Source organism: Marinimicrobium locisalis (assembly GCF_039822625.1).
GTDB lineage: Bacteria > Pseudomonadota > Gammaproteobacteria > Pseudomonadales > Cellvibrionaceae > Marinimicrobium > Marinimicrobium locisalis.
This window is the reverse complement of sequence record NZ_JBDLLG010000009.1, coordinates 1-165806: the sequence shown is the minus strand read 5'-3', so window position 1 is coordinate 165806 and position 165806 is coordinate 1. Positions and strand designations below refer to the sequence as shown.

At 58.6% G+C, this 165806-nt stretch carries 149 protein-coding genes, 1 other RNA gene and 1 pseudogene; 66 read left to right on the top strand and 85 right to left on the bottom strand.

The window, feature by feature from the left end:
* The 3 genes from AAE514_RS07570 to AAE514_RS07560 all read left to right on the top strand — a co-directional run.
* On the top strand, nt 1-188 hold a 188-nt coding region (locus AAE514_RS07570; protein WP_347329433.1), incomplete at its 5' end, for a transposase domain-containing protein.
* A 676-nt stretch (nt 189-864) separates the two neighbouring features.
* Entirely contained in the window at nt 865-1890 is a 1026-nt protein-coding gene (locus AAE514_RS07565) for an IS5 family transposase (RefSeq protein ID WP_347330922.1), read from the top strand.
* 209 nt (nt 1891-2099) lie between these two features.
* A complete protein-coding gene (locus AAE514_RS07560) occupies nt 2100-2756 on the top strand; it encodes a DUF5666 domain-containing protein (RefSeq protein ID WP_347330921.1) in 657 nt (218 codons plus the stop codon).
* Nucleotides 2757-3016: 260 nt separating this feature from the next.
* Here the strand turns inward: AAE514_RS07560 and AAE514_RS07555 are convergent, their stop codons facing one another.
* Nucleotides 3017-4021, bottom strand: a complete 1005-nt coding sequence (locus AAE514_RS07555; protein ID WP_347330920.1) for a diguanylate cyclase domain-containing protein — start codon at nt 4019-4021, stop codon at nt 3017-3019.
* Nucleotides 4022-4279: 258 nt separating this feature from the next.
* On the opposite strand from AAE514_RS07555, the gene AAE514_RS07550 reads away from it, so the two are divergent.
* On the top strand, nt 4280-4501 hold the full coding sequence (locus AAE514_RS07550; protein WP_347330919.1) for a hypothetical protein: 222 nt from the start codon (nt 4280-4282) through the stop codon (nt 4499-4501).
* 65 nt (nt 4502-4566) lie between these two features.
* On the opposite strand, the gene AAE514_RS07545 is transcribed toward AAE514_RS07550, so the two are convergent.
* A complete protein-coding gene (locus tag AAE514_RS07545) occupies nt 4567-5301 on the bottom strand; it encodes a Crp/Fnr family transcriptional regulator (RefSeq protein ID WP_347330918.1) in 735 nt (244 codons plus the stop codon).
* Nucleotides 5302-5675: 374 nt separating this feature from the next.
* A complete protein-coding gene (locus AAE514_RS07540; protein ID WP_347330917.1) occupies nt 5676-6311 on the bottom strand; it encodes a Crp/Fnr family transcriptional regulator in 636 nt (211 codons plus the stop codon).
* Nucleotides 6312-6609: 298 nt separating this feature from the next.
* Between AAE514_RS07540 and AAE514_RS07535 the strand changes: the two genes are divergently transcribed.
* From AAE514_RS07535 to AAE514_RS07520, 4 genes are all read left to right on the top strand, one after another.
* The gene (locus tag AAE514_RS07535) at nt 6610-6831 is read left to right on the top strand and encodes a hypothetical protein (protein WP_347330916.1); all 222 of its coding nucleotides are present in this window, start codon (nt 6610-6612) and stop codon (nt 6829-6831) included.
* A 45-nt stretch (nt 6832-6876) separates the two neighbouring features.
* Complete coding sequence (locus tag AAE514_RS07530) at nt 6877-7278, top strand: DUF4398 domain-containing protein (protein ID WP_347330915.1); 402 nt, start codon at nt 6877-6879, stop codon at nt 7276-7278.
* The gene (locus AAE514_RS07525; RefSeq protein WP_347330914.1) at nt 7275-8165 is read left to right on the top strand and encodes an OmpA family protein; all 891 of its coding nucleotides are present in this window, start codon (nt 7275-7277) and stop codon (nt 8163-8165) included. The genes AAE514_RS07530 and AAE514_RS07525 overlap by 4 nt, the downstream gene beginning before the upstream one ends.
* A gap of 233 nt (nt 8166-8398) precedes the next feature.
* Nucleotides 8399-8623: a helix-turn-helix domain-containing protein gene (locus AAE514_RS07520; RefSeq protein WP_347330913.1), complete on the top strand. Its 225-nt coding sequence runs from the start codon at nt 8399-8401 to the stop codon at nt 8621-8623.
* A gap of 144 nt (nt 8624-8767) precedes the next feature.
* On the opposite strand, the gene AAE514_RS07515 is transcribed toward AAE514_RS07520, so the two are convergent.
* Nucleotides 8768-9190: a hypothetical protein gene (locus AAE514_RS07515; RefSeq protein WP_347330912.1), complete on the bottom strand. Its 423-nt coding sequence runs from the start codon at nt 9188-9190 to the stop codon at nt 8768-8770.
* A 769-nt stretch (nt 9191-9959) separates the two neighbouring features.
* Between AAE514_RS07515 and AAE514_RS07510 the strand changes: the two genes are divergently transcribed.
* Together AAE514_RS07510 and AAE514_RS07505 are read left to right on the top strand one after the other, a co-directional pair.
* A complete protein-coding gene (locus AAE514_RS07510; RefSeq protein WP_347330911.1) occupies nt 9960-12029 on the top strand; it encodes a glycoside hydrolase family 11 protein in 2070 nt (689 codons plus the stop codon).
* Nucleotides 12030-12557: 528 nt separating this feature from the next.
* Nucleotides 12558-13958 (top strand): annotated as a pseudogene (locus AAE514_RS07505) (glycoside hydrolase family 11 protein); the annotation flags it as partial.
* Nucleotides 13959-14072: 114 nt separating this feature from the next.
* Here AAE514_RS07505 and panB read toward each other — a convergent pair.
* From panB to dksA, 9 genes are all read right to left on the bottom strand, one after another.
* Nucleotides 14073-14897: a 3-methyl-2-oxobutanoate hydroxymethyltransferase gene (gene panB / locus AAE514_RS07500; protein WP_347330909.1), complete on the bottom strand. Its 825-nt coding sequence runs from the start codon at nt 14895-14897 to the stop codon at nt 14073-14075.
* A gap of 20 nt (nt 14898-14917) precedes the next feature.
* Entirely contained in the window at nt 14918-15592 is a 675-nt protein-coding gene (locus AAE514_RS07495) for a deoxynucleoside kinase (protein ID WP_347330926.1), read from the bottom strand.
* 12 nt (nt 15593-15604) lie between these two features.
* The gene (folK, locus tag AAE514_RS07490; protein ID WP_347330908.1) at nt 15605-16111 is read right to left on the bottom strand and encodes a 2-amino-4-hydroxy-6-hydroxymethyldihydropteridine diphosphokinase; all 507 of its coding nucleotides are present in this window, start codon (nt 16109-16111) and stop codon (nt 15605-15607) included.
* Complete coding sequence (gene pcnB / locus AAE514_RS07485; RefSeq protein ID WP_347330907.1) at nt 16108-17451, bottom strand: polynucleotide adenylyltransferase PcnB; 1344 nt, start codon at nt 17449-17451, stop codon at nt 16108-16110. The genes folK and pcnB overlap by 4 nt, the downstream gene beginning before the upstream one ends.
* 918 nt (nt 17452-18369) lie before the next feature.
* Nucleotides 18370-19773, bottom strand: coding sequence for a sigma-54-dependent transcriptional regulator (locus tag AAE514_RS07480; RefSeq protein WP_347330906.1), 1404 nt, complete (start codon nt 19771-19773; stop codon nt 18370-18372).
* 162 nt (nt 19774-19935) lie between these two features.
* Nucleotides 19936-22902 (bottom strand): ATP-binding protein, encoded by a 2967-nt coding sequence (locus AAE514_RS07475; protein WP_347330905.1) that lies wholly within the window; start codon nt 22900-22902, stop codon nt 19936-19938.
* Entirely contained in the window at nt 22892-23071 is a 180-nt protein-coding gene (locus tag AAE514_RS07470; protein WP_347330904.1) for a hypothetical protein, read from the bottom strand. Before AAE514_RS07470 ends, AAE514_RS07475 begins: the two co-directional genes overlap by 11 nt.
* Nucleotides 23068-24081, bottom strand: coding sequence for a tRNA glutamyl-Q(34) synthetase GluQRS (gene gluQRS, locus AAE514_RS07465; RefSeq protein WP_347330903.1), 1014 nt, complete (start codon nt 24079-24081; stop codon nt 23068-23070). The genes AAE514_RS07470 and gluQRS overlap by 4 nt, the downstream gene beginning before the upstream one ends.
* A 51-nt stretch (nt 24082-24132) precedes the next feature.
* Complete coding sequence (dksA, locus tag AAE514_RS07460) at nt 24133-24576, bottom strand: RNA polymerase-binding protein DksA (protein ID WP_027328571.1); 444 nt, start codon at nt 24574-24576, stop codon at nt 24133-24135.
* A 276-nt stretch (nt 24577-24852) separates the two neighbouring features.
* Between dksA and sfsA the strand changes: the two genes are divergently transcribed.
* Nucleotides 24853-25563, top strand: coding sequence for a DNA/RNA nuclease SfsA (gene sfsA, locus AAE514_RS07455; protein ID WP_347330902.1), 711 nt, complete (start codon nt 24853-24855; stop codon nt 25561-25563).
* A gap of 9 nt (nt 25564-25572) precedes the next feature.
* On the opposite strand, the gene AAE514_RS07450 is transcribed toward sfsA, so the two are convergent.
* From AAE514_RS07450 to AAE514_RS07435, 4 genes are all read right to left on the bottom strand, one after another.
* Complete coding sequence (locus tag AAE514_RS07450) at nt 25573-26619, bottom strand: S1C family serine protease (protein ID WP_347330901.1); 1047 nt, start codon at nt 26617-26619, stop codon at nt 25573-25575.
* Between the two features lie 47 nt (nt 26620-26666).
* On the bottom strand, nt 26667-27557 hold the full coding sequence (htpX, locus tag AAE514_RS07445) for a protease HtpX (protein ID WP_430623887.1): 891 nt from the start codon (nt 27555-27557) through the stop codon (nt 26667-26669).
* A gap of 463 nt (nt 27558-28020) precedes the next feature.
* Nucleotides 28021-28788, bottom strand: coding sequence for a Crp/Fnr family transcriptional regulator (locus AAE514_RS07440; protein ID WP_347330900.1), 768 nt, complete (start codon nt 28786-28788; stop codon nt 28021-28023).
* 45 nt (nt 28789-28833) lie between these two features.
* Nucleotides 28834-29112 (bottom strand): TfoX/Sxy family protein, encoded by a 279-nt coding sequence (locus AAE514_RS07435; RefSeq protein WP_347330899.1) that lies wholly within the window; start codon nt 29110-29112, stop codon nt 28834-28836.
* A gap of 229 nt (nt 29113-29341) precedes the next feature.
* Between AAE514_RS07435 and AAE514_RS07430 the strand changes: the two genes are divergently transcribed.
* From AAE514_RS07430 to cysE, 3 genes are read left to right on the top strand one after another with little or no spacing between them, the layout of a single operon-like run.
* Entirely contained in the window at nt 29342-30049 is a 708-nt protein-coding gene (locus tag AAE514_RS07430) for a M15 family metallopeptidase (RefSeq protein ID WP_347330898.1), read from the top strand.
* Nucleotides 30039-31400 carry an MFS transporter gene (locus AAE514_RS07425; protein WP_347330897.1) on the top strand — a complete coding sequence of 454 codons (1362 nt, stop codon included), beginning with the start codon at nt 30039-30041 and terminating at the stop codon, nt 31398-31400. Before AAE514_RS07430 ends, AAE514_RS07425 begins: the two co-directional genes overlap by 11 nt.
* A gap of 33 nt (nt 31401-31433) precedes the next feature.
* Nucleotides 31434-32231: a serine O-acetyltransferase gene (gene cysE / locus AAE514_RS07420; protein WP_347330896.1), complete on the top strand. Its 798-nt coding sequence runs from the start codon at nt 31434-31436 to the stop codon at nt 32229-32231.
* Between the two features lie 8 nt (nt 32232-32239).
* Here cysE and AAE514_RS07415 read toward each other — a convergent pair whose 3' ends face one another.
* Entirely contained in the window at nt 32240-32503 is a 264-nt protein-coding gene (locus tag AAE514_RS07415; RefSeq protein WP_347330895.1) for a hypothetical protein, read from the bottom strand.
* Between the two features lie 191 nt (nt 32504-32694).
* Here AAE514_RS07415 and AAE514_RS07410 point away from each other — a divergent pair, with 191 nt between their 5' ends.
* The gene (locus AAE514_RS07410) at nt 32695-33459 is read left to right on the top strand and encodes a hypothetical protein (protein WP_347330894.1); all 765 of its coding nucleotides are present in this window, start codon (nt 32695-32697) and stop codon (nt 33457-33459) included.
* Nucleotides 33460-33503: 44 nt separating this feature from the next.
* Here AAE514_RS07410 and ppa read toward each other — a convergent pair whose 3' ends face one another.
* Nucleotides 33504-34037 carry an inorganic diphosphatase gene (ppa, locus tag AAE514_RS07405; protein ID WP_347330893.1) on the bottom strand — a complete coding sequence of 178 codons (534 nt, stop codon included), beginning with the start codon at nt 34035-34037 and terminating at the stop codon, nt 33504-33506.
* Nucleotides 34038-34185: 148 nt separating this feature from the next.
* Entirely contained in the window at nt 34186-35025 is an 840-nt protein-coding gene (locus AAE514_RS07400) for an FHA domain-containing protein (protein WP_347330892.1), read from the bottom strand.
* Between the two features lie 192 nt (nt 35026-35217).
* Here AAE514_RS07400 and AAE514_RS07395 point away from each other — a divergent pair, with 192 nt between their 5' ends.
* Entirely contained in the window at nt 35218-37749 is a 2532-nt protein-coding gene (locus AAE514_RS07395) for an efflux RND transporter permease subunit (RefSeq protein WP_347330891.1), read from the top strand.
* 92 nt (nt 37750-37841) lie between these two features.
* Here the strand turns inward: AAE514_RS07395 and AAE514_RS07390 are convergent, their stop codons facing one another.
* The 14 genes from AAE514_RS07390 to AAE514_RS07325 all read right to left on the bottom strand — a co-directional run bounded on the left by AAE514_RS07390 (nt 37842) and on the right by AAE514_RS07325 (nt 57674).
* Nucleotides 37842-39527: a hypothetical protein gene (locus AAE514_RS07390; protein WP_347330890.1), complete on the bottom strand. Its 1686-nt coding sequence runs from the start codon at nt 39525-39527 to the stop codon at nt 37842-37844.
* 341 nt (nt 39528-39868) lie between these two features.
* Nucleotides 39869-41512 carry a family 15 carbohydrate-binding domain-containing protein gene (locus AAE514_RS07385; protein ID WP_347330889.1) on the bottom strand — a complete coding sequence of 548 codons (1644 nt, stop codon included), beginning with the start codon at nt 41510-41512 and terminating at the stop codon, nt 39869-39871.
* Between the two features lie 299 nt (nt 41513-41811).
* Nucleotides 41812-42927: an SGNH/GDSL hydrolase family protein gene (locus tag AAE514_RS07380; protein ID WP_347330888.1), complete on the bottom strand. Its 1116-nt coding sequence runs from the start codon at nt 42925-42927 to the stop codon at nt 41812-41814.
* A 3-nt stretch (nt 42928-42930) separates the two neighbouring features.
* Nucleotides 42931-43725, bottom strand: a complete 795-nt coding sequence (locus AAE514_RS07375) for a GDSL-type esterase/lipase family protein (RefSeq protein WP_347330887.1) — start codon at nt 43723-43725, stop codon at nt 42931-42933.
* 144 nt (nt 43726-43869) lie between these two features.
* On the bottom strand, nt 43870-44919 hold the full coding sequence (holA, locus tag AAE514_RS07370; RefSeq protein ID WP_347330886.1) for a DNA polymerase III subunit delta: 1050 nt from the start codon (nt 44917-44919) through the stop codon (nt 43870-43872).
* The gene (locus AAE514_RS07365) at nt 44900-45475 is read right to left on the bottom strand and encodes an LPS-assembly lipoprotein LptE (protein WP_347330885.1); all 576 of its coding nucleotides are present in this window, start codon (nt 45473-45475) and stop codon (nt 44900-44902) included. Before AAE514_RS07365 ends, holA begins: the two co-directional genes overlap by 20 nt.
* Before the next feature lie 54 nt (nt 45476-45529).
* Nucleotides 45530-47992: a leucine--tRNA ligase gene (gene leuS, locus AAE514_RS07360; RefSeq protein WP_347330884.1), complete on the bottom strand. Its 2463-nt coding sequence runs from the start codon at nt 47990-47992 to the stop codon at nt 45530-45532.
* A gap of 169 nt (nt 47993-48161) precedes the next feature.
* The gene (locus tag AAE514_RS07355; protein ID WP_347330883.1) at nt 48162-49895 is read right to left on the bottom strand and encodes a protein-disulfide reductase DsbD family protein; all 1734 of its coding nucleotides are present in this window, start codon (nt 49893-49895) and stop codon (nt 48162-48164) included.
* Nucleotides 49892-50875 carry an FAD:protein FMN transferase gene (locus AAE514_RS07350; RefSeq protein WP_347330882.1) on the bottom strand — a complete coding sequence of 328 codons (984 nt, stop codon included), beginning with the start codon at nt 50873-50875 and terminating at the stop codon, nt 49892-49894. Before AAE514_RS07350 ends, AAE514_RS07355 begins: the two co-directional genes overlap by 4 nt.
* Nucleotides 50862-52022: a DUF3570 domain-containing protein gene (locus AAE514_RS07345; RefSeq protein ID WP_347330881.1), complete on the bottom strand. Its 1161-nt coding sequence runs from the start codon at nt 52020-52022 to the stop codon at nt 50862-50864. Before AAE514_RS07345 ends, AAE514_RS07350 begins: the two co-directional genes overlap by 14 nt.
* 8 nt (nt 52023-52030) lie before the next feature.
* The gene (locus tag AAE514_RS07340) at nt 52031-52246 is read right to left on the bottom strand and encodes a DUF4266 domain-containing protein (RefSeq protein ID WP_347330880.1); all 216 of its coding nucleotides are present in this window, start codon (nt 52244-52246) and stop codon (nt 52031-52033) included.
* A gap of 5 nt (nt 52247-52251) precedes the next feature.
* Nucleotides 52252-52761, bottom strand: coding sequence for a TlpA family protein disulfide reductase (locus tag AAE514_RS07335; protein WP_347330879.1), 510 nt, complete (start codon nt 52759-52761; stop codon nt 52252-52254).
* A gap of 39 nt (nt 52762-52800) precedes the next feature.
* Complete coding sequence (locus tag AAE514_RS07330; protein WP_347330878.1) at nt 52801-54066, bottom strand: DUF1552 domain-containing protein; 1266 nt, start codon at nt 54064-54066, stop codon at nt 52801-52803.
* 29 nt (nt 54067-54095) lie between these two features.
* A complete protein-coding gene (locus tag AAE514_RS07325; protein WP_347330877.1) occupies nt 54096-57674 on the bottom strand; it encodes a DUF1592 domain-containing protein in 3579 nt (1192 codons plus the stop codon).
* Between the two features lie 795 nt (nt 57675-58469).
* Here AAE514_RS07325 and AAE514_RS07320 point away from each other — a divergent pair.
* From AAE514_RS07320 to AAE514_RS07295, 6 genes are all read left to right on the top strand, one after another.
* Nucleotides 58470-59273: a rhamnogalacturonan acetylesterase gene (locus AAE514_RS07320; protein WP_347330876.1), complete on the top strand. Its 804-nt coding sequence runs from the start codon at nt 58470-58472 to the stop codon at nt 59271-59273.
* 175 nt (nt 59274-59448) lie between these two features.
* The gene (gene rplU / locus AAE514_RS07315) at nt 59449-59760 is read left to right on the top strand and encodes a 50S ribosomal protein L21 (protein ID WP_347330875.1); all 312 of its coding nucleotides are present in this window, start codon (nt 59449-59451) and stop codon (nt 59758-59760) included.
* Nucleotides 59761-59774: 14 nt separating this feature from the next.
* The gene (rpmA, locus tag AAE514_RS07310) at nt 59775-60032 is read left to right on the top strand and encodes a 50S ribosomal protein L27 (RefSeq protein ID WP_347330874.1); all 258 of its coding nucleotides are present in this window, start codon (nt 59775-59777) and stop codon (nt 60030-60032) included.
* A 338-nt stretch (nt 60033-60370) separates the two neighbouring features.
* Complete coding sequence (gene cgtA, locus AAE514_RS07305; protein ID WP_347330873.1) at nt 60371-61561, top strand: Obg family GTPase CgtA; 1191 nt, start codon at nt 60371-60373, stop codon at nt 61559-61561.
* 81 nt (nt 61562-61642) lie between these two features.
* Nucleotides 61643-62770 (top strand): glutamate 5-kinase, encoded by a 1128-nt coding sequence (gene proB, locus AAE514_RS07300; protein ID WP_347330872.1) that lies wholly within the window; start codon nt 61643-61645, stop codon nt 62768-62770.
* Between the two features lie 9 nt (nt 62771-62779).
* On the top strand, nt 62780-63244 hold the full coding sequence (locus AAE514_RS07295) for a DUF4442 domain-containing protein (RefSeq protein WP_347330871.1): 465 nt from the start codon (nt 62780-62782) through the stop codon (nt 63242-63244).
* A gap of 46 nt (nt 63245-63290) precedes the next feature.
* On the opposite strand, the gene AAE514_RS07290 is transcribed toward AAE514_RS07295, so the two are convergent.
* The 4 genes from AAE514_RS07290 to AAE514_RS07275 form a co-directional block, all read right to left on the bottom strand.
* Nucleotides 63291-64766 carry an AAA family ATPase gene (locus AAE514_RS07290; protein WP_347330870.1) on the bottom strand — a complete coding sequence of 492 codons (1476 nt, stop codon included), beginning with the start codon at nt 64764-64766 and terminating at the stop codon, nt 63291-63293.
* A 97-nt stretch (nt 64767-64863) separates the two neighbouring features.
* Nucleotides 64864-65868, bottom strand: coding sequence for a cytochrome d ubiquinol oxidase subunit II (locus AAE514_RS07285; RefSeq protein ID WP_347330869.1), 1005 nt, complete (start codon nt 65866-65868; stop codon nt 64864-64866).
* Nucleotides 65868-67238, bottom strand: coding sequence for a cytochrome ubiquinol oxidase subunit I (locus AAE514_RS07280; RefSeq protein ID WP_347330868.1), 1371 nt, complete (start codon nt 67236-67238; stop codon nt 65868-65870). The genes AAE514_RS07285 and AAE514_RS07280 overlap by 1 nt, the downstream gene beginning before the upstream one ends.
* A 9-nt stretch (nt 67239-67247) precedes the next feature.
* Nucleotides 67248-67793: a GbsR/MarR family transcriptional regulator gene (locus tag AAE514_RS07275; protein WP_347330867.1), complete on the bottom strand. Its 546-nt coding sequence runs from the start codon at nt 67791-67793 to the stop codon at nt 67248-67250.
* A 213-nt stretch (nt 67794-68006) separates the two neighbouring features.
* Here AAE514_RS07275 and AAE514_RS07270 point away from each other — a divergent pair, with 213 nt between their 5' ends.
* From AAE514_RS07270 to AAE514_RS07260, 3 genes are all read left to right on the top strand, one after another.
* Nucleotides 68007-69008: a phosphoribulokinase gene (locus AAE514_RS07270; RefSeq protein ID WP_347330866.1), complete on the top strand. Its 1002-nt coding sequence runs from the start codon at nt 68007-68009 to the stop codon at nt 69006-69008.
* Nucleotides 69005-69823, top strand: coding sequence for an HAD-IIB family hydrolase (locus AAE514_RS07265; protein ID WP_347330865.1), 819 nt, complete (start codon nt 69005-69007; stop codon nt 69821-69823). The genes AAE514_RS07270 and AAE514_RS07265 overlap by 4 nt, the downstream gene beginning before the upstream one ends.
* Before the next feature lie 82 nt (nt 69824-69905).
* The gene (locus AAE514_RS07260) at nt 69906-71120 is read left to right on the top strand and encodes a glycosyltransferase family protein (protein ID WP_347330864.1); all 1215 of its coding nucleotides are present in this window, start codon (nt 69906-69908) and stop codon (nt 71118-71120) included.
* A 192-nt stretch (nt 71121-71312) separates the two neighbouring features.
* Here AAE514_RS07260 and AAE514_RS07255 read toward each other — a convergent pair whose 3' ends face one another.
* The 4 genes from AAE514_RS07255 to AAE514_RS07240 all read right to left on the bottom strand — a co-directional run bounded on the left by AAE514_RS07255 (nt 71313) and on the right by AAE514_RS07240 (nt 75875).
* Nucleotides 71313-73064 (bottom strand): alpha-amylase family glycosyl hydrolase, encoded by a 1752-nt coding sequence (locus AAE514_RS07255; protein ID WP_347330863.1) that lies wholly within the window; start codon nt 73062-73064, stop codon nt 71313-71315.
* Between the two features lie 595 nt (nt 73065-73659).
* Nucleotides 73660-75003 (bottom strand): GntP family permease, encoded by a 1344-nt coding sequence (locus AAE514_RS07250; protein ID WP_347330862.1) that lies wholly within the window; start codon nt 75001-75003, stop codon nt 73660-73662.
* A 68-nt stretch (nt 75004-75071) separates the two neighbouring features.
* The gene (locus AAE514_RS07245) at nt 75072-75590 is read right to left on the bottom strand and encodes a gluconokinase (protein ID WP_347330861.1); all 519 of its coding nucleotides are present in this window, start codon (nt 75588-75590) and stop codon (nt 75072-75074) included.
* A 126-nt stretch (nt 75591-75716) separates the two neighbouring features.
* Nucleotides 75717-75875, bottom strand: coding sequence for a hypothetical protein (locus AAE514_RS07240; RefSeq protein WP_347330927.1), 159 nt, complete (start codon nt 75873-75875; stop codon nt 75717-75719).
* On the opposite strand from AAE514_RS07240, the gene AAE514_RS07235 reads away from it, so the two are divergent.
* Nucleotides 75847-76812, top strand: a complete 966-nt coding sequence (locus AAE514_RS07235) for a LacI family DNA-binding transcriptional regulator (RefSeq protein ID WP_347330924.1) — start codon at nt 75847-75849, stop codon at nt 76810-76812. The genes AAE514_RS07240 and AAE514_RS07235 overlap by 29 nt on opposite strands.
* Nucleotides 76813-76831: 19 nt before the next feature.
* On the opposite strand, the gene maoP is transcribed toward AAE514_RS07235, so the two are convergent.
* The 14 genes from maoP to pilB all read right to left on the bottom strand — a co-directional run bounded on the left by maoP (nt 76832) and on the right by pilB (nt 89704).
* Nucleotides 76832-77122 carry a DUF413 domain-containing protein gene (gene maoP, locus AAE514_RS07230; protein WP_347330860.1) on the bottom strand — a complete coding sequence of 97 codons (291 nt, stop codon included), beginning with the start codon at nt 77120-77122 and terminating at the stop codon, nt 76832-76834.
* 190 nt (nt 77123-77312) lie between these two features.
* Nucleotides 77313-77579, bottom strand: coding sequence for a 30S ribosomal protein S20 (gene rpsT, locus AAE514_RS07225; protein WP_347330859.1), 267 nt, complete (start codon nt 77577-77579; stop codon nt 77313-77315).
* A gap of 103 nt (nt 77580-77682) precedes the next feature.
* Nucleotides 77683-78021, bottom strand: a complete 339-nt coding sequence (locus tag AAE514_RS07220; protein WP_347330858.1) for a Na+/H+ antiporter subunit G — start codon at nt 78019-78021, stop codon at nt 77683-77685.
* 9 nt (nt 78022-78030) lie between these two features.
* A complete protein-coding gene (locus tag AAE514_RS07215) occupies nt 78031-78300 on the bottom strand; it encodes a K+/H+ antiporter subunit F (RefSeq protein WP_347330857.1) in 270 nt (89 codons plus the stop codon).
* Nucleotides 78285-78812, bottom strand: a complete 528-nt coding sequence (locus AAE514_RS07210) for a Na+/H+ antiporter subunit E (RefSeq protein WP_347330856.1) — start codon at nt 78810-78812, stop codon at nt 78285-78287. Before AAE514_RS07210 ends, AAE514_RS07215 begins: the two co-directional genes overlap by 16 nt.
* Before the next feature lie 3 nt (nt 78813-78815).
* A complete protein-coding gene (locus AAE514_RS07205; RefSeq protein WP_347330855.1) occupies nt 78816-80327 on the bottom strand; it encodes a monovalent cation/H+ antiporter subunit D in 1512 nt (503 codons plus the stop codon).
* Nucleotides 80324-80671, bottom strand: a complete 348-nt coding sequence (locus AAE514_RS07200; protein ID WP_347330854.1) for a Na+/H+ antiporter subunit C — start codon at nt 80669-80671, stop codon at nt 80324-80326. Before AAE514_RS07200 ends, AAE514_RS07205 begins: the two co-directional genes overlap by 4 nt.
* A complete protein-coding gene (locus AAE514_RS07195; RefSeq protein WP_347330853.1) occupies nt 80671-83484 on the bottom strand; it encodes a monovalent cation/H+ antiporter subunit A in 2814 nt (937 codons plus the stop codon). The genes AAE514_RS07200 and AAE514_RS07195 overlap by 1 nt, the downstream gene beginning before the upstream one ends.
* A gap of 563 nt (nt 83485-84047) precedes the next feature.
* Nucleotides 84048-84383, bottom strand: coding sequence for a hypothetical protein (locus tag AAE514_RS07190; RefSeq protein WP_347330852.1), 336 nt, complete (start codon nt 84381-84383; stop codon nt 84048-84050).
* Between the two features lie 93 nt (nt 84384-84476).
* Entirely contained in the window at nt 84477-85052 is a 576-nt protein-coding gene (locus tag AAE514_RS07185; protein WP_347330851.1) for a hypothetical protein, read from the bottom strand.
* Between the two features lie 164 nt (nt 85053-85216).
* Complete coding sequence (gene coaE, locus AAE514_RS07180) at nt 85217-85819, bottom strand: dephospho-CoA kinase (protein ID WP_347330850.1); 603 nt, start codon at nt 85817-85819, stop codon at nt 85217-85219.
* A 5-nt stretch (nt 85820-85824) separates the two neighbouring features.
* Nucleotides 85825-86694 (bottom strand): prepilin peptidase, encoded by an 870-nt coding sequence (locus tag AAE514_RS07175; RefSeq protein WP_347330849.1) that lies wholly within the window; start codon nt 86692-86694, stop codon nt 85825-85827.
* Nucleotides 86694-87971 carry a type II secretion system F family protein gene (locus tag AAE514_RS07170; protein WP_347330848.1) on the bottom strand — a complete coding sequence of 426 codons (1278 nt, stop codon included), beginning with the start codon at nt 87969-87971 and terminating at the stop codon, nt 86694-86696. Before AAE514_RS07170 ends, AAE514_RS07175 begins: the two co-directional genes overlap by 1 nt.
* Before the next feature lie 5 nt (nt 87972-87976).
* On the bottom strand, nt 87977-89704 hold the full coding sequence (gene pilB / locus AAE514_RS07165; protein WP_347330847.1) for a type IV-A pilus assembly ATPase PilB: 1728 nt from the start codon (nt 89702-89704) through the stop codon (nt 87977-87979).
* A gap of 474 nt (nt 89705-90178) precedes the next feature.
* Here pilB and AAE514_RS07160 point away from each other — a divergent pair, with 474 nt between their 5' ends.
* The 3 genes from AAE514_RS07160 to AAE514_RS07150 all read left to right on the top strand — a co-directional run bounded on the left by AAE514_RS07160 (nt 90179) and on the right by AAE514_RS07150 (nt 91687).
* A complete protein-coding gene (locus AAE514_RS07160) occupies nt 90179-90667 on the top strand; it encodes a pilin (RefSeq protein ID WP_347330846.1) in 489 nt (162 codons plus the stop codon).
* A gap of 227 nt (nt 90668-90894) precedes the next feature.
* The gene (locus AAE514_RS07155; RefSeq protein WP_347330845.1) at nt 90895-91044 is read left to right on the top strand and encodes a hypothetical protein; all 150 of its coding nucleotides are present in this window, start codon (nt 90895-90897) and stop codon (nt 91042-91044) included.
* A 121-nt stretch (nt 91045-91165) separates the two neighbouring features.
* A complete protein-coding gene (locus AAE514_RS07150; protein WP_347330844.1) occupies nt 91166-91687 on the top strand; it encodes a hypothetical protein in 522 nt (173 codons plus the stop codon).
* A 45-nt stretch (nt 91688-91732) separates the two neighbouring features.
* Here AAE514_RS07150 and AAE514_RS07145 read toward each other — a convergent pair whose 3' ends face one another.
* The 5 genes from AAE514_RS07145 to cysQ form a co-directional block, all read right to left on the bottom strand.
* On the bottom strand, nt 91733-91891 hold the full coding sequence (locus AAE514_RS07145) for a hypothetical protein (RefSeq protein ID WP_347330843.1): 159 nt from the start codon (nt 91889-91891) through the stop codon (nt 91733-91735).
* 381 nt (nt 91892-92272) lie between these two features.
* On the bottom strand, nt 92273-92683 hold the full coding sequence (gene hepT, locus AAE514_RS07140) for a type VII toxin-antitoxin system HepT family RNase toxin (protein WP_347330842.1): 411 nt from the start codon (nt 92681-92683) through the stop codon (nt 92273-92275).
* Nucleotides 92673-93074, bottom strand: a complete 402-nt coding sequence (locus AAE514_RS07135) for a nucleotidyltransferase domain-containing protein (protein ID WP_347330841.1) — start codon at nt 93072-93074, stop codon at nt 92673-92675. The genes hepT and AAE514_RS07135 overlap by 11 nt, the downstream gene beginning before the upstream one ends.
* A 115-nt stretch (nt 93075-93189) precedes the next feature.
* Nucleotides 93190-93768: a sugar O-acetyltransferase gene (locus tag AAE514_RS07130; protein WP_347330840.1), complete on the bottom strand. Its 579-nt coding sequence runs from the start codon at nt 93766-93768 to the stop codon at nt 93190-93192.
* A 4-nt stretch (nt 93769-93772) separates the two neighbouring features.
* A complete protein-coding gene (gene cysQ / locus AAE514_RS07125) occupies nt 93773-94543 on the bottom strand; it encodes a 3'(2'),5'-bisphosphate nucleotidase CysQ (RefSeq protein ID WP_347330839.1) in 771 nt (256 codons plus the stop codon).
* A 192-nt stretch (nt 94544-94735) separates the two neighbouring features.
* Between cysQ and AAE514_RS07120 the strand changes: the two genes are divergently transcribed.
* Nucleotides 94736-95500: a hypothetical protein gene (locus AAE514_RS07120; protein ID WP_347330838.1), complete on the top strand. Its 765-nt coding sequence runs from the start codon at nt 94736-94738 to the stop codon at nt 95498-95500.
* A 52-nt stretch (nt 95501-95552) separates the two neighbouring features.
* A complete protein-coding gene (gene rimI, locus AAE514_RS07115; RefSeq protein WP_347330837.1) occupies nt 95553-96014 on the top strand; it encodes a ribosomal protein S18-alanine N-acetyltransferase in 462 nt (153 codons plus the stop codon).
* A 3-nt stretch (nt 96015-96017) separates the two neighbouring features.
* On the opposite strand, the gene AAE514_RS07110 is transcribed toward rimI, so the two are convergent.
* Both AAE514_RS07110 and AAE514_RS07105 read right to left on the bottom strand, forming a co-directional pair.
* The gene (locus tag AAE514_RS07110) at nt 96018-97229 is read right to left on the bottom strand and encodes a type II toxin-antitoxin system HipA family toxin (RefSeq protein ID WP_347330836.1); all 1212 of its coding nucleotides are present in this window, start codon (nt 97227-97229) and stop codon (nt 96018-96020) included.
* 2 nt (nt 97230-97231) lie between these two features.
* Nucleotides 97232-97543 (bottom strand): helix-turn-helix domain-containing protein, encoded by a 312-nt coding sequence (locus tag AAE514_RS07105; RefSeq protein ID WP_347330835.1) that lies wholly within the window; start codon nt 97541-97543, stop codon nt 97232-97234.
* Nucleotides 97544-97765: 222 nt separating this feature from the next.
* Here AAE514_RS07105 and AAE514_RS07100 point away from each other — a divergent pair, with 222 nt between their 5' ends.
* The 4 genes from AAE514_RS07100 (at nt 97766) to AAE514_RS07085 (ending at nt 102580) form a co-directional block, all read left to right on the top strand.
* Nucleotides 97766-99166, top strand: a complete 1401-nt coding sequence (locus AAE514_RS07100; RefSeq protein WP_347330834.1) for an MATE family efflux transporter — start codon at nt 97766-97768, stop codon at nt 99164-99166.
* Nucleotides 99153-100361, top strand: coding sequence for a sensor histidine kinase (locus tag AAE514_RS07095; protein ID WP_347330833.1), 1209 nt, complete (start codon nt 99153-99155; stop codon nt 100359-100361). Before AAE514_RS07100 ends, AAE514_RS07095 begins: the two co-directional genes overlap by 14 nt.
* On the top strand, nt 100358-100882 hold the full coding sequence (locus AAE514_RS07090; RefSeq protein WP_347330832.1) for a response regulator transcription factor: 525 nt from the start codon (nt 100358-100360) through the stop codon (nt 100880-100882). The genes AAE514_RS07095 and AAE514_RS07090 overlap by 4 nt, the downstream gene beginning before the upstream one ends.
* Before the next feature lie 114 nt (nt 100883-100996).
* On the top strand, nt 100997-102580 hold the full coding sequence (locus tag AAE514_RS07085; RefSeq protein ID WP_347330831.1) for a peptide chain release factor 3: 1584 nt from the start codon (nt 100997-100999) through the stop codon (nt 102578-102580).
* 86 nt (nt 102581-102666) lie between these two features.
* Here the strand turns inward: AAE514_RS07085 and AAE514_RS07080 are convergent, their stop codons facing one another.
* Entirely contained in the window at nt 102667-103869 is a 1203-nt protein-coding gene (locus tag AAE514_RS07080; RefSeq protein WP_347330830.1) for a TonB family protein, read from the bottom strand.
* 309 nt (nt 103870-104178) lie between these two features.
* On the opposite strand from AAE514_RS07080, the gene AAE514_RS07075 reads away from it, so the two are divergent.
* The 3 genes from AAE514_RS07075 to AAE514_RS07065 all read left to right on the top strand — a co-directional run bounded on the left by AAE514_RS07075 (nt 104179) and on the right by AAE514_RS07065 (nt 106565).
* Nucleotides 104179-104823, top strand: a complete 645-nt coding sequence (locus AAE514_RS07075; protein ID WP_347330829.1) for a cyclic nucleotide-binding domain-containing protein — start codon at nt 104179-104181, stop codon at nt 104821-104823.
* A 316-nt stretch (nt 104824-105139) separates the two neighbouring features.
* Complete coding sequence (locus tag AAE514_RS07070) at nt 105140-105817, top strand: flagellar brake protein (RefSeq protein WP_347330828.1); 678 nt, start codon at nt 105140-105142, stop codon at nt 105815-105817.
* Nucleotides 105780-106565: a hypothetical protein gene (locus AAE514_RS07065; RefSeq protein ID WP_347330827.1), complete on the top strand. Its 786-nt coding sequence runs from the start codon at nt 105780-105782 to the stop codon at nt 106563-106565. Before AAE514_RS07070 ends, AAE514_RS07065 begins: the two co-directional genes overlap by 38 nt.
* 51 nt (nt 106566-106616) lie before the next feature.
* On the opposite strand, the gene AAE514_RS07060 is transcribed toward AAE514_RS07065, so the two are convergent.
* Nucleotides 106617-107405: a hypothetical protein gene (locus tag AAE514_RS07060; RefSeq protein ID WP_347330826.1), complete on the bottom strand. Its 789-nt coding sequence runs from the start codon at nt 107403-107405 to the stop codon at nt 106617-106619.
* A 296-nt stretch (nt 107406-107701) separates the two neighbouring features.
* Here AAE514_RS07060 and dinB point away from each other — a divergent pair, with 296 nt between their 5' ends.
* Together dinB and AAE514_RS07050 are read left to right on the top strand one after the other, a co-directional pair.
* Nucleotides 107702-108760, top strand: coding sequence for a DNA polymerase IV (gene dinB, locus AAE514_RS07055; RefSeq protein WP_347330825.1), 1059 nt, complete (start codon nt 107702-107704; stop codon nt 108758-108760).
* 203 nt (nt 108761-108963) lie between these two features.
* Entirely contained in the window at nt 108964-109389 is a 426-nt protein-coding gene (locus AAE514_RS07050; RefSeq protein ID WP_347330824.1) for an ExbD/TolR family protein, read from the top strand.
* Nucleotides 109390-109498: 109 nt separating this feature from the next.
* Here AAE514_RS07050 and AAE514_RS07045 read toward each other — a convergent pair whose 3' ends face one another.
* The 7 genes from AAE514_RS07045 to AAE514_RS07015 all read right to left on the bottom strand — a co-directional run bounded on the left by AAE514_RS07045 (nt 109499) and on the right by AAE514_RS07015 (nt 117031).
* Entirely contained in the window at nt 109499-110779 is a 1281-nt protein-coding gene (locus tag AAE514_RS07045) for an aspartate aminotransferase type Ic (protein ID WP_347330823.1), read from the bottom strand.
* Nucleotides 110780-110839: 60 nt separating this feature from the next.
* On the bottom strand, nt 110840-112759 hold the full coding sequence (locus AAE514_RS07040) for a M48 family metallopeptidase (protein WP_347330822.1): 1920 nt from the start codon (nt 112757-112759) through the stop codon (nt 110840-110842).
* 18 nt (nt 112760-112777) lie between these two features.
* Entirely contained in the window at nt 112778-113377 is a 600-nt protein-coding gene (locus AAE514_RS07035; RefSeq protein ID WP_347330821.1) for a LemA family protein, read from the bottom strand.
* Between the two features lie 75 nt (nt 113378-113452).
* On the bottom strand, nt 113453-114037 hold the full coding sequence (locus tag AAE514_RS07030) for a BON domain-containing protein (RefSeq protein ID WP_347330820.1): 585 nt from the start codon (nt 114035-114037) through the stop codon (nt 113453-113455).
* The gene (locus AAE514_RS07025; RefSeq protein ID WP_347330819.1) at nt 114037-114624 is read right to left on the bottom strand and encodes an SIS domain-containing protein; all 588 of its coding nucleotides are present in this window, start codon (nt 114622-114624) and stop codon (nt 114037-114039) included. Before AAE514_RS07025 ends, AAE514_RS07030 begins: the two co-directional genes overlap by 1 nt.
* Before the next feature lie 24 nt (nt 114625-114648).
* Nucleotides 114649-115032, bottom strand: coding sequence for a YraN family protein (locus AAE514_RS07020; RefSeq protein ID WP_347330818.1), 384 nt, complete (start codon nt 115030-115032; stop codon nt 114649-114651).
* The gene (locus AAE514_RS07015) at nt 115001-117031 is read right to left on the bottom strand and encodes a penicillin-binding protein activator (RefSeq protein ID WP_347330817.1); all 2031 of its coding nucleotides are present in this window, start codon (nt 117029-117031) and stop codon (nt 115001-115003) included. Before AAE514_RS07015 ends, AAE514_RS07020 begins: the two co-directional genes overlap by 32 nt.
* A 43-nt stretch (nt 117032-117074) precedes the next feature.
* Between AAE514_RS07015 and rsmI the strand changes: the two genes are divergently transcribed.
* Nucleotides 117075-117926, top strand: coding sequence for a 16S rRNA (cytidine(1402)-2'-O)-methyltransferase (rsmI, locus tag AAE514_RS07010; RefSeq protein ID WP_347330816.1), 852 nt, complete (start codon nt 117075-117077; stop codon nt 117924-117926).
* 498 nt (nt 117927-118424) lie between these two features.
* On the opposite strand, the gene AAE514_RS07005 is transcribed toward rsmI, so the two are convergent.
* Nucleotides 118425-120839, bottom strand: a complete 2415-nt coding sequence (locus AAE514_RS07005; protein ID WP_347330815.1) for a TonB-dependent receptor — start codon at nt 120837-120839, stop codon at nt 118425-118427.
* 196 nt (nt 120840-121035) lie between these two features.
* Here AAE514_RS07005 and rnpB point away from each other — a divergent pair.
* The 21 genes from rnpB (at nt 121036) to AAE514_RS06900 (ending at nt 146621) form a co-directional block, all read left to right on the top strand.
* An RNA gene (gene rnpB, locus AAE514_RS07000) (RNase P RNA component class A) lies at nt 121036-121386 on the top strand.
* Between the two features lie 361 nt (nt 121387-121747).
* Nucleotides 121748-122188 (top strand): division/cell wall cluster transcriptional repressor MraZ, encoded by a 441-nt coding sequence (gene mraZ / locus AAE514_RS06995; protein ID WP_347330814.1) that lies wholly within the window; start codon nt 121748-121750, stop codon nt 122186-122188.
* A gap of 40 nt (nt 122189-122228) precedes the next feature.
* Complete coding sequence (gene rsmH, locus AAE514_RS06990) at nt 122229-123158, top strand: 16S rRNA (cytosine(1402)-N(4))-methyltransferase RsmH (RefSeq protein WP_347330813.1); 930 nt, start codon at nt 122229-122231, stop codon at nt 123156-123158.
* Nucleotides 123159-123171: 13 nt separating this feature from the next.
* Entirely contained in the window at nt 123172-123480 is a 309-nt protein-coding gene (gene ftsL / locus AAE514_RS06985; RefSeq protein WP_347330812.1) for a cell division protein FtsL, read from the top strand.
* Entirely contained in the window at nt 123473-125221 is a 1749-nt protein-coding gene (locus AAE514_RS06980; RefSeq protein WP_347330811.1) for a peptidoglycan D,D-transpeptidase FtsI family protein, read from the top strand. Before ftsL ends, AAE514_RS06980 begins: the two co-directional genes overlap by 8 nt.
* The gene (locus AAE514_RS06975) at nt 125218-126762 is read left to right on the top strand and encodes a UDP-N-acetylmuramoyl-L-alanyl-D-glutamate--2,6-diaminopimelate ligase (RefSeq protein ID WP_347330810.1); all 1545 of its coding nucleotides are present in this window, start codon (nt 125218-125220) and stop codon (nt 126760-126762) included. Before AAE514_RS06980 ends, AAE514_RS06975 begins: the two co-directional genes overlap by 4 nt.
* Complete coding sequence (locus tag AAE514_RS06970; RefSeq protein ID WP_347330809.1) at nt 126759-128123, top strand: UDP-N-acetylmuramoyl-tripeptide--D-alanyl-D-alanine ligase; 1365 nt, start codon at nt 126759-126761, stop codon at nt 128121-128123. Before AAE514_RS06975 ends, AAE514_RS06970 begins: the two co-directional genes overlap by 4 nt.
* A complete protein-coding gene (mraY, locus tag AAE514_RS06965; protein ID WP_347330808.1) occupies nt 128123-129205 on the top strand; it encodes a phospho-N-acetylmuramoyl-pentapeptide-transferase in 1083 nt (360 codons plus the stop codon). The genes AAE514_RS06970 and mraY overlap by 1 nt, the downstream gene beginning before the upstream one ends.
* A 15-nt stretch (nt 129206-129220) precedes the next feature.
* Nucleotides 129221-130564, top strand: coding sequence for a UDP-N-acetylmuramoyl-L-alanine--D-glutamate ligase (gene murD / locus AAE514_RS06960; protein WP_347330807.1), 1344 nt, complete (start codon nt 129221-129223; stop codon nt 130562-130564).
* On the top strand, nt 130561-131784 hold the full coding sequence (gene ftsW / locus AAE514_RS06955; protein WP_347330806.1) for a putative lipid II flippase FtsW: 1224 nt from the start codon (nt 130561-130563) through the stop codon (nt 131782-131784). The genes murD and ftsW overlap by 4 nt, the downstream gene beginning before the upstream one ends.
* A complete protein-coding gene (murG, locus tag AAE514_RS06950; protein WP_347330805.1) occupies nt 131784-132866 on the top strand; it encodes an undecaprenyldiphospho-muramoylpentapeptide beta-N-acetylglucosaminyltransferase in 1083 nt (360 codons plus the stop codon). The genes ftsW and murG overlap by 1 nt, the downstream gene beginning before the upstream one ends.
* A gap of 28 nt (nt 132867-132894) precedes the next feature.
* Entirely contained in the window at nt 132895-134283 is a 1389-nt protein-coding gene (gene murC / locus AAE514_RS06945) for a UDP-N-acetylmuramate--L-alanine ligase (protein ID WP_347330923.1), read from the top strand.
* A 15-nt stretch (nt 134284-134298) separates the two neighbouring features.
* Entirely contained in the window at nt 134299-135270 is a 972-nt protein-coding gene (locus AAE514_RS06940; protein ID WP_347330804.1) for a D-alanine--D-alanine ligase, read from the top strand.
* A gap of 143 nt (nt 135271-135413) precedes the next feature.
* Complete coding sequence (locus AAE514_RS06935; RefSeq protein ID WP_347330803.1) at nt 135414-136079, top strand: cell division protein FtsQ/DivIB; 666 nt, start codon at nt 135414-135416, stop codon at nt 136077-136079.
* A 43-nt stretch (nt 136080-136122) separates the two neighbouring features.
* Nucleotides 136123-137358 (top strand): cell division protein FtsA, encoded by a 1236-nt coding sequence (gene ftsA / locus AAE514_RS06930; RefSeq protein ID WP_347330802.1) that lies wholly within the window; start codon nt 136123-136125, stop codon nt 137356-137358.
* Nucleotides 137359-137418: 60 nt separating this feature from the next.
* Nucleotides 137419-138597, top strand: a complete 1179-nt coding sequence (gene ftsZ / locus AAE514_RS06925) for a cell division protein FtsZ (protein WP_347330801.1) — start codon at nt 137419-137421, stop codon at nt 138595-138597.
* Between the two features lie 380 nt (nt 138598-138977).
* Entirely contained in the window at nt 138978-139889 is a 912-nt protein-coding gene (gene lpxC / locus AAE514_RS06920) for a UDP-3-O-acyl-N-acetylglucosamine deacetylase (RefSeq protein ID WP_347330800.1), read from the top strand.
* Between the two features lie 385 nt (nt 139890-140274).
* Nucleotides 140275-141213, top strand: a complete 939-nt coding sequence (locus tag AAE514_RS06915) for a peptidoglycan DD-metalloendopeptidase family protein (protein ID WP_347330799.1) — start codon at nt 140275-140277, stop codon at nt 141211-141213.
* Between the two features lie 107 nt (nt 141214-141320).
* Nucleotides 141321-144047, top strand: coding sequence for a preprotein translocase subunit SecA (gene secA, locus AAE514_RS06910; RefSeq protein WP_347330798.1), 2727 nt, complete (start codon nt 141321-141323; stop codon nt 144045-144047).
* Between the two features lie 390 nt (nt 144048-144437).
* Nucleotides 144438-145658, top strand: a complete 1221-nt coding sequence (gene argJ, locus AAE514_RS06905) for a bifunctional glutamate N-acetyltransferase/amino-acid acetyltransferase ArgJ (protein WP_347330797.1) — start codon at nt 144438-144440, stop codon at nt 145656-145658.
* A 9-nt stretch (nt 145659-145667) separates the two neighbouring features.
* The gene (locus tag AAE514_RS06900) at nt 145668-146621 is read left to right on the top strand and encodes a Nudix family hydrolase (protein ID WP_347330796.1); all 954 of its coding nucleotides are present in this window, start codon (nt 145668-145670) and stop codon (nt 146619-146621) included.
* Here the strand turns inward: AAE514_RS06900 and yacG are convergent.
* The 5 genes from yacG to AAE514_RS06875 form a co-directional block, all read right to left on the bottom strand.
* Nucleotides 146618-146815 (bottom strand): DNA gyrase inhibitor YacG, encoded by a 198-nt coding sequence (gene yacG, locus AAE514_RS06895; protein WP_347330795.1) that lies wholly within the window; start codon nt 146813-146815, stop codon nt 146618-146620. The genes AAE514_RS06900 and yacG overlap by 4 nt on opposite strands.
* Before the next feature lie 58 nt (nt 146816-146873).
* Complete coding sequence (locus AAE514_RS06890; protein ID WP_347330794.1) at nt 146874-147401, bottom strand: DUF3833 domain-containing protein; 528 nt, start codon at nt 147399-147401, stop codon at nt 146874-146876.
* Between the two features lie 42 nt (nt 147402-147443).
* Nucleotides 147444-148559 carry a phospholipase A gene (locus AAE514_RS06885; protein WP_347330793.1) on the bottom strand — a complete coding sequence of 372 codons (1116 nt, stop codon included), beginning with the start codon at nt 148557-148559 and terminating at the stop codon, nt 147444-147446.
* 127 nt (nt 148560-148686) lie between these two features.
* Nucleotides 148687-149613, bottom strand: a complete 927-nt coding sequence (locus tag AAE514_RS06880; protein WP_347330792.1) for a hypothetical protein — start codon at nt 149611-149613, stop codon at nt 148687-148689.
* 88 nt (nt 149614-149701) lie between these two features.
* Complete coding sequence (locus AAE514_RS06875) at nt 149702-150490, bottom strand: ZIP family metal transporter (protein WP_347330791.1); 789 nt, start codon at nt 150488-150490, stop codon at nt 149702-149704.
* Nucleotides 150491-150663: 173 nt separating this feature from the next.
* Here AAE514_RS06875 and ilvD point away from each other — a divergent pair, with 173 nt between their 5' ends.
* The 3 genes from ilvD (at nt 150664) to AAE514_RS06860 (ending at nt 155193) form a co-directional block, all read left to right on the top strand.
* Nucleotides 150664-152337 (top strand): dihydroxy-acid dehydratase, encoded by a 1674-nt coding sequence (ilvD, locus tag AAE514_RS06870; RefSeq protein ID WP_347330790.1) that lies wholly within the window; start codon nt 150664-150666, stop codon nt 152335-152337.
* 64 nt (nt 152338-152401) lie between these two features.
* Nucleotides 152402-154600 carry a TonB-dependent receptor gene (locus AAE514_RS06865; RefSeq protein WP_347330789.1) on the top strand — a complete coding sequence of 733 codons (2199 nt, stop codon included), beginning with the start codon at nt 152402-152404 and terminating at the stop codon, nt 154598-154600.
* 89 nt (nt 154601-154689) lie between these two features.
* A complete protein-coding gene (locus AAE514_RS06860; protein ID WP_347330788.1) occupies nt 154690-155193 on the top strand; it encodes a DP-EP family protein in 504 nt (167 codons plus the stop codon).
* 13 nt (nt 155194-155206) lie between these two features.
* Here the strand turns inward: AAE514_RS06860 and AAE514_RS06855 are convergent, their stop codons facing one another.
* The 4 genes from AAE514_RS06855 to AAE514_RS06840 form a co-directional block, all read right to left on the bottom strand.
* Nucleotides 155207-157816, bottom strand: a complete 2610-nt coding sequence (locus AAE514_RS06855) for a protein kinase domain-containing protein (RefSeq protein WP_347330787.1) — start codon at nt 157814-157816, stop codon at nt 155207-155209.
* Nucleotides 157813-158811, bottom strand: a complete 999-nt coding sequence (locus AAE514_RS06850; RefSeq protein WP_347330786.1) for an FHA domain-containing protein — start codon at nt 158809-158811, stop codon at nt 157813-157815. Before AAE514_RS06850 ends, AAE514_RS06855 begins: the two co-directional genes overlap by 4 nt.
* Before the next feature lie 261 nt (nt 158812-159072).
* Entirely contained in the window at nt 159073-159423 is a 351-nt protein-coding gene (locus AAE514_RS06845) for a hypothetical protein (RefSeq protein WP_347330785.1), read from the bottom strand.
* A 111-nt stretch (nt 159424-159534) separates the two neighbouring features.
* Complete coding sequence (locus AAE514_RS06840) at nt 159535-160329, bottom strand: type 1 glutamine amidotransferase (RefSeq protein WP_347330784.1); 795 nt, start codon at nt 160327-160329, stop codon at nt 159535-159537.
* Between the two features lie 537 nt (nt 160330-160866).
* On the opposite strand from AAE514_RS06840, the gene rhlB reads away from it, so the two are divergent.
* Complete coding sequence (gene rhlB, locus AAE514_RS06835) at nt 160867-162585, top strand: ATP-dependent RNA helicase RhlB (RefSeq protein WP_347330783.1); 1719 nt, start codon at nt 160867-160869, stop codon at nt 162583-162585.
* Between the two features lie 527 nt (nt 162586-163112).
* Here rhlB and rrtA read toward each other — a convergent pair.
* The 3 genes from rrtA to gatB are packed head-to-tail and all read right to left on the bottom strand — an operon-like array spanning nt 163113 to nt 165467.
* A complete protein-coding gene (gene rrtA, locus AAE514_RS06830) occupies nt 163113-163706 on the bottom strand; it encodes a rhombosortase (protein WP_347330782.1) in 594 nt (197 codons plus the stop codon).
* Between the two features lie 7 nt (nt 163707-163713).
* Nucleotides 163714-164013, bottom strand: coding sequence for a PA4642 family protein (locus AAE514_RS06825; RefSeq protein WP_347330781.1), 300 nt, complete (start codon nt 164011-164013; stop codon nt 163714-163716).
* A gap of 8 nt (nt 164014-164021) precedes the next feature.
* A complete protein-coding gene (gene gatB / locus AAE514_RS06820) occupies nt 164022-165467 on the bottom strand; it encodes an Asp-tRNA(Asn)/Glu-tRNA(Gln) amidotransferase subunit GatB (protein ID WP_347330780.1) in 1446 nt (481 codons plus the stop codon).
* Between the last annotated feature and the right edge of the window lie 339 nt (nt 165468-165806).

The window sequence follows — 165806 nt, the reverse complement described above, 5'->3', positions numbered from 1 at the left end:
GCTTGATCAGCACCTGTAAGCTGCATGGGATCAATACCTACACCTACTTGACCGATGTGCTGCTTCGCATCAGTGAGCACCCGGCCAGCCGGGTGGAAGAGCTGACGCCCCGGGCGTGGAAAGACACCTTCGCCGATCAGCCGCTCCGATCAGACCTCTACAGGGCCGTCAACCACGCCTCTGAATGAACGGTTACGTTTAGGTGGCCATTAACACCGGAGCCAAGTTCAGAGAATGAAATTTCAAAAGGCGTCTATATCTCAACCTAGCTTTTAGGGTCCCGGGAAAATGGAACATCGTATCGGAACCCAATGCATTACGCACGGCTTTGCTGTTCATGACATATTTTGGCTGGCTGCCGCCTAGAAGCCTGTGGGCGACCGTAAAGGCCGGCTGCGGCGCCGAGGCCGGGGAGAGAGGCGATGAAGAACCGGGGCGCTTTTCAAGAGCCAGCGCTTCGTTCCTCTTTTCGTTCGTTTACACTATGAAAATAGAGCTGCCAGTACCCCGCGAACCCTATCAACTAGGCGGCATTAGCCGACCGTTATCCAACGGGAACTTCACATTACTTTTCAAATTCAAAAATGGATTTAGCTCAGTGAAACAGTTTTCAACGTTGCCTGACGCTATTCCTAGCGTCGTGGCCCCTGATGAACGGATTGCTTAATGAGTTCGGCTGTAGCCCTGTAGGCTAGAGGGAGTCTTCTTGGCCTTTAATGTGGAACTTTTAGGGCCCTGTGTTGACAGGTGGGGTAGGAGCATAATTACACTTTCTAAGTGTGTAGGTTGACATGTGGGGACCTCTAAAAATCACCTGAAATTGGTATAATTTCCCAGTCGTCGAACTTGTTCAGGAGCAGACCCATGCAGCCAAGCTTCTTCGATCTTGAAAACCGTCACCAAAAGCTGGATGAGCGAGACCCACTGGTCTCGCTGAACCGGATGATCGACTGGGAAGAGTTCCGCCCCATCTTGGCCAAAGTGCGAAACAGGCCCAAGAAAAGCAATGCCGGGCGAAAGCCCTTTGACGAGTTGCTGATGTTCAAGGCCCTGGTGCTTCAGCACCTGTACAACATATCCGATGATGAGCTGGAATACCAGATTCGGGACCGCTTCAGCTTCTGCCGATTTCTGGGGCTCCACCCGGAAGACAGGACGCCGGATGCAAAGACCATCTGGCTGTTTCGTGAGCAGCTGGCCAAGCGCCAATTGATGAAAAAGCTGTTTGTGGCGTTTGATATTCAATTGGGCGAGAAAGGCTACAAGGCGCGCAAGGGGCAGATTGTCGATGCCAGCTTTGTGGAGGCGCCCAGGCAGCGCAACCGCCGTGAAGAGAACGCCCAGATAAAGGAGGGCAAGGTACCGGATCGGATCGAGAAGGGCCCCAACGTCAAGCGTCAAAAAGACCTCGATGCCCGCTGGACCAAGAAGAACAAGGAAACCCACTACGGCTACAAGAACCACGCTTGCGTGGACAACAAGCACAAGTTGATCCGGGACTATGAAGTCACCTCGGCTGAGGTGCACGACTCTCAGGTTTTCCACGAACTGCTGGGGGATAACAGCTCCAGGGACGTCTGGGCTGACAGCGCTTATTACAGCGAAGAGAGTGAAATCACGCTCAAGGCGATGGGATACCGAAGTCGGGTGCACCGCAAAGGCCACCGCGGCCGGTCGCTGACCGAGCGAGAAAAACAAGCCAACCGGACCAAGTCCAAGGTGCGAGCGAGAGTCGAACACGTTTTCGGTGCGATTGAAAGCGGACAAGGCGGGAGCTTGGTTCGGGTCATTGGCTTGGCCCGAGCGGCGGTTAAGGTCGGCATGATGAACCTGGTCTATAACTTCCGCCGTTTTGTCAGTTTGCACAGGAGAGGTCTGTCTGGAATTTGAGATTAGGGCCGCTATAGGGCTCAAAGGGCTCTATAGCGGCGGCAAATGGCGAGAAACGTCCTTTGTCTGGCATAAAAATAATCATCAGGAGATGCTCAAAGTAAATCTCAAACAATGGATGCCCGTCATCCGGTATTGCGGTAAATAATAGAGGTCCCCATGTGTGCTCTGTTTAACTCAATCACGACTATTAAGTGAGGAGGAGAAATATGAGCGTTATCTCTAAACACAAAAACCTATTGCAAACAATAGGCGCCCTCGGCGCAGCCGCTGCCATTACGTTGCCGCTACCCGCGACTGCAGATGCTAAAGACGAGCCGGATGGAAGTTGGGTGTCATTGAGTGGCAAGGTGGCATCGTATACCCCCGAAGCTTTTGAGTTAGACTATGGTGAAGGCACCATAACAGTTGAAACTGATGACTGGGATAGCCTAGGCGATGGTTGGGCAATTAGTGAAGGAGACAGTGTTACGGTTTACGGTCGCGTCGACGACGGTTTTTACCAGAACAGCAAAATAGAAGCTGGCAGTATATACATCGAGGATTTGGACACCATGGTTACGGCGCCGACGCCGGTCGATGAAGAAGAGGTACTGCCCGTCACCTACACCTACCTCAGTGTGCCCGCAGACTTTGATCTACAGGTGGCGGGGACCGTTACGTCTATTTCAGGCCGTGAATTTACTGTTGACACAGGGGAAAGCAAGGTCTCGGTTGACACCCTACAAATGGATTACAATTCGTTAGACGATGTTGGGGTAGTGCAAGTCGAAAAGGGAGACTTTGTCAGCGTCTCGGGCGATTTGGACCCGGGCGTCTTCGATGAAAATGAGATTTCCGCCGAGACTATCATCTCCTACAACTAAGACCTTTCTCTGAAAGCGCCGGCAGGGGAAGGGCAGGTGCTGTCGTGTTAGCGAACGTAAAGCTAGCACGCTTCCTTTGCTGGCTTCTGGTTCTGGCGCGAAAATTTTCGTGGTTCAGGACCAGCACCTCCATTTTATTAACGAAGTGGTAGATAGGGCTATTTTCCTGTTCGTCTGCTTTCCTTTCAACACTCTTGCGTGGTTATACGCTAAAGTCTGGGACTTTAATGCAAATGAAGCGGCTCTGTGCCTTTGCTTGTTCAGCAGAAAAATTGATAGCTGTTTCGACCGCCTTCCTTGGCTTTGTACATGGCAGTGTCGGCATTTTGCAACAGCACGTCGGCGTCGTCACCACTTTCAGGATAAACGCTAATACCGATGCTCAGGGTCAGTGGAAGTTGGTGGCCATCGATCACCTGCGGCTCGGTAAACTCGTCCAGTAATTTTTCGGCCACATGGGCGGCGTCTTGCCTTTCTTTGATTTCGGTTAACAGAACTACGAACTCATCACCACCGTGCCGGCTAACCGTGTCGGTGGCGCGAACGCAGGAAGAGATTTTGTCGCTCGCTTTTCGCAGTAATTGATCGCCGAGGGTGTGGCCGAAGGAGTCGTTAATCTCCTTGAAATAGTCCAGGTCGAGAAACAGCAGCGCCATTTTTCTGCCACGCCGCTGGGCCATGCCGATGGCGTGAGTCAGCCGTTCCATTAAAAACACGCGGTTGGGGAGGCCGGTGAGGGCGTCGTGCTGGGCGAGATGGCTCATCTTCTGCATCACGGCTCCGTACTGGCGGGCATCGTGGAACACAATGACCGCCCCGACCACTTTCCCGCGGTGGTTGTGGACGGGGGCGGCAGAGTCTTCAATGGCGATGTCGGAACCGTCGCGGCGAATCAGTACGCTGCCCAGTGCCAACGCCACGGTTCGGCCTTCCTTTATGGCTCGGTGGGCGGGGTTAATCGCGCGCTGGCGGGTGACCCGGTCAACGTTGAAGAAAATGTCTCCAACCGCCCGCCCGAGGGCCTCTTCGCTCGGCCATCCTGTCAGTGTTTCGGCGACTTTGTTGAGGTAGATCACTTTGCCCTTAGGGTCGATTACCAGCACGGCGTCGCCGATGGCATCAAGGGTTATGAGTGCCATGTCTTCAAAAGAGACGTTGGCTGAAAGGTGATGAGGGGCCTTTGCCATACCCGGCGGGTTGGGAGGGCGGCGGCTCTGGGGAGGCACCTGCTTCATCATGCTTGAAAAATTTTGTTCCTGAGGCACTGTAATGGTCCTCCTGGTTAGGATCAAAGCAGTAGACATATTGGGAATGGTAGAGCTGTGGACGCGCCGGCTCTGTGCGGAAGCCCACGCAAAGTCGATATTGGCGGCTAAAGCAGCCAAGAAAATGGCGAAATATTATTGTCACGCCTCGGTGTGCTAGCGCACCGACTTCCCGGCTGTCATCGCTTAGTGTCTAAAAGGAAGCCTAACCGATGCTCGGCGCTCTCGCAGGAGTACGGCGCTTTCTGGAGAAACCTCATGGTAGAAAGGCAAAGCAACAAAGCGAATGATAAAGCAGCCATTGAGCGCCGCCTGCAAAAGCAGGCCGCGCAGAATTATTCCTGCGGTGAAGTTAATGAACAGAGGCTTTCTGAAACGGCGCCAAAAAATGCAATTAGGTTCTCAAAAATGAACTACCTGGCGGGCAGGGGCAATATGGACAATAGTCGTCTCGCCCCTGGTGGCCAAAGGAAACACTAACGCCAAGGGGGTGAGTGCCATGCAAGGGAATGCGGCTGCGGGAAGGAGCTGGCGAATGTGTTGTATTACAAGGATAGTTGATTCGGGGAAGAGGCGGGCTTTAACAAGCGGTCCGTCTCTTTTTTGACAACCGCATAGCACTCGCAACTGAGTTCTTCTAGCTTTGTGCGATTGGTCACTTCGATGTGACCGCGTCGATATTCAATTACGCCTAGCCTTTGCAGCCTTCCGGCCGCCTCCGTGACCCCTTCACGACGGACACCGAGCATATTGGCGATCAGCTCTTGCGTCATGACCAAGTGCTTGGTGGGCAAGCGGTCCAGGGACAGCAACAGCCAGCGGCACAGTTGCTGGTCAATGGAGTGGTGTCGGTTGCACACAGCGGTCTGGGCCATCTGAGTAATCAGGGCCTGGGTATAACGCAGTACCAGCGACATTAACTGGCCGTGCCGGTTGAATTCGTCAATGAGCCGTGGCCCGGCCAGGCGGTAGCCAGTCCCGCCGCTCTGGACCAGGGCACGACTGGAGGTGCTTTCGCCGCCCATAAAGAGCGAGATACCCACCAGGCCCTCGTTGCCGACGACGGAAATTTCCGCCGAGGCGCCGTCCTCCATAACGTATAGTAAGGACACGATGCAGTCGACGGGAAAATACACATAGCGCATTTTGTCGCCTGGCTCATAGAGTACCTTGCCTAGGGGCATTGCGACTTCTTCCAGGTAAGGGAAAATGCGCTCGCGCGCCTCTGGTGGCAGGGCGGCGAGAATATGGTTTTGTAAGCGCGGTAACGATTGGGGCATCGTTGACATCTCCTTGTAGGAGTGGCCTGTATGCCTCACTTCCCCCCCGCCTGTCAAGGTTAATGTGCGATAGGTTACATAGGGTCGGTAATGCCTTTTCTTGCCAAAAGGGGCGATGGGCTATCAGTTTCTCGAGCACACCCAAATTACCTCCGTGTCTTCCGTTCGTATCTGTGCTGGTCCTTGTCTTCCCTTTCATCCTTGTGGGTTCGTTATTGCCAATCCTGAGCAAGAACGGCTCGTGAAACTGATAGCCCATCGCCCCTGGCTTCCTTATCTAGAAGGTTACCGCATCGGTGAAGGGCGCTCTGTACGGTATCGAACATGCGTAGGAAAAGGTGGCAGGCTAATCATTTTAGGTCGAAAAAGGTAGGTCAAAGAAGAGCTTTTGCATAATTTTCTACGCTCGCTTGGTAACACCGGCAGGAGGAGTTTTCGAGCCTCTCCCGGTCAAGAATGGATATTTTCCCTCGACTGTAGCGAATAATGCCGTCGCGCTGTAGCTTAATGGCGGCAATGGTAACGGCGCTTCGCCGTACCCCAAGCGTATCGGCGAGGTGTTGGTGAGTCAGAGGGAGGTGGTTGCTGTTGGCCCGGTCCTGGGCCAGTAAGAGGGCCTTGGCCAATCGCCTGGCTACCTCATGGAAATGAATGCAGCCCGTGGTTTGCGACTGTTCCACCATACTGGCGTAGAGGTACCTTTGCAGCGCGCCAAGCAGGCTGGGCAGACTCCGCAAGGCTGTGGGCATTTGTTTTGCCCGAAAACGAAGCGCCTGAAGGGGTGTTTGTACCACGGCGGTTTGAGGGGCGTGTTTAATGTTGAGGACCAGCGCCGAGCCGAGCATACCCTCGTTGCCGATACTGTCGGTTTCTAAAGGCTCGTGGCCTGCGAGTGTTTCGGTGAGCGAGATGGTACCCACTATGGGGAAATACGCATAACGGAAAGGTTGGCCCGCTTGGCAGAGAACTGTGCCGACTTTGAGATCGACGGGCTCGCAGTAGGATTTCACGCCTGCGCGTTGCCTCGAAGGCAGACTGTCCAGTAAGCGGTTTCCATCTAGAGTTTCATTAACAGTTGGAGCCTTTCCTTTCTCTGACATGCGCATTCACCGGAAGAGGTGAGCAAACATTGCGCCGGCGTTGGACCCGCCCGGCCAATTGAGGTACCGATACTAGTCGGAGAAAGTTTTAGTATCAGTGCGCTATCGTACAGAGACCCGTCATCAATCGGCGTTACAGTCCAGGTAACAGAGCCGGGCCTCAACAAGCCTGACCCCACCTAATCAGATCTAAGGAGGAACTGGATTCATGAAGCCTTTTCAGCTAGCAGCCGTGGTATTGGTCCTGCTCGGTGTTCTCGCCCTCGCCTATGGCGGATTTACTTACACCAAGGATACGCACGAAACCAGCCTTGGTCCGCTCAATCTTTCCGTGCAAGACAACGAGCGGGTGAACATTCCTGCCTGGGCGGGAGTGGGGGGCATTGTGATAGGCGGTCTTATATTCTTTTTTGGCCGAGGGCGTCGTTAGCCGTAGGGTTCGTCGCGCACTGGGTTACCTATGAGGAGTTTCAACATGTATCAATCAATTAACAGACGTTTTGGCGGCCGCCTACGCGGCTACTTGGGCTTGGCTTTGGCCGTTATTTTAGTAAGCGCTTGCGCCACCGCCCCGGTGGCGCCCACAGCGGCACTGGTCGAAGCCCGTGATGCCATTGCCAGCGCCGAACAGGCCGGTGCGCGACAACACGCCGGCGCCGAGCTGGATGAGGCGCAGCAAAAGCTGGTCGCGGCGGAGGAAGCGGTCAGCAACGAGCGAATGGCTGAAGCCGAGCGCCTCGCCCGAGAAGCGGCCGTAGTGGCGGAGCTTGCCTCCGCGAGAACCGAGTCCGCGAAAGCCGCGGAAATCAACAGGGAGATGGGCCGCAGCGCCGATGCCCTTGACGAAGAAATGAAACGCACGGGAGATCGGCCATGAGTACTACGACAACTCAACAAGTAAAGCGCGGAACGACCTTATTCGCGCTGGTATTTTCATCATTGATGATTACCGCCTGCGCCACGGCGCCGGATAGCCCCGAGGGGGCCTCTGAAGCACGGAATATGTTGACGACGCTACAGAACGACCCCAACTTGGCAGACCGGGCGCGGGTTGAGATCAGAGAGGCCGAAGCGGCCGTGCGTGTTGCCGAGGAGCCATTACCGAAAGACAAGGCGGCGCTGGGCGAGCATAGAGTGTATATGGCGGACCAGAAGGTGGCGATCGCCGAAGCCAGGGCCGCCACACGTTATGCCGAAGCTCAGCGGGAGCAGCTGGGTGAGCAACGCGACGCGGCACGACTGGACGCTCGCACCCGCGAAGTGGGGCGAGCGCGGGATGAGGCTAGCAAAGCCCGTAGTGACGCTGAGGCTGCCCGCACCTCTAAAGAAGAAGGGGCGGCGGCTGCCTCGCGCCAAGCCGCCGAGTATCAGAGCCAGATAGATGCCTTGCAGGCTGAGGTGACGGACCGGGGGCTGGTATTAACGCTGGGGGATGTTCTATTCTCCACCGGAAGCGCCGAGCTTCAGGGTGGGGCCTACCGCACACTGGACAAGCTGGTCACCTTCTTAAATGAATATCCCGAACGCCGGGTGCAGATTGAAGGCCATACCGATAATGTCGGTAGCGTTGAGTACAATCAGGAATTGTCGCGCGAACGCGCAGAGTCGGTCAGTCACTACCTGGCGGAGCAGGAAATCGCTTCGCAGCGGCTCTCCACCTCGGGTATTGGCATGGGTCAGCCAGTCGCGAGTAACGACTCCGCAAGCGGGCGGCAGCAGAACCGTCGTGTTGAAATCATCATCGAGAATCCTTCTCGACGCTAGCGGGCCACGCTGTTAACGGCCATCCCTGCAAAGGGCTGGCCTCACCATTGATCCAGCCATCGGAACCCAAACATCCGCTGGCTGGTTTTTTTATGGGGCCGGCCTTAACTACCAGCTCCCCACCTGCACCTTCCTCGCGACGCCCCTTTGCCTAAGTGTGAACCAGGTCACAATTATCCAATTGATAATTATAGTATGTAGATTTATAGTATGCACGTGGGCACATTGATGGCATGTCGAATTCAGAAAAGTCCTGTCAGTTGGTGCGCCAGTTTGCGGAAAATGTCCGCCGCGAGCGGCGTGATCGTGGATTGTCCCAGGAGGCGCTGGCTGACCTGGCGGATGTCCACCGAACTTATATCGGAATGCTGGAGCGTGGTGAGAAGAACATCACGCTCAGCACTCTGGAACGGGTTGCCAATGCGCTGAACGTCGATGCTGTCAGTCTGCTCCGCTAGCCATTGTCCCTATTGCCCCGTTGTCGGTATCGAAACGGGGATTTTTTCGTTGCCAGGCCGGCGAAGATGAGTGATGTGTGTGAGTCGTTGATAGCTTTGACGTTGAACTCATATCTCTATGGTTGGAAGCGGTGGCAGGTGTTCTTACTTATTCAACTCAGCACATTGGGGCAGGGCGTAGATATACTCCCGTCCCCTTCTATGGTTTGCGGTGACGTCAAGAACTACGCATTTGTGGTAACCCTTTTCTTTTAAATGACTACTCAGCGCCATAGGGATAACATTTGCCAGCAAAAGACAGCTGAGAAACCATCCTATAAGAACCTTGCCACCCCATTTTTTGATCGTAGCTTCTCGTCCTTTGAGCGCCATTTGTTGCAGTACTACTAGAACCCATAAAACAGTGCCAAGTAGTAAGTAATGCGTTCCCGAATGTAGGATTATTGTCTCGTGCTTTTGGCTGGCTTCTTCTAAAACTCGAAAAATATCGTAGATGCTAAAAACCACTGCTGGTGTCACTAGAACAGCGACAGCCAGCAGAGCAGTATTGGTAGTTTTGGCTTTCACTTAGTAGCGGCTTATACTGGGGCAGTGGGAAAATAGGCATTGAATGAGCGTGGGGTTTCGTTCGATTTGCCGCATGCCGTGGTTGAACTCTCGCCTGATCTCGCTCAGATTAATCCCCATTTGACGATAACCTTCAATTAACGCCTTTGTGGCACCAAACCTACTGTCTATTCTGTGCTATCCGTGAGCAGGGAGAAGAGGTCTCTGGCTCTTTCAGTATCTTCAGAGAACAACGCGCTCTTGGCCTGGTCCAGCTCTGAGGGCTGTGGAGGCCCAGATGCCGCGATAGGGGTAAGGAAAAGAAGTATTGAGAGAGTGAATACTTTCTCTAGTAAAGAAGGTGAGATGGTGGACAAGTCCGAGCTTCGCACTGGCTGCTTCCTTGAGTTGATAAGCCAACGTTTTACAGTATTTTCTGAGAAGACTACCTCAATAGTGGGGTAAAGCTTAGCGAGCATATAAAGCGAAGTCAATTGATTGCATCTGTTTTTCAACAAACTTTTCCCGCAAAAATCGAGGTTAGGCTAAGCACGCGACCAGCGGAATTTTCTCACAAAATCACATATCCATGGCGTATTACGCCTCATTAATAGAGATTAATGCGCCATTCATTATTGTCTCGTTGACAATAAGTGAGGGCGTTGCTATAGCTGTGCGCCGAGTTTCGGGCTGTTGCGTTATGAGTGAATTGCTGTGGTGTGTGGAGCTGTTCGATTCGAAATAAATAGCCTGATTTTAAATTAAAATAAGTTATGAAGGGTTTTTTACTATGAACTTGATATCACTTAAGCGGCTTGCAACTGGTGGCGCAAACGCCACCAAGGCGTTGCTTTGTGCCGCAACGCTCTGTGCCTCCGGGGCTTACGCCCAAACGTTGACTGAGAACTCCACGGGTACCCACGATGGGTTTTATTACTCGTTCTGGAAAGACAGTGGCGACGCCTCTTTTGAGTTGTTGGAAGGCGGTCGTTATCGGTCCCAGTGGAGCAACTCCACGAACAACTGGGTTGGCGGTAAAGGCTGGAATCCGGGTGGCCGCAAAGTGGTGAATTATTCCGGCAGCTACAACGTGGATAATTCCCAGAACTCCTACCTCGCCCTGTATGGTTGGACTCGCAATCCGTTGGTCGAATACTACGTAATTGAAAGTTACGGCTCTTACAATCCCTCCTCCTGTACCCAAGGGCGGGAAAACCACGGTACCTTTCAAAGCGACGGCGCAACCTACGAGATTATTCGTTGCCAGCGCGTGAACAAACCCTCCATTGAAGGTAACGCCACGTTTGACCAGTACTTCAGCGTTCGCCAGCCCAAGAAAGGCTTTGGCAATATCAGCGGTACCATTACCGTGGGCAACCACTTTGATGCCTGGGCCGCGGCGGGCCTGCAACTCGGGGACCATGACTATATGGTTCTGGCCACCGAAGGCTATCAAAGCCGAGGTAGCTCAGATATTACCGTGAGCGAAGGTACCGGTGGCGATACTGGTGGTAACACCGGAGGTGATACCGGTGGAAATACTGGCGGTGATACTGGTGACAGCGGTTCCGATGGGAATAGCGGCGATATTGTGGTTCGGGCGCGCGGTGTCGCGGGCGGCGAACACGTTAACCTATTGGTCGGCGGCAGTGTTGTTGCGGACTGGAGCCTGACCACAAGCCTGGCCAATTACACCTATACCGGTGGCGCTTCGGGCGATGTGCAGGTGGAGTTCGATAATGACGGCGGTGACCGTGATGTGATTCTGGACAGCGTGTACGTCAACGGCGAAACTCGCCAGGCTGAGGATATGGAATACAACACCGCTACCTATGATGGTGAGTGTGGTGGTGGCTCCTATTCGGAAACCATGCATTGCGACGGGGTCATCGGTTTTGGCGAAACGTCGGATTGTTTCAGCGGCAGCTGCAGCGGCGGCGACACCGGCGGAAATACCGGAGGCGACACTGGCGGCAACACGGGCGGTGATACCGGAAACGACTCGGGTGGCACTAGCTGTAGTGGTTATGTTGGCCTGACGTTTGACGATGGACCGAACGGCAATACCAGCACGCTTATTAGCTTGCTACAGCAAAATGATCTGACCCCCGTGACCTGGTTCAGCCAGGGCGAGTATGTGGACAATAATCCGGGAATGGTTTCTCAGATGATGGAAGTGGGTGAAGTGCAGAACCATAGCTACTCGCACCCGTCCATGACCGGCTATAGCTACCAGCAGGTGGTGGATGAAATTAGTCGCACCAATGATGCCATCCAGAATGCCGGCGCACCTAAGCCTACACTCTATCGTCCTCCCTACGGCGATAACACCTCCACTATTCGCCAAGCGGCGCAGGACCAAGGGCTGACCTTTATCACTTGGGATGTGGACTCTCGGGACTGGGATAGCGCCAGTGCCTCGCAAATCGCTAATGCCGCAAATCAGTTGCAGGATGGCCAGGTGATTTTGATGCACGATGCCAATTACGCGAATACCAATGCGGCTCTTCCGCAAATTGCCTCTAACTTGCAGGCAAAAGGTTTGTGCCCCGGTCGCATCGACCCGAATACCGGTCGCGCCGTCGCGCCGAGTGGTTCTACCGGTGGCGATACGGGCGGAAACACTGGGGGTGATACCGGTGGTAATACCGGTGGCGACACCGGGGGCGATACTGGTGGCAATACCGGAGGTGACGCAGGTGGAAGCACCGGCAGTGACTGTCAGTGCAACTGGTACGGAACCCTGTACCCAAGCTGCGATAACCAAAATAGTGGTTGGGGCTGGGAGAACTCCGCAAGCTGCATTGGCTCCACTACTTGTAATGATCAATACGGCGATGGTGGCGAGGTTTGCAACTGATCCCGTGTTAATACGTTAAGCCATAAAGCCATTTGTTTTTCATAGCGATTATCGATTTAAGCGGGGTTTTTACCCCGCTTTTTTTACGCTTAAAAAAAGTATTTTAAGAACCGTAAGAACGGAATTTTTTCACAGAATGAATAATCGTTGGCGGGCGTTATTTCAATAAGAAAGGTTGAAGTGCCAATATTTATTGTCTTGTTGACAATAAGAATTGGGGTTGCTATATCTGTGTCCCGAGTCTGAACGGTAAGCAGCTATAGGAGCAGCATAAGGAGCGTTCCTATGTGGCCTCTTTGATGTTTCACAGGTAGGCCGCAAGCACTTTTGGTTTTAAGGTTTAATAGGATTAAACACAAATAAAACAGGCTTGAGGTTTTCTTCGCTGTATCTATTTTTATTTGTGAGCAGCTGCCCCAGGAGTCGAGCAATGAACGGTGCGCGTCAAAATTGTCGGGTTTTAAAACCCGGTTTTTTGTAGGCCCGGCTTGGCTCATCATTAAAATAAGTTATGAAGGGTACTTTTTTATGAACTTAACAACACTTAAGCAATTTGCGAAACAAGGCGCTTGCGCGACCAAAGCGCTAGTGTGTGCCGCAACTCTCTGCGCGTCAGGGGCTTACGCTCAGACGTTGACTCAGAATGAAACGGGCACTCACGACGGGTTCTATTACTCGTTCTGGAAGGATAATGGCGATGCGTCTTTTGAGCTTCTGGAGGGCGGTCGCTACCGCTCCCAGTGGAGCAACGCCACGAACAACTGGGTTGGCGGTAAAGGCTGGAACCCGGGTGGCCGTAAAGTGGTGAATTATTCCGGCAGCTACAACGTGGATAATTCCCAGAACTCCTACCTCGCACTGTATGGTTGGACTCGCAATCCGTTGGTCGAGTACTACGTGATCGAAAGTTACGGGTCTTACAACCCGTCCTCCTGCAGTGAAGGTCGTCAAACCTTCGGCACCTTTCAAAGCGACGGCGCCACCTATGAGCTTATTCGTTGTCAGCGCATAAATAAGCCGTCTATTGAAGGCAATGCGACATTCGATCAGTACTTCAGTGTTCGCCAGCCCAAGAAGGGCTTCGGTAGTATTAGCGGTACCATTACCGTGGGTAACCACTTTGATGCCTGGCAAGCAGCGGGCTTGCAGTTGGGTGACCATGACTACATGGTGATGGCGACCGAAGGTTACCAGAGCACGGGTAGCTCTGATATCACCGTAAGCGAAGGCGCCGGTGGCGGCGGCAACCCCGGCGGCGGTGGTAACCCCGGTGGTGGTGGCGACCCCGGTGGCGACAACGGTGACGGCTCACCCTCTGGTAGCGATATTGTGGTTCGCGCTCGTGGTGTCGCTGGCGGCGAGCATATCAACCTGATTATCGGTGGCAGCGTGGTGGCCGATTGGGATCTGACCACCAACTTCGCGAACTATACCTACAGTGGCAATGCCTCGGGCGATGTTCAGGTAGAGTTTGACAACGATGGCGGTGATCGCGACGTGGTTCTGGACAACGTCTACGTAAACGGTGAAACCCGGCAAGCCGAAGATATGGAATACAATACCGCCACTTACGACGGCGAGTGCGGTGGTGGCTCCTATGCGGAAACCATGCACTGTGACGGCGTGATCGGCTTCGGCGAAACCGGCGATTGCTTCAGCGGTAACTGCACGGGCGGCAATACCGGTGGCAACACGGGTGGCGATACCGGCGGTAATACTGGTGGCGACAACGGTGGTAATACCGGAGGCAACACCGGAGGCAATACGGGTGGAAACACCGGTGGCAGCGCTTGCCAGTGTAACTGGTACGGTACTACCTACGCCTCTTGCGAAAACCAAGAAAGCGGCTGGGGTTGGGAAAACAACGAAAGCTGCATCGGCACTACCACCTGTAACGACCAGTACGGTGACGGTGGCGAAGTCTGTAACTAAGGGTTGGGGTAGCAGTACCCATTAACCCGAGCCGGGGCGACCCGGCTTACCCGAAAAGGGCGGATATTTATCCGCCCTTTTTTTGTGGCTGTTCGTTCTGAAGCGGTGGGGTTAGAGGAATATATGGTCGTCGCTTGGGAACTCACCGGCTTTGACGTCTGCGACATACTTTTTCAAGGCGCCGGGGATGTCGCCGGCCTCGGTCAAGAAGTTCTTGGAAAACTTGGGGGGCTGTTCGGTCAGGCCCAGAATGTCGTTGATGACCAGTACCTGAGCGTCGGTATCGCGGCCAGCGCCGATGCCCACGGTGGGGATGGGGATCTCGCGGGTAATGCGCGCCGCGAGTTCCGAGGGCACGCATTCGAGCACCAGCAGGTCGGCGCCAGCCTCGGACAGAATGCCGGCGTCCTCGGCGATCTCCTCCGCTTGCTCGGGAGAGCGTCCCTGGACCCGGAAGCCGCCGAACTTATTCACCGACTGGGGAGTCAGGCCCAAGTGGGCGCATACCGGAATACCGCACTCGCTCAAGCGCCGCACGGTATCCTCAAGCCAGCGACCACCTTCAATTTTGATCATCTGTGCTCCGGCCTGCATCAGGCGCGCGGAGTTTTTTAGTGCGTCTTCCAGCGTTGCGTAGGTCATAAAGGGCAGGTCGGCGATGATCAGGGACTTTCGGTTGCCCCTCGCCACCGCTTCAACGTGGTAGGTCATCTGCTCCATGGTGACGGGGATAGTGCTTTGGTAGCCCAGCACGGTCATGCCGAGAGAGTCGCCAATAAGTACCGTCTCCACGCCACACTTTTCCGCCATTCCCGCCATGGGGGCGTCGTACAGTGCGACCATCACGAACTTTTCGCGTTGATCCTTGAGTTTCTGCAAGGTCTTGATGGTGACGGTTTTGTTCAGAGCGGTGTCGGTATTCGATCCGTAAGGCATAGCATCTCTCCGGGTCGGGCTCAGAGCGCCGGTGTGGGGTTGTAGTAGTGGCGCCCGCTTTTGATGGTCAGCAGCGTTTCGATCAATTGCTGAAAATGCTGTCGGTTGTTGGCCAGGTCCAGGTCCTGAGCGTTGACGATCAGTAATGGAGAACTGTCGTAGTAATGGAAGAACTGAGTATAGGCTTCGTTCAGCGCTTCCAGGTACTCCGGGCTGATGTTCTGTTCGCTGGCCACGCCTCGTTGGCGGATGCGTTCGTTCAGGACCTTGGAGGGGGCTTGCAGGTAGATCACCAAATCCGGTACGGGAGCGTCCAGGGTGAGCCGGTCATACACTTGCTGGTAAATGCTCAGTTCATCGTCATCCAGGGTAACCTGGGCGAACAGCTGGTCTTTTTCCATCAGGAAGTCGGCCACGCGCACAGGCTCGAACAGGTCGTTCTGGCGCAGTTCCTGGAGCTGGTTGGTCCGCTGAAACAGGAAAAACAACTGAGTCTGTAACGCCACGGTGCGCGGGGCGCGGTAAAAGCGCTCCAAAAAGGGGTTCTCCTCGGGTTGCTCAAGCAATACATCGTAGTTGAACAGCTGGGCGATGTTTTTGGCGAGCGTGGTCTTGCCCACGCCGATCGGGCCTTCGACGGCGATATAGCGGGGAAGCTCGGCCTGTGAGAGGTCCCATTGATGGTCGTCAAACATGGTCGACACGAGTTAAGACTCCCGGTGTTGGCTGTCAGAGGTGAGGCGTTCCAGCCCCTCGAATGGGCACCTTGCTAATAATGACTCAAGAGAGGTGTTCGAGGGAAGGGTCAGTTCAGGGGCGATATCGGCCAGGGGGTAGAGCACGAACGCCCGGTGGGGCATTTCCGGGTGGGGGACCCGCAGCCGGGGTTCGTCGATGCGCTGGTGGCCGTACAGTAGCAGGTCCAAATCCAGCGTTCTGGGCCCCCAATGCTCTCGGCGTACCCGTCGATGGGCCCGCTCGAGCCGTTGTAGCTCGTCCAGCAGCTCCAGCGGCAGGAGCGCTGTCTTGAGCTTAGCGACGGCGTTGATGTAGTCGGGCTGGGGTGGACCGACCGGCGCGCTGCGGTATAGGGATGAGCGCGCCAGAAGCCGGCTTTGAGGCAACTGGGACAGTTCATCAAAAGCGCGCTCGACATGCGCCCGGGGGCCGTCGAGGTTACTGCCCAGGCCAATGTAGCAATGGGCCGGCGTCATTCCTGAGGGGTAGGGCTGGGCGATTCGCCGGAGGGGGGGCGACGGCGCTTGCGCCCCCGGCGGCGTCCGCCTCTGGGCTTGGCGCCCTGGCGGGCCTCGGCGATCATTTTCTGTTGTTCGGCTTCATCTACCTCTTGGAAGCGGGTCCACCAGTTGCCCGCCCCGTCCAGGTGCTCACCGGCGGCTTCTCGCAATAGCAGGAAGTCATAGGCGGCCCGGAATCGGGACTGCTCCAGTAAGCGTTGCGGGTGACGCTTCTGGACCAGGCGATGCTGCATATCCCACATCTCTCGCATCGGAATGAGGAAACGCTTGGGGATGGAGGTGTGCCCCAACTGGTGCCCAATCACTTCGGTGGCCGCCTGCTGGTACGCCTGCGGGGGCGGCATGTTCTTGGCCAGGTGGTCGGCGCGGGCGGCCATGGGAGGCCAGAGCATGGCGGCGAAAATAAACGCGGGCGTTACGGGTTTGCCGGCGCGCACGCGCTTGTCGGTGTTGGCCATGGTGTTTTCAATGAGCGCTAAACCGGTCTCACTGCCCGCTTCCAGGGCCGCCTCGGTAGCCGGAAACAGGTGGGCCAGGAGGCCGTAGTCCCGCATCAGAGTAAAGGTGGCGGTGGCCGAGCCGGCCATGAAAAGCTTGAGGACCTCTTCGAAGAGACGGGCGGGCGGCACGTTGCGCAGCAGCTCTCCCAGCTCAATGATGGGGTCGGCCGTGCCCGGATCGACCTGAAAACCCAGTTTGGCGGCGAAGCGCACTGCGCGAAGCATGCGGACAGGATCTTCCTTGTAGCGGGTGTGTGGGTCGCCGATGATACGCAGGGTTCGCTTCTCCAAGTCCTCTAGCCCGCCGGTGTAATCGTGAATGGCGAAGTCGTTCAAGGTGTAATAGAGGGCGTTGACGGTGAAATCACGCCGCACGGCGTCGGTTTCCAGGGTGCCGTAGACGTTGTCCCGAAGGAGCATACCGTCTTCATTGCTGGCCTTGTCGTGGTGCCCGCGGAAGGTGGTGACCTCGATAATCTCCCGCCCCATGCGCACATGCACGATCTGGAAGCGCCGGCCAATGATGCGGGCCCCGCGGAAGAGGCGTTTGATTTGCTCAGGCTTGGCATCGGTGGCGATGTCGAAGTCCTTGGGGTGGCCTCCCAGCAGCAGGTCCCGCACGCCGCCGCCCACCAGGAACGCCTGAAAACCGCCTTCCTCCAGGCGCTTCATGATTTTGATCGCCGCCTGGCTGATGTTTCGGCGGGAGACATTGTGTTGATCGCGGGGAATGATCAGCGGACGGTGCGGTTGGCGAGCGCGGGGGCGAAATTTGTCGATGAGCCGTTTCAGCATGGGTAATGGGTACTGTCAGTGGGTTCTCGCGTCGGCTGGCTCGCCGGACGGTCGTCTGAAAGCCGGGCAGTTTAGCACGGGCAGGGTGTGGGGGAAACGTTGAGGAAGGGAAGAGCCTTTTAGGGCCCGCAAGGCAAAGAACGCCCAGAAAGCAAAACGGGAAAGCCGAAGCTTTCCCGTGGGATCGAGTTACCAGTGCTCCTTTGATCTTCAAATCGGCGCGTCCATGCCCTCATCTCAAGTGTGCGTGCTTGCAATCCCGCTCCAGTGTCTAGTCAGTCTTTCCGCTTTTTCTTGTGTCTTATCGTTATGTTTTTATATGCGTAAAGCCTAAGGCTTTCGCTTTTTCTTATTGTTGTGCATTTTTATTATGCAGTCTGTTTTTATTGTTTCTTGTCATTATTATGTTGTTTTCACTTCTTATTATTTGTTGTTGTTATTTATGAACTTCTTCTTTTCTTATTGTCTATTGTTTTAATTATGGCGTTTCATTTCTTATTGTTTGTTGTTGTTATTATGTCGCGCTTTTTATTGTTTGTTGTTGTTATGTGCCCGGATATAGAGCACGCTGCGTGCCAGAAATGAAAAGTCCTTTAAAAACAATGGCTTAACTTAATTGTATGATCACTTATTAAGTTTAGTTATTTCTAATCGTTACAAATGCGGGAACAGTTTGTTACGGCTTCCGCACTAGGTAACAGTTATTCGTTTGGTAACAGTCCGTTCAAAAAGTAACCAGCGGTAACGTCTGTGACGCTGAATGCTGTTTTTTGGCGCCGTATAAAGTGAGCGAGTGTTACGGTGGCGCTTCATTAAACGGCGTTGAAAGGAACGGGTATCCAGTGAGGATTCGCAGTTAAGATGGCCGCTCAGGCGCGGCCGCACGGGGATGCTAGGCGGGTTAATGGGCGATCTGGCTTATTTTGCGCTGGCGGTTTTGTTGCGTGGGATGCCAAAGCGCTGGCGCCGCTCCCACAGGCATTTGCGGCTGACGCCCAGTTTCCGGGCCAGCTCGGTCTCACTCATGGTGTCCTGGTGTTCCAGCACGAAGCGCTGGAAGTAGTCCTCCAATGACAAGTCCTCACTCGGGTCCTGGGGCGCCCGACCCCGGGGCTGGATGCGCTCAGGAGAGCGACGGGTGTCATCTTCGTCGTCTTCCTCAAAGCGTACCAGGTCCAGATCAATGTCCAGGAGTTCGTGGCTGATCTCCTGGGTGTCCTCGCACAGAATGACGGCCCTTTGTATGGCGTTCTCCAGCTCCCGCACGTTGCCCGGCCAAGTGTAGGTGGTGATGGCCTGTACCGCCTCGGGGGATAGCTTGAGGTTGGGCTTGCCCATTTCTTGGCAGAAGCGTTGCAGCAGAGATTCGGCAAGGGAAATAATGTCTTTGCCGCGATCGCGCAGTGGAGGCAGTTCCAGCTGAACGACGTTGATTCGAAAGTAAAGGTCTTCTCGGAACTGTTTTTCCTGGGCCAGCTTGCGCAGGTCCCGGTGGGTCGCGGCCACGAGCCGGACGTCCACCTTGCGTGATTCCACCGAACCGATGGGCCGCACCTCTCCTTCCTGCAGTACACGCAACAGCCGGGCTTGGGCCTCTAGCGGCAATTCGCCGATTTCATCAAGAAAAAGGGTGCTGCCGTCGGCCGCGGCCACCAGGCCTTCGCGCATGCTGGCGGCGCCGGTAAAGGCGCCCTTTTCGTGGCCGAAGAGTTCGGATTCGATCAAGGTCTCGGGAATGGCGGCGCAGTTGACCGAAATCATGGTCTTGTCCCGGCGCGGGCTTTCCTCGTGAAGTGCTCGGGCCACCAGCTCTTTACCGGTGCCGGTCTCCCCATGCACCAGCACGGTGGCCTTGGTGGGGGCCACCTTGTGGATGCGGTTGTACAAGTCCTGCATGACGTCGCTGGAGCCGATCATGCCGGCGATGGCGTGGCTCGCGGTGGCGGAGCTGTGTTTCTGTTGGCTGGCGGCATTGGCCTTGCCGATCACCCGCTTGACGGCGGTGACCATTTCTTCGTGGTCGAAAGGCTTGGCAATGTAATCCACCGCGCCCATGCGCATGGAGTCTACCGCTGAGCGCAGGCTGGCGTAACTGGTCATAATCAGTACCGGCACATTCTCGGCCTGTTTGATCAGGTCCGTGCCGGGTGCGCCGGGCAAGCGCAGATCGCTGATGATCAGGTCAAAGTCGGGCAGGGAAAACTTGCCCATAGCCTCTTTGACCGATGGCGCTTCGCTTACCTCATACTTGTTGCGCTCCAGAAGCCGGCGCAGCGCGGTGCGAATAATGGGTTCGTCTTCAACGATCAGGATCTTACTCATAGTGCTCACATCGCCTATGGTCGGGCAGGATGCTCAAGTTCTGGCGCCATCAATGAATAGGGTAGAGACCTAAAATGCGCCAGAGCTTCAGCGAGCCTGATGTGCAGGCTGGGAAAAGCCCACCTGCGTGGATTTCCACAGCCGGGTAGATGGCGGAAAATATCATTCCGCCAGCATGGAATCAATATGGCGAGGCAATTTGATCGTAAACTGTGCACCGGTTTGGTGCACAGGGTCCGCGGGACTCTTGATGTCGAGCTTGCCACCATGATCCTCCACAATGCTATAGACCATCGCTAGCCCCAGTCCGGTTCCCTCGCCCGGGTCCTTGGTGGTAAAGAAGGGCTCCAGAATCTGATCCAGCTTGTCCTGTGGTATGCCGCTGCCCTGATCGGTTACCGAGAAAATGATGCTGTACTCGTCCTCGTCGCTGTCCAGCATAACATGGCTGCCGGGCGGGCTGGCGTCTCTGGCGTTGGAAAGCAGGTTGATAAACACCTGAATCAGGTGCTGGCTGTCGCCGGCAATGATCGCATTGCGAGCAATATTGTTGACGTATTCCACCTCGTTTTTGTCTTTTTGCAACGACAGCAGTTGGATGGCCTCATTGGCGCAGGCGCGCAAATCCACGGCTTCAAACTCGCTTTTCTTGTTTTGGCCGCTATGGGAGAAGCTCACCAAGGACTGCACAATACGCGTCACCCGGTCAGTCTGACTCAGGATGTGCTCGGCGGTTTCCAGCACTTCCGGAGTCTCGGACTCGTAGCGCAGGTTCTGGGCCAGGCTGGAAATACCGGTGATGGGGTTGCCGATCTCGTGGGCCACGCCTGCGGCCAAGCGGCCCACGGAGGCCAGCCGCTCACTGTGAATAAGCTCCTGCTCCAGTAGCTGGGTTTCGGTCACATCCTCCAGCAGAATCACCTGATCGTACTCCCCGCTGTGGATGCTGCCCTCGATGTTGGCCTTGTGCAGGCTGATCCAGTGGGGGCGGCCGTTCAGGTCAATTTCCTGGCGGTAGTAGTGGGGCTCGCTGTTTTCGCTGAAATCGGTCAACAGACCCCGCCAGGGCTCGGCCAGGTCCTCCAGGCGCGAGCCGGTCACATCGTCGCTCGGGGTTTGGGTTAACAGTTCCATGGCCCGGTTCCACATTAGAATTTCCCCGTCCCGCCCCAGAGAGCAGACCGCCATGGGGAGCTCTTCCAGGGTTTTACGGTGGTACAGGCGCAGGTTGTTCAATTCGGCGGCCATACCCGTGAGGTGGTCCCGGTATTGGGCCAGACGGTTTTCAATCAGGTTTATATCCAGAGTATCGCGCCGTTCGGCCAGCTTGTAGGGCAGGTGACGGTCCATGATCTCACCGGCCACATGGATGCCCATCAGCCCGGATAGGTTGGCCTCAATTTGGTCGCGCAGGCGGCGCAGGGCATAGGGGCGGCGTTCGGTAATGCGCAGGCCCAGCTCGCTCAGGGCAACGTCCACTTCCCGGCTGGCGGTCACCTTGCCCAGGGAGCGGGCCAGTCGGGTTTTGAATTCCGCCGCGCTGTGAACATCCAACGCCTGGCGCACCGGCTGGCTGAGCTCATCGGCGGCGCAGAGCTCGGCGCTGTATTGTTCTTCTTCGTTCTGGCGGGTGAGCAGAGAGAGGCCCACAAAAATGGCCGTATTGGCCCCGATGGACAGTAGTGCCACCTCACTCCAATGACCCATGCCCAGAGGTACCACAATGTCGGTGCCGGGAATGGGTAGCCCCGCCAGCCCGGTAATAACCGGAATGAGCAAGGCCGTGGCCCAGATTAGGGTGCCCACGCTCAGCCCGGCCAGTAGGCCCCGCCGGTTGCCCCGGGGCCAGAACACAATGGCGAACATGCCGGGCAGAAACTGCAGGGTTTCGATAAATGTCAGCAGGGCTAGATTGGTCAGGCTGTGGCGGTTATCGAGCAACCAGTAAACAAAATAGCTGGCGAAGAACAACGTGGCGATAAGCACCCGGCGCAACCAAACCAGCTGGCGGTAGAGGTCGTCCCGGTTGCGCAGGCTTAGCGCCGGGAGGATCCAGTGGTTCATTACCATGGTGGTCAGGGCGAGAATCATAACCACCATGGCGCCGGTCGCGGCGGAGAGGCCCCCGATAAACGCCAGCACGGTCAGGCTCGGTGACTCGGCCAGAATCGGCACCCCGAGGGTAAAGTACTGGGCCGGCAAGGGGACGGAGAGTTCGAACCCGGCCCACAGAATTGGGAAAATCGGCAGCGCCATCAGCAGCAGGAACAGCGGAAAGGCCCACGTAATGGTGTGGGTGTTGCGCATCAATAGGTTTTCAGTCACGCCCATGTGGAAGATGTGGGGCATGGTGATGGCCGTGGCGACAAACACCAGCAGAAGGGTGTGGGCGGCACCGTCTTGTATTGGGGCGTGCAATAGAGCCAGGTTCTCGGGGTTTTGGGCCAGCCACTGGTCCAGGCCGGTGAAACCGTCGAACACACCGTAAACCGCCAACAGGCCGATGGCACAGAGGGCGAATACCTTGAGCAGGGATTCGAACGCCATGGCGGTGAACAGGCCCCGGTGCTGGTCCTTGCTGGAGCCGAACAGAATGGTGAACACGCTCAGCAGCGCGCAGTAACCCAGGGCCATCAGGTCCTTGAAGGTAAAGCCGGTGCCCATGGCGGGCAGGCTGGGGTTGCTGCTCACGGTGAGGATGTACATGGTGTCGGCGATGGCCTGAATTTGCAGCGCCATCAAGGGCAATATGCCCAGCAGCATACACAGGGTGGTTACCGCTCCCACACCGTGACTGTGGTAGCGGAACACGAGCAGGTCGGCGAGCGAATGCACCTGGTGCCGACGGGCCAGGTCCGCCAGTGGGGCCAATGCGACCGGGGCGAACAGGAACAGAGCGCCGGTGCCCAGGTAGTAGGCGAGGGCACCGTAGCCGAACTGGAAGGCCAGGTCGATGACCCCGTAAAACGCCCAGGCACTGGCGAAGATCCCCAGCGACAGGATGTACGTCAGTGGGTGCTGGGTGACGGACTCGGGAATCCACCCGCGTTCGGTTATCCAGGCAATGCCAAACAGCGCCAGCAAGTAGCTGACACCGAGCAGAGCCACATGGCTTAACTCAAAGGTCATGAGGCCTCTTTTTACGGCGTTGGACGAGGTAGGCGATGATAATGACCACCATCCAGATGATGTAGGGCCGGAACCAAGCCCCTTCCGGGTTGATGATCCAGGTAAATAGGGTGGGGGAGAAAATGTAAGCCACCAGTAGCAAGAGGATGACCAGGCGCTGATTGTTCACTCTCTATTCTCCTCGGGCCTGTCGGTTGTAGTGGGGGCGGCATTAGTGGGGTTGAGCATGGCAGTGGGGGCCTTTCCCTCCCGGGCGCGGATGCGTTCGGGCTGCCAGTGGGCCTGAGCCCACTCCAGTACCACCTCGGGCGCGGCGCCGCGCAGCTCGGCCGGAGGGCGCTGCTGCAAAAAGTCTAACGCGTACCAGAGATTGGTTCCCGCCTTTTTTGACTGCAATGGGGGAGCGTGATGCTGTTTGCTCAGCTTTTGCCCGAGCTCATTGTTGGCGACCGGAACGTGACCAAGGGCCGGGGGCTGCCCGCCCATAAGAGCGAAAGCGGCGAGCTGACCGGCACTGACCGGCAGCAGGTCCATGCCGCGAATGACATGGGTCACGCCCTGCTCAATATCATCAACGATGACCGCGAGCTGATAGGCAAACAGGCCATCCTTGCGTTTGATGATGGGGTCGCCCACCTCTTGGCGCAAGCTTTGAGCCTGGGGCCCCTGAAACAGATCGGTCCAGCGGTACGGATCGGCGGGTTCGGTGTGGCCTTCGGGGACATCGAACAGCTTCAGTCGCCAGGCGTGAGGTTCATCCGGCGAGACGGCCCGGTCCCGGCAGCGGCCGTCATACACGCCTCCCAGGGCGCGGATGTCCTTGCGGGTGCACCGGCACCGGTAGGCCAGCCCCGCGGCGAGCAAACGCTCCAGCGTGGCCTCGTAGGCCTTCTGGCGGTCGCTTTGGAATAGGATGTCGCCGTCCCAGTGCAGTTGGTGAGCCTCTAGCGTGGCCAGAATCGACTCTTTGGCGCCGGCTTCTTCCCGCGGTGGGTCCAAGTCCTCCATGCGCACCAGCCACTTTCCTCCGCCGGTTCGGGCATGCAGGTAGCTTGCCAGCGCACTGACCAGTGAGCCGAAATGCAGCGGGCCACTCGGAGAGGGCGCGAAGCGACCGACATAGGGGTCGGGTTCAAACGTTGAAGGGGGGCGGGGGGCGCTGTTCGCGGGGTAGGGCATATCACTGCGGACTATGGGGGCTCGCCACAGTGGACGAGCCCCGCTCAGTTTTTAGCCTCCGACTTGCTTTTCCTTGATTTCATCCAGGGTCTTGCAGTCTACGCACAGGGTGGCGGTCGGGCGGGCTTCCAGTCGGCGAATGCCGATCTCCACGCCACAGGCGTGGCAGAAGCCGTAGTCTTCATTCTCGATCAGCTCCAACGTGCTGTCGATCTTTTTAATCAATTTGCGTTCGCGGTCGCGCGTGCGCAGTTCCAGGCTGAACTCTTCCTCCTGGCTGGCGCGGTCGGCGGGGTCCGGGAAGTTGGCGGCTTCGTCCTTCAGGTGGCTCATGGTCCGGTCCACCTCTTCCATTAACTCGCGACGCCAGGCGAGCAGCAACTGACGAAAGTGCTCGAGCTGGTTTTCGTTCATGTACTCCTCACCCTTTTTTTCCTTGTAAGGGGTGAAGTTACTCAGTGTGTAGCTCTCTGCGGTCGATGAACTCTTCGGCATGGTTTCGCGCCTCGTATGACTTCCCATTTAGCTGGCCGACTCGGTGGACGGGCGGGTTGGGTAAACCCGGGAGTTCCGCGCCCTCCGTCGCCTTACACCTTCTTCGCCTCAATAAACACGGCAAATTTGAAGGGTTGGCAAGCTACCAGATATCCCCCGGCTTCGCCAGTGTTTTTTACGCCCGATTCGGCCTATTTTGACTCTGGATTGAGCCGGTTTTCACTAACTGTAACAATAGAGGATTATTTGATTGTTTTTCCCTATTAGGAGTTCTCCTTGAGTCAAAAATGGCAATGTGGTGTTTTGCTGCGGCGTTACAAACGATTTCTCGCGGACGTGCGCCTCTCGGATGGCACTGAAATAACCATTCACTGCCCCAATACCGGCTCCATGCGCCAGTGTGTGGTTCCTGAAAGCCCCTGTTGGTTTTCCGATTCCGGCAACCCCAAACGTAAATACCGGCACACCTGGGAGGTGGCAACCACCCCTTCGGGCCATTGGGCCGGGATTAACACCGGGCGGGCCAATCAGCTGGTGCGCCAGGGCATTGAGTCCGGCGTGGTGGCGGAGCTTCAGGGCTACGACCGGCTGCGGCCGGAAGTACGCTACGGCCAGGAAAACTCCCGCATTGATTTTCTGCTGGAGTCTGAGGAAGAGCGCTGTTACGTGGAGGTGAAAAGTGTGACGCTGATGGAGACCCCCGGTCATGGCCTGTTTCCGGATGCGGTCAGCGAGCGCGGGCGCAAACACTTGCGTGAGCTGATGGACATTGTTCACCAGGGCGATCGCGGCGTGTTGCTTTTTTGCGTACAGCATACCGGCGTGGCCCAGGTGGCCCCCGCCGACGAGATTGACCCGGCGTACGGCGATACGTTGCGCCAGGCCATGGCGGCGGGCGTTGAAGTGTATGCCTATCGGGCGGAGATAGATCCGCAGCGCGCGGCTATTGCGCTCACCCAACGCTTACCGGTTAAGGCGCGCCTTTAGAGGGAGGTGTTAGAGGCCCTCCGGGGCGGCCAGCTCCAGCCGCTGGCGCCTGGACTCGCCCCGGCGCTGAACACGGACCACGACCTCATCACCGGGTTCGTACTTTTCAAGCGCCGTCATCAGCTCGTCGTAGTTGCGAGTGGGGTGTTGGTCGATGGCGGTGATGATGTCCCCCAGCACAATGCTGCCCCAACGGCTGCGCTGGGCGCCCACCAGGCCCGCCCGGTCGGCCGGGGAGCCCTGGGCCACGCGCAGAATGGCGACGCCCTCGACGCCCGACTGCTGGGTCCACTGATCCGGTGCGATGTCGATGCCCAGGACGGGCCGGATAATACGGCCGTGTTCGATTAGCTGCGGCACGATGCTTTCAACGGTGTTGACCGGAATGGCAAAGCCGATGCCGGCGCTGGCCCCGCTGGGGCTGTAGATCATGGTATTGACCCCCACCAGCTCGCCCCGGGAGTTGAGCAAAGGCCCGCCGGAGTTGCCCGGGTTAATGGCCGCGTCGGTCTGAATCACGTGGCGGATCTTGCGCTGGTTGGGAGATTCAATTTCCCGCCCCAGCGCACTGACGACACCCGTGGTGAGGGTGGCGTCCAGCCCAAACGGGTTGCCGATGGCCAGCACCTTGTGACCCACGACCAGCTCGCCGGAATCCCCCCGGCGCAGTGGTCTGAGGTGCTTTTGGGGGGCCTCGACTTTGAGCACCGCCAGGTCTTTCTCGGGGGCAAGGCCAACCACTTCCGCGGGCCAGTTGCTTTGGTCCTGCAGAGTGATCATCACCTTGCGCGCGTTTTCGATCACGTGAAAGTTAGTCACCACGTAGCCGCGCTCGTCCCACACAAAACCGGTGCCCGAACCGCGGGGTACGGTCAACAGGTCGAAAGAGCGGGGGTCGCGCACCAGTTGCTGGTTGGTAACGTAAACCACGCTCGGGCTGGCGTACTCAAACACTTCAATGGTATTGCGTTCATCGTCCGTCGCGAACTCCTGAGCGTGCGGAGCCGCCAAGGGGCCCGCTAATAAAACAATAAGTGTGAGCCAACGCCAGAGCATGGTGTCTCCCCGTTTCTTTGGTTGCTTGTTCGGTCGTTGTCGACCGGTTAATGTCCGCGGTTAAGCGCCGCGATACGCTCATCCAGAGGCGGGTGGCTGGCAAAGAGCTTGCCCAGGTTCTGTTTGAAACCGCCGCTAATGCCGAAGGCCTTCATGCTGTCGGGCATGGGGTTTTGGGCGCCGGCCTGGACTTCCGCTTGCAACCGCTGCAAGGCCCGGATCATGGCGCCGCGGCCGGCCAGCTGGGCGCCGGCGGCATCGGCTCGGTACTCCCGGTAGCGGGAGAAGGCCATCACGATCATTGAGGCCAGCAAGGCCAGAATAATCTCCGTGACAAAGGTGACGATATAAAACCCGATGCCGTGGCCACGCTCGGTTCTAAATACCACCCGGTCCACGGTGTGGCCGATAATTCGCGCGAAGAACATCACGAAGGTGTTAATCACCCCCTGGAGTAAACTCAGGGTCACCATGTCGCCGTTGGCCACGTGACCAATTTCATGCGCCAGAACGGCTTTGACCTCGTCCCGGTCAAACCGTTGCAGCAGTCCCTGACTGACCGCTACCAGAGAGGCGTTCTTATTCCAGCCGGTGGCAAAAGCGTTTGCCTGGGGGGCGGGGAAAATACCGATTTCCGGCGTCTTGATGCCGGCCTGTTGGGCGAGCTGTTTAACCGTGCTCACCAGCCACTGTTCATCCGCGGTGCGGGGGGAGTCGATAATCTGAGTGCCGGTGGTTTTCTTGGCAATAAACTTCGACAGAAACAGCGATACGAACGAGCCACCGAAGCCGAACACAGCACAGAAAATCAGCAGGCTTGTGAGGTTTAGGCCGCCATTTTGTTGCAGGTAATGGTCTACCCCCAATAGGGACAGGGTAAAGCCGGCCAGAATCAGAACGGCGAAGTTGGTTAACAGAAAAAGGCCAATGCGCATCACGGCGGTTATCTCCCAAGGAGGTCAATGGCTGACAGTGCCCCGATTCGAGTTGAACGCGGGCCCCACAGTGTCGCTTATATGTGTGCGAGCGGGAAGATTTCAATACGCGCAAAGCGTAAATACGGGTTAATATTTGGCGGCCAAACGCAAATAAGACAGCAGGGGCGAATAGGCTGCCGATACGGCAAACGGGGAAAAGGCAAAAATCTAGGCGGCGGGGAGAAAAGTGGCCACCCCGAAGGGTGGCCCAAGCAACCGTGATTAGCCAGAGGCCTGTTGCCTGGCAAGGCTGTGGCCTCAAGGAGAAGATCCGGCAAGCGCAACCGTGACTGCGGAGTGCACAGGTCGCTTACCTTCACCCCGTCGGGCAGGGGAGATGCTGATGACTGCCCAACGGTTTGTAAATAGTAATTATTATCATTAGCAGTGTCAACAACTTTCCCGGTTTACGCTGGGAAAGTTTTTACCCCTTGGCTTGCTGGGCGAGGAGTTGGCCGTTGAGCTGGTTGATTTTGTCCGCCAGCTCTTCCACCAGCCCCAGGCAGATTTGCGGTTGCATTTCCACCAGATCGGCAAACTCCTCTTTGCGTACCGCCAGTACGGTGCAGTCACTGACGGCCACCACCGAGGCCATGCGCTTTTGGCGGGTAAAAACGGCTAGGGCACCGAAAATCTCGTTGGCGTTAATCTCCCCAACCTTGAGACCGTCGCGCAGGGCGTGGGCTTTCCCCTCCAGCAGGGTGTACACCTGATGGGCTTCCGACCCTTGATGGATGATGGTCTCGCCGGCCATAAAGTGCATAAAGCCGGCGGAGGGTTGGAATTCCGCTCGAATCTCCTGGGCCAGGGAGGCGCGGTAGAAGGCGTTGGCGTACATCAAGTAGTGGGCAAACCGCGCCTGACCCATCACCTCCTCTCGGTGGTAGGGCTCCAGTGTCACCGGCTCACTACACCCGTAAACGCCCGTTTCAACCGGAAGCTCGCGCTCCAGCCCGATGAGGTCGCCCGCGCTGTGGCGGGTCACCTGTTTGCCGCCCACCCGGTAAAAGGCTTCACCTTCGGTAATCAGCCAGAGACGGTCTTTCTCGCCATTGCCGAGCAAATCGTGGCTAACACCGAAAGACGTTGTCTCACCCGCCGGGCTCAAGCCGGACAACAGCTCGGTTCCGGCTTCGCGCAGGTGGGCGGCGCAGTCGGTGATGAGGTCCGACTGTTTGTGCGGAAGGTGCATAGAAAGCCTCCAGGATCGTCATTAGCGGCGCCCTTTAACGGACGGTTAAGCTTCGCTAAGCGTATCCTGTTCAGCTTCGGCAACCAACTGTTGTTTGAGGTCGGGTGACAAGTCGTTCCAATGGACATTCATTAACGCCCCTTCCAGGGCGTAGAGCATGACTTTGGAGACATTGATGTCGCGGGCTTTGATGCGGCGGTAGGCTTCAACCGAGCCGATTTCCCGAAGCTCGTTATAGTTGTTAATGCCAATGGCGTGCAGAATATTGACGGTAGCCATTCCCAGGTTTTTTAGCTGGAGTAACTCACTATGATTGGTAGTCATACGGATTTTGCTCCATTCTTCATTATGATTATGGTTGTGATAACGTCCCAATGAGTGCTTTTTGAACACGAACTCAAAAAGCGGGCTCGACATAATAGTACCGCTTTCCGGCGTTAGCACAAAACATTTCTGGGAGTTGGCGCCTAAACCAAAATTATGAACGTGATTACGGATGAATTTTGTGAGCCAGTCGAACAAAAAAGACGACAACGGTGAGGGAGCCCCCTCTTTGACCCCGTCAGCCCCGGCATTGGTGGGCTGCGACGAGTCCGCGCTGGTATCTTTTAACCAGGCGCGTTTGCATCGGGACGTCATAAGGCCCTTGGAACAAATGACGGAGGCGGCCCGTAGGGCGGGGTTTTCGCTTCAAGTGGCGAGTGGTTACCGTAGTTTTGAGCGCCAACGAGCTATCTGGGAGGCCAAGGCCTCCGGGCAGCGTCCGGTGCTGGATGAGTGGGGTCAGCCGCTCGATGTTGAGCGGCTCAGCGAACTGGAGCTCACCCACGCCATTCTCCGTTGGTCGGCGTTGCCTGGCGCCTCCCGCCATCATTGGGGAACGGACATGGACGTCTATGACGCCTCGGCGCTGGCCAAAGGGGATACACTTGAATTGACTCGAGCGGAGTGTGAGGCCGGGGGCTCCATGTACCGTTTTCATCAGTGGTTAACGGGTTTTCTTGCCAGTGAAGCCAACCCCGGCTTCTACCGCCCTTACGATATGGACCGGGGGGGCGTGGCGCCGGAGCCCTGGCATTTGAGCTTTGCGCCCATTGCCAATGGGTATGCCCGGGCTTTCACGGTGGACTTGCTTCGCCGCCACCTTCGTGAGCACTCATTGGCCCTGCAGGCGACCGTTGTGACGCACTTACCCGTATTGTTTGAGCGCTACGTGCGTGTTCCGCTGGGCCCGAAAGGAGAAACGTCGAATGAAACCTGAATCGGCCACCCTACCGAGTTCCCAGTTCGGGCTGCTGCGCCGGGCCCGGTTTATGCCCTTGTTCTTCACCCAATTGGGCGGCGCGTTCAACGACAATTTTTACAAAAGCGCCCTGTTGATGCTGTTTACTTACGGAAGCATCGAGCGCTGGGGGCTGAGCATTGATGTTATCAATAACCTGGTGGCTGCCACGCTGATCGTACCCTTCTTGTTGTTCGCGCCGGTGGCCAGCCAGTATGCCGATAAATTCGAAAAGGCCCGCTTTATTCGCGGTATCAAAGTGGCGGAAATCGCCATCATGGCGTTGGGCGCGGTCGCGCTCTGGCTGCACAGCGCGGCGCTGCTGGTATTTGTGCTGTTTCTCACCGGCACCCAGTCCGCCTGCTTCAGCCCGCTGAAGTACGCCATTTTGCCCCAACACTTGCCCAAGGAGGAGTTGACCGGCGGCAACGGCTTATTACATACCGGAACCTCCGTGGCCATCTTTTTGGGGATGATTGCCGGCACGGTCGCGCTGAGCGTGGTGGGAGGCATCTGGTGGGTGGCCGTCGGTGCCTTGCTGATTGCGTGGCTGGGTTGGCGGATCAGCTTGAAGATTCCCGCCGCCCCGCCCATGGACCCGGAGCTGCGCCTGGAGCGCAACCCCTACCGCCAGACCCTGCGCAGCATCGCCTGCGCCCGGGAAAACGCCATGGTGTTCTGGTGTATTATCGCTTCTTCCTGGTACTGGTTTTTGGGCTCGGTTTACCTGACGCAACTGCCCAACTTTACCCGAGCGGTCCTCTCCGGCGCTTCCGCGGTCGTCAGCCTGCTGCTGATCTTGTTCCTGGCGGGTATTTGTCTCGGCGCGCTACTGTGCGCCCGGTTGAGTCGCGGAGCCGTGGAGCCGGCGCTGGTGCCCTTGGGGGCCCTGCTGGTATTGGTTTTCGGGCTGGATCTGGCCTGGGCCGGGCAGGCGTTTGCCCTGGCCCACCCGGCCCCCGGTGTTGATCAATTGCACTCGCTGTGGAGTATGCTGGGGTGGCCCAGTGCCTGGCGGGTGATGCTGGATGTGCTGATGCTCGGCGTGGCCGGCGGGGTGTATGTGGTGCCGCTGTCGGCATTGATCCAAAGCCGAAGCCGTCCGGCCCACCGGGCTCAGGTGATCGGCGCGGGCAATGTGATCAACGCTCTCTTTATGGTGGCGGCGTCCCTGGTGGGGCTGGGTGTGCTGGGGATACTTGGATGGAGCATTCCGCAGCTGTTTTTGGTGGTCATGGCCCTGCACGGTCTTCTGTGCCTGGGGGTGTTCTGGCGGCAGCCGGAATTTTTTCAGCGGTTTCGCCAGCGCTTCCTGCCTGTGAGACAATAGCAGCAACGACGAATCAGATTGGGAGACGCTAGTTTGGCTTCTACTTCCCTGGCCGATGAACTTTGGTCGTCCATTCGCACAGAGGCCCAGGCCGCCAGTGCTGAAGAGCCGGCATTGGCCAGTTTTTATCACGCGACCATCCTCAACCATGACAGCTTCGCCAGTGCGGTCAGTTTCCATTTGGCGAACAAGCTGGACAGTCAGGCCGTGCCGGCCATGATGATCCGCGAGGTGTTCGAGGTGGCCATGGCGCGGGATGCGGCCATTGAAGCGGCGATGCGGGCGGACATCTATGCCCACCGTGAGCGCGACCCGGCCTGCGAGAAGTTTTCCACGCCCTTTTTATTCTTTAAGGGCTTCCACGCCCTGCAAGCGTACCGATTCGCTCACCACTTATGGCGGCGCGATCGCCGGGCGCTGGCGCTATACCTGCAAAATCAGATTTCCGAGGCCTTCGGCGTGGATATCCATCCGGGCGCACGGATGGGGTCCGGAATCATGATCGACCACGCCACCGGCGTGGTCATTGGCGAGACGGCGGTCGTCGGTGACGATGTGTCCATGCTGCACTCTGTCACACTCGGTGGTGCGGGGCGCAGCACCGGGGACCGTCACCCCAAAGTGGGGCGCGGTGTGCTGATCAGTACGGGGGCCAAGCTGCTGGGTAATATTCAGGTTGGCGATTGCGCCAAAATCGGCGCGGGCAGTGTGGTGCTTGAGTCGGTTCCGGCTCATACAACCGTGGCTGGTGTGCCGGCCAAGGCTGTGGGGCACCCTAAGGGCGACGTCCCGGCCCAGGATATGGACCAGGGGTTCAACGGCACGAATTAAACGGATCATCACCCGGTTTGAGAGCGGGGCTTCGGCCCGCTGGAATCCTCCTCGTCCATTCGGCCATGGTTGAGCCAGTTCAACACCGAGCGTCGACTCGCAAGCATTGAACGGTAGGTGTCAATGACCGGCTGGTTAGGCCGGTGGTGCGCTTCCAGCGATGCAATTCGGTCGGTCAGAAATGCGATGTCCTGTTCCACTTTGCGGCGAACGTTTTCCGCATCGTGCAGTTGGCTGCCTTGTACCAGTCGCGCGTTGGAATAAGCGGTCATGGCGTCCCCTCCATTGCGAACATTGCGAATACTAAGCAGGCGCTGCTGCGCCCTGTGTTTAAGTATTGATCTAAAAGCAGGACTCTGCCAGCGACTGACAGACTGTTTTAGCACTAGTACGGGGAATTGATATTGCGGGCTCGCATAGGGGTGGCTAAGATCACAAGATCGAAAGCGACAGGAATGTGGGTATGGCCGACGAGCGATTTGACCTGATTTTTCGGGGCGACATTGTCCTGGGACAGCCCTTGGCGGACGTCAAGCAGCGGCTACAACAGCTCTTCAAAGCGGATGAGGCGAAGATTGAGCAGCTGTTTACCGGGCGCCCGGTGGCGCTGAAGCGTCAGCTGGATGCCGCCACCGCGAAGAAGTATCAGCAAGTATTGCATAAGGCGGGGGCACAGGTGGAAATGGCCCCCAGTGAGGCCCGAAAGGCGCCCACAAAGGCCCCGGAAGAAGAGGCCCCGGAAAACTCCCCGACAAGAGCCTCGACAAGAGCCCCGGCGCCCACGAGCGGGCTGAGCCTGGCCCCGGCGGGCGGCTTGTTGCTCAAGCCTTCCGAGCGAGCGACCTTGACGCCGGTGTCGGTGGATACCAGTGCCCTTAGCTTGAGGCCGGCGGAGGGAGAGCTGCTCGATCGCACCGAGCGGCGCTCAGAGTCGCAAGCACCGGCGGCCACGCCGAATTTCGATCTCGCCGAGCCCGGAGCAGACCTTCTGGAGGGGCGCGAGCGCGACAGCCTGCCGCTGGCTTCGGTCGATCCAGAGGACTGGGGGCTGGCGGAGGTGGGCAGTGACCTGCTCTCTGATTCAGAGCGAGCACCGGAACCGACGCCCGTGGCGGCCCCGGAATTCGATGTGGCTCCGGCGGGCGCGGAAATTGGGGAACTGAAAAAGAATCAGGCGCCGGTGGCGCCTGATATCAGCGGGCTGAGCCTGGAGGAGCCGAAGCCTTGACGCGTTAATATAGCCTCAACGCGTCAAATACAGCCCTGGAGCGGCTAGCCTTCCTTCTTGTACCGCTCGACGGATTCGAGAATCTCCTGTCGGGCCGCTTCGGCGTCTTCCCAGCCGTCGACCTTGACCCACTTACCCTTCTCCAAGTCTTTGTAATGCTCGAAGAAGTGCGTGATTTGAGCCAGCGTCAGCTCCGGCAGGTCATTGGCGGATTTGACCTGACTGTACAGCGGGGTCACCTTGTCGATCGGTACGGCCAGTACTTTGGCATCTTCCCCGGACTCATCGGTCATCTTCAACACGCCAATGGGGCGGCAGCGAATCACTGAGCCTGCGGGCAGGGCGTGAGGGAAGACCACCAGCACATCCACCGGGTCGCCATCACCACACAGTGTGTGGGGCACGTAGCCGTAGTTGCAGGGGTAGTGCATGGAGGTGCCGAGCAGACGGTCCACAAAAATGGCGCCACTGTCTTTGTCGACTTCGTATTTGATGGGCTCGCCATTCATCGGGATTTCGATGATGACATTTACGTCGTCAGGCACATTTTTGCCGGAAGCTACCTTGTCAAAGCTCATAGGTTGAGGTTCCTAAAATCAGTGGATGAAAAAATCGGCGGGATTTTACCACAGGAGAACGGAGTCGGCCCCAATAAGGCGCTTAGAGGCGCGCATAGAGGCGTAGGGCCGAGATCCTTGAAGCTAAAAGGCGGGCTGTTAGCCTCGCTTAGACCCAGTAAAAAGCCACCACTAGCAGTACGGCCGCCGCCACGACTACTAGCCAGAGCCATCGCTCCTGGCGTTGCTCCCGATAGGTCGGCTCCTGGCGGTTGCCGGGGGAGGTGGGGCGCAACTTCCACCGTCGGGGTTTTTCCGCGGTAGGAGGAGGGCGGGGCGCGCGGGGTGCCGGCACGCTGTTGATGGTGCTGGTGGCGCGCAGCCGGGTGCGCTGGCGGTCCCCCACGGGGCTGATGACATTGAAGGTATATACATCCAGGCGCAGTTGATCGCCCCCGTGGGCCAGGGCGTCGGTGATCGGGCGGTCATTGAGGTAGGTGCCGTTTACCGAGTCGAGGTCTTTAACCCGCAGGCTGCCTCCCTGAACACGCAGCTCCACATGACGGCGGGAGAGATGGGTCCCGGGGATGACGACATCACACTGGTTGGAGCGCCCCAGCACTACGCTGCCTTCGTTGGGGATCACGTAGCTCTGGCCGGAGAGCCAACTGCCGCTGGCCACCAGTCGCCAGGGGTCTGTCGATTGAGCGCCGGGATGGGTGTCTTCACCGGGGTCCAGAACTTCCAGACGAACCGGCCCGAGCTGAATCTCATCTCCGGGCAGAATTTCCTTCTGGGTAATTCGCTGGCCGTTGACGAAGCAGCCGCTTTCACTGTTGTTGTCCTTAAGAAAAATCTTTTCCGCCGTGGCGATGAGGCGGGCCTGCAGTGGGGCAATGCCCTCATCGGAAAGAACGAGGTTGTTATCGGCGTCACTGCCAATACTGTACAGCTTCTCTACGACCCAGAAGGCGGGTTGGCGTTGATCCTTGAACTGGAGTTTGAGCATAACCTCTTCCATTCGCGGGCGAATCCGGCTGATTCCCCGATTATATCGGGTGTTTTCCAAACTTTACCATAACCACCGGCGGAAAGCGGTAGTATGGCCGACTTTGTGAGGGGAGTAGCCTACCGCCAAACCGCCCGGTTTCGGGTACACTGAGGCCCCTCCTGAGTTAATACGGATTTTTAAGGTCACACTATGCTGAAAACGCTTGATGCCCTTTATCGGGCAACGGTTCTGCGCCACCCGGCGATTGCCCTGGTGGTGGTGTTGGTACTGGCGGTGGTGGCGTCGCTTGGCCTGCCAAACCTAAAGCTGGACGCCTCCGCGGACTCCCTGACGTTGGAGAATGATCGCTCCATCGATTTCTTCCGCAAAATTAATCAACGTTACCAAAGCGGTGACTTCCTGGTGGTGACCTATACCCCGGAAGCCCCGATGTTCTCCGACGAGTCCATTGAGACCCTGAAAGCCCTCCGGCAGGATCTGAGTCAAGTAAATGGCGTTGAAAATATCAACTCCATTATCGACGTGCCTCTGCTGTACACACCGCTTCGCTCTCTCGCGGAGCAACGGGAGTCCACCCGCACGCTGCTGACCGAGGGGGTGGACCGGCAGGCGGCCAAGGAGGAGTTTCTCACCAGCCCGATTTACCGGGACACCCTGCTGAGCCCGGATGGTAACACCACGGCACTTCAACTCAACCTGGAAGTGGACAATCGTTACATAAACCTCGCGCGCAAGCGTGACGCGCTGCGGGAAAAAGCCTCCGAGGGTGAATTAAGCGCCGAGGAGGCGCAAACCCTTGAGGAGGTAAGCCGGGAGTTTCGCGCTTACCGTACCAAGGCGACGGCCCGGGATCATCAGCGAGTGGAAGAGGTTCGCCAAATACTGGCGAAATATGAGGACGAAGCGGAGCTCTTTCTCGGCGGCGTGAGCATGATTACCGCGGATATGATCGCCTTTATCAAAAGCGATCTTGTGGTTTTCGGCAGTGCCATTGTGGTTTTCATTATCGCGATGCTGGCGTTAATTTTCCGTCAATGGCGGTTTGTGGTGCTGCCGCTGTCCACCTGTGTGCTGTCCGTGGTTCTGATGCTGGGCTGGCTCAGTTGGATTGATTGGCGCATGACGGTGATATCGTCCAACTTCGTGGCCTTGCTGCTGATTATGACCCTGGCCCTGACGATTCACCTGATCGTCCGGTTCCGGGAACTGCACGCCCAAAGGCCCGAGGCCTCCAAGGAAGAGTTGGTGCTCAGCACCGTGCGTTTTATGTCCCGGCCCTGTCTTTACACCGCGCTCACCACCATCGTGGCCTTTGTTTCCCTGGTGGTCAGCAACATCCGCCCGGTGATTGATTTCGGCTGGATGATGACCATCGGCTTGTGTGTCGCCTTTGTGCTAGCGTTCGTCGTCATCCCGGCAGGGCTTATGCTCTGGCGCAAAGGTGAGCCCAAAGACAAGGGTGACGGGTCCGGCGCCATTACCCTGATATTCTCCCGCTTTGCGGAAAAGCATGGGGCCATCGTCATCGCCGTGGCGTTGGTGGCGGCTCTGGTCAGTGCCTACGGTAGCAGCCTGCTTAAGGTGGAAAACAAGTTCATCGACTACTTTCATGAGGAAACCGAAATTTATCAGGGCATGTCGCTGATCGACAAAAAACTGGGCGGGACGATTAGTCTGGACATCATTGTAACCGCCGATCCCGAGGCCCAAAGCGGTGAATCTCCCGAGGATGACCCCTTCGCGGAGCCAGAGCCCGTTGAGGAAGATCCCTTCGCAGCGCCCGAGAGTGATGACCCGTTTGCCACCGAAGAGGGGGAAGAGGCCAAACCGGATAGCGTTTGGTTTACCCGCGCCGGGCTGGAGAAGATCCAATCTTTACACCAATATCTGGAATCCTTGCCGGAAGTGGGGAAGGTGAATTCCTTGGCCATTGCCTACGAGGTGGCCTCCGACATTAACGAGGGGCGACTCAACAACTTCGAGCTGGGGGTGATGCGCAAGTCCTTGCCGGATAACATTCGGGAAGTGTTGGTTAAGCCCTACCTCTCGGATGAGCACCGGCAAACCCGGATTACGCTTCGCGTGCAGGAAACCAGCCCCGAACTGAACCGGATGGAGCTGGTGGAGAAGATTCGCGAGCACGCCGTTAACGAGTTGGACTTTGAAGCGGACAACCTTCGCTTCACCGGCATGTTGGTGCTGTACAACAATATGTTGCGCAGCCTGTTCAGCTCCCAGATTGTGACGCTGGGGGCGGTGTTTGTGGGAATTATGCTGATGTTCCTGGTGCTGTTCCGCTCAATTACCATTGCGATTATTGCCATTTTGCCCAATATGCTCGCCGCTGGCGTGGTCCTCGGCGGTATGGGTCTGGCCGGTATTCCTCTGGATATGATGACGATCACCATCGCCGCCATTACCGTCGGGGTGGGGGTGGACCATGCCATCCACTACCTGTACCGCTTCCGAAACGAGTTTGCGGACCGGGGTCGCTACCTGGAGTCCATGCACGCCTCCCATGCATCCATCGGCCGGGCGATGTACTACACCGCCATTATTATTATCGTGGGCTTCTCCATACTGGCCCTGTCGGAGTTTATTCCCTCCATCTACTTCGGCCTACTGACTGCCTTGGCAATGCTCGCCGCGATACTCGGCTCACTCACGCTGCTGCCCAAGCTGGTGTTGTTGACCAAGCCGTTTGGGAAAGAGCGGGATTAAAGGGAGAAGGGCGGTATCAAGGCTTTAAAAGGCAGACACAAAAAACCCGGCGCAAGGCCGGGTTTTTTGTTGGTTGAGTAACTGGCTAAGTCTTAGTTAACCAAGTCAACTTCCAGGTGCAGAACCGAAATCGGGTCAAGGATAGTGGTGTCAGTCGGCGGAGTTGCTAACTGAACGGCAATGCTGGTGGCACCTGTCAGCGTTTCGCCAGAAAGGTCCACGGTGACGTCGTTCTCACCGGCGGTTAGCCCTGCAACGTTGGTATAACCAACGTAGGCGTCTCCACCGTCATGGGCAATGACGAATTGGAAATTCAGGGTGCCATCGGTAACGTAACTTGCCGGCATATTAACCGTCGCGTTAATGGTTGCTCCGCTAAGGTCCGACGTGGCACTGAAGCTAGTACCGGCCTGAAGGCGCCAGTTGTCCACACTCCAGTCTTTGGGGGTCATTACCAAAGCGCCGCTTGTGGCATCGTGAGTAAGATCAAGGTGCGCACTGGTTTGGGTACCAGCGGCTTCCCCGTTGATGCTCCAGCCTTCGATACCGTCGGTAAAGGGGAAAACAATTTCAGCGGTGGGTTCTACTGTTCCGCTGTCAGGCAGGTCGATTTCCACTTGCTTGATCAGAACCACATCGCTTTCACCGCTGGTGATGGGGCCTACCAGCTGCACACCAACGCGCATGGCGTCTGCCAATGCAGGCGCGCTAAAAGTAATAGCGTTGTCTCCGGCAACCAAGTCGGTCACTGTGGCGCCGAACTCTTGGGAGTAGCTACCTGAGTTCTGCTGAATATAGGGTTGTACACCGAGGCCGCCATCCACTTGCGCTTGGGTAACGGTCACGATCATACGGATAGTCGCCTCACTGACTACGGAAGTGGTGACGCCCATGGCTTTGGGTCGGTTTCCACCCTCATCGTCGCTTGCCCAGTCTGGAGTGATCACAAGCGCATTGGCGTCGGCGTCGTGGCTGACGCTTGAACCGTCACTGTTATCATTGGTCCAGCCTTCGGCGTCACTGGCAAAGGTGAAACTTTCGTCGCCGGTCGCCAGTGGCTCAAGAACAACGGGCTCGGAGGCCTTCTCATCAACTGAAATGGCGGTATCGGAAACGATAACATCATCAAGCTGAAGGGTGCCGCTTACATCAACCAGGGAGACACCGTCGGCGGGATCGACCTGTACACCAATGGCTTTGATGTTTTCCAGGGTAAACGCTTCGGTTTGGTAACCGAAAGAGCCTTCCTCGGTGCCCAGTTGAATGTCAGTGAAACTGAAGGTGTTCCAGCCCGCTGAAACGGCCATGAAGCCCAGGTAGCCCTTGGCGTCCGCCGCATTGACAAAGAAGACTTGCGCATTGATGGTACCTGCGTCGGTATAGCTCGCCGGCACATACAGCTTCAGGTGGGCGTTTCCTGCGGTCAGATCCGCAATTTCGGGGTTGATCGTGGCAGAGACTTCAATTTGGTCCTCGGCCGCGCCCCAGGTCGGGGTAACGTTTAGGGTCTGCTCATCGGCATTGTGAGTCAGTTCGGCAGTGGTGTTACAGCCGCTGATACAGGCAAAGCTCCAGCTTGCACTGGTGTCGGTCTCGAACTGCTGACTGAGCCAGGGGCCGTCGTCTTCGGTTCCGCCTTCTTCTTCGCCTTCTTCTTCACCGCTGTTCAGATCCTCGGGGGGATTCAGAACAATCGGTTCTTGGCTGGCATCGTCATCACCGCCACAAGCGGTGAGCACAAAGATTGTGCAAAGCGCGATCAGGAGTTTTTGTAACATTGTGTCATTCCTCTATCTTATAGTGTTAGGGCGCTAGCGGTTAGTAAGTACTAACCAGCCAACGGCCTACCAGCGGGTTCCAGGGCTGAAAGCAACTAGGATGCTTGGCGTTTTTTACGACCTGGTCTTAGTAAGATAGCACACAAATGTTCGCGGCGACCATAAGGCGCCTCAATAATTTTTCGATATTTAAGTGCCATTTAATGAGAGCGAAAAAGTGACGCCGTTGGGGCGCTGTTCCGAGTCTTTAGCGGAGCCCAACTTAAAGGAAATCCATAAAAAAAGGGGATGGTGAGCTTACTCACCATCCCCTTTCTGTCGACCCTATGAGGGTTGCCGGGTTAGTCCAAGGTGACCGTCAGGCTTTTGACAGTGATAACGCCTTGGTTAGTACCGTCCCCTGCCGTCTGAACACCAACCTGGACGCCTGCTTCTTCTGTTTCCAAGTTGAAGTCCTCGTTGATCGCTGGGCAACTGGCCGTGTAATCCTCTCCTGCGGTCAGCTCCCCGTTACCCACGTAGCAGTTGTAGTCAGCAATGCCGTAGTCATCCGTTCTCTGGATAAACGGCTGAACCGCTTTTCCACCGTCTTTAAAGTCCTGATCGACGGAGAAGACGACTTCATAGGATGCCCCGCTGAGGTCTTTGGGGCCGGAGATGTCGTAAACCAGCTGGTTGTACTCTGCATCCGGGCTGGGGGAGTAAGCGACGCCTTCCTCGGTGTACTGCAGGTTGAGGGAATCAGCACTGACTCTCCAGCCTTCCGCCATAGAGGCTTCGATTGTTTCAGGGCCTGAAGAACCGCCAGCGTTGATGTTGACTTGCATGCCTGTGATGGTCACTCGGCCTGCGGGGTTGTTTTTCACTTGTACACCTAGCCGGATATTTTGGCCTTCTTCTGCTACGAACCCTTCGTTCTCTGTGGAGCAGGTTGACTCAACAGGCTCGCCAGCGGTCAGAGAAGCACTTCCGACGTAGTCGCAGCCCCATTCGCCCTCGTAGCTACCGAAGTTCTGTTGCATAATCACCTGTACTGCAGCTTCCGAATCGATAAAGGCTTGGTCTACAGTGAAGGTAATGTCAAAACTGCGGCCCACCAGGTCGGCCGGACCATCGAGCAGATAAACCAGTTTCTGGTCGGCGGCGGTGGGCTCGTAGTAAACCCCGCCCTCGCCATCGCGCTGGAGGGTAACTTCCTCAGTGGCGTCCATGACGTTCCAGCCTTCGTCGTCAGCTTCAACGATCAAGGGGCCGGTGCCGGAGGCCGGAGTCAAAGTGACGTTGTCGAGCCAGAGCTGACCATCGACTTCGGTGGCCTTGCCGTTGGCGGCAAAGCGTACACCCACTTCGTTGATGTTCCGCAGGGTGAAGCCGTCGTCGTGCCACAGGAAGGTACCGTAATCGGTGGATTCGTTGCCTTCGTCATCGGTGGTGGTTTCACCCGTGCCAGCGGCCAGCTCCCACATTTCGATGCGGTTCCAGCCCAGGTCCGGGGCGTAGGCTCGGCTGACGCCCTTCAGGCCTTCCGCATTGCCGAGCAGCAGGTGCATGCTCATATTGCCGTCGGTAACGTAGTCTTCGGTGACGTAGACCCAGATGCTGGCGGCGGAGCCAGCCATGTCGTTTATTTCTTCAACCGAACCGAAAACCTCAAGTTGGTCGCTGTCGCTGGCCCAGAGGGGCTCGGCCGCGAGTACTTCCTCGTCGCTGTTCCAGCTCAGGGTGGCGGTGGCGTCGCATGTCTCTACGCAACGGCTAGCCCATCCAGCGGTGTCTTCTTCGTTATCAAAAGGAATATAGGTGTGAATGCGCGGCTCGCCGGGTTCGAAATCGTCCCCGCCGTCTTCACCGTCTCCGCCGTCATCACCACCGTCTTCGCCGTTGGTGTCTTCAGGAGGTGCCTGGTTCGGCCCCAAGTCAAGGTCTCCGCCACAGGCAGAGAGCACAAAGATTGTGCAGAGCGCGATGAGCAGTTTTTGTAACATATTTAAACCCTCTATTATTCTAGTCTGTAGCGTAAGTTGGCCGAATTCGGCTGGCTTTCCGCCATTCTGCTTGCGGGCCATACTTGAGTCTCCGCCGGGTTTGGGGCCTATGGATTGCTCAAGATGGCTGCATAGTGAATAACATAGCACACAAATGTTCTAACTGACCATAAGGCGCATAAATTTTTATTTGAAAATCGCGCCACAGGGCCGGGTAGGGCGGGTACTCTTAAAGGTAGCAGAGCATTGAAGCGGGGGCAAAGCCCCCGTGACATGAGAGGTTGGGCGTTATGCTTCGCTCACCAGCCCATCAGTGCCCGGAGCTGGTGGCTCAGTTCCTCGGCCATCAAGGCATGCTGGGGGCCGGTGGGGTGGCTGTCCCGGTGGTCTCCGGGGTAATGGGTGGCGGGGATGAAATGGACGTCAGGCCGACCAAAACGGTCTATGGCTTCACGAATGTACTGTCGCAGAACGGTTTTCTGGGGCCGCTGTGGATCTGCCTCGTCATTCACCATGGCACCTTCGGTGAGGGCGATGGTGGCGTTGGGGTGGACGGTTCTCAACAGTCCGAGAAAATCCACATAGGCCCCCACGAAGGCCTCTCGCTCGGGCAAAGGCCCAATCCCCAGGTTGAAATCATTGGTCCCCAAGGACACTAGAATCAGCTCTGGCGGGTACTGCCGGTGGTCCCAGGCCACCGGAGCGTGATCGGCGATGGCCCATTCAAAGAATTCTGGAGCATTGCCTTCGTCTGTCTTGCCATTCCAGCTGCGAATCAACCCGCGGCCTCCGTAGCATACCAGGTGGACCTGTGCCTCCAGCGCTTCGGCGACTTGCATACCGTAGGAGGCTTTCGGGTCCCACCAGGGGCCGGTGTTGGGCGGTGTGCTCCGGTCGCCCGCCCCATAGCTGCAGGTCACCGAATCCCCCACAACGAGCATTTTGCGCTGGGGGAGTTCGGCCGGCGTCAGGGTCGCGTCCTCGTTCAAGGTAACGCCTTCGATGGTCACCTGACCGAGCCAGGTCTCGCCTCGGTGGGTGATTTCCACCTGGCGTTTGACCGCTTCATCGGAGTCGATTAATACCCATTCTTGCGGGGTTTTGTTCAGCTTTAAAACGCGAGGCGGTTCGCCGTCAACCTGGATGCCCAGAGCGCTCTGCTCGCCGGAGCTGTGGGCTCTGAGCGCCAGGTACCGGCCCTCGAAGCGGGTATGCAGTGTGACGCCGGGGTAACCGATGCGCAGGGCACCGGAGTCCAGCTCTTGGGCTCGCCCCTCCAGGGCGAAGCCCTCGCTACCCGCGGGGACAAGGCGGTGACTCATCGCGGTTGAGGCGCTATCGGGCAGGGAATGGCAGGCAATAAGCGCCAGCGGCGCCCACCCGAGAAGCAGGCGTCGCAGTGCATTGAGGGCCATGGATCACTGCTCCAGCCAATCGGCCAGAATCGGCTCGAGGTTTTCGGCCCATATCCGATAGCCTTTTTCACTCAAGTGCAGGTAGTCGGGCATGATCTCGGGGCTGATGTCGCCGCTTTCCTGGACCAGCTCGTCGCCAATGTAGAGGTAGCGAACCCGATCGTCTTCCAGTTGTGCAATTTGCTCGTTTACCCGAGCGATTTTCTCGCGCAAGGGGTGCTCGGCCGACTCTTTGGCGGGGAAGATACCGTTGAGCAGAATCTGGGCGTTGGGGAATGCGCCCTTGAGGGTGCGAACCACGGCCGTGACGCCCTGAGCCACTTCGTCGGGCTTGTGATCGCTCAGGCCGAAGTTGTTGATGCCGATCAACAGTACCACCACCTGCGGGTCCAACTGGCCGACCGCACCTTTATTCAGGCGCCAGAGCAGGTTTTCGGTCTTATCGCCGCCGATGCCGAAATTCGCCGCCTTGTACTCGCCGAAGTATTCTTCCCAAACGTTCTCGGGCCAGCCTTCCGTGATGGAATCGCCGATAAATAAGAGGTCCACGCCACCGGCGCGGGCGATTTCCACATCCTCTCTGTGCATCCTGTTCCAGCGCTCGATGCTCATCCATTCATACTCTTTGGTGCGGGGGATGGGCGTAATTGCTTCGGGCGGGCGCTCAGCGGCGGGGCGTTGCGCCGGCACGGGATTGGCTTCTGAGCTGGAGGTGGGTGCGGGACTTTCATCGGGCGCACAACCGATAAGGACGGCGCTCAGCGCCAAAACGGAAAAAATGGTTTTTTGCCAGGACATGGGTGACTCCTCTGGGGTCTTGTTCGAGTGTTGGAATTAGCGTTGTGTACCCGGTCATCCCTGCTTTTATGTGTTGTTTTGCTATCTATTGTTCTTTGTGTCGTATTGAGCGTTAACCCATAGTGAGAGCTTCCGCCCCTGGAGTTAAAGTTTGAGGGCCAGGCGCTCGTTGGCCGGCTGCAGGCTTTGCACGCCGGCCAGGTTCAGGGTCAGGTCCAGCAGCTCATCCCAGGGGTTGGCCTGGCGCATGCCCTTGATGGCCCGGTCGATGCCGTTGGCCTTGCGCAGCAGCTGTTGCAACTGGCCGGGTTTGAGGCGGCGCAGGGCCGTTTGAATAAGAGGCTGGCGCTTGTTCCAGATGCCGGCGGCCTGGGCGGCCCGGTCAAAGGCGATGCCCTGGGCCGAGGCCTGAGAAATCTGTACCAGCGCCCGAATGTCCCGGGCCAGGGCCCAGAGCAGGGCAATGGGCTCGGTGCCCTCGACTTTCAAACCCTGCAGGGACTTTACTGCGCCCCGGGCATCCCCGTGAAGGGCTTTGTCCACCAGCCCGAACACGTCGTAACGGGCGCTGTCCGCCACCACCGAGGCCATCAGCTCGGTGGTGATTTCAGTCTCTGTGGTCAGCAATTTGAGCTTTTCGACCTCCTGAGCCGCGGCCAAGAGGTTGCCCTCCACTCGAGAGGCCAGCAGATCAACCGCCGCCGGTTCGGCCCGAAGGCCCGCCGCTTTGAGGCGCTGGGTGATCCAGCGGGGCAGTTGCGCGGGGCCCACCGGCCAGACCTGGAGGTGGACGCCGGCCTCTTCCAGGGTTTTCAGCCACTTGGCCCGCAACACATTCCGGTCGAGCTTGCCGGTGACCACTAGCAGCAAGTTGTCCTCGGAGGGAGCCTGAGCGTATTCCTGAAGGACCTTGCCGCCCTTGTCGCCGGGTTTGGCGGTGGGCAGGCGGACTTCCAGAATCTTGCGCTCGGCGAACAGCGACAGGCTATTGGCGCTGTTGAGCAGTTGGTTCCAGTCAAAGCCCGGGTCCGCATGGTACAGCTCCCGTTCCCCAAAACCGCGTTCGCGTGCGGCGGCTCGAATCTGATCACAGGCCTCCTGAACCAGCAGGGGTTCATCGCCGGTGACCAGATAGATGGGAGAGAGGCGCTTTTTCAGCGACTCCGCCAGTTGCTCAGGGCGCAGTTTCGCCATGGCTGGCCTCGTCGGTCTCAACGGAAGTGGCGGGGTTTGTCTCGTACCCTCCGGCCTGGGCGGCGCTGATGGCGGCCTGGAGCTGGCGCAGAATTTGCTGGGCCAGCTCTTCGCGCATTTCGCTCAACAGCAAAACCTCTTCCTGGGAACTGCTGCCAGCACTGGCGGCACTGGCATTATAGGAGCGGGTAATTGTGCTGGTCAGGCGATTGGCAATGGGCATGCCGCGTTGGTCGAGCACGGCAAACTGGGCGGTGAGCGTCAGCTCATAAGCGCTGGCCAGGGCGTCGGTTCCCAGAGCCGCCACCCGCTTTTCGGTCCGCTCTTGCACAATGTTGAGGGTATAGCGGGCCTCTGACGGACTGTCCGTCAGGGTAATGTCATCGGCCTGCAGTCGGTTGCGCAGCTCCGTGAGCAGGGGGCCGTAGGCATTTTCGCCGGTGATGTGAAGGGTGTCGGTCAGGCTCGACAGGGCCACTGTGCCCCGCAGTTGCCAGCCACAGGCGGTCACCAGGGTCAAAACGGTGAGCAGAATGACGGGCAGTCGATAGGGCATGTGGGCCTCTCCTCAAGCTCGCAAAAACCGGCGGCTGGAAAGCCGCCGGGCTTACTAGTTGGCGACGATGTTAACCAGTTTGTTGGGCACGACGATGATTTTGCGCACCGTCGCGCCTTCGATAAAGCGCTGGACGTTGGGTTGCTCCCGAGCGAGCTGTTCCATGGCCTCCCGCGGGGCGTCCACCGGCGCCTGGATTTTGTCCCGTACCTTGCCGTTTACCTGGACCACCACTTCAATGCTGGACCGGGCCAGGGCGGACTCATCGAGGCTGGGCCAGCGAGCCTCCAGAGGAATGTCGCTGTGGCCCAGCGCGCTCCAGAGCGCCTGGGTGGCGTGGGGTACGATCGGGGCCAACAGCAAAATGGCCGCTTCCAGTGCTTCCCGCTCCACGGCCAGGCCCTCGGGCGTGGCGCGGTCGGCGAGTTTGCCCACATCGTTCATCAACTCCATGACCGCGGCAATGGCGGTGTTAAAGGTCTGACGACGACCGTAGTCATCGTTCACTTTGGCGATGGTTTCGTGGGTCTTGCGGCGCAGGTCTTTTTGGGCGTCCGGCAGCGCCTCGGGCTTCAGTTTGCCCGGGGTTCCGGCTTGCAAATGGGCGTGCACGCTTTTCCATAACCGGCGCAGGAATCGGTGAGCGCCCTCGACACCGGAATCGCTCCATTCCATGCTCTGCTCGGGCGGGGCGGCGAACATGGAGAACAGGCGCACCGTATCCGCGCCGTATTGCTCAATCAGCTCGCCAGGATCCACGGTGTTGCCCTTGGATTTGCTCATTTTGGCGCCGTCCTTCAGTACCATGCCCTGGCACAGCAGGCGCTCGAAGGGCTCGTCACAGCTGACCAAGCCTTCATCGCGCATCAGCTTATGGAAAAAGCGCGCGTACAACAGGTGCAGAATGGCGTGTTCAATGCCGCCCACGTATTGGTCCACCGGCAGCCAGTAGGCGGTGGCCTCCGGGTCCAGCATGCCTTGGTCGTAGTGCGGGCAGGTGTAGCGGGCGTAGTACCAGGAGGACTCCATAAACGTGTCAAAGGTATCGGTTTCCTTTTCCACCGCCTGGCCGTTCAATTCCGCCTTGCGCCATTCCGGGTCGGCCTTCAGCGGCGACTGCACACCGTCCATCACCACATCTTCCGGCAGTAGCACCGGCAGTTTATGGGCCGGTACGGGGATTTCGCCGCCGTCGGGCAGGTTGTACATCGGGATAGGCGCGCCCCAGTAGCGCTGGCGGGAGACACCCCAGTCGCGCAATCGGTAGTTCTTGGTAATGCGGCCCTGGCCGGCCGCCTTCAGTGCCTGGGCGATCACCTCGAAGGCCGCTTTGAAGTCCAACCCATCGTACTCGCCAGAGTTGATCAGCACGCCCTTCTCGGTAAAGGCTTCTTTGCTCAGGTCGCATTCCTCGCCGTTTTTGGGCGCAATGACTTGTTTGATCGGCAACTGATACTTATGGGCGAACTCGTAGTCACGCTGGTCGTGGGCCGGTACGGCCATCACCGCGCCAGAGCCGTATTCCATCAGTACGTAATTGCCCACCCAGACCGGAACCGGCTCGCCGGTAATCGGGTGCAGCGCCTGGATACCGGTATCCATCCCCTTCTTTTCCATATTGGCCATGTCGGCCTCGGAGACCGACTGCTTTTTGCATTCCTCGGCAAAGGCGGCCAGTTCGGGGTTGGACTTGGCCAGGGCTTGGGTCACCGGGTGCTCGGCGGCCAGGCTGACGTAGGTCACGCCCATGAGGGTGTCCGGGCGGGTAGTGTAAACGTCAAAACGGGTGTGCTCGCCCACGGGTTGGGCCAGGTCGAAACGCATTTCGACCCCCTGGCTTTTGCCGATCCAGTTGCGCTGCATGGTTTTGACCTGCTCGGGCCAATGAGGCAGCTTGTCCAGGTCGGTCAGCAGCTGGTCGGCGTAATCGGTGATTTTGATAAACCACTGGGCCAGCTCTCGCCGCTCCACCTGGGTGCCGCAGCGCCAGCAACAGCCTTCCTCCACCTGCTCGTTGGCGAGCACGGTTTGGTCTTCGGGGCACCAGTTGACCGCGGAGTTCTTTTTGTACACCAGGCCTTTTTCGTACAAACGGGTGAAGAACCATTGCTCCCAGCGGTAGTAGTCGGGTTTGCAAGTGGTCACTTCGCGAGACCAGTCGAAGCCAAAACCCAGCTCCTTTAGCTGCTGGCGCATGGCGTCGGTGTTGGAGTAAGTCCACTTGGCCGGTGCGGTTTTGTTCTTAATGGCGGCGTTTTCCGCCGGCAGGCCGAACGCATCCCAGCCCATGGGGTGCAATACGTTCTTCCCTTGCATGCGCTGGTAGCGGGCAATCACATCGGAAATGGTGTAATTGCGCACATGGCCCATATGCAGCTTGCCGCTGGGGTAGGGGAACATGGATAGGCAGTAGAACTTTTCGCGGCTCTTGTCTTCGGTGACGGCAAAGGTCTGGTGCTCGTCCCAGTAGGCTTGTGCCTGGGCTTCGACGTGCGCGGGGTGGTATTGCTCTTCCATTGGGGGTTGGGGCCTGTTTCTGTCTGCGAAGTAAAAGGCGCAATTATAGAGCCTTGGAGCCCATAAAGCGAAGGGCGGCGGCCGCCAAAAGCGCAGAGAAAAAAATCCCGCCCCAGGGGCACACTCACCAGGGCGGGATAAAGCGGGGGACTGCGTCAGGAATTGGGGCTCAGCGGTTGGCCAGAGCCTCGTTGGATCTCAGTGCGTTGTCGACGATGTCCGCCGTCAGCAGCTGGGGCAGCATCCGGCCCTCGCCGCTGTGACCGGCGGGGAACCACAGGTACAGCGGCACGCCGCTGCGGCCATAGGCTTCGAGCAGGGCGGTGATTTCCGGGTCCCGGTTGGTCCAGTCCCCCTTGAGGGTGACCACACCGAGCTCTTCGAATGTGTCGTTGACCCGATCGGTTCCCAGCGCCACTTTTTCATTGGCCATGCAGGTAATACACCAGTCGGCGGTTAAGTTGACGAAAACCGGCGTGCCGCTGGCGCGCAACTCCGCCAGCTTTTCGGCACTGTAGGGTTGCCAGCGATCGTGCTCGGCGGCGGTGGAGAGCATTTGCCAGGGCATCACCACGGCGGTCGCCCAGGCGGCGGCGATGCCGGCCCGGCGCAGGTGACGCGCCCAGCCCCCGGCGGGCCGATTCATCAGCCACAGGGCAAAGGCAATGGCCACGCCCCCCAGGCTGACGACCATGGCGGCGTTCAGGCCGGCTTGGCGCCCGAGCACCCACACCAGCCAGAGAGCGGTAATGTACAGGGGGAAGGCCAATAGTTCTTTGAGGGTTTCCATCCAAGCGCCCGGGCGGGGCAGCCGCCGGGCGAGAGCCGGTAGGTGGCACAAGAGCAGCAGCGGCAGCGCCATACCCAGCCCTAGGGCGGCGAAGACCGTCAGCCCCACCAAGCCGGGCTGGGTCAGGGCAAACCCGAGGGCCGCGCCCATAAACGGCGCCGTGCAGGGGCTGGCCACCACCGCGGCCAACACACCCGTAAAGAAGGAGCCCGAGAGCCCGGAACGCTGGGTAAGTGATTGCCCGGCGCCCATCATGCCGGTGCCGATATTAATCATGCCGGACAGGCTCAAGCCCATAATGAAAAACAGGTAGGCCAACGCCGCCACCAGTAGGGGCGACTGCAACTGAAAGCCCCAGCCAATGGCTTCGCCGCCGGCCCGGGCGAGCATTAAAATACCGGAAAAGGCCAGGAAGCAGACCATAATGCCCGCGGTGTAGGCCCAGCCGTGGCGGGCCATGTGTGAACGGTCTGCCTGGGCGAGACTCATGACCTTGATGGACAGCACGGGAAAGACGCAGGGCATAAGGTTCAGAATCATACCGCCGAGAAGCGCGAAGCCAACGGCCTGTAGCAGCCAAAGCCCCGAAGTCGGGGCTTCGGGCGAGGCGCTCTTCTCGGCTCCGTCGCCTTGCTTGGTGGATTGGCCGGGGGACTGGCTGGCGGCGATCTGACCGCTCGCGGGGTCCACCGTAAAGTGTTCGGTATGGGGCGGGTAACAGAGCCCGGCATCGGCACAGCCTTGAGAGGTGACCGCCAGGTTGAAGGGTTTATCTTCGGCCGGCAGGGCGGCGATCAAGGTGGCGTTGCCGTAGTGCACCACCATGTCTTTTTCAAAGTAGTCATCGTATTTGGTTTTGCCTTCGCTGAACTGGAGCGCGAGAGCCTCACCATTGGCCTTTACTTGAAAACGTTCCTGATAGAGGTAGTACTCGGGTGCAATAGTCCAGCGAAGAATCAGCTGGTCGTCGCTGACTTGCGCATCGAGTTGAAACGCCTCGGTGACTTCCAGAAAGTCGTCACCGCCTTGCGCCAGGGCACCGACGTTGAAAACACACAGAGCCCCTAGAAGGAGTAGGCGAAAAAACAGTGGAACAGGGGTGAAAAACTTCATATCGGTGATCCGTTACTGTGCTGAGGTGGTGAGTATGAGTTGGCGTGTTCCGCTTCAGAAACACCGGTCTCGAGCGAGCCGCCAAGGCGCAGCTCTTGGTCGGTGGTTAAATAGGGTAGCCCTTGCTCGGACAACCAGTCCGGGTCCTCTGGACTCTTCAGCAAGGCAATGGTGGTAAAGGAGCCGGCGATCAGGCAGCGGGCCGCCACCACGCTGACCGAAGCAAACGCGGGGTGAAGGCTGCGCCCGGTGCTCGGATGCAGTAGGTGGCAATAGCGGGTACCGTTGACCACCATGTACCGCTCGTAATCGCCACTGGTGGCAATCGCTCCCCGGGCCAGAGGAATACGAGCGATGGCCGCGTCCGGCTCGCGGGGGTGCTGAATGCCCACTTGCCATGGGGTGCCGTCGGGGTGGGGGCCAATCACGTGAATGTCTCCACCGAGATTAACCATCCCATTTTCAATGCCGGCCGCGCGGCATAAATCCGCTACGCAGTCAGCAGTGTACTCTTTCACGTAGCCGCCAAAGTCCAGCTCCATTCCCGCCTGAGGTAAACGAACAAAGGGGGATTTCCACTCGACCTTGGCCCATCCGATCAAAGGCACCAGCGCGGCAATCTGCTCCTCGCTTGGCAGTTGTTCGGCTTTAAAATCCCAGGCTTTGCGCAGCACCCCGGAGGTGATATCAAACAAGCCGTCGCTTTGCTCAAACAGGGTGGCCGCATAGTCCAGCAATGCTGCGGTTTCCGCGTCCACCTCGACCGCCTTGCCCGTGCCCGCCGCGGCGTTGATGCGGGAGGTGACACTGTCGGAGCGGTAGCGGCTGTATTTGGCTTCCAGTGCCCGTACGCGCTCAACCGCCCGGGCGGCCACCGCCTTGGCGGTGGCTTCCGGGCCGTACAGCTGAACCTCGCAGCGGCTGCCCATGGCGTTAAAGGCGGCGCGGTGGAGTGGGGGCTTGGCGTTATTCGAAGGCATAACCCAGTCCGAGGGAGATCAGGTCGTATTCGAGTAAACCGGGGTGATCCCCAGAGGCCTTGTAATTCTCATAGGACAGGTCGACACGAAACGCGGAAAAGGTTTTTGACAGTTTCAGCTGCCCACTGACGGCGGAAAAATCCGAAAGTCGATAGTCGCTGGAGTAAAATCCGTCGGTTCGTGTGGTCTCGTAGAAAGGACGGTAAAAAGCGGCGGCACTCTGGTCGTAATAGCGCAGCGTCGGGGTCAGCTGCCAGTCATTCCCCAGGTTTTGGTACCAACTCAGTTCCAGCGTGTGGGAATCGATTTCCCAATTGTTGGTGTAGTATCGATAGTCGGCATGCAGTGCGCCCCCCGGGCCTTCAAAGAACTGGCGCAGGGACAGGTTCAGGTTAATCTGTTCCTGCTGACCGGGCCGGGAGTCGCGCACCGTGCTGCCGGCCACAAACGCTCGTTTGTAGGGATCGGAAAGGTAACCATCGAGCATCGCAAAGCCCACCGTCGCACTGAGCAACGTGGTTTTGGTGGCCACCTGGGTAAGGCCCACCATGGCGGCCGCGCGTTTTTTCGTTTCGTGCTCGGGACGGTCAAAGGATTTGGCATCGCTCGGGTCAATATAGTCGAACGAGGTATTGGCGCCATAACTGAGAGTCGTCAGGTTTTGGTTGAGCCGCCAAGCGCCGGAAAAACCAAAGCTTACCGATTCATAGTCGTTTTCCGATGAATAACCGCCGGAGAGGGTCACTTCCGAGTTGCTGTTGTAGCTTCGAAAGTCCACGCCCAGTTCCGTGCGTTCTTCGGAAATGGTGGCCCCACTCATAACTTGCAGCGCCTCGCCGTCGGCTCCGGGGGCCACGTACCACGGGGAGGCCCCGCTCATGGTTTCCCGTATGACCGAGGTGGTGAGCTCGGTGTCGGTGGAGACCGGAGCTTTGAACTTCAGGTGGCTGACGTCAATGGTATAGCGCTCCGGGCTACCCAGCCCCAGCTGGTCCGCCGCGATGGGCGCTTCCTTGTAATTCGACTGCTTAAAACCCAGGGTGAATTTCTGGTCGGGCGGGTCGGCCTTGGCCGGTTCGCTCGCCATGGGAAGGGCCAGTGCCGCAGCCGTCAGTGCCAACAGCGTTGAAGATCGTTTATCGTTCATCGGGCACCTCAATTACAGCCGCAGCCGCCGCCGGAGCCAGAGGCCACCGAAGACGACGCTTCTTTACTGTGATGAATATGATTGCGCAAGGTACTGGCCATGGGGTCGGTCGTCAGCCCCATTTCCGGGCGGGCCAAGTGGCCCCGCTCCCAGGGTTGCACTTGGGTGCAGGCCAACAGTTGAACGGCCAATAACAACACCCCACTGCGTAGTAACAGCTTCACGGTGACTACTCCTTCGTCAATTGGTTAATGGCCGCTTCAATGGCCGCCGCGTCTTTCTCGTTAAAGCCAACCACTACGTGATGGACGGTGCCGTCGCGGTCGAGCAGGAACGCGCTGGGCATGCCCTTGAGTTGATACTCTCCGGCGACCTTACCTTCGGGGTCCCAGGCAATCGGGAAAGATACGGGGTGCTCATCGAGAAACTTGTGGGCATCGGCTTCTTGTTCATCGAGGTTGATGGCAATGACTTCAAAGCCCTGCTCGCCATATTTCTGATGCAGGGCCTCCAGTTTGGGAAAGGAGCGCCGACATGGGCCGCACCAGGAAGCCCAAAAGTCCACGTACACCACTTTGCCTTGGTATTGCTCCAGTGCAATAGCTTGGCCCTCGGCGGCGTTTTCGATGCCGGGCAGGGAAAAGGGCGGGGCGTCCTCGCCCGTCTCCAGTGCCTGGGTGGAGGCGGCCAGGAACAGACCGAAAACCATGGTGGTCAGTGATTGAGAGAATCGTTTCATTGTGGTGTCCTTTTTGTTTCCTTTAAGTGGGTATCGCAATTAGCTCAGAATGTCGTCGGCCGGGCTATCGCTGTAGGCGGGAATTACGCCATAAACGCCCATATATTCTGCGGCGGTATCGAGCAATTGGTGATGGTTGTCAACGCCAACTACCCGGCCGCGCCTGACGGCGGAGCCGCCGCCGGCCATCATGAACGGGGCGTCGGAGCCGCTGTGGGCGTCGCCGTTGCCCATGTCGGTTACCTGAACCACGAGGGTGCTGTCGATCAGCTTTCCCCCCTCCGGGGCGTCGGTGGCGGCTAAGCGCTGAATCAGGTGGCTGACGCGCTCGGAGAAGTAGGCACGGTACCGCGCGTACCAGGCTTCGTCACCGCTGTGGATGGACCCGTGGTAGTCGCCCTCAAGGTTGTTCACGCTAAAGTCCGCTTGGTTCGTGCCCATTTGCAAGGTCGCCACGCGGGTAATGTTGCAACTCAGAGCCAGTACCAGGTTTTCTGTTTGCAGAGCGAACTGCTCGGTAAAGGCATCATCGGTCATAACCTCTGACAGCCCGTCGGGGTTGAATGTGGGGTTCAGACAGCCGGCCGGGGCCGCATTGGAAGCGGCATTTTCGATATCGGTGTTGAGCTTGGCGATGCCCTCTTGGTGTTGTTCCAGGCGCTCGCGTTCATACTGGCCCAGACGGTTCTGAATGCTCTCCAGCGCCAGGCGGTTGATTTCCAGCAACTTCTTTTCCCGGCGCTCACCAATGGGGCTGGTATCCACCGTCCCACCGAACAACCGGTCGAATGCCGAGCGCGGGTTGTCCTGAAAGTCGGTCGCGCCGGAGTAACCCCGGGCTGAAATCGGGTCCACGCCGCGGGAGCGAACGCCCAGGCGCAAGGAGGCCACGGGAGAGGTGGCCCCCACCACGCCTTCCAGCGCGAGGTCCAACGTGCCCTTTACGCCGGGGGCGAACGCGCCGAGCACTCGCTGGCTCAGGCCGTGGCCACCGCCGCCCACGATGTCCGTGTCCCGAAAGAACACACATTGGTCTTTAACCGACTCCAGTGGAGCGGAGCAGCGCTGCAAGGTCAGGTCGTCACTGGGGAGGAACGAGTGCGACGCGCCCCCCGGCGTGCCATCGGGAATGTAGACAAAAATAACCCGGCGCGTCTGGGCCCCTTGCGCCTGTGCCTGTCGTCCGAGCAAAAGCCCGGCGCCCAATGAACTGGCCTGTAACGCCGACAGCGAAATGCCGGTGGAGCCGAGAAACTTCAGAAAGCGCCGGCGGCTTTGCAGTGCGTATTGCTTATCGTGTTCCATAATAATTCCTCTCTGGTTCTGTCGGCTCGCTATCGGTTGACGTTCTTGCGGTAGCGCACGCTGTCCATGCCGCCGATGGCTTTGAGGAGTGCGCGAGTGCTGTTGTCACTTTCGGTCATGATTTGGTCGAGTTGCTGGGCTTCGCAGCTGTAGCTGGAACGCTCCTCGCTCGAAAGCGTGATGCTCGGAATGGCATAGTCGAAATGCTTGGAGCCGGTACCCAGAGCGAGACGGAACATGTTGTCGATGAAGCATTGCCGGGTAACGTCGAGTCCGGCAATGGCATGAGCGAACTCCTTGGCGCCCTCGAAAGAAATCTCCCGACCGTCATTGACGCTGGTCACCCCGTGGAGCACACCGTCGAACTCAACAATCAGGTTGTTGTAGTCCACGGTCTGGGGCATGCCGACCGCGTCGAAGTCTTCAAAGCCGCCACCGAGGGGGTTGATCATCTCTTCGTGGCAGGTCTGGCAAAGCGGCGCCGAGGTTTGGAACTCGTACTTCTTGCGGCTGGTGGCGAGACCGCCGTTGGCTTCAAGGTACGCCTCCCAAGCGGCGATCTGCTCTTCGCGTACCGCATCCACGTCTTCACCGCTAAGGGATATACCGGTCGGTGGCGCGGGCACATCGTGGCAGAGGAAAGCGCGCCGGGCGTAGGTAGAGCGCAGGATCGGGGCGGTTTCCCTTTCGTGGGCGTTGACCGTCAGAAAGGCGCCGGAAGTGACCAACCCGGCACGGCTGCCCACGCCCGTCACTTTCTGCAGCTGATCGCCGCTGACGCCGCTCAAGCCGTAGAAGGCCGCCAAGGCGTTGTTCACGAAGGTGAAGTCGCCGTCGTACAGCGCCGTGAAGGGCTCGCCCTCGTCCAGCACCACGTGGTTGAAGATGGCGCGCACCTCTTGCACCATGGCTTCGCGCACCTCGGTGGTGAATTGCGGGTAGAGCTCCGGGTCCTTAATTTGGTCTATTACCCGGTCAGCACGCAGCCACTGCGCGGCGAAGTCACCAAACTTTTCCCGTGCCTGGGGCGTATCAAGCAAGCGCTCCACTTGGGCTTCGATCTGTGCCCGGTTGGACAACTCGCCGCTGCGGGCGGCTTGCAGCAGTTCCAGGTCAGGGGTGCTGCCGGTGAACGTGAAGGCCAGGAATGAGGCCAGCTCGTAGGGGGTGAGCACGTAGGCATCGGAATCCAGCGGGGCCGCGGGCAGCTCGGGTTCCACCAGCCGAACGCCGGAGGCTTGGAAACGACTGACGATCAGGTCGTGACCGCCCTCATACTCTCTGTCGGCACCCACTTGTTGATTGGCAACGGCGGTGTAATGCTGGCCGGTGAGCGCTTCCACCCGGAACCGGTAAGTTTTGTCGTAGCTGTGATCCACCAGCACCGTGGCGATTTCCTGCTCGTTGGTACCGATGCGCATGGTCGGCCAGAGTCCTTGTTCGCCTTGGGTGCCTCGTACCACCACTTCGAGCAGGTTATCTCCGGTGTACTGAATGCCGTGACCGCTTTGACCGTAAATGGTAATGGTCTCCGGTGCGGTGTCGTCGATAAACGTGGTGACCTCTCCCGCCGGCTCGTATTGCGGCTCGGTATTGCCGTTTTCGAGATCGTTGACGGAGATGCCGGTTTCGCTGCGGTACAGGAAGTTGGGCGAAGTCAGCATGGTGCGAATGGCCAGCTTCAAGCCTTCCTTCACGTCACCCCCGGTGTATTCAGCGGTGAACATCTCCTGGAAGGCGATACGTTCGCTATCGGTTAGCGGGCGACGGAAGACGCGGAAGCCGAAATCATCCACTAAGTTCGCACCGCATTGTGCGGCTTCCATGCCGGAGCAGTCGATGACACCTTCAAAATCCCGCTCGGCGAGGAAGTCGGCAATGCGAGAGGCCACCAGGCTGTAGGATTGCAGTGAGCCGCTCTCGATGCTGGCCATGACGTTGTTCGAAAAACCGTTGACTTTGTTGTCGGCCGGGAGTGCGTCGTAAACACTGCGTCCCAGGTCGGAGCGCACGTCGACACCGGTCAGATCTCGAACCGAATTGACATACTCCTGCTGGGTAAGCACCCGAATGGTCCGAGGGCCGTAGGCCACATCACAGTCGCTCGGCAGGCCGGTGGAAGGCTGGCTGCTGGAGGCGCTGCTGCTGTTGCCCTGTGTGCTGGATTGACTGCTGGCGCTGGACTGAGCTGCGGAAGAGGCGCTGCTCGCCATGCTTGAGGCGCCGCCGGCACTCGATACGCTGTGGGCACTCGATGCGCTGCCGGCACTGGAAACGCTGGCGGCGCTTGACGTACTGGAAGCGGCACTCGAACTCGGGTTGCCGGGTATGCTTGCGCTGCTGGCGGAGGAGGCGCCGCTGCTGTCCGTCCAGCTGCGAATATAGGCCGCGACGTCTTCGGCGCAGCTACCGGTACAGGCGTTGGCGCCGCCTTCGGGCATCCAGTCGGCAATGTATTGGGCCAGGGGCTGGGGATTGTCGCCGGAGGAGTGCCAGTACTCCTCTTTGGCGGCGTCCAGGAAGAAAAACCCGTTGCCGCTTTCGCCGTGACAGTTTGTACAGCTGTCAATGTAATGGGTTCTGCCGGCCGCAACGTTGCCCACGGGTGCCGAGCTTGAGGAGCTGGCCTCGCTGCTACTTGAAGAGCGGGCTTCGCTGCTAGAAGAGTGAGCGGTGTCAGAAGACTGTTGCGAGCTCTGCGAACTACTATTGCCTAGCGAGCTGCTGCTACTGCTTTGAGAGCGGCTATTGCTCTGAGCGCTACTGGCACCCTGAGAACTACTGTTGCCCTGAGAACTACTTTGGCTCTGAGCGCTGCTGCGGTTTTGGGTGCTACTAGTGGCTTGAGAGCTGCTGGCATCGGCTTGAGAGCTGCTGGCAGCCTCTGCGCTGCTGGAATTTTGTGAAGGCGCGCTGCTGGAGGGCTGAGCCACCGAACTTGCAGAGCTGCTTGGGGGTGTGGCCGGTTCGCTTGTGGCGGTGCTGGAGGATTGCTGAGGCGGCGGAGCGATAACACTGCTGGCGCTACTACTCTCAGAAGAAGCGTTGTGGGCGGACGAGGCGCTACTGGCGTCGCTGGATTGCTCTCCCCCCGAGGTGGGCTCGGGAAAACCGCCCTGAATATAGTGTGCCAACAACGTCGAACACTCATGGCCACACTGGGCCGGTTCGGCCAACGGCATGGTGTCTTCAATACGGCGCGTCAATACCGTGGTGTTGTCGCAAGTGCTGCAGGTTCTCAGCTCACCGCCCATTCCACCGGTACCGGAATCACCGTGACAACTCGCGCATTGCGTTTGGTACAGATGAGCCGCCGCCTCTACATCATAAGTCGGTACGGCGACCGGAGGTTCACCCTGCTCACTGGAGGATTGGTTGCCGGAATCTCCTGGGCCAGAGCTATCGGTAGGCGGAGCGCTCGTGCCGGGCTCACTGGACTGTCCTTCGGAGCTTTGTTCTCCGCCCCCCGAATTCGGTTCGGTTGGTTGATCGTTGAACTCGGGGTCGCCGCCGCCACAGGCGGCCAGCCCCAAAACAAAGGCGAGGGTGAGTAGAGGCTTTGACAGTAATCGAGTAGCTGACGATGACGGTTCAGGCAAACTGGTCATAGTTCCTTCCGCTTAGTCTTGTGAAAGACAGTGTGTTTAGGCCCTTTGAAACCAACGGGCTTGGGCTTTTCAGTGACCCGGCGGCACAGCGACGAAGATGCACCGGGCACCAAGCCTTTCGGTTCATCTATGCCGGCGTAGGTACGTCGGTTCATTCGTGTGGTACGCACCGCTGCGGGGCAGCGGAAAGCATTTTTGAATATGGGGCAGGCGACAGGCGGTGTAATAAAATTGACAATATATAGTTTTAGTTCCGCCGAAACTCCTTGAGCGTCAGCTTGCTGGCGCTCTCCCAAGTGGCGCCATACTATACAAAGCGGCCGCGGGTTTGATGGAACCGGTTCACACCAAAGGGGCGGTTTGGTTGGCAAAGTGGGGATAAACCCTACTTTTTTTGGGTTTTTGTGGAGGAGGTCACACGCGCCAAACTTCCTAATGCAGGGTAGTGATGGCTTAATGCTTTTGTGGTATGGCGAGACGCTTTTGTCGGTAAGACTGGGGGCAATGGGAGTGTGATGTTACTGGTAGCACTGTGTGGACGTTTTGCACCAAACTGATCAGGGTGCCCGGCTGGGCGCGCGGCGACGGTGCGACGCGCAGGGCCAGAGGCCCGGTATGGTATGCTCGGCGTTGCCATGGTGGCTCTAAAAAAGGGGGCTGCCAGCAAAGAATGCCTAATTTTAGATTTTTAGATAAAGACCTAATATAAATAGAGAATGGTGTCGTGAGGATAAGGTAGCGATGACAGAGCTCTGTTTAAGGACCTAAACGTTCGGATTCACCCGAGAGATTTCTATGATGCGAACCCGCGCCTCGATGAGTTTTGTTAAGCGAAGTGCCGTAATGGCCCTGATTGCGGCTGTTATGATGGGTTGTGGAACACAACCGCAAAGCGCACCGCGACAAGGCAAGCCGATGCTCTTCCTCGCGGGGGACTCCACTATGGCGGATCAGCCCCAAGACAAATACCCGGAGCACGGCTGGGGCCAAGTGCTGCCTGAATACCTGAATGACGGGATAGAGATCGAAAATCATGCCAGAAACGGCCGCAGCACCAAAAGTTTTATCGACGAAGGCCGCTGGCAGGTCGTGCTCGATGGGGTGGACGAGGGCGATTTTGTGGTCATCGGCTTCGGGCACAATGACCAGAAGGACTACGACGAGACCCGTTATGCTGCCCCTTGGTCCGACTACCGTCGCAACCTGGAACGGATGGTCGAAGAGGTCCGCCAGCGGGGCGGCGAACCGATTCTGGTCACCGCCATCCGCCGGCGAGCGTTTGATGAAAACGGCCGCCCCGAAGCCACCCTGGGCGACTACCCCGAGGCCACGCGAGCCGTGGCTCACGAGCACCAGGTGCCCCTGGTGGACCTGAACGTAATGACCCGCCAGATGCTGGTGGAAGCCGGTGCGGAGGGCTCAGCCGACATCTATATGCAGATACCGCCAGGGGAGTATGCCAACCTGCCCGACGGAAAGGATGACAACACCCACCTGCAGCGGGCGGGCGCGCTGCGCGTTGCCGCCTTGTTCGTGGAAAGCGTCAAGCGCCAAGGGCTACCCCTGGCGCGCTACCTCAAAACCGCCCCCTTGGAGTAACCCCGCGCCCCGGAAAAGCGGCCAAACTGGCTTGCCTTCCGGGGCGGCTTCGCTTACAATCGCCGCCCCTTGAGGCCCTCCCATGCCGTGGGCCCGGAGAAAACCCTACGACGCAAGCCCCGGAAAGCGCCCCGACGCTGCTTCGTGTCGTCCAAACAGAGTATTTGGAGCAACTATGTACGCAATTTTTGAAAGTGGTGGCAAACAGCACCGCGTCGTGGAAGGGGAAACCCTGAAGCTGGAAAAAATCGAAGTGGCCACCGGTGAGAAGATCGAGTTCGATAAGGTTTACCTGGTCGCCAATGGCAAAGACGTTAAAGTGGGTGCACCCATTGTTGACGGCGCCAAAGTCACTGCCGAGGTTGTCAATCACGGCCGTGGCGATAAAGTGAAGATCATCAAGTTCCGTCGCCGCAAGCACTCGATGAAGCGCCAGGGGCACCGTCAGTGGTTCACTGAAGTGAAAATCACTGGAATTACAGGTTAAGAGGAGTTTAGACAATGGCTCACAAAAAAGCTGGTGGTAGCACGCGCAATGGGCGCGATTCCGAAAGTAAACGCCTTGGCGTTAAAGTTTATGGCGGTCAAGCTATTCCGGCTGGCGGCATTATTGTTCGTCAGCGCGGCACTCAGTTCCACCCCGGTGTGAATGTGGGTATTGGCAAGGACCACACCTTGTTCGCCAAGGCTGAAGGCCGAGTGAAGTTTGAGACCAAAGGTGCGAAGAACCGCAGGTTCGTCAGCGTCGAAAACGCGTAAGACGTACGACTAAGCGGTTTTCCGGCTCTTTGAGGCGGAAACACACTTCGGAAAAGCCCTGTCGAACTGTCGATGGGGCTTTTTTGTTGTTCTGAGCTAAGTTTTAGAAGGTCGGGTTGGGTGCGGGTCCTTGGCGGGGTATACCCTTGCAAGACACGCCGTGAACCCATCCCTGGGGGCTCGAATCGCGGGTCCCCCGCTCCACGGTCTTGCAAGGGTATACCCCGCCAAGGCCCTCACGTTGGGGAGTGCACCGCCTTCCAGGCCGGACTTAAATACTGGCACCCTAATATATTGGCACCTTGGTTAGCTAGATAGATTCTGTCGGGAGTAATGAAGTGAAATTTGTAGACGAAGCGCCCATTCACGTCGAAGCGGGCAAAGGTGGCAATGGCTGCCTCAGCTTCCGGCGGGAAAAATTTATCGCCAAAGGCGGCCCCGATGGAGGTGACGGCGGGGACGGCGGGAGTGTATACCTCGTCGCCGACGAAAGCCTCAACACCCTCATCGACTACCGCTTCCAGCCTCGGTACCGCGCCCAAAACGGCGAAAAAGGCGGGAGCAAAAACTGCACCGGCAGCAAAGGCGAAGACCTACTGCTGCCCGTCCCCGTAGGCACCACCGTCATCGACACCGACACCGGCGAACAGCTCGGCGACCTTACCGACATCGGCCAGCGCCTCAAAGTCGCCCAAGGCGGCTTCCACGGGCTGGGTAATACCCGCTTCAAATCCAGCGTCAACCGCGCCCCCCGCCAGACCAGCAACGGCAGCGAAGGAGAAATGCGCAACCTTAAACTGGAACTGAAAGTCCTGGCCGACGTCGGCCTACTCGGTATGCCCAACGCCGGTAAATCCAGCTTCATTCGAGCCATCAGCGCCGCCAAACCCAAAGTAGCCGACTACCCCTTCACCACCCTGGTGCCCAACCTGGGCGTGGTCAAAGTCCAAAAGCATCGCAGCTTCGTCGTCGCCGACATCCCCGGCCTGATCGAAGGCGCGGCGGACGGCGCCGGACTGGGTATCCGCTTTCTCAAGCATCTAACCCGCTGCCGGCTTTTGCTCCACATCGTCGACATGGCACCGCCGGACGGCTCCGATCCGATGGAACAGATTCGCACCATCACCAAAGAGCTGGAAAGTTTTAGTCCGACCCTCGCCAAGCGGGAGCGTTGGTTGCTGCTTAATAAAATCGACCTACTGCCGGCGGCCGATGCCGAAGAGCACTGCCAGGCGCTGATCGACAAGCTTGACTGGGACGGGCCGGTGTATCGGATCTCCGCCTTGGAGCGGACCGGAACCGAGCCGTTGTGCGGCCAAATAATGACGCACCTGGAAGCTATCTGGGAGAGCGAGGCCGACAGTGAAGAAGCCCGGGAACGCGAATTCCAATTTCAGGCGGATATGGCGGCGGAAGTGCGCGAGCGCATTGAAGAGCTTCGCCTGCGTCGCCGAGCTGAGCGCAAGGGCGATGATGACGACGACTTTGATGACGACGATTACGATGTCGAAGTAGAATACGTCCGATAATCGCGCGCGGATAGGCCGGAGGCGAATCCGCCGCGAGGGTCAGTGACCCAGTACCAACCACCACCAGCGGAACAGGGCAGCATGACAGACAGAAGTTCGGTAACCACCACCCGGCGTTGGGTCGTTAAGATCGGCAGTTCCCTGCTGACCAACGACGGGCGCGGCCTCGATGTGGCGGCCATCAATGAATGGGTGGCGCAGATGGCCGAGCTGCGCAAGGCAGGCATCGAGCTGGTGCTGGTTTCCTCCGGCGCGGTGGCCGCCGGGTTAACCCGTCTGGGCTGGCAAGGTCGGCCCACCGCCGTGCATCAATTGCAAGCCGCTGCGGCCGTGGGTCAAATGGTACTGGTGCAGACCTACGAAACCGCATTCCAGGCGTTCCACCTGCACACCGCCCAGGTGCTGCTGGACCACGATGACCTGTCCTCCCGGCAACGCTACCTCAACGCCCGTTCAACCCTGCGTACGCTGCTGGACCTGGGCGTGGTACCGGTGGTGAATGAAAACGATACAGTGGTGACCGACGAAATTCGCTTCGGCGACAACGACACTCTGGGTGCCTTGGTAGCGAACCTGATTGAGGCCGAGCTGTTGGTTATTCTGACCGACCAGGCCGGCATGTTCGACAGCGACCCCCGGTCCAACCCCGAGGCCAAACTGTTGCCGGAACTTTCCGCCGATGACTCGTCCCTGGAAGCCATGGCCGGGGGCGGTGGTGCTCTGGGCCGGGGCGGAATGCTGACCAAGGTGCGCGCGGCCCGAGTGGCGGCACGCTCCGGGGCGGACACCTTGATTCTTGGGGGACGTACCGAGCGGGCCTTGCTTCGTGCCCGAGCCGGCGAGCCGCTCGGGACATTGCTCAAGGCCTCCCAAGAGCCCCAGGCGGCGCGCAAGCGCTGGATCGCCGGACAACTGCAGACCCGGGGTACGCTAGTGCTGGATGAGGGCGCCGTGCGCGTACTGAAAAACAGTGGCCGAAGCTTGTTGCCGGTGGGGGTAAAAGCGGTGAAGGGGCGATTTACCCGTGGTGATATGGTGGTTTGTACCACCGCTACCGGTGAAGAGGTCGCCCGCGGACTGGTGAACTATAGCGCGGAGGAAGCGCGAAAAATCATCGGGCGTCCCAGCAGTGAAATTCTCGAGCAATTGGGCTACAAAGACGATGACGAATTGGTGCATCGGGACAATTTAGTGTTAATGGACGGCTAAGGAAGTGCCATGAAGAGTTGGAAGTGGGTTCGTCGACTGGTCAATTTCTGGCCGCCGCTGTTTTTTACCGGCATTAAAGCCACGCACATCAGCTCGGACTTTCGTCGTATAGAAGTGGTCCTGAAGCTGCGGTTTTACAATAAAAATTATTTGGGAACCCAGTTCGGTGGCAGCCTGTTCGCCATGACCGACCCTTGGTACATGCTGATGTTGGTGTACAACCTGGGGCCGGACTATTTCGTTTGGGATAAAAGTGCCCACATCGACTTTATCGCCCCGGGGCGCAATGCGGTAAAAGCGGTTTTTGTGCTGGATGAAGCCACGCTCGAGCGCATTCGTGCCCATACGGCGGACGGTAAAAAGTATCTGCCGAATTTCGCCATTGATGTGGTCGATGAGCATGGTCACCTGATCGCTCGGGTGCACCGGACCTTGTACGTCCGGGCGAAACCTCACAAACGAGCCGCCGGATAGCACGACTGCCCGTTAAGTGGGCAGGGTGTTTAAGCGAGCGCTCGGTTCAAGCGGGAATGGTGCGTTCCGCCGCCCATTGACGCAGGTGCTGCAGTTTCTCCGCCATCACCACCGAAAGCGGACTGGTGTTGGCAATTTCCCTCAGAATGCACTCGGTGGCGATACCAGTGCGCTCAGACCCATACCGTGCCGCTACAATGGCCTGCTCGATCTCCGCCCCGGAAAATCCTTCGCTCGCCTCGCCTAGCTGTTTCAAGTCAAACAGGTCCGGGTTTAGATCACGCTTGCGCAGGTGAATGTCAAAAATCGCCTGACGAACCGAGGCGTCGGGCAGGTCCACGAAAAAGATTTCATCCACTCGGCCCTTGCGAATCAGTTCCGGGGGCAACCGACTGATGTCGTTGCTGGTGGCGGTAAAGAAAACCGAGTTTTTCCGCTCCGCCATCCAGGTCAGTAGGGTACCGAGCATTCGCCGCGACGTGCCGTCATCACTGTTGCCCTGGGCCAGCCCTTTTTCAATTTCATCCAGCCAGAGCACGCAGGGCGCCATGGCATCGGCCATGGCCAGGGCCTCGCGCAGGTTGCGTTCGGTTTCGCCGTGGTACTTGTTATACAGGGCGCCGACGTCCAAGCGTAGCAGGGGCAGGTTCCAGGTGCCGGCCACGGCTTTGGCGGCGAGGCTCTTGCCCCCACCTTGAACCCCCAGTAAAAGAATCCCCCGGGGTTGCTCCATTCCCGGGTCGCGGCTGTGGAACGCCTGGGCCCGGGCTTGCAGCCACTGCTTCAGATTGTCGAGCCCGGCGACCTGAGAGAAGTCCGCCGTCTCGTACTCGTAGCTCATGACGCCGCCCATATCCAGCAGGGAAAACTTGGCTTCGTTGACCACCGGAAGATCTTCCTCGGTGATGGCTCCGTCCTGCCAAATCGCAATGCGTACCAGCCGCCGGACATCGCTGGCGGACAGGCCTTGCAGGTTGGCCATCAGGCGGCGCAACGTTTTGTTGTCCGTTTTAATGCGCTTTTGGCCGTTCTGCTCGGCGTAGTGGCGGGCCTCCTCGCGAATAATCGCCAAAATACGCTCGTCGCTGGGCAGCGACAACTGGAAAGAGGCGCTGTAGCGGCTGATTTCCGGGGGCAGGTTCAGGCGGTGGCTGAGCAGTATGACGGCATGGGGTACTTGGCCGTGGTTAAGGGCAATGTCCTTGAGCAGTCGTACATTGTGGGGTTGGTCGGTCAGGTAGGGATGTAAGTCGCACAGTAGGTAAATACCCGGCGTTTGTGCCTGTTTGATGTGCTCAAGCACCTCGCTTGGGTCCTGGTGTTCGCGCTTCTTGGGGACCAGTTGCGGGCCGAACCCCAACCGAATCAGCCCGTCGGTCACTGACCAGCGGTAGAATGTTCGGTTTTTATCCCGGGCGACGCGTTGAAGCAGCGTGATGGTTTTGTTTTCCTCGTGGGTTTCAATCACCACCAGGGGCACGCGCGAGTCCAGCATCAGCTTGAGGTCGTGTGCGTCTTGCATCCGGTTTTCTTCCTTTCGGTTTTTTTATGGGTTGGCAACCTGCCAACGATAAAAAGCGGGGAAGGGCTCGTCAAGCCCCATCCCCACAAACGTTGCCTCAGTAATAGTTCAGCTCTCGCGCCTTGCCCCAGAAGACCCGGTAGGCAAATAAGGTATAGAAGATAATGGCGGGCAGCACAATGATAACCCCTACCAGAATAAACCAGAGGGATTCCGGGGCGCTGGCGGCCTCCCAAAAGGTGATTTGCTCGGGGACCACATAGGGGAAAAAGCTGTAAGCCAGGGCGGAGTAGGCCAATACAAAGAGCCCGATGGTGCAGGCGAAGGGGACCCAGCAACCCGCGTCATTATCGTGGGGGAAGTGTGCCAGGTAGCGGTCGTTGACCAGAAATAGCACAAAACACAGTGCCGGAATCAGCAGCAGAAACAGCGCTGGACCGCCACCCAGCCATTTGTCGAACACCCGCTCGCTGATCAAAGGGTTGACCACCGAAACGCTCACCAGCCCCAGCGCCATCAACCAGGCGCAGCGACGGGCCCAGAGCGCAGCACGGGCCTGAAGGTCGCCCTCGGTTTTCATAACCAGCCAAGCGGCGCCAATCAGACTGTAGCCGGCCGTTACGCACACCGCGCTCAGTACAGCGAAGGCGTAGGCGGCGGGTGAGCGCTCAAACCCCATAACATATAGCCCCAGCATATAGCCTTGGGAAAGGGTCGCCAGCAGCGAGCCGCCCCAGAACGCCAAGTCCCACCGGCCCTTGTAAACCACCGGCGCCTTGGCGCGAAAGTCAAACGCGACGCCGCGCAGAATCAGCCCCGCCAGCATAAAGGTGACGGGCAAGTACAGCTGATACAAAATGACGTTATGGGCCATGGGGAAGGCAATCAAAATAATGCCGACCCCCAGCACTAGCCAGGTTTCGTTGGCGTCCCAGAACGGACCAATGGAGGAAATCATGGTGTCGCGCTGGGTCTCGGAATCGCGCGGCAGCAAAATGCCGACACCCAGGTCATAGCCGTCCAGAATGGCGTAAACCAAAAACGCCAGCCCCATTAGGGCCATAAATGTCAGGGGTAGCCAGTAAGCTTCGCCGGTCACCATCAGTAGGCTCCTCCTTCGTTGGCAGTCATGGGGTTGTAGCGGTCTTGCAGGGTTTGAACTTCTTCGTCGCGGTCGATTTTCACCGCTTTGCGGGCGATCAAAAACAGCGTGGCAATATAGGCCACCAGGAGCACGGCATACAGAGTGAGATAGATTGCCAGTGATGTCGCGACATTGCCCGGCGGGACCGCCGTGACCGCCTCTTCAGTGGTCAGTACCCCGGTCACAAGATAGGGCTGTCGGCCGATTTCGGTCACGTACCAACCGGCGAGGGTGGCGACCCAGCCGGAAAAACTCATGCCCACCAGCACCCGCAGCATCCACTTCGGCAGGGCGTCGCGTCGCCAGAGAAGGCCACTGGCGGCCCAGGAGACGGCCAGCATCAATACGCCGAGCCCGACCATGATCCGAAACCCCCAAAATACCGGCGCCACCGGCGGGTGCTCATTCTCAAACTCGTTCAAGCCTTTTACTTCCCCCTGCCAGTCGTGGGTCAGGATAAAGCTGGCGCCGCCGGGAACTTCCAGCGCAAAGCGGTTGCGTTTCTCTTCTTCATCGGGAAGGCCAAACAACACCAGAGGCGCCCCCTTTTCGGTCTCCCAAAGCCCTTCCATGGCGGCGACTTTTGCGGGTTGGTGCTCCAAGGTGTTAAGCCCGTGCAAGTCTCCCAGCAGAATCTGGAGGGGGATCAGCAGGGCTGCGGCGTAGATCGCCGTTTTTAGAGTAAGCCGGGGTGCTGGCTTGTGGTCGCCTTTAAGCAGGCGGTAGGCTGATAAACCGGCCATCAGGAAGGCGGCTGTCAGGCCCGAGGCCACCATCATGTGCAGTAGGCGGTAGGGCATGGAGGGATTAAAAAGAATGGCCAGCCAGTCCACCGGGTAGGCGACCCCCTCGCGCATTTCAAACCCCACGGGGGTGTGCATCCAGGAGTTCAAAGACAGAATCCAAAACGCCGACAGGCTAGTGCCGACCGCCACCAGAAACGTAGCGATGGTGTGAACCCGATTGGACACCCGGTTAATGCCGAAGAGCATAATACCGAGAAAGGTGGCTTCCATAAAAAAGGCGGTGAGCACTTCATAGCCCAACAACGGTCCGGCAATGTTGCCGACGGTGCCCATAAAGCCCGGCCAGTTGGTTCCGAACTGGAATGACATGGTGATGCCACTGACCACACCCAGGGCAAAACTCAGAGCGAAGACCTTTACCCAGAAGCGGTAGGCTCGCATCCACACCTCTTCGCCGGTGCGATTGTGCTGAACTTTAAAATAGAACAGGAACCACGCCAGGGCGATGGTGATGGTCGGGAACAGAATGTGAAAGCTGATGTTGGCGGCGAACTGAATACGGGATAGCAGCAGCGTTTCCATTAGGGGTACCTACTTCATAAACCGATCTTTCATGTCCAGAACCTTGCTCAGACTGCCCCCAAGCTTGAGCAGATTGCGCAAGTTGTTCTGGTCCAGGCGCTGAATTTCCACCGTCCATTGGGTGAGCATTTCGATCATTTCGTGCATGTCGCGCATTCGGTCTTGCGCGTACTCCTCCTCTCGGTTAGCGGGCTGCTCCAGCAACAGTCCACGCAAGGTGGACAGGGTGGGGTCGATTTCTCGTTTCCGGCGCTGCTCGATTAGGGTTTTGGCGATCTCCCAGACATCATCCGGCGCCGAATAAAACTCTTTCCGCTCGCCGGGAATATGTTGCAGCCGCACCAGCTCCCAGGATTGTAGCTCCTTTAGCCCCATACTGACGTTGGAGCGGGAGAAGCCCAGGGCTGCGGCAATATCGTCGGCGCAAAGGGGCTCCTCACTCAGGACCAGCAGAGCGTACATTTGGCCCACTGTGCGGTTGATGCCCCAGCGGCTACCCATTTCACCAAAATGCAACACGCAGGATTGAATCATGGGGGTTAGATGTTCAGCCATTAGGGGGTACTCCATAAGTTTCAGTAATTACTGAAATTACAGTAATGACAGATAGTCGTCAACCTCGGACGCGGGGTTCGGGTCGGGGCTCTACGTCGAACGTCGATGCCCAATTCTGGTCATGAATTAGAGTGGCCTGATTCCTGCACTGCTATGCTCAGTAGTGTCTGATTTACGAGACTGTGACGAGCGAAACCAATAAGGACGATCACCATGAGTGAGTTGTTGTCTGACACCCAACCCCCTCTTTGGCCCCCGGCACTTTTGGAGGAATGGGGCGTGCTCGGCCGGGAAGCGCCGGCGGACGAGGCGACCCTGGCGCGCCAACTGGACCTTCCGGAACCGGTCATTCAGCACCTGGTGGGGGTTTACGGCCCGCTGACCGAGCGCTTGGCCCGGCGCCTTCCGACCTTCGATCAACCGATGGTGCTTGGCATTAACGGGGCCCAGGGCACCGGTAAATCCACGGCGGCGGAAGTGATTGCCCACATGCTGGAACTTCGCGGGTTCAGTGTTTGTCGTCTTTCCATTGATGATCTGTACCTGACTCGGGCCGAACGGGCCGAGCTGGCGCAATCGGTTCATCCGCTGCTGGCCACCCGAGGAGTACCGGGTACCCACGATGTGAGGCTCGGGCTGCAGCTGTTGTCGGACCTGGCGGAAGCCGGCCCGGCTACCCACCTGAGCATTCCGCGCTTTGACAAGGCCCGGGATGACCGTCGTCCAGAGAGCCAATGGGAGCCCTGGCAGGGGCGCCCGCACCTGGTGGTGTTCGAGGGCTGGTGCGTGGGGGCCCGCCCCCAGCCGGAGGAAGCCTTGACCGAACCCATGAATGAGCTCGAGCGAACCGAAGACCCGGACGGGCGCTGGCGCCGCTATGTGAACGAACAACTGAAAGGTTATGAAGCCCTTTTTTCCCAGTTGGACGACTTGCTGATGCTCAAAGCCCCCTCCTTTGAACAGGTTTACCAGTGGCGTTCCGAACAGGAAGAAGCGTTGGCGCGAACGATGGCCGCCAAGGGCGAGGAGACCGCCGGCTTGATGTCCTCGGCACAGCTGCGTCGCTTTATTGACCACTACGAGCGTTTGACCCGCTGGATATTGACCGAAATGCCTGAGCGGGCCGATTTGGTGTTTTCGTTGAATCGGCAGCACCGGGTCGACCGCATCTGCGCACCATCCGCGTCAACGAGCTCTGGAGAAACCGCCCTATGAGCCGGCCCATTATTGTGTTTACCGATCTGGACGGGACGCTACTGAACCACCATGACTACGATTGGTCGGCGGCCAAACCGGCATTGGCGGCGCTGCGTGAACGTGAGATTCCCCTGGTGCTGGTTTCCAGTAAAACCGACGTGGAGATGCTGGCATTGCGCCGGGAACTAGGGAACACCGACCCGCTGGTGTGCGAGAACGGCAGCCTGATACTGATTCCCGAACCGTTGCTGGCGCCGCTGGGCATTGAGGTGGATCCGCGCTCTATCAGTGATCATTACTACTATGACTACCGAGGCCTGCCGCGCGAGCAGATTTTGGCGGTGCTCAATGGGCTAAAACCGGACTATCGCTTCACCGGCTTCGCCTGGATGACGGACGAGGAAGTGGCTCAGCACACCGGGTTAAGCCCGGAGGCCGCGGCGCTGGCCGGGCAGCGCAAGGCGTCCGAGCCCATTGTCTGGCGCGACACGCCCAAGGCCTTCGAAGCGTTTGAGCGTGACCTGGGAAAACGTAAGTTGCGCATTGTCAAAGGTGGGCGTTTTTATCATGTTATGGGGCGGTGTGATAAAGGCGATGCGGTAGGCCGCTTGCAACAGCGATATCGGCACCACTTCGGCGCAACGCCCTTCAGCATTGCCCTGGGGGATAGCCCGAATGATTTGGACATGCTCAAACAAGTGGATGCCGCGGCCATTATTCCGCACAGCGATGGCTCACACCTGGAGGATCCTGCACTAAGTCAGGCCTACCTTGCACCAAAGGAGGGCGCCGCCGGCTGGAACGAGGCGGTGCTCACACTCATCACCCGCTAGCGATGGGAAGCCACCGACGCTCCTGCGGCAGCGTTAACGGTGGCCTGCTCAGAGACCAAAACGGACAACGAGGACAACGATTATGAGTGACTTTTTTCAGAACGGCCGTATCGCGACCTTGCACAACCTGGGCGACCGTCCCCTGGAAGCCATGGAAGCCGAGCTGAACCAGTGGCGGGAGAAAAAGCCCATGTGTTTGGTGTTGCCCTGCCTGTATTCCGAGCTGCAGGGGCCGGCACTGGAGAATATTATCCAGGAGTTGAGTAAAGTCACCTATCTGGATGAGATTATCATCGGTCTGGACCGGGCGACGGAAGAAGAGTTTAAACACGCCAAGGAGTTTTTCTCCCGCCTGCCCCAACGCCACCATATTCTTTGGAACGATGGGCCGCGCCTCAAGGCGATTGATCATATGCTGGATGAGTACGGGCTGGCGCCCAATGAGCTGGGCAAGGGGCGCAACGTTTGGTACTGCCTGGGCTATGCGTTGGCCTCCGACCGTGCCAAGGCGGTGGCGTTGCACGACTGCGACATCCTCACCTACAAACGGGACATTGTCGCCAAGCTGTTTTACCCGGTGGTTCACCCGACCTTCAAGTATGCTTTTTGTAAGGGCTACTACTATCGAGCGGCGCATGGCAAGTTGAACGGCCGGGTGAGTCGGCTGTTGGTTTCACCGCTGGTGCGCGCGCTGGAAAAAGTGTTTGGCCACGACGACTATTTGGAGTTTATTGACAGTTTTCGCTACCCGCTGGCCGGGGAATTCTCGATGATTATGGATGTGGTCGGCTCCATTCGTATTCCCAGTGACTGGGGGCTGGAGATTGGCGTGCTCTCGGAGGTGAACCGGCGCTACTCGGACGAGCGGGTTTGTCAGGTGGATATTGCCGACGCCTACGATCACAAACACCAGGATCTTTCCCCAGACAACCCGGAGGGGGGGCTGTCCAAGATGAGCACGGACATTTCCAAATCCCTTTTCCGAAAGCTCGCGATAAAAGGGGTGGTCTTCACGCCGGAGGTGTTTCGTACCATTAAGGCCAGCTACTATCGTGTGGCACTGGACTTGGTTGATCGCTACCACAACGATGCGGTCATCAACGGCATGACGCTGGATCGGAATCAGGAGGAAAACGCCGTCGAGCTGTTTACCACCTGTATTATGCGCGCGGGGGACCAGTTTTTGAATGACCCTACCGAGCGACCGTTTATGGCGAATTGGTCGAGGGTGCTAAGCGCGGTCCCGGATGTGTATGAACAGTTGCTGGAAGCCGTGGAGAAAGACAACGGTAAGTAGAAATAATTGTGTCGGGTGGCGCTAGCGCTTACCCAACCTACGCGTTACTCGGTTTATCCAAAGCGAAAACTAGGCGTAGGTTGGGTAAGCGCAGCGCCACCCAACAAATGACGTAAAGGCCCTTCGCTCTCTGACTAGTGCCGCAGGCGTAGAGCGGATAAGCCCAAGGCGCATCCGCCATCCCTCTCTGTCCTAAAGTGCCTTCTCATAATTCGTCAACCAAACACACTGATACGGCGCCAGAGTTAAGGTGCCGTACAGGTCTGCAATGGGCTCACCGCTGATCAAATCCAGCCAGCTCTTTGTGCTGAGCAAATTGAGACTGGTCAGACACACCTCCTGCGGCCGATCACTCATATTATTCAAACAGAAAATGCTTTGCGTCCGACGCAGGCTTTGCCGCCAGAAACCGAACACCTCCTCCTGCAGGTGCAAGGGAAACTGGGTGGCGTTCGGGTGAAAGGCCGGTTGCGAACGGCGCAGCGCAATCAAACGCCTGAGTTCCCGGAAAATTCGGTAGTGGGGCGTTTCCGGGTCTTCCAGGAGCGCTTCCAATTCCCCGAGGTGCCAGTTTTTGCGATTAATCGAACGGTTGTGCTGGGTGGCTTCCAGCTTGTCCAGGTCGTTCGGGGTGGCGAATAAGGTATGGAGGTAGAAGGCGGGAATCCCTTCCAGGGCGAGCATAATAATCTGCGAGCACAACAGCCTCGCCTCCTGCCACCGGTCGGTGCCCTGGTAGGTGCCCTTAAACGCATCAAACAAGCTGATATTGGCCTCGTAGGGCTTGCTGTGGCCCTGTAAATCCGTTCGGCTGGAAATGCGCCCGCCGAACGATTGCAGGGTACTTAGAAAGGTAGTCAGCTCCTCGTCCGACAAATAGCCTTCGGCGGGGCGCAGGCCGATGCCGTCATGGGAGGCGGTAAAGTTCAAGTAGGCACAGCCCATGGGGGAGGGTGGCATACTCATCAACCAGTTTTTAAGGTATTGGCCGGTGCCGCAGAGAAGAGCGTGGATAACCAGGGGCGGGAAGCTGAAGTTGTAGATTAAGTGTGCTTCGTTACTGTTGCCGAAGTAGGTCAGGTTCTCCAAGTTCGGAACATTGGTTTCGCTGATCAAAATGGCGTGGGCATTTTTGTACTCCATCAACAGCCGCACGAGTTTGACCACTTCGTGAGTTTGAGGCAAATGAATGCATGGAGTGCCAATTTCCTTCCACAGAAAGGCCACGGCGTCCAGGCGCAACCATTGAATCCCCTTATCCAGGTATAGGCCGATGATACGCAAGTATTCCAGCAGCACCTTGGGGTTGCGAAAGTCCACGTCGACCTGGTCGTGGCTGAAGGTACACCAGACGTGCTTCAGTCCGTCGTTGGTTTCCACGGCTCTGAGCAGGGGGCTGGTGCGTGGGCGCACGACCATGGAGAGGTCGTAGTGGGGGCTGGCTTCGACGAAGTAGTCCCGCCCGGGGTCTTTACCGTATTGGTAGTTTTTGAACCAACCGCTGTGGCTGGAGACATGGTTGATGACCAGGTCGCCCATGAATTTGAAGTCTTGCGCCAGGGCTTCGATGTCTTCCCACTCTCCCAGCTCGGGGTCCACTTGGGTGTAGTCGATGACGGCGAAGCCGCCGTCGGAGCTGTGGGGGAAGAAGGGGAGTATATGCACGGCGGTGAAAGTGTCCTGGAGCCGCTGGTGCAGGAATTGTTCGAGGGTGTCCAGGGGTTTTTGGTTGGGGGTGCGGATGGAGTTGCCGTAGGTGATGAGCAGACAGTCTTGTTCGGACCAGAGTTGTTCGGGGGGTATAATGGCGCGGTTGAGGCGCGGGCCGATGGCTTCGAGGCACTGTTCGGTGAGGGTTTCGGTGTCGGTTTGTGGGTAAAGGTAGCTGAGTAGAGCGCTGAGTTTGGTTTTCAGCTCGGGCAGTGACAAAAAGTCGGTGGTCATAGTCAGGGCTCTCTTCGGTATGGGTACACTCTGTCTTTTACTACTTTAGCAGCTGCAAGATTTATACCGGTCAGTTGGGGTGCCTTTAGCTGGTTCCGGGCCTCGGAGGTGTATACCTCTCGGGGACCCGCCGTAAATCCATCCATGGAGGCTTCTCATCGGCATCCATGCCGCGGCTTTGGCTTCCTGCGTCGCCCTAGCACCTACATCCCTGTAGGCGTCAGAGAGTCCCCGACAGGTATACACCGTCGAGGTCCTCAGTGCCAAGCTGTTCCCCTGGGTAGGGTAGGTAAGCGCAGCGCCACCTACCATTTGAATGGGAGCCAAACCCTAAGCCCGGCCGTGTTTACGGAACAGTAATTTGGTAGGTGGCGCTGCGCTTACCAACCCTACGTACTAATAACCTACCAGCTACAAGGCGGTGTATTTCGCTCTCACCGCGCGCTCCCCTAGTGGCAGAGGGCGTGACTGGGCGCAGGATGGACCGGTTGTAGACTCTCTGAGGCATGGACGCCGATGAGAAGCCCCCAGGGATGGGTTCACGGCGGGTTTCCAACCGGTCTACCCTACGCCCCTCCCCAAACACTGTTCGAAGCTACAGCACAGTACTCAACAACATCACGACAACCAGCCCAACCACACCCAGGATAGTCTCCAAAACCGTCCAGGAAGCCAGAGTTTGGCGTTCGGTCAGGCCCATAAACTGCTTGACCAGCCAGAAGCCCGAATCGTTCACGTGAGACAGAACCGTCGCGCCGCAGGCGATGGCGATGGTGATGCACGCCACCACCCCGTCCGAATGGCTGCCCGCCTCCACGAGTGGGGCGACCAAGCCCGCGCTGGTCACCATGGCCACGGTGGCGGACCCCTGAGAGACGCGGATGACCGTGGCCACCAGGAAGGCAAACAGCACCACCGGCAGGTTGGAGGCGGTCATGGCATTGACCAAGGCGTCCCCCACCCCAGCGGTGATCAGCACTTTGCCGAAGACACCGCCGGCGCCGGTGAGCAGGATGATCATCCCCACCGGCTCCATCGAGCGGGTGGCCACCCGCTGGATTTCCTCCCGGCTGAAGCCCTGGCGGGTGCCGAGGAAGTAGAAAGAGAGCAAGCACGCCACCAGCAGGGCGGTGAAGGGGTGGCCGATGAAGGCCATCAACTGGGCGATGCCGTGGCCCTCCGGGAGCCAGGTTTTGGTGGCGGTGTTGAGAAGTATCATTACCAGGGGCACCAAGATGATGCTGATGACCAGGGCGAAGCCGGGCAGGGGGCGGTCGCTCTCGGCGTCTTCTTTCGCCTGCGCCGTTTCGGGCATCACGGTGTGAATGCGGTTGCCGACATAGCGGCCGAAGACGATACCGCCCAGGATAGCGGCGGGTATGCCGGCGATCAGGCCCACCAGGATCACCCAGCCGAGGTCGGCGCCCAGGAGGGAGGCGACTGCTACCGGACCCGGCGTGGGAGGAATGAACGAATGGGCAACGGCAATGCCGGCGACCAGCGGCAAGCCGTAGAACAGGAGCGACTTCCCGGTCCGTTTGGCCAGACTGTAGACCAGGGGAATAAACAGAATCAGGGCCACTTCAAAGAATACCGGAATGGCGACGATCAACCCCAGTGTCATCAGTGCCCAGGGGGCCCGCTCCGAGCCGGCTTTTCGGGTCAGGGTGTGGGCGATTTGCCGGGCACCGCCGGAGACCTGGAGGATCTCCCCGATCATGGTGCCCAGGCCGATAACGATGGCGATATAGCCCAGCGTGCCGCCCATGCCCTCCTGAATAACGCTCGCCACCTCCGGCAGCGGAACGCCCGCGGCGATGGCCACGCCCATGCTGACCAGCAGCAAGGCAATGAACGCCTGCAAGCGCAGCGCCATAATGAGAAACAACAGCACCGCGATGCTGACCACGGTAACGGAGAGCAAGTAGGGGGCGGACATTTTTTATTATCTCCTGGCGTTGCGGGGTTGCCGAGACGGGTGTAGGTTTACAGCGTCAGCCCCGTGAGCTAATGGGCCTCCTCAATGGCCCCGACCGCCCGGTAAACTCGCTCCAGCACTTGGCTGACCGGGGGCTGGATGTCGATGGGGACTATGTCCGGTTCATCGGCACTAGGACGCTCCAGGGCGCTGAGCTGGCTTTCGAGCAGGGAGGGGGGCATAAAGTGGCCCTCCCGGCTACTCATGCGTTGGGCAATGGTGTCGGCATCGCCGTCGAGGAAGAGGAAGTGGGTGTCCATATTGCAATGGCGCAGCGGCTCCCGGTGGCGTCGCTTTAACCCGGAAAAGGCGAGCACGCAGTCTTCCCCCCGGGCGGCGCGCTCTTTTAAATGGGCGCACAGGCGCTCGATCCAGGGTACCCGCATTTCGTCGGTCAGTGGGTGGCCGGCCGCCATATGGGCTTTGGCCGAATCGCTATGGAAGTTATCGGCGTCCAGGTACCGGTACCCAAAATGTTCGGCCAAGGCGGCCGCCACCGTGGACTTGCCGGCGCCGGAAACGCCCATCAAAATAAACAGCTTGGACACGGACTGTGCTCCTGTGCGACACGAGGGCTAGGGACATAAGAGTCACCGCCAGGACCGTTGCAACGGTGGCGGTGAGATTTATGCGACCATAGTTTACAGGTTAAAGCTGCAAGCCTACCGTCTTTATTATGTTAGCGCAAACATCAAGGCTGTGATATTCTCCACGGTTTTCGAAAGGAGTATTACGGTGACTACCCGAGCCCGCAAAACATACCATGACAACGTCACGCTTGCCGACGTCGCCAGGGCGGCGGGCGTGAGCGGAATCACCGTTTCCAGGGTCATAAATCATCCTAATAAAGTGTCGCCTTCAACGCGACAGGCCGTCCAGGAGACAATCGATATGCTCGGATATATTCCCAACCAGTCTGCCAGTTCCCTGGCATCCGCCCGTTCGCGGGTCATTGGCGTGGTGATTCCCTCGCTCTCCAACGTGGTGTACACCGATGTGCTACGCGGCATCTACGATGTGGCCGGCACCACCGGCTACAAAGTGGTGATGGTGGATAGCCACTATTCGGCCCTGGAGGAGGAGCGCATGGTGCGCACACTGCTCAGCCAGGCCCCCGAGGCCATGATCCTTACCGGTGGGGAGCAGACCCGCGCCTGTGAACGTCTGTTGCTGAAAGCAAAAGTGCCTATCGTGCAGATGATGGACCTGTTGGAGGAGCCGTTGGATATGAACGTGGGGATCTCCCACTATGAGGCGGGGCGGGCCGTGGCGGAGCGGTTGCTGGAGGCCGGCTACGGCCAGCTTGGGTTTATCGGCGCCCGAATGGACACACGGGTAAAGCAGCGTATGGCGGGCTTTCAGGCGGTGCTGGAGGAGCGCGGGCGCTTCTGGAAAAATTTTGTGATGACCACTGACCAGCCCTCTTCCATCGAGCTTGGGGGAGAGTTGTTCAGAAAGCTGATGGCGCAGTCGGGGGACGTACTCGATGGGGTTTTTTGCTGCAACGACGACCTGGCCCTCGGCGCCCTGTTTGAAAGTCAGCGAATGGGCATTTCCGTGCCCTCGGAGCTGGGGTTGTGCGGATTTAACGATTTTGAGGTCTCCGCCTTTACCAACCCCTCTCTGAGCAGTGTCTCCGTGCCGCGGTACGAGATGGGCGTGATGGCGGCGGAGATGGTGGTGGCGGCGCTGTCGGGCACTGAGCCGGAACAGACGCGGCGCGATTTGGGGTTTGAGGTCACGCTGCGCCAGTCCACGGACCATCTGTAGCCGCCCGACAGGCGCCCTCTTAAGCGCTTTTGCGCAGCTCGACCTTCTCTTCCCGAAGCGTTAGGTATTTAAGCCAGGCCTGTTCGATGGGGTTCTTTGGGGCGGCCTGGCGGGCGATGACCTTTAAGAGGTGGCGGTCGTCGTCGGTGGGGTTGGATACCTCACCGCGGCCCAGGGCCGTAATCAGCGCGCCGTGCTTGCGGATCAGCCGGGCCTGGCTGCTCGAGAGTCGGCCGGCGTGTTCAAAGCCCGCGGGAAAGTGTTTCGGGTCTTGAAACGGCTGCTTGAGGTAATGTTCACGGGGCAACATCGCTTGTCTCCTTTACCGGGTTCAACACAGCCACCGTATACGATGATTCTGGCAGAAATGTGTCAATTCGATGGTATTTTAAAGACAAGGTAGGAAATGGCGTTTCAGCCAGATACAAAAAAACCGGCCACGAAGCCGGTTTTTTTGTGGAGGCCGGAGAACCGACCTCGAAGTGCGGCACGGGCGTCGCTTACGACGCCATGGCCTTGATGCGGCCATTCAGGCGGCTCTTATGACGAGCGGCCTTGTTTTTGTGCAGCAGGCCTTTGTCGGCCATGCGGTCAATCACTGGAACGGCGGCAACGTAAGCGGTTTTGGCCGCTTCCTGGTCGCCGTTATCAATGGCCTTGACCACGTTCTTGATGTAGGTGCGCGTCATGGAGCGCAGGCTGGCGTTGTGCTGGCGAGCCTTTTCGTTCTGGCGAGCGCGCTTCTTGGATTGAGGTGTATTGGCCACCGTGGAGCTCCTGTTACGTAATCAGACTGAAATTCGTTCGTCCGGCAACATTCACACAAGCCGGAATCAAGGACGCGACATTATGCCCATTTGCGCTCATATGTCAACTGTCCTGCTCCCAATGTTGGGTGTCTTTTCGGTAGGGCAGCCCCACATGCAAGGCCGCCTTACCCACGATGTGAGCACTAACCGGCGCGGTGATGAACAGAAATAGCGCGATCAGCAGCTCGTGCAGGCTCAATCCCTCACCACGAGTGCTGAAAAAAAGCATGGAGCCGACAATGATGCTGCCGACCCCCAGCGTGGTGGCCTTGGTAGGGCCGTGCAGGCGCATAAAGAAATCCGGCAGCCGCACCAGCCCCAGAGAGCCAATCAGCGCGAAGCTCGCGCCAATGAGAAGCAGTAGGCAAATGAGCCATTCCAACCAGCTTGTGTCTTCCACGGTTTACTCCTATTCGATGATGTCGCCGCGCAACAGGTACTTTGACAGTGCCACTGTGCCCACAAAGCCCATCACCGCAATGAGCACTGCGGCCTCAAAATACAGCATTGAGGCTTGTGACAGGCCGTAGAGCACCAACAGGGCGATGGAATTAATGTACATGGTGTCCAGCGCTAGAATGCGGTCGGGCAATGACGGGCCGCGCACCAGTCGCCAGAGGTTCAGCACCAGCGCAAGGCTCACCATCAGCATGGCGAGCTGAATTACGGTCTCGAGCATTCGAAAATCTCCTTGAGAGGGGCTTCGTAGCGCCGCTTGATCGTGGCCACCGTTTCGGCGGCATCTTCGGTGTGCAGGGTGTGAACCAGCAAGTACCGGCTGTCCGGACTCAAATCCGCCGATACCGTGCCCGGTGTGAGTGAAATGGTGCTGGCGAGCACTGTGATGGAAAAGTCCTGTTTCAGGTCCAGGGGAACCTTCAGGAAGGCCGGCTTAAGATTCTTCGGGCGACCGAGAATCAGCCGGGCGACCACCCAGTTGGCGATGACAATGTCCCCCAGAACCATAACGGCGAACCTCAGCGTTATCCCGGGCCGCCGGCTAAGGCTCATTTCCTGGGGCCAGAAAGACTGGGTGACAAAGGGGATAAACCAGGCCAGCAAGGCCCCCAAAACCAAGTGGCCGCCGCTGACTTTATTGGCCAGCAGCAACCAGAGCCCCCACATAAAGAGGCTCAGGACCGGGTGAGGCAACAGCTGGCGGCGACGTCTGGGCGTTGTGGTGGTGTTCATGGTTTACCCTCCTACCGTCGTGTGCCGCAAGACGCTTTGAATGTAGCGCTCTGGGTTAAGCAGCTGCTCGGCCAGGGCGTCGGTGTAGGCGATCATGGGCTCGCCCCAGAGGGCCAGCGCCAGGGTGGTCGCCAGAAGGCCGATGGTGGCCGCCAAGGGCCAGGCCTGAGCTTTGCCGGTAGTGGCCACACCGGAGGTCCGCCAGAAAAAGGTGCTGCCACTGCGGCTCAAGGCGGTGATGGCGGCGAGGCCGCTGAGAAGAACCAGACTCCAGAGCCAGATGGCTTCGTAACCGGTCCCCGCCGCCTTTAGCAACAATAACTTGCCGATAAAGCCGCTCAGAGGGGGCATGCCGGCTACGCTCAGCCCCCCCGCAAAAAACAGCAGCCCAAGCGTGGTGGCCTGCGGCAGGGCCGGTCCGCTCTTGATCTCATCGCTGCCATCTTCGCGCTGGTGGCGGATCAGGTCCACGATCAAATACAAGGCTCCGCACACCCAGGTGGAGTGGGCAAGGTAATAGAAAGTGGCGCTCAGGGAGGCTTGGGTATCGATGGCCAGCCCGGCCAGCAAAGTGCCCACGGAAATAATCACCAGATAAGACACCTGCATGCGCAACGTGCGGCTGGCCAATACGCCGATAAAGCCCAGAGTCAGCGTAGTCAGCGCCAGCGGCCAAAGCCAGGGCTGGACCAGGTTGGCCAGGTGCCCGGCTTGGTCCCCAAAGATCAAGGTATACATGCGGGCAATGGCGTATACACCGATTTTGGTCATGATCGCGAACATGGCAGCCACGGGCGCACTGGCGGCGCTGTAGGCGCGGGGAAGCCAAAAATACAGCGGCACCACGGCCGCCTTGAGGCCGAACACCACAAGAAATAGCAAAGCGGCCGTGCCCACAATGGGGGCGCGATCCTCAGGCAATTGCGCTACCTTGGCGGCCATATCCGCCATGTTCAGAGTGCCGGTGATGCCGTAAAGCGTCGCCACGGCAATCAGAAACAGGCTCGAGCCGGCCAGGTTCAGCACCACGTAATGGAGGGCGGCTTTGGCCCGGTCCGGCCCGTCGCCCTGGATCAACAGCGCGTAAGAGGCGAGCAGCAGCACCTCGAAGCAGACAAACAGGTTGAACAGGTCCCCGGTCAGAAAGGCCCCGTTAATGCCCAATAGCAGCAAATGCATTAGGCCGTTGAGGTTATAGGCGGGGTGGTCCATGGTGCCGGCGGCGTACCAAATACTAAAAAACGCCAGCACACTGGTGACCAAGACCATAAGCGCGCTCAGGCGGTCAAGCACCAGCACAATGCCGAACGGTGGGGCCCAGTCCCCCATGGCGTACACTTGAATCACACCGCTGCTGGCGGTGTAGAACAACAGCGCAGCCACCAGTACGAGCAGTCCGGCACCGACCAGACTGATGGCGCGGTTGAGGCCGAAGTTTTTCCGGCCGGCCAGCAGCAACAACAAGAGCCCGGTCACCAGCGGTAGCAGCACCGGTAAAGCAATCAGATGCATCATACGCGGCTATCCTCCCGCTCATTCACGGGGGCGCCGTCGACGTGGTCGTTGCCCAGCTCCGCTCGGGCACGCAGGGCCAGAACCAGGACGAAGGCGGTCATGGCGAAGCTGATAACAATGGCCGTTAGCACCAACGCTTGTGGCAGCGGGTCGGCGTAGCTCTCGCCGGAACCGATGATCGGCGGAGCTCCGGCCGTGAGCCGGCCCATCACGAAAATGAACAAATTGACGGCATAGGTGAACAACGTCAGCCCCACAATCACGGGGAAGGTGCGGCCGCGAAGCATGAGATAAATCCCACAGGCGGTCATTACCGCGAGCATGATGGAAATCAACAGTTCCATTAGATTTTCTCCCCTTTTTCATTGGTCGCGGGCGGTTCGTGGGTACTCTGGGCCAGGCGGCCCAGGTGCGCGAGAATCAGCATGGTGGCACCGACCACCGTGATGTAGACCCCAACATCAAAAGCCATGGCGGAGGCCACTTCGAACTTGCCCACTACCGGCCAGTGCAGGTAGGTGAAGGTCGAGGTCAGGAAGGGGTAGCCGAACAGCCAGCTGGCCAGCCCGGTTAAGGTGGCGATCATTACCCCCGAGGCGGCGACTTTGCGGTAGTTCCAGCGCAGGCGTTGCTGCATCCAATCGGTGCCGGTGGAGATGTATTGCAGAATTAAGGCTACGCTGGTGACCAGACCGGCAATAAAACCACCGCCGGGCATATTGTGGCCACGCAGGAAGATGTACAGCGAGACCATGATGGCCAGCGGCAGCAGTACGCGCGTCATCACCGACAGAATTGGCGGGTGAGGTTCGCGGGCCCAGCGCCGGCCGTCGCTATCGACATAGGGCAGCGGCAGCTTCAAACCGTGGAGCATGGCATAGATGCCCACGGCGGCCAGGGCCAGCACAGTGATCTCCCCCAGGGTATCGAAACCGCGGAAGTCCACCAGAATCACGTTTACGACGTTGGAGCCACCGCCACCGCTGACGCTGTTTTCCAGAAAATAGTCAGAGATGGAGCTAAACGGCCGCGTCAAAACCGTCCAGCACAGCAGTCCCACGCCCGTGCCGGCGGCCCCCGAGAGCACTACATCCCGAGCGACCCGCTTGCGGCCGGATTCGTTGGGGGTAAGCTGGGGCAAGAAGTACAGCGCCAGCATCAACAGCACAATGGTCACCACTTCCACGGAAATCTGCGTCAGCGCCAGGTCCGGTGCGGAGAACCGGATAAAGGTGAGAGAGACCACCAGTCCCACCACGCTCAGAAGCAATAGGGCGGCAAACCGATTGTGGTGAATCAGCACGGTTCCGAACGAGCCGACTATCAGCAGCCCGGCGGCAATCAGGCTAACCGGGTCAACCGGGGTCAGGGCCTGCGAGCCGGTCCACTCCTGCAGGGGCCATATACCGATGGCGCCGGCCACCAGCGCCGACCCCACGAACAGGGCCATATAGCGCTGCAGGGAGCCATTTTCCAGCCGGTCGGTGACCCATTGGGCGAGGCGAACGCTGCGCTGAACCCGCGCTTCAAACACCAGCTTCTCGTCGCTGCGGTACTTTCTCTCGTAGAAGGCGAACAAGCCCTTGCGCTGGCTGTAGAGCAGCAGGCCGCCGGCCAGGGCGATGCCGCTCATCAGCAGGGGCAGGTTGAACCCGTGCCAGAGGGCGAGATGGTACTCCGGCATTTCACGGCCCAGCACGGCGCTTGCGGCGGCGTGCATAAACGGTTCCACCGTGTAATTGGGAAAAATGCCCACCACCAGGCACAGCACCACCAGCATTTCCACTGGCACCTTCATAAAGCGCGGTGGCTCGTGAGGCGGGTACTTGGGTAGGTCCACCGGTTCGCCGTTAAAAAACACATCGTGAATAAACCGCCAGGAATAGGCGACCGAGAACAGGGCCCCGAGGGTGGCCAGTACCGGCATAATCCAGGAAAGGGACCCTAGATACTCCAGCTGTAGGCTCTCGGCGAAAAACATCTCTTTGCTGAGAAAGCCATTGAGCAGCGGTACCCCCGCCATGGCGGCTGAGGCCACCATGGCCAGCAGCGCCGTGTGGGGCATGTATTTCCACAGGCCGTGGAGTTTGAGCATATCCCGGGTGCCGGTCTCGTGATCGATAATTCCGGCGGCCATAAAGAGCGAGGCCTTGAAGGTCGCATGGTTGATGATATGGAACACCGCCGCGGCCGCGGCCAACTGGGTATTAAAGCCGAATAGCAGTGTAATAAGCCCCAGGTGGCTAATGGTGGAGTAGGCCAGCAGCCCCTTGAGGTCGTGCTTGAACAGCGCGGTGTAGGCGCCATAAACCATGGTGGCCAACCCGGTAAAGCTGACCAGGAAAAACCACAACTCGGTGCCCGCCAGCGCCGGGTACAGCCGCGCCAGAAGAAAGACCCCGGCTTTCACCATGGTGGCCGAGTGAAGGTAGGCCGAGACCGGCGTGGGCGCGGACATGGCGTGGGGCAACCAGAAGTGGAAAGGGAACTGGGCCGACTTGGTAAACGCCCCCAGCAGCACCAGAATCAGAGTGATGGGGTAAAGGCTGTGGGCCCGGATTTGATCCCCGGCGGCGAGAATATCGCCTAGATTGAAACTGCCCACAATATGCCCAAGCAACAGGGCCCCAGCGAGCAGACAGAGGCCCCCCGCACCGGTCACGGCCAGCGCCATGCGGGCGCCCTTGCGCGCGTCACTCTGGTGGGACCAGTAGCCAATCAGCAGGAAGGAGCTCAAGCTGGTCAGCTCCCAGAACACCAGCATCAGCAGAATATTGTCCGATAGAACGATGCCGAGCATCGCCAGCATAAAAATCTGAAGCAGGGCGTAGAGTCTGCCCAGGGAATCCTTGCTGGAGAGGTAATAGCGGGCGTACAGCAGCACCAACAGGCCGATGCCGGTAATCAGCAGCGCGAACATCAGCCCGAGCCCGTCCAGCCGAAGGCTCAGGTCCAGCCCCAGGCTCGGTAGCCATTCCCGGTGGTAGCGCAGTGTTTCTCCCGCCATCACACCCGGGACGAGGCTGATAAGCAGCCCCAGCGAGATCAGCGGCGCGATAGAGGCGGACCAGGCGCAGATATTGCGGCCGTACCGCTCGGTGGCCAGCGGCACCAGCGACCCAAATAGCGGCAGTAAAACAATCAGTAACAAAGTCATAAGGTCTCTCACACCTTAGGGGAGTCGTCCATCTCACCCGGCTTGACGACAGACCGGGGGTGAGCTCAATTTTTGAACAGTGTAGACGGTTATTGAAGGGGCGCGGGGGGATCGGTAAAGAAGGGGCGACGTTTGACGTTCATGGGAGGACGGTCGGCCGGCCGGCCAACGAGGTTGCGTCCCGCCATCGACGACAGTCGGCGAACGCGCATAAGGCTCGCGTTACCCGGGTTGGCTGTCTGTGGTTGATCGTGGTGCGGCATCACGGCTATCCCGTATCCAGGTCGTTATCGACGTCGTACCGTTTGCCGGCGCGTGACCGGCAAACGCAGTTATACACTGAATCCGACCCACTCTGCCAGTATTGCGACTCCCCCTTAACCTATGTTAACCATCGTAGAGTTGGCCAACTACGTAGGGCAGCGTAAGCGCGAAGCGCGCCACCTGCCAACATAGCTAAATCGAGTAAAACAGAAGAGGGCTGGAGCGGAGGGGGCGAGTGCAGTTATGCCTAAAGGACATGGTTCATGGTTCCCGATAACCCATTGAATTTACAGGTCTTTTCACTTTGATGACTCCAGTTCACTAAAAAACGCCCTCATCGCGGGACACTCCCAATCCCCACTCCCCTCGACCTCCTCCTCCAAACGTTTGTAAACGTCGTACCGCTGGTTCGGGTCCATATCCATGATGTAGACATAGTTCTGCTGGTAAAACTCGGGAAAAGCGGTTTCTATCTGGTTAATAATTAACCCCCACTTCTCCGTAGTAGAAACGTCTTTTTGAAGCGCGTCTTCATAGACTTTACAGAGGCCATCAAATTGGCTCGTTGACTCCGATGAGGTGCAAGCCGAGGAGAACAGGGCAGCGATAACAACCAGCAGATAGCGAGAATACATAATGCGGTATCCCAAGAAGAGAAAAGGTTTTTTAAAATGCCTTAATGGACTGAGGCAACCATAACAAGTCCACTGCAGCCTACCAGAGAAGAATTAATCGGCTTTGACCTCCATCCGTTCCTCATGAATAAGCCACCCCTTACCGTGGGCCTGTTCCCTATAGGGGTCGACAATGAAAAACGACGATACATAGATAACTTTGGAAGCGCCGCCCTCCGATACTTTCCCGATCTCCTCAACGTTCCAAATTTCATCTCCGGGTCTAGCCAATATTCTATGGCTTCTTTGATTGAGGCTGACGGCAGTGGTTGCTGCAGAGAACACCAGGCCGGCGCCAAACGACGCTATGCCCGCGCCTACTCCCAAAGTTGCGGTTAAGATCGGGTAGCTGTCTCCGCCTGAGAGCGCGTGATTTAAGGCCATAAGGTTGGAGTCCTCTCCGACCTGCGGGAAGACATGGGATTTTCTTGCAGACTGCTGACCTGAAGGGTGGGAAATATCATTCTTGGGAAGAAGATTAAACTGACCGTTCGCCACAAGCTCTCGGCGAACCAAACTCATCGGCTCTCTGTTGAGTTTGATAATGTGGTGGACATTCTTAGGTAGATGCTTTCCAGAACTTGGTTGTAGTTCCTTCAGATAAGTTAGTGGAGAAGCTTTGGCATTCATATGACACTCCTGTCTGAGGGGGGTGGTGCATCCAGTAAATCATGAACTTTATACCAAAACGAGAATGTTTTTTGGGATTCAAATCACATTTTGGTTATGACGCGCAGGGCAGCCTCGGCCCGACGCATCTTGCGGCGAAGTGCGCTACCTTACCATCCATTACTTCACCGCCTACTCATTTCCAAGTACTGCTGGTGCAACCGCTCCACCTGTTCCAGCATCGCGGACAGGTCGCCACTGTTATCCAACACTTCATCCGCCCGGTCGAGCCGCTCCTGCCGATTCATCTGGCTGGCTATAATTCGCCGAATCTGCTCCGTGTCCCCCCCATCCCTTTGGCTGGCGCGCTCAAGCTGCACGGCTTCTGGTACATCCACCACCAAAACGCGGTCCACCAGGCGGTTTTGCCCGGTTTCAAAGAGCAGCGGCGATACGAGCAAGGCGTAAGGGCTGGTCGCCGCCGCGAGCCGCTCTTCCAGTTCCTGATTGATCAGCGGGTGAAGCAAGTTCTCAAGCCATTGCTTGGCATCAGCATCGGAGAAAATAAGCTGGCGCAAGGCGGGGCGGTTAAGGGAACCGTCGGGGGAGATTGCCTCGGGGCCGAAGTGCGCTGCTATCGCTTTCAGTGCGGGCTTGCCGGGCTTCACCACCACCCGGGCCATGACATCGGCATCCTCCGCGACGATGCCGAGCTCCTCAAAGGCCCGCATGACGGCGGACTTGCCGCTGCCGATGCCGCCCGTCACCCCAACAATCAGGTTTGCCATAACGACTACAGGGCGAAGAATTGCAGATATTGCCGGACCATCTGGTCGCCCCAGATAAAGGCCAGCCAGCCGGCGATCGCGAGATAGGGCCCAAAGGGCATGGGGATGTTTTTGTCCCGCCCGAGAATCAGCATCATGCCGATTCCAATGGCGGCGCCGACAAAGGAAGAGAGCAACACCACCACCGGCAGCATCTGCCAGCCCAACCAAGCGCCGAGCGCGCCCAGCAGTTTGAAGTCGCCATAGCCCATGCCCTCCTTACCGGTCAGCAGCTTGAAGCTCCAGTAAATCAACCAGAGCGACAGGTAACCGGCAATGGCGCCCCACAGAGCATCCTCTAGCGTTACAAAACCGCCCAGGTGGTTCACAATCAAACCGAGCCACAACAGGGGCAGGGTAATCGCATCCGGCAGGAGCTGAGTGTCGAAGTCGATCACGGTTAAGGCAATGAGCGACCACGTCAGCACCAGCGCCGCCCCGCCTTCCCACGTGACGCCGAACCGATGAATGATAAACAGGCTGAGCAGCCCCGTCACCAACTCGATAGTTGGGTAGCGAGCGGAAATTTTGCCCTTGCAGGCTGTGCACTTACCCCGCTGAACCAAGTAACTGAGCACCGGAATATTTTCCCAGGGCGTGATGCCATGGCCGCAGTGGGGGCAAGTGGAATTGGGGGTGACCAGATTAAACCGCTTGGGCTCGGGCGGCTCCTGCTCCAGCAACTCACAGCATTGCTCGCGCCAGCCAGCCTGAAGCATCTTGGGTAGCCGGTAGATCACCACATTCAGAAAACTGCCGACCAGTAGCCCTAAAACTGTGGCGCTGATAAGCGCCACGGAGGGATATAAAGCAAAGACTTCGGTGAATGAATACACTATACAACGTTGCCCATTTGGAAAATTGGAAGGTACATGGCGATCAGCAGCCCGCCGACCAGAACGCCGAGGACGGACATGATGATAGGCTCTAACAGAGAGGTCAGGCTGTCGACCATGTTGTCTACTTCATTTTCGTAATAAATCGCTACTTTTTCCAACATCTCGTCTAGCGCACCGGATTCCTCACCAATAGCGGCCATCTGAATGAGAAGCGAGGGGAACAGCTTTTGGGCTCGAATAGCGGTGTTGAGCTGAAGACCGGTAGATACGTCTTCGCGGATTCTATAAATGGCGTCACTGTAAATCCGATTGCCTGCAGCTCCGGCAACGGATGTAAGGGCATCAATTAGCGGCACACCAGCGGCGAAAGTGGTGGAAAGTGTTCTAGCAAAACGGGCCATCACCGACAGGTAAAGAATTTGGCCGACGATCGGTATTTTCAGGACGTATTTATCCACCGCATAAGCGAAGCCCTTTGACCGTCTTTTAGCCTCCTTGAATATGAACGCTGCTCCAATAATGCCTAGCAAGGCGTAGTACCAATAGGCAATCATCAGGTCTGACATCCCCATAACGAAGAGGGTGAAGGCAGGCAGTTCAGCCCCGAAGCTGGTGAATGTCTCGGCAAACGCGGGTACGACTTTGATTAACAGCACCGCAGTGACGATTATTGCAACCACAACTACCGCGATAGGGTACGTCATGGCTTTTTTGATCTTCGCTTTTAGCGCTTCCGTTTTTTCTTTGTAGGTCGCAATCCGATCCAGCATGGTCTCAAGCGCACCAGATTGTTCGCCAGCCTCCACCAGATTGCAGAAAAGGTCATCAAAATATTTGGGGTGCTTGCTGAGGGCCGCTGCAAAACCGCCACCAGCCGCCACATCTTCACGAATCTCCAACACCAACTTGCGCACGTTGGGATTGTCGAGCCCTTCGGCAACGATTTCAAATGACTGCACCAGCGGAACCCCCGCTTTCATCATTGTGGCCATTTGGCGAGAGAAAACGGCGATGTCAGAGGGTTTAATTTTCTTCCCACCCCCACCGAACAGAGGTTTGGGCTTTTTCCGAACGTTGTTCGCGCGAATACCTTGCTTTAGCAGTTGAGCTTTGACTATCGCTTGGCTGTTTCCATCGATCTCTCCTTGAATCTTGTTGCCTTTTCGGTCTAGACCTTTATAAACATAGGTTGTAGAAGTCGGTACCTTAGGTCCAGCGGGCTTCTTGCGAGCAGCCGTGGGCGACGTTTTTCTGGCTTGGGCGGTAGTGGCCATAAGCGTTAATCCTTGGTGACTCGGTTGGCTTCTTCAAGGCTGGTCAGCCCTTGCGCGACTTTGCGCAGGGCGGAAACGCGCAGGTTATTAAAGCCCGCTTCGCGGGCGGCTTTGGCAATTTGTATGGAGTTGCCACCCTCCATTATAAGGCTGGAGATGGTCGGAGTGATGCGAACTACTTCATAGACACCCACACGGCCCTTATAACCGTTGGTACATTGGGCACAACCGACGGGGTGGTACAGATCCAGCTCGTTACGAGGAATACCGGTCTCATCAAAGCCTTCCTCGGTCAAAACGGCATCGGGAATGTCCGTTGCCGGCTTTTTACAGTTCTTGCACAGGCGCCGCGCCAGGCGCTGGGCGATAATCAAGCTCACGCTGGTGGCCACGTTAAAGGCCGGTACGCCCATATTGAGCAGGCGTGTCAGCGTTTCCGGGGCACTGTTGGTGTGAAGGGTCGATAGCACCAAGTGACCGGTCTGGGCCGCCTTAATGGAGATTTCCGCTGTCTCCAAGTCCCGAATCTCCCCTACCATAACAATGTCCGGGTCCTGACGGAGGAAAGACCTTAGAGACTCAGCAAAAGTCAGGCCAACTCGGGTGTTGACCTGAACCTGGTTGATCCCTTCCAGGTTGATCTCCACCGGGTCTTCCGCCGTGGAAATGTTGCGCTCGCTGGTATTCAGGATATTGAGGCCGGTATACAGAGAGACGGTTTTACCGGAGCCCGTCGGGCCGGTGACCAGAATCATGCCCTGGGGCTGAGCCAGCGCATCCATAAATAGCTTTTTCTGGTAATCCTCATACCCCAACGCGTCGATGCCCATTTTCGCCGAGCTGGGGTCGAGAATACGCAGGACCACCTTCTCGCCGAATAGCGTCGGCAGGGTGTTGACCCGGAAATCGATGGCCCGGGTTTTGGAGATTTTCATTTTAATGCGGCCGTCCTGGGGTACCCGCCGCTCCGAAATGTCCATTTGAGACATCACTTTCAGGCGGGCGGCCAGGCGGGTTCCCAGGGTAATCGGGGGCTTGGCGACTTCTTGCAGAATACCGTCGGTCCGGAACCGGACCCGATATACCTTTTCATAGGGCTCAAAGTGAATATCCGAGGCCCCGCCTTTAATAGCGTCCAGCAAAATTTTGTTAATAAAGCGGACAACGGGGGCTTCGTCCTCTTCTTTGCCCGGTTCGTCCTTTGCCGCTTCGGTGTCGCCGCCTTCGGTCTCCAGGCCGTCAAGCGCCTCGTCATCAAGCCCCCCCAGCGCATCTCCGATGGACTCCTCCTGAGCATTGACGTAGCGGTCGATGGCGATGGTGAGCTTGTCGGCTTCAACCAAAATGGGGTCGGTATTCAGGCCGGTATTGAACTTTATTTCATCCAGCGCGTGCAGGTTGGTCGGGTCCGCCACGGCCAGAAACAGGCGGTTGCCGCGCTTCACCAGCGGCAAAGTGTGGTGTTTCTGTATCAGCTTCTGGTCGACCAGCTTGGCCGGAATGGAGATCGGATTCAGGCTGTCCAGGTCGAACACCGGTGTTCCAAACTCGTCGGCCGCCACCCGCGCAACGGTGGCGGCATCGATAATTTGCTGGGAGACCACATGCTGTACAAAGGGCACCCGGTCCCGGGTGGCTTGGGTCTGAGCCTGGGTGGCCAGTTCCGGGTCCAGCAGGCCATCCTGTACCAGGCGGCGGGCTAAACCACTGAGAGTGGAGGCGGATGTATTCATAAGTACTTGATTTCCAGACGCTTTTATTCTCTAGCATGGCTATGGCTGCCGAGTCGGTTCTACTGGAAGCTGGCGCCAAAGTCAAAACAGAGTCTTAACTGTATACGATAAGTGTATGGGATATCTACAATTCTAGCGAAGCCTGGGCTAGTGTGGTGATTTGAAAGGAACCTGAGTCGAACTCTCGTTGTGTGAGTTGTGTCTCATCGGGAGGTTTCTAGACATCTTTTTTGGTTCATACAGGTCGCACAAACGCTGGAGTGACATTTTGTTGCGCGCCCGCGGTGACAAAAAGTGTCAGTTGGTGACAAAGAGGGTCAGAGGTGGCTGCATATTTCTGATGTTCAACCCTTAGGCCCCCGCGTCTCGTGGTACTCAGCCCAGTCTTTCCGATGTGATGTGGGAATCCCCTAAGTTGGCATGGCTATTGCTGAATTTACTCTGTCTGTAATTATCCAAAAGCGGAGACAACATATGAAACAGATGCAAAAAGGTTTTACATTGATCGAACTGATGATTGTTATTGCGATCATTGGTATTTTGGCGGCTGTTGCTATCCCGCAGTATCAGCAATACACGGCCCGGGCTGCAGCGACCGACGCACCGAGTGCGATCCGTCCGATCCAGCTTGCCGTAGCGGAGTATGCACAGATCAACAGAGCCATGCCTGCGGCCTACGCTGATCTGCCAACCCTTGAGGATGGTTCTGAAGCAAATACTTGCTCGGGAATTACTAAAACTAACGCAATTACGGGTTTTGGCAATCCTCTTACTCTGACAACCACTTTCTATGATGATGGTGAAGCCATTGATGGAGACTGTGGTACTGGCAATGCCAGTGTTCCGGCGCCGCTGGCGGCCGAGACAGTGGTCTTTGAAGGCACCATGAATGCTCAAGGCGTTGTGACTTGGGATATTGTTGGCGGTACAGTTGAAGAAGCCTTCCGTCCCAGCATGCGCTAAGTTGATTCTGGTAGCGTGATGGAGCAAGCCTAAGAGGTTTGCTAATAGAAGAAGCCAGGCCCCAAGAGGCCTGGCTTTTTTATGCCCGGCGATGCCGACAGCCCTAGTTGCCTGGAAGAAGATCCCCTCTCCCCCCAGCTGAGCGGAGGACAGTCTTACCTTACTCATCCGCAACTTGGCGATACGCCATGCATAGCATTCATCGCCGTGGTAGCTAGGAGGTGTTCATGGCTTCTGCAGGTCTTGCTAATAGCCTGTTGCCTCCCCCTGAAAACCGTCTGCGCGTGACTCACCAGGGAGCTGGATGTGACTTACAATTGTTGCCCGTCGTTATCGTCGAAAAACTTTACGACATTTTTGGCCTGAAACCAGAGTGACTCTTATCCCATTGATATTGAAGGCTATTTTTTGTGGCGCGTAGGTTGCTAGCCACGGGGTGTTGTTGAGCATGGTCTGCCCAATGCTCTAAATCCATGCCTTAATTAAAGGAAGAACCTTATGAAAAAGTTACTCGGAAGTGCTTTGCTTAGCGTCGGGCTGCTGGCGGGTACAGCGCAAGCAGGGTTGATTACGGATACTGTGGAGCAAGAAAAGTTTATCGACTGGGGGGACGAGTACTCCTACAGCCATAATTTGAATGATGAAGGGTTTGTCTTGGGCAGCGCCTTGAGTGGAACCCTTGAGATTCAGGTGGCCGATGACAAGAAAGGCCTGGACGAATGGTTCTTTGGCGAGTCGATTCTGTTTATTGTCGAGGAGTTTGACTTCGACACGGGTGGCATGTCCTTATTTGGTAGCGCCTTTTCCAGTGCGCTCGAGGTCGAGGTCTTGGCATCCATTAACGCCGATGGCTATCTGGGTGTGACCGTCAAGTCGATTACCGGGGACTTCTGGCTGGGCGATTCCATTCTCAGCGTCAATACCGTCAGCGTGCTGAGCCCCAGCATTTTGGGGTTGATGGTGATCGGTCTGGCCGGGCTGGGTTTGTCCCGTCGCCGGAATCGGGCTGAGCTGGCCTAGTAGCCGCAAAAAACGCAAAAAGGGGCATTACCCTTTTGCCGTAGGTTACATCGGATCTAGCGAGGCTCGTAACTGAGCCATGGCGGCCGTGCCCTCCGGGGTATCGACCGTTGTCATTTTGGTCGCTGTCTGCATCAGTGCCCTGACCTCATCAACACGAGTATTCTGGCTCATCACGCCGTGTATCCACCAAAATCTCCTCATTCCAGGTTTCCTGAACGTTACTGACGTTGGTCAGGTGCGTCAAACCCCCTGCTTCAAGGGGGGCTCCATATTTTCTGGCTGCTTAACTGGTGGGATACATTTTCACGGCAATAGTGCTAAAGTTGGAAACTTCTCCCGAAGCGGAAGATGTTTTCTTTTATTCAGGGGGGAACCCCACCGCCTCCGCTTGCAGTGGCCAGCGGCCTTGATTCAAGAGGTCGCGGGGGAATTGCCTGTTGAATTAAGGCATATGCCGTAGCGGCTCAATCATCGGGCCTATACAGGTTGGAAGTTGAGGAATCACTCTTATGTTAGAAATAGTGGCTTGGATATTTGGTGGTGGCTTTCTGCTGGGGGCGATATGCCTTCTCTTTAGTGTTGTCAGGCCGTTTCTCTCCTGGTTAAAAAGTCCAATACGAATGCGTATCGCTTCTCCTTCATCAGGCCCTCGATAACGGCAAAGTCGACGTTGAGGTAGTCGTGAACGATCCGGTTTCTGAGGCCAATAACGGCAGCCCATTCAGAGCTTTGATCTTTTGGTAGCAAGCCGTTATCCATCGCTGCGCTTATGACATCATAGGCAGAGACGGGGACGTTTTTCTGGTTCGCTTTTAAGAGATGTCTCGCCTTGCCGATGGCATTCTCGATAATCACCTGCAGGCTGTGAAGTACGCCCTGCTGTTCCAGTTCGGACAGCGAGCCGTTTTCCAGGCGCGTTGCCGCGCTTTCCAACAGGCGCCGGTGTTTTTCGGCTTGGGTTGCCGTTTCCTGTAAGTAGAGCTCAAGCCGCATAAATATCGTCCCAGTAATATTCCTCCAATTCTCGCCAGGTACGGCTCAGGAAGTGGAACCAGGGGAGGTCGTCGTCCCCTTTTAGAGGTAGCCCCTCTTCGGCAATAGCGGCTCTTATGGCTAACCGGGCTGAGGGGATGTCCACCAGGTCAATTTGGTCAGGTGAGGTGCCAAGCCAGTTGGCAAGCTGCTGTCGCAGCGCTTCGGTCTTCTTCAACTGCTCCCACGGGTCTGAAATTTCCCGAGACCACTGAATGGCAAAGTCCCAATCACTGTCGGCGCGCGCCTGCCCGCGAGCGTGGCTGCCAATCAGGACACCGATTTCCAAGGCTGAAGCATCGGCGTCCAGCCGCTGCTTCAACATGTTCAGAGTGTTCGACCTATTCGGCATAAGTGAGTACCCGGCGTTGCGTGGCGGTCTCCTGAGTGTTAAGTCTAATCCTGAGCTGTGGTAGGTACAAGTCAGTCAAGTATGGCAGCACCTCCTTGCTTTGATCGAGGGGCCGTTAACGGGCGCCGGCTGCGCGCTCGCGAACCACCTTGCAAGGATTCCCCGCCGCAAACACATCAGCAGGCACATCTTTCGTAACCACACTCCCCGCCCCAATCACACTCCTATCCCCAATCGTCACGCCGGGGCAGATAATCGCCCCGCCACCAATCCACACATCCTCACCAATGGTGATGGGAAAACCCAGCTCCAGGCCACTGGCGCGCTCTTGGGCGTCCATGGGGTGGGTGGCGGTGTAGACCTGCGCCGCCGGTCCGAACAGGGTTCGGGCGCCGATGCGTACTTCGGCTACGTCCAGAATAACGCAGTTGAAGTTGAAGAAAACGTTTTCATCCAGGGTAATGTTGCTGCCGTAGTCGCAGTAAAAGGGCGGTTGCATCCAGACGCTGTCGCCGCCTTGGGGAATCAGCTCCTTTAGGAGCTGGCGGCGTTTTTTTGTTTCGTTGTCGCGGCTGGCGTTGAGCGCCTCGAACAGCAGACGGGCCTGGCGGCGCTCCCGGACGAGCTGTCGATCCCGGGGGTCGTATAGCTCGCTGCGGAGCATTTTTTCTTTTTCGCTCGGGGCGTCCGTCACCGGCTTATTGGCCTTTGGCGATAAAGAAGGGGTTGAGTACCGAGTCTTCCTGGTTGTAGCGCAGGGGCTTGTCGGTCTCGGCCACGTTAAGTTGGCCCTTGGCGCCGAGCAGTACGGCGTGGGCGGCGCCGGTGTCCCACTCGCAGGTGGGGCCCAGACGTGGGTAGAGGTCGGCTTCGCCTTCGGCGATCAGGCAGATCTTTAGGGAGCTGCCGACGCTTTTGATTTCGGGGTTGTCGAACTTGGCCACGAACGCTTTGAAAGCTTCGCTCTGATGGGAGCGGCTGCCCACCAGGCGCCAGCCGGTTTTGCCCTCGGGGGCGGGGCTGGCGGTGATGGCGGTCTCCTCGGCGTTGCTGATCTTCCAGGCGCCGCCGGTGGCGGTGCCACCATGGTAGGTGCTGCCTAGAGCGGGGGCGTGAACCACGCCCCAGACGGGTTCGCCCTGGTCGATCAGCGCGATATTGACGGTGAACTCGCCGTTCTTTTTCACAAACTCCTTGGTGCCGTCGAGGGGGTCCACCAGCCAGTACCGGTCCCATTTCTGGCGCTCTTCCCAGGGGGCGTTTTCGCTTTCTTCCGAGAGAATGGGCAGCTCCGGCGTGAGCCGCTCTAGCGCTTCCACGATCACCCGGTGGGCGGCCAGGTCGGCTTCGGTCAGGGGGCTGTCGTCGGTCTTTTGATAGACTTCAAAATCCCGGGCGTATACGGCCATGATGGCGTCGCCGGCGTCTTGGGCGGCTTTGATAATGTCTTGGTAGGGGATGGCTGTCATAGCGTTGTCGAGTGCTCCATCGGTGATGTGGTTCATCGCAGAGAATAAGACCGCCGTCACGCCGGTCCGTCGATGGGGGGAGTATACCGGAAACCGTCACGGAGTCCGACCGGCCCGAAACATGCCTAGGCTGCATACGTTGGGGTCGGTCTTTGTTAGAATAGCCGCCTCATTTCACCGGCACGGGCAACTATGAACGAATACCAGCGGCAGGCTTATTTGGACGCCCTCGGCGTGGAGCAGTATGTTCCGCGCTGGCTGCTGACCGTGGCGCCCGAACCTCGGGCCTGCCCGTTGCCGGAGGAGGTTGCCCCTGAGCCCCAGGTGGCGCCCGCTTCGGACAAGGCCGCCCCGGCCCCCAAGTCAGTGGCGCCGACGCCGGTGTCCGAGGTCCTGGATGGTATGCGGCGGGAGCCTAGTCGGCAACGCGCGCCGGAAAAGCCGACTCCCGAACCCGCCAGTCCCGCTGTCGAGCCTGCTGAGCCGGTAACGCCGTTTACCCTGAGCATCTGGCGCTCCCCCCTGCCGGTGTTGGTGTTGGATGCGAGGGAGCCCAGAGCAGCCTTCCCCACGGACCGTCTGCTGCGCAACTTGCTCAACGCCCTCGGCCCCCATGACGCTCAGCGGGTGATCGAGGAAATTCTGCCCTGGCCCCTGGTGAACAACCCGGCGGTGCGGCTGACCGCCGAGGACGCTCGGGCGGAGCTGCACACCTGGCTGGAGGCGGAGCTGGCCACTGGCTCCGTGCGTTATGTGCTGCTGATGGGGGCGAACGCCGCACGCTACTTCCTTCCAGAAGGCCAGTCCTACTCGGAGGCGCTGGGGCAGGTGCAGACGCTTTCTCGGTTTAACGTGTCCGCGCTGGTGGCGCCCAGCCTGATTGAATTACTGCGGGATCCGGCGCGCAAGCGCTCGCTGTGGCAGGCGCTTCAAGCATGGCTTCCGATGACTCCCTGACACGGCTCCCAGTTAAGTGACGATGAAAAATCCTAACTTCTCAGCATTTTCCGTGCAGACACGCGCCGGCCTCGGGCTGCATTTTCGTTCCCTTGAAGCGGGCGACATTGCTTCGGTGATGGCGCTGGAAGCTCAGGTACAGACCCACCCCTGGCGTCGTTCCAGCTATGAGGACTGCCTGGACGGCCGGCACCACTGCTGGCTGGCGGAAGCCGAAGGCCAAGTGGTGGGCTTTGTGGTGGTCGCCTGGGCCGGCGGCGACGGGGAGTTGTTGAACATCGCCGTGGCCCCGTCGCACCAGCGTCAGGGGGTGGGGGAGTGCTTACTGTCACTGGCGGTGGAACAGGTAAAACCTTATGCCAGCATGCTATTTCTAGAAGTGCGCCTGTCCAACCGCAATGCGATCCAGTTCTACGAGCGTGAGCAGTTCTTTGAAGTGGGCCAGCGACCCAACTACTACCCCAGTAAGCGCGGCCGCGAAGACGCGCTGATTCTCGCTCGGGAGCTTTCCTGACGTTCAAACGTTTAAAAACGTCTGAACCAGGTCCCGGTCTGCGGGTGCCAGCCCCGCCTCTCTGAGCGCGTCCGGCAGCGTTTCGACAAGGGTTTTTGTCTCGGCAACGAGTTTTTTGGCGGTAGTGTCGTTCAGCATGAATAGCTTTGAATAGGACAGGGCATTGGTCTCTGTGCTCTCGCCGCCGTTCACGCCGACTCCCAAGGCCTGACGCCCCCGCTCTCCACCGATGGTAGTCAGCACATCGTAGGCGGGTGCCAGTTGCCAGGTTTGAGCCCGAATATCATAAATCAACCCATGGTTTCTGGCATGGTCGTCAGTGTTGCCAATGAGGATGTTGAAGACCATGCGTCGAAATAATTCCCGGCAGGCTTTCTCGGGCGCGGAGGCATGGTGCCGGAGCAAGCGGGCAAGATTGATGTAGCTAAAGGGGTTGTGGCGCGAGTCTCGCACGGTTCGAAGCCGCTCAAGGTGAAACAGGCTGTTGGCTGAAATAAAGTGCACCGGGCGACTTGGAAGCCGGTCAAAGCGCCGTATCATAAAGGCGGCTTGACCGCTCCCCAGCTCATGTAAACGCACCTCGGGAACGTGGAAGCCTGCGGTCTGCATAAGGCGCATGGTGGCGTATTCCAAGCGGGGCAGGTCAACCGCGTCTCCGGCGCGAGAGAATTTCACTAGCCAGGTTTTGGCCCCCTCCCGGACGACGACTTTAGGACGGGCACCGCCCATGCTGGAGCCGGGCTCAATCAGCGCCAGCTGTTCTTCGGTCAGCCTTTCTCGGGCCGATACTTTTTGCGTCACTAGTAACAGTTCATCCAGAAGCGAGACGTCGGGTACTGGAGAGGGCGGGCGCGATGCCGTTCGAGAAAGACTGAATTCCAGTACGCCCACGCCTCCTCCGCTGGTCCGCAGCAGGCGTTCCACTTCGTTTTTAGGCGCGCTGTTGTGATGCATCAATAAAATACGGGTCCCCCAGTCGTCTGGTCCAGCATCGGTAAAAACACCAAAAACGCCTTTGCGGTGGCTGGTCCGATAGGTCGCAGGTCCCAGTGGCAGGTTTTCCGGGTCCAGGGGGTAGGCGTCGGGCTGTTTAAGCCAAGATTCATCATAGCGGAACGTGCCCACAGGCCCGTCGGCGGAGATTTCGCCGACTCTCGCTTGAGCCCCAGAAGCGAGGCGGGTGAATACGTAGGCGCTGAGAAATGGTTTAACCATCGTTAATTCTTCCGAAGTTTGGAGCTGACGTGCTTCAGGCGTCGTCCGGTTTCGTCTCTGTGCGGCGCGCCGACATCGGCCAGGCCGTCGGCCAAGCCAACGGTATCCAGGGCCGCCAGATAAACGCCCATGGCGGTGCCCGGGTTCCCGGCTTCCGCATTGCGGTAGGCATTGATGGATAGGAGCGAGCGTCGGGCGGCCTCCTCAATGGTCCAGCCTCGGGATTTGCGAGCTTCCTTTATATTGGCGGCCAAAATATGCAAGGCGCTCAGCGCCTCTTCAGATAACCCCAACTGGTAATCGGCTCTGGGCATAATAGTCAGTTCGCTGCCAGTGGCGGCAAATCCTCCAATAGTCTTACGGCGTTGGTTTAGGGGCTATTTATAACCCTATAAAGGCACTTAATCAAATATTTTATACCTTTATAGGCATAGTTATATCTTGACATAGAAGGGCGGAGAACAGTAGTCCAATCAGTTATACTGTTGCGCTTTCAAATCATCCGCCTTTTAAGGGGGCCGGAACACGGGGCTTTAATGGCGCGACCGCTGACCGCAACACTGACCGAAGGACCTGTCGCCGGGCAGTTGCGCGCGCTTGCGCTTCCCATGGTCTGGGGCCTGATGGCCACCATGTCATTCAACGTGGTGGATACCTTCTACGTGGCCCAACTGGGCAACCAGCCACTGGCGGCCATGAGTTTTACCTTCCCGGTGGTTATGGTTATTACCAGCCTTGGCATTGGGCTGGGGGCGGGGAGTTCTTCGGCCATTTCCCGGGCGATCGGGGAAGGCAGCGCCGGTCTCGCCCGCCGTCTGGCCACCGACGCCATTAGCCTGACATTCCTGGTCTCCGGCGGTATGTGCCTGCTCGGCTGGCTGCTGATGGACCCGCTTTTTACCCTCCTCGGGGCGTCGGCCGAGTTGCGCCCGCTGATTCGCGACTACATGTCCATCTGGTTTATCAGCGCCCCCTTTCTGATGGTGCCCATGGTGTGCCTGTCCGCCCTTCGTGCTTTAGGGATGAGCCATATCCAAGGGTACCTGATGAGCGCGGCGGCGCTGTTTAACGCCCTGCTGGATCCGGTGCTCATCTTTGGGCTCTGGATCTTTCCCGCGTTGGAGCTGCAGGGCGCGGCACTGGCCACACTGGTCACGCGGGTTCTGACCTTTCTGGTGGCCTTCTATATTCTCGCCTTCCGGGTTCGGCTGCTGACCTACCCCTGGGTGGCTTGGGCGGCGCTGCGCCGCTCCTGGCTGACCATCGTGCATGTGGGCCTGCCGGCGATGGTGGCCAACGTCATTGTTCCCCTGGCCAGCGCGGTGGTGACCATGATGGTGGCCCGTTACGGCGCCGATGCGGTGGCCGGGCTCGGTGTGGCGATGCGCATCGAACCGCTCATGTTGATTGCGTTCTACGCCCTGTCGGGGGTGGTGGGGCCTTTTTTCGGGCAAAACCTGGGCGCCCGGAGAACCCAGCGCTTGAGCGAAGCGCTACGAGTGCTGACGCTCTTCTGCCTCGGGTTGGGGTTTCTGCTGGCGGTGCTGTTGTGGCTGTTTGGCCGCCCACTGGCGGGCTTGTTCAGTGAACACGCGGAAGTTCTCGGCGTAGCGGCCTTTTATCTGGCCACGGTGCCTTTCAGTTATGGCGCCTACGGTATTGTAATGTCGGTCAATGCCGCCTTTAACGGCTTGGGTAAACCGATGCCGGCGATGGTCTTGTCCGCCGGGCGGGTGGTGTACGTGTTTCTGCCCCTGGCCTTTCTCGGACAGTGGCTGTGGGGGTTGGAAGGCATTTTTGTGGCTGCGGCACTGGCCAATGCCCTGGTAGGGCTGTGGGCTTGGAGTTGGCTGCGGCGCCACATCCGCACCGTGCAAACGCAAGAGCGGGCCGAGACCCCCTTTAAGCCCCTGGAGGCCAGCCATGACGCCCACTGAACGTAGTCCGGAGCAGTACCTCCAGTGGGTTCGCTGGCTGCTGTTGGCCGCGCTGGCGGTGCCGGTTGCCCGCCATGGGCTGCCGCCGGGGAGCGCCTGGCTATGGCTCTGGGCGGCGGCGCTCGGGGTGCAGCTGTTCTCGTTTGTGCCCCGGCCCCGGCGAGAGCACCACCGCCTGACGCTGCACCTGCTGTTGGATATTCTTTTGTGGAACGCCGTGGTCTGGCTCACCGGCGGGGCCTCCAACCCCTTCTCGGCGTTGCTGTTGATCCCCTTGGCACTGGCGTTTCTGACCTTACCGCCGGGGTTGGCCGCTTGCCTGCTGGTGGTCAGCATTCTTTGCCAATTAGCGCAATTGAACGCCATGTCCGAGATGAGCGCCGGACACGGGGGGATGAGCGGCCACTTCGAAGCCATGGTGATGGGGTTCGTGATTGCGGCGGTCTTGCTCGCCCTCACGCTTTTGTACTTGCGCCGCCAGCTGCGCCAGCGCGAGACCGACTTGCAGCGGCTGCGGGAGGCGCAACTTCGGGACGAGCAGCTATTGGCCGTGGGCACGGCGGCGGCGCAGCTGACTCACGAAATGGCAACGCCGGTCCAGTCCGTTCGACTGTTGTTGGAGGAGCTGGATGACACTCTTGCGAACAGCGCTTCGGAGAAGACAGCCGGCGTGCGAGCGACTATGTCGCAACAGCTCGAACGCATTGAAGGCTTATTGGAAGACTGGCGGGTGATCGCCGAGGATGTACGGGAGCGACGGCTGACACTGCTCTCGCTCGAGACGCTGCAGGCCTCCCTGCGAAAGACCCTCGCCATTACCCGCCCCGGGGATCAGGTGCACTGGCCCGACTCCGCCCCGCTGCAGGGGCGTCGAGTGCGGGCGGATCGCACTTTGATACCGGCGGTCTTGAGCCTGTTGCACAATGCCCTGGATGCGGGGGGCGAGGTGTGGGTCAGTAGCCGAATCGAGGGCGGGCATTGGCTGTTGGATATCGACAATGATGGCCAGCCCCTCAGCCCCGAGTTACAGACTCGGCTGGGCGCGGAGTTTGTGCCCAGTACGTCGGGTTTTGGGGTGGGGGCACGAGTCAGTCATGCCACCCTGGAGCGGTTCGGCGGGCGAGTGCTCTGGTCCGCCGACAGCGCTCGAACGCGTACCCGTCTAACCTTACCGGTCGTGGAGGGCGAGCCGTGAGCACGCTGCTGATGATTGACGACGACGATGTGTTTCGGGAGCTGATGAGCCGCCGCCTGGAGCACGAGGGCTTTCGGGTGGCCGCCTTTGCCTCGCTGGAGGCGGCCGAAGCGTTTGGGGAAGAAGCGGTGGAGGTGGTGTTACTGGATCTGATGCTGGGCCCTGAATCCAGTCTGGGGGCTATTGAGCGTCTGAACCGACGGTTCCAGCCGGCGCAGCTGGTGGTATTGACCGGTTATGCGAGTATCGCGACCACTGTGGAAGCCATGAAGCGCGGCGCCACCAACTATTTGGCCAAGCCGGTGGCGTTTAGCCAGTTGCTGGCGGTCCTCCGAGATGACGCCGCTCCGAGCTCGCCGCCGGCGGAGGCGGCCCGTCGGGTCACCCCGGCGGAGCTCGAGTGGGAGCACATCCAGCGGGTTTTGCTTGAGAACGACGGCAATATTTCCCTGACTGCCCGGGCCCTGGGCATGCACCGGCGCACTCTCCAGCGCAAGCTCAAGAAGCACTCCCCGTTTTAGGCACCCATGGGAAACCGAGATGCCACCTGAGCGGGCGCCGAAGTGCGCTGGCTGCCAGGCTGGGGGAATTGAGGTATGATGCGCGTTTTTGCGCAAGACCGAGGTCGATCGACTATGTCATCAGGCACCTTTGCCGACAAGATCCAGCGCAGACGTACGTTTGCCATTATTTCGCACCCGGATGCGGGTAAAACCACCATTACCGAAAAGCTCCTGTTGTTCGGCAGCGCAATCCAGGAGGCCGGCTCGGTCAAGGGTAAACGTGGGCCGCACGCCAAGTCCGACTGGATGACCATGGAGCAGGAACGCGGAATTTCCGTGACCTCCTCCGTGATGCAGTTTCCCTACAAGGAGCGGGTGGTCAACCTGCTCGATACCCCGGGGCACGAAGACTTCTCCGAGGACACGTATCGAACCTTGACGGCGGTGGATTCGGTCCTGATGGTGCTGGACGGGGCCAAGGGTGTCGAGGACCGGACCATTAAGCTGATGGATGTCTGTCGGCTGCGCGACACGCCCATTTTATCCTTCATCAACAAACTGGACCGCGAGGCGCGGGATCCGGTGGACCTGCTGGATGAAATTGAGTCCGTGCTTAAAATTACCGCCGCGCCCATCAACTGGCCGCTGGGCATGGGGATGGACTTCACCGGGGTGTACAACCTCTATACCGACACCATCCATGTGTACCGCAAAGGGCAGGGGCATACCATCCCAGAGGATGTTCAGATCCAGGGGCTGGAGAGCGCCGAAGCGATCGAGCTGCTGGGCGATGATTACGACGACATTCTGGAACAGATTGAGTTTGTGCGCGGGGCCACCCCGCCGTTTGATGTGGAAGAGTATCTGGCCGGGCGTATGACTCCGGTGTTTTTCGGTACGGCGCTGGGCAATTTCGGGGTGCGGGAAATGCTCGACCACTTTGTCGAATGGTCACCCAAACCCCAGCCTCGGGAAACCCATGAGCGGGAAGTGAAGCCCGACGAGGAAAAGCTCTCCGGCTTTGTGTTTAAAATCCAGGCCAATATGGACCCCCGGCACCGGGACCGCATCGCCTTTATGCGCATCTGCTCCGGCACCTATAGCCAGGGTATGAAAATGCGGCACGTGCGACTGGGCAAAGACGTCAAAATTGCCGATGCGGTCACCTTTATGGCCGGTGATCGCAGTGCCGTGGACGAGGCCCTGGCGGGGGATATCATTGGCCTGCACAACCACGGCACCATTCAGATTGGCGATACCTTCACCGAGGGTGAACCGCTCAAGTTTACCGGTATTCCGCATTTCGCCCCGGAGCTGTTCCGCCGGATTCGCCTGAAGGACCCACTGAAAACCAAACAGTTGCAGAAGGGCTTGCAGCAGCTCTCCGAAGAAGGCTCCACCCAGGTGTTCTTTCCCCTTGATAGCAACGATATTGTGGTCGGCGCCGTGGGGGTGCTGCAGTTTGAGGTAGTGGCCTACCGGCTGAAGGACGAATACAAGGTGGAGGCCATCTACGAGCCGGTCAACGTCGCTACGGCGCGCTGGGCCGAATGTGATGACCCGAAGAAACTGGATGAGTTTCGGCGCAAATGCTCCAACAATCTGGCGTTGGACGGGGGCGGTTACCTGACCTACCTGGCTCCGACTCGGGTGAACCTGTCGTTGACCGAGGAGCGCTACCCGGATGTCGCGTTGCGGGCTACGCGGGAACACTGACGGGGCCGGCGGAAGGCCTTGTCGCTCTGAACCAAAAACGGCGCCAGTAGGCGCCGTTTTTGGTGGTGACTGGGAGCTTATTCGCGTCAGTCCGGAAGCACGAAGGTAAACGGCACCGAGAACTCGTAATTCTCTCCCCGAATCGCCTCGGGCACCTCCGGGAAGGGCGCCGATTCTCTGATGGCCCGCTCCGCCTCGCGATTGAGCAGGGCATGGGAAGACTCTTCCAGCATCTCCATGCTGGTGATTTTGCCGTCCCGTTCAATCACTACCGCCACGCGGATTTCACCCTCTTGACCCCGCTGCAGGGCGCGCCGGGGATAGGCGGTATTTCTCAAAATGGTCCGCATCAGATCCGAGAAGTACACCTGCTGCGCACGTAGGGATTCGGCGGTTAGCAGCGGCTCCTGGTCTTCCTCTTCTTCTTCGGGCTCAGGCTCTGGGGCCGGGGTGGCCGCCGCGGTGCGCTGCGGTTCGGGTTCGGGCTCCGGTTCAGGTTCCGGCTTGGGTTGGGGCTCAGGCTCAGGTTCCGGTTGGTCCACAGAGGCGCGCGGCATATCCGCTAGGGAAACCCGAGGGGCTGTCGCCGTGGCGGCGGTGGCGGCCGCCGCTGCGGCGCCAGAGGGTTGCCCGCCTGCCTCGGCCACTTCGGTCTCTTCCTCCTCTTCCTCTTTCGGTTGGGTCCATTCTTCAATGGTGGCAATGCGGGACTCCGAGGGCTCAATCGCATTAAAACGCGTGCGCAAATCCGAAGCAATGTCCCCCGGCGAGAGCAGGTTCTTACGGAAAGTGGAGGACAGAGGCACATTGCCGATCCAGGCCCTTACCAGCATATCGAAGAAGGCTTCGTCCTCAATCACGCCCAGCTCTACGCCGTTAAGCTCAATGGTGACGCCCGTTCCAGGCTCCTGGGTAATGGCCACAATATCGTTTTGACGCAAGCGGCCCCGGAACAGGTTGGAAAACTCCACCATGTTGTCCGCCTGCTCCGTCAGGGCGCTGCCGCTATTGTTGATCGAGACCCCCTCAATCCACATACGGCTGAAACGGCGGGCGGCGATGCCATTGTTCGAGGTAATCCGCATTTCCATGCGCTTGGCGCCGTCGCTGCTGAGCACGGCGTTGGCGCTATCCTGGGAGGACTCCAGGAAGAGGGCGCCGATAAACTGTTCGTCCCCCAGCTCCTGATGCGAAGCTAGGCCATTGAGGGTAGAGGTAGCATGAGCACTGACGGCCAACAATAACGAGGCGGCAGCGACCCAAACTGAGGAGAACGAGGCTTTCAACATAAGCGAATCCCACAAGGCATTTTATTATGTGCGTCCCGTAATTCCGCACTTCGACGGGCGATTATCGACCCATCATACGACAAACGCTCGCTCAATGGGCGAACTGAGGGGCGCTGGATGGGTCCAATGGATTGATCCTAGTGCCATTTATGCCACATCCTGCGACAACTCTCAACATGGGATTTCGGTGGTTGTCAGAGGTTTGTGCACAAGGCTATGATGCCGGCTCGTGTCAGCGTCGACAATTGTAGGACGCGATGATCATAATAATGGCGAGTGAGTGCCGCCGGGGCTACCATTACCGACACTATGGAAATAAAACCGCTGCATAAATTTCCTCGAGAGACGGTTGAGCGCTGGCTGCTCACCGTTCCTTTTTATAAGACCGTTAAACAGCAGGATGACTGGCAGTTCGAAATACTGCTCGAGCAGGCTCATATCGCGTACTTTGAGCCGGGAGAGCGGGTCCTGCAGCGCGGAGAGAAGGACCAGTGGCTGTATTTTCTGCTCAAGGGTCAGCTTGACGTTTACCCCGATGAGCTCGGCGAGGGAGACCCGATTAACCAGATTACTCCCGGAGAGGTTTTCGGGGACCTGGCGATGCTGATCGGCCATGAGCGTACCGCAACCTTACGTGCAGCCCCTCACTGCCGGGAAGTGGTGGTCCTGGCCTCCGACTTTTCCCGGTTTTCCGATCTGGAGTCCTCGCGGCCAATCAGCGTGGCGACGAAACTGGCCTACTACCGCAACACCGTGCACAGTCTGCGATGGAAGCTTGAAGTGTATCGGTCCCAGAACCCTCAGCACAGCTTCGCCAACCGCCACCGCCAGGTGAAGCTGTATACAGGCCCCAAGGACACGCGGGAAGAACTGGCGGCGCTTCACGCCCAAGCTCAAGCCTTGGCTCGGTTGCTGCTTGAGTGGAATGGCGAATTCGGCGCGTCGGGGCGTTAACAGTCTAACGTCTCAATAGCGAACTCGTCGCGATAGCGTCCTCTGATATAAGAAATCGCCGATGTACGGAGTTTTAATATAAGGGCCCTTAAAGCCAGCGTTTCCCTTAAACGCGTTTTTGATATAAGAATTTCCGAGAAATGAGTTTGTTGGTATAAAGGTCCGTTGGTCGGTGGTGCATCGCGATAGGGACCGGAGGTTTGGGGCGTCAAGTTTGCTATGATTAACGAAGTCCCCATTGTGGGGTTGTCGAGCATCGCTGCGCTGTATCGCTCCGCGGGCTATCATCACAGTCATTTCGCGTCTCAGGACGATTATGAATTTTGAAGATTTGAAGCTTCGCCCCGGTTATCCGCTGCAGCTGCAGGTGCAGACCGATACGGGCGAATCCGAACGTTATCCCAGTCGCTTCATCGGCGCCGTACCCGGCCGCGCGTTAATGATTACCGTCCCCCGGGTCAATGGTCGGTTTCTGCGCTTGCGCCCTGGTCAACAGGTTGTGGCTCGAATGATGGTCTCCAGCGGCGTAGGGGTTTTTACCTGCACGGTCGAAACCCAGGCGACGGAGCCTTACCCCTTGCTCCACCTCGACTACCCCGAAGAAGTCGGTTTTAAAGGTATCCGCCAGTCGGCGCGGGTAGAGGTGGACCTGCCGGTGATCGCGCTCAACCAAAGCAGCCTCGAAACCAGCGAAATGCAGGCACATATTGTGGATATCAGCCTCTCCGGTGCACGCTTGGAATTGGACCAAGTGCTTGGCGATATTGGCGATAAAGTCACCCTGACCGGGCAGGTGGATGTGGCCGGGCTACACCGAGACCTGTCGCTGGAAGCGGTCATACGTTCTCGCGTGGAGCGCAGCACTCAGGAGCAGAAGCAAAAGATGCCCGTTGTCTACGGGATGGAGTTCACCGCTACCGATGAGGCTCACCGTCTGACGTTGGCCGCTTATGTCTATGCCCAGCTCGCTCAAGAACAGCTTCCTGCCCTCTAGTCTCGCCGGCGTACTCTGGGCGACTCTTCTGCTCAGTCCACCGCTAATGGCGGTGGAGTTGGAGCAGCTGTGGGTACCCAAGTCCTATCTGCGCCACCTCCCTCGGCTTTACGATGCGGCCCGGTTGGTAGAGCAGTCCCCTCGCTGTAAAGAGCTTATTGAAGGGACTACCCACCTGGGGCGAACCACGGCGGAACATCCGGTGTTTACCTTTAAATGCCGCAATGAACAGAACAAAACCTTTAGCGTGATGGTTGATGGGCCGACGCTTAAAAAAGTCGATGACGCCCGGCCCGGCGGGTTGGTTTCCTTCGAGCAGTTGCAAAAGGAGTACGAGCAGGCCCAGGCGCGAAAAAAGGAGCGCGAACGCAAAGAGCGTGAGCTTGCGGAGCTGGAACAGCGGCGCCAGGAGGCCGACCAGGAGCGGCGGCAGTGGTTAAGTTGGTGGGAAGAAGAACACCGCCGGCGAGAAGCGTTATGGCAGCAATGCGTTGAAAAGTTGAAAGCTCGGGTGGGAGGCATGCGCGCGTTGGAATGGTTGACTCAAACCATGCCGGAGCCCGAATTGGCCCATGAGCCGCGGCTGGACACCCACCCGGCGTTGACCTTCACCATCGATTTTAACGCCGAGAGCTACTATGGCGAGGCGCTTCGCTATCGAGTGTTGTGCCAGCGGGAGGAGGGGGAAGTGGTATTGGACATAGGGCCCAGGAGAGAGGCGGGCGAGGCGAAAAAGCCTTCTGAGTAATAAAAAAGGCCCCTGGAGAGGAGCCTTTTTCGTTAAACCGCTAAGCGACGTTTAAGCGCTGGCAGGCGCCTTCTTCGGCGGCCGGCCCCGGCGAGTGCCGGTTTTCTTGGTGGCGGCTTTTTTGCTGGCGCGCTTCTTGGTGCTGGCTTTCTTGGCGGTGCTCTTTTTAGCGCCGGCCTTCTTGGCGGGGCTCTTGCGAGCGGTGGTTTTCTTGGTGGCCGCCTTTTTAGTGGTGGCCTTTTTGCGGGTAGTAGTTTTCTTTTTCGTCGCTGACTTGGCTTTGGCGGCGGCTTTCTTTGCCTTCGCTTTTGCCTTGGCAGCGGCTTTTTTGGCCGCGGCGCGAGCGCGGGCGGCTTCCTTCTTAGCTTTTACCTTGGCTTTCGCCGCAGCTTTCTTGGCGGCAGCCTTGGCTTTGGCGGCTTCTTTGCGAGCTTCGGCCTTTTTTACTTTGGCCATGGCCGCTTCGGCCTTCGCTTCGGCCTTGGCGTGCTCTGAAGCCAGTTTGTTATCGGCTTTAATATCGGCCAACTTCTGTTTGGCGGTCGCCAGCTCGGCTTTCGCCGCGTCCTGGGCGGCCTTGGCGGTCTCCAGGGTCGCCTTGGCACTTTCGGCCTGACGTGCCCCCGCAGCGGTTTTCTTTTTCCGGGCCGCCGCCAGTTTGGTGCGGGCGGCTTTGGCCTTGGTAGAGGCCTTGGTGGTTTCCTTGTTGAGGGCGGTCACGATTTTTTGAGCTTCGAGTTCTTGTTGCGCGCGCGCTTTTGCCAGTTGAGCTTTGACTTGTGCCAGCTCTTTTTCCAGTTGCGCGACCGAATCAACGGCGTTGGTTTTGCGTGCAGCCATGGTTTGCTTCCTTTATTTTTTTGGAAGAAAAGAAAAGGTTAAAAGGGACAGCGAATTACAAACAGGTGATAAGTTAAAACTTTGGGATAAAAATTCAAGGTTTTTATTGCAAAATCGCCAAAAAAAGCCGCTTTTGGTAAAAAAAGAGGGTTTTTGGAGAAGGTTTTTCCAATTATACGTAACAATTCAACGAAGCCGGGCGGTTTAAGTTTGGCCGGAAATTTTCCGCTGCCGTGGCGGGGAATGGCGTTTTCTGTATATAATCACAGTTGTTTGGCGAATCAAAGGTACGCTTCGTGCGTAAAATAATTCACTGTGATGCCGACTGCTTTTTTGCGGCGATAGAGATGCGCGACGATCCAGCCTTGCGCAATCGTCCCATGGCGGTTGGCGGCGCTTCGGATCGCCGAGGGGTGATTTCCACCTGCAACTATGAAGCCCGTCGCTATGGCGTGCATTCGGCGATGGCCTCCGCCTACGCCAAACGCCTTTGTCCGGACCTGTTGATTGTGCCCCACCGTATGGATGCCTACCGGGACGCTTCCTTGGTAATGCGCCATATCTTTTATGACTTTTCCGAACGAGTCGAACCCCTATCGTTGGATGAGGCCTTTCTGGATGTGACCGATAGCGAACACTGCCAGGGCAGTGCGACCCGAATTGCCGAAGCCATTCGGGAAAGAGTTCGGGAGTCTCTCGGCATTACCATCTCGGCGGGCGTGGCGCCGAACAAGTTTCTGGCCAAGGTTGCCAGTGATTGGCGCAAACCGGATGGGCTTTTTGTCATTACCCCGGCGCAGGTGCCGGATTTTGTCCGAGGTCTGCCGGTGAAGCGGGTGCCGGGGGTGGGGCGGGCCACCGCCAACCGCCTGGCGCAACTGGGCGTGGCCAGTTGCGGCGACCTTCAACGCTATGATGTCTTTGAGCTGAGCGAACGTTTTGGGGCCTTTGGGGTGCGGTTACATCATCTCAGTCACGGTCGGGATGAGCGTGCGGTTACCGTCAGCCGGCGGCGTAAGTCACTCAGTGTCGAGCACACCTTTCCCCAGGATTTGCCCGATGTGGAGCGCTGTTTGGGGCAACTGCCCGGGCTGTTGCAGTCGCTCGGCCGTCGCTTGCGTCGGGTAGAGGGGGAATACCGGGTGGTTAAGGCGTTCGTCAAACTCAAGTTCGACGACTTTACCACCACCACCCTCGAGCGGGCCGGGGCGCAAGTGGGGCTTGCTGGCTATAGCCAGCTCTGCCGGGAGGCCTTCGAGCGGGGCGGTAGGCCGGTGCGCCTATTGGGCTTGGGGGTGCGCTTTGTGGACTTGAGGGAAGATCAAGCCTTTTACCAGCTCGATCTCTTCTCTTGACGCCGTTTTGTGGCTTTAGAGTGGGTTTTGACGCCGGTTTGGCGCCCTAAAATGCTTAAATGGACAGGCTGGACCAAGAAAGCATTGGTCATCCGGTGGCAAAAGCTGTTAGTATTCGGGTCTGTTTTTGGGTCGTCCCCCGAGGCGTCCCGTGATTTCAGATACCCAGTGATTCCAGATAGATAACAACGGGAGTAAGTGCGGTGAGAAGAAAGAAAAGCCGTAGCAGTGAAGATAGTAACGATATCGATTTGACCCCCATGTTGGACGTCGTGTTCATCATGCTGATCTTCTTCATTGTGACGGCCTCGTTCGTCAAAGAAGTCGGCCTGGACACCAATGTGCCGGAGGAAAACGATCAGCCGCCGCCGGAAGATGCCGATCCCAATATCGTGGTGGATATTCGCCAGGATAATCAGGTCTGGATTGAGCAGCGCCGGGTAGACGCCCGCGCGATTCGCTCCAACATCGAGCGCATGCGCGCCGAGTTGCCTGAGGCCACTGTTATTATCCGTACCCATGAGCGGGCCGATGCCAAGACGTATGTGGCCGTGGCCGACGCGGCCCGAGCGGCCAATGCGCCGAGTGTGGTTCTGGTGCCCCTGCCGGAAGCGACCCGCGCTCAATAAGCTCGGTCGGACGCTCCACCGCCCATAAAAAAACCACCGGCTTGCCGGTGGTTTTTTTATGGGCGACTGTCAGGTTTGCCAGGGCCGCGCCGGGGCGGCCCTGTTAAGATTATTGGTCGCCGAGCTGGGCGCGAACGGACGCGAGCTTGACGCACACCACAAACACCTTCATCGCCGACTTCACTTCTTCAACGCTCGGTACCGACGGGGCGATGCGAATATTGCGATCCTCCGGGTCATCCCCATAGGGGAAGGTGGCGCCGGCCGGGGTCAGTTTGACGCCGGCCTCTGCCGCCAGCCGAACCGTCTCCTGGGCGCAGCCAGCACGAGTATCGAAGGAGACGAAGTACCCGCCCTTGGGCTCCTGCCATTGCCCCAGGTTGGTGCCTCCGAAGGCCTCATCAAGCGCCGAGAGCACCGCCGCAAAGCGCGGCTTGAGCAGCTCGGCATGGCGCTTCATGTGCGCCATCAGGGTCTCGCGGTCCGGAAGGAAGCGGCTGTGACGGATCTGGTTGACCTTGTCCGGCCCGATGGTGCAGGTGCCGAGGAACTGTTTGAACCCCTTCAGGTTGGCCGGGCTGGCGTTGACAAAGGCCACGCCCGAACCGGCGAAGGTGATTTTGGAGGTGGAGGCGAATTGAATCACGGTGTCCTGGGTGCCGAAGGTTTCACAGGCCTTCATTACGCAGGCCAGCTCCGGCGGGTTGTCCACCAAGTCGTGCACGGCGTAGGCGTTGTCCCAGAAGACTCGGAAGTTGGGGCCGGCAATTTTGCCCAGCGCCGCAATGCGCTCCACGGTCTCATCGCTGTAGACCACACCGGTGGGGTTGGAGTACTTGGGTACGCACCACATGCCCTGAATGCGCGCGTCGTCCTTAATCAGCTCTTCCACTTTGTCCATATCCGGGCCGGTCTCGGTCATGGGCACCGGAACCATGGAAATACCCAGCTGTTCACACACGGTGTGGTGGCGGTCGTAACCGGGCACCGGGCAGAGAAATTTTACATCGCCGTCCTTTTTCCAGGCGCTCTCCGGCCCCGTTAGCCCGAACTGGTGGGCCACCAGCATCATCTGGAACATCAGGGTAAGGCTGCTATTGCCGCCCACCAGTACGTTGTCGGCGCTGACGCCCATCAGGTTGGCACCCAGCTCTTTGGCTTCGGGCAGGCCGTCCAGGCCGCCGTAGTTGCGGGTATCTGTGCCGTCGGCGGCATTGTAGTCGCCCTTGAGAATGCCATCCAGCGCATTGGACAAATCGAGCTGGTCCGCTGAAGGCTTGCCGCGGGTCAGGTCGAGCTTGAGGTCCTGTTTGACGATGGCATCGTACTCGTCGGCCAGCTCGGACTCCCACTGGCGCAATTGTTCCTGTGTCGCTTGATCCAGTTGCAAGGTGTTTACCTCAATGGTTGGTGGGCGAAAAACGTATTATAACCGTTGGTGGGACAACATTTAACCGCGGCCGTGCGAGACGGGCTCGGACAGGGGCGGCGTCGGGCAGTCGAGCGTATCCGCCAGGGCCCGGTAAAGCTCGGCTTCCGCCGGGGTGATGGTCTCATCGTGGCGCAGGCAGCGGCGCAGGGCCTTCAGCAGGGGCGGTTTTTCCAGGGGCCTTAGCTGGCGCAGTCGGTCAAGGGCTCGGTCCAGCTGGGCAAACGACAGGCTGTCCCGCTCGGGCCAGGGGGCGTCCGGGGCGATGTGGTTTGCCCCTACTTGGTAGGCGGCACGGGCGGCCTGAAGGTCGTCCGTGCCGCTGAGCGCGGCCAGCGCGAGTAAGAGCTGCGCCTCTTTCAGACAATAACGCAGCTTGAGCCGTTGCGGTTGGCTGGGCTTGTCGCTCAGGTGGGTCTGGGCCAGCCGGTAGATAATCCACTCGCGCAGCTGAATTTTGCCATCCGCTCGAATCGTCTTATCCAAGGCCTTGAGGAAAGCCTCGCGCTGCTTGTCCGACAGCTGCGTCAGGGCGGGTAGTGCCAGCTCAATGGCCGGCAGTCGCTCGGAGGCCGGCAGCGCCGCCGTATCGTTGATAATGGGTTTTAGCGCCGCGAAGTCACGTTGGGGTAACGCCTTGGATAAAGCCAGCTTTTGAACGGCCCGCTCCTTATCGTCTTGGCTGAGTGCCAGCCCCAGGAAAATGCCTCGGGAGCCGAACGGTTCGCGCGCCGCTTCGAGAATTGACCGGGGGAGTCGCGATAGTATGGCGCGCGCGTGATACAGCGCTTCGGTGTCGGGCGTGGGCACGTCCTCCACGGGGACGGCCGGGACCTGGGGACTGAAGCCGCTGACCATGGCGTGAGCGCCCCCGGACGCTTCGCCCGAGGGCGCCCGGGGCGCAGGGAAGTGCCCGTCCCAGCCGGGCAGAATGCGCTGAATGCGGTCTTTCAGAGGCGGGTGGGTGGCCATCAGGCGAGTGAAGCGGTGGCTGACGCCCTCTTCGAAGTACATGTGGCTGAATTCGTTGGCATCCGAGGCGCTCAACCGGGCACCGGCCGGGATGCCGCCGATTTTCATCAAGGCGCCACCAATGCCTTCGGGATTGCGGGTGTATTGCACGGCTGAGGCATCGGCCAGAAACTCTCGCTGGCGACTTACGGCGGCCTTGATCCAGTTGCCGAAGAAGGTTCCGATGGCGCCCAGAATAATCAGCCCCACGCCGATCAAGGCGGCCTTGCCACGGTTTCCGCCGCCGCGGCGATAGTCGCGGTGGTGGCCGGGGTGGCCGGGGTGGCCACCGTAGACAATCAGCCGACCCAATAGCCCCAGCAGTAGGATGCCATTCAGCACTGCCACTAACCGCAGGTTCAGGCGCATATCGCCGTGCAGGATATGGCTGAACTCGTGGGCGATGACCCCTTGTAGCTCTGAGCGGTGTAGTTGCTCGATACACCCCCGGGTCACCCCAATGACGGCATCGTGGGGGCCGTGGCCGGCGGCGAAGGCGTTGATGCTTTGGTCCTCCAGCAGGAACACCATCGGCACGGGCAAGCCCGAGGCAATGGCCATTTCTTCCACCACGTTGAGAAGCTGCCGCTGATGAACGTCCTCGGTGTTGCCAGGTACCAGTTGGCCGCCCAGCGCTTGAGCCACCGCCAGGCCGCCGGAGCGCAACTGAAACCACTTGAATAGGCCGCCGGCCAGCACCGTGGCCCCGACCAGCAGGCTGATCAACAGCAGCGGTTCCCAGCCGGTGTGTGCCAGCACGCCGGCCCAAAACCCACCCTCCGGTGATTCCGAGCGCCGTGCAAAAGCCGCGTTCACCACCGCTACCAACAGTGTGGTTAACAGAATGAGTGAGGCCACCGCCAGCGTCATTAAAAGGACCAGGCGGCGGGTGTTGCGCCGGGCGAGGTCCTGGTGCTCGAAAAAGTCCATGGGGCGTTTGGGCCTGCCTTAGTTGAAGGACACCTTGGGTGCTTCCTTAATGGCTTCGGCGTCGTCGAACTCGAGCAGGGCCGCATCCTCTTTGTGTCCGAGCGCGCCGGCGAGCACCACCGGCGGGAAGCTTTGCTTGTAGGTGTTGTAGGTCATGACCGCGTCGTTAAAGGCCTGGCGGGCAAAGGCGACTTTGTTTTCCGTGCTGGTCAGCTCTTCGGTCAGCTGCATCATGTTTTGCGAGGCTTTTAGGTCCGGGTAGGCTTCCATGACCATGTTTAAACGGCCCAGGGCGCCCGCTAAAGAGCTTTCCGCACCGCTCAACTGGGCCATGGCCTCGGGGTCACCCGGCGCGTTGTGTGCCGCACTCAGTCCGTTCAGAGCCTGGTTGCGGGCCTGGGTTACCGCCTCCAACGTTTCGCGCTCATGGGTGAGGTAGGCCTTGGCGGTTTCCACCAGGTTGGGAATGAGGTCATAGCGCCGTTTGAGTTGCACTTCAATTTGGGCGAAAGCATTCTGAAAGCGGTTTTTCAGGGCGACCAGGCGGTTGTAGATGCTGATGAGGTAAAACACCAGTGCGCCGATAATAACCAGAAGGATAATGGTGGAGAGGTCCATAGCGTGAGTCCTTTATCTTGGCCGCGAATAGCGGTGCCGCGGATTGGAATTATTGGCAGTGCTGGTGTTCTTGGTTCAGTCGATATACTCGAACACCCTCACGACTCGCTTGACGCCGCCGGTGTGACGGACAATATCGGTGATTCTAGCTGCCTCCGCGCGGGAGACCAAGCCCATTAAGTAGATACTGCCGTTTTCCGCGATGACTTTGACCCGGCCCCCTTCCACATCGCCGTTGGCGTAGAGCTTGGTTTTGACCTTGGTGGCCAGCCAGGTGTCGTGTGTGCGGCTCATGAAGGTGGTGGGTGCGTCCACTTCCAGCTCATTGTGCACCTGACGCACGCTGTGCAGATCATTCACCGTCTCTCCCGCCAAACTGCGCAGCTCCGCGGTGGGGACCTGCCCGACCAACAAGATTACGGCGTTGAAACTATGGACTTCGATGGGGGCCTCGGCGAGGCGTTTATGCACCTTGTCGATATTGACCGAGGCGATGGTTTCCAACTGCCCGTCGTCGATGCGCATTCCCAGCGAACGTTTGCCCGGGTTGAGCTCAATCGGCTCGCTGGTGGTGGCGCCCACAATGGTGGTGCAGCCTGAGCCGACCAGCAGCCACAGTAGTAGCGCGGGAAACAAGGCGAGTAGATGACGAGGGGCCATCAGTGAAAACCTCCGAATAGGTGCTGATCAATCAAATCGCACAGACAGAAAATCGTCAACAGGTGAACCTCATGGATTCTCACCGGGGAGGCCAGCGTTGCTCTTAATTCAATGTCCCGGTGATCCAGCAGGGCGGCGGCGTCGCCCCCATCACCCCCCGTCAGGGCGATCACGCGAATGTCCCGGTCGTGAGCGGCGCTGATGGCCTGCAGCAGGCTACCGGCGTTGCCCGAGCTGGTGATTAAAACCAGTACGTCTCCTTCCTGGCCGATGGCCCGCAGGGGCTTGGAGTAGATCTCGTTGCCGCCCCCTTCGCTGGCGATGGCGGTTTGGGTGGTCATGTCCGAGCCCAGGTTCAGGGCCGGCAGGCTGGGCCGTTCCTGCTCGAACCGGTGGAGGAGGCAACTGGTGAGAATCTGGGCCTGGGCGGCGGCAATGCCGTTGCCGCAGGTGAGAATCTTGTGGCCGTTGAGCAGAGCTTCCACCATGACCTCGCTGGCCTGGACGATCTGCGGCGCAAGCGCCTCGCCCGTGTGCATGGTGGCCTCAATGCTCTCGTGAAACAGGGTGATAACCCTTTGCTCCATAGGGGGTTCCGCTTTGGTTAAGAATTAAAGGGTGGAAAAGGCATTCTGGACCCAGTTCACCGTTTCCTGGTCGACTCGCTTGGGGTCAAACGCGACCACGTCAAATCGGCAGGCTACCCGGTCGGTTAGACCGGTGCGCTGCAAGTAGTGTTGAGCTGCCCGAATCAACTTTTGTTGCTTGCGGTAGTCTACCGTTTCCGCCGCCGAGGCGAAGCGGGTAGATCGGCGCAGCCGAACTTCTACGAACACCAGCGTATCGGCCTCGCTCATGACCAGGTCAATTTCTCCGGCTTTGCACCGGTAGTTGCGTTGGCGGGTACGCAGCCCGCGCGCCTGCAAAAACCGTTCGGCGGCCCGCTCGGCCTGTTCGCCCGCCTCAGTGCGCTTCGGGCGTGGGCTGTAGGTCATCGCGCTGTTCCTCCTGGTCCGCGTCGGTCACGGCGCTCGCCATGGGCTGCGCCCGTCCATTCTGAAATTGGGCCCACACCAGCTCGCGTTCGATTCGACCGCCCGGGCGCATGCGCAGCGCGCCGGTAGCCCCGTACAGCCGGGCCTCCTCAATCTGTAGCAACTGAGGCAGGCGTGGGTAGAGCCGGTAGGCGTCAACGCCCAGCGCGTGCAGCCGGCTGTAGATGGCGCCCTCACGGGTGTGCTCGTTGAGCACCTGCTTTTCCGGGAATTCGCCGTTGAGCAGCCAGGGTAGAGTGTTGAAGCGGACTCCGTTCAGGTCTCGGTTGCTTTTCGGGTCCGGTTCGCCGGTATAAATATGGCTGGTGGAGAATACCGGCACGTCGCCGGCGTAGTGGAAGGCCAGCGTCGGGCGGATCTGGCGGCCCTGTTCCGGGTCGGCCATCAGGAAAATCATATCCAGGTCCTGTCGGCGTCTGGGCTCGAACTCCAATCGTGTGCCCAACAGGCGGGTCAGAGCTTGACGGCGGGCCTGACTTTGGTCAATCAGCAGCGCTTGCTGAATAATGTCAGAGTAATTACCCGCGCCCGTGAACTGACTGTCGATCGCGACTTCGCCGCCCAGTTCGCGCCACTCCTGGGTAAAGGCCCGGGCGCCGCGTTCGCTCCAATTGCGATTGGGCGCCAGTATCATGGCCAGGCGGTGTCCTTCGCGAATGGCGCGCCGGGCGACTTGGCGGGCCTCGTCTTCCGCGGCCAGACCGAATTGATACAGCCCTTCTGGTGACTCCCCGTTGTCTGTCTCAACCTCGGAGGCTCTCAGGTTCAGGGCAGAGGTATCTAGGCTTGGGGGGCTCAGGCGCCGCTCGCTCTGGTCCCGGGTGCTTTGTTTCGGGCCATCCAGGGGAGCTTCGATGTAGTTCAGGGTGAGTACTGGAATGGGCAGAATAGAGAGCTCATGCAGGGCGTCCACCCGCTCCTTGTCCAGCGGGCCAATGATCAAGTCGGCCCCTTCGGCCATCGCCTGTTCGTACAGTTCGACGATGTCCGTCGCCCCGCTGGTATCGTACTGACGAATCTGTGGAAGCTTGCTCTGCACCCCCTCGGCCTCGTAATAGGCGGCGAGAAAGCCGTCCCGCACCGCATCGGCGGCGCGCGCCAAATTGCCTTGCTGGGGTAACAGCAGGGCGATTTGACGCGGCTGTTGGGCAATCAGCTTGCGCAACAGCTGTAGGTCATTGGGCAGATTTTCGCTGGCGGGATGGTTGGGCCATTCGCTTTGCCACTGGTCGAGCTGGGCCTGCTGCCGCTCGAGATTGGCCTGATTGTCTTTACTGATAGAGGCGAGCGTCAGCCAACCGCGCAATGTTCGGGTGTCGGTTTCCTCGGCCCGGCGAGCCAGCTCGTCCTCGGACAGGCTCATCATAGTCTGCCAAAGCTGCTCGCGGTTTTGGTCCGCCGCGGAAGCTTCGGTCAGCATGCGGTCCAAGCGAATGCGCTCTTCCACACTGGCGATGGGGGAGCCGGTCAGCTCGAACAGGCGGGCGCGCTGCTCGCGCAAGGCGATTTCTCGCTCGGGGCTCATGGTGGCCCACTGTTGTTCCAGCCGGGGGTTGGTTAGAATGCGCTGGGCCAGATAGTAGGCCCCCTCGCTCAGGGAGACCGCACCGAGCAGTTCGGTGTGTAGAAGGAAGTCGGCTTCGTTCAGTTGGCGGGTGTCGATGGACGTTAACAGGTTGCGGGCCCAGTCGAATTGGTTTTGGTCTACCAGCAATTCCGCCGCCTGCAACAGGTAACCCTCCCGCTGCGGTGATTGACTGTCGCGTGCTTGATCCACCAGTGATTTAACGCGCTTCTCGATGGCCTCCTGGGAGAGTGCTTCGGGGTCGTCCCCGGTAGAAGGTTCGGGCGGCGTGGTGCTGCAGCTCGCCAGAAGGCACACTGTCAAGGCCAGCAGGGTGCTTGCCAAGAGGGTGCTAGAGCGTCCCCGGTAATGCATGAATGTTTCTCCCGTACTGCAACAAAACAATGAGGCCCGAACCATGACCCACAACAGCGCCGAAACCGGCTGCTTGTACGTTGTCGCCACGCCCATCGGCAATTTGGGCGATATGGTACCCCGTGCGGTGGAAATTCTACAATCAGTTGCCTTAATTGCGGCGGAAGACACCCGGCACAGCGGGCGACTCTTGTCACACTTTTCCATCGAAACCCCTTGCGTGGCCTACCATGACCACAGCGACGACCGCCGAACGGAAGCGCTGGTGACCCGGTTGGAGCAGGGGGAGTCCGTGGCGTTGATTTCCGACGCCGGCACGCCTCTGGTATCCGACCCGGGCTACCGCTTGGTGCGCGAGGCGCGCCTGCGCGGTGTGCCGGTGGTGCCCATACCCGGCGCCTGCGCCCTGGTGGCGGCCTTGAGCGCCTCTGGCCTGCCTTCAGATCGTTTTTCCTTCGAGGGGTTCCCTCCGCCCAAGGTAAACGCCCGCCGCCAGTGGCTTGAGCGCTTGGAGAAGGAGACTCGCACTTTGATTTTCTATGAGGCGCCCCATCGGGTGTTGGCGTGTTTACAGGATATGGCGGAGGTATTTGGTGAGGCGCGCGAGGGGGTATTGGCTCGGGAGCTGACCAAGACCTTCGAGACTATCCGTTTGGCCCCATTGGGGGAGCTGGCGGAGTTCGTGGCTGGTGATTCGAACCAGCAGCGGGGTGAGATTGTTCTGATGGTGGCCGGCGCACCCCAGAAGAGTACGTCGGGTCTGGATGATGAGAGCGAACGGGTGATGGGGATTTTGGTTAAGGAGTTGCCCGTTAAGCAGGCTGCTACCCTCGCGTCACAGATTACCGGTGTTAAAAAGAATGCTTTGTATCAGTGGGCTTTGGATCAGAAATAGACGTTGGATCGAATTGAAGTCCGGGGCGAGGTGGGGCTATACCCTTCCAAGACACGCCGTATACTCGTCCCTGGGGGCTCGAATCGCGAATCCCGCGCTCCACGGTCTTGGAAGGGTATAGCCCCACCTCGCCCCTCAGTGCCAACCTTCGGGCTTCATTACGTAGGGTATGGTAAGGCGGTAGCCGCCACTTACCAAACGAACCACCAAAAAAACGGCGGGTGCGTTTCGCTCCGAAACGTCGGACCGACCGCGCCCTACGCAATGTTTCACCGTGGTCGTGCAGGGAAAGAGTGTAAATAGGAATTAAAGGGTGGCGAGGGAAAGAGCGCATTCGCTGGCACAGAGGCCCGGAGCGGAGTGAACCCCTTCAAGACCGTGGAGCGCGGGATTCGCGATTCGAGCCCCCAGGGACGGGTTTACGGCGTGTCTTGAAGGGGTTCACTCCGCTCCGGGCCGGAGGTGAACCCCTGTAAAACAGGACAAACGGGCTTTAGCTTAGAACCGCAGCGTACCCTGCAACGCAATACTACGGGGCCGCTCATAGAACGCGTAGTAACCCGTCCCCGTGCCCTGCGTCAGCACCGTCGCTACCGGCAAACCATTGGCGTAGCTGACAATCTCCTCATCGCCCAGGTTCTTACCAATCAGTGCCAGCTCCCAGCGATCATCCTGGCCGGACAACGCCACGCGCGCATTCACCTTCACATAACTGTCCTGCACCATCCTCGGGTCCAGCGTCGGCGTCGTCAGATACTCATCGCTGTAAATCAAATCCAACGTACTGCTCAACGTCAGGCCGCGTCCCAGCTCCGCCGTGTGATTCGCACTCAGGTTCCCCTGAAACTCCGGCGTAAACTCCCGGCTTTGACCGCTGGCGTCACACTGAGTCTGCCCCGGTGCCTGCCCGAAGTAACACTGGGCGGTGGGGAAGTCGTCGTACTCGAAATCGAGATAAGCGAAGCCGCCGCTTAGCAACAGATCATCCGTCAGCATCCAGCGACCGTCCAGCTCCAGCCCCTGAATCGTGGCTTCCGCAGCGTTGGTCACGTTGAAACTGAAAGCCCCGTCAAACTGGCTGGTTTGCAGGTCCTGGAAATCCGTGTGGAACAACGCCGCATTCAGCTCCGCGCGTCCCCCGGCCAGGGTGAACTTGCCACCCAACTCGTAGTTCTTAACCTCCTCGTCCTCGAACTCGAACACACCGGTAATAGGCTGTGGGTTGTTCGGGTCGGCCGCGTTGAATGCGTTGTTAACCGACGGGTCAGGGTGGGAGTTGGAGCGGACATCAAAGCCGCCGGACTTGAAGCCAGTGGTGTAGCTGGCATAAACCATGTCCGTGCTGTTCAAATCATATTGGAGCGTGACTGATGGGGTCAGGCCGGATTCCGAGCGGGTGCGCTCCAGCGCCTCATAGGGTTCGACGTTAAACAAACCGTAGAGCACGTTGTAGATGTCATTAGGTGCGCCCACCGGTTGCTCCACCATGGCGCCGGTCTCTTCATCGAGGGCAGTATGATACTGGCGCCGGCTCGCGGTTTTCTCTTCATCGGTGTAACGGCCGCCAAGCACCAGCCGCATATCCCGGGTGAGGTTCCAAGTGCCCTGGAAGAAAACGGCGGCGATATCGCTGTCCTGACGGAACTCCCGCTCCGTGGCGGTGCCAGCCATCTGGGCTGCGGCGGGGCCCACGGTAGATTGCAGCGCCACGGGGAAGAGGCTGTCCGCCGGTACTTCCACCTGGTCATCAAACTCCAGATCACTGCTTTGGTAGAAGACGCCGCCCAAGTAACTAAAGGGGCCGGATTCGGGCGAGGCAATACGGAATTCCTGGCTGACCTGGCTGTAATCTTCCTCGGAGAGGATGTTAAACAGCGGCACGCCCACAAAGTCGCAGTCGCACAACTCTTCGTAATCGTACGCGGTGTAACCCGTCGTGGCGGTAAGGCTGTGCCCGCCCAGCTCGGTTTCAATTTCCAGCATGGCGTTGCTGGTATTGTTATAGCTGTAGTCGCCGTTGGACTGGCGGTTGAAGTCCTGGGTTGTGTCGAGTGTGTAGGCGCCGCCGGTTAACTGGCTCAGAACGGCGGAGTAGGGCACCGTGGGCCGACCGGGCAGACTGATCTCTACCGGATTAATGACCTCCAGATTACGCCCCTCCTGGTCAAAGGAGCCGTCTTCGAGCTTAAGCGTTACGTCCCACTGGCTGTTCGGTTGCCACAACAACGTGCCGCGAATGACTTGGTCCTCTTCCCGGGTTTCGTCTCGGTTGAGGGTGGTGTTGCGAAAGTGGCCATCGATGCTGCGGTCCAGCACCGCCAAGCGGCCGCTGAGCTGCTCGCTCAGTGGGCCGGAGACCACCGCTCGCAGGTCTTGCTCGTCGTGCTCCGGCTCGTAGAGGCCAGATACTTTTGCTTCAAACTCCTCGGTGGGGCGGACCGTGGTAATGCTGATGGCCCCGGCGGTGCTGTTTTTGCCAAACAGAATACTTTGCGGGCCCCTGAGTACCTCCACCCGCTCGATATCGAGAAAGGGTGCACGGCTGAGCTGCGCCCGCCCGAAGTGCACACCGTCCACGAACTGGGCGGCCGACTGTTCAAACCCCTGGTTTACGCCGGAGCTGATACCGCGAATGGAAATGGTGGTGCCCAGGCCGGTTTGGGTCATATTGAGGCTGGGGATATAGTCCGCCATGCGCTCGATGCCCGTAATGCCATTCTCGTCAATTTTTTCGCCCGCCATGGCGTTTACCGAGATTGGGACATCCATGAGGTTCTGTTCGCGCTTTTGGGAGGTGACCACAATTTCTTGTAGCTGGGCCTCTTGAGGCGCTTGCGCTTGAGCCTGTGCCGAGGACGCGCCCGTGGTGACGGAAATGGCCAGTGCGAGGGCAGTCAGGTTGTGAATTTTCACGAGGAAGGTCTCCTTTTTTATAAAGTGCTGTATCCATGAACGATCGCTCCCGCTGGAGCGATCGCAGAAGGGGCCAATATCATAAACTAAAATGCGTCTGTAAACGGCACCGAAGGGAAAAGTTCGGTGGTTCCATGGCTTTCTTTCGGTAATGTGAGGTTGCGCACAGTTGTTTGTGCCGGTACTCTTACGCTTCGGAGTCGGCCCGACAGTCGCTCCGGCGCTTGCGCCGGGGAGGAAAGTCCGGGCTCCATAGGGCAGAGCGCCAGGTAACGCCTGGGGGGCGTGAGCCCACGGAAAGTGCAGCAGAAAGTAAACCGCCTAAGCGGCTCAGCCGCCGGTAAGGGTGAAATGGTGCGGTAAGAGCGCACCGCGCAGCTGGCAACAGTCTGCGGCGATGGTAAACCCCGCTCGGAGCAAGACCAAATAGGAACCCAATGGCGCGGCCCGCGCTGGGTTCGGGTAGGTCGCTTGAGGTGCGTGGCGACGCGCATCCCAGATGAATGACTGTCCTCGACAGAACCCGGCTTACAGGCCGACTCCGACTTATTGCTTTTTAGAGCCCTAGATTCTATCCCCCTCCTGTTTTAATACTAAAAAGTTCAAGAACTTAATGTAATACATTAAGTTTGCTTGCCAACCTGCTGAAGCGTAACCGAAACCCCTGTTTTGGCGTCAGTCTCACTCTTTCCGTTTCCTGTTTATCCCTACAGCTTTCCTGTCAGATCGCGGTGACTTCGCCGCACTTTCCTTCTCTATTGCTTGACTTTGGTTTGCCCGGATTTATAGTGTGCCATTAGTGGTAAAAAGTGGTTATTAGTGGTTTTTTGTGGAAATCCCGGGTGCCCTAGGGGCGAAAGTGGTTTAAATGACCATTGCGCGCATTTCAACGCAATAGAAGGTGAACCGTGCTAACAGGCAGTCATGCCATCAATATGGACGCGAAAGGTCGCATGGCGATCCCGACTCGTATTCGCGAGTCGCTGGTCGCGTCCTGTGATGGGCGGCTGGTATTGACGGCTCATACCCAGGAGCGCTGCCTGCTGGTCTACCCGGAACCTGACTGGCAGGAAAAGCTGCCCACGATTCAGGCACTGCCCACGCTGGACCCGGCGGCCCGTCGCATCCAACGCCTGTGGATCGGTTATGCGACCCCCGTGGAAATGGACGGCAATGGCCGCATTCTGGTGCCGCCGACACTGCGCAGCTTTGCCAGTCTCGACAAGAAGCTGATGTTGGTCGGTCTCGGCGACAAAATGGAACTTTGGAATGAAGACAGCTGGCACGAGCTCTTGGAAGAGCCGGTTCAGACTGAAATTTCACCCGAGTTGCAATCGCTGACATTCTAACCGCCCGGTCGCGGCCGGGCTCGTGATAACAAGGTAAGCCATGAGCGATTCGCCCCACCAAACGGTCCTGCTGCACGAGGCGGTTGATGCCCTGATTCAGGACGTCAATGGCTTCTACGTAGACGGCACCTTCGGCCGGGGTGGGCACAGTGCCGAGATATTGACCCGGCTCGGGAAGAGCGGTCGGCTGCTCGGGATTGATAAGGATCTGGAAGCGGTGAAGGCGGCCGAGGCGCGGTTTGCCGAAGATGAGCGCTTCGAGATGGCCCAGGGCTCGTTTGCGGCCCTGGAGTCACTGGTTGGCGGGCGCGGCCTGACCGGTAAGGTCAGCGGGTTGCTGTTGGATTTGGGGGTGTCGTCGCCCCAGTTAGATGAGGCCGAACGCGGCTTCAGCTTTCTGCAGGACGGCCCGCTGGACATGCGCATGGACCGAACCCGAGGGGAAGGCGCGGCGGAGTGGTTGGCCCGAGCGCCGGAAAGTGAAATCGCCCGAGTCTTAAAAGAGTACGGCGAGGAGCGTTTTGGTAAGCGTATGGCTCGCGCCTTGGTGAATGCCCGGCAGGAAAAGCCGATTACGCGTACCCGTGAATTGGCGGAAATCGTGAAGGCCGCCAACCCCGCATGGGAAAAAGGCAAGCACCCGGCGACTCGCGCCTTCCAGGGCATTCGCATCCACGTGAACGACGAGTTGGCGGACCTTGAAGCCGTGCTGGCGCAGTCTCTTTCAGTGCTGGCGCCCGGAGGGCGACTCGTGGTCATTAGCTTTCACTCGCTGGAGGACCGGCTGGTGAAGCGGTTTATTCGTCGGCAGGAGAAAGGCCAGCCACTGCCGGCCGGCCTGCCGGTCAGAGACGAGCAACTGGACCGGACCATGCGCAGCGTGGGCAAGGCGGTCCGTGCGAGTGAGAGGGAAGTAGGCGGCAATGTCCGGTCCCGCAGCGCCATTATGCGCGTGGCGGAAAAATTATGAGGAGCGAATGGGAGTGAGTTCGGTAAACAGCACCAGCACACGCAGCGACCGTCGGGGCTTGTTCCTGGCGGTCGCGCTCGTCTGGCTGTTGGTGCTGGTATCCGCCCTGGCGGTGGTGGCTTCTACCCATCAGACCCGAGAGCGAGTCAGTCAGTTGGAAACCCTCCGCCGCGAGGCCTCGGAGCTTCAGGTGACCTGGGGGCAGTACATGCTAGAGCAAAGCACCTGGGCCGCCTATGGCCGAGTGGAACGGTTGGCGCGTGAAGAATTGAACATGCATTTGCCTGAGGATGACGACATAGTGATGGTGATTCATGAGTAAGGGGTTGAGTAAGGGGCAGACCCTGACAATCGCCCGCTGGCGCGTCTGGCTGGTGGCCTTCGCGGTACTCGTGCTCGGGTGCGCGTTGCTCTGGCGCCTGGCCTCTTTGCAGGTTGTACCGGATATGGCCCAGGGTTACCAATTCCTCCAGGGCCAGGGTCAGGCTCGCACACTGCGCACTGAGTCCGTCAGCGCCTATCGCGGCGTTATCACCGACCGCAATGGCGAGCCTCTGGCCGTGAGCACACCGGTGGAAACCCTTTGGGCGGACCCGTCCATTCTGCTGCGTGTGCCGGAACGCTGGAACGAGCTGGCACGGGCGCTGGAAATGTCCGAGTCCGAGTTGGAGGCCCGCCTGTCGCGCTACAGTGGCAAAGAGTTCATGTATCTGGAGCGGCACCTGCCTCCGCACGCCGCGGAAGAAGTGCTCAAGCTGGAAGTGCCCGGCGTTTACAGCCAGCGGGAGTTTCGTCGCTACTACCCCGCGGGCGAGGTGGCGGCTCACTTGGTGGGCTTTACCGATATCGACGATCGGGGCCAGGAAGGGATGGAGCTGGCCTACGATGCCTGGCTTTCCGGTGAAAGCGGCGCAAAAGAAGTGCTCAAGGACCTGAGGGGGCGCACCGTCAAGGAGCTTCAGCTGATTCAGTCCGCCCGGCCGGGGCGTAACCTTACGCTCAGCATTGATCTGCGCCTGCAGTACCTGGCTCACCGGGAGCTCAAGGCCGCCGTTCAGAAATACGGGGCCAAGGGTGGCTCCATGGTCATTATGGATGTGCGTACCGGTGAAGTGCTGGCCATGACCAACCAACCTTCCTATAACCCGAACGATCGCTCCGATGTGCAGCCTGGCGCCATGCGCAACCGGGCGCTGACCGACCTGTTCGAGCCCGGCTCCCCCATGAAGCCCCTAACGGTAATGGCGGCGCTGGAAACCGGTCGTTTCTCCGCGCAAACCCGCTTTGACACCAGCCCCGGCTATACCCAGGTGGGCGCCAAAACTCTGCTGGATCCGGTGAATTACGGCGTGCTGGATGTGACTGGCATCATCACCAAGTCCAGCCAAGTGGGGATGACCAAATTGGCGCTTGAGATGGAGCCCGAAACGGTACGGGACATGTACTACCGTCTCGGCTTGGGCCAGAGCGTGGGGACGGGTTTTCCGGGCGAGGCTGTCGGCAGCCTGCCGAATCATCGCCGGTGGAGCCCGATCCAGAGGGCGACCTACGCGTTTGGCTACGGCCTGAATCTTACCACCACGCAGTTGGTCAGTGCCTACGGGGTGATTGCCAGCGGCGGCATCAAGCGCACGCCCTCCTTGCTCCGAGTGGACCAAGCGCCCGCTGGCGAGCGTGTGGTGGCCGAGCCGTTGGCACGTGAAATGGTGGACATTCTCTCCCATGTGGTGACCGAGGAAGGCACCGGCACCCTGGCCCAAATCCCTGCCTACCCGGTGGCTGGAAAAACCGGCACCGTGCACAAGGTGGGTTTGGGCGGCTACGTGGACAATCGCTATATGGCCTCCTTTGTGGGCATGGCCCCCACGGACAACCCCCGGCTGGTGGCGGCGGTCATTATCGACGAACCCTCGGACCAACGTTACTTCGGGGGCCAGGTAGCGGCGCCGGTATTTTCCAAAGTCATCGAAGGGGCCTTGCGCCTGCTTCAGGTGCCGCCCAGCAGCTCGCCGGACGGAATACTGGTTAAAGATGAGTCGGACAAAGGAGAACCCTGGTCATGAGTCAGGCTGCGTCTCTTAACCTTGCCGATTTGCTGCCGGAACAGTCACTGGAGCCTCAGAGCCAACCAGCCATTACGAGCCTGACGTTGGACAGCCGGCAGGTTCGCCCCGGCGCGGCGTTTGTCGCCCTGAAAGGCGCCCAAAGTGACGGGCGGGACTTTATCGCACAGGCCGTCGAGCAGGGCGCGGTTGCAGTCCTGGTGGATACCGATGCGCCGGCCCCCGCGGCTGCCGTTCCGGTGGTGGCGGTTGCCGGCTTGGCCCACAAGCTCAGCGAACTCGGGGGCCGGTTCTACCGGCACCCGAGTAATGAGTTGGCGGTGTTCGGCGTCACCGGCACCAACGGGAAGACCACCTGCGCACTGCTATTGGCCCAGCTGCTGACTCGGGTGCAGGGTCGCCACACTGGCGTGCTCGGTACGCTCGGTTATGGCTGCTTGGACCAACAGGCGGACGTTCAATCGCAATTGGCGAGGCTGACTCAAACCGGGTTGACTACGCCCGATGCCCTGAACGTGCAGCGGGTCATTCGGGAGCTCAAAGACGACGGCGCCGAGGCGCTGGCCATGGAAGTGTCCTCCCATAGCTTGGTTCAGGGTCGGGTGGCCGGGGTTACCATGCGCGGTGCGCTGTTTACCAATCTCACCCATGACCACCTGGACTACCACGGGGACTTCACCCAGTACGGCGCGGCCAAGGCGCGACTGTTGCTTCAGCCAGGGTTGTCGGTGGCGGTACTCAATCGTGATGACCCGTGGGCGTTTAGTCTGCTGGGCCAGTGCCCCCAGGGGGTGCGCCCCGTCACCTACTCGCTCGACAATGCCCAGGCCGACGTCTACGTCACGGATCGAGTGGACCAGCGGGCCGGCATGAGCGCGCTGGTCGTGACGCCCTGGGGGCGAGGTGAGCTCCATACGCCGCTGCTGGGGGACTTTAACCTGAGTAATTTGCTGGGCGTGGTCACTCTGTTATGTGCCTCGGGCCATTCGCTCGAGCCGGTATTGGCCGCGGTGCCCGACTTGACGCCCGCACCGGGTCGCATGGAGCCGGTGGTGGTCGACTCGGCTCGGCAGGATCTGCAAGTGGTGGTGGACTACGCCCACACGCCGGACGCTCTGGAGAACACACTCAAAGCGCTTAGCCATCACAACACCGGGCGCCTCTGGTGCGTCTTCGGTTGCGGTGGCGATCGCGACCGCGGTAAGCGCCCCTTAATGGGGCGCCTCGCCGAGCGCTACAGCGACTATGTGGTGGTCACCAATGACAACCCGCGCTCGGAAGACCCGGCACAAATTGCTGCGGATATTTTGAAAGGCATGGACAACGACCACCAGTGCTTGGTGATCGCTGACCGGGCGCAGGCCATTGACCTGGCCATTCAGCAGGCCCGCGCGGGCGATACGGTTCTGGTGGCCGGGAAGGGCCATGAAGACTACCAACTGTTTGCGAGCGAGACCATTGACTTCAGTGATCGGGATCAGGTCCAGCGTTCGCTCACCCGCCGCCTGGCAAAACACCAAAAGGGGGAGGGCACCCAATGATCGACACCATGACTTTGTCAGCGCTGGCGCGTCGGTTTGGAGGTGAGGTGGTCCACGGCGATGCCGAGTTCAACCGTCTGAGTACCGACACCCGCACGCTGCAAGCCGGCGACCTTTTTTTGGCGCTGCGCGGTGAACGCTTCGATGGCCACGATTTCCTGGAAGTGGCGGCGCGCCGCCAGGTCAGTGGTTTGGTGGTAGAAACCGTAGCGGAGGACCTGGACCTGCCCCAATGGCGCGTGCCGGATACGCTCACCGCGCTTGGCCAGATCGCCGCGGCCAATCGCGACCGTTTTACCGGCCCGCTGGTGGCACTGACCGGCAGTAGCGGCAAGACCACGGTCAGAACCATGCTCGCCGGTATTTTGGTCAGAGCCGGAGCCGTTCTGGCAACGCGGGGCAACCTGAACAATCACATCGGCGTGCCCCTGACCTTGATGGAACTGGAAGCGAACCACGAGTACGCCGTCATTGAAATGGGTGCGAGCGGCCCGGGCGAAATCGCCTCATACTGCCGCTGGGCGCGCCCCGACGTGGCGCTGATCAACAACGTTATGCCGGCTCATATCGAAGGGTTTGGCTCAGTGGAAGGGGTGGCCCGCGCAAAAGGCGAAATTTACGAGGCCCTGAGTGAGAAGGGTACGGCGGTGGTTAACCTCGATGACGCCTTCGCTCCTGACTGGCTGAAGCGTTTAGGGGAGCAGCGCATTATCGGGGTCTCGCTCGATAAAACCGAAGCGCACTGCCATGCGCGCGATATCGAGTACCGGGCCGAAGGCGTGGTTTTTACGCTCGTGGCCGGGAACGAAACCGCCCGCGTTGCCCTCGCCGCGCCGGGCGAACACAGCGTTCGCAATGCGCTCGCAGCCGCCGGTTGCGCGCTGGCGCTGGGTCTCTCGGCCCAGGCCATTGCCCGAGGGCTGGAAAGTTTTGAGCCAGTGGCCGGGCGCATGTCCGCTCGGCGCGGCTGGGGCGGCGCCTTGATTATTGATGACAGCTACAACGCCAACCCGGGCTCGGTTAAGGCGGCCATTGAAGTACTGGCCGCCCACGAAGGGCGCCGTATTCTTGTGTTGGGGGATATGGGCGAGCTGGGAGAGCACAGCGCCGAACTTCACCGAGAGGTGGGGGAGCGGGCCCGAGTTCGGGGCTTGGAACAGGTGGTAACGCTGGGGCCTTTAAGCGCCCACACCGCCGCGGGCTTTGGCGAGGGCGGTTCGAACTACGGCTCTCACGAAGCGGTTATTGAAGCACTTAAGGGGGAACTGGATGGACAAACCCGCGTGTTAGTTAAAGGTTCTCGCAGCGCCGGAATGGACCGAGTCGTGCGTGGCTTGAGCGATACCGGAGACCAAAACTGATGCTACTGTGGCTCGCAGAATACTTAGAACAATACCTGAGCGGCATGTCCGTGTTTCAGTACCTCACGTTGCGTGCGATTTTGGGGGTGCTCACCGCCCTGGTGCTCTCGCTGCTGCTCGGCCCCTGGATGATCCGCCGGTTAAATTACCTGCAAATCGGTCAGGCGGTGCGTGACGACGGCCCGCAAACCCATTTGAGCAAGTCAGGCACGCCTACTATGGGCGGCACACTGATTCTGGCGGCCATCTTTATTAGCACTTTATTGTGGACCGACCTGAGCAATCGCTATGTCTGGGTGGTGCTGATGGTCACCGGCATTTTCGGTGCTGTGGGCTGGGTGGACGACTATCGCAAAGTGGTGCAGTCCAACTCCCGTGGCTTGCCGGCGCGCTGGAAATACTTCTGGCAGTCGGTGGCGGGCCTGGGCGCGGCGATTTTCCTCTATTACAGCGCTGTGGTTCCGGCGGAAACCCAACTGTTCGTGCCCTTTTTCAAAAACGTGGCCCTGGACCTGGGGCTCTTTTACCTGGTGCTCACCTATTTCGTGATTGTGGGGTCGAGCAATGCGGTCAACCTCACTGACGGCTTGGACGGTTTGGCGATTATGCCTTCGGTCATGGTGGGCGCCGCGCTGGGGGTGATTGCCTACCTGTCCGGCCACGTGGAGTTCGCCAATTACCTGCATATTGCTCACATTCCGGGGGCCGGGGAGTTGGTTATTTTCTGCGGTGCCCTCGCCGGTGCCGGCCTGGGCTTTTTGTGGTTTAACACCTATCCGGCCCAGGTCTTTATGGGCGATGTGGGCGCGCTGGCTTTGGGCGCCGCGCTCGGTGTTATTGCCGTCATCATTCGCCATGAAATCGTGCTGTTTATTATGGGCGGCATTTTTGTCATGGAAACCGTCTCGGTGATTTTGCAGGTGGCGTCGTTCAAGTTGACCGGCCGGCGGATTTTCCGGATGGCGCCACTGCACCACCACTTTGAATTGAAAGGCTGGCCGGAGCCCCGGGTGATTGTCCGGTTCTGGATTATTACCGTCATGCTCGTTTCCTTCGGGCTGGCGACATTGAAATTGCGTTAAGGAGTATTCGATATCGTGCCTCAGCTGATTGCTAGCAGTTGCCAGACCGCCATCGTGGGCGCCGGAGTTACCGGCGTCTCCGTGGCGCGTTTCCTGGCGCGCGAAGGCAAGGCGTTTACGCTGCACGATACCCGCGCGGACCATCCCAAGCGGGCGGAAATCGAGCGCGAGTTCGGTGCCTCCCGGGTGTACTTCGGGCCGCTGGATGCCAGTGCGCTCGGTAAAATGGAAGAAGTGGTCGTCAGCCCGGGGCTGGCGTTGAGCACCCCCGAACTGCAACAGGCCCGCAATGCCGGGGCCCGTTTGGTCGGTGACATCGAGCTGTTTACCCGGTACGCCGATGCGCCCTTTGTGGCGATTACCGGTTCCAATGCCAAAAGCACTGTCACCACCCTGGTGGGGCAAATGGCGGAAGAGGCGGGCCTTAAGGTCGCTGTGGGCGGCAACTTGGGCCCACCCGCGCTGGACCTGCTCAGCGAAGAGGTGGAACTGTATGTGCTCGAGCTGTCCAGCTTCCAGTTGGAGACGGTCAGTAAGCTCGGCGCCAAGGTCGCGACGATACTCAACCTCAGTGCGGATCATATGGACCGCTATCCCGACATGCCGGCTTACCATCAAGCCAAGTTGCGGGTGTACTTCGGTGCTGAGCAAGTGGTCTATAACAGCCAGAGCGTGCTGACCCAACCGCCAATGAGTGTGAATGCGGTGCCGCTGACCTTTGGCGGGCGTCCTGAGTTTCACCGTTTCGGTGTGGCCGAACATGAGGGGGAAGACTGGCTCTATTGGCAACTGCAGCCGCTGATGCCCGCCTCCGAGATGAAAATAAAGGGTCGGCACAATATCGACAATGCCTTGGCGGCGTTGGCATTGGGTCGGGCCGCCGGTCTGCCGACCGACAGCATGCTCCATACCCTGCGCCGGTTTACCGGTCTGCCGCATCGGTGTGAGTGGGTGGCGGAGAAAGGCGGTGCGGCTTTTTACAACGACTCCAAAGGCACCAACGTAGGCGCGGCCATTGCCGCCATTGAAGGTTTGAAACCGGCCGAGGGCAAGGTGGTGCTAATCGCCGGTGGTGACCCAAAAGGCGCGGACTTCAAGGAGCTGCGCAAGCCGGTTGAGCGCTGTGTGCGTACCCTGGTGCTGATCGGCACGGCGGCCGATGGCATGGCCCACACCCTCGGGGACTCGACCGACATCGTGCGCGCCGCCACCATGGAAGAGGCTGTGAACCGTGCTCATGAATCGGCCCAGCCCGGAGATGTCGTTCTACTGTCTCCGGCCTGTGCCAGTTTCGATATGTTTGAAAATTACCAGGATCGTGGCAACCAGTTCCGTCGGGCCGTGGAAAAATTGGCATGATCGCTTGGCTGCAACAGCGCTGGGACGAATCAGTGGGAATCTTTCGCGGCGGTGTGGATCCGGTGCTCGTTTTGCTGTGGCTGGCGCTGTTGAGCATTGGGCTGGTCATGATCGCTTCCGCCTCCATTGCCTTTGCCGCCGAAGAGTATGGGGACCCTTGGTTCTTCGCCAAGCGCCACGGTCTCTATCTCGCGCTCGGTCTTGGGCTCGCCGTTTTAGTGGTGGCCGTGCCGGTACGCCTGGCGCAGCAGTACGCCGGCTGGCTGATGCTGGCCACGCTGGTGTTGCTGTGCCTGGTATTGATTCCGGGCTTGGGGCGCGAGGTAAACGGGGCCCGCCGTTGGCTCGATCTGGGGGTGATCTCGGTACAGGTGGCCGAGGTGGCAAAGTTGGCCGCGGTGCTGTTCTTTGCCAGCTTTTTTGCCCGCCGTCACCAGGAGCTTTATACCGGATGGCAGGGGTTTGTGAAGCCCGTGATTGTATTGGGTTTAATGTGTTTGTTGCTGTTGCTTCAGCCCGATTTCGGTAGTGCGGTAGTCCTGGCCAGCGTGGTACTGGCCATGATGTTTATTGCTGGCGTCAAACTCTGGCATTTCGGTTTGCTGGGCGTGCTGGCATTGGGCGCGCTGGGGGCTCTGGCGGTGTTTGAGCCTTACCGCATGAGTCGGTTGGTCACCTTCCTCGACCCCTGGTCGACTCAGTTCGGTTCCGGCTATCAGCTAACCCAATCGTTGATCGCTTTTGGGCGGGGCGAGTGGTTTGGCCTGGGGTTGGGGAATAGCTTGCAGAAGCTGTTCTATCTGCCCGAGGCGCACACGGATTTTATTGCGGCGATTACGGCCGAAGAGTTTGGACTGATAGGGCTGGTGGTGCTGCTGTCGGTTTACGGCACCCTGATTGGAAAAATATTCCGCATTGCCCGGGCGAGCTTGACGGTGAACCGTTTGTTCGCGGCGTTTGCCACCTACGGCATCGCCATTCTGCTGACGTTCCAGGTGTTCATTAACGTTGGCGTGGCGGCGGGCCTGCTGCCGACAAAGGGGTTGACACTGCCTTTCATCAGTTATGGCGGCAGCAGTCTATTGGTGGGCTGTGCGCTGGTGGCCTTTGTCATACGTGTGGACTGGGAGCAACGCCAAGCTGTGCCGGTGGCTTCCGGCCGCGCGCGGCGTCGGGTTAAACCGGTGCCGGTGCGGGCTCAGTGGCAGGAGGCAGCCTGATGGCAGAGCGGCAACTCAAGGCATTGATCATGGCCGGCGGCACTGGGGGCCACGTGTTTCCGGCCCTGGCCGTGGCCCGCGAATTGCAATCGCGCGGCTTGGCGTTGGCCTGGCTCGGGACGGCGAAGGGCATAGAGGCCCGCTTGGTGCCGGAGGCGGATATTCCGCTGCATTATCTGTCCGTGCAAGGCGTTCGCGGCCGGGGGCTGATCGGCCTGGTGAAAGCGCCGTTCTTGATTCTTCTGGCGGTCGTTCAGGCATTGAATGTGGTGCGGCGTTTCAATCCGGATGTGGTGGTCGGCTTTGGCGGTTTCGCCTCCGGCCCTGGCGGCATCGCCGCCCGTTTGGCGGGACGGGCGCTGGTCGTTCACGAGCAAAATGCCATTCCGGGCACCACCAATCGGTATTTGGCCCCACTGGCGGCTCGGGTGTTGACCGCCTTTCCCACCGGGCTGAAAAAGGCCATCGAAGTGGGTAACCCCGTGCGGCGCGAAGTCACCGCGCTGGCGCCGCCGGGGGAGCGGTTCGGAAAGCGGGAAGGGCAGCGCCCGCGCTTGCTGGTGTTGGGCGGAAGTCTGGGCGCGAAAGCTATTAACGAACACGTGCCCGAAGCGCTTTCTCGCCTAGAGGCGAGCGAACGACCGGAGGTGTGGCACCAAAGCGGTGCTGCTCACGCTGAGACAGCGGCACAGCACTACCGGCGGTTAAATGTTGAAGCCAAGGTCGAACCCTTTATCGACGATATGGCGGCGGCTTATGCCTGGGCGGACTGGGTTATCTGCCGGGCCGGCGCACTGACCGTTTCCGAACTAATGGCCGTGGGGTTGGCGGCATTGTTGATTCCTTTTCCCCACGCGATTGATGACCACCAGACGCACAATGCGGCGGTTTTGGTAGATGCCGGAGCGGCGTTGGCGGTGTCTCAGTGCGATCTGGACGCGGAAAAGTTGGCGGCGCTGGTGCGGGAAGAGTTTTCCGACCGCTCGCGCCTTCAGGCGATGGCCGAGCAGGGCCGTCGCCTCGCTCGGCCCGAGGCCGCCGGGGTGGTTGCTGAGCATTGTATAGAGGTATCACGTGGATAAGACCATCCAATACTACGAAGTCCCGGAGATGCGACGTATTCGTCGCATCCACTTTATCGGCATCGGCGGTGCCGGCATGAGCGGTATTGCTGAGGTACTGCTCAACCAGGGCTATGAGATTACCGGTTCCGACCTAAAAGAATCGGCCAGCACCCGTCGCTTGGAAGTTATGGGGGCAAAGGTATTTATCGGCCACCGACCGGAGAACGTGGCGGAGGCTCACGTGGTGGTTAACTCCAGTGCCGTGAAGGCGGATAACCCGGAAATGCTCAGCGCACGGGAGCGGCGCATCCCCATCGTCCGGCGCGCCGAAATGCTGGGCGAGTTGATGCGTTACCGTCACGGGGTGGCCGTTGCGGGTACTCACGGTAAAACCACTACTACCAGTTTGATGGCGTCGGTGTTGGCAGCCGGCGAGCGTCACCCCACCTTCATTATCGGGGGGTTGGTAAACAGTGCCGGTAGCAATGCCCAGCTGGGCGCGAGTCGCTATTTGGTGGCCGAAGCGGATGAGAGCGACGCCTCCTTCTTGCATTTGCAGCCCATGGTGGCGGTGGTGACTAATATTGATGCCGACCACATGGATACCTACGGCGGTGACTTTAATCAGTTAAAGAAAACGTTTGTTGAATTCATTCACAATCTGCCGTTCTACGGTTTGGCGGTGGTGTGCGGGGACGACCCGGTCATTATGGATATCATTCCGCGGCTCTCCCGACCGACACTGACTTACGGTTTTGGGGAGCACTGCGACTTCCGGGCGATTAACGTGCGCAAAGACAAGATGCAGACCCGTTTCGAGGTGCTTCGGCCCGATCGCGATGAACCGTTGCCGATCGAACTCAACATTCCGGGTATGCACAACGTGCTCAATGCCACCTCGGTGGTGGCCGTGGCCACGGATGAAGGCGTGAGTGACCAGGCGATTCAGGACGGCTTAAAGCACTTTGCCGGGGTCGGCCGTCGCTTTCAGGTCTACGGTCACTATCAGGTCGCCGCAGGCGAAGCCATGCTGGTGGATGACTACGGACACCACCCCCGGGAAGTGGCCGCCACCATCGCCGCCATTCGCGATGGTTGGCCCGACCGCCGTTTGGTGATGGTGTACCAGCCTCACCGGTATACACGAACACGGGATTTGTACGAGGACTTCGTGGAGGTGCTCTCCAGCGTGGATGTGTTGGTGTTGCTTGAGGTCTATAGCGCCGGGGAGGATTCCATTCCCGGTGCCGACGGGCGCCACCTTAGTCGAAGCCTGCGGGTACGCGGCGCGGTGGAACCGATTTTTGTAGAGTCGGTGGATGATGCCCCCGATGTGGTACGGGACATTGTCAGGCCCGGCGATATTGTCATCACTCAGGGGGCCGGTAACGTGGGTGCCCTCGCTGGTGAACTGGCAAGGCGCAAGCTCCGTTAATGCCAAGCTTCGTTGATGAAAGGTAAAGCAGTGGTGAATGAAGAAAACCTTAAAACCGCGAATGCCAAAATCGCTCGCGCGCTGGGGCGAGTGGGCGTTTTGTACGGCGGCACCTCCGCCGAGCGTCCGATTTCACTCCAAAGCGGGGAGGCGGTACTGAAGGCGTTCAAACAAGCCGGCGTCGATGCGGTCGGACTGGACATTGGTAAAAACGCCATTGCTCAGCTTCAGGCGACACAGATGGATGTGGCCTTTTTAGCGCTGCACGGGCCGGGTGGAGAAGATGGTCGGATTCAGGCGTTGCTCGAATTCATGGGGATTCCCTACACCGGCAGCGATGTAACGGCCTCCGCCTTGGCGATGGATAAGCTGCGCAGCAAGCAACTGTGGACGGGCATTGGCCTGTCCACCCCGGAATTTTCCGTCTTGAACGCTGCCAGTGACTGGCACCAGATTATTAAAAACCTCGGTGGGGATGCCATCGTCAAGCCGGCCCACGAAGGCTCAAGTATTGGAATGGCCCGGGTGCAGAGTGGCGAAGAGCTGGCTCAGGCCTATGCCGAGGCGGCGCATTATGACGGCAGCGTTCTGGTCGAGCGGCTGGTCACCGGGGCCGAGTACACAGTTGCGATTCTTGACGGCGAAGCGTTGCCGCCGATCAGGCTCGAAACCGACCATCGCTTCTACGACTACGATGCCAAGTATCTGGCGAATGACACACGTTACTTGTGCCCCTGTGGGCTGGAGCCCGACCGGGAAGAGGCACTCAAAGCGTTGGCCTTGCAGGCGTTTGAAAGCCTCGGCTGTCGCGGATGGGGTCGGGTGGATGTCATGGCGGATCAGCACGGGCATTTTTACTTGCTGGAGGTGAACACCGTGCCGGGGATGACCAGCCATAGTCTGGTACCCATGGCCGCTAAAGCGGCCGGCATAACCTTCTCCGAACTGGTGTTGCGAATCGCCCGAGCCTGTCAGACGGAGTCATGAAGTCGAGGCCGGCCAAGCGGATTCCGGGGCAGCCGCGGGTGACGCCCCGGGGTGCTACACGGAAGGCCTCGCGGCGGCGCTCCTGGGGGGTGCAAATAGGAAGGGCACGTCGTTGGCTTTTGCCGATGGGGTTGGTGGCGGGGATGGCAGCCGCCGTGGCGTTCGCCGCCCAACCGGTGGCGGGGTGGTTGAACCGGCCGGTAGCGGAAGTCAGCGTCGAGGGGGCGTTTCGTTACCTTGATCGGAAGCAGGCCGAGAGTCTGCTGAGTAAACAATTGGGAGAGGGCTTTTTACAGTTGGATTTGGCTGGCATTAAGTCGGCGGTGGAGGCAAACCCTTGGGTGGAACGAGCGGCACTGAGCCGCCGTTGGCCGGACCAGCTCCACGTTCGAATTTATGAGCAGGAGCCGATTGCCCGCTGGGGGCAAACCGGATTCCTTAACCGCAGCGGCCAGATTATCAAGGTGGCCGAGCAGGAAAACCTGGCCTCGCTGCCGCTGCTTGAGGGCGCTGACCGGGACGCGGAACTGTTGATGGAGCGTTACCAGGATTTGGCGCAACTGTTGCGTTACAGGGGGCTGACGATTCGCTCCCTGCGCAGTGACCAAAACAATGCTTGGCAATTAACTCTGACCGATGGGGTAACGTTGATGATTGGGCGGAACCAGGTAGTAGAAAAGATGCAGCGATTCGCCACTGTCTTCGATCAACGGCTAACCGAGCATTGGAATAGAGTTGAACAGGTTGATTTACGCTACCACAACGGGGTAGCTGTCGATTGGAAAGAACAACAGGAAACGGAGCAGTAACCGTAACGATGGAAATCAGTGATATGCAAATGAGGTTCACACAATGGCCCAGGTAGCGGACAGCAAGATGATTGTTGGACTGGATATTGGCACCTCCAAGGTCGTGGCCATTGTTGGTGCGATCACGCCAGAGGGCGAGCTGGAAGTGGTGGGCATTGGTTCGCACCGTTCCAGCGGCTTGAAGAAAGGCGTGGTGGTCAATATTGAGTCCACGGTGCAATCCATTCAACGCGCGGTGGAAGAAGCCGAACTGATGGCCGGCTGTCAGATTCATTCGGTTTATGCTGGCATAGCGGGCAGTCATATTCGCAGCCTCAACTCCCACGGCATTGTGGCCATTAAGGACCGGGAGGTTTATCCGCAGGATTTGGAACGGGTAATAGATGCGGCTCAGGCGGTGGCGATTCCCGCGGACCAGAAAATTTTGCACATTCTGCCGCAGGAATTTCTGATCGACGACCAGGAGGGCGTGAAGGAGCCCCTGGGAATGTCCGGCGTGCGGCTGGAGGCCAAAGTCCACCTGGTGACTTGCGCAGTGAATGCAGCGCAGAACATTGAAAAATGCATTCGCCGCTGCGGGCTGGAGGTAGAAGACATCATTCTGGAGCAACTGGCCTCCAGCTTCTCCGTGCTCACTGAGGATGAAAAAGAGCTGGGTGTATGCGTTGTGGATATCGGTGGCGGCACCACCGACATTGCGGTGTTCAAAGAAGGGGCGATCCGCCACACCGGCGTCATCCCGATTGCCGGTGACCAGGTCACCAATGATATTGCGATGGCCTTTCGCACACCGACGCCCCACGCCGAAGAGATCAAAATCAAGTACGCCTGTGCCCTGGCCAAGCTGACCGGGCCGGATGAAACCATCAAGGTCCCGAGTGTGGGTGATCGGGAGCCGCGCGACCTGTCACGTCAAGCGTTGGCGGAAGTGGTAGAGCCTCGTTACGACGAGCTGTTCACGCTGGTACAGGCGGAGCTTCGCCGCAGCGGTTTCGAGGACCTGATCGCCGCCGGCATTGTGCTGACCGGCGGCACCTCAAAAATGGAAGGGGTTGTGGAACTGGCGGAAGAGATTTTCCACATGCCGGTGCGCCTGGGCGCGCCGCAGAACACGCGCGGACTGAAAGATATTGTGAATAATCCGATTTATTCCACAGGCGTTGGCCTTTTGCAGTACGCCATTAAACAACAGCAAGAGGGGAGGTCGATCACCCATGTCAGAGAGAACGACGAGTCCTGGTTCACTCGCTTAAAAAAGCTGTTTCAAAGTCATTTTTAATTTATTTTTCAATTTTGCTTTTGTTGATTTCAATTTGGTAAAGGAAGAAGGGGACATACTATGTTTGAGCTCGTAGACAACATTCCGCAAAACGCCGTAATAAAAGTGATTGGTGTCGGTGGTGGTGGCGGTAACGCCGTCAAGCACATGATCGACAGCAATATCGAAGGGGTTGAGTTCATCTGTGCCAATACCGACGCACAAGCGCTGAAAGACATCGACTCGCGCACGGTGCTGCAACTCGGTCACAGCATGACCAAGGGACTCGGCGCCGGTGCCAACCCCGAGGTGGGCCGCCAGGCCGCCATGGAAGACCGTGAGCGTCTCGCCGAAGTGCTGCGCGGGGCCGACATGGTCTTTATCGCCGCCGGCATGGGCGGTGGCACGGGCACCGGTGGAGCTCCGATCGTGGCGGAAGTGGCGCGCGATCTGGGTATCCTGACTGTGGCGGTGGTGACCAAGCCGTTCCCGTTCGAGGGGCGCAAGCGCATGGTCATTGCCGAGTCCGGCATCAAGGAATTGCAAGAGCGGGTTGATTCGCTGATCACCATCCCGAACGAAAAGCTGCTCTCCGTGCTGGGTAAGTCCACCAGTCTGTTAGACGCCTTCAAGGCGGCCAACAACGTGCTGCTGGGAGCCGTCCAGGGGATTGCCGACTTGATCATTCGCCCGGGCATGATCAACGTTGACTTTGCCGATGTGCGCACCGTCATGTCGGAAATGGGAATGGCGATGATGGGCACCGGTCACGCCACCGGCGAGAACCGTGCCCGCGAGGCCGCGGAGGCCGCCATTCGCAGTCCTCTGCTCGAAGATGTGAACCTACAGGGCGCGCGCGGCATCCTGGTTAATATCACCGCCGGTATCGACCTGTCTTTGGGCGAATACTCCGAGGTGGGCAATACCATTGAGGAGTTTGCCTCCACCGACGCCACGGTCGTGGTGGGTACGGTCATCGACCCGGAAATGTCTGACGAACTGCGTGTTACGGTGGTGGCCACCGGCCTTGGTGCGGTCAGAGAGGAAGAGAAACCCGCCGGCAAGACCAAGGTGGTGGTGGACAACACCCGCCGTAAAAACACCGGGGAAGTGGACTACAGCAGCTACGAGCGCCCCACAGTGATGCGGCAGAACGCCCAAGCCTCCGGGGGCCAGTCAGCCGCCGCCACGGCTCCGGCCACCGACAAGGAAATGGAATACCTGGATATTCCCGCTTTTCTGCGGCGTCAAGCGGATTAACCGCCTAAAAAGCCACCCTATATTAGGGCTGGCTTTCTAATAGGCTCAGACAATCACAGGGATTGTGATCTTTATATAGAACCTTTGGGCTGGGTGTTGTCATACTGTTGACACTAAATCTTGGGCTTCCGTAACGGTGTCCCTCGATGGGAGATGCGGCAGACGCTTAGGGGTGAACGCGTGTGAACGGCCTCACAGTGAGAGCAAGTTGCACGACCGGACAGCGTAAATCTGCGTAAATGTCACCAAATTAGTGCATTTTGGCGGGGCGTTCCGTAGTTGCCGAAATGAAAACTTGGTACAATTGCATACTTGTTACAACTCGCTGAAGCCCCCTCTCACCCGGCTTCAGCGCAGCCAAAGGTGGGCTACTAAGGGTAATGATCAGACAACGCACGCTCAAAAACGCCATCCGGGCTACCGGGGTTGGCTTGCATACCGGTCAGAAAGTATATCTGACCCTTCTACCGGCACCCGCGGATGCTGGAATCGTGTTCCGCCGGGTGGACCTGGACCCGGTCGTTGAGATCGAAGCGAAGGCCGAAAACGTGGGCGATACTACCTTGTCCACTACGCTGGTAAAGGGCGATGTTCGTGTCTCCACCGTTGAACACCTGCTGTCAGCGATGGCGGGTCTTGGCATCGATAACGCCATTGTAGAGGTCAGCGCACCGGAAGTGCCGATTATGGACGGCAGCGCCGGGCCGTTCGTGTTCCTGATTCAGTCCGCAGGCATTCAGGAGCAGGCCGTGGCCAAGAAGTTCATACGGATTAAAAAGCCGGTAACAGTTGAGGACGGCGACAAAACAGCCAGCTTCCTGCCGTTCAATGGCTTTAAAGTAAGCTTCTCGATTGAGTTTGACCACCCAGTATTCGAAGGTCGGAACCTTCAGACCTCAGTGGACTTCTCCAGCACCTCGTTTGTGAAGGAAGTGAGCCGGGCCCGCACCTTCGGTTTTATGCACGAAATTGAGTATCTCCGTTCCAAAGGTTTGGCGAAGGGCGGTAGCGTGGACAACGCCATTGTGGTCGATGATTACCGGATTCTGAACGAAGACGGCCTTCGCTACGAGGACGAGTTCGTCAAGCATAAGGTATTGGATGCCATTGGCGACCTCTACCTGCTCGGGAATAGCCTGATTGGTGAGTTTAAAGCGCACAAGTCCGGTCACGGTCTCAATAACAAGTCCCTGCGCCAGCTGATCGCACAGCGCGATGCCTGGGAAGTAGTGACCTTTGAGGACGAAAATGTGGCACCGATCTCCTATATGAAACCCTTGCTGGCGGTCTAATTCCACCACAGGGAGAGCGAAGTCGGTTAGAAAGGCAAAAGGCGAGGGCCGCGTTGGAAACAGCGCGGCCCTTTTCGTTAAAGTGTTGCGCTCATTGGCCGCTCCCTTGTGGTGAGGGTGTATTGGCATGGGAGAATTGGCAATCTACGGCTTTATATGCCATATTTACGTTTCCTCTTACTGTGGTCGTTGAGAAACAACACCCTTCAACGGTGCCAATAACGATAACACACTGATTTTCAAGACGTTTTACGCTTTTCTCTACGTTGGTTATCGTAATTGGTTATAAATTGGTCGACACTAGTCGGTATTGATATAAATAAACGTCATAAAATGACGACCAGTACTGTGCACTTCGGCAGCAAAAACGGGTAACATCCGATACATGAAGATCATTATTGTCAGTAAACAACATGGGCAGACCCGCAGCATCACCCTTGGTGGCTGGACTCGCGCGCTTCTGTCTATCTGCCTGCTGGGCATGCCGGTTACCGCTGCCGGTGTGTTGGGAGTGCAGTGGCTGAACGCCCAAAGTGGCGATAATGAAATGTTTACTGCCGAATCCCGGCGTGCCTGGGAGGCGACCCTTGCGGAGCAACAGGCGCAAGTAGAGCAAACTCGCGAGCAGGCGAGGAGCCAGGTGGCGGCTCTGACGCTGCGTATGGCCGAGTTACAGGCGCGCTTGATGCGCCTCGATGCCCTGGGCGAGCATCTCACCAGCATCGCCAACCTCGATGAAGGCGAATTCGATTTCAGTCAGCCCCCCGCGTTGGGCGGCCCGGAGACGGCCACCATTGGTGACCCCTACAACCCGCCGGACTTTATTGAGGTTATTGATCAGCTTTCAAGCCAGATTGAGAACCGCGAACAACAGTTGGCGACGCTCGACGCGCTGCTGGCCAAACGTAAACTCCAAGACGACATCTTCATTGCCGGGCGTCCGATCAAAAAAGGCTGGATGTCTTCCCGCTTTGGCCGTCGCACCGACCCCTTCACCGGCCAAGTCGCGTGGCATGGCGGCGTGGATTTCGCCGGTAAGGACGGGTCTGAAATTATCTCGGTTGCCGCCGGCGTCGTGACCTGGTCCCAGGATCGTCACGGCTACGGCCAAATGGTTGAAATCAACCATGGCGGCGGTTTCACCACTCGTTACGCCCACAACAAAGAAAATCTTGTAAAAGTGGGCGATGTGGTCAAAAAAGGTCAAATCATCGCCCTTATGGGCTCAAGCGGCCGTTCTACCGGCCCCCACGTACACTTTGAAGTGTACAAAAACGGCCGCGCGGTCGATCCCGCCACCTATATACACCGCGCCAGCCGTTAATTTCCCGCCACTTCGCTTGCTTTCGCGAGCCACTTTCGGTTTACTCGTCGGTTTTCCGACGAGGTGATAGTCGTTCATCCGCAAAAGACTCAATTACGGGAATAACAATGATCGGTAAATTAACGAAATCCATCTTCGGCTCCAAAAATGACCGCGAGCTGAAGCGGATGCGTAAAGTCGTCGCCAAAATCAATGACATGGAGGCGGATTTCGAATCCCTGAGCGATGAGGAGCTGACCGCTAAGACAGCGGAATTCAAGCAGCGCCACGAGCAGGGTGAAACTTTGGAGCAGTTGCTGCCCGAGGCGTTTGCCGCTGTACGTGAGGCGAGTAAGCGCTCACTGGGCCTAAGGCACTTTGATGTCCAGCTGATCGGTGGGATGGCTTTGCACGAAGGCAAAATTGCCGAGATGCGCACCGGTGAAGGTAAAACCCTGGTCTCGACTCTGCCCTGTTACCTGCACGCCATCACCGGCCGTGGGGTTCATGTGGTCACCGTGAACGATTACCTGGCCAGCCGCGATGCCGCCTGGATGGGAAAGGTCTACCAACGTCTCGGGCTGAGTGTGGGGGTCATTCGCTCCATGCAGCCGTCTGCTGAAAAGCGCGACGCCTACGCGGCGGACATCACCTACGGCACCAACAACGAGTTCGGTTTTGACTATTTGCGCGACAACATGGCGCTCAGTCTGAAAGACAAGGTCCAGCGCCCGCTCAACTTTGGCGTGGTGGATGAGGTCGACTCCATCTTGATCGACGAAGCCCGCACCCCGCTGATTATCTCCGGGGCGGCCGAGAACAGCTCCGAGCTGTATCAGCGCATGTGCAAGCTGATACAGAGCCTCCACCCGGTGCCCGAAGGCGGCGAAGAAGGCGACTACACCATTGATGAGAAGAGCCGACAGGTCGAAATGACCGAACAGGGCCACCAGAAAGTTGAGGAACTGCTGTCCCAGTCGGGCCTGTTGCCCGAAGGGGAAAGCCTCTACGCCGCCACCAACCTGAACTTGCTGCACCACGTTAACTCCGCCCTGCGGGCCCACGCCTTGTTCCGCCGTGACGTGGAGTACATTGTGCAGAATAATCAGGTGGTGCTGATTGATGAGCACACCGGGCGGACTATGGCCGGGCGCCGTTTGTCCGATGGCCTGCACCAGGCTATCGAGGCAAAGGAGGGCGTGACCATTCAGAGCGAAAGCCAGACGCTGGCCTCTACCACCTTCCAGAATTACTTCCGCCTCTATCCGACCCTCTCCGGCATGACCGGCACGGCGGACACCGAAGCCTTTGAATTCCGGGAAATCTACGACCTGGACGTGGTGGTGATTCCTACCAACCAGCCCAAGCAGCGGATTGACCTGAATGATGTGGTCTACCTGACGGTGGAAGAAAAGTACGACGCTATCGTCGAGGACATCAAAAAGCTGCAGGAGAAAAAGGCGCCGGTTCTGGTGGGCACCGCCTCCATTGAAACCTCCGAGGAAATGTCTAAGCGCCTGAAGCAATCGAATATCGAGCATCAGGTTTTGAACGCGAAGTACCACGAGTACGAGGCGGAAATTATTGCCCAGGCGGGTAGCCCCGGCGCGGTGACCATTGCCACCAACATGGCCGGCCGCGGTACCGACATTGTGCTCGGTGGTAACTGGGAAGCGGAAGTGGCCAAGCTGGAAAACCCCACTGAGGAGCAAATTGAAGCGATCAAGGCCGACTGGCGCAAGCGTCACGAACAGGTGATCGAAGCCGGTGGCTTGCACGTTATCGGCACCGAGCGGCACGAGTCCCGCCGTATCGACAACCAATTGCGGGGCCGCTCCGGCCGGCAGGGGGATCCGGGGGTGACCCGTTTCTACCTGTCCATGGAAGACAGCCTCATGCGCATTTTCGCCTCCGACCGTATTCGCAGCTTCATGCAGGCGTTGGGGATGGAAAAAGGCGAGGCCATTGAGCACCGCATGGTGAACAACGCCATTGAAAAAGCCCAGCGCAAGGTGGAAGGCCGCAACTTCGACATCCGCAAGCAGCTGCTGGAGTTCGACAACGTCGCCAACGACCAGCGTCAGATCATCTATCAGCAGCGCAATGAGCTGCTGGAGGCGGAAAGCATTACCGACACCATCAACTCCGTGCGCGGGGATGTGGTGGATGAAATCGTCAGTGAACACATCCCGCCCCAGAGCCTCGAAGAGCTGTGGGACGTCCAGGGGCTGGAAAAACGCCTGGAGCAGGAGTTCGGCCTACGCCTACCGGTCGCCGAGTGGTTGGAAGAGGACGACAAGCTGCACGAGGAAAATCTGCGCGAGAAGCTGCAGAAGGAAGTGCAGGGCGCTTATGATGCCAAGTGTGCGCGCATCGGGCCGGTGATGACGGAAATCGAGAAGCAGGTCATGTTGCAGGTGTTGGACAACGCTTGGAAGGAGCAGCTGTCGAACATGGACCACCTGCGTCAGGGTATTAACCTGCGCTCCTATGCACAGAAAAACCCGAAACAGGAGTACAAGCGCGAAGCGTTCTATTTGTTCCAGGGGATGCTGGACAAGGTAAAGCACGAGGTAATCCATCTTCTGGCCCGGGTTGAGCCGGTGAGCCGTGAGCAGATGGAGGAGATGGAGCGCAAGCGGCGCGAGGAGCGCGAGAAGCAGCAGATGCAACTCCAGCACGACGAGGTCTCTGCCCTGGGAGGCGGCCGTCAGCAGGCGGCCGAGCAGCCCGCGGGCGAAGGCGAACCGGGCGGGCAGCCGTTTGTGCGCGAAGGCCGCAAAGTGGGCCGCAACGATCCCTGCCCGTGTGGTTCCGGCAAGAAGTACAAGCAGTGTCACGGTAAGTTGGGCTGATTTTAGCGTTGACTTGTTTTTAAGCTGTTTATTGACATGAGGTCCAGGCCGGAGTGGGGCATACCGTTTGGGGACCCGCCGTAAACCCATCCCTGGGGGCTTCTCATCGGCATCCATGCCTCAGAGAGTCCCCAAACGGTATGCCCCACTCCGGCCTTCAGTGCCAGTAGCGTCTAATACAGATGTGTAACGCGTAGGGTAGGTAAGCGCAGCGCCACCTACCATTTATTTCGGTCGTCTTCTAAAGGGATAGAACAAAAGGTAGGCGGCGCTTCGCTTACCAACCCTACGAACTACAAGCATAACGGGGAGTTCGCCCCCTGAGCCGGACTCGACAATTTCACTAAACAACAATCTGTCATTGACCCAAACAACAAACGGAGTTTTTCGATGGCCGTTGGCGAATACCCCTTTCCCTCCATGCCCCCCGTGGCAGGCGTCAAACTGGCGACCGCCAGCGCCGGCATCAAAAAGCCCGGGCGGCAGGACGTCGTACTGATCGAACTGGCCGAAGGCAGCCGCACCGCCGGCGTGTTCACCCTCAACGCCTTCTGCGCCGCCCCGGTCACCCTGTGCCGCGAATACCTCAAAGCCGCCAGTACCCGCTACTTGGTGATCAACTCCGGTAACGCCAACGCCTGCACCGGCGCACGCGGCCGGCAGGACGCCATCGCCACCAGCGAAGCCGTGGCCAAACTGGGGGGCGTTCAGGCCGACCAAGTGCTGCCATTCTCCACCGGCGTTATCGGCGAACCGCTGCCCATGGAGAAAATCACCGCCGCCTTGCCCCGGGCCCACGAAAGCCTGGGCGACACCGGCTGGGAAGCCGCCGCCAAAGCCATCATGACCACCGACACCCGCCCCAAAGGGTTTACCGGGCAGATCCAGCATGATGGCCACACCATCACCGTCAATGGTATTGCCAAGGGCGCGGGCATGATCAAACCCAATATGGGTACCATGCTGGCCTACATCGCCACCGATGCCGACATCGCCCAGCCCGTGCTGGATGACCTGTGCAAGGAGGCCGCCAACCGCTCCTTCAATCGAATCACCATCGACGGCGATACCTCCACCAATGACTCCTGCATCTTGATGGCCACCGGTAAAGCGGGCGCAGCGGGTGTCAACGAAGCCGAAGGCATCTTGTACGAGAAGGTCCGAGAGCTGATCGTTCGGGCCCATGAATACCTCGCCAAGTGCATCGTGGCTGACGGGGAAGGCGCCACCAAGTTCGTCACCCTGGAAGTCTCTGGAGGCGCTACGGGCGATGAGTGCCTGCAGGTGGGGTATGCGGTCGCTCACTCACCACTGATCAAAACCGCCCTGTTTGCCTCCGACCCCAACTGGGGGCGGATTGTGGCCGCCGTGGGTTATGCCGGTGTGCCGGGGCTCGATGCCAACGCGGTCCGCATTCACCTCAATGACACTCTGATCGTCGAAAATGGCGGTCGTGCCGACAGCTACACCGAAGAACAGGGCCAGGCAGTGATGGATCAGGCCGAGATCATTATCCGCATCGATTTGGGCCGAGGCTCGTCCGCGGAGACGCTATGGACGACTGACTTGTCCCATGAGTACGTTCGCATCAATGCCGACTACCGCAGCTAGAGGTTGAGCGTGAGCCGGGTCGTGCGAGTGGCAGTGGGGGTTGTTCAGGGGGCGGACGGGCGCATCCTGATCGCCCGGCGATCGGATGACGCCCACCAAGGGGGGCTCTGGGAGTTTCCCGGCGGCAAAGTGGACCCCGGTGAGACCTTGGCTAAGGCGCTCGCGCGTGAGCTGCGCGAAGAACTGGCGATTGATGTACTCGCCAGTGAGCCGTTGATCGAGATCCGTCACGACTACCCGGACAAGTCCGTGTGGCTTCAGGTGTGCCGCGTCACTGCGTTTGAGGGCGAGCCTCAGGGGGCGGAAGGGCAGCCGGTGCAATGGGTTCAGCCCGAAGCTTTACCGGGGTTCGCCTTTCCCGCCGCCAACCGACCGATCGTCAACGCCATCCGCTTGCCCCGGACCCTGTTGATCACCGGAGAGGCCGACTCCTCGGTGGATTGGAGCCTTCGCCTTGAATGGGCACTGACGCAGGGGGTCTCCTGGGTGCAGGTTCGGGCCCCTGGGCTTTCGGATCAGGAGTATCACGAGCGCCTGGACCGGGCGCTGGCCCTGTGTCGACCCAGAGGCGTGAAGGTGCTCGCCCACGGCGACGCCTCTCGAGCCCGGGCCGACCTGGACGGTGTGCATTTCAATAGTGAGGCGCTTAGGGCTTGCCGTGAACGCCCGGTGGCTGAGTCCGCATGGTGGGGCGCGTCCTGTCATTCACCCGATGAGTTGCGTCAGGCGGCGCGACTGGGGGTAGATTACGCGTTGCTGTCACCGGTTCTGCCGACTAGCTCTCACCCCGACGCCCAACCTCTGGGCTGGGCTCGGTTCGCCGACTGGGTGGCCGCCGCGCCTATGCCGGTCTACGCCCTGGGAGGCGTGACCGAAGCGCATCGAGCCCAGGCTTTGGCCAGCGGGGGGCAGGGAATTGCGGGCATTGGCTTTGCTTGGAGCCCGGTTACTAGCCAGCGTTAGCGCTCCAGGTCTTCATCGTTGATGTCTACCGGCTCGCCGGGGATTTTGTGGTTTTCGCTGGCCCATTCGCCCAGGTCGATCAGCTTGCAGCGTTCGCTGCAAAAGGGGCGGTAGGGAAAGTCTTCGGTCCACAAGACTTTTTTGCCGCAGGTCGGGCAGTCGAGTTGAAGGGGCTCGGGCGTTCTTTCGGTCATGGCTCGGGTCCGGGTCGGGTTTATCGGAGCCCCTTATAGCATTGCCATGGGTTTCGATTCAATCGTCCTGACGGATGATGGTCAGTTGAATGGTACCGACACGGAAACCCCATTTGCGCAGAATGGACTGGTTAATGATAGTGTCGTCGTCGACTCGCCACATCCAGTCTTCTACCGACACTTCCAGCTTTCGGTCCTTGTAGTCCACTTCAAGGACGTAGTTCATTTTCATGGCATTGCCGCTGACAACCGCTTCGCCGGGGCCGACCACATCGCCGGCGGTGGCCCGGTAGCGGCCTTCCCCGGTGGGCTCGAGCCGCCAATTCCGATGCTGAATCTCCCCGTCGTTGAACTCAAAACGCTCCGCCAGGTAGCCCACGCCGCTGTTGTCCCAGCTCGCTTCAATGGTGGCATTAAAATAGCGGGTGACCTTTCCCCCACGATTTTTGAGCACGCCGTGTGCGGTCAGGGAGCCCTGAAAAAACTCCTCAAGGGTCAGCGTCGGTTCATTGCCTTTGTACTCCTGTACATCGGTGGAAGAGCAGGCGCCAAGGGTCAGTAAAAGGCTGAGGAAAAGGGCACGCATAGAGGCCTCCTGGTAATTGGCTGGGCCCCTGGAGGAAACGTTCTAGAACAAGTCCGTGAACGTGATCCCCAGGCCCACCGCCGTGGTGTGATGGTTGTAATCGATCAGACTGTGGCCGTAACCGTTGAACACCTTTAGGTAGCCTCGGACCGTAGAGGAAACCGGAAAGCTCCACCCGAGCTCAAGAGCGCCGCGATTCTCAGTGCGTAGATTGTTGCGCACCATCAGACTGATGATATTGTCTTTACGTTGGTAGGCGGCGGACAGTTCAAAATTCCCCATGTATTTTTCAATATCCGGGTTGTCGTCGCCGGTGGGGTCATCGGGCCCATCCCCTTCGTCTTCGGGAATGCGGTACCAGGGGTTGATGGCGAAAGCGAAGGAGCCGCGCTCGAACACGCTACTGACCATAATCCGGTCCCAACTGCGGGAAAGGTCGCCGCTTTGGCCATTGGATTGATGGGCAATGGTTGCTTCGTTGATGACATTGCGAAAACCGAATATTTCCCAGTCATTGATAAAACTGAGAATCAGCTCCGGTTGGTGATTGGTTTCCCGAAAGGGGCGGGATATGTCACGGTTATAGGCCTGCCATAGGGAATGATTGGTGTAGCCCATATACAGGTGGCCGTTATCGCCAAAGAGGCCTTCGCGGATCAGTATTTTAACACTGAGCTGAAACTCCACTTCGGTGCTTTGAGGGGCGGCCAGTGGGCTCCCGGCGGCCTCGTAAGGGGCGGTATTTCGGTCGACCTGATAACTGACCGGCAGGAGGTAGTTCCGCTTGTGAGGGGTGAGCAGAAACCGGTTGGAACGGTTTAACGCTTCCATGCTTAAACGACGGTCCAGCAGCCGGCGATTGCCCGTGGGGCTACGGCTTTCTTCTGCGGTCGCGCTTTCCAGGCTGAGGGTGTTGAGCGCATCGTTCACGGACGGCTGCTGCTCGGCCTCCCCCCGGGTCAGCCTGTTGCAAGCCGAGCGCATATCGGCCACCGACACATCCCGTCCCGCGCCAATGACCGCCAACTTCAGGCACTGTTCCATTGCCTCTTCTGGCAGGCTCTGTGCCTTTTCGGATGGGGTATTATCTTGGGCGTTTGCGCAAAGGGACGCCAAAAGGAACGTTAACGTCGTCACGGTGCGATAGGTGGTAAACATTGTCAGTCTCCCAGACCAGATTTCAACTTCCCAATGATAAAGCAGGAGCCTAAGGATACAGGAAATTGGCAGGCGCCGATGGGGTTGGCTTGAGACTAAACAAAGAAAAAGCGAAAAGGAAAAGAGGCTACTCTGGCAGTTGCGATAACCAACGCTCTCGATCCCGCTCCAGCCAAATGGCGAGCAGGGCAATGCCATTCCCCACCGCCTGTAGATAGACATCAATGATATCGGTGGCGACCTGGAAAAGGCGGGCGCTGTCGGCGCTAATAGGGCCACCGCTGAGCACATCATTTTCGACCATATTGAGCAAGAACATTAGTTTCAGTTCGTAGCGCTTAAGCTCGCCCAGCTGACCGAACTCCGGTCCCAACACTTGCTCGAGCCGGCGAATTTGGTGACGGAGCTTTTCATTATTGACCTTAGTATTTTGAATAACGTAGCGCAGCTTATTGTCGTGGTGTGGATCGCAGTATCCGATGGCGGCAGCGTAGCTGGCAAGGGCGCGAATGCGACCGATCTGCTCCACCACAGAGGGCATCATTCGGGTGCAGAAGTGTACCAGCTCGAGGGTCTGCACTCGGGTGGGAATTTCCATTGCCTCCCCCTGGGGCTCAGACATCGGCGTTTCCAGAGGACGGGAGAGGCTGATCAGCATGGCCAGAAGTTGTTCCACCAAGTGGCAGTGCAACTCATAGTTGTCGATGACGCTATCGCTGTGCCAATCCCGGCTGATGGTCAGCCAGGCGGTGTGCAGGTTGTCTCGCTCGCGCTCCGATAGCAGCGCCGTTCCCCGAGTAAACGCTTGAAGCATCAGTAGTCGCCGCTCAAGGGTTTGTTGAAGGCGGTTGAACTCGGGCTGAAACTGTTTGTTGCCGCCGAGCATGGCCATGCTCATGCCCCGGTGGCGCTGGGAGCCCTTGATCATCTGGACCAATTGTCGAATCAGGTTCAGGGCCTCCTGGCGTAAGCGGTAGTCCTCGGCAAAGCGCGTGAATGGGGCACGGTCAATGCCTGCTTCTGGGGCGGAATTGGCTTGGGTTTGCGCTGTCATGGTGCGTTTGTTGTCCCAGTTCGTGTTGGTAGGCCCAAAGCACGGGGGTGCTTTATGGCTGGGGCTGCACCCGGTAAATTAGCAACACTTATGCCAGGACACCGTCCAGGATCATCATTAGCCCGAAGCCGGCCATCAGGGAAAAGGTGGCCGCGTTTTCGTGTCCGTCCCGGTGAGTGGCGGGTATGATTTCATTGCTAATGATAAACAGCATCGCGCCGGCGGCCCCCCCTAAGATCCAGGGGAGCATGGGAATGGCGATAGATACCAGCGTGGCGCCAAACAGCCCGCCCAATGGCTCCACCAACCCCGTCAATACCGCTACGGTAAAGGCGACCAGGCGGGAGTAACCCAGGGTCAGAATTGAGACGGCAATGGCCAAACCTTCTGGGATATTTTGAAGAAAAATACCAGTCGCAAGAGGAATGCCGTTGGACAGGTTACCCTCGGCAAAGCCCACGCCCACCGCCATGCCTTCCGGGAAATTGTGTAGGGTGATGGCTATTACGAACAATGAGATGCCACTCATCCGCTTCTTCTCCCAATGGTCCCTTCCCTTGAGAAAGTTTTCATGGGGTGTGTAGTGGTGAATCAACGCTAGAATGACGGCGCCGAGAATCATGCCGGCCACCACAATGGAAACCGCCATTTCCGGGCTATAGTCCATGGCTTCGGCCTGCTCGGTGCCGGGAATCAGCAACGAGAAAACGGAGGCGGCCAGCATTACCCCGGCTGCGGAGGCCAGCAGCATGTCCTGCGCCCGGTTGGAGATTTTACGGACGAACACAATGGCGGCAGCCCCCATTGTGGTGCCGAAACTGGCAATCACACTGGCGGCGAAGCCCAGCAGGATAACGTTGACGTTGCTTTGAATCATAAACTCTCTCATTGCCTCCCGGCGCTCGGGAGTTTGTCTTTATTCGATATTCGACGTCACGGCGCGGCCGGCGTGGAAGCCCGGGCCGGTTGCCAAAACAGACCGGGTCACCCACTATATAGCGTAATTAAAAAGCAAGTCGCCACATTCTGACACAAGAGGAGCAAACCCGCATGAGTGAAGATCATCGTCGGCGCTATTCGAGCCCCGTGGTGGACGGGGTAGGAAAATCGGCCAGCCGGGCCATGTTACGTGCGACCGGTTTTACCGATGAGGATTTCTCCAAGCCCCAGGTGGGCATTGCCTCCACCTGGAGCAACCTGACCCCCTGCAATATGCACATTGACGGCCTGGCCCGGGAAGCCTCATCCGGTGCCGATAGCGCGGGCGGCAAGAGCCTGATTTTCAATACCATTACCGTCTCCGACGGCATTGCCAACGGCACGGAGGGCATGAAGTACTCGCTGGTCTCCCGGGAAGTGATCGCCGACTCCATTGAGACCGTGGCCGGTTGTGAAGGCTTTGACGGCTTGGTGGCCATCGGTGGCTGCGACAAGAACATGCCCGGTTGCCTCATGGGCCTGGCGCGCCTCAACCGGCCTTCGGTATTTGTTTATGGTGGCACCATCAAACCGGGCAAGGGCCATACGGACATTGTTTCGGTCTTCGAGGCCGTGGGCGCGCACGCCAAGGGCGACAAGTCGCTCATCGAGGTCAAGCAAATTGAGGAAACCGCTATTCCGGGGGCCGGCTCCTGCGGCGGTATGTACACGGCCAACACCATGGCCTCGGCCATTGAGGCTCTGGGCATGAGTCTGCCGGGAAGTTCCGCCCAGAACGCAGAGGACAATGACAAACTGGCCGATTGCCGGGCGGCTGGGGCCGCGGTGCTTACGCTTCTGGAGAAAGACCTAAAGCCCCGCGATATTATGACCCGTGAGGCTTTTGAAAACGCCATCACAGTGGTGATTGCCCTGGGCGGCTCCACCAATGCGGTGCTGCACTTGCTGGCGTTGGCTCATACCGCTGGCGTCGAACTGACCCTGGAAGATTTCACTCGCATCGGCAAACGCGTGCCGGTGCTGGCGGACCTGCGCCCCAGCGGCCACTTTATGATGAGCGAACTGGTGGCAATTGGCGGTATCCAGCCCCTGATGAAAACGCTTTTGGAGGCCGGCTTGCTGCACGGGGATTGTATGACGGTCACCGGTCAGACCCTGGCGGAGAATCTCTCTACCGTCGCTCCCTATCCAGACGATCAGACCATCATTCACGCGCTTGAGAAGCCGGTGAAGGCGGACAGCCACCTGCGCATTCTGCGGGGTAATCTGGCGCCCACCGGTGCGGTGGCGAAAATTACGGGCAAGGAGGGCACCTGGTTCTCCGGTAAGGCGCGGGTGTTCGCCTCGGAGGAGGATGCCACCGCCGGGATTATGGAGGGCACAGTGGTGTCCGGCGATGTGGTGGTGATTCGCTACGAAGGCCCGAAGGGCGGTCCGGGGATGCGGGAGATGTTGACGCCCACCTCCGCCATCATGGGTAAGGGCCTGGGGGATTCGGTGGCGCTGATTACCGATGGTCGCTTCTCCGGCGGCAGTCACGGTTTCGTCGTTGGCCATGTGACGCCGGAGGCGCAGGACGGAGGTCCGATTGCGCTGGTGGAAGATGGCGATGAGATTGTGATCGATGCGGAGGCGGATACGATGACTCTGAGTGTGGATGACGCGGAGCTGGAGCAACGCCGCCAGCGCTGGCAGGCGCCGCCGCCCCGATATCAGCGCGGGGTATTGGCCAAATACGCCAAGGTTGTCAGCTCCGCTTCCGAGGGGGCCGTGACCGATCAATAACGTTCTTTGCAAAGCCATTGTTTCCATTGGTGCGACCCGCCGACGTTGGCTGGCTCTGGTGGTCGTGCTTGCCCCCGCTGCGTGGGCCAACGAGATGGACCAGGCACCGGTACTTCAGGAACTAGTGGTCACCTCGACCAAACAGCCCCGTGAGCTGGAGGAGCTCACCGGCTCGGTGACCCTGAAGGGAGAGCGCTGGCTGGAGCGGCACATCCCCCTGTCGGTGTCCCGCCTGGCGGCACACACACCGGGTCTGTCCACGGTGAACAGTGGCGGTCGCAACCCCACCGCGCTGGTCATGCGCGGCATGCGGGTGGCCTCGGTGCAGGCCAATGACCTGGAAGGCGATGGCGGCACTGTTGCCCGTTATATCGATAACATTCCTTTGCAGGGGAGTTTTTTGCCTCCCGATTTGCCTTGGATTGACTTGACCCGTGTCGAGGTCATGAAAGGTCCCCAGAGCATCCTCTACGGCAGTGACTCACTGGCGGGGCTGGTTCGTTACGTGACCACCAAGCCCGACCCGGATAAGCCGGGCGGATCCCTGGCGCTCACGGCCAGCGACACCGCGCACAGCGATTCGCTCGGTGGCTCGGCCACCTTAGTGGCGAACCTGCCGCTGGCCGAGGGCAAGGCGGCCTCGCGTCTGGCGCTGGGAGCGGATCACGAGGCGGGATTTATCGACAACGATGTTCTGTTGAGCGGCCCGGCCCGGGATATCAATGCCGCTTCCGGCGAACAAGGGCGGCTGTCGTTCCTGTGGGCGCCCCACGAGCGGCTGAAAGCGCAGGCAAGCGTTCATTATCACCAGCGACGGGTGGAGGATCGGCAGGCCACCAATGCCGCTTTTACCGGTGACCCCTACAAGGCCTCCAGCCGCTACCTTCAGCCCTCCGACACGAGCCTCGGTCTGGCCAACCTCACACTGGAGTACCAATGGCAATGGGCCCAGTTGACTTTGATTCACAGCCATTACGACTATGAGACCCAACGCCAGGCAGATCAGACCGACTTTTTGCTGACGCTGGACGAACGCAGCGGCTCGTCTTTCTATTCCACGTATGAGGATTTTTCGGCCCTGACGCTGAGTGACTTCAAGGTGAGCAAAACCGCCAGCGAAGTACGCTTGTCGTCTCCATTGGAGGCGAAGCAGTGGCTATGGTTGTTGGGTGCCACTCACAGCCGGGACCGAGTGGACGGAGAGGTGACCGATGAAGTCCCAGGCTTTTCTGAATTTTTCGGCGTGGCCGAGAGCCTCCCGGATTATCGCGCCCGCCAGCGTGAGCGGCTGAGCGAGCGGGCGCTCTATGCTGAGTCCAGCTATCGGCTGAACGAGGCTTGGCAAGTGACTGTGGGGGGCCGTTACTATCGGCAATCGGATGATTTGGGGCAATGCTCCATGCTGCCGCTGATCGAACGCCTGAGTGGCAACAACGACCCCGCATTTCTGTGCAATGATGATGAAGCGCACGACAGCGGTTTCCTCTGGAAACTGTCGGGACGCTATCGTGCTTCTTTCGGCGGCCACTGGTACGGCGCTTTTTCCGAAGGTATCCGCCGCGGCGGTAGCAACGCACTGCCCACAGACATCGACCACCACCGATTCTACGGCCCCGACCGGGTGGACCATTACGAGGTGGGTTTCCGCTCTGGCAGCTTGTGGCAAAAAGCGTCCTTGTCGGCGGCACTGTATTACGTGGACTGGACTGACATTCAAATCTCCACCTGGATCCCCGAAGGCTATCCGGTGCTCGCCAACGCCGGCGGCGCCCGGATAGCGGGTGTTGAGGTGGAAGGGCGCATGGCATTGGGCTCCCATTGGGGGTTGGCAATGGGCGCCTCCTACAGCGATGGAGAGTTGCGGGAGCCTGTCAGCGAGCTAGTCGCCGGGGAAGCGAGCGCGCGTCGAGGTGACCGTCTCCCGGGCTCGCCCCGGCGCCAGTGGCACCTGACGCTGGACAGTCAGCACCGGTTTGACGCTGTTGAAGTGGATACTTTAGTATCCTTGACGTCGATGGGGGAGGTGACCACCGCATTGAACCCGGCGTTCGTCCGCTACCAACGGTTGCCGGCGCACACCTCTGTGGCGGTTCATCTAGGCATGACGGTGGACGCTTGGCGCTGGACCTTGGCGGTTGATAATTTACTGGATGAGCGCGCCGTTATCGGCGTACGTCATCCAAGAGATTACGGAGCGAGTGGGCGCTTCGAAAATATCACCCGACCACGGACGGTAACGGTGGGAGCGCGTATACGTTTCTAGGATCTTATTCACACCTCCGGCAAATGTCGTTGTAAGGGCATTGATGGACGATCATCACAAACGACTCAGGAAACAACAGGAAGCTATTCATGCACGATCTATGCAATCCTCTACGAATCGACGTACCGCGCGGCGGCTCGAAAATCGCATCCGTTGATCTCTACCCCTCTCTACCCGAAGACGGCGAGGCCGCCGCCTGGCCCATGGCCGACGTCACAGACCACCAGTTTTGCCCGTTCTCCGGGCTTGTTGTCGGCTTTGATGTGGAATCCACTGCAGATGAACGGCATTACGAACAGGCCGTGCTTGTGATTCATATTGCGCAAAAAGTGCAAACGGACGTCGGTCGCTGGAGCTTCTTTATGAGTGGCATCCAGTATGAGCCGGGCCGTGGTGATACGCAGCACGATATTGACACCCAAGTCTCGGCCGACGGACAGACCTTGACTATGACACTGCGCAACGTCGGGGTGGATAATGAGGCAGTGGACTTCAGCTACCTCGCACTGTATCGGGATCGACAGTCCGGCGAGTGTCAGATTTATACCTCCAAGGACCCGAGCATTCGAATCGGGCGTCCGCCGGCGCCCTGACGGAAACGTTAGTCTAGGGGCAGGCCGATGCATGCTCCACGGCGGGCGGCTCCGAGCGGGAAAAGAGGTTCTTGCCACAGAGTGGTCTAAACCAGGGGAAGGAAAACCACGCCGAGCCCATTCCGCTGCTGATTGCCTTGCGCGCGGCCAGCTCTGCCGAGATGTGTTCTCCGGCTAGGGTGTACACCAGCGCGCCGGTATAGTGAGTCTCTCCGTTGTCCGGGTCGCTTTCACGAGCGTGCTGATACGCCTCGATCGCCGCCGTGTGACGATCGGAGTGGGCGAGTGCTTGAGCGCGGAGGCGAAGGGACAGCGGGTCCCGAGCAGACTCAGTGGCGTCTACTAGCCGTTGGTAGAGACGTCGGGCGCGGTCCTCATCACCGGCTAGTTGTGCGGCATCGGCCAGATTCAACAATGTTTGGGTATCCTGTGGAGCCCGCTTCATCGACTGCTTAAACAATTGCTCCGCTTGCGGGTATTTCTCCTCAAGTAGATACACCAGCCCCAGGTTATTGAGCGAGATGGCACTGGGCCTTTGATCGAGCACCTGCCTGAAGGAGTGCTTGGCCGCTTCCAGCCGACCCTCCCACAATGCAATGACACCCCTGAACGCGGTGACTTTATGGTAGTCGGGGTTGAGCGTGTGGGCGAGGTTGATATGCTTCCATGCTTGGCCTGTGTTTCCCTTCAGCCAATGGGCCATTGCCAGCCGGTGGTGGTTATGAATGCTCGGTCTTAGCTGAACACTCTCCTTAAATTGGTGTATTGCCGCGTCGTATTCGCCTCGAGAGAGTGCCAGGCTCCCTTGGAGCTCAGCGATTTTCCCCGGTTCGCTTCCAGTCTCTTTCAGCCGATCTATTTCCTTTTCGGCAAGCTCGTAATCATTCTGAGCGAGCGCGAGCGAAAACCGGTTTAAGGTGTGGCGCTCGTCTGTCGAGTCATATCGAGTCGGCAAGAATGCTTCAAGCCGATCAAGAAGCCGGGTATCCCCGGTCTCATGGTAGAGGTCCAGAGCTATTTCGCGATACAACGTTTGAATGCTCTCATTTTGCGTCGTTTTTCGCCCCAAACGCTCGAGCGAGTTCAGTTGTTCTGCGCTGGCGCCTTGAGAGAGGTACGCCTGATACTGTTTAACGAACTCCATATAGTCGGCCTCTTTCGGAAGAGCCATCTTGCTTGAGCTGTGGAGCTGATAAAGTTGCCTCACATGTTGTTGTACGGTTTCCGCCAGTATGCTGTAGCGATCTACTGGGGCCCGATAAGTCAGGGTGGCTACCACTTTAAGACGCGGACGCTCAGCGGAATGAGTAAGCCGGCTTAGGGTAACGTCACACCATCTTGGTTCGCAGAGCACATCCGCAGTAATCAGCTCTTCGGCTCCTACAGCCAGTAAAAGCTCGCGGGGCTTGCCCGACAAACCATCGAGCTCAAAGCGGGGGACAAGCTCAACGTTCTCTAACCCCAGCACGCCTTGTTGAGAGGCGTGATAGACGGTGCCCAAGAGCAGTTGCTCCTGCTCCTCGCCCAAGTTGGCGGAGGCGGATAAGCGTGGCACTAAGACAGCCGTGGGTTGAACATCAAAAGAAAATGCCTGAAAAAGTGTGATACCCCCAGTCAGTAACACTATTCCAACCGCCGCGCCAGGAAACCACCACTGCCGAGCTCGGCGGCCTAATGGCTTGAGGGGCCCCGTTTTTGCCGCGAGCGGACGCTTGAGGTCGGGCGGCAGGTTTGAGGTGGGCTCGCCCGGAGGGTCCGTCCAGTTAAGCGAATTATTGGCGCTCATGCTGCGTTGGTAGACGGTCTCCAGCGCGCAGTAGACACCATGAATGTCCCCGGGGCGATGGGCTTTGTCCCGCGATAGGAGCTCATCGATAAGCTGAATGAGTCGGTAGGGAAAGTTTCGGTTCTTCAACTTGTGCCGATCGAAGGGCGTGTAAGCAATATGCTGAAGTAACTTCAGCATATTCTCTGTATCCCCGAAGGGGTGGCTTTCCAAGAGCACATAATACGCGACAATGCCGAAGGAAAAGAGGTCGCTCTTGGTATCCAGAGGTTCGCCCATTACCTGCTCGGGCGACATGAAAGCGGCGCTGCCGACCACGGAGCGAGTTTGGACGGTTTCTTTGTTGAGATCGCGTGCGATTCCAAAGTCGGTGAGCTTCGCGTGGCCATCCACACCAATCAATACATTCTCGGGCTTTAAGTCCCGATGTAAAATTCCGGCATCATGTGCGCGGCAAAGGCCCGAAGCAACTTCACACAACCACTGCAGTCGCATTGGCAGCGGGACGTGTTCTTCGCGCAGTTTTTGGGAGAGGTTGACCCCGTCCACATACTCCATAACGAGGGAGTAACCGTGTGGTTCATCAATAACATCGTAGACCTGCACAATGCAGGGGTGGTTAAACTTGGCGAGAAGTTTCGCTTCTCGTTGGAGCCGTTTGAGGTGGTCGTGGTCGGTGTCCCCTTCACGCAGTCTTTTAATGGCTACTTGTCGGTCGAGCTTTTCGTCTTGGGCCAAATAGACCTGGCCCATACCACCTTCGCCGATACTGCATTGGAGGCGGTATCGATTGGCGATGTAGAGTTCGTTCGGTAAAGAGTGGGGGTTTACGCTCATAGGGGATGGAGCGCTTGGAAAGACTCGGCCGTGAAAGATGGGTACTCCGTTTTTCCGCCTTTTGTAATAGAAAAGCGGTTGCACCCTAAGCGCATCTGGGAGCCGCGACGCTCGATTAATCGCTCGTGGTTTAATGAGGGTAGGAGTTTTGCCAGTTGCTGGCGGGCACGGTAAACGTGTATGTTCAAGTGGTTTGGGTCAATGCCTAGCTCACTGGCCAGAAGCTCATTGTCGATCCAGCCCTGATTGTAGCCCGATAAGCCCTTTTCTGTGTCCTCCACCCGTAGGCGGGCCAAGTGGAGCAGCAGGTAGTTGTGCGCGCGAATGCCCAAATTGTGCACTTCTCCTCCGGCGCGTACCTCCAGGTAAGTCGTTTCCTCATCGAGGCTGACATCGAACGCCAAAAGAGTCTCGTTAATACAGGCTTCTCGATAGGGTTTTTCCGCCGTTGGAAGGCAGAAACCGGCTCGAAACAATTGCCAGAGGTCGGATTGACACTGTAGGACATCGTTGTGCCCTAGCGGTTGAGACTGTGGGTTATCCGAGGTGATAGGCTGGTAGAGCCACTGCCCACTGCTCGGGTCCTGATAAAGGTACCATTCGGGGGCGTCTTCGTTCGGCACGAAGTGGGTTGATCGCAGTTCAATGGCTGAAGCGAGAGGGTTGGCTGAATGCACAGGCAGAAGTAAGTCGCATGGGGCGGACAGGTCTTCGACGAGCAGTGTGAGGTCCTCGTCTCCCGCCAAATGAATTTCATCGCCAATGGCTAGCGAATGGTACTGACCCCGAGAGACTCTTTTTTTGTTGATCCACGTGCCGTTTCGGCTTAGGTCCTTGAGTTGCCAGCGCTCGCCATTCCACTCAGTGGCGAAATGGCGCCGGGATACGTAGGGGTTTTCGAAAAGTGTATCCACCTTTCCTTCCAGCGAGCCGATGATGTGATGTGCCAATAGAGGAAATCGCTGGCGAATGTCCCGGCGGTACAGGTAGGCCATGACCAGGTCCCTTGTTGTAATGTCATCAGAAATGTAAACCGGAAGACTATGAAGGCGCCCGTTGTTCGACGTTTGGGGCAGGTTATTGATTACCTGCAGACTAAAGTCTAATACAGCTTCAACGGGGCGGCAAATGAAGGGGGGGCGAAGGCGGGGGTGAGTCGGTTAATAGAAGGGGGCTGGATGGGACTTTGGCGCACTCGCGGGCGCGCCAAAGTCGGCTTGGGTTCACGGACCAGGGGCCGCAGAGCCGTGTTATTCTCAGCACTTGCCAAAAGATTTTGACACGATCTGGACGCCCCCAACGCTGATGGTCACTTTGACCCCAGTGGGAATCCCCCAAGTGGTGCACATATGCAGGCACGCTTGCCCCACCTCACCGTCGTAAGGTAGGGGCACGGGGATACAGACATCGCCTATGCCCAAAGGAAGGCTCAAGCACGCCTTGCCATTTTCAATGCTCACCTTAATACACTCGGCGAGCATGAGCACATGGCCATCATCACTGGAGATGGTCGTGGGCTTTTGGGCTCGTAAACCGCTGTAGTGCTGGTTTACGGCATCAATGGCATTGTTGATAGCGTCGTCGGAAAAAGCGGGGTAATTACTCATTGTTAAACTCCTGCTGATAATTGTGTTGGGTAAGGCGTTTGCACGCCGTCGGTGGCTCAACCACCTCAAAACACACTATCAACAGGGCATCCAGCGGGGTATTACACCGGATTACAGGGTTTGCTCTTCCCCGCTTTGGGTCATGCTAAACCCAAGTGAGTAGCCGCGAACGGGCCGACTGCCTCGGTCGTGCCCGTGCGTTTCGAAGGCTTCTTCAGCTATTACTCCCTTAATGAGAGCCTCCGCCAAGCGGTTAATGTCACTGAATCGCTTCGGTTCGGCCAGCATGTCCTCGGCGGACTGAACGTAATGGGAACCATCCAACTCGTCCCCACAGTTTTCTATCAAGGCGGTGGCGGTGCGGGGTGTGGTTTCCAGGTGGCACTGGAGGCCGAGGACCTTCTCGCCCAGGCTGAATATCTGGTTCTCGCAGGCTTCGCTGCTGGCCAAGAGGAGGGCGCCGTCGGGCAGGGCGAAGGTGTCGCCGTGCCAGTGGAAGGCGGGGAAGCGCTCGGGCAGGAGGCCTGCCAGGGGGGATTGGTCGGCGCCGGGTTGGCGGTGTAGGTCGAACCAGCCGATTTCGCGGTGTTTGCCGGGTTTAACGGCGGCGCCCAGGGCGGAGGCGATGAGTTGGGCCCCCAGGCAGATGCCGATGACGGTTTTGCCCGCGTCGATGGTGGCTTTGATGGTCTGTTTCTCCTGCTGAAGCCAGGGGTAGCTGTCATGGTCGTCGATGTTCATGGGGCCGCCCATGACGATGAGGGCGTCGAAGTCGTCGAGCTCGGGGGCGGTGTCGCCGCGGTACCAGTGGGTTTGGCTGACGGGCCAGTCGTTGCGGGCAAAGATTTCCTCGAAATGGCCCAGGCCTTCGAATGGCACGTGGTGAAAGCTATGAATACGGGGCATGCGGTGTTCTCCTTGGCGGTGTCCATCGTTGGGTCTCTATTCTATGGTGCTCTCATTCCTAATCCAAATGCTTGCATCCCGTCCGGCCTGAGGTGGGGTCTACCACTTCGAGACCCGCCGTAAATCCATCCCTGGAGGCTTCTCATCGGCATCCATGCCTCAGAGAGTCTCGAAGTGGTAGACCCCACCTCAGGCCTCAGTGCCCATAGAAATTTATGGTAGATACGCCACCCTTCCTCCTGGCCTGGCTGGCCGACCCCCACCTGATATAAGGATTAAACCCGTCCCGCAAGTTGAATAATGGCACTGAGGTCCGGTGTGGGGTGCACTGTTCCCGGACCGTGGAGCGCGGGACACGCGATTCGAGCCCCCAGGGATGGGTTTACGGCGTGTCCGGGAACAGTGCACCGCACACCAGACCGGACGTGAAGTCACCAACAGGGCCCCGGGTAGTAGGGTTTGTGACAGAGGGACGGTGGGAGAGGGCAGGGGTTTTCGTGTATACTCCGCGCACAGTTTGTGCAACAGGTGATCGTTTTGATTGGTAAGCTCTTCCAGAAACTGGCCGGTGATCGTAAGGCCGCTAGTGACTCCGAAGCCCGCAAGGGGCGCCCCCAACAAAATCGAACCCAGAACAACCCAAGCGGCAACAGCAGCGGGGGCGGGGGCAACCCCAACCGGAACCGCCGCCGCAAGCCCCGTCGTGCGCAGGGTCGGGGTAAAGGTCCGGGTCAACGCAACGGCCAAGGCCAAAACAGCGCTCAGAGCCAAAGCAACGCCCAGGGCCAGAGCGACAACACCCCGAATAACGGTGGTGGCAAGCCCCAAAACAGCCAGGGCGGCAACCAGGGCCCCAAACCCTCGGGCAAGCGGCGCCGTAACCGAAACAACAACCGCCGCCGAGGCGGCCAACACAAGAGCAACAATAAACCTATGGCCAAACAACCCTGGGACATATCCCAATTTCCCGTGCCCCCCGTCGAAGGTAAGCTTCGCTTCCACGACTTCGGGCTCGAAAACGACCTCATGCATGCCATTGCCGACCTCGGCTTCGAGTACTGCTCGCCGATTCAGGCCCAATCCCTGCCTTTGGCACTTCAAGGCAAAGACGTGGTGGGTAAGGCCCAGACCGGTACCGGCAAAACTGCCGCCTTCCTGGCCACCGTTATTGATGACTTACTCAAGCACCCCATCAAGGAGCAGCGCTACGCCGGCGAAGCCCGTGCGCTGGTGATCGCGCCCACGCGCGAGCTGGTCATGCAAATCGCCGAGGACGCGAAGCTCCTGTGCAAATACACCGACCTTGAAATCCACACCCTGGTCGGCGGCATGGATTACGGTAAACAGAAAAATCGCCTGCACGACAGCCTGGTAGACATTCTGGTAGCGACCCCGGGGCGCCTGCTGGACTTCTGCCGTCAGCGCGATGTGTTTTTGGACCAATTGGAAATTCTGGTCATTGATGAAGCTGACCGCATGCTCGATATGGGCTTTATCCCCCAGGTCCGCCAGATCGTGCGCCAGACGCCCAAGCGGGAAGACCGTCAGACCTTGTTCTTCTCGGCCACTTTTACGGAAGAGGTGAACCGGCTGGTGGAACAGTGGACCTTCGAGCCCACCACCATTGAAATTCAACCCGAGAGCGTGGCCACGGATTCCGTGGACCAACACGTCTACCTGGCGTCCACGGAAGAGAAGTACCCGATGCTCTATAACCTCATCAAGCAGGAGGATGTAGAGAGTCTAATTGTGTTTGCCAACCGGCGGGATGAGTGTCGGGACTTGCACGAGAAGCTTCAACGCCACGACATCAGCGCCGGGTTGCTCTCTGGAGAGATTCCGCAGGGCAAGCGGGTGAAGACGCTGAATGATTTTAAGGAAGGCAATATCAAGGTGCTGGTCGCTACCGATGTGGCGGGTCGGGGGATTCATATTAGCGGCATCAGCCACGTGGTGAATTTCACCCTGCCGGAGGAGCCGGAGGATTACGTGCACCGCATTGGTCGCACCGGCCGGGCGGGTAAGTTTGGCACGTCGGTGAGCTTTGCCTGTGAAGACGATGCGTTCCGCTTGCAGCCCATTGAGGAGTTGTTGGGCGAGCCGATCAAGTGCGAGCAGCCGCCGGAGTCACTGTTGGAGGAAACCCCACCCATGAAGCCGGCCCCCCCGCGTCGTCGTTCATCGGGCGGTGGCGGCGGTCGTTCGGGCGGTGGTAACCGCAGCGGTGGCGGACGCCGCCGGCCTCGTAACTCGTAGAGACTTAATTTGGGACAGTACGGTGCCTGGAATGGAGTCCGGGTCGATGTGGGATAACCCCTATCGAGACACGCCGTTAATACATGACGTGAAGGGATTCACTAATGCCGCGATGGCATGGATTCCATGGAGCGGCCTCTGTAGGCTCGAATCGCGAGTCCCGCGCTCCACGGTCTCGATAGGGGTTATCCCACACCGCCCCTCAGTGCCAGTGTCGCGTGCATGGGGCACGATTAAAGATGCCCGTAGGGTTTTGGTAAGGCGTCAGCCGCCACCTACCACCCCTCCCAATAATCCGTTTGGCACCATGTTTGGTAGGTGGCGACTACCGCCTTACCTACCCTACATCCCCCTCACGTGTGGACCAATCGTCGAGCTAATGGCACTGAGGGCCGAAGCGGGGTACACCCTTCCAAGACCGTGGAGCGCGGGATTCGCGATTCGAGCCTACATGGACGTATTCACGGCGTGTCTTGGAAGGGTGTACCCCGCTTCGGCCCCGGACGTGAAACCACTTCCAAACCATATTACTCTGAAGGTGACCGAGCCCTAAAACTCCGTCCAAGCACCCCGAGCCCCCACGCCAGCCCCGTCAATGCCCCATACAAATGCGAATCCACCGCAACCGGCACCGGCAATAGAGAGTGAGACGTGTCATAACCCGGCAACTGCTCCTGCACAATCTTGAAAACCACCACCGCTAGCGCGAGACTGTTCATCCACGGCGTCTGCCGCAGCGTGATCAACACCCCCGCCACCAACAAACCGTGCAGTGCCCCAGACAGCCCCGCGTAATAATCCAACTCCGGGCTGAAACCATAAAGGCCGGTGCTGACACCGATCAAACACACCAGTATCAACAGCCCGTAATGCTTGAGACTGACCTCCTGAAACAGAATCCAACCGCAGAGCATTAGCGCCCCCAGGTTCATCGCCAAGTGGTAGGGGCCGTAGTGGATGAAGTGTGCCGTAATAAACCGCCAGAGCTGGCCTTCGCTGATGGCGTCGCGGCTGTATTCGAGGGCGGTTTCAGTGACGCTCTGAAAAGCGCCGAGGAGGATCATCAACACACCCAGCCCGATGGTCAGCCACAGGCTGGGTGTGAGTCGGAGGAAGGGCATGGGCCGGTTACTGGGCACCGGCTTTTTTCAGGGCGGCGATGTATTCGTCTGCCATGCGATGGTCTTCAATACTCTGGAGGAAAGTTTTGCCATCCGGCCCTGAGGCGTTGATGTCGTGGCCACGCTCGGCGAAGAACTCAACGAAAGTGGCGAAGTTTTCTTCACGCATGCCGCGATAGGCTTTCTCCAGCAGGTGGTAGTCGCGGTTAACACCCTCCGGTGCCGGGTATTGGAAGAAGCTTTTGATGCGCTCGTCGTCGAAGTGTTCACCGACGACCTTTTTCTTGTCTTTTTTTAGTTCGCTCATGTCTGTGTTTAACCTTCCAGTTTCTTGATCAGGATTTCATTGACGGCCTGCGGGTTAGCCTGGCCTTTGCTGGCTTTCATGATCTGGCCCACAAAGAAGCCCAGCATCTTGGGGCGTTTGGCTTCGTCCGCCGCACGGTAGTTTTCCACCTGCGGCTGGTTGTTGGCGATGACCTCATCCACCATTTTTTCCAGTTCGCCTGTGTCGGAGACCTGCTTCAGACCTTGCTTTTCAATAACGGTGTCGGCGTCGCCTTCGCCCTTGGTCATGGCTTCAAAGACTTTCTTGGCAATCTTGCTGGAGATGGTGCCGTCTTTGATGCGGGTGATCAGACCGCCCAGCATCACCGGGGTAACCGGTGATTGGGCGATGCCGATTTCTTCTTTGTTCAGGTACGCCGCCAGGTCGGCCATGACCCAGTTGCCGGCGAGCTTGGCTTCGCCGCAAGCTTTCATGGTGGCTTCAAAGTAGTCCGCGGTGGCCCGGTCGCCCGCCAGTTGGCCGGCATCGTAGTCGGGCAGGTCGTACTCCTTGATGAAACGCTCGCGCCGCGCTTCCGGTAATTCCGGCATGTCCTGGCGCACGGTTTCGATAAAGTCTGCATCGATGATGACCGGCAGCAGGTCCGGGCAGGGGAAGTAGCGGTAGTCGTTGGAGTCTTCTTTGGTGCGCATGGAGCGTGCGGTTTTGGTTTCCCCGTTATACAGGCGGGTTTCCTGTACGATTTTGCCGCCGTCCTCGAGCACGTCGATCTGCCGTTCGACTTCCAGCGCAATGGCCTCTTCCATAAAGCGGAAGGAGTTGAGGTTTTTGGTTTCGGTGCGGGTACCGAGCTCTTCCTCGCCTTTCAGTCGCACGGAGACGTTCACATCGAAGCGCATGGAGCCCTGAGACATATCGCCATCGCAGATTTCCAGGGAGGTGACGATGTTGTGCAATTGTTTGGCGAAGGCCACGGCTTCTTCGGCGCTGCGCATGTCCGGCTCGGTGACCACTTCGATCAGCGGGGTGCCGGCGCGGTTGAGGTCGATGCCGGTCATGCCGTGGTAGTCTTCGTGCAGGGATTTGCCGGCGTCTTCTTCGAGGTGGGCGTGGTGGATGCGCACCCGTTTAGTCCGGCCGCCTTCGAGCTGGAGGTCGACGTACCCGGGGCCGACGATGGGTTCGGCCAGTTGGGTGGTCTGGTAGCCTTTGGGCAAGTCCGGGTAGAAGTAGTTTTTTCGCTCGAATACGGAGCGCTGGCCGATTTCGGCGTTGACGGCGAGGCCGAATTTGACCGCGTTGTGGAACGCTTGTTCGTTGGCCACGGGCAGGGTGCCGGGCATGGCCAGGTCGACCGCGCACGCTTGGGTGTTGGGGTCAGCGCCGAAGGCGGTGCTGGCCCCAGAGAATAATTTGGTGTTGGTTGAAAGTTGTACGTGAACTTCCAAGCCAATAACTGTTTCCCATTCCATCTCAAATAACCTTTAAATTCGGTTTTGATCGTTTGGTTGCGGTGATTCTAGTCCGGCTGAGGAAGGAGAATACCCATTGAAGACCCGCCGTAAACCCGTCCATGGGGGCTTCTCATCGGCATCCATGCCTCAGAGAGTCTTCAATGGGTATTCTCCTTCCTCAGCCTCAGTGCTACTCATCCAGTTTGTGTAGGGCGGATAAGCTTGCGCATCCGCCGTAAATACACGTTACGCCGCTATAAAACGTCACTTTTGGCAACGGCGGATGCGCCTCCGGCTTATCCGTATATGGTCTCCTCCCCGTTTGCAAGGTCTCAGTGCTCGATGTCAGGGACAGGT

What these genes read in the sequence shown, in the direction of transcription:
- AAE514_RS07565 (WP_347330922.1), top strand. Translation starts at nt 865, where the DNA reads ATGCAGCCAAGCTTCTTCGATCTTGAAAACCGTCACCAAAAGCTGGAT.
- AAE514_RS07560 (WP_347330921.1), top strand. Translation starts at nt 2,100, where the DNA reads ATGAGCGTTATCTCTAAACACAAAAACCTATTGCAAACAATAGGCGCC.
- AAE514_RS07550 (WP_347330919.1), top strand. Translation starts at nt 4,280, where the DNA reads ATGGTAGAAAGGCAAAGCAACAAAGCGAATGATAAAGCAGCCATTGAG.
- AAE514_RS07545 (WP_347330918.1), bottom strand. Translation starts at nt 5,301, where the DNA reads ATGCCCCAATCGTTACCGCGCTTACAAAACCATATTCTCGCCGCCCTG.
- AAE514_RS07535 (WP_347330916.1), top strand. Translation starts at nt 6,610, where the DNA reads ATGAAGCCTTTTCAGCTAGCAGCCGTGGTATTGGTCCTGCTCGGTGTT.
- AAE514_RS07530 (WP_347330915.1), top strand. Translation starts at nt 6,877, where the DNA reads ATGTATCAATCAATTAACAGACGTTTTGGCGGCCGCCTACGCGGCTAC.
- AAE514_RS07525 (WP_347330914.1), top strand. Translation starts at nt 7,275, where the DNA reads ATGAGTACTACGACAACTCAACAAGTAAAGCGCGGAACGACCTTATTC.
- AAE514_RS07520 (WP_347330913.1), top strand. Translation starts at nt 8,399, where the DNA reads ATGTCGAATTCAGAAAAGTCCTGTCAGTTGGTGCGCCAGTTTGCGGAA.
- AAE514_RS07510 (WP_347330911.1), top strand. Translation starts at nt 9,960, where the DNA reads ATGAACTTGATATCACTTAAGCGGCTTGCAACTGGTGGCGCAAACGCC.
- panB (WP_347330909.1), bottom strand. Translation starts at nt 14,897, where the DNA reads ATGCCTTACGGATCGAATACCGACACCGCTCTGAACAAAACCGTCACC.
- AAE514_RS07495 (WP_347330926.1), bottom strand. Translation starts at nt 15,592, where the DNA reads ATGTTTGACGACCATCAATGGGACCTCTCACAGGCCGAGCTTCCCCGC.
- folK (WP_347330908.1), bottom strand. Translation starts at nt 16,111, where the DNA reads ATGACGCCGGCCCATTGCTACATTGGCCTGGGCAGTAACCTCGACGGC.
- pcnB (WP_347330907.1), bottom strand. Translation starts at nt 17,451, where the DNA reads ATGCTGAAACGGCTCATCGACAAATTTCGCCCCCGCGCTCGCCAACCG.
- AAE514_RS07480 (WP_347330906.1), bottom strand. Translation starts at nt 19,773, where the DNA reads ATGAGTAAGATCCTGATCGTTGAAGACGAACCCATTATTCGCACCGCG.
- AAE514_RS07475 (WP_347330905.1), bottom strand. Translation starts at nt 22,902, where the DNA reads ATGACCTTTGAGTTAAGCCATGTGGCTCTGCTCGGTGTCAGCTACTTG.
- gluQRS (WP_347330903.1), bottom strand. Translation starts at nt 24,081, where the DNA reads ATGCCCTACCCCGCGAACAGCGCCCCCCGCCCCCCTTCAACGTTTGAA.
- dksA (WP_027328571.1), bottom strand. Translation starts at nt 24,576, where the DNA reads ATGCCGAAGAGTTCATCGACCGCAGAGAGCTACACACTGAGTAACTTC.
- AAE514_RS07450 (WP_347330901.1), bottom strand. Translation starts at nt 26,619, where the DNA reads ATGCTCTGGCGTTGGCTCACACTTATTGTTTTATTAGCGGGCCCCTTG.
- AAE514_RS07440 (WP_347330900.1), bottom strand. Translation starts at nt 28,788, where the DNA reads ATGCACCTTCCGCACAAACAGTCGGACCTCATCACCGACTGCGCCGCC.
- AAE514_RS07435 (WP_347330899.1), bottom strand. Translation starts at nt 29,112, where the DNA reads ATGACTACCAATCATAGTGAGTTACTCCAGCTAAAAAACCTGGGAATG.
- AAE514_RS07425 (WP_347330897.1), top strand. Translation starts at nt 30,039, where the DNA reads ATGAAACCTGAATCGGCCACCCTACCGAGTTCCCAGTTCGGGCTGCTG.
- AAE514_RS07415 (WP_347330895.1), bottom strand. Translation starts at nt 32,503, where the DNA reads ATGACCGCTTATTCCAACGCGCGACTGGTACAAGGCAGCCAACTGCAC.
- AAE514_RS07410 (WP_347330894.1), top strand. Translation starts at nt 32,695, where the DNA reads ATGGCCGACGAGCGATTTGACCTGATTTTTCGGGGCGACATTGTCCTG.
- ppa (WP_347330893.1), bottom strand. Translation starts at nt 34,037, where the DNA reads ATGAGCTTTGACAAGGTAGCTTCCGGCAAAAATGTGCCTGACGACGTA.
- AAE514_RS07400 (WP_347330892.1), bottom strand. Translation starts at nt 35,025, where the DNA reads ATGCTCAAACTCCAGTTCAAGGATCAACGCCAACCCGCCTTCTGGGTC.
- AAE514_RS07395 (WP_347330891.1), top strand. Translation starts at nt 35,218, where the DNA reads ATGCTGAAAACGCTTGATGCCCTTTATCGGGCAACGGTTCTGCGCCAC.
- AAE514_RS07390 (WP_347330890.1), bottom strand. Translation starts at nt 39,527, where the DNA reads ATGTTACAAAAACTCCTGATCGCGCTTTGCACAATCTTTGTGCTCACC.
- AAE514_RS07385 (WP_347330889.1), bottom strand. Translation starts at nt 41,512, where the DNA reads ATGTTACAAAAACTGCTCATCGCGCTCTGCACAATCTTTGTGCTCTCT.
- AAE514_RS07380 (WP_347330888.1), bottom strand. Translation starts at nt 42,927, where the DNA reads ATGGCCCTCAATGCACTGCGACGCCTGCTTCTCGGGTGGGCGCCGCTG.
- AAE514_RS07375 (WP_347330887.1), bottom strand. Translation starts at nt 43,725, where the DNA reads ATGTCCTGGCAAAAAACCATTTTTTCCGTTTTGGCGCTGAGCGCCGTC.
- holA (WP_347330886.1), bottom strand. Translation starts at nt 44,919, where the DNA reads ATGGCGAAACTGCGCCCTGAGCAACTGGCGGAGTCGCTGAAAAAGCGC.
- AAE514_RS07365 (WP_347330885.1), bottom strand. Translation starts at nt 45,475, where the DNA reads ATGCCCTATCGACTGCCCGTCATTCTGCTCACCGTTTTGACCCTGGTG.
- leuS (WP_347330884.1), bottom strand. Translation starts at nt 47,992, where the DNA reads ATGGAAGAGCAATACCACCCCGCGCACGTCGAAGCCCAGGCACAAGCC.
- AAE514_RS07355 (WP_347330883.1), bottom strand. Translation starts at nt 49,895, where the DNA reads ATGAAGTTTTTCACCCCTGTTCCACTGTTTTTTCGCCTACTCCTTCTA.
- AAE514_RS07350 (WP_347330882.1), bottom strand. Translation starts at nt 50,875, where the DNA reads ATGCCTTCGAATAACGCCAAGCCCCCACTCCACCGCGCCGCCTTTAAC.
- AAE514_RS07345 (WP_347330881.1), bottom strand. Translation starts at nt 52,022, where the DNA reads ATGAACGATAAACGATCTTCAACGCTGTTGGCACTGACGGCTGCGGCA.
- AAE514_RS07335 (WP_347330879.1), bottom strand. Translation starts at nt 52,761, where the DNA reads ATGAAACGATTCTCTCAATCACTGACCACCATGGTTTTCGGTCTGTTC.
- AAE514_RS07330 (WP_347330878.1), bottom strand. Translation starts at nt 54,066, where the DNA reads ATGGAACACGATAAGCAATACGCACTGCAAAGCCGCCGGCGCTTTCTG.
- AAE514_RS07325 (WP_347330877.1), bottom strand. Translation starts at nt 57,674, where the DNA reads ATGACCAGTTTGCCTGAACCGTCATCGTCAGCTACTCGATTACTGTCA.
- AAE514_RS07320 (WP_347330876.1), top strand. Translation starts at nt 58,470, where the DNA reads ATGATGCGAACCCGCGCCTCGATGAGTTTTGTTAAGCGAAGTGCCGTA.
- rplU (WP_347330875.1), top strand. Translation starts at nt 59,449, where the DNA reads ATGTACGCAATTTTTGAAAGTGGTGGCAAACAGCACCGCGTCGTGGAA.
- rpmA (WP_347330874.1), top strand. Translation starts at nt 59,775, where the DNA reads ATGGCTCACAAAAAAGCTGGTGGTAGCACGCGCAATGGGCGCGATTCC.
- proB (WP_347330872.1), top strand. Translation starts at nt 61,643, where the DNA reads ATGACAGACAGAAGTTCGGTAACCACCACCCGGCGTTGGGTCGTTAAG.
- AAE514_RS07295 (WP_347330871.1), top strand. Translation starts at nt 62,780, where the DNA reads ATGAAGAGTTGGAAGTGGGTTCGTCGACTGGTCAATTTCTGGCCGCCG.
- AAE514_RS07290 (WP_347330870.1), bottom strand. Translation starts at nt 64,766, where the DNA reads ATGCAAGACGCACACGACCTCAAGCTGATGCTGGACTCGCGCGTGCCC.
- AAE514_RS07285 (WP_347330869.1), bottom strand. Translation starts at nt 65,868, where the DNA reads ATGGTGACCGGCGAAGCTTACTGGCTACCCCTGACATTTATGGCCCTA.
- AAE514_RS07280 (WP_347330868.1), bottom strand. Translation starts at nt 67,238, where the DNA reads ATGGAAACGCTGCTGCTATCCCGTATTCAGTTCGCCGCCAACATCAGC.
- AAE514_RS07275 (WP_347330867.1), bottom strand. Translation starts at nt 67,793, where the DNA reads ATGGCTGAACATCTAACCCCCATGATTCAATCCTGCGTGTTGCATTTT.
- AAE514_RS07270 (WP_347330866.1), top strand. Translation starts at nt 68,007, where the DNA reads ATGAGTGAGTTGTTGTCTGACACCCAACCCCCTCTTTGGCCCCCGGCA.
- AAE514_RS07265 (WP_347330865.1), top strand. Translation starts at nt 69,005, where the DNA reads ATGAGCCGGCCCATTATTGTGTTTACCGATCTGGACGGGACGCTACTG.
- AAE514_RS07260 (WP_347330864.1), top strand. Translation starts at nt 69,906, where the DNA reads ATGAGTGACTTTTTTCAGAACGGCCGTATCGCGACCTTGCACAACCTG.
- AAE514_RS07255 (WP_347330863.1), bottom strand. Translation starts at nt 73,064, where the DNA reads ATGACCACCGACTTTTTGTCACTGCCCGAGCTGAAAACCAAACTCAGC.
- AAE514_RS07250 (WP_347330862.1), bottom strand. Translation starts at nt 75,003, where the DNA reads ATGTCCGCCCCCTACTTGCTCTCCGTTACCGTGGTCAGCATCGCGGTG.
- AAE514_RS07240 (WP_347330927.1), bottom strand. Translation starts at nt 75,875, where the DNA reads ATGACCCTGGAAACGGTGATTCCGCTCACGCCCGCCGCCCTGGCGACG.
- maoP (WP_347330860.1), bottom strand. Translation starts at nt 77,122, where the DNA reads ATGTTGCCCCGTGAACATTACCTCAAGCAGCCGTTTCAAGACCCGAAA.
- AAE514_RS07215 (WP_347330857.1), bottom strand. Translation starts at nt 78,300, where the DNA reads ATGCTCGAGACCGTAATTCAGCTCGCCATGCTGATGGTGAGCCTTGCG.
- AAE514_RS07210 (WP_347330856.1), bottom strand. Translation starts at nt 78,812, where the DNA reads ATGAACACCACCACAACGCCCAGACGTCGCCGCCAGCTGTTGCCTCAC.
- AAE514_RS07205 (WP_347330855.1), bottom strand. Translation starts at nt 80,327, where the DNA reads ATGATGCATCTGATTGCTTTACCGGTGCTGCTACCGCTGGTGACCGGG.
- AAE514_RS07200 (WP_347330854.1), bottom strand. Translation starts at nt 80,671, where the DNA reads ATGGAACTGTTGATTTCCATCATGCTCGCGGTAATGACCGCCTGTGGG.
- AAE514_RS07195 (WP_347330853.1), bottom strand. Translation starts at nt 83,484, where the DNA reads ATGACTTTGTTACTGATTGTTTTACTGCCGCTATTTGGGTCGCTGGTG.
- AAE514_RS07190 (WP_347330852.1), bottom strand. Translation starts at nt 84,383, where the DNA reads ATGTATTCTCGCTATCTGCTGGTTGTTATCGCTGCCCTGTTCTCCTCG.
- AAE514_RS07185 (WP_347330851.1), bottom strand. Translation starts at nt 85,052, where the DNA reads ATGAATGCCAAAGCTTCTCCACTAACTTATCTGAAGGAACTACAACCA.
- coaE (WP_347330850.1), bottom strand. Translation starts at nt 85,819, where the DNA reads ATGGCAAACCTGATTGTTGGGGTGACGGGCGGCATCGGCAGCGGCAAG.
- AAE514_RS07170 (WP_347330848.1), bottom strand. Translation starts at nt 87,971, where the DNA reads ATGGCCACTACCGCCCAAGCCAGAAAAACGTCGCCCACGGCTGCTCGC.
- pilB (WP_347330847.1), bottom strand. Translation starts at nt 89,704, where the DNA reads ATGAATACATCCGCCTCCACTCTCAGTGGTTTAGCCCGCCGCCTGGTA.
- AAE514_RS07160 (WP_347330846.1), top strand. Translation starts at nt 90,179, where the DNA reads ATGAAACAGATGCAAAAAGGTTTTACATTGATCGAACTGATGATTGTT.
- AAE514_RS07155 (WP_347330845.1), top strand. Translation starts at nt 90,895, where the DNA reads ATGGCTTCTGCAGGTCTTGCTAATAGCCTGTTGCCTCCCCCTGAAAAC.
- AAE514_RS07150 (WP_347330844.1), top strand. Translation starts at nt 91,166, where the DNA reads ATGAAAAAGTTACTCGGAAGTGCTTTGCTTAGCGTCGGGCTGCTGGCG.
- AAE514_RS07145 (WP_347330843.1), bottom strand. Translation starts at nt 91,891, where the DNA reads ATGAGGAGATTTTGGTGGATACACGGCGTGATGAGCCAGAATACTCGT.
- hepT (WP_347330842.1), bottom strand. Translation starts at nt 92,683, where the DNA reads ATGCGGCTTGAGCTCTACTTACAGGAAACGGCAACCCAAGCCGAAAAA.
- AAE514_RS07135 (WP_347330841.1), bottom strand. Translation starts at nt 93,074, where the DNA reads ATGCCGAATAGGTCGAACACTCTGAACATGTTGAAGCAGCGGCTGGAC.
- cysQ (WP_347330839.1), bottom strand. Translation starts at nt 94,543, where the DNA reads ATGACAGCCATCCCCTACCAAGACATTATCAAAGCCGCCCAAGACGCC.
- AAE514_RS07120 (WP_347330838.1), top strand. Translation starts at nt 94,736, where the DNA reads ATGAACGAATACCAGCGGCAGGCTTATTTGGACGCCCTCGGCGTGGAG.
- AAE514_RS07110 (WP_347330836.1), bottom strand. Translation starts at nt 97,229, where the DNA reads ATGGTTAAACCATTTCTCAGCGCCTACGTATTCACCCGCCTCGCTTCT.
- AAE514_RS07105 (WP_347330835.1), bottom strand. Translation starts at nt 97,543, where the DNA reads ATGCCCAGAGCCGATTACCAGTTGGGGTTATCTGAAGAGGCGCTGAGC.
- AAE514_RS07100 (WP_347330834.1), top strand. Translation starts at nt 97,766, where the DNA reads ATGGCGCGACCGCTGACCGCAACACTGACCGAAGGACCTGTCGCCGGG.
- AAE514_RS07095 (WP_347330833.1), top strand. Translation starts at nt 99,153, where the DNA reads ATGACGCCCACTGAACGTAGTCCGGAGCAGTACCTCCAGTGGGTTCGC.
- AAE514_RS07085 (WP_347330831.1), top strand. Translation starts at nt 100,997, where the DNA reads ATGTCATCAGGCACCTTTGCCGACAAGATCCAGCGCAGACGTACGTTT.
- AAE514_RS07080 (WP_347330830.1), bottom strand. Translation starts at nt 103,869, where the DNA reads ATGTTGAAAGCCTCGTTCTCCTCAGTTTGGGTCGCTGCCGCCTCGTTA.
- AAE514_RS07075 (WP_347330829.1), top strand. Translation starts at nt 104,179, where the DNA reads ATGGAAATAAAACCGCTGCATAAATTTCCTCGAGAGACGGTTGAGCGC.
- AAE514_RS07070 (WP_347330828.1), top strand. Translation starts at nt 105,140, where the DNA reads ATGAATTTTGAAGATTTGAAGCTTCGCCCCGGTTATCCGCTGCAGCTG.
- AAE514_RS07065 (WP_347330827.1), top strand. Translation starts at nt 105,780, where the DNA reads ATGCCCAGCTCGCTCAAGAACAGCTTCCTGCCCTCTAGTCTCGCCGGC.
- AAE514_RS07060 (WP_347330826.1), bottom strand. Translation starts at nt 107,405, where the DNA reads ATGGCTGCACGCAAAACCAACGCCGTTGATTCGGTCGCGCAACTGGAA.
- AAE514_RS07040 (WP_347330822.1), bottom strand. Translation starts at nt 112,759, where the DNA reads ATGGACTTTTTCGAGCACCAGGACCTCGCCCGGCGCAACACCCGCCGC.
- AAE514_RS07035 (WP_347330821.1), bottom strand. Translation starts at nt 113,377, where the DNA reads ATGGACCTCTCCACCATTATCCTTCTGGTTATTATCGGCGCACTGGTG.
- AAE514_RS07030 (WP_347330820.1), bottom strand. Translation starts at nt 114,037, where the DNA reads ATGGCCCCTCGTCATCTACTCGCCTTGTTTCCCGCGCTACTACTGTGG.
- AAE514_RS07025 (WP_347330819.1), bottom strand. Translation starts at nt 114,624, where the DNA reads ATGGAGCAAAGGGTTATCACCCTGTTTCACGAGAGCATTGAGGCCACC.
- AAE514_RS07020 (WP_347330818.1), bottom strand. Translation starts at nt 115,032, where the DNA reads ATGACCTACAGCCCACGCCCGAAGCGCACTGAGGCGGGCGAACAGGCC.
- AAE514_RS07015 (WP_347330817.1), bottom strand. Translation starts at nt 117,031, where the DNA reads ATGCATTACCGGGGACGCTCTAGCACCCTCTTGGCAAGCACCCTGCTG.
- rsmI (WP_347330816.1), top strand. Translation starts at nt 117,075, where the DNA reads ATGACCCACAACAGCGCCGAAACCGGCTGCTTGTACGTTGTCGCCACG.
- rsmH (WP_347330813.1), top strand. Translation starts at nt 122,229, where the DNA reads ATGAGCGATTCGCCCCACCAAACGGTCCTGCTGCACGAGGCGGTTGAT.
- AAE514_RS06980 (WP_347330811.1), top strand. Translation starts at nt 123,473, where the DNA reads ATGAGTAAGGGGTTGAGTAAGGGGCAGACCCTGACAATCGCCCGCTGG.
- AAE514_RS06975 (WP_347330810.1), top strand. Translation starts at nt 125,218, where the DNA reads ATGAGTCAGGCTGCGTCTCTTAACCTTGCCGATTTGCTGCCGGAACAG.
- AAE514_RS06970 (WP_347330809.1), top strand. Translation starts at nt 126,759, where the DNA reads ATGATCGACACCATGACTTTGTCAGCGCTGGCGCGTCGGTTTGGAGGT.
- mraY (WP_347330808.1), top strand. Translation starts at nt 128,123, where the DNA reads ATGCTACTGTGGCTCGCAGAATACTTAGAACAATACCTGAGCGGCATG.
- ftsW (WP_347330806.1), top strand. Translation starts at nt 130,561, where the DNA reads ATGATCGCTTGGCTGCAACAGCGCTGGGACGAATCAGTGGGAATCTTT.
- murG (WP_347330805.1), top strand. Translation starts at nt 131,784, where the DNA reads ATGGCAGAGCGGCAACTCAAGGCATTGATCATGGCCGGCGGCACTGGG.
- murC (WP_347330923.1), top strand. Translation starts at nt 132,895, where the DNA reads ATGCGACGTATTCGTCGCATCCACTTTATCGGCATCGGCGGTGCCGGC.
- AAE514_RS06940 (WP_347330804.1), top strand. Translation starts at nt 134,299, where the DNA reads ATGAAAGGTAAAGCAGTGGTGAATGAAGAAAACCTTAAAACCGCGAAT.
- AAE514_RS06935 (WP_347330803.1), top strand. Translation starts at nt 135,414, where the DNA reads ATGGCAGCCGCCGTGGCGTTCGCCGCCCAACCGGTGGCGGGGTGGTTG.
- ftsA (WP_347330802.1), top strand. Translation starts at nt 136,123, where the DNA reads ATGGCCCAGGTAGCGGACAGCAAGATGATTGTTGGACTGGATATTGGC.
- ftsZ (WP_347330801.1), top strand. Translation starts at nt 137,419, where the DNA reads ATGTTTGAGCTCGTAGACAACATTCCGCAAAACGCCGTAATAAAAGTG.
- lpxC (WP_347330800.1), top strand. Translation starts at nt 138,978, where the DNA reads ATGATCAGACAACGCACGCTCAAAAACGCCATCCGGGCTACCGGGGTT.
- AAE514_RS06915 (WP_347330799.1), top strand. Translation starts at nt 140,275, where the DNA reads ATGAAGATCATTATTGTCAGTAAACAACATGGGCAGACCCGCAGCATC.
- secA (WP_347330798.1), top strand. Translation starts at nt 141,321, where the DNA reads ATGATCGGTAAATTAACGAAATCCATCTTCGGCTCCAAAAATGACCGC.
- argJ (WP_347330797.1), top strand. Translation starts at nt 144,438, where the DNA reads ATGGCCGTTGGCGAATACCCCTTTCCCTCCATGCCCCCCGTGGCAGGC.
- yacG (WP_347330795.1), bottom strand. Translation starts at nt 146,815, where the DNA reads ATGACCGAAAGAACGCCCGAGCCCCTTCAACTCGACTGCCCGACCTGC.
- AAE514_RS06890 (WP_347330794.1), bottom strand. Translation starts at nt 147,401, where the DNA reads ATGCGTGCCCTTTTCCTCAGCCTTTTACTGACCCTTGGCGCCTGCTCT.
- AAE514_RS06885 (WP_347330793.1), bottom strand. Translation starts at nt 148,559, where the DNA reads ATGTTTACCACCTATCGCACCGTGACGACGTTAACGTTCCTTTTGGCG.
- AAE514_RS06880 (WP_347330792.1), bottom strand. Translation starts at nt 149,613, where the DNA reads ATGACAGCGCAAACCCAAGCCAATTCCGCCCCAGAAGCAGGCATTGAC.
- AAE514_RS06875 (WP_347330791.1), bottom strand. Translation starts at nt 150,490, where the DNA reads ATGATTCAAAGCAACGTCAACGTTATCCTGCTGGGCTTCGCCGCCAGT.
- ilvD (WP_347330790.1), top strand. Translation starts at nt 150,664, where the DNA reads ATGAGTGAAGATCATCGTCGGCGCTATTCGAGCCCCGTGGTGGACGGG.
- AAE514_RS06860 (WP_347330788.1), top strand. Translation starts at nt 154,690, where the DNA reads ATGCACGATCTATGCAATCCTCTACGAATCGACGTACCGCGCGGCGGC.
- AAE514_RS06855 (WP_347330787.1), bottom strand. Translation starts at nt 157,816, where the DNA reads ATGAGCGTAAACCCCCACTCTTTACCGAACGAACTCTACATCGCCAAT.
- AAE514_RS06850 (WP_347330786.1), bottom strand. Translation starts at nt 158,811, where the DNA reads ATGGCCTACCTGTACCGCCGGGACATTCGCCAGCGATTTCCTCTATTG.
- AAE514_RS06845 (WP_347330785.1), bottom strand. Translation starts at nt 159,423, where the DNA reads ATGAGTAATTACCCCGCTTTTTCCGACGACGCTATCAACAATGCCATT.
- AAE514_RS06840 (WP_347330784.1), bottom strand. Translation starts at nt 160,329, where the DNA reads ATGCCCCGTATTCATAGCTTTCACCACGTGCCATTCGAAGGCCTGGGC.
- rrtA (WP_347330782.1), bottom strand. Translation starts at nt 163,706, where the DNA reads ATGCCCTTCCTCCGACTCACACCCAGCCTGTGGCTGACCATCGGGCTG.
- AAE514_RS06825 (WP_347330781.1), bottom strand. Translation starts at nt 164,013, where the DNA reads ATGAGCGAACTAAAAAAAGACAAGAAAAAGGTCGTCGGTGAACACTTC.
- gatB (WP_347330780.1), bottom strand. Translation starts at nt 165,467, where the DNA reads ATGGAATGGGAAACAGTTATTGGCTTGGAAGTTCACGTACAACTTTCA.